Here is a 161,894-nt window from a genome sequence, read left to right as displayed (position 1 = left end):
CCATTCCGAACTCAGAAGTGAAACGTAGCTGCGCCGATGATAGTGTGGGGCCTCCCCATGTGAAAGTAGGTCATCTCCAGGGCCTAACATGAATAGCCCTCTTCAAGCGAAGAGGGCTTTTTCATTTTGTGCTATGCAAAAAAATTGCGCATTGTATCATTTACTGAAATTGGTCAAAACAGAGTGAAATAAATGCTAAATGCCATTTAATCTCAGTAAAAAGGCGCTAAAATGACCATTTAACTTTTCTCGTGTGAGCGTGATGACTAAAATAACTTTACAAGATCTCATCAAAGATCGACTGCCAAAGAATGAGGATGACTTGGTAAACCTGTCCGATGATATTTGGGCGATGGGGGATTTGGCTACCATTGAACAAAAATTGGACCAAAATGCATTTAATCTATTCATTGCCACGAATGTCATTGGCATTTGGAAAGGTGATGGTTGGGGCGGAGTGTTGGAGCACAACCAATTATTACCGCATGTGGTGCCGGCATTGACGGCAATGGGTTTACCGGATATGGCGAATCATTTTGAGCAGCTGCTTACGCTGTTTCCATTTTCGCCCACAGATTTGACGGTGGCGGATCATTTTCAGGATCACTTAAATTTTTTACTCAATCCCCGTTTTACTGTGGCGGATGAACGATTGAGCACCATTTCAGATAAAACGCGTATGGAATTATCCAATCAATTTCATGAAGAGTTGTCTGTCTTAGATGATCAAGCCGAAGCTTTATGGGCATATGATGCGCCCGATCAAGAAGGTTGGGGTATGGTGCTCACACAGTTTCACTAAATTAAAAAGAGAACCTTGCGTTCTCTTTTTTATGGAATCATGCGTTGAGTTGATGTGTTGTGATTAAATAATCGAGCCAATAATCACAACCTTGGTTGACCAAATCATAGGTCAGTTCAAAATTGCCCGTGTAATAAGGATCTGGCACTTCATCATGTTCAGGATGCTGGAGCGGTGCTAAAAATAGATGAATTTTTTCATCATATTGATCCGTTGGCGGTAGGGCTTTGAGATCGCGCACATTGTTATGATCCATCGCTAAAATATAATCATAATGATCATAATCTCGGCTTGTGATGCGAGTGGCAATCATGTCATCGGTTGAAATATTATGCTTGGCTAAAATCTTTTGTGTACCGATATGTGGCGGTTTGCCTTCATTCCAATCACCTGTTGCCGCTGAGGCAATTTCGATTTGATTGCCTAAACCGCGCGCTGTGACTTTGGCACGAAAGAGCGCTTCTGCCATCGGGGAGCGGCAAATGTTTCCAAGACAGACAAATAAAATTTTAATCATCAGGATGTCCTTTGGTTCTAAAATGGCTCATTGTAGCTTACAATGGCGCATTAAGAACCATTATGATGACTAAAAGAACAAATTATGGCGTTTACAATTTATCATTCGAATCATTTAGATGACTTGCAATTTATGGCAAGTTATATCATTAAAAATAAGCCTCTAGCTGATCCGCTTGCACCTGAATATTTCATCATCCACAGCGCCGGTATGACCAACTGGCTCAAAAGTGCATTGGCCACAGAACACCATATTTTTGCCAATACGCGTTTAGAATTCCCCATCAATCAGATTGTGACGATCATTGAAAATTTATTGACGCCAGAAGAGCGCGCTCAAACCAACTTGCGCATGTCTCGCTTAACTTTGACATGGGCAGTGTATGATGCCCTCAATCAACTGGATTTGTCGGATCTGCCAGAGCTTGCCAGCTATTTAAATGATAAAGGCGCACAATCCGATGATGTGCGCATGATGGGGCTAGCCGAAGAGATTGCCGGATTGTTTGATAAATATTTAGCTTATCGCCCAAAATGGTTTGCAGCATGGGAGCGCAATCAGCGCATTTTCCCGGAATCGCCATATGAATCTTGGCAGCAGCAGCTTTGGCAAACCATTCGTTCACAGGTGATTAAACAATACTATTTGGCCAATGTTTTATCATTGTTGCAAACTTTGCCAAAGTCGCGTTATCAATCGCCTTTAATTCCAGAGCGCCTGTTTATCATCGGGATTTCAACGCTGCCACCGTTATTCATTGAGCTATTGCATGTGTTAAGTGCGCACATTGATGTGCATCTTTTTTTTACCAATCCATCGCAATTTTATTGGGGGGATTTGACGCAATATCGCCAGCGGAACATAAAACGCATCAATTTTAAAACAGAGGATGAGCGCACAAACTGTTTAGCGCCAAATGCACAAGCCATTGAATTGGATGAAGAGGCGCATTGGCTTGAGTTTCATGGTAATCCATTATTGGCAAACTTTGGCAAAATTGGGCGCGATTTTTTGCATATCTTATCGCAATATGATGATTTAAATGAAATTGAGGCATTCACCGAGCCCACCACAAAAGGATTATTGGGCGAAGTGCAGCGCGCCGTTTATCATCTTGCGCCGATTGATTCTACAGCACCGAAATATTGCCTGTCAGACAATGATCGCACCATTGCATTTCATGCCCATTACAGTGAACGCCGAGAAGTGGAGGGATTGTATGATCAGTTGCTCAAAGCATTTAATGAGGATCCTACATTAGAGCCAAAGGACATCATTGTGATGGTGTCGGACATTGATCGTTATCGCCCGATGATTGAAGCGGTGTTTGGCTCACCTTTTGAGCCGCGCGTTAAAATTCCATTCACCATCTCAGATTTCACCTTAGGGAAGCATGAGCCCATTCTAGAAGCATTTTTATTATTGTTATCGATGTCTGAAAGTCAATTTACAGTTTCAGAGATTTTAACGTTGCTCGATATTCCTGAAATTGGTGAGAAATTTCATCTAAAGATTGAAGATCGCGCCCTCATTAAACGTTGGATTGATGCCTCAAACATTCGCTTTGCCATTGATGATCAGCATCTTGATGATATGCACATTCGCGATGACTTCACCAATACTTGGTTGTGGGGATTAAAACGCTTGTTGTTAGGCTATGCGGTGAGCGATCACTATCAGTTAGAAGGCGTGCGAGCATTACCTTATGTACAGGGCGGAGATGCGGAAGTCTTAGGGCATTTGGCAGATTTTATTGACGCATTGATTGGATTGAAGGAGAAGTTATCCCATGCGTATCTGCTCACCGAATGGCGCACATTGCTGCCGGAAATTTGGAACACATTTTATGTGGACACTTCAGCCACGCAACAGCGTTTGCAGCATTTACAAGCGATTTGGAATACTTTCATTGATGAAGGCTTAGAGACGCAGTTTCATGATGAGGTTTCCATTCATTTAATGTATCGTCATCTCAATGAACACTTGTCATCATTTCGTCCGGAATCTCGATTTTTAACAGGATCGGTGAACTTTTGTACCTTCATTCCGATGCGCTCCATTCCCTTTAAAATTGTCTGTATGCTCGGCATGAACCAAGACAGTTTTCCCCATCGTCGCCAATATCCTGAATATGATTTGATGCAGGCGCATCCCGAGCGCGGAGATCGCTCGGTGACCAACGATGAACGCTATTTATTTTTAGAGGCGATTTTATCGGCGCGCACGCAGTTGTACATCAGTTACATCGGGCGCAATATTCATAACAATAGCGAGATGTTTCCTTCATTATTTGTCAATGAGCTGCAATATTATTTGGATGAATTGGCCGTGACTTCATCCGGGCAGCCCGTCAGCCAAGCTTTGCTTTATGAGCATCCCTTATCGCCGTTTAGCCCAACGCTCTTTAAGGCAGATAGCCCCATTCGTTCTTTTCAAAAACCATGGTTGCCCACATCAATCTGTGTGGATGATGTGCCTTTTGTGCCGGCAATGGTGGAGGTTATCACTTTAACGCCTAAGCAACTCATTGATACGTTTAAAAACCCCATCAAAGCATATAGCTTAAAGCACTTTGGCATTCATTATCAAAATGATCAAGAGGATGAATTGTCCGATGATGAACTCTTTAGTCTTGCTCAATACAATGGGCTAGAAGCATACACTGCGCGGGTTCAGCTCCTTGAGGATCTGTTTTACAATGATTTGCCCATCGATGAATTGTCCGATTATGCGCATCATACGCTGTTTGATCGTTATAAAGCCGAAGGGCGATTGCCAAAATTTGCATTCGCCGAAATTGATTGGCACAGTTTTGCCGAGCCTGTGGTGCAATTGGTCTTGCAGGCTAAAGAGAAGGGATGTCAATATGGTGCACAGCAGCAAGTGCATGTGAGATTGGATCATTGCATCATCGAAGGCACGGTTTATGGCGTGCCGAATGTACAGCAAAGTAATGTTTTTGTGGGTAAATGGACGCTGACGCGTCAGTTTGAGGCATTCATCACTCATTTATTGAATGTTGTGGCACTGAATCAACCGGTTTGCTCCACCATTTTTTATTTAGAGGATCAAGTGGACAGCATTGATATTTCAGGCATTGGCCCAGAAGAAGCTTTGCAGCATTTAAACACCTTTTTTGAAGGTTATTGTCTGAACCAACAAACCCCATTTTTAATGATTAATGCCAAAGATTATTTGAAAACAGGGGGCAAAATCATTCGGCCGCATCAAGCACTGATTGACCAAATGTATCACCATTATGATGAAAGCGTGGCCACTGCTTATTTGTCAGAACATTCTGAATTTAAAACAAAAATTGTGGATCGATATTGGAAAAGTTTAGAAGATATGCAAGATGCGATGCGGGCGCGTTTTGTGCCAGAGATCACATTAAAAGAGGTGATGGGATATTTATATTTTGTCACTCATTATCAATCGCTGTTGCCAGAAAAACCGCGAAAAACAGCCAAAAGATAAAAAAATGCGCAACTTTGATAAAACTTTTAATTTCAATGAATTAAATGGGTTTTATGCAAGTTGCACACAGTGTTATCCACAGGTTATGTGGACTTATCCATAACCAATTGGGTGATCAATGGCTGTTTAAAATGGCATTGATGACGCTGTTGGCTTTGTGGCGCGTTTCTGCCAATTCACGCTCTGGCACAGAATCATGCACAATGCCGGCGCCTGCTTGGATGGTGGCAATGCCATCTTGGACATTGGCTGAACGAATCACAATACAGCTGTCTAAATCACCAAAACTGTTGAGGTAACCAATGGCGCCGCCGTAACTGCCACGAGCCACAGGTTCATATTCATAGATGGCAGTCATGGCAGCGATTTTGGGATCACCCGTTAATGTTCCCATGTTCATGGTGTGAATGTAAGCATCAAAGGCATCGAGATGATCTTGCAATTGCGCTTGCACGTTTGACACCAAATGCATGACATATGCATAGCGATCCACTTTCATTAAATCCTTCACATGAAACGAGCCCGGTTTGGCAATCGGTGTTAAATCGCGCTCAGCAAGATCCACAAGCATCATGTGTTCATTGACTTCTTTTGGATCATTGAGCAGGTCTTGCTCTAATTTTAAATCAAGCACCGGATCAATGACATCATTCACGCGGCCACGTGGGCGCGTACCGGCAATGGGATAGAGCTCCACAACGCGTGATGTGTGATCAAATTTTAAAGCGCGTTCAGGCGATGCGCCAAAGAGTGTGAAGGCATCATCTTGTAGATAAAAGAGATAAGGGCTAGGATGGGCGGTTTTAAGGGCAGCATAAGCATTGATGGCCGACGGGCAGGCCACTTGAAAACGGCGAGAAGGTACAATTTGTTGAAATTCACCAGCTTTAACGCGATCAATCAGTGTGGCCACGGTGTTTAAAAATTCATTTGGATCATCGACTTCCAAAATCTCATGGCTGACAGTTTCATTGTGTGCCTCAGGAATAAAGGTTTGTGCGGCGTATTGATTGACGTGTTGAGCAGTGGCTTGAATGTCAAATGGCGTCTCTTGTGCATCACCAAATTGATTGTGCTGGACATGAGCAGTTTTGGCCACGTGATCGATGATGATCAATGTTTCTGCCACGTAGACTAAGATGTCATGTCCGCGATTGGTTTCTGGCACGGGGATGTCATAATAATAACCCACTAAATCATAACCCAACAAACCTGCCATAAAATAGCTGTATTCATTGTCATGGGCACGATCTGCAAAGCTTTGCACGGTGCGCAGTACATCCATTGGGGAAAATTGTCCGCCTTTTGGGAATGCAAAGATGAGTTGGGTGGCTGTTTTTGCGGTTAGGTTTGTGTGAATGGGCGCTTGACTGATGAGTTCAAGAAGTGCAGCACCATTGTCGGTTAGAGCCGTGATGATCACATCTTGACCAAAGCTTTCAATCTTAATGGCCGCTTGTGTCAGTAAAAAACTTTTGAGTGCATGTTGATGATCAACATCGGCCGATTCATACAAAAGATGATGATTGCGCCCTTCGGTTAATGCTTGATATAAGCCAAGTGGATCACGTGGGAAATCGAGGGCGGCTGTTGTGTGAGATGCTAAATTTGTCATGATATGTCCTTTTATGTTTGAAAGATTGAATGGTTGAGTCAGTGCGTTTGCGGACAATCATGCATGCATAAAAAAAGCCCGCTTGCGCGGGCTTGATCGACTGATGACGTATTTATTGTACGCACAGCACCATCTCCCGCGAGGAGGAGATGTGCCACCATAAATATTGCGTAAAATGCGTCATGTTGCGTCCTAAATTTGTTAATTGAGCATAGATATTACGGTTAAAAAGTTTTTTTTGTCAATCAAAAATGTGAATTTTTTTTAAAGCCATGCAAACTGATGCTGTGAGATGCGTGGTAAATGCGTATAATGGTCGCACGTTATCTGCGCTAGATTCATACACGCTAGGATGTATAATACTTCTTTTCACATTTGAGGCAATTTGAATGAATAATAAAAAGATTGCGGGCAATCTTTCAAAAAATGCCATCTATATTTTGCCGAATTTATTCACAACGGCATCTTTGATGACGGGTTTTAGCTCGATTCTCTTAGCTTTAGAAGGGCGTTTTGCCCAAGCGGCGGTGCTCATTTTCGTATCGATGGTGTTAGATGGTATGGATGGGCGTGTCGCGCGCATGACCAACACACAAAGCAGTTTTGGGGAGCAATATGACTCATTGGCAGATGTGATCGCTTTTGGTGCGGCGCCTGCCATTTTGGTTTATATGTGGTCCTTTCAAGGGTTGGGTGAAGTTTCTAAAGTCATCGGCATCGGCTGGTTTGCATCATTTGTCTATTTAGCATGTGCTGCGCTTCGCTTGGCGCGTTTTAACGTTCAAATTGGTTCTGTGGATAAGCGCTATTTTGTGGGTTTACCGAGCCCAACGGCAGCGGCGATTGTGGCAGGTGCTGTGTGGGCAGGAGAAGTTGGGCTGAAAAAGCTTGGCGCTGCCATTGGCACAGATTTAAGTTACACCGGCCATGATGTGACAGGATTAATGGTGATCATCACGCTATATGCTGGCTTAATGATGGTGTCGAACTTTTTGTTCTACAGTTTTAAAACGGTTGCCATCAAGCGCGTACGCTTTACTACGTTGATCATTGTAGTGTTGTATGCAGGTATGCTCATTGCTTCGCCATCGATTGTGCTCTTTTTAACGGCATTTTTGTATGGCATTTCATCACCCATTTATTGGTTCTATCGTCGTCACATTCGTAAAAAACGTTTTTTGGCCTTGATCAAGGCGCGCGGTGAGCGTAACAAAAAGAATGACTGATCAACACGCACAATATCTTCAATTATTAAAAATTCCGCTGTGGCATTCGCGCAGCGGCTGCGATCCTGCATATGAGATCGAAGTGCTAGATGAACATGACGAGATTGAGGCGCGTCCATCAATCTCATTGCCGCCATTGCCTGAATGTGCCCCGAAAATCGCACCTGTTGTGGCACCAAAAATTGAGCCCATCATTGAACCGGCGACTGTTGCAGTGGCAAAACCCATACCGATCATCACGCCGATAGAACCTTGTGTGATCGAGGTCACGGGACGCAATGCGCAAACAGTGAATGATAATTTAGCAACTTGCCAAGCGTGTCAATTGTCGAAAGCGCGCACACATGTTGTTAAAGGCACAGGCATTGCACCGGCGAAATTAATGATCATTACAGAAGCCCCAACATTGCAAGAAGACATTGCAGAACGGCCGTTGGCGGGGCGAGCAGGGCAGCTGTTTGATCAGATGCTCAAAGCGATCGATTATTCACGCGATGATGTTTTCATAACGCCTTATGTCAAATGTGCGCCGCTTCAAAGTTTGATCAGCAAGTCTGAGGAAGATGAATGCTCTGGTTATTTAATCAATGAGTTGATGTCGCAAATGCCTGAACGCATTTTAATTTTAGGTCGCCATGCTGCGCGCGCGGTGTTAAATGTTCAATTGCCATTTGATCAGTTGCGAAATGGGCAATTTCATTTAAAGGTCAATGGACGGGCGATACCTGTACAAGTCAGTTATAATCCTTACCAGTTGCTGAAATTTCCCAAAGCGAAACGCAATGCCTGGCAAGACATGAAAAAACTCATAGGATGATCGATGCACACACCTTGTTTTGAGCCCATTATGCCTGCTGATTTTGCCGAGATTTATGCCATTGAGCGCCGAGCTTATCCCATTCCTTGGCAAGAGCCTGTGATGCGCAATATGGTCAATGGGCAAGATGAAAAAATTAAAATTTTGCAGAATGGCCGGATTTTAGGCTATGCTTTTATGTTAACGGTGTTAGATGAAGCCACATTATTAAACATCACCATCGATCCCGATGCACAAGGCCATGGCTATGGTCGACAATTATTGCAACATCTTAAAAAGATCCTAAAGGACAAAGGGATTGGTAGTCTATTTTTAGAGGTGCGTACATCAAATGTTAGTGCCCGTCGCTTATATGACAGCGAAGGCTTTCATGAAATTGATGTGCGTAAAAATTATTATCCTACCGCCAAAGGGCGAGAAGATGCCATCATTATGGCGTGTTTTTTGTAAAAGTTGAAGGATTATGGAAATTTTAGATTTAAAAAATTTACACTGTCCGATGCCCATTTTGAAAACAAAACAGGCATTGCAAAAAATGAATGAGGGAGATGAGATCACAGTGGTGACCACAGATCCGCACTCTGAAATTGACTTTAAGGCATTTTTGGGCAAAACTTCTAATCAATTAATGAAATTTTGGGTAAAAGATGGTGAGTATTTCTTTATCATTAAAAAGTTTAATGGATAAACGTATACTTAAATGATCTTTCGTGAATTATGTGGTGTCGCTAAATAATGAGTACAGTTTTATTCATCATACCGTGTTTAACAAATCGTTTACCAAAAGCCTGGAGCAGCAACATTGCCTCTGTGGCGCTTGATGGTGCGTACGAGAAATTTTTACGTTTATCCACATCACATAAAACTCATCATCATACGATTAAAGATGCATTAGACACGTATCTGCATTTGCCTGAAAATGTCGCCTGGGCGCGCTGTGGATTGGATGCCAGCGGCATTCGCGTGCGCTCAAACAATTGGTTTAAATTAACGCTGTTAACGAAAGTGGGACCAACGGCATTGCGCGGGCATATGGTACAAAAGATGGCAGAGGATTTTGCCCATCATTTCTCATTTGCAGAAGATTCGATTGTCACCACAGGCGGCGATTGGTTCATCTCATTAAAACAGCATAATCAAGTGACCTCCACGCCCCTTTGGAAAATCACGCCGCATGATCGAGATTCTGGCAGCTATGGCTTAAGCGGTGAAGATGCCGCGTATTGGCAAGAGCAATTCATTAATGCGCAGCAGTGGTTAAAAACGTACTCTTATAACCGCTTACGCATGCGTCAAAAATATGATCCCATTGTGGATTTTTGGCCGTGGGGCAATGGTGGCGAGCACACTTTTAGCCGTCAGGACATTGAATATTCCGCCATTTTCTCTGACAGTGCCATTGTTCGCGGCGTTGGCAGTGCAGCGGGCTTATCTTATTTTCCGCTTCGAAACTCCACGGCGGATTTTTCACAAATGGTGCACAATCATCCAAACATCTGTGTGGTGGATGACCGTTTAGTCAGTAAAGTGTCTGACAATGACATTTTAGGCTGGTTAGATGCCCGCACACAAATTGCCAATATGCTACTTGCCCCGACATTGGCGGCGGTTGATCAAGGCTTGATTCAAAATGTCATCATCGATACAGTCGATGGTGAACGTTTTATCTATAACAAGAAATTTAAATTTGTCTTGATCCGTCCAAAATTCACTTATCGATACTTAGCCGAATGATCATTACTGAACGCGCGCTGACATCTAGCGCACAACTGAGCGCTGTGCCGCTGTTAAATCGTGTGTTGCAGCGTCGAAATTTTCAATCCATCGAAGATTTGACCTTTAGTCTTAAGGATATGTGTCCGCCTTCTACATTAGAGGGCTGTGAAGCAGCTGGGGAGCGCATTGCACAAGCAGTGATTGCGCAGCAAAACATCCTCATTGTCGGGGATTATGATGTCGATGGCGCCACATCAACAGCGTTAATGATGCGTTTACTGCGAGCCTTTGGCGCTGAGTCGGTGCGTTATCGCATTCCCAATCGCATGTTAGATGGTTATGGCTTAACAACGCCGTTATTAGATGACATTGTGGCCAAGGACAAACCGGATCTCATCATTACTGTGGACAATGGCATCTCAAGCATTGAGGCCATTGCTCGCGCGAATCAATATGGCATTGAAGTCATCGTCACCGATCACCATTTGCCGGGCGCTGTATTGCCAGAGGCTACCGTGATCGTCAATCCAAATTTAGTGGGCAGCACGTTTGAAAGTCGCGCTTTGTGTGGCGTTGGTGTGGCATTTTATGTGCTCACCGCAACGCGCCGTGCATTGCTGGATGCAGGTCATTTAACGCCAGAAAATACGCCGAATTTAGCGGATTATTTGGATTTGGTTGCACTTGGGACAATTTCGGATTTGGTGCCCCTTGATCGCAACAATCGTTGCCTTGTTCAGCAAGGCATTGAGCGCATTCGCCGAGGCCGAACGTGTGTGGGCATTGAAGCCTTGTTGGCGGTGTCCGGTAAAAATCAAGCTGAATTGTCCACAACGGACATTGCTTTTGGGGTTTCCCCGTTATTGAATGCCGCCGGTCGCTTAGATGATATGCGCATCGGCATTGAGTGTTTATTGACAGAATCAAGGCAGCAAGCAACTTATTATGCCGAGCGTTTATTTGAATTCAATCAAGAGCGCAAAGAGATTGAGCGCTCAATGACGACAGAAACGCAGCAGATCATTGATGCCATTACGTTAAAAACGGACGCGTTGCCAAGTGCATTGGCGTTGTATGATGCTTCTTGGCATCAAGGTGTGATTGGCATTGTGGCATCTCGCGTTAAAGAGCGCTTTGATCGCCCGACATTTATTTTTGCCGAGGAGAGTGATCAGTTGTTAAAAGGCTCTGGCCGCTCGATCGCTGGCATTCACCTTCGGGATGTGATCGATGAGATCGCCACAGAAAATCCCGGCATCATCAAACAATTTGGCGGCCATGCAATGGCGGCCGGTTTAACACTGTATCAATCCCGTTTCGAGGATTTTCGTACATGCCTGAATCATAAAGTTGAGCAATTATTGGGCGGATTGGATCAAAAAGTGATCTACACCGATGGACCTTTATTGCCAAATGATCTCACGATTGAGCATGCAAGCATCTTAAAAACCGCCATGCCTTGGGGGCAAATGTTCCCAGAACCGCTTTTTGACAATACTTTTGAGGTGGTGGATGTTAAGATTTTAAAAAATCTGCACCTGAAATTGACCTTAAAACATCCTGAGGCCAATCTCTATTTTGATGGGATTGCCTTCTTTAAAGCGACAGATTGGCAGGAAAAAACGCAAAAAGTACGATGTTTATATAAACTCGATGTCAATGAATGGCGTGGCAGACGATCTTTACAATTGCTCATCGATCACATTGAGATGGAAAGCTAATAGCCAAGGAACGGCAATCTGTGTTAGAATCCCGAGCCAATCTTTTTTGGCAAACCAACCTTTCAGGGGATCTAATATATGTTGCGAATTATTGAGCAAGCGCTAACTTTCGATGATGTTTTACTCGTTCCAGGGTACTCAGAAGTCCTTCCAAAAGATGTATCTTTAAAGACTCAGCTGACAAAATCCATCAGTTTAAACATTCCACTGCTATCGGCTGCGATGGACACAGTGACCGAAAGCCGTTTAGCCATTGCGATGGCACAACAAGGTGGTATCGGTATTGTTCATAAGAACTTAACCATTGAAGAACAAGCCGCCGAAGTGCGCAAAGTGAAGAAATTCGAAAACGGCATCATTTCAGATCCCGTGACTGTGACACCAGATATGACATTGGCCGAACTTCGCCATATGTTCACCACGTTTGAAATCTCAAGCGCACCGGTGATCGATGCTGGCAAAGTGATGGGCATTGTGACCAACCGTGATGTTCGCTTCCATGACAATTTGGCCATTCGTGTGAAAGATGTGATGACGCCGCGTGATCGCTTAATCACTGTGAAAGAACACACAAGCCGCGAAGAGATCGTAGATTTATTACAACAACACCGCGTTGAGCGTTTAGTGATTGTCAATGACAACAATGAACTTCGTGGTTTAGTGACGGTGAAAGACATCTCTCGCTCTCAATCTTTCCCAAATGCTTGTGTGGATGCCAATGAGCAATTGCGCGTAGGTGCAGCTGTGGGCGCTGGCGCAGGTACAGAAGAGCGCATCGAAGCATTGGCAGCCGCTGGCGTTGATGTGATCATCATCGATACCGCTCACGGCCATTCTAAAGGCGTGATTGATCGCGTACGCTGGACAAAAGAAAAATATCCTCACATTCAAATCGTTGCAGGTAATATCGCAACGGCTGATGCAGCCATTGCCTTGGCAGAAGCGGGCGCAGATGCTGTTAAAGTGGGCATTGGCCCTGGCTCAATCTGTACAACACGCATCATTGCCGGTATCGGTGTGCCACAAATCAGTGCCATTGCCAACGTTGCAGAAGCATTAAAAGGTCGCAACATTCCTGTGATCGCTGATGGTGGCGTGCGTTACTCAGGTGACATGGTTAAAGCATTGGCGGCAGGTGCATCTTGCATCATGGTTGGTGGTTTATTAGCCGGTACAGATGAAGCACCAGGCGACATCGAATTCTATCAAGGTCGTGCGTATAAATCTTACCGCGGCATGGGCTCATTGGGCGCAATGGGTGCAGGTTCTTCGGATCGTTATTTCCAAGAAGGCACCACATCCGATAAACTCGTACCTGAAGGCATTGAAGGCCGCGTGGCATATAAAGGCTCATTGGTGCCAATCGTGCACCAATTAATGGGCGGTATTCGCGCAGGTATGGGTTATGTGGGTTGCGGTACAATTGCTGAAATGAATGTGAAGCCACAATTCGTACAAATTACAAACGCAGGGATGCGTGAGTCGCACGTGCATGATGTAACCATCACAAAAGAAGCACCAAACTACTCAAGCTGATTCCTCTCTTTTTATTAACTTTTATGTCAAAGAATTATGAGTCAAGATATTAAAACCGAAGAAGTAAACGAAAGTCATTTGATTACCGAACGCCGTGAAAAATTGGCTGCCATTCGAAAGGAAAAGCCTGTTGCGTTCCCAAACCATTTCCGTAAGGATACGCACGCGAAAGATTTACACAAGCGTGCAGAAAACATGGATAAGGAAGCGTTGGCAGAAGCAGCGATTCACGTAAAAATGGCTGGGCGCATTATGTCTAAGCGTTTATTCGGCAAAGGTGGCTTTGTTGTGCTTCGTGATCAGACGGGCGACATTCAACTTTTCTTAAACACAGGTTTGATCGGTCAAGAGAAGTTTGAAGAGTTCACGCATTGGGACATTGGTGACATCATCGGTGTGTCAGGTGTGGTGTCGCGCTCTGATAAAGGTGAATTGACGGTTCGTGTATCAGAGATTGACTTATTGACTAAATCTCTTCGTCCATTGCCAGATAAGTTTCATGGCTTAACGGACATCGAAGCGCGTTATCGTCAGCGTTATGTGGATTTGATTGTGAATATGGAAGCCCGTGAAGTGTTCCGTAAACGCACGCAAATCATGCGCACGATTCGTAACTTCTTTGACAGCAAAGGTTTTGAAGAGGTGGAAACACCGATGATGCATCCGATTCCTGGTGGGGCAAATGCGAAGCCTTTCATCACGCATCACAATGCATTGGATATGGAGTTTTATCTTCGCATCGCACCTGAATTGTACTTAAAACGCTTGGTTGTGGGCGGCATGGAAAAAGTGTACGAAGTGAATCGTAACTTCAGAAATGAAGGCGTTTCTACGCGTCACAATCCTGAGTTCACAATGGTGGAATGGTATTGGGCTTATGCCGATTATCAAGACATGATGAATTTCACTGATGAGTTGATGACCACATTGGCAAAAGAAGTCACAGGTTCAACCGAAGTGCCTTATCAAGGTTTGACATTAGATTTCAGCAAGCCTGCCACACGCATGACGGTGCAAGAGTCCATCATTCACTACTATCCTGAAGCAAAAGCATTTGATTTAGATACGCGTGAAGGCGTGGCAGCGTTGGCCACATCCATCGGCATCAAATTCAAAGATTCAGATGGTTGGGGCAAAATCTTGATGGAAATCTTCGATGAAAAAGTGGAAGAAAACTTGATGCAGCCAACATTCATCACAGCGTATCCATCAGAAGTGTCACCATTGGCGCGTAAAAATGATGATAATCCACTCATCACGGATCGTTTTGAATACTTCATTGGCGGCCGTGAAGTGGGTAATGGTTACTCTGAGTTAAATGACGCAGAAGATCAATACCAACGCTTTATGGCACAAGTGGCTGAGAAAGATTCAGGCGATGATGAAGCGATGCATTTAGATAAAGACTTCATCACAGCATTGGAATATGGCTTACCGCCAACAGCGGGCGAAGGCATTGGGATTGACCGTTTGGTCATGATCTTTGCGGATGTTGCCTCCATTCGTGATGTGTTATTATTCCCACACATGCGTAATCGCGCGGAATAAGATTTAAAGATTCAACAAAAGCTTTAGTCTTGACTAAAGCTTTTTTTATATAAAGGACAAAAACATGGCAAATGACAAACACGTGATCATTGGTGCAATGGATGAAGAAGTGGGTGCTTTAGTGGCGCGCATGGAAAATGTGGCATCATCAACCATTGATGGCATTGAGATTCATGAGGGTTTACTTGGTGGTCAATCAGTTGTGGTGGCAAAATCTGGCATTGGTAAAGTCAATGCAGCTTATACGGCCACAACTTTAATCAAAGCTTTTGCACCTAAGCAAGTGATCAACATTGGTAGCGCCGGTGGCACAAAATTGGGTCAATCTGTGGGCGATGTGGTGATTGCCAATCGCTTGCAATATCATGACTTTGACATTGGGCCAAATACGCCCACTGATCCGCGTTTTATTTTTGAGCAAGGTCATGCCGATTTAACGGGCATTGAAACTGTGCTCAATGAGTTGAATGTGCCGCATCACATTGGTTTGATTGTGTCCGGTGATCAATTTGTGACTAAAGATTCTGATGCCTTTAAACGCATTCAAGCCAAATTTGATCAAGCGGTTGCAGTTGATATGGAAGCGGCAGCGATTGCCTGTGTGTGTGAAAAATTGGGCACGCCATGGATTGTACTTCGCTCCTTAAGTGATGTGACGCACAATGAAGGCAATGATATGGATTTTGAAACCTATTTGGCCAAAGCAAGCGCCAATTCAGCCTTGATTGCGCAAGAGTATGTGAAATTGATCTAAATGTTATGATCTGAATGTAAAAAGACCGTTTTGCGGTCTTTTTTATTGCCTGACGTTCTGATCAATCCTTGTTAAGATGACATGTAAATGTCTGTTTCATCTTTCATCGGAGAATGCATGTACACAAAACGTTGGTATCCAAAGTATCACATTGCCCCTGAACGCGGCTGGCTCAATGATCCAAATGGTTTGATTTATTTTAATGGGCAATATCATCTCTTTTTTCAACATCATCCGGATGCACCCAAATGGGGATTGATGCATTGGGGGCATAGAGTCAGTGAGGATCTCGTGCATTGGCAATCTTTGCCCATTGCTTTAACGCCATCAGAGCCCTATGATCGCGATGGCTGTTTTTCAGGATCCGCTTGGGTGAAAGACAAAACTTTGCATCTGTTTTATACCGGCCATGTGGTTGTGGATGATGGGATGGATCCGCCCATCATTCGGCAAGTGCAATGCTTGGCCACAAGTGAAGATGGTGTACACTTTCATAAACATGGCGTGATCATTGAGCCGCCGGCAGGTTACATGCATTTTCGGGATCCAAAAGTTTGGCAAGATGCAACAGATTATAAGATGGTTGTGGGCGCAGCCCATGAAACGCGCGGGGCAGAGATCTTGCTTTACCGCTCTGATGATCTGATCACATGGCATTTTGAGCGCATTTTTTGGCAAACGGATCGTGCGGATATTTATATGTTTGAATGCCCTGATTTAATGATCATTGGCAATGATGCTGTTTTGATGTGCTCGCCGCAAGGCATGCAGGCAGAGGGCGAACATTATCGCAATCTTTTCCAAGCCGGTTATTGGGTGGGACAATATTCTGATGGCATCTTTACGGCGACATCCGGTTTTCAGGAGCTGGATCGCGGTCATGATTATTATGCGCCGCAAAGTTTTGTGGCAGCCGATGGCCGGCGCATTGTGATCGGATGGATGGACATGTGGGAGGCGAATATGCCAAGTGCGGCGGAAGGCTTTGCAGGTGTGATGACGGTGCCGCGGGAGATTGAGATTAATGATACAGGTTTGCTCACACAAAATCCTATACGGGAATTGTCTATGCTACGAAGTGAGCCTACAACGCGAACGCACATTAATCTAACGGATGGTATGGAAAATCTCTATCTATCCACGAAAAGTGCAGAGATCATTTGCCAAATTGATTTGACACAAACAACCGCAGGCAAGGCAGGGCTGTATTTGGCAGCCTCCGGTGATTTTTCTGAATATGCAGCGTTGTATATTGATCAATCTTGTGGGCGTTTGTTTTTGGATTTAAGTCGTATGGCATCGGGCAGCGATGATGAGCGCTCCATTCCTTTACCCATGGGAGATGCGCTGACATTGAGAATATTGATGGATGCATCCTCAATTGAAATTTTTGTCAATGATGGCGTTGCGGCATTGTCGAGTCGGATTTATCCTAATAACTCAACACGGGCAATGGCTGCCTTTGCAAACACCGGCACTTTGAAGATCACAAAGCTTGAGCATTCGGTCTTGAAATCGATGCATGAATGATCAATCAAAGGTTGGCATGGCCAACCTTTTTTTATGTCATCACTTACCACGTGGGCGCGGGATCACTTTCCAATCAAAAGGTGAAAAGCGTGCAAAGAGTACCATGCCCGTGAACCAAATGGTGGTGCTCATTAAAACTGTTGCGGAGATCGCGGGATTCGCTTGCCATAAATCCACGCCCACCACTAAATACCAACACGCCAAAAAGCTACCCCAAGCGTGGGTATAACGTTTTGCCTGCAGTAAACCGCGCAAAGGAAAGAGGAGGGGCACAATCCAAATGATGATCAAAAAGCCCTCCGGCAATTCTGAATGAATTTTTTTCAGCACGATGCCAAGCAACAGTGTGATGAATAAAATGGCATAGCCTGCGAGCGTCAAAATGCGCGATAAAGGAAGAATAGGGTGGTGCATAACAGATCCATTATGAGTACAATGAAGCGATTTTACCATGTTTTCAAACGAGCGGGATCATCATGCCAGAATTACCAGAAGTCGAAACCACCAAACGCGGCGTTGCGCCATATTTGCTCAATGAGTCGATCACGAAAATCGACATTCATCATCGATCATTGCGTTATCCTGTGGAAGATGCCATTTTATTAATGGAAAATCAAACCATTACGGATGTCACGCGCCGTGCCAAATATTTGATGATCCACACGGCAGGCTTTTATTTGATTGTGCATTTGGGTATGTCCGGCAGTTTACGCGTGAGCTTGCCTGATGAGCCATTAAAAAAGCATGATCACTTGGTGTTCCATCTCTCAAATGGAAGGGCGCTGCGTTATCATGATCCGCGCCGTTTTGGTTTTGTACAGCTCTTTCAAGGCGATGTGACGCCTGATTATCTCACCAAATTAGCGCCGGAGCCTTTGAGCGATGCTTTTAATGTGGAGTATTTTCAATCCATCATTGCCCATCGAAAACAGCCCATTAAGGCCTTTTTGATGGATCAGCACTTTGTGGTGGGCGTTGGGAATATTTATGCCAATGAATCATTGTTCATGAGCGGCATTCATCCTTTGACTCGCACACAAGATTTAACACAAGCGCAATGCACCACATTGGTGAGCAATATTCGTGCAGTATTGGCGCGCTCGATTCAAGATGGCGGCACCACATTGCGTGATTTTATTCAGCCCGATGGCTCGCATGGTTATTTTGCGCAAATGCTCTCTGTGTATGGGCGCGAAGGGCAGGCTTGTTTGACGTGTGGCACTTTGATTGAAAAATGTATTGTGGCACAGCGCTCGACATTTTGGTGTCCGCATTGTCAGCCAAAACATGATTAATTGATATTTTAAATGATAAAATGACTAAAATTTGTTATCCTATGAGACGATTATTTATGTTTGTCAATCTTAATGTAACCTAAAATTAACGATCCATCGGTAGTTTTGATTAAAATTAAGTATTGAGTTGTATTATCAGAGAATAAAAACCGATTATATGGCACGATACGTTCACTGTATATGTAGGTAATAATAAATTTTAGTTATTATGTATGTAAGGCATTTCGATTGGCGACCCGATCTACGAGAAAGGAGAACCAATGTCAGAGGCGACACAAACAGAGAATCTTCAACCCCTTGAGCTAGAAGACATCACCATCATCAAGGATGATCAATTTAAAAAAGCCATTACCGCGGCAGCCCTTGGCAATGCCATTGAGTGGTTTGATTTTGGTGTATATGGCTTCTTAGCTTATGTTTTGGGCAAAGTCTTTTTTCCAGAAGCATCACCGAGCGTGCAATTGGTGGCATCATTGGCCACATTTTCCGTTCCATTTTTAGTGCGTCCATTGGGTGGCGTATTCTTTGGCGTGCTGGGCGATAAATTTGGCCGTCAGAAAGTTTTAGCCATCACCATCATCATTATGTCCGTGAGCACATTTTCAATCGGGCTCATTCCATCGTATGCGAGCATTGGTATTTGGGCACCGATCCTGCTTTTAGTGGCCAAATTGGCACAAGGCTTTTCTGTGGGCGGTGAATACACAGGCGCGGCGATTTTTGTCGCAGAATATGCGCCCGATCGTAAACGCGGCTTTTTAGGCAGCTGGCTGGATTTTGGTTCGATTGCCGGTTTTGTGCTAGGTGCCGGTGTTGTGGTCACCATTACCATGTTGCTTGGCCAAGAGCGCTTTGAAGAATGGGGTTGGAGAATTCCATTTTTCATAGCCGGTCCCCTTGGCATTATTGGTATGTATTTGCGCAGTGCGCTAGATGAAACGCCCACGTTCCAGAAGCATGCGGAAAGTTTAGAAAATGGCGAAGGCGAGGCCAAGCAATCGCTACTACAAATCATCCGTCAGAATTTTAAAAGCATTATGGTGTGCATTGGCTTGGTGATGGCGACAAATGTGACGTATTACATGTTGTTGACTTATATGCCAAGCTATCTCTCACACAATCTTGAGTACAGTGTGGATCATGGCGTGTTGATCATCATTGCCATTATGTTGGGGATTTTGGTAATCCAACCGGTGATTGGCCTATTAAGTGACCGTTTTGGCCGCCGCATCTTTGTGCAAATGGGCAGCATTGGTTTATTTGTCTGTGCAATTCCTGCATTTTACCTCATCAATACCGGTAACGTTGTCCTCATCTTTTTTGGTTTGATGGTGCTTGCCACGTTATTGAGCTGTTTTACAGGTGTAACGGCATCAATTTTACCGGCGATTTTTCCAACCCATGTGCGTTACAGCGCGATGGCCATTGCATTTAATGTGTCGGTATTGATTGCCGGTTTTACGCCAACCGCGGCTGCATGGCTTGTGGAAGCCACGCACAATTTGTACATGCCTGCCTATTATTTAATGGTGATTGCAGGTGTTGGATTTTTAACGGTGCATCACATGAAAGAGACCGCCAATCGCCCACTTCGTGGTGAAACGCCGGTGGCATCGAATCGACGTGAGGCCAAAGAGATTTTGCAGGCGCATTATGATCGCATTGAAGGCAAAATTGAGAGCATCGATGAAGAGATTGCCCGCTTACAAAAACGTCGAGAGCAGTTGATTTTACAGCACCCCGAAATTGATGAATGAGTGTACTTAATTTTAGGCACAAAAAAAGCATTGTGAAAACAATGCTTTTTTTATGATTCATCCGAGATTAAGAGGCAGATTTACATGCCACACCATTTTTGGATTTGCCCATAAAATTGGTGAATGTGGCATCTTTGCCTTTTGTCCATAATTCATAGATGCCGCCAGCATATTTAGCGCCACTTGCAGAGATAACATTGGCCAATAAGACTGGCGCTTCACCATTCACAGAGACCAAGGCAATGCTGTTTTGATCATTGTTCATGAAGGTTGCTGTCACTTTATCTGCACCGCACACATAATTTTCTACAGCGGCTGTTTCATAACCTTTAAATGCAGAGGGTTCTGTGGTTGCACATGCACCTAATGCCAACGCAGCAGCAGAAAGGGTGATGAGTTTGATCGCTTTTTTCATAAAAAGTCTCCTATGGGGTAAAGGCCCATTATAGGCATAAAGCCTATAATATGGCTAGATCTCTACTGAATTATTCAGAGCGCGTGCGACGTGAATGTGCTTTTGGTGCACGTGGACGATCGCCTGCAGGACGCGCAGGGCGGTCTGATCTTTCAGATTTAAAACGTTTCTTTTCAGCGCCACGAGAATCACGATCACCTTTTGGTGCATCAAAGAACTCAGAAGCAGATTTACGTTCTCTTTTTGGTTTTTCAGCGCGCGCTTCGCCACCACGAGATTCGCGATCAGCGCGTGGTGCACGTTCACGATCACCACCACGGCGAGCACCGCCAGATGATTTACCGTAACGGCCATTGCCGCCACCGTTACCACGGCGTGAGCGACCACCTTTTTTGTTGCGGCTCTCTCTGAAATCATTTGGATCCAATGTTGGTTCTAAACCTTCCACTGTGGATACATCGATTTTGAAAGAAGTGTAATCAGAGATGTCGCGCACACGTTTGTGATCACGTACATTCACTAAGCTGATGGCATCACCTTTACGACCCGCACGGCCTGTACGACCAATACGATGCACATAATCTTCCGCTTTCATCGGTAAACCGATGTTGATGACGTGTGTCACTGTCGCGATGTCGATGCCGCGGGCAGCAACGTCTGTGGCCACTAAGATTTTAGTGCGGCCTTTACGCAATGTTTCTAAACGGCGATTACGCACTTTTTGTGGAATGCCACCGTGTAAGAATGTGACAGAGAAACCTTCATCTTCTAACAATTCAGCAATCTCTTCACTTTCGATTTGCGTTGGGGTAAACACAACCGCTTGATCTAAGCTTGGAGAGCGCAACCAATGCATTAATAATTCTCTTTGGTGAGAACGGTCATCGGCAAAGTTGATTTGTTGCGTGATGTTGTCATTTAAAATGCTTTTTGAAGAGAGCTCAATTTTATGAGGTTCAGTCATCATCTCTTCAGCTAAACGCATGATGTTTTTTGGGAATGTGGCTGAGAACATTAAGTTTTGTTCGCAGTTGGTACACGCTTTGTGGATGAGTTCTAAATCTTCGGCAAAGCCTAAATCCAACATGCGGTCCGCTTCGTCGGCCACAAAGAATTCAACTTCTGACAAGTTGATGACTTTTTGATTATATAAGTCTAATAAACGGCCAGGGGTTGCCACTAAAATGGTCACATTTTCCAATTCACGGATTTGTTGACCATATGGCATGCCGCCCACAACGGTAGAGATGCGAACGCCTTTGGCCATGCCTTTTAAGCGAATGGCTTCTTTGGCAACTTGTTGTGCCAATTCGCGCGTTGGGCAAAGCACCAATGCTTTGGGTTTAATGTTGTCTTTCATTTTGCTAAAACCACGTTCACCTTTAGGGCGGAACGGACGCTTTTCAGCCGGTAAGTCTAATAAAATGTTTAAGACAGGCAATAAGAATGCAGCAGTTTTACCGCTACCTGTTTGGCTGCTGACCATTAAATCTTGGCCAGTCAATGCAATCGGTAATACTTCAGATTGTACAGGCGTCGGGGATTGATATCCCATTTCATTTAACGCATTTAATAAAATAGGATGTAGATCTAAGTCTGAAAAAAGCATAAATAATATATCTACCTCAAAGTGATTTGAGGCACCTTAACTTGATTAAAAAGGGAGGGTGTTCACGGAATACTACGTGGCGGCTTGACGCGCGAGGGTGAGGCAAATATAGAAATATGCATGTAGACTCTAGAATTCAATGAAGCCTGTGAATTATACAGACTTTTTTATAAAATGATAGCGCTGTTTAAATATAGATGACATTTTGTGTGGATGCGCATGGATGGCCTTCTGGTGTAATGGTTGGTTAATTTTATCGTGCTGATAAAAAATATTTATGATGATAATCGTGGCATAAATTCATAGACTGATTATACTTAACTTTATGAGAAATGACTATTTATGTAAATATTCGTTCCCATGTACCAAAGATATATTATAAGTTTGTTAAATAAAACGTAAATTGTAAGGATCATAATTCGTGGCAATCAAAAATACATTTGGCATTCACAACGAAGATTTAGATGTTTTATTGGATATTAATGATTTTACTCAATCGGATGTGGATAAACTCCACCAATTGCGTCCGATTGTTGAGTCTAAACTCCCGGAACTCACAGAAAAATTTTATGTACAGTTGCAGGGCAATGAAACCACAGCGCATTATTTAGAGGGGCGTTTAGAGGCTTTAAAAGCAACGCATTTGGCCTGGCTTAAGGGTTTATTTACGGAAAATTTTGATCAAGCCTATGTGGATTTTTTATGGAACATTGGCCGCGTACACGCAAAACTGCACATTGCGCCACTGTTTGTGGCCGCAAGCATGAGTTATTTGCGCGCAGAGTTTCCAAAATTAATCAGTTATGAAGAGGCGCAATCATTGGGATATACACAATCTGAGTTGGTTTCCCCGATTTTAAAAATGCTCGATATTAATCAGTTTGTGATTGATAACAGTTATAACGAGCGCCTATTAGAAGTGACGGGCATTTCTAAAAAATTGTTACAGCGCCTGATGAGCTGATTTAAATTTGATATTGTTTGATGGACCAGCTTTGCTGGTCTTTTTTTTGTCGTGTGATTGTCATGGTGTTGTCATATTGATGGGGTATGCTAATTGATATGAATCAATAAATAGGATGTGAGAAAATTCTTTGATGATAAGAATCTTGAATTTAGAAAATTTCATTGCTACTCTCAGCAAAGTTGGTTTAACCAACTAATATATAAATATAAAACAAAGGAGTAAGGATGAGCATAAAAAATACATTCGGCATTACGAATGAGGATTTAGATGTATTGCTGGAGATTAATCATTTTACACAAACAGATGTGGCGATTTTACGAGCGTTGCAGCCGCTTGTTCTGCCAAAGCTTGGGCAACTGACGGAGCAATTTTACGATCAATTGCAAAGCAATCAAACCACCGCCCAATATTTAGAAGGGCGCATTGATGCGTTAAAGGCAACGCATTTGGCTTGGCTTCAGGGGTTGTTTACGGAAAATTTTGATCAAGCGTACGTGGATTTTTTATGGAACATTGGCCGCGTGCATGCAAAGCTACACATTGCGCCACTGTTTGTGGCCGCAAGCATGAGTTATTTGCGCGCAGAGTTTCCAAAATTAATCAGTTATGAAGAGGCGCAATCATTGGGATATACACAATCTGAGTTGATTTCCCCGATTTTAAAAATGCTCGACATCAATCAATTTGTGATCGACAGCAGTTACAGTGACCGCTTATTGGAAGTGACGGGAATGTCGAAAAAATTACTTCAAAGATTAATGGGTTAAAAAATCCCACTCACATGAGTGGGATCGATTGGGTTGCCTTTATTGGCCATGGCGGCGTTTTAGCACCGCAATCACATCTTGCCAAGCTAAATCTTGATCATGAAGCAAAACTGTTGCGTGATATAAAAGATCCGCAGCTTCATTGACAAGCTCTTCTTTATCCTTCACCGTGGCTGCAAGTGCCACTTCTACACCTTCTTCACCTACTTTTTGGGCAATGCGCTTGGTGCCTTTTGCATAAAGGGCTGCTGTGTAAGAACTTTCAGGATCCGCATTTTTACGGGATTCCAATAGCTTCTCCAATTGACTGAAAAAGACCCAAGGCAATTGATTTGAAACGCCATCAAAGCAGCTTGTATTGCCTAAATGACATGTGTTGCCAATGGGATTGACTGTAATGAGCAGCGTATCTTGATCGCAATCTAATGTGTAATTGACCACTTTTAAGAAATGGCCAGAGGTTTCCCCTTTTGTCCATAAGCGGTTTTTGGTGCGAGAGAAAAAAGTCACCACTTGTTCCGTGAGGGTTTTTTTCAAGGCTTCTGGCGTCATCACGCCAAACATCAACACTTCTGCCGTTTGATAATCTTGCACAATCACTGGCAATAAGCCGCCAACTTTTTCCCAATTGATTTTGCCGTGGGCTTTTAAGCCATGGGCGCGTAGGTAATCTTTCAGCTCGCCAATGTGCACAATTTGTTTGTGAAAGGCCGATGCGCCAAGGGTGCCGGCGGCATTGCCTTTGGTATAAGCGTCTAGAAAATGTTCAGGTGCGCCTGCGCCGCCCGATGCCACGATGGGCAATGAGGTCAATGCTGAAAATTTTGCCAATTGCACCAAATCATAGCCACTTCGAACGCCATCTTGGTTCATCATGTTTAACACGATTTCACCGGCGCCGCGTTTTTCAACCTCTTTGATCCAATCTTCCGTGCGCCAAGTGGTTTCTAAAGTGGTGTCAGGATCGCCCGTTAAAGCATAGACAAAGTAATCATCGCGCGCTTGATCATAATAAGAGTCAATGCCCACCACAATGCGCGATTGGCCAAAAGTTTCTGAGAGCTCATTGATTAAATCAGGATTGGCTAAGGCAGGGGAGTTGATGGATATTTTCTGTGCGCCATTGTCAAATACCACTTGTGCATCTTTCACAGAACGAATGCCACCAGCCACGCATAATGGTACATCGATCACAGCGGCGACTTTTTGAATCCATGATTTGTCCACCAAATCATTTTTGGTACTCGCGGTGATGTCGTAAATGACGATTTCATCCGCGCCTTCTTCATTGTAGCGCTTGGCAAGCTCTACAATATCGCCCATGATTTCATGATTTTTAAATTGTGTGCCTTTGACCACAACACCATCTTTGACATCTAAACAAGCCACTATTTTTGCAAGCATTCGACTGCCTCCTGTACGGAAAATTGATTGTCTAATAATGCGCGCCCCACGATGACACCAAAAACATTGGTGGGTTGAAGGGCTTTGATGTCATTGAGCACGCCAATGCCGCCCGATGCTTGAAATTGAATGGATGGATAAGCAGCTGTAATTTCTTGATATAACTCGACATTTGAGCCGCTGAGCATGCCATCTTTAGAAATGTCTGTGCATAAAACATGTTCTAACCCCACCATTAAAAAATCATCAATGACAGATTCTAACGTTTTATGGGATGTCTCTTGCCAGCCGCTGATGGCGATGCGTTTTTCACCGTGTTCGATGCGCACATCTAACGCAAGCACCAAGCGATCCGCACCAAAGCGCTTAAACCAAGTTTTGACGAGCTCGGGCGATTGAATGGCCGTTGAGCCAATCACCACGCGTGCGACGCCAATCTTTAATAAGTTCTCGACATCCTGTTCTGTGCGAATGCCGCCGCCTACTTGAATGGGCACATTGACAGATTTAACCAGTTGTTCGATCGTGGTCAATTGGCGCTTGAGGGGATCTTTTGCACCGTCTAAATCCACCAAATGTAGATAAGTGGCGCCGCCTGCAATGTAGCGCTGAAATTGTTCAATGGGAGAAACCATAAACGTGGTTTGCTTGCCATAATCGCCTTGCTGCAAACGCACCACTTGACCATTGATTAAGTCTAATGCTGGAATGATAATCATAATAATCCCTTAGAGCTTGGTAAATCTGTGCCTTCCACTTTGATGGCTTGGCGCAATGTGCGGCCAAACACTTTAAAGAGAGACTCAATTTTATGATGAGTGTTTTTGCCCTTGGCTTTGAGATGCAATGTGCAGCCCAGCGAATAAGCGAGCGAACGGAAAAAGTGCGGCACCATTTCTGTGCTGAATGTGCCGATTTGATCGCGTTTAAATTTGGCATCAAACTCTAAATGTGGGCGGCCAGATAAATCGAGCGTGCATGATGCTTTACATTCATCCATCGGCAAGACAAAACCAAAGCGGGCAATGCCGCGTTTATCGCCAAGGGCTTCACGCAATGCTTCACCTAAGGCAATGGCGGTGTCTTCCACTGTGTGATGATCATCGATTTCGATGTCGCCTTTGACATTCAGTTCTAAACGAAAGCCGCCGTGAGTGGCAATTTGATCCAACATGTGATCAAAAAATGGCAATCCTGTATGGATGCGGCTGTGTCCCGTTTCATCTAAATACACTGTGACATTGATGTCAGTCTCTTTGGTGGTGCGCGTCACGCTCGCTGTTCTTGGTGTGCGATCGCCACTGCATGATGTCATGGGCACCAATTTTTCCACAATCAATGGCCAAGGCAGTTGCTCAGGATGATATTGAATGGCAGCAATGCCCATGTTTTCTGCCAGCGCCACATCTGTTGGGCGATCGCCAATCACATAGCTGTGATTCGGATCAAACAGCTTTTCATCCAAATAGCGCTGCACCAAGCCCAATTTTGGTTTTCTGCAATTGCAATCATCCTCTTGAAAATGTGGGCAAATGAGCACTTCATCAAATGTAATGCCTTGAGATTCAAAGAGTGCCATCATTTTATTGTGGGGCGCATCAAAGGTCTCTTGTGGGAACGATTCTGTGCCAAGCCCATCTTGATTGCTCACCATCACAAAGCGGTAACCGGCCTTTTGCAGGGCAAGCAGCGCTGGAATCACGTTTGGCTCAAAGCTTAATTTTTCAAGGGAATCGATTTGAAAATCGGTTTTTGGCTCATCAATTAAGGTGCCATCACGATCTATGAATAAAATATTTTGCATCTCTCTCTCTCTCTCCTAAACAAAATTTTTAAGGGCTGTGATGACGCGCGCCATCTCATCATCCGTTCCGATGCTAATGCGAATGAGGTCACTGAAAGCACCCGATTGACGTTTCACATAAATGTGTTCGTTTTTAAGATGCGCGATGATGGCGTCGGCCTTGGTCACTTTAATGAGCACAAAGTTGGCATCACTGGGATAAACGGTGGTCACACAATCGAGGGTTTGAAGTGCTTGGACAAACGTCTCTTTTGTGGCTTGAATGCGCGCCACATTTGTGTGCATCTGGGCAATGGCTGACTCTGTCAATGCAGCCTCAGCAATGGCCACAACGGGAGATGGCATGGGATAAGGCGCAATCACTTTTTTAAGGGTGCGAATCACATTTGGATTGGCCACCGTAAAGCCACAGCGAATGCCCGCTAAACCAAAGGCTTTGGACAGCGTACGAATGATGGCAAGGTTTGGAAATTCAGCCAAGCGGCTTGCAAAGCTTGGTTGATTGGCAAACTCAATGTACGCCTCATCCACCACCACAATGGCATTGTCAGCAGCGCGTAAAATGGTTTCCATATCTTCCATTTTCATCACATTGCCGGTGGGATTATTCGGCGAGCAGATGAACACCACTTTGGCATCTTTCATGGATTCTAAAAGCGCCGGCACATCTAACTGAAAGTCTTGTGTTAAAGGTGCTGTCAGCACTTTTGCCCCCACAACTTGGGCATCAATGGCATACATCCCAAATGTGGGCGGTGAGCAGAGAATGGCATCTTCATCGCCATTGCAATGGGCTTCAATGATGAGCTTAATGGCCTCATCGCCGCCAAGGGAGACAAGAATATTGTCCGGTTTGACGCCTAAAAATTTTGCATAGCGCTCAATCAATACTGTGGGCTGAGATTCAGGGTAACGATTAAATGTTACATCTGTCAGGGTAAATGATTGTGGATATGGGTTTTCATTGGCATCTAAATAGATGGCACGTGGATCTTCATCGCGGGGCGCGACAGTGTAGGGTTCTAATGTATTGAGGCTGCGTTTTTCGATGTTCATGCCATCTCCTTTACTTGTGCTAAACGAAGATCAACGGCCAATTTGTGGGCATCTAGCAGCTCTTTTTCTGCCAATAGGGAAACCACAGGGCCCAATGCTTTTAAACCTTCTTCGGAGATTTCTTGAATGGTCATGCGTTTACTGAAATCGGCCAATCCCAAGCTTGATACAGTTTTTGCATAGCCATAAGTGGGCAAGACGTGATTGGTGCCAGAGGCATAATCGCCCATGGATTCAGGTGAATATTGTCCCACAAAGACAGAGCCTGCATGCTGAATGCTTGGCAATAGATCACGCGGTGCTTTGGTTTGTAAAATTAAGTGCTCTGGTGCATATTGATTGCTGACGCGTACGGCTTGTGCCAAATCATCCACAATGATGGTGGTGCTGTGGCGAAGGGATTCGGTGGCCACATCTTTGCGAGAGAGGCGCACAAGCCAATAATCTAACGAGGCATTGACGCGTTCAGCCATGTTTTGAGATGTGGTGACTAAAATCACCTGAGAATCCGCGCCATGCTCCGCTTGGGAGAGGAGATCGGATGCCACAAAATCAGAATTGGCAAACTCATCGGCAATCACTAAAACTTCAGACGGACCTGCGGGCATATCAATGGCTGCACCATTAACGCGTTGGCTCACCTGGCGTTTGGCTTCTGTCACATAACTGTTGCCGGGGCCAAAGATTTTATCCACTTTTTCCACTTGCTCGGTGCCAAGGCCCAATGCAAAGATGGCTTGCGCACCGCCCATGGTGTAAATGGTGTCGATGCCACATAATTTTGCAGCGTAGATGATCTCATCGGCAATGGTTGGCGGAGAGGCGAGCACAATGCGTTGGCAGCCGGCAATTTGTGCCGGAATGGCCAACATTAATACGGTTGAAAAGAGGGGCGCTGTGCCGCCAGGAATGTACAGTCCCACTTTTTCAATGGGGCGTGTGACCACTTCACACAACACGCCTTTTTGTGTTTCCACCGATACAGGTGGCATTTGTTGGGCTTTGTGGAATTGATAGATATTGTCATACGCATTTTTAAGGGCAGCTTTGAATTCATCGGAGAGATTTTGCGCCGCTGCGTCAAAGGCAGATTGTGGCAGCATCACTTCTGTTAATTCTGTGCCATCAAATTGCGCTGTAAAACGCAGCAGGGCCGCATCGCCTTCTGCTTCGATCGCCTCGCCAATGGCGCGCACGCGATTTTCTAAACTTTCGGCACTCATCTGTACAGGGCGCTGTAAAATTTCGGCCTGTTTTTCGGTGGACAATTCATTCCAAATAACTGTACGCATCACAACTACTCCATCATTTTTTCAATTGGTAACACTAAAATTGCGCTGGCCCCTTTGGCTTTGAGGGCTTCCATCGTCTCCCAAAAGAGGGATTCGGTGCTCACCATGTGGATCGCAACGCGTGATTGATCATTGGTGAGGGGTAAAATCGTTGGGGTTTCAGCCCCGGGCAATAATGAGCAAATCTCTTCTAAGCGATCTTTCGGCGCATGGAGCATGATGTATTTTGATTCAATCGCTTGCGTGACGCCTTGAATGCGGCACATGAGTTTATTGATGAGCGCTTGCTTATCTGCACTCATCGGCGCGGTGGTTTGAATGAGAGCGGCGGTTGAGCGATAGATCACATCCACTTCGCGTAAACCATTGGCTTCTAATGTCGCGCCGGTTGAGACCAAATCACAAATGGCATCGGCAAGGCCGGCGCGCGGGGCAACTTCGACAGAGCCATTGAGCATCGAGGTTTTAAAGGGGATGTTTTTCTCATCTAAAAAGCGCTTTAACAGATAAGGATAAGAAGTTGCGATGCGTAGATTGGTTAAATCGGTGACATCTTGATACGGGCGTTCTTTAGGCAGCGCGATGGATAAACGACATGCGCCAAAGGGCAGCTCTTTTAAGGCGATGTATTGATTGTCCATTTTGCCTTCACGGCTAAGGGCAACTTCTTCAAGGACATTTTGCCCCACAACGCCGATGTCCACAACGCCATCAAAAATGAGCCCAGGAATGTCGTCATCGCGCACACGCAAAATGTCGATGGGCATATTTTCCACATGGGCAATGAGCTTATCTTTTTGAATGGTGATTTTAAGGCCGCATTGCTTGAGTAGATTTTCACAATCTTGGCTGAGTCGACCAGATTTCTGGATGGCAATTTTCAAACGTTGATTTTGCATGGCATTCCTTTGGTGTTTTTTGAATTATCTTAATACTGTACTACTATAATAGTACAATTGATTTGATTTAATGCAACCATTTTTTTATAAAATTTTCATCTCTGTTATAGTAATGATCACTAAGAGAATGAATTGATAAGAAAATTAGCCCAGATGAATCAATAATAAGGAGTGCACATGGTGAAAACATTGCTCGGCGAATCCCCCGTTTGGAGTGAGCGGGATCAATGCCTGTATTATGTGGACATTTTAGGCAATGCCATCATTCAATATGATCCAATCAAAGATGCGCATCAATCATGGCCTGTGGATGAAAACATTGGTTGTATTGGATTAATCAAAGAGGGTGGCTTGATCGCGGCAATGCGTACGGGCATTTATACACTCAATGCTCAAGGTGAGAAAATAGCGCAGTTAGCGAGCATCCCGAGTGATCCTGCACACAGTCGCTTTAACGATGGCAAAGTGGATCCGTGGGGGCGATTTTGGTGTGGCACGGTGGATGAAGCCGGTGGCAAATGCGCAGTGCTTTGTTGTGTGCATCGCAATGGTAACCTAAAGGTGATCGATAGAGATTTACAGATTGTCAATGGCATTGCTTTTGCGCCAGATGGCACATATATGCTCTATTCAGACACCAAAACGGCCACAATTTATCGATATCCGCTTGATCCAAGCACAGGAGAAATCATCGGTGAGCGCAGCATTTTTGCCAAAGGCGGTCAACCCGATGGCGGACAATTTGATGCGCTCGGGCGCTATTGGAGCGCTGATTTTGGGGCAGGGCGCTTAACGGTGCGAAATGCAATGGGTGACATCGTTGAAACCCTCGATGTGCCGAGCAAATATTCCACCATGATGGCATTTGGCGGTAAAGATTTAACCACACTTTTTGTCACAAGTTCCCGCGAATATGCGGATGCTTCAGACAATCACAGCGGACGATTATATCAATGCAAAGCGCCTGTCAAAGGGGTGCCTGCCCACTATTTTTCTTTAGGAGCATAATTTATGAATAAAAATTACACAACCGCACATTATCATTCCTTAAAAGACAAAGTCCTATTTTTATCGGGTGGGGCTTCTGGCATTGGGGAAGGCTTTGTGGAAGCCTTTTTGCAGCAAGGGGCAAAGGTTGCATTCATTGATTATGATGAAGCGGCGGGTAATGCATTGGTGGCACGCTTAAATCATTCGGATCTCTATTTTCAGCCCTGTGATGTGCGGGACATAGCAGCCTATCAAACGTGTATTGATCAAGCAGCGCACCATTTTGGTGGCATTGATGTGTTGATCAATAATGCCGCGCGTGATGATCGCCACAGCTTATTTGAGGTGACAGAGGCCTATTGGGATGATCGCATGAACATCAATTTGCGCCATCAACTCTTTGCCATTCAGCGCATTGCACCAATCATGGCAAAACGTGGCGGCGGAAGCATCATCAATATGGGTTCGACTTCATGGATGCAAGGTTTACCAAATATGGTGTGTTACACCACTGCAAAAGCTGCCATTTTCGGCATGACGCGCACATTGGCAAGAGAACTTGGCGGAGACAATATTCGCGTCAATTGCTTGGTGCCAGGGGCGATTCGTACGAATCGCCAAGATCAAATGTGGGCAGATGATCCGAAAGGTTTAGAAAAAGCCCATCAAGAATTTTTAGATAAACAGATGCTAAAATTTCGCCTAGAAGTGGAAGATTGTGCGAAAATTGCCCTTTTCCTTGCCTCAGAAGAGAGCCGTGGTTGCACAGGTCAAGATTTTGTGGTGGATGCAGGCTTATTGTTTCCGGAGTAAACAGCATGAAATGGATGTGGTTAAGCACAGTATTATGGTTGCCAAGCGCGTGGGCGGTTGATGAGCGATCTGTGAATAATCGTTACACAGCGCTGCTTGGCGCGCCACTCATTGCCAGTGATTATGCAACAAAAGCGCATGATGCTTATTGGCAAGATTATGATGCGCTAGAGGCTGCTTTTTTAGCGGAACCTTTTTTAAGCACAGATGCCATGACAAAGATTGCGAGCCATTATGCAACTCTTGCCAATGAACCTGCCATGGTTTGGGTGAAAGATGAAGGTGTCACGCAAAATGGGACATTGTGTTGGCGCACCACAAACACCGATTGTTTAGCCGATGTGTTGGCAAAATTACCCCGTGTGTTGCAAAACATAGCTGACAATGCCGCCATCATTGCGCGCTATGATGAGGTGTTTGCCAATCATCCGGTGGAAACATGGGTTTGGTATCCCAAAGATGCCGTGATGATGACGCCCTTTCCACAATATCCGCCCCTTTTGAACATTGCTAAGCTGCAATTGGCCGCCGGCACTGCAGGCATTTTGACGGATAATATTGATGAAGGATTGCAAAACTTTATGGGCGTGCAGCAGCGCATCAGCGAAATGACAAATGCAGAACAAACCACCGGAATTTTGGCGGTGATGGTGGCGCTGTCAATGCAAGATGGGCTCAATCAATATTTAGAAGCCTTGCTGCAAAGTGAAGTGATTGAAGCTTTATTGGCCAGCAGTCATTTACCACAACTGTTGCAGATTCATGAAGCGTTGCCCGCACAATTAGAGAGTGCTTTGCAGCGGGCGCTCCATTTTGAATTTGGGCACTTAGCAGAAGAGGAAGCCACAGCCTCGCGTCAACATTTTATTGATAAAGCTGAACACATCATGAAGCGCCATCAGCGCGTACAAACGACGTATCAACAGCTCGATGCGTCCTAAGGCGCCAATGATTGTGCGGTATTGCCATTTGGATAAAGTGTGAGGATGTATTTTTCAAATGCCAAGGCCACTTTTGGCGTGCCGGTGCGCTTTAAATAGGATAATACTGAAGATAAATAGGGTTCGCTCGGTTGCAAAGTGAAGCCTAAATGAGCACTCAGATCTTCATAATGGGTTTGCACTAAAGTGGGATCATCATTCAGTGCGCGAATGTTGACTTGCATACCCGCAAACAGTGTACGAAGTCCCTCTAAATTACCTTTGATGACAATTGAGCCATGATCTTCCCCTTCATATTGCGCATATTGATAGTGAAGGCGTGAAAACGGCTGACTTTGTAGATAATCATTGAAGGCTACAATGGCATCATAATGATGGGTTAAATGGTCTCGGCGCTCTGTTTTGCCAACTTGCGTGAGGATCAATTGAATGTTGTGAAAGTCTTGTCCGCGCGCGGCTTTAAATTGCTTGAGCATCCAGGCATCGTCCCACCAAATGCTCGGATCATGAATGATGTAAGCATTCATGGAGTGATTGCTCAAAAGGTGATTAAGGGCGGTGATGCCACCAAATGAATGGCCAATTAAAATGTTATAACCATTGGTGCGATGGGTTTGCTCGATCAATGGGCGAAGGGTGCCTTCGAGAAAATCAAAAAAGGCTGCATTGCCGCCAGTGGCGCCATTGATGGCATGTGATGTGACAGGCGTGCTTGGTGTGGATGGCGTTAAATCTCGCGTGCGATCGGTATTGATGATGCCCACAATGATCATTTCAGGCAATGATGGATAGGGCGCTTTAGAGAGTTTTTCCACAATGCCGGTTAAATAATGGAAATTGCTTTCGCCATCGAGTAAATAAATGACGGGATACGTTTGTGACGGATAATCTTGATACGAAGGTGGCACATAGACTTGTACCTTACGCGCCTCATCATTTAAGCTTGGAGCAGATAATGTGGTGATGTTGCCAATGGTGATGGGCTGTGCAAAGCCGATGGGCATCAGCACACAAAAGAGCAGGATAAAAAAACGCATGATCATGATGTCTCTGGTCAATAATTAGATAATGATAGTCATTCTCATTTGATATGACAAATTTTTATTAAAAAATATTGACCCTCACTGAAGAACGCGCTATTAATAATGGACTATTAAACAATAGCGCCGATTTACACAACTTGCGGGCGAAAACAGCTAAACAGTGCAATCCATCATTGAATGTTTACGTTGGCTCGAGATTGGCGCAAGGCAATTGAAGGAGCCATCATGACAACATTAGGGAAACGATTGATCACTGCAGCAACATTGGCATTGAGCTTAATTTTAGCCGGTTGCGGCAACAGTGAAACAGCACAAAATTCTGAGAAAAAAACCATCACCTTTGGCACAACGCCTGGCATGTTTGCAGACATGGTGCGTGATTCAGTGGGCCCGCAATTAGAGGCAAAAGGTTACACGGTTAAATTAATTGAATTTAATGATTATGTGCGCCCGAATCATGCATTGGCCAGCGGCGATTTAGACATCAATATTTTCCAACATAAACCCTATTTGACCCAATTCATTGCCCACAATAAAGTGGATTTAATCCCATTGTTCCAAGTGCCAACGGCGCCGCTTGGTGTTTATCCCGGTAAATTAAAAACATTGGCTGATGTCAAAGAAGGTTCCATCATTTCTGTGGCCAGTGATCCAAGTAACTTTTCACGCACGCTCGTATTGTTGAGCCAATTGGGTTGGATTACGTTAAAAGATGATGTCAATCCCATCACTGCCTCTGAAAAAGACATTGCAGAAAATCCAAAGGGCTTAAAATTCATCGCCATTGATGCTGCACAATTGCCAAGATCGCGCGCAGATGTGGACTTTGCCGTCATCACTGGTAACTATGCAGTGGATGCGAAAATCCCCTTAACAGAAGCACTGTTCCAAGAGCCAAGCTTTGAATACATCAACTGGTCCGCCATTAAAACGGCCGATCAAAATGCCAAGTGGGTGAAAGATGTAACGGATGCTTATCATTCAGAGGCGTTTAAAGCTTATGCCAATGATGTGTTTGCCGGTTACAAATATCCTGCCGCATGGGCAACAACAGAATCTAAGGAATAATTATGAAACGATTGGGCAGAAAATTATTGGCAACCGGCGCGCTTGCGGTGAGTTTAATTTTAGCAGGCTGCGGCAATGATCAAGGGACACAATCCACAGATAAAACCGTGATCACTGTGGGCACAACGCCTGGCATGTTTGCGGACATGGTGCGCGATTCTGTCAAGCCACAATTAGAAGCAAAAGGTTACACCGTTAAATTGATTGAATTTAATGACTATGTGCGCCCAAATATGGCATTGGCGGATGGTGATTTAGACATCAATATCTTCCAGCATAAGCCTTATTTAGATGTGTTTAAAGGGCAGCGCCATTTGGATTTGGTTGAAGTGTTTCAAGTGCCCACAGCGCCTCTTGGCATTTATCCTGGGAAATTAAAATCATTGGCAGATCTCAAAGAAGGTGCGCGCATCTCTGCACCGAATGATCCGAGTAACTTTGCCCGCGCCATTGTGATGTTGGATGAATTGGGTTGGATTAAACTCAAAGATGGCGTCAATCCCATTTTGGCCACGAAAAATGACATTGCAGAGAACCCAAAAGGCATTGAGCTTGTGGAGTTAGATGCGGCGCAAGTGCCAAGATCCCGTTCGGATGTAGATTTTGCCATTATTAACGGCAATTATGCCATTGATGCCAAAATTCCGTTAACCGATGCACTTTTTCAAGAGCCAAGCTTTGCCTATGTTAATTGGAGTGCTGTGAAGTCTAAAGATATCGGGGCGCCGTGGTTAAAAGATGTGACGGATGCATACAATTCAGAAGCCTTTAAAGTGTACATTGCCAAAATTTATCCTGGTTTTAAATTACCGGCGGCATGGGGTAATCAGCCATAATGAGTAGAATCGAAAGCCGCTCAATGAGCGGCTTTTTATAGCGCGCGTTTAATGCGCTGATAAATGGTGAACATCAATAACGCAACCATTGCCCATAAAATGCCATTGAGAAATGTCATTGAAATGATGTTTAGAGCCAGTGCAACACACAATGCACCGAGCACGAAGGCACGATCGCTTTTGCCCATTGGCCCATCATAGCGGCGCTTTTCCCCAATCAGGGGCGCCATAACGCCAGCATATTCTGACAATAGGGCTAAAAAAATCATACTGAATACGGCAATATTATTGATGCCTGCAATGGGCAATAGAATCAGCATTAAAGCTGTGTCTGAAATGACATCGCACAATTCATTGAGATAAGCGCCCAATTTCGAGGCTTGCTGATGTTCGCGGGCAAGCATGCCATCAATTGCATTGAGCGCCATGCGTACAAATAACCAAATGGGCATGAGCCATAAGATCATAAAATTGGGCAGGCTGACAGCGATGATGCCAGCTGTGAGAATGGAGCCTAAGCAGGCAAAGATCGTCACTTGATTGGCAGTGATGCCGCGCTGATACAGTGTATGAACAAGCGGGCGAAGTAAATTTTGAAATTTAGGTTTGAGTTGATAAATGGTGATCATCTTATTTTCTCCTGAAGTGTTTAATTATATTGAACGATGTTTATTTGCCTGTCAAATAAAATAAACACTGCTTATTTTTAGTGGACGAAAAATCTTGTTAAGATGCACGCAAAGGAGGAAACAATGAAAGAAAAATGGGATGCCCGTTACGCAGCACATGAGCATTTATATGGCAGTGCGCCAAATGCCTTTATTGCCAAAATGGTGGAAAAACTAGATTTCTTTGGCACATCGCTTGCAATTGCAGAAGGGGAAGGGCGAAATGCGCTCTATATTTTAGAAGATGCCATGCGCCATAATCGCCCGATGACGATGCTGTTACAAGATTATTCAAGCGTTGGGCTCAGCAAGGCTAAAGTGCGCGCTGAATCCATGGGATTGACCATCGAGACACAATGCATTGATCTCAACGATGCCGCTTGGCCGTCACAGCATTATGACAATGTCTTTTGTGTGTTTGGGCATTTTGAACCTGCACTGAAAGATAAAACATTGCGCGGCATTCGTGAGAGCTTAAAGCATGAGGGATGGTTTGTGGGCGAGGTGTATTCAACCGCGCAACTTGCCTATCAAACGGGCGGGCCGCCTGTGGCTGAATTGTTGTATGACGTTGAGGATTTTCTTGCCGTCTTTGCTAACGATCGCATTCATCATCTATTTTTAGGGGAAGTGATCCGCTCAGAAGGTGATCTACACAATGGTTTGTGCCATGTGATTCAATTTGCCATTCAAGTGAAAAAAGGCTAAAGCAACGCCATTAAATTTAAGCCATAAATATAAATGGCTTAAAATTTAAGTTGTATTTAAACATTGTTTAGTTTAAATTAAATAGTGTTCAAAATAACAATGCATAGGAAATGGATTATGGCGCATCTTTTACCCCACAGTTTTCATATGATCATCGCACTTTTTGCTTTATTGAGTGTGGCGAGCATCATCGTTTGGCTTAAATGCCAACGTCAAAAAGGGCAGCACAATGAGCTGGCCATGCGCACGCAATCATGGTGGTGGATGATCATCATTGTGGTGGGCGCGTTGTACCTTGGGCAAAAAGCCATCACGATCCTTTTTGCATTGATGAGCTTTCTCGCTCTCAAAGAGTTCTTTTCCATTACGCCAATGCGTGCGGTGGATCGTCGTTTGGTGTTTTGGGCATATTTAGCCATCCCATTGCAATACTATTTTGCGTATGTGCAGTGGTATGGCATGTTCATTATTTTAATTCCAGTCTACTTATTTTTACTGTTGCCGATGCGCTCAGTTTTGATTGGGGAAACAGATGGCTTTATTAAAGCAAATGCCACCATTCAATGGAGCTTGATGCTATGCGTGTTTGCCTTTAGTCACATTGCTTATTTAGCAAATTTAGATCGCGTCCATCCAGCGGCGGGCTTTGCAGGCTTAATTTTATATCTGCTTTTCATCACGCAGTTCAATGATGTGAGCCAATATGTGTGCGGTAAACTCTGGGGGCGCCATAAAATCATCCCGAAAGTGAGCCCAAATAAAACATGGGAAGGATTCATTGGCGGACTCATAGTGACGACATTATTGGCCACATGTTTAGCGCCTTATTTAACCATTTTGACATGGCAGCAGGGATTGATGGCAGGGATTGTATTAGCCATTTCTGGTTTTATTGGTGATGTCGTACTTTCATCCGTTAAACGTGATTTAGGCATCAAAGACAGCGGCGCATTGATTCCGGGGCACGGTGGCATTTTAGATCGCATTGACAGCTTAATGTACACAGCACCGCTCTTTTTCCATTACTTTTATTTCGTAACGAAGGGGGCAATATGAAGCGCCTGATTAAAGTGCTCTTTTTTGCATTGCTTGTCAAACCCTTGGTGTTGATTGGATTAGGGTTAAACATTGTTAAACGTAGCCCTTTGCCTAAAGAAGGAGCAGCCATATTAGCGGCAAATCACACGAGCCATTTAGACACCTTGGTGTTGATGAGTTTATATCCACTCAGTCAAATTCATCGCGTGCGCCCCGTTGCGGCGGCGGATTATTTCTTGCGTAATCGTTGGATTCGTTGGTTTGCCATCCATTGCATTGACATTATTCCGATGGATCGCTCTGAAAAAGGCAGCGCGCAAAGCTTTAAAAATGTATTGAGTGCACTTGAGCACGGCGAGATCATCATTTTATTTCCAGAAGGCACACGTGCTTTAACAGAGGATCGCGACTTTAAATTAAAACGCGGCATTCATTGTTTGGTTAAAAAGATGCCTGATGTGACGGTGCATCCTGTGATTCTGCGCGGTTTAAGTAAAGCATTGCCAAAGGGAGAAGCGCTGTTTGTGCCTTTTAATTGTGATGTGATTCTTGGCGAGCCATTAATGTATCATGATGATGCGGCTCAATATTTAGCAGCGCTTTCGCAAACCTATCAAACCCTCTTGACGCATTGTGTGACGAAATAAATCTAGACATAGCATGTTGCATGTCAGTATCATAATTGTAGGTCAATTATTGCAAGTTTTTTGATGCTCATCAATGAATCAACTCATTGAGATCAAATTGGATTTGCAAAAATCAAAAAAATGTTGCTGAACTTTTGATTGACGACCTGATGAAAATCAGATATCAATTAAGCATACATAAACAATCGGAGGGGAGTATGTTTTCAATGAAGAAGGTTGCGATGGCAACCATGTGTGGATTATTGTTAGCGGCGTGTTCAGATGATGTCAAATCACCTGAAGCAAATACAGGCACTTCTGAGATAGCTAAAGCGAGTGATCCGAACCGTTTAGAGACGCGTTTTGTGACGATTGCCTCAGGTGGTGCATCGGGTCCATACAACATTATCGCTACAACACTTGGTGAAGTGTACGCAGATCAATTTAAAGCGAATTCTAAAACTCAAACCACGGGCGCTTCAGTTGAGAACATTAACCTCATCGATCAAGGCAAAGCGGAAATGGCATTTGTGATGAGCGATGCATTGAGCAATGCGGTCAATGGTGAAGCACCATTCCAAAAGAAATTTGACAGTGTCCAACAAATTGCTGTGTTGTATCCAAACTTTGTGCAAGTGGTGGCCTCACAAAAATCTGGCATTAAAAATTTATCAGATTTAAAAGGTAAACGTGTGGCTGTTGGTGATCAAAACTCAGGCGTTGAGGTGAATGCGCGCTCCTTAATCAATGGCCACGGCATGACGTATAACGACATGAAAGTGGATTATTTAGGCTTTGCAGAAGCGGCCGATGCATTAAGAACCGGGCGCGTGGATGCGGCTTTCTTCACAAGTGGCTTGCCAAACGCAGCATTGATGGAATTGGCACAAGGCTTTGATTTGCAATTGGTCACCATTGATCCTGAAATGGTGAAAACCATTGCTGCCGACCAACCCTATTTTATGCCGATGGAAATTCCGGCCAATACCTATGGCAATGCAGAAGCTGTACCAACTGCGGTGATCATGAATGCGTTAGTGGTGAACAAAAAGCTCAGCAATGATGATGTGTATAAATTAACCAAAGCATTTTTTGACAACTTAGAACACTTACAAAATTCACATCAAGCTGTGAAGGATGTCTCTTTAGAAAAAGCTCAACAAGGCATGGTGGCACCGATTCATCCGGGTGCCCAAAAGTTCTATGATGAGCAAGCGCAAAAACAGTAAAGCAATGGTGGTAGGCTTAGTGGCAGTCATGCTGCTAAGCCTCTCCTTTTATCCCTTTTTCACGCGTGTGCGGGTGCTTTCAGGCAATGTGCAATGTCAATTGCCGGGGCAATCTTTCACATTGTCATGGATACACTCGGTGGAACGTGCATTGTGGCGAGAATCGTATCAAGTGAAAAATGGGGCATTGCATCTGTATCGATCACAATTTAAAACCTTTGGGGCAGGCACGCCGTACAATGAAGCAAGCACACTGAGCGATGGCTTTGTGGAAACCGCGCCAAATGTACAGCTGCCAGTGCTTTATTGGATGATTTCACGCAATGTGGCATCCACCATTGACGCCGATCAAAAGGTGTGGCCCATTCATCAGGATTTTGATGATTACACAGAAATCATCCTCACCACGACACAACACAACATTTGGACATTATTAAAGGAAAATTCTTGCCATGACCTCTTCAGCATCTCAAATAGATGATGGCCAGCGCATTTTAGAAAAGTTTGATCGCGAGTCGTTAGTACGCAATCCCGCGAGCAAAAATATACGCACATTCATCGCGCTCTTAGCGTTGACTTACTCGCTTTTTCACTTGGTCACCACTTATTATCCCATTCCGCAGCTATTGTATCGCGCGGCGCACGTGGCCATTGGTTTGGCATTGATCTTTTTGATCTATCCTTCATATCCTTCACAAAATCGCACCAAAATCCCATTGTATGATTGGGTATTGGCCGCAGCATCGCTCTCATCCTTTGCCTATTTGTGGGTGGAATATGATGCCATCATGAATACGCGCGGTGGCATTCCGAATACCTTAGACATCGCCTTTGGCATGATGACGGTGGCATTGGTGATTGATGGTGCGCGCCGCGTCATGGGTTGGATCTTACCCATTTTGGCGCTCGTGTTTTTACTCTATCCTTTCATCAGTCATTATGATTTTATGCCGGATCGCTTATTGACGCGCTCTTATGATTTAGGCGACATCTTTGGGCAAATGTATTTGAAGATGGAAGGTTTATACTCAACGGCAATTGGTGCATCGGTGTCGTTTATCTTCTTATTCATTTTATTTGGCGCATTTTTAGCCAAATCCGGCATGGGCCAGCTCTTTAATGATTTAGCGTTAGCGATTGCAGGGCACAAGCAAGGCGGGCCGGCGAAAGTTGCCGTCATTTCAAGTGGCTTTATGGGCAGCATCAACGGCTCGGCCGTAGGGAATGTTGTGGGCACAGGCGTTTTTACCATTCCGATGATGAAGCGCGTTGGTTACAATGCAAACTTTGCCGGCGCGGTGGAGGCGAGTGCTTCTGTGGGTGGACAAATTTTACCACCGATTATGGGGGCAAGTGCCTTCATCATGGCAGAAACCACGGGCGTTAAATACAGCACGATTGCCTTAGCCGCATTTTTCCCAGCATTGTTGTACTATTTAGGCGTGATTGCCCAAGTGCATTTTAGAGCAGGGCGCGATAACTTAAAAGGCATTCCAAAGGCAGATTTACCGCGCGTGAAAGAAGTTTTACTGGCGCGTGGCCATTTGTTGATTCCCATTTTTGCGCTGGTCTATTTTTTATCAGAATCTGTGCCCATTAACTTTGCGGCGTTTTACACGATTGTGATCAGCATCATTGTCAGTCAGTTCAGACCTGAAACCCGCATGAGCCCGAAAGATGTGGTCGATGCCATGATCACAGGCGCAAAGCAATCTTTACCTGTGATGGCAGCTTGTGCGGTGGTGGGCATCATTATCGGGACAGTGAGTTTAACAGGCTTTGCCAGCGTGATGATCTCGATGATCACAAGCATCGGTAAAGATTCCCTCTTTTTAACCCTATTTTTAACGATGTTGGCCTCGATGGTTTTAGGTATGGGTTTACCATCGATTCCGGCGTACATCATCACGGCTACGATGGCCGCGCCAGCCATTGCGGGCATGGGCGTACCTGTATTGGTGGCACATTTATTTGTGTTCTATTTTGGTCTGTTTGCCAACATCACACCGCCGGTTGCACTTGCATCCTTTGCCGGTGCTGGCATTGCAGGCGGTGATCCGATGAAAACAGGTTGGCAATCACTTAAATTGGCCTTAGCAGGTTTCATTGTACCGTTTATGTTTGTCTATAATCCTGCGATGCTCTACATTGACACCACAGGTTTAACGAGCATGAATGTGACAGAATTCCCGGCGCCGCCAATTTTATCGATTTTGCTGATTTCCATCACGTCGATTGTGGGCGTCATCAGTTTAAGTGCAGCAGTGGAAGGCTATTTTAAAGCAGCCATGAATCCAATCGAGCGCATTGTATTGGCCATCGGTGCATTGATGTTGATTGTGCCAGAGACGTATACAGACATCGCGGGTATGTTCGTTGTGGCGGCGATTGTGGTGCTCAATTATCGAAAAATGCAGCGCTTAACGCCGGCATAATTCAGCGAGATGCCAAAGGTCAATATCAATATTAGATATTGACCTTTTTATTTGTTACGATGACAAAAAGCCCGATAATGTATTACCCTTAATACAGTTATCACCTGTAGACAACTGAACAACAACGAACAAGGGAGATCAATCCATGGAATTTATTTTAGTGGCAGGCGCGATTGTTTTTTATGTATTATCCGCCATCTTTTTAAAACAAGAACAAGTACGTAAACTTTGGTTGTCCATCTTTTTGCTCACCAATGTGGTCACCTTTGGCATCATTGTTTTCATGCATTTTGGGCAAGAAGACTTTATGGCGAATGCCAAAACCATGTGGCAACTTTATCTCATCTACTTTAACATCGCGGTGATGCTCGCAGTGGCGGTGATCAACTGCTGGATGTTCCGCTCTGTAGTGTGGAAAGTGTTGCGCGGCAAACCGGTTGTGTTAGAGACCGATGAAGAAATCGCCGATCAAATCGCTGAAAAAGTGGTGGAAAAAGAGCACAAAAAGTAATCATTTGATCATCTCAGAGATGCTGCGCCATGCCTTGAGGGTTGCCAAAATACCATCAGGGCTTGCCATAAATGTGGCGTTGCCGGTCATCTCAAACACCTGCTGCTTTTGTAGAGCAGGCACAGTTTCTAGTGCTCGCCAAGCCGGCGAAATGCGTTCAATCATGATGGTGTGGGCAGGATCATAATCCGTGCCCACATCACCTTTCATCAATACGATTAAATCAGGATTGAGCGTTAAGACACTTTCTGTAGACAGCATGGGCGCATTGAGTGCACCTTGATAAGCATTTTGCCAACCAAGCGCAGTCATCAGCTCTTGATGAAAGCTCGGACCCACCGCTTGCGTTGGCAGTACATTTTGCGCTTGACCTTGATAGGTATAAAAAATCAATGTGCGGTGCGCTGAACTTTTGTATTCAGCAAGCGCTTGATCCAACTCGTTGACTTTCTGCTCAGCAGCTGTATGGATGCCGCAAATGTTGCCGATGGCCAACGTGGAAGCGTGCACATCTTTTAACCCACGAAAGGATAAATGCTCTGTGGGCAATTGTAATGCGGCAAGCTTTAAGGATTGCGGGCTGTCATCAGAGAGCTCAGAAAAAACAATGGAGGGCGATAGACGCAAAATGGCTTCGTAATTTGGATCCAGCGTCCCGCCAATGTCGGCAATCGGCTGATCCTTTGGCAGTAAATCATAGCGCGTGCCGCCCACGATATTTTTTGCTAAACCAAGGGATAACAATGTATCTGTAATGGTGGGCGAGAGGGAAACAATACGCGCGCAGCGCTCACTCACATCAGCATATGTGATGTTAAGACTAAGCACCAATACACCAAAGGATCGCCAATGTTTCATTAGAATGCCACTTTCACGCCAATATTACCGTTGATGCGTTTTTGGCCATATCCCCAAACGCTGTAATATTGTTTGTCCAATAAGTTATTCACGCGGCCATAAACGCTGACAGTGTCATTGATTTGATAATCTGCGGCAAGATTCACCATCCAATAGGCTTTTAAATTGCGTTGCTGTACGCTCCAAGCAGGATTGTTAAAATTACTGGTGGCGCTGCCATGATATTTTGCTTCTGCAAATAAATTCATGCGCTCTGAAGGTTTAAAATTAACATGCATACCCGCCATGTGTTTAGGCACTCGTAAGGCTTTTTGATCTGATGTGTGTCCATTGACCGTAGTATAATCGCGAGCATGTGTATATGTATAGTTGAGCCCAAATGCCCATTGATCATTGAGTGCTGTATTTGCTGAGAATTCAACCCCTTTTGTTTTTGTATAATCTCGGTTTAAGTATGTGCTTTTATACGTAACAGGATTGCTGACCCATGTGATGCGTTGATTAATTTTTTGTTGGAAATAGGTCAATTCAAGGCTGGTATTTTGCCATGGTGTCACAACGATGCCTGCATCAAAGCCTTTGCTTTTTTCTGCTTTTAAGTGTTGATTGCCACTTTCAGTATCATATAATTGAAATAATGTGGGTGCTTTAAAGCCCGTGCCATAACTGCCTTTGAGGGCTAAATAATCATTCACATTAAAGCGAGAGGTGAAGCGATACGTGAGTTTATCCCCAAATTTTGAGTGATCTTCATAGCGGATGCCTACGGTATTAAAAAATCGATCTGCAAAGTTTAAGTGTTGATCCACATAGATGCTTTTTTGTGTGATGTGGCGTTTGGGGAAATCACCATAAGGGGAAGTGCTACTCATGGATTCTTTGGTGAAATTTGCCCCTAATAATGTTTGGAAGTTCGGGATAAATGCCAATGTATTTTGCCATGTGATGCTCTGTTTGGTGCTTTTAAAGCTGCTTTGGGCATGTTGCGTAAATGGCATATTGTGGTAATCACGCTTTGTTTGGCTGGCATCATAAATCAATGAGCTTAGCCATTGCTCATTAAAATTGATGGTATTGATGGCAAATCGACCTAAATAACGTTCGGATTTTTGATAATAATCTAAATTATCTTGATTAGCACCTGCGCCATTGTCTAGATCTGTTTTGCTGCGATCATAACGGAGCATGACATCAAAATTGAGAAAATCCGTGGGCGCATAATTGACATAACCTGAAAGATTACGATTTTTATAGTGGTCGCGTTCTGAGTTACCCGGGAGCTTAGCATCGGCTGCAGAAATACCATGCTCTTGCTCTAAACCTGCGGCAAAGGCATAGCTCAATGTATCGGTCATGCCTTGCGTTTGTATGGTTGTTTTCACATGTTCATAACTGCCACCTTCTAATGTGATTGTGGTGCGTTGTGGTCCACCTTTTTGAGTGAACACTTGAATCACGCCTGCCATGGCATTTGAGCCATATAACGTACTTTGTGGGCCTTTTAATACTTCGATGCGATCAATATTTAGAGTGTTTAAGCTGCTAAAGTCAAAGCCGCCTGCAGGTGTGGAGAGATCATTAATAATGACGCCATCAATCATCACCAACATGTTTTGGCTGCCAAGTCCGCGTAGGAAGACGTTAGATTCACCATTGGCAGAAGTGGTCGAAACATTGATGCCTGGCAATGTGGCCAATGCATCGCTCACGCGCTGATATTGACCGCGTTCTAATTGCGCTTTTGTGATGACATTGATGCTAGAACCTACGGTATCTAATGCTTGATCCGCACGATTGGCGGTAAAGACGATGGTGTCATTTTCAGAAGATACATTGATGGCATCGTCTGCAAAAGCAATGGGAGCAAGTAGCGTGGCGCTTAAGGCTGCATACAATTGTTGGGTTTTCATGATGAATGGTGATCCTACTTAGATGGGCGGATAAAAACCTATCAGCATAGTTATTTTTTATCCTTTATCAAGATGAAGATGAAAAAAGGTGCACCAAATAGTGCGGTGATGACGCCAACGGGCAGTTCAGCCGGGGCAAAGAGCACGCGCGCCATCCAGTCGCTGATGACCAAAAGTGCACCGCCAAGGCATAATGTGGCGCTCCATAGATAACGATGATCAGTGCCGATTAACTGGCGGGCGATGTGGGGCACCACCAAGCCCACAAAGCCAATCGGTCCACTGATGGCAATCATCATGCCCATCATCAAACTCACCAAAATAAAGAGCGGAATGAAGACATATTTAGGCTCAACGCCTCGGGTTTTTGCGATGATGTGGCCGGCACTTAAGACATTTAAACGCGGGCTCAGTAGGGCAATGATGAGGGTGCTGATGAGCATCATGAAAGCCAACGGGATGATTTCCGTGAAGGTGACATGGCTAATGGCGCCCATCATCCATTGCATTAAGCGGTAACTGTCCTGCGGACGACCAATGGTTTGCATCACCATGACAATGCTGCTGCAAAAGAAGCTGAAAATGACGCCCACCAAAACAAGGCGCGTGACTGATTCAAGGGCATGGCGATTGAGCAGATAAATGGCAAAGGTGATCACCATGGCGCCCATAAAGGCAAATAGGGAAAGGCCGGAAAATACAGTCAGTGATAGGCTCAAGCCCAAATGGATATAAATGGCCGCCCCTAAAGCACCGCCACTTGCAATGCCAAGGGTAAAAGGCTCGGCTAAGGGATTGCGTAAAATGGCCTGAAACACCAAGCCCGATAAAGCAAGCATTGCCCCCATTAACCATGCCGTCAAAACACGTGGTACACGTAATTGCCAAAAGATTTGGGCGTGGCCTGCATCGCCATCAAAGAGCAGACAAGGCGAGAGATTTTCCACCCCTAAAAAAGGGAAAACGCAGAGCGTTGCGAGGCTGATGATCACCAAAAGGCATAAATAGATGCGGCGCTTTACCAAAAGATCACTCCTTGTTCGCTCATCGCTTCCACAAATGGGCGATCATAGAGCTTTTCTAAATTGTGTCGATGGATCACATCTTTGACTGCGCCCATAAAACACAAGTGTCCGGCCTTTAGAGCCAAGCAATGTGTAAAATAATGGGCCACTTCATTGACATCATGAGTCACAGAGATGATGGTTTTGTCTAAAGTATGAGCAATCTCTGTCAATAATGTCAGAATGTCATGGGCTTGTTTGGGGTCTAAAAAATTGGTGGGTTCATCGAGTAAAATGAGCGGCGTTTCTTGGCAAAGGCTTGCGGCAATCATGGCGCGCTGACGCTCACCGCCACTTAAACGATTGAACGGCGTATTCGCAAAATGCGTCAGATTTGTGCGTGCAAGCATAGTATGGATGAGGGATTGCTCTTGATCCGTTAAAGAAAAACCAAGGGATTGATGGGGCATGCGCCCATAACTGCACCAATCAAACACGGTAACCGCAAGGTCAGGCTGCATTTGCGGCACATAGCTGATGAGTTGAGCGAGTGCTTTGCGGGAGAGTTGATCAATGTTCTGCCCAAAACATGTCAAGGATTGATGCGTACTTGGAATGAGTTTTAAGAGGGCTTGCAGCAGTGTGCTTTTCCCCGCGCCATTTGGGCCAATGATGGCCAGTCGGCTGCCTTGTGGCACCGTAAAGGAGAGATGATCTAAACGCAAGGTGTGATGAGAGCGAACGGATAATTGATCCACAGATAACGCAAGCATGATTAACGCAGCCTAAATTCAATGGGTTGATCAAAATGGCTCGACGCCGCTTTGCCGCCTTTGATGGCAGGCTTGACCTTTAAATCTGTAATGGCATCGAGCGCACAGCGATCTAAACGGGAAAAACCTGAGGATTGCACCACTTTTTTGTTCACAAGCGCTCCTTTTTCATTGACAAAAATACGCACAACCACGCGACCTTGCTCGCCGCGGCGCCGAGAAATTAAGGGGTAGCAGCGGTCAATATTGCGATCAATACTGGCATGACTGTTGCCATTGATAAAGCCCGCAGGACCATTTTGTAAGCTTTGTCCATTGCCATGAGAAGGTGTTTTGATGGGATTGCTTGTTGCGTTACTTTTTTGATGAATAGCAGGCTCTGAGGGCGATTTGGGCGATGGGGTGGGTTTGACGATTTTCGGCGGTGCAATGATGGGCGGCGCTTCTGGCTCGATGGCAAGGAGGGCAGTATGATCGATGGCTTTTGGGAAAAACCAATCACTGTCAATCGTCATGATAATGTAAGGCTCAGCATTCGTTTGAGTGCTTGAGGTTTGAGGTTCAGATGAATGGATGGCCTGCGCCATTGCAGAATGATCTTGCTGCAATTGATGATTTTCATGCTGAAAAAAAAGTGCCGCAATGGCAGCATGTAAACCGATCACCACAATCGGCGCGATCCAGACAATCGAGCGTTCAATCATGGTGCCTTGGTAGAATCAGTAAAAGCAATACGGTGAGCATAAGAAAGATCAGGGCTGCATAGCTTGGATAGGTCAATGTATCAATGTGGTGGGGCAGCGTTGCGAGCGCGGCATCAATGTCTTTGGCAGAAAAATTCTTAGCAAAGCGGCGCATGGCAAATAAGCCCTGATCAAGTGGCACATTGAGGGCTTGCCAAAATTGAATCCCATAAATGGTGAGATACGTTAAACTCGACAATAGCAACAGAGGCGGCAAGGCAATGACAGCGCGCAGCCTAAAGGAGTAGGGCAGCGCCCGAATGCGTAAGCCCACAATCCCATAAAAGCCCATCACAATGCTGATCACAATTAAAAGTGGCCAAATGCGATGGTGGTAGAGGCTCAAAGCACTGTAAAACACATTAAATTGTGTGTGAAATTTGAGCCCTAATGCTTGCATTAAAATCAACAGCGCCAATCCTGCCCATAGCACAAGGCCAGCGAGTGCGATGAAAGTTTGTCGGCGCGTGATCATCTTATTTAACCTGCCATTTGAGGGTTTGTTTTGCGCCCAATGGAATGAGACGATCATTCTCTAAATAAGGATAAGATTCCGGTGGCGTCCAATTTTCACGCACTAAAGTGATGGTATCAGTATTGCGCGGCAAACCATAGAAATCTGCGCCATAGTGACTGGCAAAGGCTTCGAGTTTATCCAACGCATTCATCATTTCAAAGGCTTCTGCGTAGTGAGACATCGCGGTCAGTGCGGAATAGCAACCCGCGCAGCCGCAGCAGCTCTCTTTGGCGCTTTGGGCATGCGGCGCGCTGTCCGTGCCTAAGAAGAATTTAGGATTGCCGCTGGTGGCTGCTTTGATCAGCGCTTGGCGATGGGTTTCGCGCTTTAAAATGGGCAAACAATAAAGATGCGGTTTGATGCCGCCAGAAAGCAGGGTATTGCGGTTAAATAGCAAATGCTGTGGCGTTAAGGTTGCGGCGATGTTGGCATTGGTGCTTTCTACAAATTCTACGGCATCTTTTGTGGTGATGTGTTCCATCACAATGCGTAAATCAGGAATGGCAGCATGTAATGGCTTGAGTTCTTGCTCAATGAAAATGGCTTCACGGTCAAAAATGTCAATGTTCGGGTCGCTTGCTTCGCCATGCACTAAAAGGGGTAAACCCACTTTGGCCATGGTTTCAAAGACAGGATATAAGTTGCTTAAGGAAGAGACGCCCGCGCTTGAATTGGTGGTGACGCCCGCAGGATATAATTTAATGGCATGGACAATGCCTGAGGCTTTGGCGGCTTCCACAATGCTTGGCGTGGTTTCAGGCGTTAAATATAGCGTCATCAACGGTTCAAAAGGAACGCCCTCAGGCACATTCGCTAAAATGCGATCGCGGTATGCTTTAGCATCGTCCGCAGTTTTAATGGGTGGATTGGTGTTCGGCATCACCACAACGCGTCGAAAGCTTTGAGCCGCATGCGCAACGGTTGTTTTCAGTGCATCATGATCACGCAGATGAATGTGCCAGTCATCAGGAAATGTAATAGTGAGTTGATTTGTCATGAAAAATCCTTCTATTCGGGTGGAAGTCGTAAATTTTGTAAAAGCTTTTTTTAAAAAAGCCTTTGCATACTATACTATGCCTTCTCTAGGATAGGAATGCACATAGGAGGGCATATGAGAGAGCTCTATATTAATGGCAAACAAGCAAGCCTTTGGCAGAAAGTTTTGATCGCGTTGGGTTCAATTGGCTTTTTGTTGTTGATTATTCCTTTAGGCTTGGGTATTTTAGCTGTCGGCGCGGTGCTTGCGGTGATTTTTTATGTCTATTTGTACTTCAAAGTCCGCAAGATCAAAAAAGTGATGCAAGCGGCACAGGCTGCCCAAGCACAACAGGCACAACATATGTATGAAAATATGCGCCCAAAAGCAGAACCAACAAAACGCAACATCATTGATGGTGAGTATAAAGAGTTGTAATGAGCGTAAAATTGCATCAAAAATGCATTTAAATCTTTTATTTTTTTATAAATTGTGGTTTGATACGCCACTATTTAAGACATATGTATGGAGATATTTAAATGAATAATAATCCAACCGTTTTTAAGAACTTTAAGCCTTACGAATTAGCAGATGGCGAAGAGTACATGAATGATCGCCAAAAAGAACATTTTCGTCAGATTTTAAATGGTTGGCGTGCTCAATTGATGCAGGAAAGTGAAAAAACTGTGAACAACATGCAACAAGATGGTGCCACAATTTTGTCTGATCCCAATGATCGTGCAAGCCAAGAGGAGGAATTCTCTTTAGAATTGCGCACGCGTGACCGTGAAAGAAAATTGCTCGCGAAAATTGAGAAAACATTGCACAAATTGTCCATTGATGATTATGGCTATTGTGAAACCTGTGGAATTGAGATTGGAATCAAACGCTTAGAAGCTAGACCAACGGCTGAATTGTGTATTGATTGCAAAGAAATCGCAGAACAAAAAGAGAAATCTGGTGTGATTTAAAAAAAATTTAAAAAATTTTCAAAAAAAAGTTGACACCCTGAAAATTTTTGATATTATGCAACACCTCAGTTAGACAAACTAACTTCAAAACGGAATGTCCCCATCGTCTAGAGGCCTAGGACACTGCCCTTTCACGGCGGCAACCGGGGTTCGAATCCCCGTGGGGACGCCAACTTGATTCATGAGTTGGCTAGGTTTTGAAGTAAACTGCACCAGTTAAATCTGGGGCTATAGCTCAGCTGGTAGAGCGCTTGCATGGCATGCAAGAGGTCGACGGTTCGAAACCGTCTAGCTCCACCAATACGATGTCCCCATCGTCTAGAGGCCTAGGACACTGCCCTTTCACGGCGGCAACCGGGGTTCGAATCCCCGTGGGGACGCCAACTTTAAGAAGTCTTTAAAGTTGTCGTATTACACATAGCAACTGAAGCGATTCAGTTAAAGCTCTCCTTGGTAGAGTACTCGTTGCTAGCGAGAGATGACTAGACATCTATTAACCAAAATCTGTCCCCATCGTCTAGAGGCCTAGGACACTGCCCTTTCACGGCGGCAACCGGGGTTCGAATCCCCGTGGGGACGCCATCTTAAAGAAAGCCTGCACATTGTTGCAGGCTTTTTGCTATGAGGAGAATTAACATGTACGAAGAAGAATTTGAATACGATGGCCCAAGCAAAAGCCAATTGAAAAGAGAAGCGGAAGCTAAGCAGGATTTTGGTGAATCTTTGATGGCGCTCTCTGAAAGTGATTTAGATCTTTTAGATTTACCGGGCACTTTAGTGGATGCTGTTTTGCTTGCGAAAACCATTCGTCATGGCGGCGGCTTAAAGCGTCAAAAGCAATTGATTGGTAAACTCATGCGTCAATTAGATGATGAGGATTATGAATTGGTGGTGCGCCGTTTAGATGCCATGCAAGCGGGCAGTGAACGTCAAAAGGGCATCGAAAAATGGGTGGAGAATAAAGTTGAGCGATTGTTGAATAATGATCCTGCGGTGCACGATGAGATTATTGAGCAATTAGGCGAGATTGATTTCCAACACATGCGCCAATTGGTGAGAAATTCCTTATCCGAGATCAAGAAAGGTGGGAAATCTCGTAGCCGAACATTATTATTTCGCTATTTACGTGATAAATTTGCTCAAAACCCGTAGTGAAAGTTTTATTTAACGATATAATAACGCATTACACATGTTTTTCTGCAAATGGGATAATGGAATATAAAAATGGCGGATAATTTTAAGATTATGGTGGTTGATGATAGCAGCACTGTGCGTAAAACGGCAGAGTTGATTTTGAGCAAAGAGGGCTTTGAAGTCATTTCTGAGGTCGATGGTTTCAGTGCCTTATCGGGATTAGAGGCAGCACGCCCAGATTTAATTTTCATGGATGTAATGATGCCCAATCTCGATGGTTATGATACTTGCCAAATCATTAAAGGTTCGCCTTCTGAAATCTCTAAAACCCCTGTCATCATGCTCACCAGTAAAGATGGTGCATTTGACAAGGCGCGTGGGCAATTAGCGGGCTGTGATGCGTTCATTACAAAACCCTTTACCCGTGATGATTTGATTAAAGTGATAGAAAAATATAAATAATTAAGGATCATGACTGTGAGTGAAGTGATGGCGGATGTGAGCACGGCAAAGACGATCACCACCACACCATATGAGAAACAGCGCAAGCAATTGACCATTGCATTTTTCATTTGCGGTCTCTTTTTGGTGGGTTTAATTGTATTTGCATTCATGCGATTACCAAAATATGAAAGCAATCAGGATGTTGCGCATTTATCCACCGTGTATGATGCCATACGGGACATTGATCATTACATCGACATTCAAGCCCAAGGTGGGCACATTGAAGAAGCATTTTTAAAAGATCGCATGCAAACCATCTCAGAGAATTTGCAAAAAGTTCAAGGGATTGATGCCAATAATGTGTTGAAAATTTGGCAAAATTTTCAGCAGCAATTGGCCGAGCAAAACGATGCGTTAAATGTTGTCAATAATGCCATTCGCTTAAAACAGCGCGCCGATGCGGCCAGTCAATCGCTGTATCAGGATTTAAGTGGCGTATCGAGTCAATTGTCGGATGCGCGCTCAGTGAGTTTAGAAACCATTCGTTACATCGATCAGTTGGCCAATGCCGTTGTGCGTTTACATGCGAATTTAACCCGCGTCATCAACAGTCAAGCAAAAGTGGACATTCAAACCATCTCTGAATTGACCGAGAGTTTATCTGTGGTGCAAAAGGGTTTAAATGTTTTGATGATGGGTTCGCCTCAAGAAGGGGTGCAAAGCATTCGTGGTTCACTAGAAGAGGAGAGCATTTTAGAGGCGCAGTTTGTGTTCAATCAATTGGCGCGCGATGTCTCAAGTCTCATTAAAGATGCACGAGGTTTGGTGCTGCTCAATCAAATGCGCACTAAGTTACAAGATGAAAAGGACACCATTCAGCGCCTATTGCAAACCACCATCGATACCGCCTATGAAGGGCAGCAAGCCTACATTCAATCGATGAACCAATACGTGCGTTTGTTGTCTATGATTGCAGCCGGCGGCATCGTGCTCTTTTTCTTAATCTTTGCCGTTTTATTCTTGCGTTTAAACCGCGCGCGTTTATCCATTTTATTTGAAAAAGATGTCAAAGATCAGCGCATTGTGCAGGTGATGGCCGTTGTGGATCACTTTGTATTGCTGCGTGAGCGCTTAATGACGCAATTGGATTTAGTCTCATCGTTGAACAATGAAAGTGATCGCATTTTGGCAAAAGGGCGCGAGGTACGTGAATCATCTCAAAGCATCAGCACTGTCATTAAAGAGATGCAAAACACATATGATTACCTCGAACAAGCCTTGTCGCACGATTTATCCTTATTGAAAAAGGGCGGGGATGATAATCTAGACACCTTGCGTTCGACCTTAAAAAAACAGCTCGCCTATTTTACAGAGCGTAAAGATAACATTGCGGATGTTAAACAGACCGCATGGATGATAGAAGCGTTCTTCTCAAGCGTTGTGAGCAATACCAATGATTCTGTGGTGGCGTATCGCGAAGTGGAACAAGAATTGATGTTGATCATATCTGAGATTGATCAGTTAAATAGAGGATTGAAGGAAGAGGCATGACACAGACCATTGAACTAACTGATGCAGACGTTGTGGATGAATTAAAAGTTGCCGCTGAGTTATTGCGTGACACCCTTGAGACATTATTAGAAGATTCTGAGGATGAAGCGGAAGAAAAAGCCACGATTGCCAGTGCATTAGAAGAGATCGCCGGGATATTTACCGTATTGTCTTGGGATCATGCCGCGCAATACACCACGCAAGCGGGTAAACATGTGGCGGCATTGTCTGCCTTTGGGGAAGGGGATGCAGAAGATTTTGTGCTCCGTTACTGTTTGTTGTTAGAACAGAGCATTGATATTTTCACAGACCTTGGGCGCATGCAGGAAAGTGATGTGGTGGAAGGCTTTGATGCGGGTGCAGAGGTCAATGAAGAGCTCAATTTAACCCTCATTAAAATGCTGCGCACCTTGTATCAAAAGCAATTATTGCAGCTCATTCGCACGGGTGCAATCGAAGGCCCTTTGAATGCTTTAAATGCGTTGAGTCGTGACATTTCTGCCTCATTGCCTAAAGTCAATGGCCGTGATTGGTCGCTTCTGTCTTTTTATTTACAAGCACTGTTGAATCACGAGCGCCCGTTGAGTGTAGAAACGCACCGTTTATTGGCGCAATTAGATGGACGCTTAGCGCAATTGCTCGATCATCAAGCCATCACGCCAGATGTGAGTGAGGCGTTATTGTCCACAGTGCGCACGTTAGCCAATGGTGATCATTTCATTGAAAAGAGCATTTTAGTGCAAAATGTCTACAGCATTTCACCGGCGGTTTATAAGCGTTTTGGGCAAGCCTTGAAAGATGATTTGATCAAAATTCATGAGCAATTAGAGCGTGTTTATTTAGATCAAGCGCAGCGCATTCGCTTAGAAGAATTCATGCCATTTTTGCATAAACTCATTAAAGTACTGGATTTTATGGGCTTAAAACGCCTATCTGTATTAACGACAGATTTGGTCAATGCCATGGAGCGCCTCATCGCTGAACCGATGGAAAGCAATGAGTTTAACGAGCTTGTGAGCCAATATTGGGTGCTTGAAAGCTATTTAGCAGACCTTTGGGGCACACGTGAGCAACCGGTGCCTTTGTCCTACAATGAGACGCAAAATTGGGCATACATCAATGCAAAACATCGAGCCTTGAAGTTATTTGTGGCACAATATGGTCAATTGCGTGATGCGATTGCGAAAAGTAAAGATGCCGCGAAATTGGCAGAGTTACAAAAAGTGCTTTATGATTTGGTCAAAGCCGAAGGGATGCTTTCGATTGTGCACAGTTTAACGCGTTATTTTAACGATGATTTTATGCTCCGTCAGTTGTCGCAAGAGGCGCTCGGTGAAGTGGCACTTGCGGTTGAATACATCAGCAACATGCATTTAGAGAATCGTGAAGTCTCTGCACAAGTGATTGAAGGGGCAAAAGGCCATTTGCAGCGTCATCAAGCATTGACGCGTGCTTTGAACCAATATTCTGATGTGGATGTTGAGATGATCATGGCATGCAAAGAGGATTTTGATGCTTTGGTGTCAGAGTTCAGTGAGGCCATTGATGTGATGCCGATGGATGCGCGCAATTATGAAGCCCTCATTCGCATTGCACATACTTTACGTGGCAATGCAGCCTTGATGAAGCTGACAGAGGCTGAACATGCTGCCGCTGCTTTAGAGCGAGCGATGACGCGCAGCAGTGCGAATGATGCGGCCGCCATCTGTGAATATCGCTTACAGTTTTTACACATTATTGAGTTGTTCAATCAATTTTTACAGCCATATCAATAGGAGTTGCCATGCCTGAGATGATCAAGTTACAAGATGTGTCCCTCTCCTTTGGGAAACGTGTCATTTTTGATGGCATGACGCTTTCGATCCCGAAAGGAAAGATCACAGCCGTGATGGGTCCATCAGGCACGGGGAAAACCACGCTGCTTAAATTGATGACCAAACAAGTGGTGCCACAATCGGGCACCATTATGGCGATGGGCAAAGATTTGTCCACCTTATCCCGCACTGAGCTCTATGCGATGCGTAAACAGATGGGATTACTGTTCCAAAGTGGCGCGCTGTTTACAGACATGACGGTGTATGACAATGTTGCCTTTGCCTTAAGAGAGCACACAAAACTCTCTGAAGAACTGATTAACACATTGGTGTTATTAAAGTTAGAAGCGGTGGGGCTTCGCGCATTGAAGGATGCAAAGCCCTCATCATTATCCGGTGGGCAAGCGCGTCGCGTGGCTTTAGCCCGTGCGATTGCGTTAGATCCACAATTGTTACTTTATGATGAGCCTTTTACTGGGCAAGATCCCATTTCGATGGGGGTTTTGATGCGTTTGATCAAAGATCTCAATGACGCCTTGGATTTAACGAGCATCATTGTTTCCCATGATGTCGATGAAGTGCTCAGCATTGCCGATTATGTCTACATCATCAGTGGTGGGCATGTGATTGCGCACGGCACAGCCGATGAAATTCGCTCTGATGAGAATGTGCAGGTGCGTCAATTCATCGATGGTTTAGCCGATGGCCCAATGCCATTTAATCTGCCCACTGTACCGTTGAAGGATGAGTTATTGTCATGAAATTGATTGAAACGATCGGGCAAAAGACCATTGATTGCGTCAATGCCCTTGGGGAAAGCGTGGTGTTTTTCTTTGCCGTGATGCGCCACAGCGGTTATCTATTCCAAAAACCAGGATTATTTGCACGCCAAGTGTATCAATTGGGCATTTTATCATTGCCCATCATTTTATTGAGTGGCATGTTCATTGGCATGGTGCTTGCGTTTCAAGGCTATGTCAATTTAGTGCGCTTTGGGGCAGAGGCATCTGTGGGCACTGTCACAGCATTGGCGCTCTTTCGTGAGTTGGCCTCTGTATTTACGGCATTGCTTTATACGGGGCGCGCGTGTTCATCACTCACTGCCGAAATTGGTTTGATGCGTGCCACAGAGCAGTGGTCAAGCTACGAGATGATGGCGGTGGACCCTTATCGCTATATTTTGTTGCCGCGCCTCATGGCAGGCATCATTGTGGTGCCGATTTTAACGATTTTCTTTTCAGATGTGGGCATTTTAGGCAGTTACTACATTGCCGTTGAGGTCTTAGGGCTCGATGGTGGTGGTTACTGGTCACAAATGCAGTCATCTGTCATCTTTTATGATGATATTTTCAACGGTGTCATCATTAAAAGTGTTGTGTTTGGCTTAATTTGTAACTTAGTGGCACTGCGTGAAGGTTTGCGCGGACATGCCACGTCAAGTGGTGTGGCCAACTCAACAACGGCGACGGTGGTCAAAGCATCATTGCTCGTATTGGCGGCAGACTTTATTTTGACAGCACTTTTGTTCAGATGATGTTGATGCCGTGGTTTGACGTTCGTTATTCACTATTCTAATCAATAAGGTAACTCATGAAGATGATCAAAAGCATGTGGGCATCCGCCTTTTTGCTGATGGCGCTTCTCTGTTCGCTCGCCGCTGCGAATGTGGACAAAGATGATGCCGCAACAGAAGATATTTTCTTGTATAAAGCCATTCCGGGCGACAGCCTATGGAACATTGCCCAGCGCCATCTGCACAGCATTAAACTCTGGACAGAACTTAAAAAAATCAACCATTTAACCAATGATGACTACATTGAACCGGGAACGCTCATTAAAGTGCCGCGCGCTTGGCTGAAAACGAATCAATCAACAGCCACGCTCGTCAATGCCATTGGCAGCGTCACCATCATCAATGACAATGAGCAAACATTGCAATATGGGCAAGATTTTACAGATAAAGACAGCCTCATTTTAACCACTGGCGATAAGATCATCACGGGTGATGATGGATTGGCTACGATATTATTTAAAGATGGTTCGCGTCTATTGCTGCAAAGCAACAGTGAATTGGTGTTGAAAGATTTGATCGCGTTAGGCGATGGTTCGTTGAGTGACATTAAATTAGAGCTTGAAAAAGGGCGCTTAGAGAATCGCGTCTATTCCAGCCCCATTTCTAACACCAACTATGAAGTGAAAACAGCCTCTGCCATGACCTCTGTACGCGGTACAGTCTTTCGCATGGGATTGGAAAAAGATGACAACAGCGTAACGGAAGTGGTGACGGGTAAAGTTGTGGCAAAAAGTGCCGAAGAGGCAGCACAAGGCGCTGAATTGACTGCAGGTGAAGCCATCATCATTACCAAAACGGGCGATGCCAAGAAAGTTGCGATGTTGCCGCCGCCTGAGTTTAAATCATTCCCACAATTGATTGAAGCTGTGCCGATTCGCATTGATGTACCAAAGGCTGACAATGTCATGGGTTATGCCACAAAAGTGGTACCCGTTGGGGAAGATGAGCAAGATGCTGTATCAAGCTTGCGCTCACAAGGTGATGTGCTGTTAGGCGGTGATCTGCCCGATGGCCGTTATCGCATGATCGTCAGTGCCATTGATGACAATGGTGTCACAGGGCAGCCGGCCACTTATGAATTCATTTTAAATGCGCGTCCATTTGCCCCAAATCTCACAACGCCCGATAATCATGCCAAAGCGTTATTGAAAGATTTAACCTTTGTATGGCAAAAAGTGAACGATGAAGTAAAAACATATTATCTACAAGTGGCGCGTGATGCGGATTTCCGTGAAGTCATCATTGATGCAGACAATTTGAGTGTGCCTGAATATCAGCCTAAGGATTTATTATCAGGCGTTTATTATTGGCGAGTGGCATCGATTGCGGACAATGGCAAACGTGGTCCATTTTCAAGTGTGATGGATACGCGCGTGTTGCTTGAAGATCCGAATTTAGATCGTGCCCATGTGAAAACAGCGAATGTGATGCTTGAATGGGCGCCATTAGAGCAGGGCACACAATATTTGATTCAAGTGTCCAATGATCCAAGCTTTAAGCAAGTGTTGCTTGAGCACTCATTGCCAGAAACGGAGCTATTTATTGAGGATCTTGTGCCGGGCACTTATTATTTTCGCATTCAATCCACAGCATTTGATGGTTATGTGAGTGAATGGGGCTTGCCGCAATCTTTTGAGGTGTTAAATATCCCTAGCATCTCTGCAAAGCTGACGCCATAAATGATGGATAAGAAAAAACCCTGATGAATCAGGGTTTTTTTATGGAGATTATTCAGTCACCACAGGGATTTTACCGATTTTTGCTTGCCATTTAAGGGGCTCAGTTTTATGTACGGATTGACCTTTGCTATCTACTGCAACTGTTACAGGCATATTTTCCACAGTGAATTCATAAATGGCTTCCATGCCCAAATCTTCAAAGGCTAAGACTTTAGAGGCTTTGATGGCTTTAGACACAAGATAAGCCGCGCCGCCCACTGCCATTAAGTAAGCAGCATTGTTATCTTTGATGGCATCAATGGCGATTTGACCGCGTTCAGCTTTACCAATCATGCCAATTAAGCCCGTTTGCTCTAGGATTTGGCGGGTGAATTTATCCATGCGCGTTGCTGTTGTTGGGCCCGCAGGTCCCACCACTTCATCATGAATCGGATCCACAGGACCCACGTAATAGATCAAACGATTGGTGAAATCAACCGGTAAGGGTTCGCCTTTGTTGAGCATTTCCACCAAGCGCTTATGGGCAGCATCGCGACCCGTTAAGATTTTACCGGTGAGCAATAAAGTTTCGCCCGGTTGCCATGTGGCCATCTCTTCTTTGGTCAAAGTGTCTAAGTTCACTTGACGACCGCCGCTGCCTGTATTGGTGATTTCTGGCCAAATGTCTAAGTTGGGTGGTGTCAATACCGCAGGACCTGTACCATCTAATGTAAAGTGTGCATGACGAGTGGCCGCGCAGTTTGGAATGATGGCAACGGGTAAATTGGCTGCATGGGTGGGGCATTCCATGATTTTAACGTCTAACACAGTGGTTAAACCGCCTAAACCTTGCGCGCCGATGCCAAGGGCGTTGACTTTGTCATAGAGCTCTAAACGAATCTCTTCAGAGCGATTTTGTGGGCCTCTGGCCATCAACTCTTGAATGTCGATCGGCTGCATGAGGGATTTTTTGGCCATGAGCATCGCTTCTTCAGCCGTACCGCCCACGCCAATCCCTAAAATGCCTGGAGGACACCAGCCTGCGCCCATTTCTGGTACTTTTTGTAACACCCAATCCACCACGGAATCTGAAGGATTGAGCATCGCAAATTTAGTTTTGGCTTCACTGCCGCCACCTTTTGCGGCCACATGAATGTCTAATCGATCACCGGGGACGATGTCATAATGGATCACCGCAGGTGTATTGTCTTTGGTGTTGATGCGTTTGCCCATCGGGTCAGCAAGGACGGAGGCGCGCAAAATATTGTCAGGATCCGTATAGGCTTTCGCTACGCCTTCATTGATGGCTTGCGTGACATCAAAGCCATCTTCAAAACGTACGTTGGTGCCGATTTCTACAAATACAGTCACGATGCCGGTATCTTGGCAGATCGGGCGGCGACCTTCCGCACACATGCGTGAATTGATGAGGATTTGCGCCATCGCATCTTTAGCCGCTTGAGATTCTTCGCGCTCATAGGCAGCCGTTAAATTTTTAATGTAATCTTCAGGGTGATAATAAGAGATGAACTGCAAGCTATCATGAATAGATTGCACGAGATCATCACGTTTAATAATAGTCACGTTACGCTCCTTTGTGAATGATTTTGGTGGTGGACAAGCCGCAAAAATCATACCACAAAAGCGCAACATTTATCACTGCTTAAGCATGGAAAGGGCTGCGATTGAGGGTTTTAAAAGGTAAAACTTGCCAGCCTTCTGTATTTGCTAAATCCATCAATTGAGCTTGTTGTGATTCTGTGGGCACATCGATGTAAATGCAAGCACCGGTGCCTGTAATTTTCGGTATCAACCCAAGGTTCGTCAATTGTGTGAGATAACGCCCCATCTCAGGGTAAAGTGCAATGATGGCAGATGTACAATCATTAAGATACGGTTGATCTGGTGATTGTGGCAGCAATGGATGATTGCGCGTTAAATGCTCTGACTGAAACACTTTTTGTGTGCTGATGGCAATCGGCGGCACAATGAGCCATTGCTCACTTTCCTCGGGCAGCATCGGAATGAATTGATCACCAATGCCTTCTGCCCAGGCACTTTGCCCATAAATGAAAATGGGTACATCCGCGCCAAGTGTGCGCCCTAAGGCTTGCAATGTTTCAGAAGAGTAATGCAAGCCATACAGTTCATTGATCGCCATCAACGCCGTTGCGGCATTTGAGCTGCCACCGCCTAAGCCTGCACCCATCGGAATGTGTTTGTCTAAAGTAATGGTCACGCCTGTGGTGCGCCCACTTTTCGCTTGTAATAAGCGAATGGCTTTAACGATCAGATCATTGCCTTCATGAATGAATTCATTGTGATAATCCGCCACAATCTGATCATCCGTCCGCAGTTCAAAGCCTAAAGTATCGGTCAAAGAGATGAACTGAAAGATTGTTTGTAGGTAATGATAGCCATTGTCCTCTTGGCGGACGATGCGCAAAAAGCGATTGATCTTCGCGGGGGCAGGGTAATAATGCATCATCAGTACAACCAATGCTCCACTAAGAGGCGTAAACGCACATTGTCACGGGTGAGCTCGATGGTTTTTGGAATGTCACGTTGCTTATAATGACCCCATTTTTTATATTCCACATGCCAGCCATCTTCATCAAAGGATTCAATGCGGTTTTGTGCATCGCGTTTAACGAGAGTAGAAGCCGCACCGGGTTCGCCCACGATCCAACTGGTCATCCCAGAAATTGGCCAATCAAAGCCTGTGATCTCACTAAAGAGCACATCTGGAGATTCGCTTTTATAGGTTTGATCATCGGTTTTAAGGGTGCTTTCGGTGGGCGTCACCACTAAATCAATGCGACCACTGCCAAGCGGACCTTGGATGATCACTTTTAAATTTTCAGGGGAAACTTGCTGCCAATTAAAGCTTGCTTGACCACTGTTGTTTGGCGCTTTTAAAGCCGCTCGACCAATGGCAGTATAGCTTTCAAGGGGTTGATTCGGGTCAGGAATGTGCGTGGCACAGCCTGTCATGATGAGCATTGCAGCCGCGGCAAGCCCTAAACGTTTGATGGACATAGTGGAGTTCTCAAGTTAAAAATTGTGAAAACTGTAACAAGGATTGCCTAAATTGTAAACGGACAATGAAAAACACCCGCACTGAATGCGGGTGTAGAGGGTGTAACTTTAGTGGTTATTCAACATTGTGTTGGCGATCAATGAAGGCTTGTGGGTATTTTCTAAAGCCTTTGGTGACGAATGCCAAATAAATGATACCAATGCTGCCCCAAACCAAACCAATTTGTAATGCCATGGCCTCTAAGTTGTACCATAAATAACCGATACAAAGCATACCAAGGAACGGTAAGAACAAATAATGGAAAGTGTTGCGGAATCCTGATTTTTGATTGTCTCTGAAGTAGTATTGCGCGATTACACAAACGTTCACAATGAAGAATGCCGTCAATGCACCAAAGTTCACTAAGTGAAGGGCAAAGTCTAAATCAAAGAAACCTGCGCTCAACGATACAATCCCAACGATTAAAATATTAATGGAAGGTGTTTTGTATTTAGGATTGATATAACCGAAGGTTTTTTTCGGGAATACGCCATCGCGACCCATCACATACATCATGCGAGATACGCCCGTATGTGCCGCTAAACCTGAGGCAAATACTGCAAAAATCGCTAACCACAATCCGATGGATTGGAAGAATGTTGCGGCTAAGAACTTACCTAAAGAGCGTTCTGCGGCATACAACAAGACTTCTGGCTGGCTCTCTTCAGGGTTGACGAATGTATAACCTTCAAAGAAAAGCTGCATAAAGTAAGTGATGAAAATGAAGATGATCCCGCCAATTAAAGTGGTTAAGAAGATCGCTTTCGGTACAGCTTTAGCGGCATCTTTGGCCTCTTCAGACAAGGAACTTAAACCATCAAATCCTAAGAAGGAGAAACACAAGATTGCAGAACCGGCCGCCACTGCACTGATGGACATCTCAGGGCTGATGAATGGTTTTGCGCTCACGAGTGTCGCTGCGCCCACTTGATCAAAGTATAAACCTTTCACCACGAGCACAAGGAAAATCAACATCAATAACAATTGGAAGAATACAATGATGCTGTTAAAGCTTGCGACCATTTCAATACCACGGTAATTGATATAGGTCATCATCGCTGCTAACGGCACAACGTACCACCAAATGCTGATTTCGGCACTAAATTGCGTTTTTAAATAGATGGTTGCAAGGAGGATGTTGATCATCGGATTGAATAGGTAATCCAATAATGTACACCAACCGATCACAAAACCCACATTAGGATTAATGGATTTTTGTGCGTAAGTATAAGCAGAACCTGCCGATGGAAAGCGTCGAACCATTTTCCCATAGCTCAAAGCTGTGAACATCATCGCAACGAGGGTCACAATATAAGCTGTTGGAACATGTCCGCCCGTACCATCACTCACAATGCCGAAGGTATCGAACACCGTCATAGGCTGCATATAAGCTAAACCGATCATTACAAGTTGCCAGAGGACTAAAGTTTTCTGCAAGCTTGCTGAACCGTTATTGGTAACGTTAGGAGATAACGTTTGGTTGTTTGTTAACATAAGTTTATTTCCCCCAGCCGTTTAATGGCATGTTGAAAGAGAGATAAATATGCGCGTTAATTCAAAAGAATTATTGCCCCCTTGTGATCGAGCAAAATACCCAATATTAAATTTTGCTCTAAAAAAAATTCCTCATAAGGATATGAGGAATCAGGGGATTTTACATTATTTTTTGCGTTTGGCTACATTTTTTTGCCCAAAAGTGCTGCTTTTTTTCTAAGGCTATCATTTATAAGACATTATCTGACAAATTAGCATCCGCCATTGTTGCAAGAGAGTCCCCACACTCAATAAACGGGGATGATGGCAACAATAAGAAAATTAAGTGTGCATTTGCGGTGCGATTAAATGGGTGATCTTGTGGATCACCAAACGCATAAAAATGATCATCACTCATGGCAAGGGTATTGAGGGTTTCTATTTTTTGCTCATCGAGCACATCAGTGGTTGAGAACCTGTTAAGAATAGAGAAATGAGTATAAAAAAAGGCCCGAAGGCCCTTTGTGTCAGATCACCTTATGCCGGTTGATCATCTAAGATTTTTTGGCTGAGTTTACGTGCCTTACGACGCATCAATGCTTTATTCCAACGCACTTTTTGCTCTTCGCTTTCAATGCAAAGGGGTGGCACTTTGGTGGATTTACCATCTTTGACGGCAACCATTGTAAAGTAACAGCTGTTGGTGTGACGTTTTTGACGGGTGGTGATGTTTTCTGCTTCAACACGCACGCCAATTTCCATCGATGAGTTACCCACATAGTTGACGGAGGCTTTAAAGGTCACCAATTCTTGTACATGAATGGGTTCTTTAAACAGCACATAGTCCACAGATAAGGTCACCACATATTGCCCAGCATAACGACTGGCACAGCTATAAGCCACTTGGTCTAACAGTTTTAATAAATCACCACCGTGGACATTGCCAGAGAAGTTGGCCATGTCTGGGGTCATCAATACTGTCATTTCGAGTTCACGCTCTGGCGCAAGTACAGTTGTTGTTTCGTCGCTCATTTCAATCTCTTTATCAGTTTGTAAAATACTCAATGTAAGTCAATCGCCCTGCGATGATAAACACGAGGGTGATGAAAAGTGGTTTAATGAATTTTTCGCCATAACGAATGGCGCTGCGGGCACCAATGTAGCTGCCTAACATAAATCCAACCACCATAAATGCACCCATGAACCATGCCACTTTTCCTGCCACGGCAAAGATCACAAGTGCGGCGATGTTACTCATGCTATTCATTAAGCGAGCAACACCGGATGCCACTAAAAAATCTTGGTTAAAAATACGATTATACAATACCGTCCAAAACGATCCTGTGCCTGGGCCAATGAAACCATCATAAAAGCCAAGCCCAAGCCCTGAGGCAATTTGCTTAGGTTGAGAAACAATGCCATCTTCCGATTGTGCCTGTTTTCTTGATTTAGGGATCAGCATGTAAATGCCCACCGCAATCAATAATGGTGGAATCATCTTTTTGATGAAGCTTGGGTCTAAACTTAGCAGCAATAAAGCGCCTGTAAAACTCCCAATTAAAGTCATCAATGCGCACCAAATCCACTCTTTAGGGCGGATCACTTTGCGCTTAATGTATTCCCAAGCGGCCAAGGATGTGCCAAAGACGCCCATGTATTTACCCATTGAGAGCGCCACATGAGGCGGCGCACCAATGCTGAGCATTAAGGGTGCGGTGATTAAGCCGCCGCCCCCTGCAATGGAATCCACAAAACCTGCCAAAATGGCTGCGGCAAATAAAATCACAAACAGCCACAGGCTCGGATCGTAATAGTTCATGGTTACTCCAATGTGGAGCAGTATTGATCCATGCTCGGTCTTGCAAAAGTTTTTGGCTCTTTATCCGCATAGCCATACCACAGCATGCCAACGATCTCTTCTTTGTCGGCATCCACGCCACAAATCTCATACCATTTTTCGGTTTCAAAGAGGGAGGCTGTGGACCATTTTGAGCCAATGCCACGCTCATCAAGAGCCAGCATTAAAATGTACATGGCAATTGAAATGGTGGCGTAATCTTCTTTCGTGACTTTTGGTTCCGCACCACGTTTTTGCGTCACCAATAACCAACCGGGAATGTTTGACCATTTTTGGATCTTTTGATCCGCCGTTTCTTTAGATTTCACCGCAAAGGAATCATAGGCATATTGCAACAGTGCGCTGCGCACATCGCCTTTGACTTTATAAAAATGGTACGGGAACGTCAGATGATGATTCGGTGCATGCACCACTAAGCGTAGTGCTTCATCAATGATGGATTCATCCACTGCCACAGGTTTGTAGTGATGAATGGTGCGACGTTTTGTGACAATCTCTTGAATGCTCATAGTGATCTGCTCAATTGTTCCGCAAGGTTTTTAGAGAGTGAATCAGACAAATGGCTGTTCACTAGCGAATGCACATCATTCTTATCTGCTTTGGGTAAAAAATCAAGTTGTGAGAATGGCGTGGCTAAACGGGCGGCCACTTGTGGATTGATTTTGTCGATCATCACAATGTTCTCAAGCAACCACGGATAGAATACGCTAGGTTGCTGATAGAGCGCCACTTTATTTTGTCCAAAGGCCGAAAAGAGTGAGCGTACACGGTTGGGATTGTGCATGTTAAAGGCAGGATGCGCGCGCAATAAATTGAGCTGATCTAACGTAATGTACGGGTTGCTGGCTTGTAAAGTGAACCATTTATCCACCACGGATGGATAATCCTTAAATTGCTCTAAAAAGAGATTGAGCAAAGTCTCGCGCGTGCTGTGATTGTTGAGCACCGCCGCACGAAGAGCAGCCATGCGATCGGTCATGTTACTGGCCGCTTCATATTGACGCGTGATGGTCAATTCATGCTGAGGTAATTTCGCTAAATAGGCCAATACACAGTTTTTAAGATCACGGGCCGCAGCATTGCCAATGCTCATGTTCTCATAAATGGCGAGCCACTCTTTTTCATAGCGTTTTGCGGCATGAGTCATCACTGCTTCAAGATCTGTCCAAATTTTATGCAGATTTTTTTCACGGCTCGTGCGTTGAATGAATTCAGCATGCGGCGGCGTTAAGAATAGGGCATAGAAATTGGGCGCAGTTTGACACAAGGTCAAGAGATACGCTAAAGGATCACTGAAGCGTTGTTGCTTTTCTTCCAACGTTAAATCAGGGTTGCCAATGATGTTTGCAATGTAGCGCTGCGCTGCTTCCCAGCGGGCAAAGTCATCGGTGTCATAATAGGCAATCGTCAATAATTCATCGGTGCTGTAATCATAATTTAACAGCACAGGCGCTGAAAAATCACGCAGTAAAGAGACCGCGGCTGTTTGATCTTCGCATGGAATGAAGCATTCATCTTCCCAAGCATTTAAGATGAAGAGATCTTCATGCAACATATCACCCTCTTTGCTGATGAGGGCAAAGTTAATGGGAATGAGCTGTGGTTTAAGATTCTCACCTTCTGCGCTTAAATACTGCTTAAAGTGTAATGTGATGCCATGATCATTCACAGTTTTGGTCACATGCAGCTGTGGTGTGCCGGCTTGGCTGTACCAATGCTCTAAACCTGAAAGATCTTCGTTGTTTGCCTCTGCCATTGACTGCAAAAAGTCATCGCACGTTGCTGCTGTGCCATCAAAGCGATCTAAATAGTGGTTAAGCCCACGTTTAAAGCCCTCTTGACCGAGCAAGGTTTGATACAAACGCACCACTTCAGCGCCTTTTTCATAAACCGTTGTGGTGTAAAAGTTACGCATTTCCACATAACTTTCTGGGCGAATGGGATGCTTTAATGGGCCTGCATCTTCAGGAAATTGGTAGTTTCTGAGCATTTTAACATCATCAATGCGCTTTAAGCCACGATGACGCAAATCCGCTGTGAATTCTTGATCACGAAAAACCGTTAAGCCTTCTTTTAAAGAGAGTTGGAACCAATCACGGCAAGTGACGCGGTTACCCGTCCAATTGTGGAAATATTCATGCCCAATGATGGATTCGATGGTTTCAAAATCTGCATCGGTGGCGATTTCTGAATTGGCGAGCACATATTTGGCATTGAAAATATTGAGCCCTTTATTTTCCATCGCGCCGCCATTGAAATCATGGATGGCAACGATGTTGTATTGATCCACATCGCACACTAAATCAAAGCGTTTTTCATCCCATTCCATCGCGCGTTTAAGGGCGCCAAGGGCATAATGACATTGATCCAACTCATTGTGGGCAGCATAAATGCGAAGCTGAACAGGCGTACCATTTGGGCGAATGTGTTGATCTTCAATGAAGCCTAAATCACCGGCCACCAATGCAAAGAGGTAACTGGGTTTTGGAAATGGATCGTGCCAAATGGCTTGGTGTAAACCATTATCCAAAGTTTTCGCTTCAATTAAATTACCATTTGAGAGTAAGACAGGACATTTTTCTTGATCGGCAATGATGGTGACGGTGTATTTTGCCATGATGTCAGGGCGATCAGGGAAGTAGGTGATGTTACGAAAACCTTCAGGCTCGCAATCGGTGCAGAAAATGCCATTGGACAGATATAATCCTTCAAGCGCAGTATTATTGGCAGGTTTTAAGCGGTTTGAAAGAGTGATTGTAAGAACATCATCCGTTAAATCGGTCAGATGAATGTTGTCATCGATGATGGAAAGCTCATGAATATTGCGCGCTGTGCCGTTGATGGAGAGCGCAATCAGCTCAGAGGTCGGCGTGCCATTTAAAATCACCGTACGTCCAGCGGTGGCAGGATTTTTTTGTAAGGTTAAAGTGGCGGTGACCAATGTGTCCACCGGCTTTAATTCAAAGGTAAGGGCAACATCACTGACGGTAAAGTCAGGGGCTTGATAATCTTGGCGCAAGACTTTTTTTAATACAGGCATAATTTTATCCTCTTAATTCAGCTAAATATCCAGTGTGTGTACAGTGCCAGAAGGCAGCTGAAGGTGGGTGATTTGGTGTTGGAAATCGTTTAAATTCCCCGTGGTAAAATAATGAAAACTTGGCGTGCGCTCAGGCGCAATGTGGCAAGCTTGTAAACAGTGCTCTGCATGCTTTGCCACTGCAAAGGCAGGATTCACAAGTGTCACAGAAGGCGGCACGAGCGCCATCAATGCTTCTTGCAAAAAGGGAAAGTGAGTGCAGCCTAAAATGAGTTGATCCACCTGCGTATTGTTCAGCACGTTTAACGTCTCTTGTAATGTGATTTGAGCCGCCATGCTCTCAGTGTCGCCTTTTTCCACTAAAGTGACCCACGGATCGGCGGCGATTTTAATGACGGAAACTTCATGGGCAAATTGATCAATGAGGCGCGTTAAACGAGGGTTTTCGATCATTGATGAGGTGGCGACAATGGCAATCTCTTTGGTGATTGATGCACGCGCAGCAGGTTTAATGGCAGGTTCAATGCCAATGATCGGGAAATCTTGTGGCAATTGATGACGCAGTTTTTCTGCACTGATGGCTGTGGCTGTATTGCACGCGATCACAAGCATATCAATGTGATGCGTTGCCAATAAATATTCGGTCAATGTGGTGATGCGCTCATGGATGTACTCATGGGATTTTAAGCCATAAGGCAAATGAGCCGTATCTGCAATGTAGTAATAATCAGCAGGCAATGGATAATCAATGAAGGCACTCATCACAGAGAGCCCGCCAATGCCAGAATCTATAAATCCTATTTTCATGTTAGCGACGCATAATGGGGACAACAATGCGCTCATCAAAATCAAAGAGCGCGTCTTTTTCATATTTTACCATCACTTCTTCGGCAAGCGTTGAGAAGCTCTCTGAATCAACATTCAGTGCTTGATCATAAGTGGCTTGATCCCAAATTTCAATTAAAGCGCCATTGCCAGATAATACAATGTCACAGTCAATATTGGCATAACTCATTAATCGGCTTGGGAGTACAAAGCGACCTTGTGCATCTAGCGTCACTTCTGTGGCGCCGCCTCTGACAAAGCGGATGAAATCCCGCTCTTTTTTCACAAAGGGGTTGAGTTTAGTTAATTCATGATCAACCTCTTCCCATACATCAAAAGGATAGAGGTTTAGACACGCATCAAAGGCGCGATTGATGACAAAGCGATCTGTATCCACAAGCTGCTTTTTTAAGGGCATAGGCAACATCAGACGCTTTTTAGCATCAAGTTTGACCTCAAATTCCCCCAAAAAATGTTTCATGTTTGATCGATCGTTGAAGATGGTTCAGTGATTGTACAGCAACAATTTGCCCGCGCAAAGAAAAACCCCGAAGGTTCGGGGTTCTTTGAGATGTGCTTAAACAGAAGATTTTTTGAGGAAAAGACCCCAGTAAATCTCAAACACGCCAAACGCAATGATCGACGCACTGAAAATGCCCACAATGATGCCGCCTGCAATCACAGGGGATAACAAGAAGATGAAACCTAACACAATGCCAATGATGGGTAAGGCAATGATGCTTTTCCACTGGTCAGATTTAGGATGATCGGTGCTGTTTTTAAGGCTCAGCACTAAACCTAAACCTAGCATGGATCTAAATAAAATCCAGAAACCAAAGAGGAACGTTGTGACCAACATCACTTCACCTGGCGGCATTGTGAGGAAAAGAATACCAATGATGAAGTCAAGTACGCCTGATAACAGTGACCAACCCCAATTAGGGTTTTGGCTGGAGACGGAGAAAATTTCCGCAACCCCAGTGAATAAAAACATAAAGCCAATAAAGTAGGCGATGGTTAAGAATGTCGCCACAGGTGTCATCAAGCTCCAAATCCCGAGCACGATGAACAACACACCAATAATGACAGAGAGCCACCATTTATTTTGACTGATTGTTGAATTTGTCATATTTGTCTCCTTGTTGTTATTAAATTGAAGAAGCCATTTAATTATAGCACCGAATCATGAGAAAAAACCAAACGGTGCTTGGCATTTGCTTTACAAAAGGATGAGATCAGCATCGGCTAAATTCTCTAACAAAAAGTGATCCGTATCTTTGCGTTTAAATACGCCATAACGAGCTTTATCATAATGAGGCGCAAGCCCTTCTTGAAAGTAAAATCGTGTGGGGCGAAGTTGATCTTGAATGTTAAATAAGCGCTGATTGTCCTGTAAAGTTCCGCCAATGTAAGGCTCAGCGTGTGTGACAACATTGTGTTCATCTAATGTGACGATAAATGTCATCATCGGCTGATAATCTTCATTCAACAATGGATGGGCATAACGCAATGCCATGTAATCACCGAGCATAAAGGCACGGGGATCAACGGGCGCAAGTTCAAAGTAGATGGTTTCGCCTTCAGTTTTAATGCGCTCTTTTTGGAGAATTTGGACATTCATGAAGATCAAAAGTGCGCCGAGTAAAATAAAAGCAACGAGGGTTCGAGTGCGTGTCATGCGTCTCTCCATAAAATGCGTTGTAAAATTCTTGGAACACATAAAATAACTGTGCCTGTGCTGAGCAATAACCAGCCTTTTGCCTGTAATGACCAAGACAATTCATAGTAATAGAGCACCAATGCAACAGTGAACAGTAGTAAACCTAAAACATGTAGGGCGCGCTCACCTTTGAGGATGCCAATGAGGACTAAAACTGCACCCATGACCACATTCAGCGGCAAAAACCATAAGGCCATCAAGAAAGCCGCGGTGCTTATGATGCGTAATGCGAGATCGGTAGGACTGCGCAGCAACCAAGGCAATGCCCCCATCATTGGCAATAATGATGAGAGGTGCGGTGGCTGTATGATGTGAAAACCAAAATCTTTGAGCCAGAGTTCAAATAACGTCATGCCTAAGATGCAGAGCGCAAGGGCAATCATCCATTCAAGACTCAGGGTAGATTTTGGCCATGCAGCGAAGAGGAACACAAGCGTGAGCGCAAGCAGCCCATAATAAGGCCACGCAACATCCGTATGTGCATACAAGCCAATCATGCCCATCAAACACAATACAAGGATCGCGAGAATTCTGATGTAACCATTCTTGAGGGCGAATAAGAGCACCAGCGAATAAATGGCATTGACGAGGGCAAAACTTTTAATCAATTGATCCCAGTCGTTGTTGGCCATTAATAGCGCCGCGCCATTGGTAAAAAGTGCAGATAAGGTTAGGGAAGCGAGGATTAAAAATTGATGGCTGAAACGCTCTGTACGACATCTGCGACAAATGTAAACAGTAATGGCAATGAATGCAATGCATAAGCCATAAAGCAGCGTTGTATTGGCTTCGAGCTGTGCCACGCAATAAGCAGGAAAACTCATCAAAATCAACGTGAGTAGGCACATTAATCCTGCATGGAGGAAGTGTTTAAGGTTAAGGGTTTGCATGATGATCTCCAAAACGTGCAGCATTAAAGAGTGCATCTGCGCCACGATAAGCAGGATAAATCATCACCAATCCCACAACGCTGAGGCTAAAGAAGCCAAGCGCGCCGCTAAAGAGCTCTAGCAGCAATAGGAACCATGTGATCATGCCCGCTAAATAGCTCAAAATGGCCTGGGCTTTTTCGCGCAGATAATAGTAAAGCGCCAAAGTGAACAGCGTGCCAATGACAGCGACAATGCGTGAGACAACCCATTGATCCCGTACGGATAAATCAAGCAGCAATGCCATAAAGCTGCCCCACATCAACACAAAATAGAGATCACTCATGCCATGCACAAAGCTCAAACTTGATCGAGTGCTGAAATAAATGAACACAAGATTGAATAAAAGAGAGAGCAGCGCTGTGCTTAAAAGGACAACGGTGGCATTGTGACAATAGACTTGTAAGTAATTGATGATGAAAAGATAAGTGAGCAGAGAAGTGAATGCAGTTAAAAAACGATCATTAAACAACAGCGCAAAGGGCAGTAAAGATAAGCACCAAATCATGGGTAAATGATACAAATGGCTATTGATTTGATAGGTTTGCCCAAAGAGCGCCCAAAAGCAGCCCACCAATAAAGCAAATAAGCCAAGGGCAAGGGTGCGGCGTGCCGGTGATCGTGTGCACATTGCATAAATAAATACAATGATGAGAGCGCTTTCTGCCAAGATGAATTTGGTCAAACTGCTCCAAGCCAGCCAATTTAATGCTGTTAAGCAGATGATGCCAGATGCCAATAAAATCACGCCAAGACAATCGAGGTGCCACGATAAAATCTTGAGGAAGTGACGGGATTGCATAAAGGAATATCTCCAAGGATGAGTGAGGGAAATTGTTAATCAATCATTGTTTAATAACTATCATAAAGGGTTCTATCAATATTTGTGAATTCATAAATAAAATTAATTATCCCTTTTTAACAAAGAGGCATATCATTCGCCAACTCTTTCAATCAAGAGCCAACCCCCAATCGCCGATCAGTTTCTGATTACTTTTTTTCCACCTTTTCATTTTGGAAATTTGTACATATGGAAATTATTCCCCCCGTAGGCGAAGAGGGTCGCCTACCTTCATTATTCGAATCTTTAATTCCTGTGGTCTTTATGATGATCGCGCTCGTGACGGGTATTTTCATCTTCGGAACAAGTCCACACATCCCATTATTGGTCAGTGTTTGTGTTGCCGCAATGGTTGCGATGCGCTTAGGTTTCTCTTGGCGCAGAGTAGAGCGCGGCATGTTAGATGCAGTGCGTTTAGCCATGCAAGCGGTGGTGATTTTGATGGTGATCGGAACCATCATTGCCTCATGGATTGCCGGCGGCATTGTGCCAACGCTCATTTACTACGGCTTAAACATTTTAGAACCCCAATACTTTTTAGTGGCGGCATGCGCCATTTGTTGCATCATTTCTATTGCAGCAGGGAACGCATGGACGGCTGCGGGCACCATCGGGATTGCCATTATGGGCATTGGTTATGGGTTAGGCATGCAGCCGGAGATGGTGGCAGGTGCTGTGATCTCGGGCGTTTACTTTGGGGATAAAATTTCACCATTGTCAGAATCCACCAATTTAGCGCCGGGCATTGTGGGTGTGGATCTGTTTGAGCACATTCAATACATGCTCTACACCACGATTCCTGCGTTGGTGATTTCCCTGATTTTATTCACGATTTTAGGCTTTTCTCAGGCAAGCACCATGACGGAAACAACCGCTGTGACTGCGGCATTACAGGCGGATTTAAAAGGCATTTTCATCATTTCGCCTTGGTTATTGCTTGTGCCAGCTTTTATCATTGTGATGATGATCTTTAAAATTCCTGCATTCCCAGGATTGATGATCGGTTCAACTTTAGGCGTATTGTGTGCGATCTTTGTGCAAGGGGCGGATGCATCGATGGTGTTAAATTCATTGTACGATGGTTATCACATTGAAACAGATAATAAAACCCTCAGTGATCTTTTAAACAATGGCGGCATCACTGCGGTGTTATCCACGGTTTCTTTGGTGATCATTGCCATGTGTTTTGGGGGCATTTTAGAATTCACGAAAATTTTTGAAGTGATCGTGGGGCACATTGCACGAATTGCACAAAAGACCAAAAGCCTCATCATTTCAACGGTATTTACCTGCATTACCGGTAACATTGTGGGGTGTGATCAATACATGTCCATCATCATTCCGGGTAGAATGTACGCTGATGAATACAGAAAACGTGGCATTAAAGCGAAAGTGCTTTCTCGCACGTTAGAAGATGCCGGCACGATGACATCGCCACTCATTCCTTGGAATACGTGTGGTGCCTTTATGACCACAACATTGGGCGTGGCATCTTTCAGTTATTTGCCATACACATTTTTGTGTTTATTAAGTCCGCTCATTGCCATTTTCTATGCGTGTACGGGCTGGACGATTGAAACGTATGAAGATGGCGAAAAGCCAAAAAAAGTGAAGCGTTTTCGCATGAATAAGCGCTTAGATTAAAGACATTTCCCCCATGAATGTTGATCATTTATGGGGGAGCGTGCGCCATTGATTGCTTCTACAATGCTTTGTGGCTATATTAGATTTTTGTTTGTCTTATCTAACAAGGCTTGTGTGCGCTATGAAAGTGATTAATAAATCAGATAAATTGAATTATGTTCGCTATGAGATCCGCGGTCCCGTCCTCGATCGAGCGAATCAAATGGAAGAAGATGGTCTTAAAATCATCAAATTAAATATTGGCAATTTGGCACCGTTTGGCTTTGAACCGCCTGATGAAATGGTGCAAGACATGATCATGAACTTGCCAGAAGCCTCGGGCTATACGGACTCAAAAGGGATTTTCGCCGCACGCAAAGCCATCGTCCATTACGCCCAGCAAAAGAACATTAAAAATGTGGATGTCAATGATGTTTACATCGGCAATGGTGCTTCTGAACTCATCACCATGAGTTTAAATGCATTGTTAAACAGCGGCGATGAAGTGTTGATCCCAACACCGGATTATCCACTTTGGACAGCCGCCACTGCATTGGCCGGCGGGCGTCCTGTGCATTATATGTGTGATGAAGCCAACGAATGGCAACCAGACATTGAGGACATTCGCTCTAAAATCACGGTGCGCACCAAAGGGATTGTGATCATCAATCCAAACAATCCAACGGGCGCGCTCTACAGTGATGAAATTTTATTGGACATTTTACAGATCGCTCGTGAACATGGTTTGGTGGTGTTTTCAGATGAAATCTACGACAAAATTGTCTTTGATGGCCAAGTGCACACCTCAACGGCAGCATTGGCCGATGATGTCTTGTGTTTAACCTTCAATGGCTTGTCTAAAGCGTATCGTGCTTGTGGTTATCGTGCCGGTTGGATGATTGTCTCTGGCCCTAAAAAGCACGCCAAAGATTACATCAGCGGTTTAAATGTGCTCTCTTCGATGCGCTTGTGTTCCAATGCACCGGGGCAATTGGCCATCCAAACTGCGTTGGGCGGTTATCAAAGCATCAATGAATTGATCGCGCCAGAGGGGCGTTTGACGCGTCAGCGTGATGCGGCGCACCGTTTATTGACGAGCATTCCCGGTGTGACCTGTATGAAGCCAAAAGGTGCGTTGTACATGTTCCCAAAAATGGACCCTGAAGCCTATCGCATTGTGTCTGATGAGGAGTTTGCGCTGGATCTTTTAGAATCTAAACGTGTATTGATCGTGCAAGGTTCAGGCTTTAACTACCCAACGCCAGATCACTTTCGCATCACATTTTTGCCCTACACAGATACATTGACCGATGCCGTGCATCGCATTGGCAGCTATCTTGATGGCATTCGTGAACCCTCAAAAGATTAAAAATTTTAATTGCCCCTATTGACGGATGGTTTTTATTGAGCTAGATTAAAAACCATCAATTTTAAGGAATTCATTCATGACGCAGCACGCACAAGTACAACGTAACTTATGGTGGCAAATCTCTCACAAGGCGGGAGATTTCGTGGCGTCATGGCAAAAATAATGTCATAAGCATCCATAAAACCCGCACCAACATGCGGGTTTTTTTATTGCCCGCAATCTAACAGAATTCAAACAATATTTTAGATGAGGCAATCATGACAACAGCACAAGCAACACTCTTAAAAGTTTATAACGGTGAATATTTATCCCAAACGGAAAGTTTTGATGTTTTTAGCGACATCATCGCTGGCAATGTGCCGCCGTTGCATGTGGCATCTTTATTGACAAGTTTGAAAGTGCGCGGTGAGTCCGTCGACGAAGTGACGGGCGCAGCTTTAGCCTCTTTAAAAAATGCTGAAGCATTTCCAACGCCAGATTATGCCTTTGCAGACATTGTGGGCACCGGTGGCGATGGGGCAAACAGCATCAATATTTCAACCGCCAGTACTTTTGTGGCGGCTGCCTGTGGTTATCCGATTGCTAAGCATGGCAATCGCAGTGTTTCAAGTTTAAGTGGCTCATCAGATGTATTGACAGAGCTTGGCGTGAACATTCATGCCACCGCCGCCGATTCAAGAAAAATGCTCGATGATTTAGGCGTCTGTTTCTTGTTTGCACAGCAATATCATAAAGGCTTTAAGAATGTCGCACCGGTGCGTGCTGAACTGAAAACGCGCACCATTTTTAATGTGCTTGGCCCATTGATCAATCCTGCACGCCCACGCATTGCCATTGTGGGCGTGTATCATCATTCATTGATTGTGCCGATGGCGAACATCTTAAAAAATCTGGGTTATACAAATGCTGCGGTGATTCATACTGCGGGGTTAGATGAAGTCTCTTTGCATGCAGATACCCATGTGGCAGAGCTTAATCATGGCGTGATTGAAGAGTATTATTTAACAGCAGAGGATTTTGGTTTGCCTGTGATGACGATCGATGACATTCGCGGCGGCACACCTGCACAAAATAAAGTCTTTTTAGAGCGCATTTTACAAGGCAAAGGCGCCATTGCCCATGAAAATGTGGTGGCGGCGAATGTGGCATTATTGATGCGCTTATTTGGCGAACGTGATTTAAAACAGAATGTGGCAAAAGTGCAAAGCGTGATGCGCACCGGTCGCCCATATCAACTCTTACAACAAATGGTCCAAAGGGGTTAAGCATGGCAACGATTTTAGAACAAATTGTGGCGGATAAATACGTAGAAGTGAGTTTAATGCAGCAAGCGCGCCCATTGAACAACTTTAAACAAGATGTATTGGCAAGCCCCCGTGATTTTTATGGAGCACTTCGCTTTGCAAAACCGGCCTTTATTTTGGAGTGTAAGCCAAAATCCCCATCAAAAGGTGTCATCAACCCTGATTTTAATCTACCGAAAATATTAAAAGCGTATCAGCCGTTTGCCACCTGCATTTCTGTGTTAACGGATCACAAATATTTTGGCGGCAGCTATGAGAATTTAACCATCGCAGAGCAAACAGTGGATCAACCATTATTGTGCAAAGATTTCATTATTGATGAGTATCAAATCTATTATGCACGCTTGAAAGGCGCGCACGCCGTATTGCTGATGCTCTCTGTGTTGTCGGATGAGCAATATCTCGCCCTGCGTGCCGTTGCCCACAGCTTAAACATGGGCGTTTTAACAGAAACCAGCAATGAGGCAGAAGTAGAGCGTGCTGTTGCTTTAGATGCACGCGTCATTGGCATCAATAATCGTGATCTACATACATTGACAGTGGATTTAAACACCACGCGCCGCTTAGCAGCACTCATTCCTGAAGATCGCATCGTGATCAGTGAATCTGGCATTGCTTCTCATCAAGATGTGGTGGATTTATCAAGCGTGGCCGATGGTTTTTTAGTGGGCAGCCATTTAATGGGGGCGCAGAATTTAGAATCTGCTTTGCGCGCCTTGATTGTGGGCACACATAAAGTGTGCGGTTTAAATACCTTAGAAGCAGCCGAAGCGGCATTTGATGCTGGTGCTTATTATGGCGGATTGATCTTTGTGGAAAAATCCCCGCGTTTTATCACGCCTGCTAAAGCCAAAGCGTTGCAAGCCATTCCATTGCATTATGTGGGCGTGTTTCAAAATGAAGCATTAGAGCGCGTTGTGACCATCAGTAATGCTTTGAATTTAAAAGCAGTTCAGCTTCATGGTGAGGAATCTTTAGAATACATTGATGCCTTGCGTGAAAAGCTGCCAAAAACCACAGAGATTTTTAAGGCGCTCGATGCCACGAATATGGCAGAATATCAAAGTTATTTAACACATCAAGCCATTGACTGCATCGTCCTTGATCATCAAGCGGGCGGTACAGGCAAAAGTTTTGATTGGTCCATCATTCGGACGTTGCCAGCGCACCGCTATTTATTGGCAGGCGGCGTTGGGGCGCACAATGTGAGAGAGGCGCTCACGTATCCGATCATGGGAGTGGATATGAACTCAGCGCTTGAGATGAATAAGGGTGAGAAAAGCCCAGAGAAGATTCAAACAGTATTTCAAATGATTCGTACATCGATTAAGAATTAAGGAGAACATCGTGGCAATTTTAGATGCATTTTTTGGTGAGTTTGGTGGGCAATATGTGCCTGAACTCTTGATGCCGGCATTGAATCAATTAGAAGCGGCATTCGTGGAGGCACAAAAGGATCCTGAGTTTCAGGCAGAATTCATGGATTTACTCAAAAACTTTGCCGGTCGTCCGACGGCTTTAACATTGTGTCGCAATTTAACCAAAGGCACAAAATCCAAACTCTATTTAAAGCGTGAAGATTTGCTTCATGGCGGCGCCCATAAAACTAACCAAGTGTTGGGGCAAGCATTATTGGCCAAACGCATGGGTAAAACAGAGATCATCGCAGAAACAGGAGCAGGGCAACATGGCGTTGCCACAGCAATTGCTTGTGCGCTCCTTGGGTTAAATTGCCGCATTTACATGGGCGCTAAAGATGTGGCGCGCCAAGAACCGAATGTGTTTCGCATGAAGATGATGGGCGCAACCGTCATTCCTGTGTATTCAGGCACCGCCACTTTAAAATCAGCCTGTACAGAAGCATTGCGCGACTGGGCGGAAAACTATCAAACCACGCACTATTTATTGGGCACCGCGGCTGGCCCCCATCCATTCCCAACGATTGTGCGCGAGTTTCAAAAAATGATCGGTGAAGAGGCCAAAGCACAAATTGTGGCACGTGAAGGCCGCTTGCCGGATGCTGTGTTGGCTTGTGTGGGCGGTGGTTCAAATGCCATTGGCATGTTCACAGACTTCATTCCTGAAGAGAATGTGGCGTTGATTGGTGTGGAACCGGGTGGCCATGGCATTGAGTCTGGTAAACATGGTGCGCCGCTTGGGCATGGTTCAACCGGTATTTTCTTTGGTATGAAAGCCCCAATGATGCAAAATGAAGAGGGGCAAATTCAAGAATCCCATTCAGTATCCGCAGGTTTAGACTTTCCATCGGTTGGGCCGCAACATGCCCATTTAAAATCCATTGGCCGTGCACAATATGTTTCCATTACTGATGATGAAGCTTTGGCAGCATTTAAAGATCTCTGTTGTCATGAGGGGATTTTGCCGGCACTTGAGTCTTCTCATGCTTTAGCACATGCCCTTAAAATGATCCGCAACAATCCCGACAAAGAGCAGCTCATTTTGGTGAATTTATCGGGTCGTGGGGATAAGGACATTTTTACCGTTGCGAAAATTTTTGAAGAGAAGGGAGAATAATCATGGGTCGTTATGGTGTTAAATTCAGTAAATTGAAGGCAAAAGGGGAAGGTGCATTCATTCCATTTGTGATGATTGGCGACCCGAATCCTGAGGACTCCTTAAGAATCATCCAAACATTGGTGGACAATGGCGCCGATGCCGTTGAGCTTGGCGTGCCATTTTCTGATCCCATGGCCGATGGCCCCATCATTCAAAATGCCGGTTTACGTGCGATGGAATCTGGTACAACAGTGGCCAAATCCTTTGAAGTGATCGCCAAAGTGCGTGCCCAATATCCAGATTTACCGATCGGGTTATTAATGTATGCAAACCTTGTCTTCAAACCGGGCATTGAGCAGTTTTATGCCAAGGCCAAAGCCATAGGCGTTGATTCTGTGTTGGTGGTGGATGTGCCACTCAATGAGTTTGCACCGTTTCAACAAGCGGCGCGCAAACATGACATTGAGTCCATTTTCATTGTGCCACCAAATGCCAATGAAGCCACCATTCGTGCTGTGGCAGAACATGCAGAAGGGTACATTTATCTAATGAGCCGTAATGGCACCACAGGTTTAGGTAAAGCGATGGATCAAGGTTTGCCGCAATTGGTTGCCCTCATTCGTTCAGTCACGGATGTGCCGATTGTGCAAGGCTTTGGCATCAGCACGCCAGAACAAGTTTCTGAAGCGATTAAAATGGGAGTCGATGGTGCCATTTCGGGCTCATTTTTGGTCTCCATCATTGAGCGTTATCATGACAATGTCGATGAGTTGCTCTCGGTTTTAGCCTCCGCTGTGCGAGGTTTAAAAGCCGGCACAAAATAAGCTCACAAAAAAGCCCACATTGTGGGCTTTTTGATTATGATTTGGCAGGCATGTCGATCGGTTCAAGTTGTGGGGCACAGGCTTTTTTCTTCTTTGGCATTAACGTGAGCGCCATGCCACCAAAAATCAAAATGATGCCAATCCATTGCTCCATCGATGGCGTAAAGCCTGTAATGAATAGATCCATCAATATGGCCACTAATGGATCTAAAAAGACTAAAATGGCGATCATCTGTGTGGAAAGCTGGCGAATGGCATCGAAAAATAGATAAAACACAATCCCTGTGTGAACAAATCCTGTGATGGCAATGTACAGCCAATTGAGTTCAGTTAAGCCCTTAAAGGCAGAAAAATCCACAAATGGCACCAATAACAATGCACCAAATGCTACTTGAATGCTGGTGATGGCATAGGCGCTTGCGTACTTAAAGCCTTTGCCGGTGAGGGTGAGCAAAGCATAAAATAGGGCAGATAAGAGCCCAAAAATTAAGCCTGGGGAGAAAAACTCTGCCACCGATGCTGTGCGGTTGATCTCAGCGATTGCCAATGTACCCACAAAACAGATCATGATCGCCAAAACGGGGATCAACGTTAAGCGCTCTTTATAAATGAATGCGCCAAGGATCATCACAATGACGGGCGCTAAATGATAAATGGAGATGGCAACAGTGACGCCGGAGACTTCAATGGCTTTAAAAAAGTAGACCCAGTTGAGAATTAAAAAGACGCTACAGAGCAAAATGCGCAGCACTTCAGGTAAATGCCACTTTTCATGGCGCAATCGACCGGAGAGAATCCAAAACGTCCCTAAAAACAGCATGGCACAGATGCAACGAATGAACACCAATTCTAAGGCGGGCAAGCCGCTGCGTTCTGAGAAAAAACCAACAGAGCCAAAGAGGATCATGGCGATGGCCATTTTGATGACGGCGCTTTTTGCGTTGAGGGGCGGGGCAAGATTAAGGGACATGGATAGATCAAAAAATTAAATGGATTCATGATAGTAGAATGGCTTGCATGCAAGGTCAAACAATTTATGTGGCCAAATGTATTTATTTTTGTAGTGATATCGTAGTTAAAATCATGCCGTCAGACCGCGTTTATTTTATTTAACCCATTGTTTATTTATAAATATGCATGAATGTATAAAAAATAATGGTAAAAGCACTTGAATTGTCGAGCCCTTATGTAATACCTTATCGAATCACATTTTTGTGGACAACCCACTTAAATTTAGTATGAATGTAGTTGAAATGTGCTTATTGGTGCTGTCTTTGCCAATAGTTGCTCAAAAAATGAGACCATCAAGACAATTACATGACGTTATAATAAAAAATTAAATGTACTGGAGGATTTATGTCAAAGCGTGAGAGTTGGAGTAACCAGCTGCTGTACATCTCAACAGTGGCGGGCGCAACGATCGGATTTGGTGCCACGTGGCGCTTCCCTTATCAAGTGGGGCAAAATGGCGGCGGCGCTTATTTATTGGTCTTCATTTTAGCGATGATCGTCCTTGGCGTGCCGATGCTAATGGCAGAACACATCATTGGGCGTCGCTTGCATACCAATACCATCGATGCCTTCGGTCGCGGCAATTTACCCAATCCCATCTCAAAATGGTGGAAGGGTATTGGTGTTTTTGCCATTTTGGGTGCCTTTGGTATTTTGGCCTATTACATGGTGCTGGGCGGCTGGGTATTCGGCTACATTGCTGACATTGCGATGGGCTCGATCGACTTATCTCAAAAAATCGATAACCGTGAAATTGCCACATTCTTTAAAGACTCCATCTCTGACTCTTGGAAAATCAGCATCTACACCTTGTTATTTGTGGGCATCAACTATTACATTTTGACCAAAGGGATCATTCAAGGGATTGAGAAATTGATCTCGCGCATCATGCCGATCTTCTTAATTCTATTGATCGTGATGGTGATCTATTCATTACAATTACCGGGTGCATCCGCGGGGGTTAAATTCTACCTTGTGCCGGACTTTAGCAAAATCAGCCCAAATATTTTCCTTCAAGCATTGGGTCAAGTCTTCTTTGCGTTGAGCTTAGGCTTTGGTGTGATGATCACTTTATCCTCTTATTTAAATAAGAAAGAGAATATGGCGCGCATCAGCATCATCACAGGTGTGATCAACACCATGATTCCATTGATGCTTGGCTTTGTGATTTTCCCTGCATTGTTCTCAGGCGGCCTTGAGCCAAGCGCGGGCCCAACGTTGGTGTTCCAAGCGTTGCCGGTTGTTTTCTCAAGCATGCCATTTGGTACAGTTGTGGGCTTGGCCTTCTTTACGTTGTTATTGTTGGCTGCATTGACCACATCTTTAACCATCTATGAAGTGATCATCACCACATTGGTGGAAAAAACGCCGGTGAGCCGTCGCTTTGCAACGTTCATCACTTTAGCGGTGATCTTCTTACTTGGTAACTTACCAAGCATTTTGTCCGATGGTCCTTGGCACGATGTTAGAATCTTTGGCATGACGATTTTTGATGCCTTTGACAGCATCAGTGCAAACGTCTTTTTCGTATTGACGAGCTTCTTATCCTGTATCTTCATTGGCTTTGTGTTAAAGCGTGCCGCGATGATCGAAGAGATCACCAATGATGGCACTGTGAACAATAAATTGGCCGTTCCATTGTTCTATTACATCAAATATTGCATTCCATTGTTGATCGCTGTGATCGCCATTATGAACTTTGTGTAAATCAAGCATGAAAAAAAAGGTCCTCAATGGACCTTTTTTTATGTGTGAATGTTTTTGTGTCACTTATTTAGCATAACGGGAGATGTCTAAACCTTCTGTGCTGATTTCAGGTTTATTGCCTGCGATGATGTCTGACAAATAAGAGGCAGAACCGCAAGATTGTGTCCAGCCCAATGTGCCGTGACCTGCGTTGATGTAGAAGTTTTCAAACTCTGTGCCGCCAATGATCGGTGTACTGTCTGGCGTTTTCGGGCGCAAGCCTGACCAGAAGATGGCAGTTTTTAAGTTACCCGCACCCGGGAAGAGATCTTCTGTGACAAATTCTAAGGTTGCGCGGCGCTTTGGATTGAGATTGATCTGATAGCCAGAAATTTCCGCCATACCACCAATGCGGATGCGTTTATCAAAGCGCGTGATGGCGATTTTATACGTTTCATCCAAAATGGTTGAGGTTGGGGATGCATTCTCATCGATGATGTCAGCGGTTAAAGAGTAGCCTTTTAATGGATAAATGGGCGCTTTAATGCCGATTTTTTTCAATAAGAATGGCGTGTATGTGCCAAGGCAATCCACCACGATGTCCGCATCATATTCTTCACCATTAGCACGAATGCCTTTGACTTTTTTATTTTCGATGATGATGTCTTCCACCGTTTGGTTGAATTTAAATTCAACGCCGATGGTTTTTGCAATGTCTGCTAAGCGGTTGGTGAATAAGAAGCAGTCGCCTGTTTCATCATTTGGTAAACGTAAGCCACCTTCTAATTTATTCACAGAGTGCTTTAAACCGGGCTCTACATTTAAAATGCCTTGCGCATCTAACACTTCAAAAGGCACATTGAATTTTTCAAGGACTTCTAAGTCAGCTTTGATGCCTTCCATTTGCTTTTTCGTGCGCAATAATTGCGTGGTGCCCAATGAGCGGTTTTCGTAGTAAATGCCTGTATCTTCGCGCAGTTTGATCAAGCAGTCACGGCTGTATTCGGATAAGCGAACCAAGCGTGATTTGTTGATGGCATATTTCTCTTTATTACAGTTTAGGAACATGTCCCACATAAACTTGTATTGGTTCAAGTCAGCCGTTGGGCGAATGGCTAAAGGTGCATGCTTTTCGAGCATCCATTTGATGGCTTTAAATGGAATGCCAGGCGCTGCCCACGGTGTGGCATAACCCGGTGAAATTTGACCTGCATTGGCGTGACTTGTGTCAAGCGCCGGACCTTCGTGGCGCTCAAATACAGTAACTTTGTACCCTTTTTTGGCAAGGTAATAAGCTTGAGTGACACCAATAACACCAGCACCTAAAATGATGATGTTCATGAAACCTCCTATATTGATGATATACAACAAAGCGGGCACTTTGTAAGCGCAGGCTTTGACCATGATCTGTCTAGAACCGGCGTATCACTATAGCGGCATTTTGAGAGAAAATGTAGTACTTTTGAAGTTTCTCAAGAATTAATGCGTAAGATTAGATCATTATCAAATGGCCGAATGTATGATAATTGTTTGATTGATCTTATAAAGCAGACATTTGACAAATCACTATTCGTTTTTGACCATTTTAGCGTATGCTATTTGATGATATTTTATTTGGGGTTTTAGAGTAAGGTTAGACTATGAAGAATAAGGTTTTAGGCAGTACGCTCATCATTGCGGGCACCGCGGTGGGGGCAGGGATGTTGGCAATGCCCTTAACATCCGCACAGATGGGGTTTGGATTGACATTCACCCTTTTGACGCTGTTATGGATTTTACTGACATTTACAGCGGTTCTCTATGCAGAGGTGCACCAATACAACAGTAAAGATGCTGGCATTGCAACCTTAGCAGAACAATATTTTGGCTCAGCAGGGCGCTTATTTGTAAACTTTGTTTTGTTATTCTTTATGTATGCGGTGTTAACTGCCTATGTGACGGGCAGTGGCGACTTATTGATGGGCATTTTGCCTGAATCAATGGTGAGTAATCCACACATCGTGCAAAAAATTGCCTCTTTAATCTTCGCGATTGGCTTAGGTGCCATTGTCACAGTGGGCATTTCCTTGGCAGATGTTGCCAACCGCATCTCCTTTAGCTTAAAAATCATCATCTTTGTGGTGATTTTAGCGGTGCTTCTTAATAAAGTTTCCTTTGAAAATTTGCAAGCTGCGCCCACGAATAACTTACTCTTTTTCTCTGCAATGCCCGTATTTTTCATGACATTTGGCTTCCACATCTGCACGCCCACCATCAATGAATATTTAGGTGGCGATCATAAAAAAGTGAAGATTGCCTGTATCCTTGGGGCAACCGCCATTTTCATCATTTATGTGGTGTGGCAGTTCTCTACGCACGGCGTGTTAAAGCAATCGGTATTGATTGAAGTTTTGAATAAAAACCCAAGTTTAAATGGCTTGATTGAGGCGTTTCGTGTCACGACGGGCAGTTTAGTGATCGCAGAAATGGTGCGCATTTTCTCACTGTTAGCATTGATCACCTCGTACATTGGCGTCGCGCTTGGCTTATCAAATGCGGTGAAGGATTTATTGATGCACTTTAAATTGCGTCATGATCGCATCACCATTGGTTTGATCACCTTTGTGCCGCCGATCATTGTGGGCTTTACGTATCCGCAAATCTTCTTAAGTGCATTTGCCTTTGCGGGGATCATCTTTGCCTTCATCGGCGTCATTTTACCGGTGATGATGGCGCATAAATCACGTCAATTGCACCCTGAAGGCGATCACACACGCGGCGGGACAATCTCATTGGTGCTTGCCATTGCCTTTGCCGTGATCATTATGGTGGCATATTTACTCTCAATTTTTACAGATGTTCTGCCAAAAGTGGTGGGATAATTTTTGAAAATGCCTCAGGCTGACTCCTCAGCCTGAGGTTTTTTTATGCGTGTAAACGCGCAAAGCCAGCAGCTAAGTCGGCTTTTAGATCCTCAACATCTTCAAGCCCGATTTGTAAGCGCAGGGCAAGGGCATCGGTTTGCCATTGTGTCGCCGTGCGATAGGTGCTGCAATCAAATGGAATGATCAAACTCTCAAAGCCGCCCCATGAATAACCCATGGAAAAAATTTTCATATGATCAAGCATGTGCGCGAGGTTTTGCTGCGTAAAACCAGGTGTTAATAAGATGGAAAAAAGTCCTGTGCTGCCGGTAAAATCGCGCTGCCAAATCTCATGGCCAGGGCAATCAGGCAAAGCAGGATGCAGGACTTTGGCCACTTCGGGTAAAGTTTTGAGCCAGTTCGCCATCGCTAACGCGCGTTTTTCAGCCTCTTTCACACGAATGCTGAGGGTTCTTAATCCCCTTAAAGCTAAAAAGCAATCTTCAGCGCCTGGCAGCATCGCAAAAAGATCATAGGTTTTTCGAAGTTTTGGAAACCATGCGGCATTTGCAGAGATCAGCCCAAGCAATAGATCCGAGTGACCGCCTAAATATTTGGTGCCAGCTTCAATGGAGAGATCACAACCGTGACGATGAGCATCAAAAAAGAGCGGCGTTGCCCAAGTGTTGTCAATGATGGTGGTGATGTTGTGTTGATGGGCAAGGGCAGTCAGGCGCGGCACATCTTGCACTTCAAAGGTTTGAGAACCGGGGGATTCTAAAAATAGGACAGTGGTATTTTTCTCAAAAAGCGTGGTGATTTCATCTTTAATGAGTGGATCATAATAAGTGGTGCGCACATTCATTTTTTGTAAAAAATCATCACAAAATGCTCGGCTTGGGGAATAGACAGAATCCGGCATTAATAGATGATCGCCACTTTTTAAGGTGGTCAATAAGGCGAGGGCAATGGCGCCTAAGCCGGAGGGCGATAATACAGTACCAGCGCCGCCTGTCAGCGCTGTCCATGCATTTTCAAGATCACGGATTGTGGGCGTGCCGGCGGTGCCATAAGTAAATTCTGCACGGCGATTGATCAGATCATCCATTGTGGGATACACAACGGTGGAACCTCGATAAATCGGGCCATTGACAAAACCTGTTTGTTGAGAGGGATCGCGGCCTAATTGTGTGAGTTGTGTCTCTATTTTCATTGCGCGTACTCCAAATGAAGAGGGATCATCCACTATAGCAAGGAGCGATTGATATTTAATCAATTTTTTTGCAGTTTTTTATAATATTAATCGCAAGGTTGGTCAATAAATCCGCTATAATAATCCTTTTGCAGAGAGATTAGATAAGGAAGCGCGATGGAAAATATAGTCGTTTTGGATTTCGGTAGCCAATATAATCAGTTGATTGCTCGTCGTATTCGTGAGATTGGTGTATTTTCCGAGCTCATTGCGCACACAACAACTGCAGAAGAGATCAAAAAAATGGCGCCAAGCGGCATCATTTTATCCGGTGGTCCAAACAGTGTGTATGCTGAAGATGCCTTTAAAATTGACATGGAAATCTTCAATTTAGGCGTGCCTGTGCTTGGCATTTGTTATGGCATGCAGTTGATGAGTGATTCATTGGGCGGCACAGTTTCTAAAGCGGATCACAGTGAATATGGTAAAGCGTTGTTAAAACACACGCAAAAAGATGCATTATTGTTAAATGGCTTACCTGAAGAGCACGTGGTGTGGATGAGCCATGGTGACTTGGTGACAAAAATTCCTGAAGGCTTTGAAGTTGTCGCCACCAGTGACGATTGCCCAATTGCCGCAATTGAAAACAAAGAGAAAAAATGGTTTGGCGTTCAGTTCCATCCGGAAGTGAAGCACTCTGAAAAAGGCTTTGATTTATTGAAAAACTTTGCCTTAAACGTTTGTGGCTGCCATGGTGATTGGAAAATGGAAAACTTCATTGACCAACAAATCAAAACCATTCGCGAAACAGTGGGTGATAAAAAAGTGTTGTTGGCACTCTCTGGCGGTGTGGATTCAAGCGTTGTGGGCGTATTGTTACACAGAGCCATTGGCGAGCAATTGACCTGTATCTTTGTGGATCACGGCATGCTTCGTAAAGGTGAAGCCGAAGAAGTGATGAACAACTTAAGCGGTAAATTTGGCTTAAACATCATCAAAGTGGATGCTAAAGAACGTTTCTTAGGTAAATTGGCGGGTGTGTCTGATCCTGAAACGAAACGTAAAATCATCGGCAATGAGTTCATTTATCTCTTTGATGAAGAGTCGCAAAAGTTAAAAGACATTGATTTCTTAGCACAAGGCACCTTGTACACAGACATCATTGAAAGTGGTACAGCCACAGCACAAACCATTAAATCACACCATAATGTGGGTGGTTTACCTGAAGATATGAAGTTCAAATTGATTGAACCCCTTAACACTTTATTTAAAGATGAAGTGCGTCTACTCGGTGAAGAGCTTGGCATGCCAGCGCATTTAGTGTGGCGTCAACCGTTCCCAGGACCAGGTTTGGCCATTCGTATTTTAGGTGACATCACGGAAGATAAATTAGAAATCGTGCGTGACAGTGACCTCATTTTACGTGAAGAGATCGCCAAAGCTGGATTAGATCGTGACATTTGGCAGTATTTTACAGTATTAACAGGCCTTAAAAGCGTTGGCGTGATGGGCGATGGCCGTACTTATGATTATACGATTGCCATTCGTGCGATCACATCCATTGATGGCATGACGGCAGACTTTGCCCGCATTCCATGGGACATTTTACAAAAAATCTCTGTGCGCATCGTCAATGAAGTGAAACATGTGAACCGCATTGTGTATGACATCACAAGTAAGCCACCTGCAACGGTGGAGTGGGAATAAGACTCAATTGAATGCATTTAAATTAAAACCCGCATGATTGCGGGTTTTTTGATACTTATTTTAACCAATCCTGACGAAAGGCGCGGGCAAGGGCATCGAGTGCCCAACCCATTAAACCGATGAGCACAATCGCGGCCATCAACTCTGAATAGGCAAGTCGATCACGCGTATCTAAAATAAAATAACCCAGCCCTTCATTCACGCCGAGCATCTCACAAGGCACCAATACAATCCAAACAACACCAATGGCTAAACGCAGGCCATTGAGCACCGCGGTTAAAATGGCGGGGAAAATAATGTATCTGAGCATCTCAAAACGCGTCGCACTGAGGGAATACCCAAGTTGTAACCAATTGGGGTTAATGCTCTTAATGCCAGCAATTGTACTCATGATGATGGGCCAAATCGCTGCAAATGTGAGTAAAAAGAAGATGGGCGCATTGCCAATGCCAAGGAGCATCACCACAATGGGCATCCAAGAGAGCGGTGAAATCATGCGAAGCAGTTGAAAGGCGCCGCTGCTCATGGTTTCTAGCCATTTTGATTGACCAATGATCATGCCAATCGGTACACCAATGGCAATGGCTAACAATAAACTGACGGCCACGCGTACCATACTTGCCACAATGTGTTCGGTGAGGATATTGTGCATCAATAAATCATACAAATGTGTAAAAGTGGGCGTGGGCGCCAATAATTTTGCCAGTGGAATGCGTTCTGTCAACAGTGTAATGCCAAGGGACCATGCACCGAGCAGAATCATTAAGCCAATCAGATTTAAAATAAGAGGATGTTGTTTCATAAGTGCCTCGATGCGTTAGACAACAATGAGCTCTTGACGAGTCAAATGTTCTGGCAGATTAAATGCCTCAAAGGCATGATGTTTGATGAGTGCTGCTTTGATGAAGCGATCATTCACAAGATCATCGGCCACCATTGAGGGATCAAGATCATACAAAAAGCGGTTCACGCCTGCCATGTGCGTCTTTTGCAATAGGCTGATTAATGTTTCTGTATAGCTGCGATAGGGATACGGTTGAAAGGCGATGCGGCTTTGTTGCCATTCAGGATGACGAATGATTTTCTCATCAATGTAGCGCTGCCAATCGGTGGGTGCGGGATTGAGCACTTTTTCCAATACTGAAACATCATGGGGCATGAATTGATGGGTGCCTTGTTTAGAGAGAATGTGTGCCGTTTGAATGCGGTGGGTGTTTGCCCACATTTGCGCCTCCATTAAAGCTTCTGTAATGCTGCTGACCCATTCAGGGCGATGATGAATGTCATGATCATGCATTAAGGTTAAACAGCAGGCATGATCCTTCCACACATCGGCGCTGAATCGTAAAATCTTGCCAATGTTTAAGTTTTCCGCCATGGCATTAAAGGGTTCAGCCACGATGAAGCCGGCAATTTTTCGCGTGGCAAGGGCAGCGACCATGTCAGAAGGCGCCATGACGACAAGGCGCACTTCATGGCGCTTTGGTGCTTGATGCGTGATGGACAGTTGATGCGCTTGTAAAATGTGTTGGATCACCACATTGTGAATGGAGTACCAAAATGGAATGGCAATGGTTTTGCCGCCTAAATCTGTGATTTGATCAATGTCTGGCGACACTGTCAATGCAGAGCCGGCCATATGATTCCACATGATGACTTTTGCGGGCGCTGTGCTGCCATAACGCAGCCAAACAGCCATGGGCGATAATAGATGAATGGCATTGACTTGCCCGCTGATGAATGCCTCCACCAATTGTGCCCAGCTGCGAAACAGAACTGGTTTTTCCACGGCAATGTCACGTTTGGCAAACATTTTTTGATCAATGGCCACCAACAATGGCGTGGCATCGGTGATGGGGAGATAGCCAATGCGCAGTGGAGCATTCGGGTTAAAGGCAAAACGCTCGCTGCATGCTTGCAGTAAAGGCAGGCTCGTTGCTATGGAAAAAAGGCTCATGAGCTTTAAAAAATCTCTGCGATGCGTGGGCATGATTGATCCTTATATGAAAAATTCAATCGTATCGGTGGCCACTTGAAGATTTTTAGCCATCTTCAACGTGGTGAGGATCTCAGCTTTTTGTTGTTGCAGGGCTAAGAGAATCTCATCTTCTGTGCCTGTGTGATGAGGAATGTGCCACTGTCCGATAATGCGCCCGGGTTGATTGCCCAGTAAAATAATGCGCTCAGACACAAGCAGTGCTTCATCGATGTCATGGGTGACCAAAATGGCAGCCATGTGATGTTTGTGAATCACTGTTGTCAGCAAGGTTTGCATTTCTGTGCGTGTCACTTTATCCAATGCGCTAAAAGGTTCATCTAGCAAGATGATTTTCGGCATTTTTGCCAATGCACGGGCAAGCGCTACGCGCTGCGCCATACCGCCAGATAACTCATGTGGAAAACGGTGGGCAGCCTGCTCTAAACCCACATCTTCTAAAGCGCGTGCAATGCGCTCGCTCGCCTCATTGGCCGTGATTGAAAGCTGATGTTTAAAGCGCAGACCAAAGCCCACATTTTCATGAACATTGAGCCATGGCAATAGGGATGGATTTTGAAAGACAAAGGCAAGATTTGGATGAGGCTTGCTGATCACTTGATCAAACAGCGTCACTTTACCGCTTTCGGGGTGCTGTAATCCTGCTAAAACACGAAGGAGCGAGGATTTACCAACGCCGCTTGGTCCTAAAATGGTCACCAATTCTCCGGCCGCGACAGAAAGATCAAAGGCTTCCAATATTCGTAAATATTGTCCAGTATTGCCTTGTTGATAACTTAAATTGATTTGATGGGCTTGCAGCATTTTCAGCATCCCTCAATCTGGCAAACGTGTGAACATGCTTTTATTGACGCCGCAATCGGGGCATTCCCAATCTTCAGGAATGGCGTCAAACGATGTCCCAGGTGGCCAATCATGCTCAGGATCTCCCAAGGATTCATCATAAATCCAGCCACAAATATCACAAATATAACGTGCCATAAAATGTCCATCTCCTTTGGGTTAAGCTGCGTGTTTTAATCGCGCAATGTCTTGACGTAAATGTTTGATTGCAGGTGTGACGATCGCCACAAACAGCGCTTCTCGCTGGCGTCTTTGTGCGCTGTGACGACGCTGATATCCTTTTGATCCCGCATGTAAAGCCGCCGATTGCGCGATCGCCAATGTGGCTTCTGATGCGGCTAAACGCGCTTCTAAAATGGGCAACAATTGTCCGTTGCCTGCATCAACAGCATGGGCTAAGGCATCTGTTTTTTGAATCAAAGCATGCAGCTGCGCTTTGGCGTCATCATGGCTGATCTCTAAATATTGATTCATGTGTTGTGTGAGTAGATTGCTCTCTTTCATGATCTGCAAACAGCCTTCGATGATGCCGGTGCCCATGCCAATTTGCAGCAAAATGAATCCTGGCTTAATGGTTTGAATGTATTGAGAAAACTCAGATGCATCGGCCAGTAAATCATCATCCGTGATGAGGACATTTTCAAAACGAATGGCAAAAGTATTGGTGCCTTCTAATGCGCAAAACTCAGGGCAAGCCTTGAGTGTAATGCCAGGCATTTTTCCATGAACCATAAACATGATGAATTGATCATCATTGAGTTTAGCGGTTGCTGCCCAGGCATGATCTTCACCGATGTTAGAGACCCAAGGCAAAATACCATTGATGAGATAACCCTCAGTTGTTTTTTGTGCATGTAGCAGGTGCCTTTCAATGTTGGATAAATGCTTGATGGTGTTTGACATGCCCGTACCAGCCAACGTTTGGCCGCTTAAAATATTGGGTAAGTATTTTTCGCCCACGGCAGCCCGTGGCGTTTTTGCTAAATACCATGCACATGCACTTTGACACCAAACAGAAAAGGCGGTCGCGCCACACTCTTTGCCCACTTTTTGAATAATGCGAATTTGTGTGGCCAGTCCTAAACCCAATCCGCCCATTTCTGGTTCTGCAAAGGCAGCAAAGCCACCTTGTCTGCCAAGATCCTGTAAATATGCCTTAGGATAAACGCCGGCTTGATCAATTTGTGTCACCAAGGGTTTTAAATGGTGTTGTGCATGGGTAGCGATGGCATTGAGTAAAACATCTTGTGTCATGTTAACTCCTATGCAAATGCCTGTAATTGTGTGTTGATTTCTATTTTTGCAAGATTATTGGTGTAATTACATAAGGTTGCCAACGCAACGCCAAGGATCACTTCAAGCGCCTGCTGTTCTCCATAACCTTGGGCAAAAAAATGTTGCAGTTCAGCATCACTGACGGCGCCTTGATTGTGAATGACTTCCAGAGTAAAACGGGCCAGGGCATTGAGTTTAGGGTTTTGCGCATCAAAATCTTCTAGATGACGCAGCGCCGAGAGGACTTCAGGAGTGAACAGTGCTTTTAATGTGGCGATTTTTGTGTGTCCTGCGACGCAAAATGCACATGCATTTGCTTTAGCGGTTGTGATTTGGATCACCTCAATTTCTGCGGGCGTTAAACTTGTGCGAGCATTGATTTTACCCACTTCTTGATACATTTCTAATGCGGCAGGCGCATTGGCCAACACGCCAATTAAATTTGGAATGAAGCCATTGTTTTGTAAAACAGCGGCAATGCGTGGTTGTGCATTTTGTGGTGAAGATTCGACAGTATGAATGGTGAGGCGACTCATATAATTCTCCTTAGAATGGTTTTAATATATACATTACATATATATGTAGTATGTTTGTGTTGTGTCTAAAATCCTAGCGCACTTTTTGGGATAGGTAAAGTGTTGGTGATCGTCTTTAGAATATTTTTGGTTAAATTTGTCTTAATATATTGAAATACCAATGTAAAAAAATTATCTTACAGAGTTGTCACAATTGAATCGGAGATCATGATGAAAAAATTATGTTTAACAATGGGATTAGTGGTCATTTTAGTGGGTTGTGGATCAGTACAAGAAGATACAGTGATTCGTGAATTTACCGCTTATGGCACAAAGGCGCCGTGGCGCATTTTAGTGGATCATGACACATTATCGGTTGAAGGCAATTCGTCTGTGCTCAAAGCAGGGCAATTGAAGGTTGAGCGTTTAGCATATGCCAAAGGTGTTGAATTTTCAGGAGATTATTTTGGTAAACCCTTGACATTGAATGTTCGTTTTGCAGAGTGTAAAGATGCACAGGGTCAAGCTTCTGACTTTACGGCCACGTTGTATTATGGCAAAAATATCTATAAAGGTTGCGCAGTTGCGGGCTTAGTGCCGCATGCGAATACCTAAGACCTTTTTGGATTAATCTTTAAAAATTTTGATTAATATCAATTAATTAAATGCCATTGGAAAAAGATTGGTTTGGTGGCTAAAAACTACCAAAACCATGATCATTCCAATGGCTTTGCGATATTTTTAATGTTCACTGCCGCATAGGCAGCTTAGAAATGCGGCATTGGCCCTACAAACTCAACAGAACCGTTCACTGCCGCATAGGCAGCTTAGAAATTGCTGCGCATCGGGCATCGAGATGACTGTGCGTTCACTGCCGCATAGGCAGCTTAGAAAACGGCGAGCTTGGATAGCTTGCTGACTTGGACGTTCACTGCCGCATAGGCAGCTTAGAAATTTGGCTGATCTCATACCGCTTAATTTCAATCGTTCACTGCCGCATAGGCAGCTTAGAAAAATTAACAAAGAGCTGATTTATGAGCTGAATAGTTCACTGCCGCATAGGCAGCTTAGAAAGTTTAGCTCGCTAAAATTCAATGACGCCATATGTTCACTGCCGCATAGGCAGCTTAGAAAAATCGGTCCATACCAGATGGTCATTCAGCTTTGTTCACTGCCGCATAGGCAGCTTAGAAATGATTTTTTAGCATAAAGCAAAGCCCGCATGTGTTCACTGCCGCATAGGCAGCTTAGAAATTGAGCAACGACTGAGTCACCATGTGAAAAGTGTTCACTGCCGCATAGGCAGCTTAGAAAAATATGAATTTGCATTTTATTATTTAGCTATTGTTCACTGCCGCATAGGCAGCTTAGAAAGAGATCAGTATAAAGGCTCTCAACACCGTCTAGTTCACTGCCGCATAGGCAGCTTAGAAATCTACATGGCCATCTTTTCCGTACTTATACGAGTTCACTGCCGCATAGGCAGCTTAGAAAACCCATCAATGCAACGACTAGAGAAAACAACTGTTCACTGCCGCATAGGCAGCTTAGAAATCACAAGTCAGCGAAGGAATTAACAGATGATGGTTCACTGCCGCATAGGCAGCTTAGAAAGCCGCTAAAATCATACGATTGATAAAGTCATTGTTCACTGCCGCATAGGCAGCTTAGAAAATTAAATTCTTCATCCAACTTGTTATAAAACTGTTCACTGCCGCATAGGCAGCTTAGAAATATCATATGATGCTTTTCGCGCTGCATCACGAGTTCACTGCCGCATAGGCAGCTTAGAAATCATGTAATTAATTGAAATTGCGACACAATAAGTTCACTGCCGCATAGGCAGCTTAGAAATCTTGGCGGTATATCTGATGGATTCGAGAAGTGTTCACTGCCGCATAGGCAGCTTAGAAATCATGTTGATGTTGTGGCAGTGCTTCGAAAGAGTTCACTGCCGCATAGGCAGCTTAGAAAATACTTGGCCAACAACATAGTCCGTTCCCTCAGTTCACTGCCGCATAGGCAGCTTAGAAAAGCGTGCTGTAAATACATACGCGCGACGTTGTGTTCACTGCCGCATAGGCAGCTTAGAAAGACTGGAGCTATGCCATCGCAACGGGATTATGAACAGACAGTAAAACTAATTCGTTAAGTTACTCGCCATAATACGCCCAAAGCAGAACAGGTTTTTTCTTGGTCTGTAAAAGCTTATCCACTTTGCGCATGGTGTCATCATCCACAACCGGGCAACCTTGACTGAAGCCTAAAGGCAGATAATTGGGATATGTCTCTTCATTCGGAATCATCTTAAAAGAGTGGAGCACAATATAGCGCTTAAACGCATTGCTGTTGCTCGCCTCTAGCCCATGGAGTTTATAGTGAATGCCAATTCCCCATTTGCTCGGCGCACGGATGCCCACGCGATATTTACCAAGAGAAGATGCATAGCTATTCGGTTGATTGCTAAAGACAATGTTTTGATTATCACTCTCAAAGCCCACATTGCCATAACCATGGGCGACGATGCTTTCAATCTCTGGCGATTGCGTGGTAAAGTTCCACACAAAAAAGCGATCTTTACCAGAATGGCGCGCAAAATCGATCAATATGGCATGATCCGTATCCATGTGATGGGCTTTGGCATATTCATAAGCTTCGTGGGCGCGCGTGGCTAAATCAATGGCAGGCTGCGTTTGCTCAAGCGGCGCCTCTGTACCGCGCTCAAAAAAGCTTGGGATGAGGCGAAGGCGATCTTTAAAATAGATCGCTGCGCCCGCTGCCACAATGACAACGGTGCACATGGCAAGGGTGACAATTAATTTAATGCGCATGATCATTCACTGTGGCTTGCACTCAACATTTCGCGCGCATGATTAAAGGTGGCTTCTGTGAGTTTAACGCCGCCAAGCATGCGGGCAATTTCATGGATGCGCTCATCGTTTGACAGCTTTTTGATCTCTGTTTCCGTATGATCTTTTGATTTGGATTTTGACACTGCAAAATGGTGATGCCCAAAGCTCGCCACTTGCGGTAAATGTGTCACACAAAAGACTTGGCGACCTTTGCTGAGTTCTTGCAGATGCTTGCCGATGATCTCAGCCACCGCGCCGCCAACGCCTGTATCCACTTCATCGAAAATGAGGGTGGGCAGGGAAGACTTCATGCTTAAAATGACAGAGATCGCCAAGCTAATGCGCGCAAGTTCACCGCCCGATGCCACTTTGCCAAGAGGATAAAACGGCATGCCGGGATTGGAGCGCACATAAAACTCCACACGTTCTTGTCCGTGGCTGCTGTAGGGCTTTTCGGGCAGTAAACGAATGTCAAAGGCGCCGCCGACCATGGATAACCCTTGCATCGCCGCGGTGATCTCAGGGTTGAGAGATTCAATGGCATTGATGCGCAATTGAGTGATGCGATGGGCAACCGCTTGCCATTTATCTTGTTCGGCTTTGAGCTCATTTTCTAGGTCGATGATGGCATCTTCAGATAAAAATTGTGAGTTAATCTCCGCTTCAATCTCCGCCTGTTTTTTGAGTAAATCTTCAGGCTCCACGCGATGTTTGCGCGCTAAATCATTGAGCTCACGCATGCGGGATTCTAAGCGCACAATGGTTTTTTCATCCACCTCAATACCATCTAAACGATTGAGATCATTGGTGACTTCAGAGCACAAAATCTCTGCTTCATTGATCATGTCAGCATAGGTTTGGAATTTTTGATCTAATTTGGCAAGCGCTGATAATTGTGCGCTCACTTTATTGAGCAAAGTTAACACGCCGCGCTCATCATCAAGATAGCCTAAAGAGAGCGAAATCCCTTCTTGAAACTCTTCTGCATGACTCACCTCATTGTGCTGCTCGACAATGTGTGCCCATTCGCCTTCTTTCGGGGCAATGTTTTTAAACTCTTGCAGTTGAAAATTTAAAAATTCAACCCGTTCACGCATCGAATCATCTTGATTTTTGAGGCGTTCAAGTTGCTCTGTGCGCTGTTTGATCTCTTTGGCTAAGCGCGCAATTTCCTGTAGATTCGTCTCTGTATCGGCATATTGGTCAAGCAATTCGCGCTGATGGGTATCTTTGACTAAGGATTGATGCGCATGTTGCCCATGAATGTCGATCAACATTTCGCCTAAGCTTTTTAAAGCGTGCAGCGGCATCGATTGGCCATTGATGTAGTTTTTAGAGCGTCCTTCTTTATTGATGACGCGGCGAATGATGCATTCACCCTCTGTGGATTCAATGGATTGTTCTTTTAACCATGTACGGGCTTTGGGGATATTTGAGACATCAAAGTGCGCCACAAGATTGCATTGTGTCTTATCGTGGCTGATCATGTTGTGATCGACTTTACCGCCTAAAATGTAACTGAGTGCATCGACGGTGATGGACTTGCCGGCGCCCGTTTCACCGCTGATGACAGAAAGCCCCTGATCGAATTCTAACGATAGGTTGTCAATGATGGCTAAGTTTTCGATGGTTAATTCAACAAGCATTTATAGAGATACCTTTGGTCGAATAATGAACGGCTGCCATTGTAACTAAAAAACAGTCAATTGGATAATAAATAGCATTAGCACAAAGCGCCGAAGTGTTACTATTGGAAACAAATAAAAATTAAGGATATGGAGGCATTGCGAGATGTATAACTTACAGATTGCAATTGAGCAAATCAATAGTCGTGGCGGGGATGTGGCGCACAATCGGCAGATCATCATTGAGCGCATCGGGCGGGCAGTGAAAGAGGGCGCTGAGTTGATTGTGTTTCCGGAATTGTCATTGTCCGGTTACGGCGCGGATGATTTTTTTTTAAAAACACAATTTCTAAAAACGTGTGATGCGGCCTTAAAAGAGATCGCAGCTCATATACCAGCACATGTTATTGCGCTTGTGGGCTATCCTGAACGCGGCAAAAATGGCATATACAGCAGCGTTGGCATTTTAAGTGGTGGACAGATCATTGGCAATCATCGCAAAACCGTGATTCCCAATTTAGAGCTCTATATGGAACACCGCTATTTTACAGCCGGCACCGATAAAACGGTGATCGAGATTCGCGGCATTAAAATTGGTGTCATCATCTCTGAGGAGATCTTTGATGAAGAGCGTTTGCCTGAGTGCGATGTTTTGTGTTGTTCGGCAGCATTTTTATGGTCCCATGAGCTCAGCTTGTCTCGTTCAGTGTATTTATGCCATTTAGCGAACATGCGCGCGATGCCGATTGTCTATGTCAATCATGTTGGGGTATCAAACAGCTTATTGTTAGAAGGTTGTTCAGCATTGATCAATGCTGAAGGCATCAATTTGTTGACGCTGCGCCATTTTGATGAAGATCAGCGCGTCACCTCCATGAATCAACTGCAAAGCGAAGATCCGCAGCCTGAATATCGCCCAACCACTTATTTGAAGCATTTGTATTGGGCAATTAAATTTGTGATGCAAGAGTTCATCACCACAACGCCGCATAAAAAGGCGCTCATTTTGATGGATGGCAGCTTAAATTCACAGCTCATTTTATTCATCGCCATGAAGGCGCTTGGCAAAGAGCGCGTGGCAGGTTTGTGGGTGCAATCGCGTTGGGATTCGCCTTATTTGAAAGAGCACATTCAAAGCTTTATGACGCCATTAGGCGTGAAGCTTTACAGCTGGAATTTAGAAAATGAGATCATCGATGGCTTCATCAGCCAAGGCGAGCAATTGCTGGATGAACGTTGGAAAATGGGCACGTATGATCGCTTTAAATCCACCATTTTTATCTCAGTGGCAGAGCTCTTAGGCGCTTGGCCGGTGAGCAGCATCGATAAAACTCAAATTGCCCTTGGCATTAAAGATAATATTGCGAGTTTTGCATTGACGGGCTTTATGCCGTTGACGGATGTGTATCAATCCCAGCTTGTGGAGCTTGCGGAGTTATTAAATGCTTCAAATGAACGGGCGATTTTCCCCGTCAGTTTGATTGAGCGAGCAAAGAATGCCACAGTACAAAAGCACTTTGTCAATCATGGGCGCGAAACCAAAATCAGCGAAATTGATGCCATTTTGCGCGCTTATATGGAAGGCAATCAATCTGTTAAAGAGATCATGGCACATGTCAGTAATCCAGATTTGGTGGCAACCTTGATTCGACGGTTGCATCATGAGGAGCTAAATCGCGTTCAAGCCGGCTTTAGCCCGAAATTATCGAACCGATCATTTCAAAATGATTGGCTCTTTCCAACGGTGGTCGATTGGAGCAGCATCGACGTTGAAACGTTATAAAACACCATAAAAAAAGCCGAGTAACCTCGGCTTTTTGATGCGCTGAATCTAGTCATCATTGAAAATGGCTAAGATTCTCAACAAGCTTGTGAAGATGTTGTACAAGGAGATGTAGATGTCTAACGCTAAGGAGATGTAGCTGTCTTCACCGCCGCGTGCCGCCATGTTGATGCGATACACAATGATCATGGATGAAAATGCAATCACCGCAAAGGAGACAAATAAGGACATCATTGGCATCTTCAAGAAGAAGTAGTTAAGCACAATGGTGATCATCAATACGATGAACAAAATGCCCACATAACGACCTAGGAAAGAGTAATCTTTGCTGGCGTTATTGCCAATGAAAGCCAAGCCCACAAAGATGGCAGCCGTGCCAAAAACGGCTGTGCTGATCAGGCTCATGCCATTGTTCATGTTGCTCACCATCGCAAGGAGTGGCTGCAGCATCAAGCCCATCAATAAGGTAAAGACAAACATCAACGCAAGGCCGGTACTGTTTCTGCGGTTTTTCTCAATCATGAAGATCAAGCCGTAGAAAATGGCCATCACGCCCACAAAGTACATGATGGGGCTATTGCCCGCGATGCGCATCAATAAACCATTGCTCATATAGCCAAGCCAAACGCCGAGCGCCGTTGGCAATAAAGAGATGCCCACTAAGGCATACGCTTGACGAATCACTTTGTTCGATGCAAGGGCATTGCTGCCTGAGAAAACCTCTGAGTTTTGCTGATAGTGTGAGTTCATAGACCCTCCTAAGTAATATAAACTGAGTGGATTATAGCCAATTTTTATGGGAAACAATAGGCTTATTCACTTTTGATGAGTGCAGCCACTGTTTTTAAAATCAAAGCGATATCTTGATCACGCGACAAGCGATGTCCGCCATCTGGCACTGTGATGACATGGTGAATGCCTAAATGCTGCGCTGCCTTTTCCATTAAGCTGATGGGAATGTCTTGATCTTGCTGACCATGAATGATGGTGGTTGGCACAGTTAAGGTTTGAGGATGCATTAATAAGCGGTGCTTTGCGGCATCTTCAACAAATTGATGGTACACCTTCAGCGGCGCTTCATCATAGCGTGATGGCAGTTCAAGCACGCCTTGCGCTTTAAAATGGGCCAGTTGGGCGGGCGTTAAAGCTTTGAGCAACAATTCGTGGGTAAAATCCACGGCTGGCGCAAGGAGCAATAAACCATCTGGCGCTTGATCACTGCCTTGTAATTCCAGGGCTAAACGGAGTGCAAGCCATGCGCCCATCGATGAGCCGATGATGTACACCGGTCGATGGCGCAATTGATCATAACAGTATCGTGCTTCATTGAGCCATGTGGTGAGATTGCCTTTGGCAAAATCACCGCCGCTGTCTCCAAGTCCTGAATAATCAAAACGCATGAGCTCAATGTCATGCTGCTTTGCCCATGCAGCTAAAGCGGTGACTTTGGTGCTGTTCATGACAGAGGCATAACCGCTTAACCATAAAATCGCCGCTGTAGGCGCGCTTGGCACATCGTGCGCAATGGCAATGTGATCGAACATCATAGACATTGCAACTCATTGATCCAGCGATGCATCAAAGTCTCTGCAGCAGCACGTTCACAAAATTGTGCATTGATACCGGCATAAATGGCGCGATATTTTTCAGGTTCATCTTGTGCCACAAGTGCATTCATCAAATAACGATGCGCCGGGAAAGGCAATAGTGGTAAATCAGCCGCCTCAATGGCTTTTAAGCCCTCTGTACGTACAGCACGTGCCCATGAACCGCTTAAATCACGTGTGAAAATGCTGTCCAACTCATTGCTGTTGAGTAAGGCATCTTTATAGGCTTCAGTAGCTTTTGACTCATCGGTTGTGATGAATGCAGTGCCCACAGAAATGGCAGATGCGCCTAAGCAGAAGGCAGCCCCCATGGATTGGGAATCAAAATAACCACCGGATGTGATGAGGGGAATGTTCAACTCGCGGCGTCCTTGTTGTAACAAGGTGAAAGCCGATTGCTGCACACGAAGGGGATCACCAATGAAGGTTGCGCGGTGTCCGCCGGCTTCACTGCCTTGTAAAATTAATGCGTCTGCACCTTTTTCAATCCACACAAATCCTTCTAACAGGTGCGTGGCATTGCCCACCACCAAGACATTGTGTTCACGTAGGCGCGCTAAGGTCTCATCATCGGGCACACCAAAGGTGAAGCTGACAATCGGCACATTTAAATCGATGATCACATCCACCATGTGGTTTAAATCACTTGTTTCCCATAAGCTTTCATTATAGAGGTTTGTGGCCTCATTGATTTTAATGTTCGGGTTGAGTTCAGAAGCTTTGAGGATGAAATCATCCATCTGCTCGCGGCTCACATAGGTGCGATGCGGCACAAAGAGATTGACCATAAAGGGGCGATCTGTGAGTGCTCGCACGGCGGCAATCTCACCGCGAAGGGCATCGGCGGATAAGTAGCCGGCTGCAATCGTGCCAAGGCCGCCAGCATTTGAGACCGTTGCCACCAATTCAGGCGATGAGACACCTGCCATCGGCGCTTGAATGATGGGATATTCAATATTAAAGAGCGTAGAAAGATGTTTAGGAATAATCATGCAAGAATCCTTATAACTTAAATAAGTTTTTCGTATTTGTGGTTGTCGCGTGTGAGAGGGATTCTAACGAATCTCCCCTTAAGGTCGCAACATATTCGGCAATGTTTCGTAAATCTTCCGGATAGTGTAAATCATTTATGCGATGGCTGCCGGGTTGAAAGGGGCCATCGGTTTCCAGCACAAAATCATCCAAAGTTAAATGTTTTAACAGGCGATGCAATTTATGGGCGCGCTCAAAAGTCACCGGCCCACCAAAGCCCATTAAAAAATTGTGTTGACGAATGATCTCTGCCTGCTGAATGCTGCCGCTGAAACTGTGAAATACGCCGCGTAAATTTGGATGTTTTCGGATCTCTTTGAGCACCAAATCCACCGTTTTACGGGTGTGAATGATCAAGGGCAAGTCATATTCAAGGGCTAAGCGAATGTGGGCTTTAAATAGGGGCAGTTGTGCGTTGATATCAGAATCGATCATCGCATCTAATCCGCACTCGCCAACGGCCACGGCATCCCCTTTTTTAAGGTATTGCTCAACGATCTGTAGATCAGTGTCTGTGTGCATCTCCATAAAATAGGGGTGCAAACCATACGCGCCATAACAGTTAGGGTATTGCTGCGTGATCGATTCAATGTTTACAAATGCACTGGCCACTGTGCCCGGAATGATGGCACCCATGATGCCGTGTGCTTTGGCATTTTCCATGAGCACAGGGAGATGGCCCGCATAACGCGGATCATCTAGATGAATGTGGGAATCAAAGAGTGCGATGGGGTTCTTTGACATCGTGAATGCTGTGACGGGGCAATTGTGTGGTGTTTTTCACATCCCAAGTCACTTTTTGAATGAATTTCATTTGGCGAAGGGCGCAATCGTGCTTGTCACAAATCTCGCAAGATTCAGTGACACAATCATCGATGTGCACAAACAATTCCACCGGCTGATCAAAATAGGTGTGCGTCACTTCGCGAAGGTGTTCATATTCGCGGTGTGCTTCTCGTGTATTGAAATACCAAGGCACCGTCAAATGGCAATCTAAATGCAAATTGCTACCATATTTAATGAATCGAATGTTGTGAATGTCGATCCAATTTTCGGTGCGGTTTTGATTTAGAACGGTGATGTATTCATCGAGCAATGCTTCATCGGCTTCATCCATAATGCCGGCAATGGCCTCGCGGATGATTTTAAAGCCGGCATAAGCAATGAATAGGCTAAAGGCAATGGCAATGACGCTGTCTAGCCACAATTGACCGGTGATGAGGACCAAAATCAGCCCGATGATCAAAGCAATCGATGAGTAGCTGTCGGACAGTAAGTGTTTACCGCCGGCAATGAGGGGCAGGGATTTTTTCTCGCGCCCCTTTTTGATCATCACATAGCCAAGCACATAGTTAATTGCGCCGGCAATTCCCACTAAAATGATCCCGTAGCCCAATTGATTGATGGTGTGTTTACCTTCAATGAGCTGCACAATCGCCTCAATGAGAATGTAAACCCCCGCGATAAAGATGAGGGTGCCTTCAATGCCGGCAGCAATGAACTCGATTTTGCCGTGTCCATAAGGGTGATTGTGATCCTTTGGCAAAAAAGAGACATACAAACTATAAAGGGTAAAACCGCCGGCCACCACGTTGATGACGCTTTCTAAGGCATCGGTGAGGATCGCAACGGATCCTGTCAATGCCCATGCCAAAATCTTAATGGCAAAGAGAATGATGCCAATGATGAAGACGATTTGTTGTAGTTTGATGATCTCTTTGCCGTGGGAAGTCACGATAAGTCCTTATGAGATTAATGAAGAGGCTTGAATGTCCGCATGATAAGAAGAGCGCACCATTGGGCCTGAGGCCACTTCTTTAAAGCCCATTTTTAAGCCTTCTTCTTTGTACATGGCAAAGGTTTCAGGCGTCACATAGCGCAGCACCGGTAAATGATGTGGGCTTGGTTGCAGATATTGACCAATGGTGAGCATGTCCACATCGTGGGCACGAAGATCACGCATGACTTCTAAAATCTCTTCATCGGTTTCACCAAGTCCCACCATTAAACCTGATTTAGTAGGCACGCTTGGACATTGGGCTTTAAATTTCTTTAATAAATCCAATGAATATTGGTAATCTGCACCCGGGCGCGCTGCTTTATACAGGCGTGGCGCCGTTTCCATGTTGTGGTTAAACACATCTGGCGGCGTATTGGCCAAAATTTCGATCGCCACATCCATGCGGCCACGGAAATCTGGCGTTAAGATTTCGATTTTAAGATCAGGATTCATTGCACGCGCCTCTGTGATGCAATCGGCAAAGTGTTGTGCGCCGCCATCACGTAGATCATCGCGATCCACAGAGGTGATCACCACATAGCGAAGGGACATTGCGGCCACTGTTTCGGCAAGGTTTTTGGGCTCTTCAGGATCTAAAGGATTTGGGCGGCCGTGACCCACATCACAAAATGGACAGCGGCGTGTACAGATTGCGCCCATGATCATAAAGGTTGCGGTGCCTTTGCCAAAGCATTCGCCAAGATTTGGGCAGGCGGCTTCTTCACAAACGGTGGCAAGTTTTGCACCGCGCAAAATCTCTTTGAGCTCCATCACACGTTTGCCACCAGAATACGTTGCACGAATCCAAGATGGTTTTTTTAAACGGGTTTCAGGGGTCGTGGGTTCAATTTTAATGGGAATGCGAGCAACCTTATCAGCGCCTCTTAATTTTTCACCTTGTACAGGTTTATGATTCGTTGCCATTTTCTCTCCTTGATGATTGTGCCACAAGCGCTGTAAAGCCTGCGGTAAAATACTCTATGAACCTCGATTTTATCATGTCAAAATCAAAGTTTTTGTTTAAATCACTCACGTTGATCATTTTTAAGCCTTGATAACCACAAGGATTAATGTAACCAAACGGCGTTAAATCCATGTCCACATTCAGTGCCAATCCGTGGTAGCAACACCCTTTGCGAATTCTTAAGCCAAGGGAGGATATTTTATGGGATTCACCATGATGATCCACATAAATTCCTGGTGCATCAGGTTTGGCATACGCCTCAATGCCAAGCTCTTTTAATACTTTTAAGGTGGTATTTTCTAATAAACTGACAAGCGGGCGCGGGGAGAGGCGATGTTTTTTAATGTTCAGCAACGGATAAAACACGAGCTGGCGTGGTCCATGATATGTCACTTGTCCGCCACGATCTGTGGGGACAATTGGAATGTCACTCAATTGCAAAATGTGCTCACTTTTGCCCGCTAAACCTTGTGTGAAAACAGGGTGATGCTCAGTGATCCAAAACTCATCTTCTGTATCCTCATCGCGCGCATCGGTAAAAGATTGCATGGCATGAAAAACAGGTGCGTAATCTGTTATTCCTAAGTCTTTGATGATCATGCAGTTTTTTCCTTAAATTGACACTGGTTGTACACAAGGCACGCAGCGCATTTCGGCGAACGTGCCACACATACATAGCGACCGAGTAAAATGAGCCAATGGTGCGCATCGAGCATGAACTCTTTGGGGATTTTTTTAAGGAGCGCTTGCTCCACTTCCACCACATCTTTGCCGGGGGCTAAGCCTGTGCGATTGCCCACACGAAAAATGTGTGTATCCACTGCCATGGTGGGTTGACCAAAGGCAGTATTTAAAATCACATTGGCGGTTTTGCGCCCAACGCCGGGAAGGGATTCAAGGTCTTGTCGATTATCTGGCACTACGCTGTTAAAACGATCGCGCAAAATGACGCAGGTTTTGTAGAGGTTTTCAGCTTTGGTATTAAATAAACCAATGGTTTTAATGTAGCCTTTGATGCCTTCTATGCCCAAATCTGCTAATGCTTCTGGTGTATTGGCCACTTTAAACATGGGAACGGTGGCTTTATTGACGCCTTTGTCAGTGGCTTGGGCGGATAAAAGTACCGCCACTAACAGTTCAAAAGGCGTGGAATAGATCAATTCTGTCGTGGGATGTGGGTTGTCACTTCGTAAAATCTCAAAAAAGGTACGAATTTCCTCTTTAGTCATTTGCCGTTGATACAACTTAGCCATGATTAATCTCGCTTTGTGTGTTTTGCTTGAGTTTTCGCTTTGGCCATGGCAATGAGGGACAGCATATCGGCATCGCTTGAACGATTGGCCAGCGTTTTCTCTTGTGGAGGGAGCGTTTTTGTGATGGTGGTGCGATTGGCATTGCGTGCTTGACGGGCTTCGTGGCGCGCTCTTGATTTGGCCGCACGAATCTTTTGCTCAGGGGATAAACCGATGGCCGGCAAATTCTCTTCTTGGCTTGGCACGATGTGAATACAATCGAGCGGACACGGCGGAATGCAAAGATCACAACCGGTGCATTCACTGGCAATGATGGTGTGCATCTTTTTCTTTGCGCCCACAATGGCATCAACCGGACAGGCTTGTAAGCATTTTGTGCAGCCAATGCACAGGGTTTCATCAATGTAAACGGTGTGAATGGGCGATGGTGTGCCACAGTCAGGATCAATCGCTTTTTCAGGGCGATCGAGCAATTGCGCTAAGGCGCGCATGACAGGTTCGCCGCCCGGTGGGCAGCGATTGATGTCAGACTCACCTTCACTTAAGGCTTTTGCATAAGGCAAGCAACCCTCAAATCCGCACTGTTCACATTGGGTTTGAGGGAGCAATTGATCAATTTGTTGAACTAAACTCATCACTGGCACACAGTTCCCATTAAGCGATTGTCTGCATCTTTAAGGGCAGCAGGTTTGGTACAAGCGCCCAATTTTTTACCCACAGGATAAAAGCGCACGATGTGCGAAGGCAATTGATCTTCAAAGGGCAATAATTTGGCTTTTTGATTTGTGCTGACCACGCAATTTTTCACCGCGCCATTTTTCTCTTCCACCACCAAAGTTGTGGCTTTGTCTGATTTTTCTAGGTAGAGGATGGCATTGATGTTTTTATCTGCAAGAATGCAGCTGCGAAGGGCCATTTTTTCATCTGGCAAACGCGTTGTCCAATGTTGATCGGTCAGGGCGGCTTTGGCAGTTGGCGCAGCATCGATCGTTGCGGGGGCTTGCGTTGCAGGCTCTGTGGAAACACAGGCTGTTAAAATGAGGGCAACAGGCACAGCGAAAAGAGAGGCTTTCATGATTTCTTCCTTATTCTTGATATGATTGTTGAGCTTCAAGGTGCGCTTTGAGCGCTTCATAACCACCAATATTGAGGGCGCGATAATAACCGCGACTGTGCAACAATTGTGCTGCAATCGCAGAGCGCACGCCAGAGCGGCAGTAAAGGTGGATCTCTGCATCTTTATCGGTGGTCACTTCATCGATTCGATGGAGGATTTCACGGTAATCGATGTGGATGGCATCATCTAAATGCCCAGCATTAAACTCTTCAGTGGTACGAACGTCTATTAAATACAACATATGGATGGCCCATTATTCACAAACTTCAAGGGGAGGTGGCGCTGCACATTGAGTGCACACTTGATTGTCAGAAACTTCAGCATAATTGCTGCAAAGACCCCATTCGCCCTTTGGCAATAAAATGGACTCACCTGCAGTGGGCTGACTGTTTTCGCATTTCCAAAGCTGATAACAGACGGGAAATTCTTTGATGGCTGGGCCATCTTCAACCCAACGTCCGATCTTGGCATTAAGATCAGGCGGGGTGTTCTCTTCAGCATGGGCACTGATGAACACAGCGCTCATGAGCCAGAGCGGGGCAATTAATTTTTTTGACAATTTACGCACTATCAAAAAATTCCTATTTAAAAATGAGTGGCTCATTGTACTTTAAAAACGGTCCATTGGCATACTTTTGATGTAAAATGAGCCGTAACATTCATAAATGATAAGGGAACGTATGAGCCTGCTGACAAATCGACAAATCATCTTATGGTTATGCATCCTATTTTTTGGATGGCTGATCTTTATGTTGCGCCCAGTTTTGACCCCATTTTTGATCGCCTTTGGTTTGGCCTACATTGGCAATCCCATTGTGATGAAGCTGCAAAGCCGCTTTACCAATCTATCTCGCATGTGGGCGGTGACCATCGTATTTACCGTAATTACGATCATTTTATTGATGTTGTTGCTTATTTTGATTCCGATGCTCATCAATCAGGTGATCGTCTTTTTAAATCGTTTACCAGCGGTGTTCAGTTGGGTGCAAGAGCACATTTTAAAACCCTATGGTAAAGAGTTATCGCCTGAGTTTGTCAAACTCAACTTTGCCACGGTGCAAGAAGCGCTCAGCAATTATGGTGGCATGATTGGCGAGACGCTGCGTAAAGTGATCAGTTCTTTGACCTCATCAACGATGATGATCATCGGTTTTTTAACGAGCCTCTTTTTGATCCCGATGCTGACGTTTTACTTCATGCGAGATTGGCAATTGATCAATCATCAATTGGGCACTTTGATACCTTTAAAAGTACGTGATCGTGTGTTGAACTTTTTAACCGATGCCAACGAAATGCTTGGCAGTTTTATGCGTGGGCAATTGTCGGTGATGTTTGCCTTAGCACTTGTGTACAGCTTAGGCCTGACATTGGTGGGGTTAGAGTTGGGCTTATTGGTGGGCATGTTGGCAGGTTTAATCAGCTTCATTCCTTATTTGGGTGCATCCACCGGCATTGTGGTTGGCTTAACGATGGCTTGGTTTCAAACACATGATTATAAATTGCTGATCTTGGTGGGCATTGTGTTTGCCATTGGCCAATTGCTAGAAAGCTTTGTATTGACGCCAAAATTGGTGGGGGATAAATTGGGCATGCATCCTGTGGCGGTGATTTTTGCGTTGATGGCAGGTGGCACGCTCTTTGGCTTTTTCGGGATTTTGTTGGCATTGCCGGTGTGTGCTGTGTTAATGGTGGGGTTAAGAGAAGCTTATAAAGCGTATACACACAGTCAGTTTTATACAGGAAAAACTGATGCCTCCAATTAATTGGTGCAGCTGCCATCTAGGTTTTCTGTACGGGTTCTGCCATAAATATTTAAGATGATTTTATAAGTGGTGGGCACTTGGTGATGGCAGACGGTAAATGAGCCATTTGCAAGCCCGGTGCCAAGCCCTTTATTGTTGCGTTTGCCCGTATTGAAGGATAAACCATGCAAAATGGTTTGTGTACTCAAGATGTGCAGCTGTGGATCAAAGCTGGCACGGCTTCGTAAAATGTCTTCAGGAGAAGGATTGAAGGTGCCATTTGGATCTGTAAAAATGATCCAACCTTGGCGCCAATCGCGCGTGGGCGTGGTGATGCAAGTGCGCCGATCTTTGGAAATGCACATGGAAATGGTCTGTTTTTGATGATTGCTGGTGAGTTTTGCAAACCGCAGGTCTTGCTCTAATGTGACAAGGGCTGCATGTAATTGTCGGCGTGCAAAAATGGGGGAGAAAGTCGGCAGGCTAAACAGCGCAATGATGCTTAAAATGCCCACCAAGACAATTAGTTCAAGGAGCGTGACGCCCTTGTGTGTGCCATTGGTGGGCCGAGTCATTAGGATTGTGCTGGCGTTGCATCCGGTGCCGCTTGTGGTGCTGGCGCATCGGGTACAACTTCAGTGAAGATCACTTGCTCTTTGATCTGGTCAACCACTTTTGGGCCAATGCCAGGTACATTCAAGAGATCATCCATGCTTTTGAATTCACCATTTTCTGTGCGATATTTAACAATGGCATCGGCTTTAGCTGGTCCAATGCCTTTGACTTCTGCGCTAATGGTGTTCGCATCTGCTGTATTGAGATTCACAGGCAACGCAAATGCCGACCATGAACAGAGTAAACCCACAGCCGTTAAACATTGTAATAAACGTTTCATACAACCCCCTTTTCTAGATAAAGGATCAAAAGGAGATTTATTTTTAACAAAAATGTTAAGTTATGAAAAGATGTATTAAGAATATAAATTAATAAAGGGCGAAATTGTACTGCTTATCCATCGCATTGCCCACTTTATACACCGTCACAGTACTGATTGGATGGCTAAACACACGCACCAATTCGCGGCGTGGATCACTTTGCAGCATTAATAAATTTTCTGCATGTGTGACAAGATGATCCAGCGCTTCTTGATTATTTCGCACAGTCTTAGCATTTACTGCTTCTAATAAACCACGATAGAGGGCAATGCGTGCCTTTAAAATGGCAATTTCATTGGGATTATTGATGCGATCATTTTGTTCTGCGGCCAAGGTTTTACCCGCGCTGTTTTGCCCATCAATGTAGATGATCTCATTGGCAATGCGTTCATTGAGTTCAAGCACCACCACATGATCGGCCGATGGCATCCAACGCACGCCATCTTTAACGGGGTCAAGTTTCGTGAGGGTAAAACTTTGAACATTTTCCGGAATTTGATAATCAAGGGTCAGGTTGATTTTTAAAATTGTGGCATCTTTTGTCGGTAGGGATAAGGATTGTTCACCAACATTGCTCGAGATGACTTTATTGACAGTCAGCACTTGGCCATTAGAGAGCAGTACGGAAGTGACAGTGATTTTAGGCACCATTAAGTGATAACGACTAAAAGCATTGCTGATGTTTTTATCTAAAGGTGGGAAATGAAAAATCACCTCTGTGCGTTGCGGACGCTGAATTTTGGTCACTGTAATGTTGTCCGCATAAGAGCGCAACGCTTGATGAAACACTTGAGGTGGAATGAGCTGAAAGGGCAATGTATACACCGCTAAGCCTGCTGGTGCGCTGTTTTTTTCACGTTCCATTAATCGCTCGATGCGCATCAGCTGTTGCTGTGTGCTGTGCAGTTCTTGTCGATAGCTGGCCATGAGATTGTCAAATTGATCATGGGTAAAACGCAGTGCTAAGCTCTCTTTAAACTCCGTTTGTAGGGGCGATAAAGCCTCCGCCCATCCACTTTGCATCGGTAAACTGAACAGTAAAAGCAGCCATAATTTTTTCATTCTTCTATCCTCTGATGATTATGATGGGTCGATCTGTTTTTCTTTTTTCTCTTTGTGTTGTGCGTATAACGTGACCAAAAGCACCACTGTCGCCACAACGCCAATGATGATGGTGGATAATGCATTGATGTTCGGGCTGATGCCTAAACGCGCCTTTGAGTAGATCCAAATGGGCAATGTGGTTGCCCCAGGACCAGTTGTAAAGGTTGCGATGATTAAATCATCCAGTGAGAGCGTAAAGGAGAGCAGCCAACCGGAGACAATGCCCGGCATGATCATCGGCAGCGTGATGTAGAGAAATGTTTTAAAGCGATCGGCACCTAAGTCCATCGCGGCTTCTTCAATGTGACGATCAAAGCCAATGAGGCGCGACTGAATCACTACGGTGACATAGCACATCGTAAATGTGATGTGGGCCAGTAAAATGGTGAAAAAGCCTTTGCTGATGTTCAGCGCTAAGAAGGTGAGGGCAAGGGAAGTGCCCATGATGATTTCAGGTATGACCATCGGTGCATAAGTGATGCCAGAAAAGAGCACGCGCCCACGAAAGCGTTTAAATTTCACCAGGGCAAATGCGGTCATCGTGCCAAGGATCACCGCAAAGGTTGAGGTGAAAATGGCAAGCCATAAGGTTGTTTTGGTGGCATCCCATAAGCCTTTGGTTTTAAAAAGCTCAGGATACCATTTAAGGGAAAATCCGCCCCAAACCGTCACCAACTTCGATTCATTGAAGCTATAGACGATCAAAATGAGAATTGGTACATACAAAAAGGCAAAGCCCAGCACTAGGGAGATTTTATTAAAACGGGTCAAAGATTGCTGCATGCTCACCTCTACTCAAATTGCTTTTGTTGAATGCGCTGGAATAAATAGATTGGCAAAATCACCAATAACAACAGCGACACAGAAATGGCAGACACAAGCGGTAAATCCATGCCTTGTAAATATGTATCATAGAGCACTTTACCAATCATGAGCACATCTGAACCGCCAAGGAGATCGGGAATGACAAATTCCCCCATCGCAGGGATGAAGACCAAAAAGCAGCCCGCTAAAATGCCCGGCAGTGAAATGCGCGCAGTGATGACCCAAAAGGTTTTTAAAGGCGGGCAACCCAAATCGAGCGCCGCTTCCACCAATGTATGATCCATTTTGTCCAGCGTGGCGTAAATGGGCAAAATCATAAAGGGTAAATAGCAATAAACAATCCCCACATACACCGCAAATTCTGTGCCAAGGAGCTGAAGTTGTACGGGCGATGCCGGATCAATCAAGCCAATGCCTTGGCCCACAAAGTTGATGAAATTATTCAAAACGCCCGATGGCGATAAAATCGTCATCCATGCATATATGCGGATCAAAAATGAGGTCCAAAAGGGCAAAATCACCATCATCAGGCCAAATAAACGCCATTTTTTCGGCAAGCGAGATAAGCCAAGGGCAATCGGAAAGCCGATTAAAAAGGTACAAAATGTGGAGATGATGGCAATCTTAATGCTGCTTAAATAGGCAGAAATATAGATGTCATCTTGCCAAAGGGCAATGTAATTTTGAAAATTGAGTTTGATCTCTAAAATGCCATCTTCCACCCAATTGAGCACTTCGGTGTACGGCGGTGAGGCAATTTCTGCTTCTGTGAAGCTGATGCGTAAAATGATCAAAAAGGGAATGATGAAAAAGCAAAACAGCCACAAATAGGGAATGCCAATGATGACACGGCTGCTGTTAAATAGGCTCAAACATTGACGATAGAGCCAAAAGCGCATGAGATTGCGGTGCACGAAGTTCAGGCGCGACATCCATTCGGCGGCGCGACCGGACATCGAGCCCAACTGTTGTTGGGGATGTTTCATGTGATCTCCTTAAGTCATTGTGATTTCTATGAAATCAAAACAACGGCAGAGTCAGCATCAAAGCTGACGTAAACACGGTCCTCATAATTGATGGGGAGCTCAACTGCACGTCTGTGGTTCATTTGGGCGGCAGTGATCATTTTGCCATTGTCCATTTTGACATGATAAATGGACATGTCACCTAAATAACCGATGTCCCACACTTCGCCCATCATACAGTTGCTTTGCGTGTTCTCAGGCGGCGTTAGGGAAATGTCGAGCTTTTCAGGGCGTACGGCAATCCAAGCTTGTGAACCCACCACAGCGCCAACCCCTTGATTACAGATGAGCGGCGTATCCACTTCAAAACTATTGACGGTCGTGTGAATGGGGGAGAGATCGGCAATCACACCTTCAAAAATGTTCACATCGCCCACAAACTCTGCCACATATAGGGAGTTTGGATATTCGTAGATTTCTGTGGGTGTGGCCACTTGCACAAGCTCACCGCTGTCCATCACGGCAATGCGGCTAGAAACTGTCATGGCCTCTTCCTGATCGTGCGTGACGATCACAAAGGTGATGCCAAGCTCTTCTTGAATGGTCATGAGCTCAAATTGTGTCTGTTCACGCAGGCGTTTATCTAAGGCGCCTAAGGGTTCATCTAGGAGCAATAATTTGGGTTTTTTTACAATGCTGCGGGCAAGGGCAACGCGCTGACGCTGTCCGCCAGACAATTGATGCGGTTTACGCTTGGCAAATTTACTCATTTGCACCAATTCAAGCATTTGATCCACACGTTTTTTGATCTCAGGCTTGGCGACTTTTTCTTGTTTGAGTCCAAAGGCGATGTTATCTTCCACCGTCATGTGTGGAAAGAGTGCATAGCTTTGGAACATCATATTGATGGGGCGCTCATAAGGCGGAATGAGGGAAATGTCCTCGCCATCTAATAAAATTTTGCCAGATGTGGGCGTTTCAAAGCCGGCCAACATTCTCAAAAGCGTGGTTTTACCACAGCCAGAAGGCCCAAGCAGAGAGAAAAACTCCCCTTGGTAAATGTCTAACGAGATGTTATTAACCGCGATGTATTCATCAAAGACTTTGACTAAATCAATGATTTCAATGTAGGGGACAGAGTTTGGATCGCGCCAAGGCTCATAAGATTTTTTTGTAAGAATCGGTGACATCACAGCTCCTTAATTCAGTACCGTTAAGTGAAAGATCAAGGCGATTGGTTGCAATCTTTTTGTTCAGAAGAATCTTGAGTGCTGCCGCTCGTTGAATAATATAATTTATATCGATATAAAGGACACGTATTGTATAGTGATTGCGGCAAACATCAAGCAAAATTAGCCTGAACTTCTGAGAATTTGCAGGTAGCTATCAACGCGGCGTTCAGAGAGTAAATTCTCCTCAATCGCCATAGCAACGGCACAGCCCGGATCTTGTAAATGGTTACAATTGCTAAACTTACATTGGCGCGTAAAACGCACAACATCCGGAAAGCCATTGTGGATAGACTCGATGGTTAAATGATCCACATTAAAACTGCGAACGCCGGGAGAGTCAATCAAGGCGCCTTCATGATCATTTAAATAATAGAGGGTTGTTGCGGATGTGGTGTGGTTGCCAAGGCCAGTTGTGGCGCTGATGCGTTGGGTTTGCAGGGATAAATTTGGAATCACCGCATTGGTTAACGAAGATTTACCGACGCCCGATTGCCCCACGAAAATGGAGGTTTTGTCCTTCAGTGCCGCTTGCAATGTGGCGATGGAATCGGGATCATCTTGCGAGGTCAATAAGATATCAATGTCAAAGGCCTGCTGATACTCTTCGATGAATGAGAAATCGCTCTCTTCATCAATCATGTCTGCTTTATTGATGATGATGCCCATTGGAATGTCAAAGGCTTTGATGGCAATCAAATAGCGGTCAATGAGGGAAGGGCTTGGCTCAGGTTTGGGCGCAATCACAATGAAAATCTGATCTAAATTGGCGGCAATGAGCTTTTTACGCTGCCCGTAAGAGACGCGTGCCAATTCATTGGTGCGCTCAATGAGCTGCAAAACCACCGGAATCTCATTTTCAAAGGTGCAATAAACATAATCACCACATACGATGGTGGGAAGATTTTGGCGAATGTTCGCTTGATAGAGCGTATGCGCTTCATCTTCCACCATCAAATGCGGTCCGTGCTGAGCGATGACTCTCCCTTTAAAGAGAGCGTCAGGGTCAAGATTTTTTAACGCGTCGATCTGCTCGACTTTCTTGTTAGAAATCCGTTCGTGCTGCTTTTTAGTTAATCGACGCGCCATGGGTTAACGCTCTAATAATTCGAGTTTATTAGGCTTGCCATCCCAATCTTTTGCATCATCGGCGTGATCTTTCATCTGCGTGATCACCGGCCACACTTGGGCCAATTCTGCATTGATCTCGATGAATTGCTCTTGATCTGCTGGCAAATCATCCTCAGAGAAGATGGCATTTGCAGGGCACTCAGGTTCACATAAAGTACAGTCAATGCACTCTTCAGGATCGATGACTAAAAAGTTTGGGCCTTCATGGAAGCAATCCACAGGGCACACTTCAACACAGTCAGTATATTTGCATTTAATGCAGTTTTCGGTAACAACGAAAGTCATGATAACCTCTTACAACTAGTTCACGGTAATTTTAGCAAAGCGGCGTTTACCCACTTGGAAAATCGCCGTTGTGCCTTTGGCAATTTTAAGACCACGATCAGAGATTTTCTCTTGATCGATGCGCACAGCGCCACCATCGATGGAGCGGTTGCCTTCAGACACAGAAGAGACCAAGCCTGCTTCTTTTAATAATGCAGCGATTTGAATTTCGCCATCAGGGGCACTGATGGTCATCTCTTCGATGTTTTCAGGCAAATTACCCTTTTGGAAGCGCTCGATGAAATCACGGTGTGCCATTTCGTATGCTTCTTGTGAATGGAAACGAGAAATGATCTCTTGACATAATAAGAATTTCACATCGCGTGGGTTCATGCCTTCAGCCACTGCTTTTTTGTAGCCTTCAATGGTTGCTGAGGACTCAAAGCTCAATAGGTCAAAGTAGCGCCACATCAATGTATCAGACACAGACATGAGTTTACCAAATTGCTCAATGGGGGATTCATCCACACCAATGTAGTTGCCAAGGGATTTAGACATTTTGTTGACGCCATCTAAACCTTCTAAAAGCGGCATGGTGATCACAGATTGTTGTGCTTTGCCATAAGCTTTTTGAAGATCACGGCCCACCAATAAGTTGAATTTTTGGTCTGTACCGCCCAATTCAACATCGATGTCTAAATGCACAGAGTCATAACCTTGCAATAAAGGATAGATGAACTCATGAACAGCAATCGGTTGATGGTTTTTATAGCGTTTTTCAAAGTCATCGCGCTCAAGCATGCGCGCCACTGTATAGTGAGAGGCCAACTGAATCATGCCGGCTGTGCCTAATTCTCCTAACCAAGAAGAGTTGAACACCACTTTTGTGAGGGCAGGATCTAAAATTTTGAAGATCTGTTCTTGATAGGTTTTCGCATTTTCAACGACCTGTTCACGCGTCAATGGCTTACGCGTTGTATCCTTACCAGAGGGATCGCCAATCATGCCTGTGAAGTCACCAATTAAGAAATGAATTTGATGTCCCAACATTTGGAAATGCTTCATTTTATTGATGACAACAGTGTGGCCTAAGTGAAGATCAGGTGCAGTCGGGTCAAAACCCACTTTGATTCGAAGCGGACGGTTTTCTTTTAACTTTGCAGTTAAACCTTCAATTGAAATGATTTCGTCAGTTCCGCGCTCAAGCAGCGCTAAACTTTCTTCGATAGATGCCATCAAATTCTCCTGATATTTATTTAAATTTATCCCAGTCAATATTAATTGCACTGCCACTGTCTTTGTGTGGCTGAGGATTGTGAGTGTTAGGGTCAATTCTTTGACCAATGTGTGTTGGTAGGCCAGACATCTTCTCGATCGCAAGATCAATCATACGCGGGTCCACCATTTGAATATTTGGGTTGTTTTGATGCTCTGCTAATAAGCGATAAGCAATCTCTTTTAAACCTTGTGTGTCTAAGTTGTCTTCTTCTAAAGGTGGATGCACTTCAATTAAGAGCTCATCGCCTTTAAAGCCAACTTTCACGGGTTCATTGATGAAGGTCACTTCGGTGTTCGTGGGCACAATGCTGTAGAGCTCTTCGATGTTTTGTGGGAAAAAGCGCATGCAGCCATGTGTGACACGCATGCCAATGCCAGTGACATCATTGGTGCCATGTAAAAGATAGCTTGGTAAGTTTAAGCGAAGGACGTGATTGCCAAGTGGATTGTCTGGTCCCGCCGGCACAACCGCAGGCAATGTACCTTTGCCCATCTCTTGGTGTTCACGACGGATGCTTTCTGGCGGATACCAAGCCGGCGCTTCTTGTTTGCGGGTGATTTTCCAAGAGCCTAACGGCGTTTTCCAATCCATGCGGCCAACGCCCACAGGATAGACATACACAGTGTCGCCATCTTTTGGGAAGAAATAGGTGCGCATCTCCGGAATGTTCGAGACAATCCCTGAGCGTTTGCCTTTTGGCAAAATGTACTCAAAGGGTAGAATCACGGGCATCTGTGGAGATGGCGTCCAATAATTCGCATTTGGGTTTGCCCATTTAAGCTCATCATAGCCCGCTTCATAGCGCACGCTTAAATCAACGAAAGATTCGCCAGGTTCAGGGTAGACAATTTCGGTATAACCCACAACATCGGAGCCTTTTTCAGGCATCGGATATTGACGAGCAAAGGTTTGACTGCTGAATAATCCAAGTGTGACAAAAAGGGTAACTAAATGAGCTTTTTTCATATAGCGATTATTTTCCTGCTTGAAGTTGTTCGTATTTTGCCATCAACTCATCTTTTGTTTCGGCATGTGCGGGATCTTTCTCAATACATTCAACTGGGCAAACCTCCATACATTGTGGTGTGTCAAAGTGACCGACGCACTCTGTGCAAAGGTTTGGATTGATGATGTAAATCTCTTCACCCATTGAAATGGCTTCATTTGGGCATTCAGGTTCACACACATCACAGTTGATGCATTCATCATTAATTTCTAGTGCCATAATAAACTCTCCTTATCGCCAATGTTACGCATTAGATGTAGGTTTTACCATTCATATAGGGAACCAATACTTCAGGGATGCGTATTCTACCATCTTCTTCTTGATAGTTTTCCATTACTGCAACCAATGTGCGGCCAACGGCTAAACCCGAACCATTTAAGGTGTGAAGCAATTCAGGTTTGTTGGTTTCGCTGTTACGGAAACGTGCTTGCATGCGGCGGGCTTGGAAATCTAAGCAGTTAGAGCAAGAGGAGATCTCACGGTATTTTTCTTGACCTGGTAACCACACTTCAATGTCATAGGTTTTTGTGGCACCAAAGCCCATATCGCCTGTGCACAATACGATGGTGCGGTAAGGCAAGCCTAATTTTTCCAATACAGTTTCGGCGTGGCGCGTCATCAACTCTAATTGTTCAAACGATTTTTCAGGGTGTGCTAAATGCACCATTTCCACTTTTTCAAACTGATGCATGCGGATCAAACCGCGCGTATCGCGGCCATAGCTGCCGGCTTCTGATCTAAAGCAGCCGCTGTGTGCCACAAATTGTAACGGTAGATCACTTTCAGGGACGATTTCACCGCGCACTAAGTTTGTCACAGGCACTTCTGCCGTCGGAATCAAATAATATTCATCCTCGCCCGTGAGTTTAAAGAGATCTTCACCAAATTTTGGCAATTGACCGGTGCCGCGTAAACTGTCGCCATTGACAATCATCGGCACATTGAGCTCAGTATAGCCATGTTCTTCTGTGTGTAAATCGAGCATAAATTGCGCCAATGCACGGTGTAAACGTGCAACGCCTGCGCGCAGCACTGCAAAGCGAGAACCAGTAATTTTAACGCCGGCTTCTGCATCAATGCCGCCATTGTTACTACCAAGTTCTACGTGATCTTTCGGTTGAAAGCTAAATTCACGTGGCGTGCCCCATCTGCGCACTTCGACGTTGTCATTTTCATCTTTACCGACGGGCACAGAGGCATCCGGTAAGTTTGGCACCGCCATTAAAATTTGATTGATGTCATCTAAAACGACATTTAATTCTTTTTGTAAGGCTTCTAATTTCGCGGAATTGTTCGACACTTCCTTTAAAATTTCGTCAATATTTTCGCCTTTTGCCTTCGCTTGACCGATGCGTTTTGCATTGACGTTGCGGGCATTTTGTAACTCTTGAACTTCTACTTGCAGTTTCTTACGTTGTTCATCTAATTCGATAAATTGTGCTTTATCTAACGTAAAACCACGCGTGCTCAGACGCTCTGCCACTTCATCAATATTGTGACGCAGCATTTGAATGTCTATCATTGACGATCCCTTAAAAATATTGATTAAAATACCGTTCATTATAGCTAAAAAAAAGTGTAATCACAAAACCGAAAATCAGGGGGATTATCGAAAGGTTGGCAAATCGGGTAGACTCTTTTGGCATTTGTGACACACAACGAAGTAGGGAGCGTAATATGCGAAAAAGTTTCAATCCATTATGGGCAGCGGTGACTGTCTCTTTATCCATTTTTGTGGGCAGTGCAATGGCGGACGTTAAACGCGATGGCATCATTAAACCTGTAGAGCCTGCAGTTGTCGAAAATCCTGCAAAAGTGGCATTAGGGGCGCAGCTTTGGTTTGATCCACGTTTATCAAAATCAGGTTTCATCTCTTGTAACTCATGCCATAACTTATCAATGGGCGGCAGTGACAACTTAAAAACATCGATTGGCCACAATTGGCAAGAAGGCCCCATCAATTCACCCACTGTTTTAAACTCACGTTTTAACATTGCGCAGTTTTGGGATGGTCGTGCGAAAGATTTAAAAGAACAAGCCGGTGGCCCGATTGCCAACCCCAAAGAGATGGCCTTTACGCATGATTTAGCGGTGGAAGTGATCAAAGCCATTCCAGGTTATGTGACAGATTTTAAAGCTGTGTATGGGGATGATTCAATTAATATTGATCAAATCACAGATGCGATTGCCGCTTTTGAAGAGACATTGGTGACGCCAAATGCGCGTTTTGATTTATGGCTCAAAGGCGATGATAATGCATTGACAGAGCAAGAATTGGCCGGTTATCAGCTCTTTAAAACCTCTGGTTGTGTGGCGTGTCACAATGGCGTGAATGTGGGTGGATCTTCATTTCAAAAAATGGGCTTATTAGAAGAGTATGTGACAGACAATCCTGCTCAAGGCCGCATAGAAGTGACGGGTAAAGATGCTGATCGCTTTTTATTTAAAGTTCCAACCCTTCGCAATGTTGAATTAACCTATCCCTATTTTCATGATGGGGAAGCGGCGACATTAGAAGAAGCTGTTGAAATCATGGGGCGCTTACAATTAAGACGCAATTACACGCCCGAAGAAGTGAGCAACATTGTGGCATTCTTAAAAACCTTAACCGGTGAGCAGCCACAAATCATGCTGCCCATTTTGCCACCTTCTATCAATGACACACCAAAGCCACAACCATTTGAAAAATAAGTATAATATTTGAATGGATGAGAAAAGCGCACTGAGGTGCGCTTTTTTGTTACCATTATTAAACTTATCCCACAGGAGCCCATCATGAATGCAAAATATCCCATTGATTATTTTCACACCACCTATGGCTTAACGATGCCGCACACAGACGTTGTCAAAGTCGCTGAACTGATCACGCCTTGCACGGCGTTTGATCTTGGCTGCGGGCAAGGGCGCAACAGCCTATTTTTAAGTTCTTTAGGCTTTGAGATGACATCGCGTGATGTGAATCCACGCAGCATCGATTTTTTAAAGGATGTGATGGCAAAAGAACACATCACCAGCATCGATGCAGCTGAGTATGACATCAATACCGCGAATATTACTGGCATGTATGATTTTATTTTTTCAACGGTTGTCTTTATGTTTCTGCAAGCCGATCGCGTGCCTGCCATCATTGAAAACATGCAGACGCACACGCGTGCGGGTGGTTATAATTTAATTGTCTCTGCGATGGATACAGAAAAATATCCGTGTGATCAAGGCTTCTCCTTCACCTTTAAAGAGGGTGAATTGCAAGACTATTATAAAGATTGGGAAATTTTGCAATACAATGAAGAAGTCGGCGAATTGCACCGCTTAGATAAAGATGGCAACCGCGTCAAATTACAATTTGCCACGATGCTTGCGCAACGCACTGCATAAATGACTGTATAAAAAAGCCGCATTGCTGCGGCTTTTTTGATGGATGTTGATTAATTCACTTGCAGTAAATTCGGCAATGTCATCGAAATGGCCGGAATGTACGTAATCAGTAATAAGAAGAAGAGTAAAATCAACAACCAAGGCATCGCAGCGCGAATGGTGCGTGTGATGGGCATGCCCGTGACTGCGGATGTGACAAAGAGATTGAGCCCAACGGGCGGCGTGATTAAACCAATTTCCATGTTCACCACCATGATGATCCCTAAGTGAATCGGGTCAATGCCAAGCTCTGTGGCGATCGGGAAAAAGATGGGTGCTAAAATCAAAATCACCGCTGATGGCTCCATAAAGCTGCCGGCCACTAATAAGACAATATTGACGATCACTAAAAACATCCAAGGTGATAAACCTTGCGCTGTCACCCATTCTGCGATGATTTGCGGAATTTGCTCAGTGGTGAGCACATGGGCAAAGAGCATGGCGTTGGCGATGATGAACATCAACATGACCGTCATTTTGCCAGATTCAAGCATCACTTTAGGAAAATCACGAATGCCCATATCTTTATAGATAAAGAGTGCGACACACGCAGAATACACAGCCGCAACAGCCGCAGCTTCTGTGGGCGTGTACATGCCAGAATAGATGCCACCCAAAATAATCACCATGAGGAGTAAACCCCACATTGCGCGTCTAAAGGAGATAATCCACTCTTTAAAACTGACGCGCGGCTGAGCAGGGAGCTTTTTAATGCGTGCCACAATGTAGATCGCCACCATGAGTGCCACGCCTAGCAATGCACCGGGTACAATCCCTGCGATGAACATTTTACCCACAGATTGCTCCGTTGCCGCCGCATACACAACCATCACGATGGAAGGCGGAATGAGGATGCCAAGCGTACCGGCATTACAGATGATGCCGGCGCCAAATTCTTTCGGGTAACCAGAGCGCACCATGCCAGCAATGGCGATTGAACCCACAGCGGCAACCGTTGCAGGGCTTGAGCCTGAGAGCGCCGCAAAGAGCATACATGCCAAGACTGAACCAATGGCTAAACCGCCGCGAATGTGCCCAACGCAGGTGTTGGCAAAGTCAATCAAACGACGTGCCACGCCGCCTGTGGTCATAAATGCCCCAGCAATTAAAAAGAAGGGAATGGCTAAAAGCGTGGTGTGTTCTGAGGTTTCAAACATTTTGATCACCAAGCTTCTTGGCGAATCAGGGCTAAAGAACATAATGGTCAATGCGCTTGATAAGCCTAAAGAGATGGCAACCGGCACACCAATCAACATTAAAACAAAGAGCAGTACAAATAAGAATAAAATGGTCATGTTAAGCTCCTTGCTCTTGATTTTTCTTAAATTCATCAATGGCATCGGCCGCTTCATCTGCAAGTCCCAATGAGTTTTGCTTATGAGTCACAACTAAATAACCGATCTCTAAATAACGCCACATCAACAAGAAAAAGCCCAATGGCACAATCATGGAGATCTGCCAGCGCTTAATGCCAAAGCGATCTAAGCCTTCGGCCAACGTGCCAAGATTATAAAAGTTCAACACCCATTCCATGCTCGCGTAAAGCATGATGCCGCCATAGAGCAAACATGCGCCTAAACCCATGTACGCTAAAAAGCGTTGCACCTTATTGTTGAAAACTTTAACGAGTGCATCGACACCAATGTGTCCGCCAATGCGCACGCCATAAGACATACAAAAGAAAATGAGCCAGGCAAAGCAAGCCTTTGTGAATTCATTTGACCAGCTGAATGTGCTCGCAGCTTCCATCATAAAGTCGCCTGCATCTAAGAAAAAATCTTCAAGTTTTGAAGCTTCATCCCCTGCCAACCAATCTGCCACTTTATAAAAAGGCATGTAGAGATTGTTCAGCATGGTGTAGATAAATGTGACCAAAGTCATGGCAGTGAGGATGAAAACCATCATAAACACCTCTATTTTTTGCCACGCTTTGTCCATGAATCGATAAATATTGATCAACATAGTGTCCTCGTTCGATCGCTGATGGGCTTAAACAAGACAAGCCCCTTCGCAAAGGGGCTCATGTTTAAACCGCTTGAAATCTTATGGGTTGTTTGATTGTTCTGCCGCTTGAATCAAATCAGCGCCCACTTGACCTTCAAATTTTTTCCATACAGGGCGCACAGCATCACGCCATTGAGCGCGCTCTTCTGGCGTCAATGTGATGATTTCAGTTGTGCCAGCATCTAGGATGCTCTGTTTAGCGCCATCATTTAAAGCATTCGCTTGTGCATTGACTTCAACCGTCACTTCGTTGAGGATGTTTTTAAGCTCAGTGCGCACATCTTCTGGTAAACCATCCCAGAATTTTGTATTGGTAATCACCATGTAATCGAGTGTACCGTGGTTAGACTCTGTGATGTTCTTTTGCACTTCATGAATTTTTTGTGAATAGATGTTTGAATATGGGTTTTCTGCACCATTCACAACGCCCGTTTGCAAGCCTTGATACATCTCAGCAAATGCCATTTTACGAGGATTCGCGCGTAGGGCTTTAAATTGCTCTTCTAACACAGCAGAAGCCTGCACACGGAACTTAAGGCCACGCGCATCTTTTGGCGTGCGAAGGGGTTTATTGGCGGATAATTGTTTTAAACCATTGTGCCAATATGCCAAACCTGTGATGCCTTTGTCTGTCATGCTTGTTAATAAACTTTGACCGGCCTCACTGTTTTGAAAGCGATCAAGGGCTGCCATATCGTCAAATAAAAAAGGTAAATCAAAGAGTTGGATTTTCTTTTGATAGTGCTCAAATTTCGCTAAAGAGGGCGCAAGAATGTGCACATCCCCGAGCAATAGCGCATCCATCTCTTGACCATCGCCATAAAGTGATGAGTTTGGATACACTTCAACTTTCACTTTGCCTGGCAAACGTTCTTCGGCCAATTGTTTAAAGAGCTGCGCACCTTGGCCTTTTGGCGTGGAATCTGCCACAACGTGGGAGAATTTAATCACAATGGGTTCATCGGTTTGCGCGGCGGCAAAACTCATCAAACTGCCATAAGCAAACACAGCAGGGGCAATCACTCGGCTCATTAAAGAGCGCACTAACGTATTCATATTGGTACTCCATCATCCTAAAATTTTTTCGTCAATCTATCAATTCACTACATATGGCTAACTTTTTTATCATTAATTTTTTTTATGAGCCACATCAATGGACGATATCATAGCTTTATAGAAATGAGAATAGGTATATGAAAAAATTTCGTAGTTACTTTGTAAGTTGAAAATGCCATGTGCAAAATTTACCGGATAAAATTTGCTAAAATCTGACATTTGGCCACATCATGTGGAAATAAAATTTAATTTTGCATCAATTACAGTTATAATCACCCCTTCATTTTTCAACAGAAGTAAGGGGTTAATTATGACAGAACTGAATAAGAACTTGATTTATAAGAATGTCCAGATGGTGAGTTATAAATGCATGGACAAGGAAGGTGAAGAATTCAGTTTAGTAAAAGAGGGTGATGATCAATTCGTCATCGCGCACATTACCACGATTGAAAATGAACGTTATGGCTCCCACATGGAGATGACACGCGCAGACTTAGAAGAGTTTGTGAAAAACATTCAAGAGCAATTGCTCGGTGATCAATGGCAAAAAGAGGAATAGTGCTCTTTCACCGTTGTGATCAAAAGGCCAGCGTAATGCTGGCTTTTTTGTGTCTGCCGGTTAACCGTTGCTTGTGGCTAGAAAATCGGGAATACTATGAGTATACCAACCATAAATGAATTGAATTGACAATGAAAATCCTTCACACAGCCGATTGGCATTTAGGGCGCGCCTTATATTGGCAAAAGCGCCATGCGGAATTTGAACAGTTTTTAGCCTGGATGATCGAGACGATCGAGCGCGAATGCATCGATGTATTGTTGATCGCGGGCGATGTGTTTGACACCAGTTTACCGAGCAATCGCGCCCAGACGATGTATTATAAGTTTTTGCATCAAGTCTCGCGCACCCATTGTCGACACGTTGTGATCACGGCAGGCAATCATGATTCCCCCACATTTTTAAATGCGCCGCAAGCCCTGTTGAAAACCCTGAATGTGCATGTGGTTGGGCAAGTGAGTGATCAGTTATCTGATGAGGTGATCACGTTGAGGCACAACAATGAGCCAGAACTCATTGTGTGTGCTGTGCCTTATTTGCGAGATAAAGACATGCGCATTGTGACCGCCGGAGAGAGCCTTGAGGATAAAAATCGTGCGCTGATCACCGGCATTCAAAACCACTATCAAGCGGTGACGGATTTAGCGATTGCTGAGCAAAGTAGATGCGCTGCTGCCGGTCATCAAGAGATTCCAATTGTGGCAATGGGGCATCTGTTTGCCGCAGGGGGTGAAACTCTAGAAGGCGATGGTGTGCGGGATCTGTATGTGGGCAATCTTGCTTATGTGAATGTTGCAGCATTTCCCACTGAGTTAGATTATGTGGCATTAGGACATTTACATGTGCCGCAAATTGTGGGGGGATGTGAACACATTCGTTACTCAGGCTCGCCGATTGCCATGGGCTTTGGGGAGGCAAAACAGAATAAATCAGTGGTGATCATTGAGTTTGTGGGACGAAATGCAACGATTTCCCTTTTGCCCATTCCGCGCTTTCAGGCATTAGAACGCATCAGTGGTGATTTAGACACCATAGAAGCGCGACTCGATGCTTTAAGGGAGATGCAACAACCCGTGTGGCTTGAAATTGAATACACCGGCAATGCCATCGTTGGGGATTTACGCAATCGATTAGAAGCGTATGTTGCCGGCTCTTTGTTGACCATTGTGCGCATCAAAAATCAGCAAGTGTTGAATCATGTCATGCAGGTGGCGCAAGATGCCGTTGTTTCGCTTGAATCATTGAGCGTTGAGGATGTGTTTGAAGCCTGTTTAAGTGCTGCAGATGTTTCGCCAGAAGCGGGAGAAACGTTGCGGGCATTGCACCAAGAAGTGGTGCGCACGCTCAATGAAGATGATCGAAACGCGGAGTAATGCATGAAAATTTTAGAATTACGTTTTAAAAATTTAAATTCCCTACAAGGCGAATGGCACATTGATTTCACGGATGATGCTTATCAAACCCATGGTATTTTTGCTTTAACAGGCCCAACGGGCGCTGGTAAATCCACCATTTTAGATGCCATTTGTTTAGCGCTCTATGGGCAAACGCCGCGCCTTGGCAGCATCACCAAAACAGACAATGAGATCATGAGTCGGCACACCAGCGAATGTTATGCAGAAGTGCGCTTTCTCTCGCAGGCGGGCGAGTTTTTATGTCGCTTTGATCAGCGCCGTGCCCGTAAATCTGTGACCGGTGCCTTGCAAGATCCGCGCCACGAAATCAGCGATGAGAAAGGGAACATCTTAGAGAGTAAACGCAGTAAAGTGCCTGCCGTTGTTGAAGAGAAAACAGGCATGGATTTTAAGCGTTTTACGCGCTCTATTTTGTTGGCACAAGGGCAGTTTGATGGTTTTTTAAAAGCAAGCTGTGATGAGAAGTCCAAAATTTTAGAGCAATTGACGGGGACAGAGATTTACGCAGAGATCTCCAAAGGCGTTTTTAATCGCATGCGGGAAGAAGAGCGTACTTTTGCACGATTAGCAGCATCGGTGGATGCTGTGCAGCTGCTTAGCCCAGAAGATGAGGCGCATCTTCAATCAGAGATTCATGCATGCGAACATGATGATGCAACGTTAAAAGCAGAGATTACCCGCACGCAAGCGGCGATTGATTGGCAACAGGAACACCAAGCGCTCACAGCAAACATTGAGGCATTGCAAGCAGAAGCATTGCGCATATCAGCGCAGGCTGCGGCATTTGAGCCCAAACAAACGCGCCTTAATCAAGCGCTGAAAGCGGCAACACTAGAAGATAAACTTGAGCACCTTCGTCAGCTGAGAAAAGAGCATGATCTAGATGCACAGGATCTTCAGCAGCAGACAGAAGCATTGCCCCTTCATCAAGCCGCAGTTCAACAGCATCAACAAAAGATTCAGGCTGCAGCGGCCGCACTTGCAGCATGGCAATCTTCACGCGCTGACAAAGAGGCGTTGTGGGATCAAGTCCAAGCCCTTGATCTGGCCATAGATGTCCTTGAGGATCAAATGGTCAGCACCAACGCCAAGAAAACAGATGAAGAGCGGGCTGTGGCGGATTTAACAGCAAAGATTGTGGACATGACAGAGAACATTGACCAAATCAACCATCAATGTGAAGCCTGGCGCGCACATTTAGAGGCGCATCCTGAGGATGCGGCTTTAGTGGAGATTTTGCCGCACATTGGTACCCTTTATGATCGCTTAGAGGATCATGATCAAAAGCGGATTGCTTTGGCACAGGCGCATGCTGAACAGACGGCGGCACGTGATGAGTTACAAGCGCAATTGTCCAATCACATTAAAGTCATTGAGGAAAAAAAATCAGACAAAACAGCAGCGGCGTCCCAAGTTACAATGGCCCAAGCGGCGCTTGAAACGCTACAAAATGGACAAACCCTTAAAGATTATCAACGTGAGAAAGAGCATTGGCTGCGCGAGCAATCCTTTCATGCGGCCATTCACAATTATGAAGCGGCGCGTGCGCGCTTGAAGAGAGATGAGCCGTGTCCGCTGTGTGGCTCAACCACGCATCCATTTGTGACAGAAGCCTTGCCGATGAATGAGGCCGAGCAACACATTATGCGCATCACTCAAATCATGGATGACATTGAAGTGGCCGCAGCGGCGGTGAAGCAGGCGGAAAAACAGCTTCAGAGCATCAATGGTGATCTTCAAAAAGCAGAAGCTGAATTGAAAATGCTCGAACTAGAGGTGATGCATGCACAAAAGGATATGGATAAAAGTGCGGCCGAACTTGAAGTTCTAGAGCAAACATGGGCGGATGATGTCGAGCTTTGGCAAGTCAAAACGGGTCCATTTGTGCAAAATGATACAGATCGCAAAGCGATATTGAGGCAATTAAATGCGCGCAAAGCAGACTGGTGCACTGCCAAGACAACATTAAACGATGCAGCTGAGAAATTACAAGCATTACAGGCAGAGTTGAGTGTGTTGATGAGCCAGAAAACCGTGCATGTTGAACGGTTGACAGAGTTTGAACGAACGCTGACAACATGGCAAGGGCAACAGGATGAAAAGCTCTCCATTCGGCAAAATCTTTTTGGGGATGCCGATGTCGCCCTCGAAAAGAGCAAATGGCATGCAGCTTTAACGGCGCATCAAACGACGCTTGATGCGGCCAAAGACGAACATCAACAGGCGCAGGCAGCACTGATGCGCTTAGAAGCGCGCATGATGGATTTGACTCAAAGGATGCAATCGCATGCATTGAAGTTGACAGCGCTGAATGATGATTTGAGCACTGCATGTAATGCGTTGGGATTTGCATCCGAAGATGCTGTGATGGCAGCAATGCTACCGAAAGCTGAACGTTTGGCACTGCAGGTACAATCCGAGGCGCTGAATGATCAAGCGAAGGAAAATCACACGCGCTTGGTGGATGCAGAGGAGCGATTGACAGAGATGATGGCACACAAATGCACCACAGAGTCAATCGATGCATTACAGGCAATGCTCAAGGCGCAGCAGAGCAAAATGGATGAGATCAATCAAAAGCTTGGCAGTTTGCAAGCAACATTAAAGCGCAATGCAGATGCAAAAACCACCATGGCAGAAGCACAAGCAGCCATAGACGAGCAGCGGAAAATTCTCGCGCAGTGGCAAGCACTGAATCATCTGATTGGCTCGGCCGATGGCAAAAAATATCGCACCTTTGCCCAAGGGCTCACGTTTGAATTAATGGTGCGCCAAGCAAATCAAGAGCTCATGAAAATGTCGGATCGCTATTTATTGGTGCGCGATGAAAAAGAGGCATTGCAACTCAATGTGATTGACAATTATCAGGCGAGCGAGGTGCGCTCAACGAAAAATTTATCTGGCGGAGAGAGTTTCATTGTCAGTTTAGCGCTGGCGCTCGGTTTATCTAAAATGGCTAGCCAAACGGTGCGTGTGGATTCACTCTTTTTAGATGAAGGGTTTGGCACGCTCGATGAAGATGCGCTGGATACAGCTTTGTCATTATTGGCAGGGCTTCATGGGGAAGGCAAACTCATCGGCATTATCTCTCATGTCTCCGCATTAAAAGAGCGAATCACGACACAGATCCAAATTCAGCCAAAAAATGGTGGAAAAAGTATCATTATTGGCCCGGGATGTACTAAACTTGATTCCTCGTTAATGAGTTAATTGAAAAGGACAACACATGTTTAAAGAGTTTAAAAAGTTTTTATTGCGTGGCAACATTCTAGATTTATCTGTGGGTGTTGTGATCGGTACAGCATTTACTGCAATTGTGAACAAAATTGTTGAAGGTTTATTAACGCCGATCATCAGTTTGATTTTTGTATTAACCACAGGCAAAACCTCTGCCGATGATGCTCTTGGCAACTTGGTGTTTCAAGTGCAAGGTGTGACGTTTAATGTGGGCGCTGTGTTAAGTGCACTCATTACGTTCCTCATTACTGCGATTGTATTATTCATCATCATGAAAACTGCCAATAAAATCATGGCGGCTGCGGCGCATGAAGAGAAACAACAAGCAGAAGAAGCGCCTAAAGCACCACCTGCACCAACGGCTGAAGATTATTTAAAAGAGATTCGCGATTTATTGGCCAAACAATCTGATTCAAAATAAGTGATCAGCGAAGCGGCTGCTCTTTGGTTATTGGCAACCTCAGCATTCACCTCGGCCACAATTTTGCCGGGCAGTTCTGAGGTTGCTTTATTGGCGTTGTTGGCCAAATTTCCAGAATCAGCCGCATGGGCGTTATGTGTGGCAAGCCTTGCCAATACGCTGGGCAGTTTAACTTCGTTGCTGCTTGGGCGATGGGTGCCACCGAAAACATTGCCCTCAGAAAAAGTGCAAAATTATTTCATCCGTTATGGCAGCCCTGCGCTGTTATTGTCATGGGTGCCCTTGATTGGCGATGCGCTGCCTTTAGCGGCAGGCTGGCTTCGGTTACCAATGGGCGCGTGCGCCATGTATATTTTGTTGGGCAAAACGGCGCGTTATGGGATGATAATTTTGCTTTTTTTCTGGAAATAATGTTTAATATATTAAACATAAGGCAAATTAAATTGCACAAATGTTTGAACACTCAACAAAGCATGAGGATGAGAAAAAACAGGAGGTTTATCAGAAGAGTTGATGATGCTTATTCAATATAATGCCCATAATATCAATTATTTTGATAAATTTTTTTAAAATGCGATAATACCGCAACCAAGTGAAGTGGCAATGACAATATGAAAGAATTTGAGTTGAAGCAACAAGGCAAAATAGCACGTTTAACCAATCAAACATTTAAGTTTGATGAACGAGTGAAAGATGGCTGGTTCTCTGCCGTCTATTTTCTAAAAACCGCAGAACTGGCCCAAAAATATTGTCAAAATCGCGTTGTGACGATGCAATTTTTTCAGCGCAAAGAGCAGGTTGTGGTGTGTGGCATTGATGAATCGATCGCTTTGATTCATACATTTGCAAAAAATCCAGAATCCTTAGAGATTTATGCCCTGCACGATGGGGATTTAATTGAACCTTTTGAAGCGGTGCTCACCATCACGGGGCATTATGAAAACTTTGGTTTTTTAGAAGGTTTGATTGATGGCATTTTGGCCAGAAGAAGCTCGGTGGCGACGAATGTTCATCATGTTGTGAAGGCCGCGGGCGATAAAATGGTGCTCTTTATGGGTGATCGCAATGATCATTTTAGTCAGCAAGCAGGCGATGGATATGCCGCTTTCATTGGCGGTAGCTCAGCACAAGCGACACATGCCATGAATGAATGGTGGGGCAAAGAGGGCATTGGCACAATGCCGCATGCACTCATTCAACTCTTTAATGGCGACATTGTGGCGGCCTCTAAAGCGTATCAAGAGACATTTCCTGAAGATCAATTGGTGGTGCTTGTGGATTATCACAATGATGTGATCACCGATTCATTAAAAGTCGCGCGCACACTTGGCGATCAATTGGCGGCCGTGCGCATTGACACCTCTGGCAATATGGTGGATCAATACTTTATGCGCAATCCTCAATTGCTGGGTAAATTTGATCCGCGCGGTTGCAATAAAGAGTTGGTGTTTGCCCTGCGTGAAGCATTAGATGTAGAAGGTTATCAGCATGTGAACATCATTGTCAGCGGCGGTTTAACGCCTGAGAAGATCGCTAATTTTGAAAAACACAATGTGCCGATCAATGTTTATGGTGTTGGCTCAAGTTTATTAGAGATCAACATTGGTTTTACCGGTGACAATGTATTGTTAGATGGTCAACCGCAAGCAAAAGCAGGGCGCGAATATTGGCCAAACCCAAGATTAGAGAAGGTGGCGTATGAAGGATAACTGGACGCGTTATGTGGACCATTTGATTGAATGGTTGCACAATGAGCGTGATGCCCGTTCAATGAAGGGTTATGTCTTTGGTTTAAGCGGCGGCATTGATTCTGCGGTGGTGAGTTTTTTATTGGCTAAGGCTGATCTAAACAACTCATTGGCGGTGATGTTGCCATGTCACAGCCATCCGAATGATTTAAAAGATGCCCACATCGTGGCAGACGCCTCAAACATGCCGAACATCACAGTGGATTTATCCAGCACCCATCGCATGCTGTATGATGCCATTGGCGCATCACGCTTGCAGGGTCAAACCAAGACAGAAACGTTGGTGATTGATGGCAACATGCGCGCACGTTTACGCATGACGACGTTGTACGCCATCGCTCAAGCGAATCAAGCTTTGGTGGTGGGCACAGACAATCAAGTGGAGTGGCAAATGGGTTACTTCACCAAATATGGTGATGGCGGCGTGGACATCGTCCCATTGATCCATTTGATGAAAGATGAAGTCTTTGATTTAGCGCGCCATTTAGGTGTGCCAAAAGCCATCATAGAAAAAGCGCCTTCTGGTGGTTTGTGGGAAGATCAAACCGATGAAGGGGAGATTGGCATCAGTTATGATGAGATGAATCGTGCCTTGCGCGGCGAGTTTGTCTCTGATCATGTTCAACAAGTGGTCAAGCATTGGCAGAGCCGCTCTGTGCATAAGCGCGAGTTGCCCCATGCGCCTAAGCCCTTATCCGAGTTTCAATAAATTGTAGGTTGTATGATTCCATTAAGTTTGTACATACACTTTCCATGGTGTATTCAGAAGTGCCCGTATTGTGATTTTAACTCCCATCAGCTGAAAACTGAGGGCTATGATGATGATTATGTCAATGCTTTGCTTGAGGATGTCATCACCATTGTGCCATACATTTGGGGGCGCAAAATTCGCTCCATTTTCATTGGTGGCGGCACGCCAAGCTTAATGAAGCCTGAGGATATGGCACGCTTAATGAGTGGGCTTAGAAGTTATCTCACCATTGATCCAAATGCAGAAATCACCATTGAGGCGAATCCGGGTACTGTGGATGCTGCGTATTTTCAGGCGTATCACGATCTTGGCATTAACCGTATTTCCATTGGTATCCAAAGTCTCAATGATAAGCATTTGAAAAAGCTTGGGCGCATTCATCAGGCGGATGAAGCAAAACGTGCCGTGAGCATTGCGCGTGCAGCGGGCTTTACCAACATCAATTGCGATTTGATGTTTGCCTTGCCTGATCAAACACTTGAAGAGGCGTTGTCCGACTTAGAGGGCGTGATGGCATTAGCGCCGGATCACATTTCCCATTATCAATTGACGTTAGAGCCGAACACCTTTTTCCATAAATATCCACCGCCGTTGCCGGAAAGTGAGTTGGTGGAGCGCATGCAAATTGAGAGTTATACACGCTTAGCGCAAAAGGGTTATCAGCATTATGAGGTGTCCGCCTTTGGTAAAGCGGGGCATCAATCGGTGCACAATCGCAATTATTGGGAGTTTGGCGATTACATCGGCATCGGCGCGGGTGCCCATGGCAAAATCACAATGCAAGGCGAGCAGAAGATTTTACGCACATTGCTTGAAAAGCATCCTGCACAATATCTGAAAAAATCCGCCGCTGAACGTTTAACCATTACGGAAGTGGTGCCAGAGGATTTGCCATTTGAATTCATGCTCAATGTATTGCGTTTAAAAACGGGCGTGCCAATGGCATATTTTACAGAGCGCACGTACTTGGATTTCAGCATGATTGATGAAAAAATTGCCGCGTTACAGGCCAAAGGATTCTTGCAGCAAGGTGATCAATTGGCCACCACAGAGCAAGGCTTTTTATTTTTAAATCGTGTGCTGTCAGAATTCATTGAATAAATTTTTTTAATGAAGGGTGTTGACGGCATACATGGAATGTGCTTTTATAAATGACGTAAACACCTATCTGGAACAGAAAATGAACCTATTATTTGTAATTGAAATGATGATGCTTTAGAGAGTTACTTGCAAAAGTGACTCTCGAATCCGTATGAGTCACTCTCTAAAGCATTATTATTTTAACATGCAAAACATAGCCGGAGTGACAAAGATCACTCCGGCTTTTTTATTTTAAAAATCATCACAACGAGGAGAAACAACCATGACACAAAAATTACACTTAGAAACGTTAGCGGTCCACCAAGGTTTTAGAGGCGATGAAACCAATTCCATCGTGCGTCCAATTCACACATCCACAGCATTTGCTTTTAATGATGCGGATCATGGCGCTGATTTATTTAACTTATCTGCCGTGGGTAACATCTATTCACGTTTAACAAACCCCACCAATGATGCCCTTGGCAATGTGGTGGCGGAATTAGAAGGCGGCGTTGGCGGTTTGTCTGTGGCATCCGGCGCTGCGGCATTGTTGACCACTATGTTGAGCATTTGTGAATCAGGCGATCACATTGTCTCTTCTAAATCCATCTATGGCGGCAGCTATTCACTGTTTTCTAACACCTTGAAAAACTTTGGCATTGAAGTGACGTATGTGGATCAAAATGCCAGCCGCGAAGAGATTCAACAAGCCTTTCAAGAAAACACCAAAATTTTGTTTGCAGAAGTGATTGGCAATCCGAAAGTTGAAGTGTTGAATGTGGAAAAATTTGCAGCGCTTGCCAAGGCAAATGATGTGCCATTTGTGGTGGACAGCACGTTTACACCGCCAGCAATTTTTAAAGCCTTTGATCATGGCGTCAACATTGTGGTGCATTCTGCTACGAAATATCTGGGCGGACATGGCAATGCATTGGCCGGCGTGATTGTGGATTCTGGTACATTTGATTGGAACAATGGCAAATTCCCAAGCTTAACCACGCCACAAGATGCTTATCATGGTTTGGTGTACACAGAAGCATTTGGCAATTTAGCCTTTTTGATTAAAGCCCGTGCCCACGTATTGCGTGATATTGGTGCCTCTTTGAGCCCATTTAATGCATTTTTAGTTCTTCAAGGCATTCAAACCTTGCACTTACGTTTAGATTATGTGTCTAAAAGTGCATTGGCATTGGCTGAATGGTTAGAAAACCATCCACAAGTAGAGTGGGTGAGTTATCCATTGTTGAAAAGCAATCCTGATTATGATCGTGCAAAAGCATATTTCCCGAAAGGTGCAGGCGGCATTTTGGCCTTTGGCATTAAAGGTGGCCGTGAGAAGAGCCGCGCATTCATCAATGGCTTAGAACTTGGCATTCATGCGGTAAACGTGGGCGATGTGCGTACGATTGTTACGCATCCTGCCAGCACAACGCACCGTCAAACACCAACGGATGAATTGGCAGCCCTTGGCATCTCTGAAGGTTTTATCCGCATTTCTGTGGGTCTTGAGAATGTCGAAGACATCAAAGCTGACCTTGATCAAGCCTTGCAACGCGGCTAAGGCAAAATCCCCCAGAAATTGGGGGATTTTTTTATGTGAAGTGGTACTATAATGGAATCATACTCATAAAAAACAGAAAGGAGAGTTGTGTGAAAACAATCGCATTTGTTGTTGGTAGTGTTCGTCAAGGCTCATTGAATCAACAGTTGGCAGTGGCGATCAGCCATCTATTGCCGACCGATTATGAGGCGGTGTTTGCCGATCTTAGTCAGCTGCCGATGTACAATCAGGACAATGAATCGCCAACGCCTGAGGCCGTGCTGGACTTTAAAAAAGTCATTGCAGCATCCGATGCGGTGATTTTTGTCACACCTGAGTACAATCGCTCCATTCCTGCATTATTAAAAAATGCCATTGATCATGGATCGCGTCCATATGGTAGCAGTGTTTGGCAAGGTAAACCTGCCGGCATTTTGGGCACAAGCCCAGGCGCCCTTGGCACAGCGCTTGCTCAGCAGCATCTTCGCAATATTTTATCGTGTTTGAACATGCCGGTGATGAGTCAGCCGGATGTTTATTTGCAATATCATGACAACACCTTTGATGCAGAAGGGCACATCACCAGTGACAGCACCAAAGCTTATTTAGAGGGTTGGGTCAATCAGTTTGTTGAATGGGTGAAACACAACAGTTAATGGCATCAAAATGCTAAAAAGCTGGCGTTTGCCAGCTTTTTTTATGCATCGAGTGTTACGTTGTCCTCAAGATCATAGCGTGTGCGTTGGCTGAAGGTTTCATCAAAACGGCTCATTTGTGTCAAGAGATTGACCGCCGATTGAATGAGTGGATATGCACACACCGCGCCGCTGCCTTCGCCCACATAAAAGTTTAAGTGGAGCAAGGGTTCAACGCCCAAATATTCAAGTAATTGACGATGGCCTTTATCTTCGCTGCGTTGGCAGAAAATGGCGTAATGCTCGATGTCAGGATTGATTTTATAGGCCATTAAAAATGCCGTACTCATTAAAAAACCATCGATGAGGATCACCATATTCAGCTCAGCAGCTCTGAGCATTGCACCCGTTGCCATAATGAGTTCAAGGGAGCCAAATTCACTCATCACATTCATCGGCGTGACAGGCAGCACAAAACGCTTTAATGCATCGCTCAGGACATGCAATTTATGATCACTGTATTTGCCGCCAAAAGCATAGCCTGAACATTGTGGCAGGGGAATGCCTGTTAATAATGACATCCACATTGATGCTGCTGCTGTGCTACCAACGCCAAGCTCACCCATCGAGACCACATTGCAACCATGATGATCAATGAGGTTGATCACCTCTTCGCCATACTGCAGTGCTAGGTTGACTTCATCGGGCGTGAGCGCCGCTTCATGGAGGAAATTACGGGTGCCACGGCGAATTTTTCGATCAATGATGCCGATGTCTGTTGGGAAATTATGGTCCGTGCCGGCGTCGATCACGAGCAGATCAAAATGATGTTGGCGCACAAAAACATTAATACCAGCACCGCCTTGCATGATGTTCATGGCTTGCTGCCAGGTGATCTCTTTCGGGCTTGGGCTGATCTGTTCATCGCTGATGCCATTGTCCCCGACAAAAATGAGATGGTGCGGATGGCTCAATGTTGGCGTGAGGCTCTTTTGGATCGTGGCAATTTTGCGGGCAACACCCTCAAGTTTACCGAGGGAACCAATCGGTTTTGAGAGGCCATCTAATGTGGCTTGGACCTGTTTTCTCATGCTTAAATCAGGCTCTTGAATGTGATACGTTCTCATAATGATCCTTGAATCTGCAAGTCGCTCAGATTGATTTAGCCTACCATTATCCACATGTTTTGCAATGGTTATGGTGGGCTTTGGTAGATTTTTTTATGATGACAATGCGCCAAAGAGTCCTGAGTAAACCAAAAAGCCGCCAAACAATATGAAGCAAATGCCGGCAAAACCATCGATGTACGGTGCATATTGCTGATATTTTTGTTTCACTTTTGGCAGTGAGAAAAGGCGAGCAATGAATAAAAACCACACCAATGTTTCTAAAGTGATGATGCCTAAAATCATGGCTTTGGTGGAAACATCAACGGAACCTGTCACGATGGCAGAAAAGACACTGACAAAGTAAATGAGGGCTTTGGTGTTTGAAAGATTGGTCAAAAGCCCTTTTAAGAAAAAGCGCTGTTTGACAGTGGTGGCATTACGCGCGGTCATTTGTATAGGCTTGAGTGCTGCGCGCATCAATAAATAAGCTAAATAGAGTAAATAACTGCCCCCAAGGGTCATGATGCCGCGATGTAGCCATGGCAACTGTTTTAACACAATGTTTAAGCCAAGGAGGGCAAGCAACGCCCACACAAAAACGCCCAATGTGACCCCAAAAATGGCTTTGAGTGCATCTTCACGCGGGCGGCTTGCTGCCACTTGCGAGATGAAGAAAAAATCAGGCCCAGGAGAAGCAAGGGCAACAAGCTGCGTCATAGCAATGGAGGCGAGTAGAATCATGGTTTAATCACACTTTTGATTTGGCATCAGCCGTTTGTAACGTTTCATGGTAGATGAGTAAAATCCCCATACGAATGAACTCTAAAATCTCTTCAAAATCTTGTTCGGTGGCTTCATCATCAATTTCATCTTCTGGCTCAAAGTCTGCATGGGTAAATTCAATCAAATCATTCATGAACTCATAGGCATCACCTTCTAATTTAAGATGGTTCATGCCAATGCCATACACTAAGCCTTCGCCGCATTGTTGCAACGCTGCGATTTTTTGATAGATGTCGGCATCTTCAGGCAACAATGGCGTGAAGGTGAAATTTAAATCGTTTAAAGATTGCACCGTTTCTTTATAAAGTTGCACCAATAAGTCGCCTTCTTTAATGCCATCGTTGGTCAGGCGAGACAATTCTTTGATCCATAACAATACGGCTTCATTTGGCTGTGCACAGATGTAAGCAATCAGGATGCCTTGCGCCTCTGAAGGGTTTAAACCTGAGAGAACTTCTTGATATTCTTTGTATAACACGTCTTGATTTGCGCTCATGTAGCATCCTTTAATTGAAACTTTTCGAAAGAATTGTCAATTATCCCAATTCTCATCGCTTTAATCCATCATGAATTAAATTTTTTTGCTACTATGTTTTGTTGTAAAATAGAAAATCTGTATCATTTGCACAACAGTCTTGGGCCATCATTTATGAAAATTTCATTGAAAACATTGGGAATGCTAGGCATTTTGAATATGGGTGCTGCTTATTCTTTGGCAATGGCTGAAGAAGTGGCACAAGGTTCAGCCCTAGATACCATCATTGAATTGTCAGAAAGTCCCGCGCAACGTTTGCAAAATACGCTATTGATTGGTGATTGGTTTTTAGAGCAAAACAACGAAGAGTTGGCAAAACATTATTATCAACGTGGTTTAGATGAATATGTTGGGGATCAGCGCAACGCCATTTATGTGGAAGCATTGTTAAAATCTGCAGGTTTAGAGAAAGATAAATTGGTGTCGCGGGCGCTGCTTTTAGATGCCAAAACATTGATCGAAAATGATGTGGCCAATGAATTGCTCTATGCAAATGTATTAGAGGCGTTGGTTTGGACATATGACATTGAAAATAAAGACATTCAAACCGTCACCAATTTATTGGAAACGGCGATCTCCATTCGTAAAAAATATCCATACAATACAGAATATGGCGCCACCCTTCGCATGTTGGCATGGACGTACGAAACCCGCAATTTATTGAGTCAGGCTGAGTATTATTATAATTATGCCCTGAACAATGATATGAAATATTTGGGCTTTGGTGACATTCGCACAGTTTTAGCGATGGAAAATTTGGCGCAATTTTATCTAGATTTTGGGCAGTTTGATAAAGCAAAACGCATTTTAGATCAAAAGTATGAGCTGCACATGAGCGCTAAAGCCCGCGATCATTACAATTTAGCGCGCACAGAATCGATGCTTGGCTGGATTTTGGTGCAAACAGGGCACCCAAAAGAGGCTGAGAAAATGTATTTAGATGCCCTTAAAAATGTGAATCAAAGCTTGACGAAATCTGCCGATCAGTTGCATTATTTCTCTTTGTCAGCCTTGTTTGACCTGATCTATTTTTATGTGTCACAAGATGATTTTGAGCGTGCCTTAGATTATTATGAGCAAGCCCAAACGGTGGTGGCGCAAACCGATGGTTTGACGCTGCGTGAATATGTCGGTGCGCTCGGCCAAAGTGGGATGGAGGAGTTGGCCTCCAGTTATGCATGGTCCATTCATGCCCAATACAACAGCATTCAGCGCCTGCATGAGTATTTAAACAGTAGGAATAAAAATTAAATGGCCATTTATGCAATGGGTGATCTGCACGGTTGCTATCGCGAATTTAAGAAATTGTTGGAAAAAATTGAATTTGATCACGCAAATGATCAGCTCTATTTGGTGGGCGATCTCATCAATCGTGGCCCTAAATCAGAGAAAACCTTAAATTATCTCATGAAGCATACCGATTCGATTTTTCCGGTGCTTGGCAATCATGATTTGGCATTTTTGGTGTACGCAGAAGGGTTGATCCGTTTAAAGCGCCACGATACGTATGATCAGTTAATGCAAAGCCCGAATGTGGCCGATTACATTCATTTCATTCGTCAGCAGCCTTTAATGCATTACATTGAGGATTTAGATGTGGCCATTTGTCATGCGGGCATTCATCCGTCATGGTCCATTCCTCAAGCGCTTGAACTTGCAAAAGAGGCAGAAGCGGTGCTCAAAGATGATGATTTGTGCCGTGAGTTTGTGCCCAAAATGTTTGGCAATCAACCCAATTATTGGGATGAATCTTTAACGGGCATCGATCGCATTCGCGCCATTGTCAATGTGTTGACTCGCATGCGCTATCTCTTTGCCGATGGGCATTTAGACTTTGATGCAAAAGTACCGTTGTCAGAGGCGAGAGAAACACTCATTCCTTGGTTTAAAATGCCAAATGCTTTTGGTGGGACTGAGGTGATTTTTGGCCATTGGGCATCCCTTGGGTTGCACAGTGAAAACAACATCACATGCATTGATACTGGTTGCGCTTGGGGTGAAAAATTAACGGCGATTCGTTTAGACCAATCGCCGCATCCATTGTTTCATAAAAAGCGTAAGAATTAACGGCGCAATGTCGAGCTCATCGGTGCGCTGTCTTTAATGGTGGCAGCGACAGGGCAATGGGCATCGACAAATGCCATCAGCTGCTTGAGTTTTTCTTCAGAAGCATCGGAATCAATCACGTACGTTGTGCGAATGTCGCTAAAGCCAATCGCGACATCCGGATTGCCTTGATAACCGCGTGCGTCAAAATCACCTTCCACCAACACTTCCATGGATCGATACTCAATCCCCATTTGTTTTGCGGTGACTTTTGCCACAATCGATTTACATGCACCAATGGCGCCCAATAAACCTTCGACAGGTGTCATGCCGGTGTCTTCGCCAAAGGGTTTGGGTTCATCAAAATACAAGGTGTGATCGCGCGCTTCAATTTTGACTTGAAAACCTTCGATGATGGTGGTGCGGGCTTGATAAACTTTTGCGGCTTTGTCGCTCATTTGTATGCTCCTAATCATTGTCGTTTTATGGTGTTTACGCTTTATCTTAGCGGATTTATTGCCATAAGGCTAAACTAAAGAATGCGATACAAAATTTGCTGACTGGGTTTTGGCTGCATCAAGGTTTTCACAGCGCAGCTGCCTGAGCCACAATCCCCGCAACCTGAAGCCAATGAGCCGCATGCAACGGTGATTTTCTCGATTTTACCTTTTGTGACCCAGCGCTCTGCCATATCGAATGCCACAGTTTCCGGAATGTTAAAGTGCGCTGCCAACATCGGCAGCGTCACCTCTTTTTGAGCCTCAATGTAGGCTTTGATCTCTAGGAGTAACATATTATCCGCAGCATTTTTTGTTGTCATCACAGCAGCGCTTGACGTGACTTTGCGCCACAATGGCATGAGATTGCGTGAAAATCTCTTTGTGACCCATCCAACGCAGCAGCATAAAGAGGGCAAAGAGCGCAACCACAGTGCCCATGATCCAAAACAGTGCCGTGCTTGAACCGGCCGACAATAGCGAGGCTTGATAATATGCCACCGCCAATAACCAACCGATGATGAATGTCCAAGAGGCCACCAAAATTGTCCATTTTGCGCCCGCTTCACGGTAGACAGAGCCCAATGCAGCAACGCATGGCGTGTAGAGCAAAATGAAAATCAGATAAGCAATCACAGCGGCTTCAGACGTGAAATATTGCTGAATCTGAGTCACGGTAGAATCATCCACTTCATTGTCATTTTTGATCGTTTCTAAGTCGCCATCGGCCACTTTTTCAGAGATACCAAGGGGATCGAGCAATAACCCCGGAATGCCAGCTAAATTTTCAGGAATGGTGGCAAATGCTGAACCCACAGTTGCCCAGAAATTAAAATCTTCATGTTCAGTATTGTGAGAATAAAGGGCATTGAGTGTACCAATGACCGATTCTTTGGCAAAAATACCCGTAAAAATTCCAACAGTGGCCGGCCAGTTTTCTTCAGTGATGCCCATTGGCTCAAAGGCAGGCGTAATGGTGCGGCCAATGCTCGATAATACGGATTTGTCAGAATCGGCATTGCCAAAAGAGCCATCGGTGCCCCAGCTGTTTAAGATCCCCAAGATGGCCACCACTAAAATGATGGCTTTACCGGCTTTGTAAATGAAGCTTTTGAGGCGCTCCCACGTGGTGAGCATGATGCCTTTAAAGGTGGGCAAATGATAAGCGGGCAATTCCATAATAAATGGCGTATTTGGCCCTTTTAAAATGGAGAATTTGAGGGCAAAACCTGTGAAAATGGCCACCACAATGCCCAGCAAATAGAGTAAATAAACCACCATGCCCACATTCGTTGGGAAGAAAATGGCGGCAAAGAGGGCATAGACAGGTAACCGTGCACCGCAAGACATGAATGGAATCATCATAATGGACATCAATCGGTCACGATGACTTTCTAAAGTGCGCGTACCCATGATGGCAGGAATGTTGCACCCAAAGCCAACAAGCATCGGCACAAAGGCTTTGCCAGGCAGGCCAATGGCGCGCATGCCGCGATCCACCACCATGGCAGCACGCGCCATGTAGCCTGAATCTTCGAGCAGTGATAAGCATAAAAACATCATGGTGAGCACCGGAATGAATGATGCCACAGTTTTGATCCCTTCACCAATGCCGTTGGCTAAAAAGGTGACGAGCCAACCGGGTGCGCTCCAACTGTTAAGAACGCTCGCTAAACCATCGACAAAGATCGCTGAAAAGAGAATCTCAAAAAAGTCAATGAAGGCCGAGCCCACATTGATGGCAATGGCGAACATTAAAAACATCACCAATAAAAAGATGGGCAAGCCCGTAAAGCGGCCTAATGCCCATTTGTCAATTTTGTAGGTGAGTTTTGTACTGGCAATGCCCACCGTTTTGATGACATCTTTTGCGAGCTCATCAATGGATTCATAACGGGCGCTGGCAATGGCAATGTCGTATTCACCTTCGGCTAAATCTTCAATCTCTTTACGGGTTGCGGACAATGCAGCTGTATCTGCTGCTGTGAACGCAGGATCAATGTGATCGCCTTTGATGGATTCAAGCACAAGCCATGGGCTCATTTGATTGAGAATGCTGTGCTCAGATAAGGAATCAAGCTGCGTTTGAATGATGTTGGTGATCGTCGGATTGAGGGTTTTATAGGGCAGGTGATCCACATATAAATCAGGATCATACGCGGCGATCACTTTTTTAAGCTCATCAATCCCTTCATTTTTGCTGGCGCTGATGGTGACAACGGGGCAATGGAGCTTTTCTTGCAATAAGGCATGGAAAATCTCATAGCCTTCTAAACGTGCCACATCCATCATGTTGAGCACGATGATCATCGGGCGGCGCAAATCAAGGAGCTGAAAGGTTAAATAAAGGCTGCGCTGCAAGTTTGAGGCATCGATGATGTTGACAATGATGCTCTCTTGATTTTTGGGGTCGAGCAAATAGTGGCGCACCACCAATTCATCTTGTGATGTATTCGTTAAATCCCCTTCAAATGAGTAAGTGCCCGGTAAATCCACCACATCAATGATGGTGTGATCAATGTTAAATTGACCTGTTTTTTTATCCACCGTCACGCCCGGCCAGTTGGCCACTTTTTGATTGCTGCCAGTTAATGCGTTAAAGAGTGTTGTTTTGCCGCAGTTTGGATTACCAAGCAGCGCAATGGTTTTGTTTGACATGGATTAATCCTCGATTTCGACTTGTATGGTGGCGGCTTCTGATTTTCGAAGGCACAGCTGAAAACCACGAATGGTGATCTGCATCGGATCGCCAAGTGGGGCCGTTCGCACGATGCTCACCTTACAACCTGGCGTAATGCCCATGGCCAATAGTTTATTGCGATAACAAGTATTGAGAGTGTCGAGCTTTTTAATCATAGCGACTTGATCGATGGACAATTGATCTAAGGTCGTTATTGTCATAATGATTTCTCCATCTGATTGATGGACGACAATATATAGCGATTGAAAATGATTATCAATGATATTAAGAAAATAAATGATAATCATTCAAACAGGGCTTTGGTTGCTCAATAATATAAGACACGTTATAGTAAAGAGATTTAATGGTTTTTTTGACGAGGCGTCAATAAGGGAGAGGAAGTGATTACAGGTTTTATCCTTCAAAATGGGCGTTTACAGCAGATCAAAATTGAAAATAAAGAAGATATTATCAAAGAAATGATCTGGATTGATTTAATAGATCCAACGGAAGAAGAACGCTTAATGGTGGAAAATCACTATAAGTTTGAACTTCCTGAAAAAGCAGAGATTAAAGACATTGAGGCATCGGCGCGCTTTTATGAGGATGAGGACGGGATTCACATTCACAGTTTCTTTCTCAATGATTTTGAGGACAGCGCCACAAATGTCACGGTGGCTTTTTCCATTTTTGCCGGCTGTTTATTCACCATTCGTGATGAAGATTTAAGCTCGTTTAGATTGTATCGCTTGCGTGCGCGTCATCCTGTGGCAAATGACATGGACAATGTGGTCAATGCGATGGACATTTTAGTGGGTTTACATGAAACGGCTGTCGAACATGTGGCCGATGTGTTAGAAGGCATCTATTCGCGCTTAGAACATGTGAGCCGCGATGTGCTCGATTACACAAAACATGATGAAAATCATGATAAAAAGCCGAAAAAAGTCATTGAAGGCAAAGATATGCTTGCAGAAGATGCCGAAGAGTCTAAAGCGAAAATGGATGAGATTTTAGTGTGCATTGCGCGCGAAGAGGATGTCAATGGCAAAGCCCGTTTATCCTTGATGGATACGCGCCGTTCGCTCTCTTTTTTGGTGCGTGGTCGTTTGCTTAATGGCGAGCAAAATGAAGATGTGCGTGAGATTTTGCGTGACTTAGAGTCGCTCACGGGCCACACTTCATTCTTATTTGATAAGATCAACTTCTTATTAGAAGCGGCAATGGGGCAAATCTCTTTAGAACAAAGTCGCATCATTAAGATCTTCTCCATTGCCTCTGTGGTGTTTTTGCCGCCGACATTGATAGCCAGTATTTATGGGATGAACTTCTCTCACATGCCAGAGCTGAATTTCACCTTCTCTTATCCATTGTCGATTGCGGCGATGTTCCTCTCTGGCATTGCGCCATATTTACTCTTTAAGCGCAAAGGCTGGTTGTAATCAGCCTTTTGCTGGAAAGAGCACGACCAAAGCATTGCGCATTTCACCAGCGATGACGCTGTATGTACGACAAGCAGAGTCAGTGCGCATGGTTTCAATGCCAATGCCTTTGGTGTAAAAATAGGCCATCTGTTCAGGGGATAAAAAGTGGTGCGTGTCCCCTGTGCCAATCAAAATCATTTCAGGCTTCAATGAGAGCCAACTGCGAAAATGTTTTTCAGTTAAATCTGTGAAATGATCTGGCGTCAATGCATCGTAGGCATCATTTTTATACAACACCAAGCTGCCTTGATGATGAGCATCATTGGTCAATGTAAAACCGGTGTCATCATAACGTTTGATGGCCAAATAACCGGGATCTTCTTTGCGTAGGTTCGATGTGCCGATGTTTTGTGAATCATCGTGTTCGATCATGCTCTCTCCTTACCTTGCGTGTGCAGTGTGCGATCAATCAAATCTAAAAAGGCCTCAGCTGAATGAATGTTGAGGGTCTCTTCGGCCGAAAGGGTAATACCGTGTTGAGCGGCGATGGCATCATAACGCACCAAGCGATGTTTGACCAAATGCGGGAACACCCAAACGGCAAAATGGTTCGGATCAATCTCCTGCCAGCCATTTAATGATTGCGTTTCACAATATTCTTTGATGGCTGAGTGCAAAAAGTCTGCTTGATAATATAGCGGCTTTGGATATTTTTGCGCGCGTTCAATTAATGTACTCATCATGTTATCGGTGGCTTTGATGTAAATGAGTAAGCACTCTTTGGCCACCGAATCGATCACCTCGGGGGCATCTAGCTCACAGACGCTACCACTAAAATCACAGATAAAGTGTGGATAATCATAAATATGTGTGGCGCGATGAATGAAGGCTTGCGTGTCCATCATGGCATTGATTTCTGCGGTGCGATGAGCATTTAAGCGCGCTAAAAATTCATCTAATGGCAAGCCGCCTTTGTCTAAAGCGCCCACCATGCTGATGAACATGGAGATGGCATTGAGGTTATCAAGGGTGATGTTTGGGGCAATGAAGGCCGAATCACTTCGCAATAATTTAGCAAGCGCAGGGCTTTTCATGGCTTCAATTTTTAAAAGATCACTGATCTCTTCATGCAAATAGCGTGTACCAATTCGGTAGTCAATGGAGTAATGGAACCATTCGGTTTTCGGCAATAAATTGGAGAGTGTGGTTTTACCAACGCCACTCATGCCCATCAAGGCAATGCGTTGATGCGGTTTGTCGGAAAAATGTTGTGCTTGCATGATCAATTTTCAGTCTATCAAAAGGTGGAAGGAAGAATATAGTCCATTGTGGCACGAAAAATTTCAAGGAAAAAGATTTAGAGTGATATAATTAAAAAATTTGTGGTATTTTGACGATAGACACTTCGGGCGAGCAATGATTGAATTAAAGAATATCGAATATGGTTATGGTAATCATATTGTATTAAAGAACGTAAATCTCATGACCAAGCAGGGCAGTGTTTTGGTGCTGTTAGGACCGAGTGGTGCGGGTAAAAGCTCTTTGCTGCGCATCATGAACTTGTTAGAAATTCCTAAAGTTGGGCAGTTATCTGTGGCAGGGTTTGAATTTGATTTCACCCATAAAATTGCTGACGCTGACATTCGCGCCCTTCGTCAAAAAGTGGGCATGGTGTTTCAGCAATACCATTTATGGCCCCATAAATCGGTGATGGATAACTTAATCTATGCGCCCACACAGCTTGGCAAAATGAGTAAAGCAGATGCAACCATCCAAGCAGACAAAATGCTCGATCGCTTAAAGCTCTCAGGCTTAGGAGATCGCTATCCTTTGAAACTCTCAGGTGGACAACAACAGCGCGTGGCAATTGCTCGGGCATTGATGATGTCGCCAGAAGTGCTATTATTTGATGAGCCAACGGCGGCGCTTGATCCTGAGATCACATCCCAAGTGGCAGAGATCATCAATGAGCTCTCAACCACCGGCATCACGCAAGTGGTGGTGACCCATGATGTTGACTTCGCTAAAAAAATTGCCACAGACATTGTCTATCTTGAAAATGGACAAATTGTGGAAATGGGCGGCTGTGAACATTTTGATCACCCAGAAACTGTGCAATTTAAAGAGTATTTATCCCATTAATCACAACAATCATCTCAAAGGAAAGAAAGGAAATCGTATGAAAAAATTAAAAGTTTTCTTAGCATTGGCCACATTGTGTGTGGGCGGTGTTGCGATGGCAAAGGATGCGACTTTGCGTTTTGGTACCAACCCTGAATATCCACCATTTGAATACAAAACAGAAACGGGTGATGTGGCAGGTTTTGACATCGACATTGCCAATGCCATCTGTGCGGAATTGGAAAAAAAATGTGTGTATGTGTCTCAAAGCTTTGACTCATTGATTCCAAATTTACGTTTAAAGCGTTTTGATGCCATCATCTCTTCCATGGACATCACAGAAGAGCGCCAAAAACATGTGGCATTCTCTGATCCTTACTATTTAAACCCATCTGTGTTTGTGACCATGAAAGGCTCAAACATCACTGTTGATGACTTAACTGGTAAAGAGATCGGTGTATTAAATGGTTCCACCCATCAGCAATACATTAAGAGCAAATTTAAAGATTCAAACATCAAAAACTACCCACAATATCCAAATGCCATGAGCGACTTAGAGATTGGCCGTGTGAACGTTGTGTTTGGTGATGAAGTTGTGGTGGCTGAATACATCAAGCGCAACAATGAATTGGAAGTGATTGGTGAGCAAGTCAATGATCCTGAGTTTTTTGGCAATGGTTTAGCGATTGCAGTGTTGCCAAAAAATACTGAGTTGCTCAATGAAATTAATGGCGCATTGGCTAAAATCAAAGAAGATGGCCGTTATCAAGCAATTTACGATAAATGGTTCAAGTAGTTTTCTTTCATTAACAGTTAGGCGTTTTCATGCTCGATTCACTTTTTTCAAATTTTGATGGTTTTTTCTTAAGCTTACTCAAAGGGGCCGTGGTGACCCTTGAACTCTCTCTTCTCTCCTTAGGCATAGGGCTTGTCATTGCCATTGTCTTTGCACTGTTAGAGTTGAGTCGATGGAAAATCATTCGTTATCCTGTCGCCCTCATTGTGAATGTGATTCGAGCATTGCCAGAATTATTGGTGATTGTGTTCATGGCCTTTGGTGTGCCGTATGCACTCATCATCTATATGGATGATGCCCCTGACATCTCCACCTTTTCGCTTGGGGTTGCGGCATTGTCCTTAATTTTTGCCTCTTACGCCTCTCAAACATTGCGTGGTGCACTGCAAGCGGTGCCGCAATCGCAATGGGAATCGTGTGAGGTGCTTGGCATTTCTAAAACCAAAGCGTTCATCTCCATCATCATGCCGCAAATGTGGCGCCATGCATTGCCAGGTCTTGGCAATCAATGGTTGGTGCTCCTTAAAGACACCGCCCTCATTTCATGGGTTGGGGTGACCGATTTGATGAAAGCAGGACAAGAGGCCGCAACGGCAACCAATGAATTTTTCTCATGGTTACTCGTTGCAGCCTTTATTTATTTAGGCATTAGTTTAGTGAGCCAACAGATTCAAAAGGGTTTTCAGCTCTTTTTAACACGTCACGAAAGAGCATAGGAAGAGATCATGAAAGAAGATATTTTATTCATCATGGGTGGAATCCCGGTGAGCCTTGGGGTGACGTTTTCAGCGCTGCTCATTGGCTTTGTGTTGGCCCTCATTATGGTTGTGGGATTGATTTATAAAGAGAAGAAAAATCCCCTTGCTTATTTGATCAAAGGATTGGTGGTGTTTTTAACCGGCACGCCATTATTCATCCAAATTTTCTTGGTGTATTATGCGCCAAAACAGTTTGCCTTTTTGCGTGGCACCTATTTTGATGATGCATGGTTTTGTGCTGTGTTTGCTTTGTCATTGAACTCAGCTGCGTATACGGTGCAACTCTTTCATGGTGCGATTGTCAACATTGCCCCAGGTTTATGGCAAGCCACTGCTGCTTTGGGCTTAAAACGTTTTCAAGTGTTGAAAATGATGCTTTCTTTGGCCCTTCGCCGCGCATTGCCAAGTTATTCGAATGAAGTGGTGCTCTTATCAAAGGGGTCTGCATTGGTTTCCACCATCACCATTATGGACATCATGGGGCGCACGATGGAAGTGACGGGGCGCACGTATGATTACTTAACTTTTTACGCTGTGGCCGGCGCCATTTATTTGGTGATCAATGGTTTACTCATCATTGGTGCAAAATTTGTGGAACGTAAATTGATGGCATTTGAGGCAGTATGAGCATTCTTGGTGCTTTTGAAGAGGCGCTCTATTATCAAGAAGGTTTGCAACCTTTGACGTTGCAATCCTACTTATCGGATTTAGATAAGTTGCAGTTTTATCTGTTTGATCAAGATTTAACCTTAGAAACCGCCGATGAAGCCACATTACAAGCCTACATTCAAACGCAGCTCGATAAAAAATTAAGCCCCCGGAGCATTGCGCGCTTTGTTTCTGCGTTTAAACATTTTTATGATTTTTTGATTGTCTCAAAAGTGCGTGATGATAATCCTGCTCGTCAATTGGTGATTCCAAAATTTACAGCCTCTTTACCAGAATCTTTAAGTGAAGCAGATGTGGAAAAGTTGCTCAACACGCATGATGTGTCCACACCCCTTGGGCTTCGGGATCGGGCGATGATGGAATTATTATACTCATGCGGCCTTCGCGTGACTGAACTTATTGCATTGACTCTTACGCAGGTGAATCTACAAGTGGGCGTCGTGCGTTTGGTGGGTAAGGGTAATAAAGAACGCTTAGTGCCCATTGGCGAAGAGGGCATTGAGTGGATCAATCAATATTTAAATCATGCTCGCGGCGAGTTGTCGCGCGGGCAATCCACCGATTGGCTGTTTTTATCTAATCGGGGCGATAAAATGACGCGCCAAGCCTTTTGGTATGTCATTAAGAAAACTGCGAAAACTGCGGGCATTTCATCGACCATATCTCCGCATACCTTAAGACACGCCTTTGCCACCCATTTGGTGAATCATGGGGCAGATTTGCGTGTGGTGCAGTTATTATTGGGGCATTCAAGTTTATCGACCACGCAGATTTATACACACATTGCGAAAGAACGCTTGAAGTCCATTCATCAAGAACATCACCCTCGGGGATGAGAAGGAGTTTTGAATATGAGAAAAATTGCTGTTGCCATGGGTTTATTAGCAGCCACCACCGCGGTGTCATTCGCTAAACCAGATTTGTCCCACATCCAAGAAGTATTAGGCGGCATGAAGGTTGAAAAAGCTGTGCCAAGCGATGTGAAAGGTGTGTATGAGTTGTACATTGAAGATGTGAATTTGCCGTTGTATCTTTCTGCAGATGGCCGTTATTTAATTGAAGGACAGATCACAGATTTGGTCAATCGCGTTAATTTAACGGAAAATCGTCAAAACACCATTCGCACCAATGCTTTAGATAAAATCAATGTTAAAGACATGATTGTGTATCCAGCAAAAGGTGAGAAAAAAAACACCATCACTGTCTTTACGGATGTCAATTGTCCTTATTGCAAAAAATTGCATGAAGAGATTCCAAAATACAATGAAGCGGGCATTGAAGTGCGTTATTTAGCCTTCCCAGCGATTGCCACGAAAACCCGCATGGAAAGTGTTTGGTGCTCTAAAGATCCAAAAGCCACAGTGGATGCCGCGATGCATAAACGTGCCTTTGACACCAATGTTAAATGCACCGGTCAAAGCCCTGTGGAAGCGCAATATCAATTGGGCATGTCTTTTGGTATTACAGGCACGCCCAACATCATTTTAGACAATGGTCAGATGATTGGCGGTTATGTGCCAGCCGCTGAGCTTATTAATTTGATCAACAGCACAGAACAATAAGCACCATTAAAAAAAGAGGCCAATGGGCCTCTTTTTTTTGATCTCATCTATGGCACAGCTTTTTACTGATTAATGAGATATGCTTTGAGTTGATTGAGCTCAGGATTTAAGGGATCAGCCTTTAAACCCAAATCCGCATAATCAAGGGCAGAGAAGTAATCTTCTCGAGCCCATGCTTTTTTCGCCAAATTCAGATAATGCGTCGCTAAGCGATCAATGCCTGCAAGTGCATCGCCATTGCTTGGCTCTAGCTCCAATGCACGGCGATACAGAGCAAGGGCAGAATCCGGGTAAGGTTCACTCAAGTGTCCGCGGCTCATTGCGCCGGCTGCTTGTTTTAACAAGTAGGCCACTTGAGGATCTGCAGTTTCGGTTGTGGTGGGGGCTGTTTCGGCATGGGCTTCGAGCTGTAAACCAGGCAGATTAATGGCTTCAGGTGCATCATCCTCTTCGGAGGCAGACACTAAACTCAATGTGGGTAAATCGGGTTGCTTGGCCGCTTCACTGATGAGTTCAATCTCCTCTAATACCGGTTTGTCCTCATCTTTTGGGCGGCGCACCGGCGGATGATATACAAAAGATTCACGCACTTCTTCTGGCAATGCGGGGTTAAAAATGGCTTTGCCCAATGAATTGGTTTTATCCACGGCATATTTAGGTGGCCCTTCGTGATGGGTTTCGCTGCCCATCATAAAGTAGGCAAACACTAAGCAGATCAATAAAAAACAGCCCGTGACAAATAGATTAAAGCCTTGAAACCAACCCCAACCGAGCGAAGAACCATGTTTATTGGCACTGCGTTTGGCTTGTTTTGCTGCAGCTTTGGCTTGTTCTTCGGTGGATTGCGTTTCAACGCTGACGGATTCAGGATTGCCTTGATCCGGATTTTTGATGTATTTGAATGAAGGTTCCATGCCTAAGTTATCCAATGTTATAACCGATGTTGTCTAATGCTTCAGACAGCTCAAAAAGCGGCAATCCCATAATGCCTGAGTAACTGCCATTGATGTTTTGAATGTAGCGCGCCATGATGCCTTGCACGGCATAACCGCCTGCTTTATCGCAAGGTTCACCAGTTTGCCAATAGGCTTCAATGAAGGCTTGTGGCAATGGGGCAAAGGTGACGTGGCTTGTGCAGGTTTTTGTCACAAATTCACCGCGCCACTGTAAGGCAATGGCAGAGTGCACTTGATGGGTTTTGCCGGACAAGCTCTGCATCATGCGTTCATAGTCCGCATAATCTTTGGGCTTACCTAAAATCATGTCATTGACAGTAACAATGGTATCAGCCGTTAAAATGGGTGCATGTGCATCGGTTTGTTGTGCTCGAGCTGCGATGGCTTTATCACGCGCGATGCGCTGAACATACGAAAAAGGCGCCTCATTAAGGCGCGGTGTTTCGTCAATGGTGGCGTGGATGATTTGGTAATCCACACCGATTTGACGGAGAAGTTCTTGTCTTCTCGGAGATTGTGAGGCAAGTAGTAACATTAGCTTTTGATGATGGCGTCAATGGCTTGTAATTTTTCTAACAAAGCAGGGAGTTCAGACAATGGGATGGCATTTGGGCCATCAGATAATGCTTCTGCAGGATTGGGATGGGTTTCCATAAATAAACCGCCCACGCCCACAGCCACAGCTGCTTTAGATAATACTGGCACAAATTGACGCTGACCGCCTGAGCTTGCGCCTTGTCCGCCGGGCAATTGCACAGAGTGCGTGGCATCAAAAACAACAGGGCAACCCGTTTCTTTCATCACTTCTAAAGAGCGCATGTCAGAGACTAAATTGTTATAACCAAAAGAGACGCCACGTTCGCACACCATGATGTTTTCATTGCCGGTTGCGCGTGCTTTTTCCACCACATGTTTCATGTCCCAAGGTGCTAAAAATTGCCCTTTTTTAATGTTCACGGGCTTCATGGTCTTGGCGACATTTTGGATGAAGTTGGTTTGGCGGCATAAAAATGCAGGTGTTTGCAACACATCCACAACAGAAGCCACTTCTTCAAGCGGCGTGTCTTCATGCACATCTGTGAGCACAGGAACATTTAAGGTGCTGCGTACTTTTTCTAAAATGGCCAAGCCCTTTTCGATGCCAGGGCCGCGGTAGCTGTTCACAGAAGAGCGGTTCGCTTTATCAAAAGAAGATTTATAGATGAATGGAATGTTGAGTTTTTCACACATCTCTTTTAAACGACCTGCCACTTCAAAAGTCATCTCTTCAGATTCGATGACGCAAGTGCCCGCGATTAAAAAAAATGGCGTTTCGTTGCTGACGGGTGATTGAAATAGAGGGATGGTAACCATAGTAATTAACCTTCTTGTGCTTGCTTGTGAATGAGTGCTGTCATCAGGAGATCAGCGGTGCCTTGATTACAGGCTAAAGGAATATTATACAATGTGGATAAGCGAATGAGGGCTTTGACATCCACATCGTGGGGCATTGGGGTTAAGGGATCGGTAAAGAAGATCAAAAGGCTCAACTCGCCTGTACAAATCAGAGAGCCGAGTTGTTGATCGCCCCCTAAAGGCCCACTTTTTAAACGGGTGAGATTTAAGTCAGGATAAGCATCTAAAATCACTTTGCCGGTTGTGCCGGTGGCGTACAGTGGAAATTGCTGAAAAAAAGCTTCATATTGTTTAATCCACTGGACCAATTCAAGTTTTTTTTGATCATGGGCCACAAGGCCAATGCCTTTATGCAACATGTGATTCTCCCTAAATGTGGTCATGATACACGCTCGACGGATACGACTTTATCATTGCGATCAAAGATGATTTTGACATTTTGTTGTGTCACTTCTTCACCGGTGGATAAAGAGTGCAAGAAGGTGTAATGCCAAACATTAGGATGATACGGATCGCGCACAAGCGGAGTGCCAAGGATGCGCTGCACTTCTAGGGCAGGCATGCCCGGTTTAATCTGTGCTAGGCGTGTTTCTTCTACTTCGTTGCCTTGGCGAATGTCCGTTTGATGAAGCCCCGGTAAATTTGAACATGCAGAAACTAAGCCTGCCATCAATAATAGACTGCTGATTTGCATCATTCTCTTTTTCATCATCATTTCCATGCAAAATAGTATTGGTAAATATGCGTAATTCTATACTAGAACTGATGTTTATAAAAATAATCTTTAAGATTGGGGAATTTCCTCTATAATTTCGCCATGTTTTTTAAAAATAACTAGGCGACATGACTAGAGAATACTCTTTCATCAACAGCGATGAAGCACTCAAACAGTGGATTGATGACCACGCAGACTTAACCGCAATTGCCGTAGATACAGAGTTTATGCGCTTTCGTACCTATTTCTCTAAATTGTGTTTGATCCAAATGGCCACCTTAGAAGAGGCGATCTGCATTGATCCTTTGGCCATCACAGATTTTCAGCCGCTCCTTGATCTTTTTGTCAATCCAAACATTGTCAAAGTCTTCCATTCAGCGGGGCAGGATTTAGAGGCGATTTACAATACCTTTGCGCTCATTCCCACGCCAATTTTTGACACACAAATTGCCGAAACGGTGCTTGGGGCAGATCATTTATTGAGCTATCAAGATACCATTGAAATGCGTTTAAATGTCTTATTAGAGAAGGCTGAAACCCGCACCGATTGGGAAAAACGCCCATTATCTAAGAGCCAAATTGAATATGCCTATGATGATGTGACATACTTATACGATGTCTATTTATTATTGCGTGATCAAATTGAAACGGCAGAAGAAAAGCGCATGTTTAAAGAGAAAACCGATGCGCTTTATATGGTGGATAAATATGCACCTAACCCTGATATGGCATGGATGAAGGTCAAAGGGCGCAAAACCCTTCGGGGCAAGCGTTTACAATTACTGAAATTATTGGCGAAAAAACGTGAAGAGATTGCCATTGAGCGCGACATGCCAAAGCGTTGGGTGGTGGGTGATGGTGCATTGATCGACATTGCCAAAGAGTTCAGCCAACCTTCGATGAAGTCATTGGTGATTTTCTTTGAAAAAAGTTATATGGCGCCCCAATTTCAACCTGTGATTGACGAATTTATCTCACAACAATAACAAGAGAGGATTTATGCGTTTATTATTAGCTTTATTATTGCCTTGGTTACAGTTTTTCACCATTGGTCGTCCATTTTCCGGAATCATCTGTTTGATTCTACAATTAACCCTTGTGGGTTGGATTCCTGCGGCGATTTGGTCTGTGTATGCATTGTCGCAATATAAAACGGATCAAAAAATTCAAAATGCCTTAGGACAAAAACGTTACTAATGGTTACAAATTTGCTATCATGAACCGGCTGATAAGTTACTTTTGGTAATTGATCAAGCGTCTGATTCAACTGTTTGTTTTCATTCACACTGTGAGGAGAAATCATGAAAAAGAATATCGGTTCTGTGGACGCAATCTTACGCATCATCGTAGGATTATTTGTATTAAGCCTCATTTTTTGGGGACCTAAAAGCCTGTGGGGTTTAGTGGGCTTGGTGCCACTATTGACCGGCATTGTGCGTTATTGCCCATTGTATCCGGTGCTTGGCATCAATACATGCTGCAAGAAAAATCATTAATGGATGCATATAAAAATCCCCTCGCATAGAGGGGATTTTGATGTCTAGGCTTTTAACAATTATAAACCCGATTTTAAGCTCGCTTCGATAAAGCCATCGAGGTCACCATCAAGCACGGCTTGCGTGTTGCCCATTTCATAGCCGGTGCGCAGATCTTTAATGCGCGATTGATCCAAAACATATGAACGGATTTGGCTGCCCCAACCCACATCAGACTTAGAATCTTCCAATGCATCTGATTTTTCGCGGCGCTTTTGCATCTCAAATTCATACAATTTAGAGCGCAATTGATTCATAGCCACCTCTTTATTGCGGTGCTGAGAGCGGTCATTTTGGCACTGTACGACGATATTTGTCGGTAAGTGTGTGATGCGTACGGCAGATTCGGTTTTGTTCACGTGCTGCCCACCTGCGCCCGATGCACGATAGACGTCGATGCGTAAATCGGCGGGATTGATCTCGATGTCCACATTGTCATCAATCTCCGGGGAGATGAATACGGCACAAAATGATGTGTGGCGTTTATTGTTCGAATCAAATGGGGATTTACGCACTAAGCGATGAATGCCCGTTTCGGTGCGAAGCCATCCATAAGCATGATCACCTTCAAATTTGATGGTGGCCGATTTTAAGCCTGCCACATCACCGGGGGATTCTTCTAACACTTCTGTTTTAAAGCCTTTATCTTCGCCCCAACGCAAATACATGCGCATCACCATTGAAGCCCAATCTTGTGCTTCGGTACCGCCGGCGCCGGCTTGAATGTCCAAGAAGGCATTTGCACCATCTAACTCGCCGGAGAACATGCGGCGAAATTCGAGGGCTTCCACCTCTTTTTCAAACTTCGCTAAATCATCCAATACGCAGACCAAAGAGTCTTCATCATTTTCCATTTCGCACAGCTCAAGCAAATCTTTGGCATCGGTCAATTGGCTCGTTAAATCGCGGATGCCATAGACAATGCCTTCAAGTTGTGAACGCTCTTTACCGAGCTTTTGGGCGTATTCAGGATCATTCCAAATGTCTGGACTTTCAAGTTCCATGAGAACTTCTGTTAAGCGCTCTGACTTTGCATCAAAGTCAAAGATACCCCCTAAGATCATTCAATCTCGTTAAGAGGTCGTCAATTTTTTCGTAGTGTAAATTGAGTTCCATTGTTTTTCCTTTTTGACGGGTGAAAATTTTAAGAGGCACATTATAGCCTTAAAAGGCAGGGGGCTTCTAAAAAATCACAAAGACTTGGCCACTTCGAGGGCTTTGTCATAGTCAGGTTCATTCGTCACTTCTTGTACATACTCAACGTGGCGGATGATGTTATTTTGATCAAGCACCACAATGCCGCGTGATAATAAAGCTAAGCCTTCGATCTCAAAACCATATTCAATGCCAAAATCGTGGGTTTGATAATCAGACAATAAATTTTGATGAGTGATGCAATTTTCATCAGAAAAGCGTTTTTGGGCAAAGGGTAAATCAACGGAGATGGTTAATACGGCCACATTGTCCAAGGTTTTTGCAGCTTCTTCAAAACGTTTTGTTTGAATGGAACACACGCCAGTATCAATCGATGGCACCACAGAAATGATCTTAATTTTGCCAGCAAAATCATCTAAAGTGACAGGCTTTAAGCCCATGTCCACCACGCGAAAATTTTCGCCAGGTTTGCCGACAATTGCTTCTGTACCTAGCAATGTGATGGGGTTGCCTTGCATGGTGATTTGATCTCTTTGTGACATATGACTCTCCTTGAGAAGGGTTTAAAAATGAAACGCTTAAGGCATCATAAAGCAAAAGTGGCATAAGATGAATGGCATAAATTGCGCACATGAAAAAAGGCAGGGAAACCCTGCCTTTTGATCGAAAAAGATCGATTAGATATTTTTTTCGATGAATGCGTCTAATTGAGCTTTTGGTAAAGCGCCAATTTGTTGTGCAACGATTTGACCATTTTTGAAGATCATGAGTGCAGGGATTGAACGGATTTGGAATTTCATCGCTGTGGCTTGGTTTTCCTGTACGTCCAATTTTACCACTTTTAATTTGCCAGCAAATTCAGCGGCCGCAGCTTCAACGTGAGGCCCGATCATTTTACAAGGACCACACCAATCTGCCCAGAAATCCACTAAAACAGGCACATCTGACTCTAAAACCTCTGCGTCAAAAGTGGCATCTGTTGCATTTACATAATTACTCATGATAAAACTCCTTAAAATAATTTATAATAGACAATTTCAGTCTGTTATTTACAATTCCGTTGTATTAAAGCGGAAAAAACGGCAAATAACAAGTAAAGTTTCTATTTAAAGTTTAAACGCTTTTAGTAAAAATTGTTTATACACATTATCTCAAAGGTTAATACACACTATGGCAAAACCAGAATTAAGTAACATGGTATTTAAGGATTTACCGCTCGATGAATCTTTGCAAGAAGCATTAGAAGACAACAACTACGTGCAATGTACACCGATCCAAGCGTTGTCCTTACCATTGTTATTAAACGGTCAAGATGTGGTAGGACAAGCACAAACAGGAACGGGCAAAAGCGCTGCTTTCTTGTTGGCAACCTTAAATAGATTGATGACGGTACCGGTGGCGAAAAATAAACGTGGCCCCTTTGCCATCATCATGGCGCCAACGCGTGAGTTGGCCTTACAAATTTATGAAGATGCTCAGATGTTAGGGCGTTACACCGGTTTACGTTTCAGCTGCATTTATGGCGGCACAGGGTATGAAAAACAGCGCCACGATTTAGCCACCGATGTGGACGTGGTGATCGGAACAGTGGGCCGCATTTTAGACTTTTACAAGCAAGGCGAACTCAATTTAAAAGAGATTGAGGTTGTGGTGCTTGATGAAGCTGATCGCATGTTTGACTTAGGTTTCATTGCGGACATTCGTTACCTCTTTAGAAAAATGCCGCCTGTGGGCGAGCGTCAAAACATGTTCTTTTCTGCGACATTCTCTCAGCGCATTTTAGAGTTGGCGTATGAGCACATGAACATGCCAGAGAAAGTACAAATTGAAGCAGAGCATGTCACGGCCGATAAAATCAAACAATATTTGGTGCACATTGGTTCATCGGATAAATTGTCCCTATTGTTTGGCATTTTGCGTAAAGAAGAACCAAAACGCACCATCATCTTTGTGAACACCAAACGTGTGGCAGAGGAGATTTCTAATTATTTAGTGGCCAATGATTATCAAGCGGCGGTTTTATCCGGTGATATTCCACAAAACAAGCGTGAACGCTTATTAGAATCCTTTAAAGAGGGCAAAGTCTCCATCATGGTGGCCACAGATGTGGCAGCCCGTGGTTTACATATTTCGGATGTGACACACGTGATCAACTATGATTTGCCGCAAGATGTGGAAGATTATGTGCATCGCATTGGCCGTACAGCACGCGCCGGTGAAGAGGGCACTGCCATCAGCTTTGCTTGTGAAGAGTATGTGTATTCATTGCCAGACATTGAAGATTACATTGAAATGAAGATTCCGGTGATTCCATTGGAAGATGATTTATTGGTGGTGCCTAAGCGCCCAAGTCGCAATCAAAACCGTTCAAACAGCACCAACAAACCGCGCAGAGAACAAAAACCTAAAACAGAGCGCACTGAAAGAACGGAAAAAGCAGTCAAAACTGTTGAAGAGAAAACAGAAGTGGTGGACGCACCTGTTGAGGTTGCAGCATCTGAAGTTGAAGTCAAAGAAGCCACGGTGACGGTTTCGATGACACAAGATGATTTAAACACAGCCACACCAACTTTCATCATTGAAGATGCGCCGGTGGTGGATGAAGCATTAGAAGAGATCGCAGAATCTGCCGAAGAGAAAGCGGATCGTAAATTTGACCGCCGTCGTCGTCCACGCAACATGCACACACGTGGCCGCAGCAAATCTTATCAACGCAACAATAAAGCCCCAAGAAATGAGGAGAATCATGAAGCTTAAGTTATTGACCGCCGCATTGGTGTGTCTATGTCTCGCCGCCTGTGCGAATGCCCCAATTCCGGATGATCAAAAAACGCCATACAATGGCACCGGTGAAATCTCCTCGGTGATGGTGCGTGATGATCAGCAACAAGAAGTGAGCGTGTTGATCGAAGGGCAAGGCTACATTGTGGTGATGCTCAAAGAGCCTGCGGATCTCTTCCCGGGCCAAAAAGTGCGTGTAAAACGTCACAGCGGTGGCTATGGTGAGGTTTCGGTGCAATGAAGGTTGAGTTAGATCTGCCGGAACTCTCCCACGATGAGCGCGCACACAGTGCGCGTTTAGCGATTTTGTTGGCAAATAAAATCAAAGCAAAAGGTTCGATGCCATTCAGTGAATATTTCGCTGAATGCTTGTATCATCCTGAGCTGGGTTATTACACGGGGCATTTGGAAAAATTTGGTCAAAGCGGCGATTTTGTCACAGCTCCCATTGTCTCCCCGTTTTTTTCCTATGGGTTTGCCAATCAAATCGCTGAAATTCTCCCGTTGTGTACTGCGCCCATGATTGTGGAAGTTGGGGCAGGTACAGGTGTGATGGCGCGGGATATTTTAACGCGTTTAAAAACCTTAGATGCACTGCCTGAGCGTTATGGCATCATTGAGATTTCTGACACATTGCGTGCGCGTCAAAAAGCCACCATTGAAGCGATGCATCCTGACTTGATGGATCGCATTGAATGGCTATCTGAACCGCCACAAATGCCTTGGGAAGGTTGCCTGATTGGCAATGAGATCGTCGATGCGTTGCCAGTAGAGCGCTTTGTGATCAAAGGCGGCAAAGCGCACTATGCGGATGTCGGGTATGATGAGCTGAATCAGCAATTCATCACGGTGTCAGAGCGCACGGATGATGTGCTCGATGCATGGATGGCGAAGCTGAAAGCCGAAGGTATTGAATTGCCAGAAGGGTATCTCAGTGAGTTTTGCCCCATGCTCGATGATTGGCTGTTAGATTTAACGCGCCATTTAACGAAAGGCGCGGTGCTTTTAGCGGATTATGGGTATGGTCGCCGTCAATATTATGCACCTGATCGCATTGAAGGCACATTGATTGCGCATGTTAAGCACCGCGTGCACAGTGATTGGTCGATTTTACAAGGTGTGCAGGATTTGACGGCCAATGTGGATTTTACCCATTTGGCAGAAGCAGGATTGGCCGCAGGTTTTGAGTTTTTAGGTTACACCACGCAAGCATATTTTCTTTATGGCAATCAATTAGAAGCGATGCTCATCGAGCAAAAAAATCATTTAGATGATCTGCAATGGTATCAAACTGCCCAAGCGGTTCAAATGTTGGTGATGCCTGAAGAGATGGGCGAACGCTTTAAATTTTTAGCCCTAGGTAAAGGCATTGAATTGGAGCCACAGGGCTTTATGCTTTATGATCTTAGCCATCAATTGTAAGGAGAAATATGAACATTGAAGTCACCTACGTGGCGACGCTTGAGGATTATTATGCCGCCGATGAAGGCTTTCGTGCAGCCTTAAAAAAGGGCTCTGTAGACTTGTATGTCCAATTGGCCTTAATCATCATTGCGGTGGCATTTGCAGCCATTGGGCAATATTTTTTAGGCGGCGTTATTGCCATTGTGGCGTTTTTGATTCATCAAGGTTATGTGAAACGTTGGATCGTGCGCCGCAATTTTAATCACATTGCTAATGCAGGGATGGCAGAGACGTTGATTTTTTCAGACAATCACATTGTCTACAAATGTGGTCAAGTGGATGAAGTGATTCCGTGGGATGATTATGCAGCCTACTTAGAAACAGACCAAGTGTTGATGCTGTTTTATGATTCATCGGACCATTATGCCATCGTGCCAAAGCGCACATTAGATGAAGCATCCTTGGCGACCTTGCGCGGATTGTTGGCGCGTCAATTGGCAAATTATGGAGAGTATAATGTTTAACTTTGAAGGTGATTTACGTTTAACCACGCAAGGCGTGCATTTTGGCAACCCTCAGCAGATTCGCCTCTTAAAGGAGATTCATCGCACCGGTTCCATCACACATGCGGCAAAACAAGTGCCAATGAGCTATAAAGCGGCGTGGGATGCGGTCAATACCATGAATAATTTATCGCCAGAGCCTTTGGTGATTCGTATGACGGGCGGTAAAGGGGGCGGTGGCACGCAATTGACGGCGCGCGGTTTACAGTTGGTGCAACATTTTGACCTCAT

166 protein-coding genes, 4 tRNA genes, 2 pseudogenes and 1 CRISPR repeat array (1 of these 173 running past the window's edge) are annotated in these 161,894 nt (G+C 44.7%); of the genes and pseudogenes, 82 read left to right on the top strand and 90 right to left on the bottom strand.

Going from position 1 to position 161,894, the window contains the following annotated elements; all coding sequences use genetic code 11:
* The first annotated feature begins 262 nt into the window (after positions 1 to 262).
* Positions 263 to 802, top strand: a complete 540-nt coding sequence (locus B9T20_RS03260) for a hypothetical protein (RefSeq protein WP_233491524.1) — start codon at positions 263 to 265, stop codon at positions 800 to 802.
* A gap of 37 nt (positions 803 to 839) precedes the next feature.
* Here the strand turns inward: B9T20_RS03260 and B9T20_RS03255 are convergent, their stop codons facing one another.
* The gene (locus B9T20_RS03255) at positions 840 to 1,319 is read right to left on the bottom strand and encodes a low molecular weight protein-tyrosine-phosphatase (RefSeq protein WP_094489790.1); all 480 of its coding nucleotides are present in this window, start codon (positions 1,317 to 1,319) and stop codon (positions 840 to 842) included.
* Between the two features lie 84 nt (positions 1,320 to 1,403).
* Between B9T20_RS03255 and recC the strand changes: the two genes are divergently transcribed.
* Complete coding sequence (recC, locus tag B9T20_RS03250) at positions 1,404 to 4,796, top strand: exodeoxyribonuclease V subunit gamma (RefSeq protein WP_094489789.1); 3,393 nt, start codon at positions 1,404 to 1,406, stop codon at positions 4,794 to 4,796.
* A gap of 115 nt (positions 4,797 to 4,911) precedes the next feature.
* On the opposite strand, the gene B9T20_RS03245 is transcribed toward recC, so the two are convergent.
* A complete protein-coding gene (locus B9T20_RS03245; protein WP_094489788.1) occupies positions 4,912 to 6,411 on the bottom strand; it encodes an anthranilate synthase component 1 in 1,500 nt (499 codons plus the stop codon).
* Between the two features lie 389 nt (positions 6,412 to 6,800).
* On the opposite strand from B9T20_RS03245, the gene pssA reads away from it, so the two are divergent.
* From pssA to B9T20_RS03195, 10 genes are all read left to right on the top strand, one after another.
* Positions 6,801 to 7,637, top strand: coding sequence for a CDP-diacylglycerol--serine O-phosphatidyltransferase (pssA, locus tag B9T20_RS03240; protein WP_008314037.1), 837 nt, complete (start codon positions 6,801 to 6,803; stop codon positions 7,635 to 7,637).
* Positions 7,612 to 8,454, top strand: coding sequence for a uracil-DNA glycosylase (locus tag B9T20_RS03235; protein ID WP_233491522.1), 843 nt, complete (start codon positions 7,612 to 7,614; stop codon positions 8,452 to 8,454). The genes pssA and B9T20_RS03235 overlap by 26 nt, the downstream gene beginning before the upstream one ends.
* A 3-nt stretch (positions 8,455 to 8,457) precedes the next feature.
* Complete coding sequence (gene rimI, locus B9T20_RS03230; RefSeq protein ID WP_094489786.1) at positions 8,458 to 8,904, top strand: ribosomal protein S18-alanine N-acetyltransferase; 447 nt, start codon at positions 8,458 to 8,460, stop codon at positions 8,902 to 8,904.
* A gap of 13 nt (positions 8,905 to 8,917) precedes the next feature.
* Positions 8,918 to 9,142, top strand: coding sequence for a sulfurtransferase TusA family protein (locus tag B9T20_RS03225; protein WP_094489785.1), 225 nt, complete (start codon positions 8,918 to 8,920; stop codon positions 9,140 to 9,142).
* A 47-nt stretch (positions 9,143 to 9,189) separates the two neighbouring features.
* Positions 9,190 to 10,188: a hypothetical protein gene (locus B9T20_RS03220; RefSeq protein ID WP_094489784.1), complete on the top strand. Its 999-nt coding sequence runs from the start codon at positions 9,190 to 9,192 to the stop codon at positions 10,186 to 10,188.
* Positions 10,185 to 11,891 (top strand): single-stranded-DNA-specific exonuclease RecJ, encoded by a 1,707-nt coding sequence (gene recJ / locus B9T20_RS03215; protein WP_094489783.1) that lies wholly within the window; start codon positions 10,185 to 10,187, stop codon positions 11,889 to 11,891. The genes B9T20_RS03220 and recJ overlap by 4 nt, the downstream gene beginning before the upstream one ends.
* Positions 11,892 to 11,969: 78 nt before the next feature.
* Positions 11,970 to 13,427: an IMP dehydrogenase gene (gene guaB, locus B9T20_RS03210; RefSeq protein ID WP_018122993.1), complete on the top strand. Its 1,458-nt coding sequence runs from the start codon at positions 11,970 to 11,972 to the stop codon at positions 13,425 to 13,427.
* A 36-nt stretch (positions 13,428 to 13,463) separates the two neighbouring features.
* On the top strand, positions 13,464 to 14,975 hold the full coding sequence (lysS, locus tag B9T20_RS03205) for a lysine--tRNA ligase (RefSeq protein WP_094489782.1): 1,512 nt from the start codon (positions 13,464 to 13,466) through the stop codon (positions 14,973 to 14,975).
* A gap of 64 nt (positions 14,976 to 15,039) precedes the next feature.
* Positions 15,040 to 15,729, top strand: coding sequence for a 5'-methylthioadenosine/adenosylhomocysteine nucleosidase (locus B9T20_RS03200; RefSeq protein ID WP_094489781.1), 690 nt, complete (start codon positions 15,040 to 15,042; stop codon positions 15,727 to 15,729).
* Between the two features lie 117 nt (positions 15,730 to 15,846).
* Positions 15,847 to 17,259: a glycoside hydrolase family 32 protein gene (locus B9T20_RS03195; protein ID WP_094489780.1), complete on the top strand. Its 1,413-nt coding sequence runs from the start codon at positions 15,847 to 15,849 to the stop codon at positions 17,257 to 17,259.
* Positions 17,260 to 17,298: 39 nt separating this feature from the next.
* Here B9T20_RS03195 and B9T20_RS03190 read toward each other — a convergent pair whose 3' ends face one another.
* A complete protein-coding gene (locus B9T20_RS03190; protein WP_018122998.1) occupies positions 17,299 to 17,673 on the bottom strand; it encodes a DUF2069 domain-containing protein in 375 nt (124 codons plus the stop codon).
* Between the two features lie 62 nt (positions 17,674 to 17,735).
* On the opposite strand from B9T20_RS03190, the gene mutM reads away from it, so the two are divergent.
* Positions 17,736 to 18,554, top strand: a complete 819-nt coding sequence (mutM, locus tag B9T20_RS03185; RefSeq protein WP_094489779.1) for a bifunctional DNA-formamidopyrimidine glycosylase/DNA-(apurinic or apyrimidinic site) lyase — start codon at positions 17,736 to 17,738, stop codon at positions 18,552 to 18,554.
* Between the two features lie 260 nt (positions 18,555 to 18,814).
* The gene (proP, locus tag B9T20_RS03180) at positions 18,815 to 20,311 is read left to right on the top strand and encodes a glycine betaine/L-proline transporter ProP (protein WP_094489778.1); all 1,497 of its coding nucleotides are present in this window, start codon (positions 18,815 to 18,817) and stop codon (positions 20,309 to 20,311) included.
* 67 nt (positions 20,312 to 20,378) lie between these two features.
* Here the strand turns inward: proP and B9T20_RS03175 are convergent, their stop codons facing one another.
* Together B9T20_RS03175 and B9T20_RS03170 are read right to left on the bottom strand one after the other, a co-directional pair.
* Positions 20,379 to 20,726 (bottom strand): MliC family protein, encoded by a 348-nt coding sequence (locus B9T20_RS03175; RefSeq protein ID WP_094489777.1) that lies wholly within the window; start codon positions 20,724 to 20,726, stop codon positions 20,379 to 20,381.
* A gap of 70 nt (positions 20,727 to 20,796) precedes the next feature.
* Positions 20,797 to 22,335 carry a DEAD/DEAH box helicase gene (locus B9T20_RS03170; protein ID WP_094489776.1) on the bottom strand — a complete coding sequence of 513 codons (1,539 nt, stop codon included), beginning with the start codon at positions 22,333 to 22,335 and terminating at the stop codon, positions 20,797 to 20,799.
* A 421-nt stretch (positions 22,336 to 22,756) separates the two neighbouring features.
* On the opposite strand from B9T20_RS03170, the gene B9T20_RS03165 reads away from it, so the two are divergent.
* On the top strand, positions 22,757 to 23,299 hold the full coding sequence (locus B9T20_RS03165; protein ID WP_094489775.1) for a protoglobin domain-containing protein: 543 nt from the start codon (positions 22,757 to 22,759) through the stop codon (positions 23,297 to 23,299).
* Between the two features lie 227 nt (positions 23,300 to 23,526).
* A complete protein-coding gene (locus B9T20_RS03160; RefSeq protein ID WP_094489774.1) occupies positions 23,527 to 24,069 on the top strand; it encodes a protoglobin domain-containing protein in 543 nt (180 codons plus the stop codon).
* Positions 24,070 to 24,108: 39 nt separating this feature from the next.
* On the opposite strand, the pseudogene hisIE reads toward B9T20_RS03160, so the two are convergent.
* The 7 genes and pseudogenes from hisIE to hisG all read right to left on the bottom strand — a co-directional run.
* Positions 24,109 to 24,696, bottom strand: a pseudogene (gene hisIE / locus B9T20_RS10315) (bifunctional phosphoribosyl-AMP cyclohydrolase/phosphoribosyl-ATP diphosphatase HisIE); the annotation flags it as partial.
* Between the two features lie 24 nt (positions 24,697 to 24,720).
* Positions 24,721 to 25,473 (bottom strand): annotated as a pseudogene (gene hisF / locus B9T20_RS10310) (imidazole glycerol phosphate synthase subunit HisF); the annotation flags it as partial.
* Positions 25,458 to 26,192 (bottom strand): 1-(5-phosphoribosyl)-5-[(5-phosphoribosylamino)methylideneamino]imidazole-4-carboxamide isomerase, encoded by a 735-nt coding sequence (hisA, locus tag B9T20_RS03150; RefSeq protein ID WP_094489772.1) that lies wholly within the window; start codon positions 26,190 to 26,192, stop codon positions 25,458 to 25,460. The gene hisA and the pseudogene hisF, both read right to left, overlap by 16 nt.
* Entirely contained in the window at positions 26,189 to 27,277 is a 1,089-nt protein-coding gene (hisB, locus tag B9T20_RS03145; protein WP_094489771.1) for a bifunctional histidinol-phosphatase/imidazoleglycerol-phosphate dehydratase HisB, read from the bottom strand. The genes hisA and hisB overlap by 4 nt, the downstream gene beginning before the upstream one ends.
* A 15-nt stretch (positions 27,278 to 27,292) precedes the next feature.
* The gene (gene hisC / locus B9T20_RS03140) at positions 27,293 to 28,333 is read right to left on the bottom strand and encodes a histidinol-phosphate transaminase (RefSeq protein WP_094489770.1); all 1,041 of its coding nucleotides are present in this window, start codon (positions 28,331 to 28,333) and stop codon (positions 27,293 to 27,295) included.
* Positions 28,330 to 29,625, bottom strand: a complete 1,296-nt coding sequence (gene hisD, locus B9T20_RS03135; RefSeq protein ID WP_094489809.1) for a histidinol dehydrogenase — start codon at positions 29,623 to 29,625, stop codon at positions 28,330 to 28,332. Before hisD ends, hisC begins: the two co-directional genes overlap by 4 nt.
* A gap of 5 nt (positions 29,626 to 29,630) precedes the next feature.
* The gene (gene hisG, locus B9T20_RS03130; protein WP_094489769.1) at positions 29,631 to 30,524 is read right to left on the bottom strand and encodes an ATP phosphoribosyltransferase; all 894 of its coding nucleotides are present in this window, start codon (positions 30,522 to 30,524) and stop codon (positions 29,631 to 29,633) included.
* A 177-nt stretch (positions 30,525 to 30,701) separates the two neighbouring features.
* On the opposite strand from hisG, the gene B9T20_RS03125 reads away from it, so the two are divergent.
* Genes B9T20_RS03125 through B9T20_RS03115 form a run of 3 tightly spaced genes read left to right on the top strand, consistent with a single transcriptional unit; the run spans position 30,702 to position 33,268 of the window.
* Complete coding sequence (locus B9T20_RS03125) at positions 30,702 to 31,532, top strand: SMP-30/gluconolactonase/LRE family protein (protein WP_094489768.1); 831 nt, start codon at positions 30,702 to 30,704, stop codon at positions 31,530 to 31,532.
* A 3-nt stretch (positions 31,533 to 31,535) separates the two neighbouring features.
* Positions 31,536 to 32,327, top strand: a complete 792-nt coding sequence (locus B9T20_RS03120) for an SDR family NAD(P)-dependent oxidoreductase (protein ID WP_094489767.1) — start codon at positions 31,536 to 31,538, stop codon at positions 32,325 to 32,327.
* 5 nt (positions 32,328 to 32,332) lie between these two features.
* The gene (locus B9T20_RS03115; protein ID WP_094489766.1) at positions 32,333 to 33,268 is read left to right on the top strand and encodes a hypothetical protein; all 936 of its coding nucleotides are present in this window, start codon (positions 32,333 to 32,335) and stop codon (positions 33,266 to 33,268) included.
* Here B9T20_RS03115 and B9T20_RS03110 read toward each other — a convergent pair.
* Positions 33,265 to 34,305, bottom strand: a complete 1,041-nt coding sequence (locus tag B9T20_RS03110) for an alpha/beta hydrolase (RefSeq protein ID WP_233491521.1) — start codon at positions 34,303 to 34,305, stop codon at positions 33,265 to 33,267. The genes B9T20_RS03115 and B9T20_RS03110 overlap by 4 nt on opposite strands.
* Before the next feature lie 231 nt (positions 34,306 to 34,536).
* On the opposite strand from B9T20_RS03110, the gene B9T20_RS03105 reads away from it, so the two are divergent.
* A complete protein-coding gene (locus B9T20_RS03105; protein ID WP_094489764.1) occupies positions 34,537 to 35,379 on the top strand; it encodes a MetQ/NlpA family ABC transporter substrate-binding protein in 843 nt (280 codons plus the stop codon).
* 2 nt (positions 35,380 to 35,381) lie between these two features.
* A complete protein-coding gene (locus B9T20_RS03100) occupies positions 35,382 to 36,215 on the top strand; it encodes a MetQ/NlpA family ABC transporter substrate-binding protein (protein ID WP_094489763.1) in 834 nt (277 codons plus the stop codon).
* Positions 36,216 to 36,250: 35 nt separating this feature from the next.
* On the opposite strand, the gene B9T20_RS03095 is transcribed toward B9T20_RS03100, so the two are convergent.
* The gene (locus tag B9T20_RS03095) at positions 36,251 to 36,844 is read right to left on the bottom strand and encodes a CDP-alcohol phosphatidyltransferase family protein (RefSeq protein ID WP_094489762.1); all 594 of its coding nucleotides are present in this window, start codon (positions 36,842 to 36,844) and stop codon (positions 36,251 to 36,253) included.
* 123 nt (positions 36,845 to 36,967) lie between these two features.
* On the opposite strand from B9T20_RS03095, the gene B9T20_RS03090 reads away from it, so the two are divergent.
* The 7 genes from B9T20_RS03090 to B9T20_RS03060 all read left to right on the top strand — a co-directional run bounded on the left by B9T20_RS03090 (position 36,968) and on the right by B9T20_RS03060 (position 43,430).
* Complete coding sequence (locus B9T20_RS03090) at positions 36,968 to 37,591, top strand: class I SAM-dependent methyltransferase (RefSeq protein ID WP_094489761.1); 624 nt, start codon at positions 36,968 to 36,970, stop codon at positions 37,589 to 37,591.
* Between the two features lie 117 nt (positions 37,592 to 37,708).
* The gene (locus B9T20_RS03085) at positions 37,709 to 38,647 is read left to right on the top strand and encodes a phosphatidate cytidylyltransferase (RefSeq protein ID WP_094489760.1); all 939 of its coding nucleotides are present in this window, start codon (positions 37,709 to 37,711) and stop codon (positions 38,645 to 38,647) included.
* Positions 38,644 to 39,276: a 1-acyl-sn-glycerol-3-phosphate acyltransferase gene (locus B9T20_RS03080; RefSeq protein WP_094489759.1), complete on the top strand. Its 633-nt coding sequence runs from the start codon at positions 38,644 to 38,646 to the stop codon at positions 39,274 to 39,276. The genes B9T20_RS03085 and B9T20_RS03080 overlap by 4 nt, the downstream gene beginning before the upstream one ends.
* A gap of 206 nt (positions 39,277 to 39,482) precedes the next feature.
* Complete coding sequence (locus tag B9T20_RS03075; RefSeq protein WP_369907433.1) at positions 39,483 to 40,484, top strand: TAXI family TRAP transporter solute-binding subunit; 1,002 nt, start codon at positions 39,483 to 39,485, stop codon at positions 40,482 to 40,484.
* The gene (locus B9T20_RS03070; RefSeq protein WP_233491519.1) at positions 40,462 to 40,965 is read left to right on the top strand and encodes a DUF1850 domain-containing protein; all 504 of its coding nucleotides are present in this window, start codon (positions 40,462 to 40,464) and stop codon (positions 40,963 to 40,965) included. Before B9T20_RS03075 ends, B9T20_RS03070 begins: the two co-directional genes overlap by 23 nt.
* Positions 40,937 to 42,919: a TRAP transporter permease gene (locus tag B9T20_RS03065; protein ID WP_094489756.1), complete on the top strand. Its 1,983-nt coding sequence runs from the start codon at positions 40,937 to 40,939 to the stop codon at positions 42,917 to 42,919. The genes B9T20_RS03070 and B9T20_RS03065 overlap by 29 nt, the downstream gene beginning before the upstream one ends.
* A gap of 145 nt (positions 42,920 to 43,064) precedes the next feature.
* Entirely contained in the window at positions 43,065 to 43,430 is a 366-nt protein-coding gene (locus tag B9T20_RS03060) for a hypothetical protein (RefSeq protein ID WP_094489755.1), read from the top strand.
* Here B9T20_RS03060 and B9T20_RS03055 read toward each other — a convergent pair whose 3' ends face one another.
* From B9T20_RS03055 to pyrC, 7 genes are read right to left on the bottom strand one after another with little or no spacing between them, the layout of a single operon-like run.
* Positions 43,431 to 44,288 carry an ABC transporter substrate-binding protein gene (locus B9T20_RS03055; protein ID WP_094489754.1) on the bottom strand — a complete coding sequence of 286 codons (858 nt, stop codon included), beginning with the start codon at positions 44,286 to 44,288 and terminating at the stop codon, positions 43,431 to 43,433. It abuts the gene before it with no gap.
* Positions 44,288 to 46,198: a TonB-dependent siderophore receptor gene (locus B9T20_RS03050; RefSeq protein WP_094489753.1), complete on the bottom strand. Its 1,911-nt coding sequence runs from the start codon at positions 46,196 to 46,198 to the stop codon at positions 44,288 to 44,290. Before B9T20_RS03050 ends, B9T20_RS03055 begins: the two co-directional genes overlap by 1 nt.
* Before the next feature lie 50 nt (positions 46,199 to 46,248).
* The gene (locus tag B9T20_RS03045) at positions 46,249 to 47,223 is read right to left on the bottom strand and encodes an iron ABC transporter permease (protein ID WP_094489752.1); all 975 of its coding nucleotides are present in this window, start codon (positions 47,221 to 47,223) and stop codon (positions 46,249 to 46,251) included.
* Positions 47,217 to 47,975: an ABC transporter ATP-binding protein gene (locus tag B9T20_RS03040; protein ID WP_094489751.1), complete on the bottom strand. Its 759-nt coding sequence runs from the start codon at positions 47,973 to 47,975 to the stop codon at positions 47,217 to 47,219. The genes B9T20_RS03045 and B9T20_RS03040 overlap by 7 nt, the downstream gene beginning before the upstream one ends.
* A gap of 2 nt (positions 47,976 to 47,977) precedes the next feature.
* Positions 47,978 to 48,679 carry an energy transducer TonB gene (locus B9T20_RS03035; RefSeq protein ID WP_094489750.1) on the bottom strand — a complete coding sequence of 234 codons (702 nt, stop codon included), beginning with the start codon at positions 48,677 to 48,679 and terminating at the stop codon, positions 47,978 to 47,980.
* Positions 48,672 to 49,193, bottom strand: a complete 522-nt coding sequence (locus B9T20_RS03030) for a hypothetical protein (RefSeq protein WP_094489749.1) — start codon at positions 49,191 to 49,193, stop codon at positions 48,672 to 48,674. Before B9T20_RS03030 ends, B9T20_RS03035 begins: the two co-directional genes overlap by 8 nt.
* A 1-nt stretch (position 49,194) precedes the next feature.
* Positions 49,195 to 50,232, bottom strand: a complete 1,038-nt coding sequence (gene pyrC / locus B9T20_RS03025) for a dihydroorotase (protein ID WP_094489748.1) — start codon at positions 50,230 to 50,232, stop codon at positions 49,195 to 49,197.
* A gap of 114 nt (positions 50,233 to 50,346) precedes the next feature.
* Between pyrC and B9T20_RS03020 the strand changes: the two genes are divergently transcribed.
* The 13 genes from B9T20_RS03020 (at position 50,347) to B9T20_RS02960 (ending at position 59,377) form a co-directional block, all read left to right on the top strand.
* On the top strand, positions 50,347 to 50,649 hold the full coding sequence (locus tag B9T20_RS03020) for a hypothetical protein (RefSeq protein ID WP_094489747.1): 303 nt from the start codon (positions 50,347 to 50,349) through the stop codon (positions 50,647 to 50,649).
* Positions 50,650 to 50,750: 101 nt separating this feature from the next.
* Complete coding sequence (gene dksA, locus B9T20_RS03015) at positions 50,751 to 51,182, top strand: RNA polymerase-binding protein DksA (protein ID WP_008314120.1); 432 nt, start codon at positions 50,751 to 50,753, stop codon at positions 51,180 to 51,182.
* A 96-nt stretch (positions 51,183 to 51,278) separates the two neighbouring features.
* A tRNA-Glu gene (locus B9T20_RS03010) sits at positions 51,279 to 51,354 on the top strand.
* Positions 51,355 to 51,406: 52 nt separating this feature from the next.
* Positions 51,407 to 51,482, top strand: a tRNA-Ala gene (locus B9T20_RS03005).
* A gap of 7 nt (positions 51,483 to 51,489) precedes the next feature.
* A tRNA-Glu gene (locus B9T20_RS03000) sits at positions 51,490 to 51,565 on the top strand.
* A gap of 123 nt (positions 51,566 to 51,688) precedes the next feature.
* Positions 51,689 to 51,764: transfer RNA gene (locus tag B9T20_RS02995), tRNA-Glu, on the top strand.
* A gap of 54 nt (positions 51,765 to 51,818) precedes the next feature.
* Positions 51,819 to 52,334: a ribosome biogenesis factor YjgA gene (yjgA, locus tag B9T20_RS02990; protein ID WP_008314122.1), complete on the top strand. Its 516-nt coding sequence runs from the start codon at positions 51,819 to 51,821 to the stop codon at positions 52,332 to 52,334.
* 72 nt (positions 52,335 to 52,406) lie between these two features.
* Positions 52,407 to 52,778, top strand: coding sequence for a PleD family two-component system response regulator (locus tag B9T20_RS02985; protein WP_094489746.1), 372 nt, complete (start codon positions 52,407 to 52,409; stop codon positions 52,776 to 52,778).
* A gap of 9 nt (positions 52,779 to 52,787) precedes the next feature.
* Positions 52,788 to 54,311: a hypothetical protein gene (locus B9T20_RS02980; protein ID WP_094489745.1), complete on the top strand. Its 1,524-nt coding sequence runs from the start codon at positions 52,788 to 52,790 to the stop codon at positions 54,309 to 54,311.
* Positions 54,308 to 56,086, top strand: a complete 1,779-nt coding sequence (locus B9T20_RS02975) for an Hpt domain-containing protein (protein ID WP_094489744.1) — start codon at positions 54,308 to 54,310, stop codon at positions 56,084 to 56,086. Before B9T20_RS02980 ends, B9T20_RS02975 begins: the two co-directional genes overlap by 4 nt.
* Before the next feature lie 8 nt (positions 56,087 to 56,094).
* The gene (locus B9T20_RS02970) at positions 56,095 to 56,886 is read left to right on the top strand and encodes an ABC transporter ATP-binding protein (protein WP_094489743.1); all 792 of its coding nucleotides are present in this window, start codon (positions 56,095 to 56,097) and stop codon (positions 56,884 to 56,886) included.
* Positions 56,883 to 57,659: a lipid asymmetry maintenance ABC transporter permease subunit MlaE gene (gene mlaE, locus B9T20_RS02965; RefSeq protein ID WP_008314128.1), complete on the top strand. Its 777-nt coding sequence runs from the start codon at positions 56,883 to 56,885 to the stop codon at positions 57,657 to 57,659. The genes B9T20_RS02970 and mlaE overlap by 4 nt, the downstream gene beginning before the upstream one ends.
* Before the next feature lie 56 nt (positions 57,660 to 57,715).
* Positions 57,716 to 59,377 carry a FecR domain-containing protein gene (locus tag B9T20_RS02960; protein WP_094489742.1) on the top strand — a complete coding sequence of 554 codons (1,662 nt, stop codon included), beginning with the start codon at positions 57,716 to 57,718 and terminating at the stop codon, positions 59,375 to 59,377.
* 48 nt (positions 59,378 to 59,425) lie between these two features.
* Here the strand turns inward: B9T20_RS02960 and B9T20_RS02955 are convergent, their stop codons facing one another.
* The 14 genes from B9T20_RS02955 to B9T20_RS02885 form a co-directional block, all read right to left on the bottom strand.
* Positions 59,426 to 60,940, bottom strand: a complete 1,515-nt coding sequence (locus tag B9T20_RS02955) for a fumarate hydratase (RefSeq protein WP_039949948.1) — start codon at positions 60,938 to 60,940, stop codon at positions 59,426 to 59,428.
* Between the two features lie 79 nt (positions 60,941 to 61,019).
* A complete protein-coding gene (ispE, locus tag B9T20_RS02950) occupies positions 61,020 to 61,844 on the bottom strand; it encodes a 4-(cytidine 5'-diphospho)-2-C-methyl-D-erythritol kinase (RefSeq protein ID WP_094489741.1) in 825 nt (274 codons plus the stop codon).
* Complete coding sequence (gene lolB / locus B9T20_RS02945; protein ID WP_094489740.1) at positions 61,844 to 62,395, bottom strand: lipoprotein insertase outer membrane protein LolB; 552 nt, start codon at positions 62,393 to 62,395, stop codon at positions 61,844 to 61,846. Before lolB ends, ispE begins: the two co-directional genes overlap by 1 nt.
* Positions 62,396 to 62,510: 115 nt before the next feature.
* The gene (locus tag B9T20_RS02940) at positions 62,511 to 63,929 is read right to left on the bottom strand and encodes an APC family permease (RefSeq protein ID WP_008314133.1); all 1,419 of its coding nucleotides are present in this window, start codon (positions 63,927 to 63,929) and stop codon (positions 62,511 to 62,513) included.
* A 516-nt stretch (positions 63,930 to 64,445) separates the two neighbouring features.
* Positions 64,446 to 64,940, bottom strand: coding sequence for an acyl-CoA thioesterase (locus B9T20_RS02930; protein ID WP_008314135.1), 495 nt, complete (start codon positions 64,938 to 64,940; stop codon positions 64,446 to 64,448).
* A gap of 13 nt (positions 64,941 to 64,953) precedes the next feature.
* Entirely contained in the window at positions 64,954 to 65,727 is a 774-nt protein-coding gene (locus tag B9T20_RS02925) for a TSUP family transporter (RefSeq protein WP_063455710.1), read from the bottom strand.
* 2 nt (positions 65,728 to 65,729) lie between these two features.
* Entirely contained in the window at positions 65,730 to 66,275 is a 546-nt protein-coding gene (locus B9T20_RS02920; RefSeq protein WP_008314137.1) for a nitroreductase family protein, read from the bottom strand.
* The gene (pepN, locus tag B9T20_RS02915; RefSeq protein WP_094489739.1) at positions 66,272 to 68,806 is read right to left on the bottom strand and encodes an aminopeptidase N; all 2,535 of its coding nucleotides are present in this window, start codon (positions 68,804 to 68,806) and stop codon (positions 66,272 to 66,274) included. Before pepN ends, B9T20_RS02920 begins: the two co-directional genes overlap by 4 nt.
* Positions 68,807 to 68,827: 21 nt before the next feature.
* Complete coding sequence (gene murI / locus B9T20_RS02910) at positions 68,828 to 69,676, bottom strand: glutamate racemase (protein ID WP_233491516.1); 849 nt, start codon at positions 69,674 to 69,676, stop codon at positions 68,828 to 68,830.
* A complete protein-coding gene (gene mraZ, locus B9T20_RS02905; RefSeq protein ID WP_094489737.1) occupies positions 69,615 to 70,112 on the bottom strand; it encodes a division/cell wall cluster transcriptional repressor MraZ in 498 nt (165 codons plus the stop codon). The genes murI and mraZ overlap by 62 nt, the downstream gene beginning before the upstream one ends.
* 96 nt (positions 70,113 to 70,208) lie before the next feature.
* Complete coding sequence (locus tag B9T20_RS02900; protein ID WP_094489736.1) at positions 70,209 to 70,760, bottom strand: HdeD family acid-resistance protein; 552 nt, start codon at positions 70,758 to 70,760, stop codon at positions 70,209 to 70,211.
* A gap of 90 nt (positions 70,761 to 70,850) precedes the next feature.
* Complete coding sequence (locus B9T20_RS02895) at positions 70,851 to 71,309, bottom strand: GDYXXLXY domain-containing protein (RefSeq protein WP_094489735.1); 459 nt, start codon at positions 71,307 to 71,309, stop codon at positions 70,851 to 70,853.
* Entirely contained in the window at positions 71,306 to 72,241 is a 936-nt protein-coding gene (locus B9T20_RS02890; RefSeq protein ID WP_094489734.1) for a DUF4401 domain-containing protein, read from the bottom strand. Before B9T20_RS02890 ends, B9T20_RS02895 begins: the two co-directional genes overlap by 4 nt.
* Complete coding sequence (locus B9T20_RS02885; RefSeq protein WP_094489733.1) at positions 72,228 to 73,082, bottom strand: DUF2157 domain-containing protein; 855 nt, start codon at positions 73,080 to 73,082, stop codon at positions 72,228 to 72,230. The genes B9T20_RS02890 and B9T20_RS02885 overlap by 14 nt, the downstream gene beginning before the upstream one ends.
* A 228-nt stretch (positions 73,083 to 73,310) precedes the next feature.
* Between B9T20_RS02885 and nhaC the strand changes: the two genes are divergently transcribed.
* The 6 genes from nhaC to trpA all read left to right on the top strand — a co-directional run bounded on the left by nhaC (position 73,311) and on the right by trpA (position 80,758).
* Complete coding sequence (gene nhaC / locus B9T20_RS02880; RefSeq protein ID WP_094489732.1) at positions 73,311 to 74,765, top strand: Na+/H+ antiporter NhaC; 1,455 nt, start codon at positions 73,311 to 73,313, stop codon at positions 74,763 to 74,765.
* Between the two features lie 121 nt (positions 74,766 to 74,886).
* The gene (locus B9T20_RS02875) at positions 74,887 to 76,113 is read left to right on the top strand and encodes a pyridoxal phosphate-dependent aminotransferase (protein WP_094489731.1); all 1,227 of its coding nucleotides are present in this window, start codon (positions 74,887 to 74,889) and stop codon (positions 76,111 to 76,113) included.
* A 257-nt stretch (positions 76,114 to 76,370) separates the two neighbouring features.
* Positions 76,371 to 77,378 (top strand): anthranilate phosphoribosyltransferase, encoded by a 1,008-nt coding sequence (trpD, locus tag B9T20_RS02870; RefSeq protein WP_008314152.1) that lies wholly within the window; start codon positions 76,371 to 76,373, stop codon positions 77,376 to 77,378.
* A gap of 2 nt (positions 77,379 to 77,380) precedes the next feature.
* Positions 77,381 to 78,754 carry a bifunctional indole-3-glycerol-phosphate synthase TrpC/phosphoribosylanthranilate isomerase TrpF gene (trpCF, locus tag B9T20_RS02865; RefSeq protein WP_094489730.1) on the top strand — a complete coding sequence of 458 codons (1,374 nt, stop codon included), beginning with the start codon at positions 77,381 to 77,383 and terminating at the stop codon, positions 78,752 to 78,754.
* Positions 78,755 to 78,761: 7 nt separating this feature from the next.
* Positions 78,762 to 79,952 carry a tryptophan synthase subunit beta gene (gene trpB / locus B9T20_RS02860; RefSeq protein WP_094489729.1) on the top strand — a complete coding sequence of 397 codons (1,191 nt, stop codon included), beginning with the start codon at positions 78,762 to 78,764 and terminating at the stop codon, positions 79,950 to 79,952.
* A 2-nt stretch (positions 79,953 to 79,954) separates the two neighbouring features.
* On the top strand, positions 79,955 to 80,758 hold the full coding sequence (gene trpA / locus B9T20_RS02855; RefSeq protein WP_094489728.1) for a tryptophan synthase subunit alpha: 804 nt from the start codon (positions 79,955 to 79,957) through the stop codon (positions 80,756 to 80,758).
* Positions 80,759 to 80,792: 34 nt separating this feature from the next.
* Here the strand turns inward: trpA and B9T20_RS02850 are convergent, their stop codons facing one another.
* Entirely contained in the window at positions 80,793 to 81,728 is a 936-nt protein-coding gene (locus tag B9T20_RS02850; RefSeq protein ID WP_094489727.1) for a DMT family transporter, read from the bottom strand.
* A gap of 386 nt (positions 81,729 to 82,114) precedes the next feature.
* Here B9T20_RS02850 and B9T20_RS02845 point away from each other — a divergent pair, with 386 nt between their 5' ends.
* Positions 82,115 to 83,476 (top strand): sodium-dependent transporter, encoded by a 1,362-nt coding sequence (locus tag B9T20_RS02845; RefSeq protein ID WP_094489726.1) that lies wholly within the window; start codon positions 82,115 to 82,117, stop codon positions 83,474 to 83,476.
* 63 nt (positions 83,477 to 83,539) lie between these two features.
* Here B9T20_RS02845 and B9T20_RS02840 read toward each other — a convergent pair whose 3' ends face one another.
* Positions 83,540 to 84,796, bottom strand: a complete 1,257-nt coding sequence (locus B9T20_RS02840) for a D-amino acid dehydrogenase (protein WP_094489725.1) — start codon at positions 84,794 to 84,796, stop codon at positions 83,540 to 83,542.
* Positions 84,797 to 85,095: 299 nt separating this feature from the next.
* On the opposite strand from B9T20_RS02840, the gene B9T20_RS02835 reads away from it, so the two are divergent.
* Positions 85,096 to 86,316: an amino acid permease gene (locus tag B9T20_RS02835; RefSeq protein ID WP_094489724.1), complete on the top strand. Its 1,221-nt coding sequence runs from the start codon at positions 85,096 to 85,098 to the stop codon at positions 86,314 to 86,316.
* Positions 86,317 to 86,359: 43 nt separating this feature from the next.
* Here the strand turns inward: B9T20_RS02835 and metC are convergent, their stop codons facing one another.
* Positions 86,360 to 87,511 carry a cystathionine beta-lyase gene (gene metC, locus B9T20_RS02830; RefSeq protein WP_094489723.1) on the bottom strand — a complete coding sequence of 384 codons (1,152 nt, stop codon included), beginning with the start codon at positions 87,509 to 87,511 and terminating at the stop codon, positions 86,360 to 86,362.
* 156 nt (positions 87,512 to 87,667) lie between these two features.
* Between metC and guaA the strand changes: the two genes are divergently transcribed.
* Positions 87,668 to 89,197, top strand: a complete 1,530-nt coding sequence (guaA, locus tag B9T20_RS02825; protein WP_094489722.1) for a glutamine-hydrolyzing GMP synthase — start codon at positions 87,668 to 87,670, stop codon at positions 89,195 to 89,197.
* Positions 89,198 to 89,252: 55 nt separating this feature from the next.
* On the opposite strand, the gene B9T20_RS02820 is transcribed toward guaA, so the two are convergent.
* From B9T20_RS02820 to B9T20_RS02795, 6 genes are read right to left on the bottom strand one after another with little or no spacing between them, the layout of a single operon-like run.
* Positions 89,253 to 89,999, bottom strand: coding sequence for an ABC transporter permease (locus B9T20_RS02820; protein ID WP_094489721.1), 747 nt, complete (start codon positions 89,997 to 89,999; stop codon positions 89,253 to 89,255).
* A gap of 15 nt (positions 90,000 to 90,014) precedes the next feature.
* Complete coding sequence (locus B9T20_RS02815; RefSeq protein ID WP_094489720.1) at positions 90,015 to 91,187, bottom strand: ABC transporter substrate-binding protein; 1,173 nt, start codon at positions 91,185 to 91,187, stop codon at positions 90,015 to 90,017.
* A gap of 9 nt (positions 91,188 to 91,196) precedes the next feature.
* A complete protein-coding gene (locus B9T20_RS02810) occupies positions 91,197 to 91,997 on the bottom strand; it encodes an ABC transporter ATP-binding protein (protein ID WP_233491513.1) in 801 nt (266 codons plus the stop codon).
* A 12-nt stretch (positions 91,998 to 92,009) separates the two neighbouring features.
* Positions 92,010 to 92,174 (bottom strand): rubredoxin, encoded by a 165-nt coding sequence (locus B9T20_RS02805; protein ID WP_094489719.1) that lies wholly within the window; start codon positions 92,172 to 92,174, stop codon positions 92,010 to 92,012.
* 21 nt (positions 92,175 to 92,195) lie between these two features.
* Positions 92,196 to 93,290, bottom strand: a complete 1,095-nt coding sequence (locus B9T20_RS02800; RefSeq protein ID WP_094489718.1) for an acyl-CoA dehydrogenase family protein — start codon at positions 93,288 to 93,290, stop codon at positions 92,196 to 92,198.
* A gap of 8 nt (positions 93,291 to 93,298) precedes the next feature.
* Entirely contained in the window at positions 93,299 to 93,847 is a 549-nt protein-coding gene (locus B9T20_RS02795; protein ID WP_094489717.1) for a carboxymuconolactone decarboxylase family protein, read from the bottom strand.
* 210 nt (positions 93,848 to 94,057) lie between these two features.
* On the opposite strand from B9T20_RS02795, the gene B9T20_RS02790 reads away from it, so the two are divergent.
* Positions 94,058 to 94,441: a hypothetical protein gene (locus B9T20_RS02790; RefSeq protein WP_094489716.1), complete on the top strand. Its 384-nt coding sequence runs from the start codon at positions 94,058 to 94,060 to the stop codon at positions 94,439 to 94,441.
* A 131-nt stretch (positions 94,442 to 94,572) separates the two neighbouring features.
* Positions 94,573 to 95,920: direct repeats of the CRISPR family, unit length 28 nt; unit sequence GTTCACTGCCGCATAGGCAGCTTAGAAA.
* Positions 95,921 to 95,979: 59 nt separating this feature from the next.
* On the opposite strand, the gene B9T20_RS02785 is transcribed toward B9T20_RS02790, so the two are convergent.
* Positions 95,980 to 96,657, bottom strand: a complete 678-nt coding sequence (locus B9T20_RS02785; protein WP_304440690.1) for a murein L,D-transpeptidase catalytic domain-containing protein — start codon at positions 96,655 to 96,657, stop codon at positions 95,980 to 95,982.
* A gap of 2 nt (positions 96,658 to 96,659) precedes the next feature.
* On the bottom strand, positions 96,660 to 98,324 hold the full coding sequence (gene recN, locus B9T20_RS02780) for a DNA repair protein RecN (protein WP_094489714.1): 1,665 nt from the start codon (positions 98,322 to 98,324) through the stop codon (positions 96,660 to 96,662).
* Between the two features lie 145 nt (positions 98,325 to 98,469).
* On the opposite strand from recN, the gene B9T20_RS02775 reads away from it, so the two are divergent.
* Positions 98,470 to 100,086, top strand: coding sequence for a nitrilase-related carbon-nitrogen hydrolase (locus B9T20_RS02775; protein ID WP_094489713.1), 1,617 nt, complete (start codon positions 98,470 to 98,472; stop codon positions 100,084 to 100,086).
* A gap of 48 nt (positions 100,087 to 100,134) precedes the next feature.
* Here B9T20_RS02775 and B9T20_RS02770 read toward each other — a convergent pair whose 3' ends face one another.
* The 12 genes from B9T20_RS02770 to B9T20_RS02715 form a co-directional block, all read right to left on the bottom strand.
* Positions 100,135 to 100,836: a Bax inhibitor-1 family protein gene (locus B9T20_RS02770; protein ID WP_018122364.1), complete on the bottom strand. Its 702-nt coding sequence runs from the start codon at positions 100,834 to 100,836 to the stop codon at positions 100,135 to 100,137.
* A gap of 62 nt (positions 100,837 to 100,898) precedes the next feature.
* A complete protein-coding gene (locus B9T20_RS02765) occupies positions 100,899 to 101,639 on the bottom strand; it encodes a carboxylesterase (protein ID WP_094489712.1) in 741 nt (246 codons plus the stop codon).
* Complete coding sequence (locus B9T20_RS02760) at positions 101,630 to 102,685, bottom strand: nitronate monooxygenase family protein (RefSeq protein ID WP_094489711.1); 1,056 nt, start codon at positions 102,683 to 102,685, stop codon at positions 101,630 to 101,632. Before B9T20_RS02760 ends, B9T20_RS02765 begins: the two co-directional genes overlap by 10 nt.
* A 10-nt stretch (positions 102,686 to 102,695) precedes the next feature.
* On the bottom strand, positions 102,696 to 103,469 hold the full coding sequence (locus tag B9T20_RS02755; RefSeq protein ID WP_094489710.1) for a TatD family hydrolase: 774 nt from the start codon (positions 103,467 to 103,469) through the stop codon (positions 102,696 to 102,698).
* Positions 103,441 to 104,460 (bottom strand): cation diffusion facilitator family transporter, encoded by a 1,020-nt coding sequence (locus B9T20_RS02750; protein ID WP_094489709.1) that lies wholly within the window; start codon positions 104,458 to 104,460, stop codon positions 103,441 to 103,443. The genes B9T20_RS02755 and B9T20_RS02750 overlap by 29 nt, the downstream gene beginning before the upstream one ends.
* 9 nt (positions 104,461 to 104,469) lie before the next feature.
* Positions 104,470 to 105,429: a lipoyl synthase gene (gene lipA / locus B9T20_RS02745; protein WP_094489708.1), complete on the bottom strand. Its 960-nt coding sequence runs from the start codon at positions 105,427 to 105,429 to the stop codon at positions 104,470 to 104,472.
* Entirely contained in the window at positions 105,413 to 106,069 is a 657-nt protein-coding gene (gene lipB / locus B9T20_RS02740) for a lipoyl(octanoyl) transferase LipB (protein ID WP_094489707.1), read from the bottom strand. Before lipB ends, lipA begins: the two co-directional genes overlap by 17 nt.
* Positions 106,066 to 106,698 carry an endonuclease III gene (gene nth, locus B9T20_RS02735; RefSeq protein ID WP_094489807.1) on the bottom strand — a complete coding sequence of 211 codons (633 nt, stop codon included), beginning with the start codon at positions 106,696 to 106,698 and terminating at the stop codon, positions 106,066 to 106,068. Before nth ends, lipB begins: the two co-directional genes overlap by 4 nt.
* Before the next feature lie 26 nt (positions 106,699 to 106,724).
* The gene (locus tag B9T20_RS02730) at positions 106,725 to 107,357 is read right to left on the bottom strand and encodes an RnfABCDGE type electron transport complex subunit B (protein ID WP_094489806.1); all 633 of its coding nucleotides are present in this window, start codon (positions 107,355 to 107,357) and stop codon (positions 106,725 to 106,727) included.
* Entirely contained in the window at positions 107,357 to 107,797 is a 441-nt protein-coding gene (locus B9T20_RS02725; RefSeq protein ID WP_094489706.1) for a transposase, read from the bottom strand. Before B9T20_RS02725 ends, B9T20_RS02730 begins: the two co-directional genes overlap by 1 nt.
* Before the next feature lie 10 nt (positions 107,798 to 107,807).
* Complete coding sequence (locus B9T20_RS02720) at positions 107,808 to 108,080, bottom strand: rhodanese-like domain-containing protein (RefSeq protein ID WP_094489705.1); 273 nt, start codon at positions 108,078 to 108,080, stop codon at positions 107,808 to 107,810.
* A 12-nt stretch (positions 108,081 to 108,092) separates the two neighbouring features.
* Positions 108,093 to 108,407, bottom strand: coding sequence for a hypothetical protein (locus B9T20_RS02715; RefSeq protein ID WP_094489704.1), 315 nt, complete (start codon positions 108,405 to 108,407; stop codon positions 108,093 to 108,095).
* A gap of 97 nt (positions 108,408 to 108,504) precedes the next feature.
* On the opposite strand from B9T20_RS02715, the gene B9T20_RS02710 reads away from it, so the two are divergent.
* Positions 108,505 to 109,602, top strand: coding sequence for an AI-2E family transporter (locus tag B9T20_RS02710; protein ID WP_369907428.1), 1,098 nt, complete (start codon positions 108,505 to 108,507; stop codon positions 109,600 to 109,602).
* On the opposite strand, the gene B9T20_RS02705 is transcribed toward B9T20_RS02710, so the two are convergent.
* From B9T20_RS02705 to serS, 12 genes are all read right to left on the bottom strand, one after another.
* Positions 109,599 to 110,156, bottom strand: coding sequence for a GspH/FimT family pseudopilin (locus B9T20_RS02705; protein WP_094489702.1), 558 nt, complete (start codon positions 110,154 to 110,156; stop codon positions 109,599 to 109,601). The two genes, B9T20_RS02710 and B9T20_RS02705, sit on opposite strands and share 4 nt — an antisense overlap.
* Entirely contained in the window at positions 110,156 to 110,476 is a 321-nt protein-coding gene (locus tag B9T20_RS02700; RefSeq protein ID WP_094489701.1) for a helix-hairpin-helix domain-containing protein, read from the bottom strand. The genes B9T20_RS02705 and B9T20_RS02700 overlap by 1 nt, the downstream gene beginning before the upstream one ends.
* 88 nt (positions 110,477 to 110,564) lie before the next feature.
* Positions 110,565 to 111,578, bottom strand: a complete 1,014-nt coding sequence (locus B9T20_RS02695) for a hypothetical protein (RefSeq protein WP_094489700.1) — start codon at positions 111,576 to 111,578, stop codon at positions 110,565 to 110,567.
* A gap of 18 nt (positions 111,579 to 111,596) precedes the next feature.
* Positions 111,597 to 112,403, bottom strand: coding sequence for an ABC transporter permease (locus B9T20_RS02690; protein ID WP_094489805.1), 807 nt, complete (start codon positions 112,401 to 112,403; stop codon positions 111,597 to 111,599).
* A gap of 8 nt (positions 112,404 to 112,411) precedes the next feature.
* Positions 112,412 to 113,431, bottom strand: coding sequence for an ABC transporter permease subunit (locus B9T20_RS02685; protein ID WP_094489699.1), 1,020 nt, complete (start codon positions 113,429 to 113,431; stop codon positions 112,412 to 112,414).
* Between the two features lie 26 nt (positions 113,432 to 113,457).
* Positions 113,458 to 114,600: an ABC transporter ATP-binding protein gene (locus B9T20_RS02680; RefSeq protein ID WP_094489698.1), complete on the bottom strand. Its 1,143-nt coding sequence runs from the start codon at positions 114,598 to 114,600 to the stop codon at positions 113,458 to 113,460.
* 162 nt (positions 114,601 to 114,762) lie between these two features.
* Positions 114,763 to 115,728, bottom strand: coding sequence for a ribosome small subunit-dependent GTPase A (gene rsgA / locus B9T20_RS02675; protein WP_233491506.1), 966 nt, complete (start codon positions 115,726 to 115,728; stop codon positions 114,763 to 114,765).
* A gap of 3 nt (positions 115,729 to 115,731) precedes the next feature.
* A complete protein-coding gene (fdxA, locus tag B9T20_RS02670) occupies positions 115,732 to 116,055 on the bottom strand; it encodes a ferredoxin FdxA (RefSeq protein ID WP_018122349.1) in 324 nt (107 codons plus the stop codon).
* Between the two features lie 15 nt (positions 116,056 to 116,070).
* Complete coding sequence (tyrS, locus tag B9T20_RS02665; RefSeq protein ID WP_008314215.1) at positions 116,071 to 117,270, bottom strand: tyrosine--tRNA ligase; 1,200 nt, start codon at positions 117,268 to 117,270, stop codon at positions 116,071 to 116,073.
* Positions 117,271 to 117,286: 16 nt separating this feature from the next.
* Positions 117,287 to 118,279, bottom strand: a complete 993-nt coding sequence (locus B9T20_RS02660) for a L,D-transpeptidase family protein (RefSeq protein WP_094489696.1) — start codon at positions 118,277 to 118,279, stop codon at positions 117,287 to 117,289.
* A 7-nt stretch (positions 118,280 to 118,286) separates the two neighbouring features.
* The gene (locus B9T20_RS02655) at positions 118,287 to 118,538 is read right to left on the bottom strand and encodes a YfhL family 4Fe-4S dicluster ferredoxin (RefSeq protein ID WP_008314217.1); all 252 of its coding nucleotides are present in this window, start codon (positions 118,536 to 118,538) and stop codon (positions 118,287 to 118,289) included.
* A 31-nt stretch (positions 118,539 to 118,569) separates the two neighbouring features.
* Positions 118,570 to 119,841: a serine--tRNA ligase gene (gene serS / locus B9T20_RS02650; RefSeq protein ID WP_094489695.1), complete on the bottom strand. Its 1,272-nt coding sequence runs from the start codon at positions 119,839 to 119,841 to the stop codon at positions 118,570 to 118,572.
* 155 nt (positions 119,842 to 119,996) lie between these two features.
* Here serS and B9T20_RS02645 point away from each other — a divergent pair, with 155 nt between their 5' ends.
* Both B9T20_RS02645 and tehB read left to right on the top strand, forming a co-directional pair.
* Positions 119,997 to 121,010, top strand: coding sequence for a cytochrome-c peroxidase (locus B9T20_RS02645; RefSeq protein WP_094489694.1), 1,014 nt, complete (start codon positions 119,997 to 119,999; stop codon positions 121,008 to 121,010).
* A gap of 84 nt (positions 121,011 to 121,094) precedes the next feature.
* Positions 121,095 to 121,694, top strand: a complete 600-nt coding sequence (tehB, locus tag B9T20_RS02640; RefSeq protein ID WP_094489693.1) for a tellurite resistance methyltransferase TehB — start codon at positions 121,095 to 121,097, stop codon at positions 121,692 to 121,694.
* 50 nt (positions 121,695 to 121,744) lie between these two features.
* Here the strand turns inward: tehB and dctM are convergent, their stop codons facing one another.
* The 3 genes from dctM to B9T20_RS02625 form a co-directional block, all read right to left on the bottom strand.
* Positions 121,745 to 123,028 (bottom strand): C4-dicarboxylate TRAP transporter large permease protein DctM, encoded by a 1,284-nt coding sequence (gene dctM / locus B9T20_RS02635; RefSeq protein WP_094489692.1) that lies wholly within the window; start codon positions 123,026 to 123,028, stop codon positions 121,745 to 121,747.
* A 1-nt stretch (position 123,029) separates the two neighbouring features.
* The gene (locus tag B9T20_RS02630) at positions 123,030 to 123,638 is read right to left on the bottom strand and encodes a TRAP transporter small permease (RefSeq protein ID WP_304440689.1); all 609 of its coding nucleotides are present in this window, start codon (positions 123,636 to 123,638) and stop codon (positions 123,030 to 123,032) included.
* 138 nt (positions 123,639 to 123,776) lie between these two features.
* Positions 123,777 to 124,724 carry a TRAP transporter substrate-binding protein gene (locus B9T20_RS02625; RefSeq protein ID WP_233491531.1) on the bottom strand — a complete coding sequence of 316 codons (948 nt, stop codon included), beginning with the start codon at positions 124,722 to 124,724 and terminating at the stop codon, positions 123,777 to 123,779.
* Positions 124,725 to 125,103: 379 nt separating this feature from the next.
* Here B9T20_RS02625 and B9T20_RS02620 point away from each other — a divergent pair, with 379 nt between their 5' ends.
* The 10 genes from B9T20_RS02620 (at position 125,104) to B9T20_RS02575 (ending at position 136,200) form a co-directional block, all read left to right on the top strand.
* The gene (locus tag B9T20_RS02620; RefSeq protein WP_018122342.1) at positions 125,104 to 125,352 is read left to right on the top strand and encodes a hypothetical protein; all 249 of its coding nucleotides are present in this window, start codon (positions 125,104 to 125,106) and stop codon (positions 125,350 to 125,352) included.
* A gap of 131 nt (positions 125,353 to 125,483) precedes the next feature.
* Entirely contained in the window at positions 125,484 to 126,725 is a 1,242-nt protein-coding gene (locus tag B9T20_RS02615; RefSeq protein ID WP_094489689.1) for an exonuclease SbcCD subunit D C-terminal domain-containing protein, read from the top strand.
* Positions 126,726 to 126,728: 3 nt separating this feature from the next.
* Positions 126,729 to 129,977 carry an AAA family ATPase gene (locus tag B9T20_RS02610; protein WP_094489688.1) on the top strand — a complete coding sequence of 1,083 codons (3,249 nt, stop codon included), beginning with the start codon at positions 126,729 to 126,731 and terminating at the stop codon, positions 129,975 to 129,977.
* Positions 129,978 to 129,993: 16 nt separating this feature from the next.
* The gene (mscL, locus tag B9T20_RS02605; RefSeq protein ID WP_094489687.1) at positions 129,994 to 130,425 is read left to right on the top strand and encodes a large conductance mechanosensitive channel protein MscL; all 432 of its coding nucleotides are present in this window, start codon (positions 129,994 to 129,996) and stop codon (positions 130,423 to 130,425) included.
* Positions 130,426 to 130,428: 3 nt separating this feature from the next.
* Positions 130,429 to 130,836, top strand: a complete 408-nt coding sequence (locus B9T20_RS02600; RefSeq protein ID WP_369907431.1) for a YqaA family protein — start codon at positions 130,429 to 130,431, stop codon at positions 130,834 to 130,836.
* Between the two features lie 200 nt (positions 130,837 to 131,036).
* A complete protein-coding gene (locus B9T20_RS02595; RefSeq protein ID WP_094489685.1) occupies positions 131,037 to 132,134 on the top strand; it encodes a nicotinate phosphoribosyltransferase in 1,098 nt (365 codons plus the stop codon).
* Complete coding sequence (gene nadE, locus B9T20_RS02590) at positions 132,124 to 132,882, top strand: NAD(+) synthase (RefSeq protein WP_094489684.1); 759 nt, start codon at positions 132,124 to 132,126, stop codon at positions 132,880 to 132,882. The genes B9T20_RS02595 and nadE overlap by 11 nt, the downstream gene beginning before the upstream one ends.
* A gap of 12 nt (positions 132,883 to 132,894) precedes the next feature.
* Positions 132,895 to 134,025 carry a radical SAM family heme chaperone HemW gene (gene hemW, locus B9T20_RS02585; RefSeq protein ID WP_094489683.1) on the top strand — a complete coding sequence of 377 codons (1,131 nt, stop codon included), beginning with the start codon at positions 132,895 to 132,897 and terminating at the stop codon, positions 134,023 to 134,025.
* A 262-nt stretch (positions 134,026 to 134,287) separates the two neighbouring features.
* Entirely contained in the window at positions 134,288 to 135,565 is a 1,278-nt protein-coding gene (locus tag B9T20_RS02580; RefSeq protein ID WP_094489682.1) for an O-acetylhomoserine aminocarboxypropyltransferase/cysteine synthase family protein, read from the top strand.
* An 89-nt stretch (positions 135,566 to 135,654) separates the two neighbouring features.
* Positions 135,655 to 136,200: an NADPH-dependent FMN reductase gene (locus B9T20_RS02575; protein ID WP_094489681.1), complete on the top strand. Its 546-nt coding sequence runs from the start codon at positions 135,655 to 135,657 to the stop codon at positions 136,198 to 136,200.
* Positions 136,201 to 136,241: 41 nt separating this feature from the next.
* Here B9T20_RS02575 and cobT read toward each other — a convergent pair whose 3' ends face one another.
* The 3 genes from cobT to B9T20_RS02560 all read right to left on the bottom strand — a co-directional run bounded on the left by cobT (position 136,242) and on the right by B9T20_RS02560 (position 138,567).
* Positions 136,242 to 137,306, bottom strand: a complete 1,065-nt coding sequence (gene cobT, locus B9T20_RS02570) for a nicotinate-nucleotide--dimethylbenzimidazole phosphoribosyltransferase (protein WP_094489680.1) — start codon at positions 137,304 to 137,306, stop codon at positions 136,242 to 136,244.
* Between the two features lie 93 nt (positions 137,307 to 137,399).
* Complete coding sequence (locus B9T20_RS02565; RefSeq protein WP_094489679.1) at positions 137,400 to 138,029, bottom strand: LysE family transporter; 630 nt, start codon at positions 138,027 to 138,029, stop codon at positions 137,400 to 137,402.
* A gap of 7 nt (positions 138,030 to 138,036) precedes the next feature.
* A complete protein-coding gene (locus tag B9T20_RS02560) occupies positions 138,037 to 138,567 on the bottom strand; it encodes a UPF0149 family protein (RefSeq protein ID WP_094489678.1) in 531 nt (176 codons plus the stop codon).
* Positions 138,568 to 138,720: 153 nt separating this feature from the next.
* Between B9T20_RS02560 and B9T20_RS02555 the strand changes: the two genes are divergently transcribed.
* Together B9T20_RS02555 and B9T20_RS02550 are read left to right on the top strand one after the other, a co-directional pair.
* On the top strand, positions 138,721 to 139,857 hold the full coding sequence (locus tag B9T20_RS02555) for a tetratricopeptide repeat protein (RefSeq protein WP_233491504.1): 1,137 nt from the start codon (positions 138,721 to 138,723) through the stop codon (positions 139,855 to 139,857).
* Complete coding sequence (locus tag B9T20_RS02550) at positions 139,858 to 140,673, top strand: symmetrical bis(5'-nucleosyl)-tetraphosphatase (RefSeq protein ID WP_094489677.1); 816 nt, start codon at positions 139,858 to 139,860, stop codon at positions 140,671 to 140,673.
* On the opposite strand, the gene B9T20_RS02545 is transcribed toward B9T20_RS02550, so the two are convergent.
* From B9T20_RS02545 to B9T20_RS02530, 4 genes are all read right to left on the bottom strand, one after another.
* The gene (locus B9T20_RS02545; protein WP_094489676.1) at positions 140,670 to 141,110 is read right to left on the bottom strand and encodes an OsmC family protein; all 441 of its coding nucleotides are present in this window, start codon (positions 141,108 to 141,110) and stop codon (positions 140,670 to 140,672) included. The genes B9T20_RS02550 and B9T20_RS02545 overlap by 4 nt on opposite strands.
* A 74-nt stretch (positions 141,111 to 141,184) precedes the next feature.
* On the bottom strand, positions 141,185 to 141,472 hold the full coding sequence (locus tag B9T20_RS02540) for a FeoC-like transcriptional regulator (protein WP_233491503.1): 288 nt from the start codon (positions 141,470 to 141,472) through the stop codon (positions 141,185 to 141,187).
* Positions 141,447 to 143,807, bottom strand: a complete 2,361-nt coding sequence (feoB, locus tag B9T20_RS02535; RefSeq protein WP_094489674.1) for a Fe(2+) transporter permease subunit FeoB — start codon at positions 143,805 to 143,807, stop codon at positions 141,447 to 141,449. Before feoB ends, B9T20_RS02540 begins: the two co-directional genes overlap by 26 nt.
* Positions 143,808 to 143,810: 3 nt before the next feature.
* Positions 143,811 to 144,050, bottom strand: a complete 240-nt coding sequence (locus B9T20_RS02530; RefSeq protein WP_233491501.1) for a ferrous iron transport protein A — start codon at positions 144,048 to 144,050, stop codon at positions 143,811 to 143,813.
* Positions 144,051 to 144,230: 180 nt separating this feature from the next.
* Between B9T20_RS02530 and corA the strand changes: the two genes are divergently transcribed.
* Complete coding sequence (gene corA / locus B9T20_RS02525; protein WP_094489672.1) at positions 144,231 to 145,271, top strand: magnesium/cobalt transporter CorA; 1,041 nt, start codon at positions 144,231 to 144,233, stop codon at positions 145,269 to 145,271.
* Here the strand turns inward: corA and B9T20_RS02520 are convergent, their stop codons facing one another.
* Positions 145,272 to 145,685 (bottom strand): Mth938-like domain-containing protein, encoded by a 414-nt coding sequence (locus B9T20_RS02520; RefSeq protein ID WP_094489671.1) that lies wholly within the window; start codon positions 145,683 to 145,685, stop codon positions 145,272 to 145,274.
* Positions 145,682 to 146,533 (bottom strand): hypothetical protein, encoded by an 852-nt coding sequence (locus B9T20_RS02515; protein ID WP_094489670.1) that lies wholly within the window; start codon positions 146,531 to 146,533, stop codon positions 145,682 to 145,684. The genes B9T20_RS02520 and B9T20_RS02515 overlap by 4 nt, the downstream gene beginning before the upstream one ends.
* 136 nt (positions 146,534 to 146,669) lie before the next feature.
* Between B9T20_RS02515 and artP the strand changes: the two genes are divergently transcribed.
* Genes artP through B9T20_RS02485 form a run of 6 tightly spaced genes read left to right on the top strand, consistent with a single transcriptional unit; the run spans position 146,670 to position 151,159 of the window.
* Positions 146,670 to 147,395 (top strand): arginine ABC transporter ATP-binding protein ArtP, encoded by a 726-nt coding sequence (artP, locus tag B9T20_RS02510; protein ID WP_094489669.1) that lies wholly within the window; start codon positions 146,670 to 146,672, stop codon positions 147,393 to 147,395.
* Between the two features lie 37 nt (positions 147,396 to 147,432).
* Entirely contained in the window at positions 147,433 to 148,170 is a 738-nt protein-coding gene (locus B9T20_RS02505) for a transporter substrate-binding domain-containing protein (protein WP_094489668.1), read from the top strand.
* A 29-nt stretch (positions 148,171 to 148,199) separates the two neighbouring features.
* Positions 148,200 to 148,886 carry an ABC transporter permease subunit gene (locus tag B9T20_RS02500; protein WP_008314272.1) on the top strand — a complete coding sequence of 229 codons (687 nt, stop codon included), beginning with the start codon at positions 148,200 to 148,202 and terminating at the stop codon, positions 148,884 to 148,886.
* Positions 148,887 to 148,895: 9 nt separating this feature from the next.
* The gene (locus tag B9T20_RS02495; protein ID WP_094489667.1) at positions 148,896 to 149,555 is read left to right on the top strand and encodes an ABC transporter permease subunit; all 660 of its coding nucleotides are present in this window, start codon (positions 148,896 to 148,898) and stop codon (positions 149,553 to 149,555) included.
* Positions 149,552 to 150,433, top strand: coding sequence for a site-specific tyrosine recombinase XerD (gene xerD / locus B9T20_RS02490; protein WP_063455766.1), 882 nt, complete (start codon positions 149,552 to 149,554; stop codon positions 150,431 to 150,433). Before B9T20_RS02495 ends, xerD begins: the two co-directional genes overlap by 4 nt.
* 15 nt (positions 150,434 to 150,448) lie before the next feature.
* Complete coding sequence (locus B9T20_RS02485; RefSeq protein WP_094489666.1) at positions 150,449 to 151,159, top strand: DsbC family protein; 711 nt, start codon at positions 150,449 to 150,451, stop codon at positions 151,157 to 151,159.
* Positions 151,160 to 151,221: 62 nt separating this feature from the next.
* Here the strand turns inward: B9T20_RS02485 and B9T20_RS02480 are convergent, their stop codons facing one another.
* Genes B9T20_RS02480 through B9T20_RS02460 form a run of 5 tightly spaced genes read right to left on the bottom strand, consistent with a single transcriptional unit; the run spans position 151,222 to position 154,219 of the window.
* Positions 151,222 to 152,073, bottom strand: coding sequence for a type IV pilus biogenesis/stability protein PilW (locus B9T20_RS02480; RefSeq protein WP_094489665.1), 852 nt, complete (start codon positions 152,071 to 152,073; stop codon positions 151,222 to 151,224).
* Between the two features lie 7 nt (positions 152,074 to 152,080).
* A complete protein-coding gene (locus tag B9T20_RS02475; protein WP_094489664.1) occupies positions 152,081 to 152,650 on the bottom strand; it encodes a nucleoside triphosphate pyrophosphatase in 570 nt (189 codons plus the stop codon).
* The gene (gene kdsA / locus B9T20_RS02470) at positions 152,650 to 153,468 is read right to left on the bottom strand and encodes a 3-deoxy-8-phosphooctulonate synthase (RefSeq protein ID WP_008314282.1); all 819 of its coding nucleotides are present in this window, start codon (positions 153,466 to 153,468) and stop codon (positions 152,650 to 152,652) included. Before kdsA ends, B9T20_RS02475 begins: the two co-directional genes overlap by 1 nt.
* Positions 153,469 to 153,473: 5 nt before the next feature.
* Complete coding sequence (locus tag B9T20_RS02465) at positions 153,474 to 153,869, bottom strand: methylglyoxal synthase (protein ID WP_094489663.1); 396 nt, start codon at positions 153,867 to 153,869, stop codon at positions 153,474 to 153,476.
* Between the two features lie 20 nt (positions 153,870 to 153,889).
* Positions 153,890 to 154,219, bottom strand: coding sequence for an outer membrane protein assembly factor BamE (locus B9T20_RS02460; protein ID WP_094489662.1), 330 nt, complete (start codon positions 154,217 to 154,219; stop codon positions 153,890 to 153,892).
* A gap of 134 nt (positions 154,220 to 154,353) precedes the next feature.
* On the opposite strand from B9T20_RS02460, the gene B9T20_RS02455 reads away from it, so the two are divergent.
* The 3 genes from B9T20_RS02455 to B9T20_RS02445 all read left to right on the top strand — a co-directional run bounded on the left by B9T20_RS02455 (position 154,354) and on the right by B9T20_RS02445 (position 155,721).
* Positions 154,354 to 155,211: an HRDC domain-containing protein gene (locus B9T20_RS02455; protein ID WP_094489661.1), complete on the top strand. Its 858-nt coding sequence runs from the start codon at positions 154,354 to 154,356 to the stop codon at positions 155,209 to 155,211.
* Positions 155,212 to 155,224: 13 nt separating this feature from the next.
* Positions 155,225 to 155,422 carry a YqaE/Pmp3 family membrane protein gene (locus B9T20_RS02450; protein ID WP_008314286.1) on the top strand — a complete coding sequence of 66 codons (198 nt, stop codon included), beginning with the start codon at positions 155,225 to 155,227 and terminating at the stop codon, positions 155,420 to 155,422.
* Positions 155,423 to 155,526: 104 nt separating this feature from the next.
* Positions 155,527 to 155,721, top strand: a complete 195-nt coding sequence (locus B9T20_RS02445) for a DUF2892 domain-containing protein (RefSeq protein ID WP_094489660.1) — start codon at positions 155,527 to 155,529, stop codon at positions 155,719 to 155,721.
* A 59-nt stretch (positions 155,722 to 155,780) separates the two neighbouring features.
* Here the strand turns inward: B9T20_RS02445 and prfB are convergent.
* From prfB to trxA, 3 genes are all read right to left on the bottom strand, one after another.
* Positions 155,781 to 156,876 (bottom strand): peptide chain release factor 2 gene (gene prfB / locus B9T20_RS02440; RefSeq protein WP_148138446.1). Its coding sequence is split into 2 segments (ribosomal slippage): positions 155,781 to 156,803 and positions 156,805 to 156,876, totalling 1,095 coding nucleotides; the frame shifts between segments, so codons are not numbered across the junction.
* Between the two features lie 74 nt (positions 156,877 to 156,950).
* Positions 156,951 to 157,457: a thiol peroxidase gene (gene tpx, locus B9T20_RS02435; RefSeq protein WP_094489658.1), complete on the bottom strand. Its 507-nt coding sequence runs from the start codon at positions 157,455 to 157,457 to the stop codon at positions 156,951 to 156,953.
* Positions 157,458 to 157,592: 135 nt separating this feature from the next.
* Entirely contained in the window at positions 157,593 to 157,919 is a 327-nt protein-coding gene (gene trxA / locus B9T20_RS02430; RefSeq protein ID WP_172635334.1) for a thioredoxin, read from the bottom strand.
* 166 nt (positions 157,920 to 158,085) lie between these two features.
* Between trxA and B9T20_RS02425 the strand changes: the two genes are divergently transcribed.
* The 5 genes in view from B9T20_RS02425 to B9T20_RS02405 are tightly spaced (at most 8 nt apart) and all read left to right on the top strand, a layout consistent with a single transcriptional unit that may run on beyond the window.
* Positions 158,086 to 159,672, top strand: a complete 1,587-nt coding sequence (locus tag B9T20_RS02425; RefSeq protein ID WP_094489657.1) for a DEAD/DEAH box helicase — start codon at positions 158,086 to 158,088, stop codon at positions 159,670 to 159,672.
* Positions 159,662 to 159,937 (top strand): hypothetical protein, encoded by a 276-nt coding sequence (locus B9T20_RS02420; protein WP_094489656.1) that lies wholly within the window; start codon positions 159,662 to 159,664, stop codon positions 159,935 to 159,937. The genes B9T20_RS02425 and B9T20_RS02420 overlap by 11 nt, the downstream gene beginning before the upstream one ends.
* Positions 159,934 to 161,118: a class I SAM-dependent methyltransferase gene (locus B9T20_RS02415; protein ID WP_094489655.1), complete on the top strand. Its 1,185-nt coding sequence runs from the start codon at positions 159,934 to 159,936 to the stop codon at positions 161,116 to 161,118. The genes B9T20_RS02420 and B9T20_RS02415 overlap by 4 nt, the downstream gene beginning before the upstream one ends.
* 8 nt (positions 161,119 to 161,126) lie before the next feature.
* Complete coding sequence (locus B9T20_RS02410) at positions 161,127 to 161,624, top strand: YcxB family protein (protein WP_094489654.1); 498 nt, start codon at positions 161,127 to 161,129, stop codon at positions 161,622 to 161,624.
* Positions 161,617 to 161,894, top strand: the 5' portion of a protein-coding gene (locus B9T20_RS02405; RefSeq protein WP_094489653.1) for a TOBE domain-containing protein. It continues 499 nt past the right edge of the window; only the first 278 of its 777 coding nucleotides appear in the window; its start codon is at positions 161,617 to 161,619; its stop codon lies off the right edge, out of view. Before B9T20_RS02410 ends, B9T20_RS02405 begins: the two co-directional genes overlap by 8 nt.

The sequence above is a fragment of the Wohlfahrtiimonas sp. G9077 genome (assembly GCF_002252155.1).
GTDB lineage: Bacteria > Pseudomonadota > Gammaproteobacteria > Cardiobacteriales > Wohlfahrtiimonadaceae > Wohlfahrtiimonas.
Note: the sequence above shows the minus strand (reverse complement) of the source record. Positions and strands in the feature narration are given on the sequence as shown.

Excerpts from the sequence above, each read along its gene's own strand:
- B9T20_RS03260 (WP_233491524.1), top strand. The coding sequence starts at position 263 with ATGACTAAAATAACTTTACAAGATCTCATCAAAGATCGACTGCCAAAG.
- B9T20_RS03255 (WP_094489790.1), bottom strand. The coding sequence starts at position 1,319 with ATGATTAAAATTTTATTTGTCTGTCTTGGAAACATTTGCCGCTCCCCG.
- recC (WP_094489789.1), top strand. The coding sequence starts at position 1,404 with ATGGCGTTTACAATTTATCATTCGAATCATTTAGATGACTTGCAATTT.
- B9T20_RS03245 (WP_094489788.1), bottom strand. The coding sequence starts at position 6,411 with ATGACAAATTTAGCATCTCACACAACAGCCGCCCTCGATTTCCCACGT.
- pssA (WP_008314037.1), top strand. The coding sequence starts at position 6,801 with ATGAATAATAAAAAGATTGCGGGCAATCTTTCAAAAAATGCCATCTAT.
- rimI (WP_094489786.1), top strand. The coding sequence starts at position 8,458 with ATGCACACACCTTGTTTTGAGCCCATTATGCCTGCTGATTTTGCCGAG.
- B9T20_RS03225 (WP_094489785.1), top strand. The coding sequence starts at position 8,918 with ATGGAAATTTTAGATTTAAAAAATTTACACTGTCCGATGCCCATTTTG.
- B9T20_RS03220 (WP_094489784.1), top strand. The coding sequence starts at position 9,190 with ATGAGTACAGTTTTATTCATCATACCGTGTTTAACAAATCGTTTACCA.
- recJ (WP_094489783.1), top strand. The coding sequence starts at position 10,185 with ATGATCATTACTGAACGCGCGCTGACATCTAGCGCACAACTGAGCGCT.
- guaB (WP_018122993.1), top strand. The coding sequence starts at position 11,970 with ATGTTGCGAATTATTGAGCAAGCGCTAACTTTCGATGATGTTTTACTC.
- lysS (WP_094489782.1), top strand. The coding sequence starts at position 13,464 with ATGAGTCAAGATATTAAAACCGAAGAAGTAAACGAAAGTCATTTGATT.
- B9T20_RS03200 (WP_094489781.1), top strand. The coding sequence starts at position 15,040 with ATGGCAAATGACAAACACGTGATCATTGGTGCAATGGATGAAGAAGTG.
- B9T20_RS03195 (WP_094489780.1), top strand. The coding sequence starts at position 15,847 with ATGTACACAAAACGTTGGTATCCAAAGTATCACATTGCCCCTGAACGC.
- B9T20_RS03190 (WP_018122998.1), bottom strand. The coding sequence starts at position 17,673 with ATGCACCACCCTATTCTTCCTTTATCGCGCATTTTGACGCTCGCAGGC.
- mutM (WP_094489779.1), top strand. The coding sequence starts at position 17,736 with ATGCCAGAATTACCAGAAGTCGAAACCACCAAACGCGGCGTTGCGCCA.
- proP (WP_094489778.1), top strand. The coding sequence starts at position 18,815 with ATGTCAGAGGCGACACAAACAGAGAATCTTCAACCCCTTGAGCTAGAA.
- B9T20_RS03175 (WP_094489777.1), bottom strand. The coding sequence starts at position 20,726 with ATGAAAAAAGCGATCAAACTCATCACCCTTTCTGCTGCTGCGTTGGCA.
- B9T20_RS03170 (WP_094489776.1), bottom strand. The coding sequence starts at position 22,335 with ATGCTTTTTTCAGACTTAGATCTACATCCTATTTTATTAAATGCGTTA.
- B9T20_RS03160 (WP_094489774.1), top strand. The coding sequence starts at position 23,527 with ATGAGCATAAAAAATACATTCGGCATTACGAATGAGGATTTAGATGTA.
- hisA (WP_094489772.1), bottom strand. The coding sequence starts at position 26,192 with ATGATTATCATTCCAGCATTAGACTTAATCAATGGTCAAGTGGTGCGT.
- hisB (WP_094489771.1), bottom strand. The coding sequence starts at position 27,277 with ATGCAAAATATTTTATTCATAGATCGTGATGGCACCTTAATTGATGAG.
- hisC (WP_094489770.1), bottom strand. The coding sequence starts at position 28,333 with ATGAACATCGAAAAACGCAGCCTCAATACATTAGAACCCTACACTGTC.
- hisD (WP_094489809.1), bottom strand. The coding sequence starts at position 29,625 with ATGCGTACAGTTATTTGGAATGAATTGTCCACCGAAAAACAGGCCGAA.
- hisG (WP_094489769.1), bottom strand. The coding sequence starts at position 30,524 with ATGCAAAATCAACGTTTGAAAATTGCCATCCAGAAATCTGGTCGACTC.
- B9T20_RS03125 (WP_094489768.1), top strand. The coding sequence starts at position 30,702 with ATGGTGAAAACATTGCTCGGCGAATCCCCCGTTTGGAGTGAGCGGGAT.
- B9T20_RS03120 (WP_094489767.1), top strand. The coding sequence starts at position 31,536 with ATGAATAAAAATTACACAACCGCACATTATCATTCCTTAAAAGACAAA.
- B9T20_RS03115 (WP_094489766.1), top strand. The coding sequence starts at position 32,333 with ATGAAATGGATGTGGTTAAGCACAGTATTATGGTTGCCAAGCGCGTGG.
- B9T20_RS03110 (WP_233491521.1), bottom strand. The coding sequence starts at position 34,305 with ATGCGTTTTTTTATCCTGCTCTTTTGTGTGCTGATGCCCATCGGCTTT.
- B9T20_RS03105 (WP_094489764.1), top strand. The coding sequence starts at position 34,537 with ATGACAACATTAGGGAAACGATTGATCACTGCAGCAACATTGGCATTG.
- B9T20_RS03100 (WP_094489763.1), top strand. The coding sequence starts at position 35,382 with ATGAAACGATTGGGCAGAAAATTATTGGCAACCGGCGCGCTTGCGGTG.
- B9T20_RS03095 (WP_094489762.1), bottom strand. The coding sequence starts at position 36,844 with ATGATCACCATTTATCAACTCAAACCTAAATTTCAAAATTTACTTCGC.
- B9T20_RS03090 (WP_094489761.1), top strand. The coding sequence starts at position 36,968 with ATGAAAGAAAAATGGGATGCCCGTTACGCAGCACATGAGCATTTATAT.
- B9T20_RS03085 (WP_094489760.1), top strand. The coding sequence starts at position 37,709 with ATGGCGCATCTTTTACCCCACAGTTTTCATATGATCATCGCACTTTTT.
- B9T20_RS03080 (WP_094489759.1), top strand. The coding sequence starts at position 38,644 with ATGAAGCGCCTGATTAAAGTGCTCTTTTTTGCATTGCTTGTCAAACCC.
- B9T20_RS03075 (WP_369907433.1), top strand. The coding sequence starts at position 39,483 with ATGAAGAAGGTTGCGATGGCAACCATGTGTGGATTATTGTTAGCGGCG.
- B9T20_RS03070 (WP_233491519.1), top strand. The coding sequence starts at position 40,462 with ATGAGCAAGCGCAAAAACAGTAAAGCAATGGTGGTAGGCTTAGTGGCA.
- B9T20_RS03065 (WP_094489756.1), top strand. The coding sequence starts at position 40,937 with ATGACCTCTTCAGCATCTCAAATAGATGATGGCCAGCGCATTTTAGAA.
- B9T20_RS03060 (WP_094489755.1), top strand. The coding sequence starts at position 43,065 with ATGGAATTTATTTTAGTGGCAGGCGCGATTGTTTTTTATGTATTATCC.
- B9T20_RS03055 (WP_094489754.1), bottom strand. The coding sequence starts at position 44,288 with ATGAAACATTGGCGATCCTTTGGTGTATTGGTGCTTAGTCTTAACATC.
- B9T20_RS03050 (WP_094489753.1), bottom strand. The coding sequence starts at position 46,198 with ATGAAAACCCAACAATTGTATGCAGCCTTAAGCGCCACGCTACTTGCT.
- B9T20_RS03040 (WP_094489751.1), bottom strand. The coding sequence starts at position 47,975 with ATGCTTGCGTTATCTGTGGATCAATTATCCGTTCGCTCTCATCACACC.
- B9T20_RS03035 (WP_094489750.1), bottom strand. The coding sequence starts at position 48,679 with ATGATTGAACGCTCGATTGTCTGGATCGCGCCGATTGTGGTGATCGGT.
- B9T20_RS03030 (WP_094489749.1), bottom strand. The coding sequence starts at position 49,193 with ATGATCACGCGCCGACAAACTTTCATCGCACTCGCTGGCCTTGTGCTA.
- pyrC (WP_094489748.1), bottom strand. The coding sequence starts at position 50,232 with ATGACAAATCAACTCACTATTACATTTCCTGATGACTGGCACATTCAT.
- B9T20_RS03020 (WP_094489747.1), top strand. The coding sequence starts at position 50,347 with ATGAGAGAGCTCTATATTAATGGCAAACAAGCAAGCCTTTGGCAGAAA.
- dksA (WP_008314120.1), top strand. The coding sequence starts at position 50,751 with ATGAATAATAATCCAACCGTTTTTAAGAACTTTAAGCCTTACGAATTA.
- yjgA (WP_008314122.1), top strand. The coding sequence starts at position 51,819 with ATGTACGAAGAAGAATTTGAATACGATGGCCCAAGCAAAAGCCAATTG.
- B9T20_RS02985 (WP_094489746.1), top strand. The coding sequence starts at position 52,407 with ATGGCGGATAATTTTAAGATTATGGTGGTTGATGATAGCAGCACTGTG.
- B9T20_RS02980 (WP_094489745.1), top strand. The coding sequence starts at position 52,788 with ATGACTGTGAGTGAAGTGATGGCGGATGTGAGCACGGCAAAGACGATC.
- B9T20_RS02975 (WP_094489744.1), top strand. The coding sequence starts at position 54,308 with ATGACACAGACCATTGAACTAACTGATGCAGACGTTGTGGATGAATTA.
- B9T20_RS02970 (WP_094489743.1), top strand. The coding sequence starts at position 56,095 with ATGCCTGAGATGATCAAGTTACAAGATGTGTCCCTCTCCTTTGGGAAA.
- mlaE (WP_008314128.1), top strand. The coding sequence starts at position 56,883 with ATGAAATTGATTGAAACGATCGGGCAAAAGACCATTGATTGCGTCAAT.
- B9T20_RS02960 (WP_094489742.1), top strand. The coding sequence starts at position 57,716 with ATGAAGATGATCAAAAGCATGTGGGCATCCGCCTTTTTGCTGATGGCG.
- ispE (WP_094489741.1), bottom strand. The coding sequence starts at position 61,844 with ATGATGCATTATTACCCTGCCCCCGCGAAGATCAATCGCTTTTTGCGC.
- lolB (WP_094489740.1), bottom strand. The coding sequence starts at position 62,395 with ATGTCCATCAAACGTTTAGGGCTTGCCGCGGCTGCAATGCTCATCATG.
- B9T20_RS02940 (WP_008314133.1), bottom strand. The coding sequence starts at position 63,929 with ATGTTAACAAACAACCAAACGTTATCTCCTAACGTTACCAATAACGGT.
- B9T20_RS02930 (WP_008314135.1), bottom strand. The coding sequence starts at position 64,940 with ATGAGCGACGAAACAACAACTGTACTTGCGCCAGAGCGTGAACTCGAA.
- B9T20_RS02925 (WP_063455710.1), bottom strand. The coding sequence starts at position 65,727 with ATGAACTATTACGATCCGAGCCTGTGGCTGTTTGTGATTTTATTTGCC.
- B9T20_RS02920 (WP_008314137.1), bottom strand. The coding sequence starts at position 66,275 with ATGAGCATTCAAGAGATTGTCACAAAACGTCGCACCATTCATCACTAC.
- pepN (WP_094489739.1), bottom strand. The coding sequence starts at position 68,806 with ATGCCTGTATTAAAAAAAGTCTTGCGCCAAGATTATCAAGCCCCTGAC.
- murI (WP_233491516.1), bottom strand. The coding sequence starts at position 69,676 with ATGAAAAAGACGCGCTCTTTGATTTTGATGAGCGCATTGTTGTCCCCA.
- mraZ (WP_094489737.1), bottom strand. The coding sequence starts at position 70,112 with ATGAAACATTTTTTGGGGGAATTTGAGGTCAAACTTGATGCTAAAAAG.
- B9T20_RS02900 (WP_094489736.1), bottom strand. The coding sequence starts at position 70,760 with ATGACAAATTCAACAATCAGTCAAAATAAATGGTGGCTCTCTGTCATT.
- B9T20_RS02895 (WP_094489735.1), bottom strand. The coding sequence starts at position 71,309 with ATGACACGCACTCGAACCCTCGTTGCTTTTATTTTACTCGGCGCACTT.
- B9T20_RS02890 (WP_094489734.1), bottom strand. The coding sequence starts at position 72,241 with ATGCAAACCCTTAACCTTAAACACTTCCTCCATGCAGGATTAATGTGC.
- B9T20_RS02885 (WP_094489733.1), bottom strand. The coding sequence starts at position 73,082 with ATGCAATCCCGTCACTTCCTCAAGATTTTATCGTGGCACCTCGATTGT.
- nhaC (WP_094489732.1), top strand. The coding sequence starts at position 73,311 with ATGGAAATTATTCCCCCCGTAGGCGAAGAGGGTCGCCTACCTTCATTA.
- B9T20_RS02875 (WP_094489731.1), top strand. The coding sequence starts at position 74,887 with ATGAAAGTGATTAATAAATCAGATAAATTGAATTATGTTCGCTATGAG.
- trpD (WP_008314152.1), top strand. The coding sequence starts at position 76,371 with ATGACAACAGCACAAGCAACACTCTTAAAAGTTTATAACGGTGAATAT.
- trpCF (WP_094489730.1), top strand. The coding sequence starts at position 77,381 with ATGGCAACGATTTTAGAACAAATTGTGGCGGATAAATACGTAGAAGTG.
- trpA (WP_094489728.1), top strand. The coding sequence starts at position 79,955 with ATGGGTCGTTATGGTGTTAAATTCAGTAAATTGAAGGCAAAAGGGGAA.
- B9T20_RS02850 (WP_094489727.1), bottom strand. The coding sequence starts at position 81,728 with ATGTCCCTTAATCTTGCCCCGCCCCTCAACGCAAAAAGCGCCGTCATC.
- B9T20_RS02845 (WP_094489726.1), top strand. The coding sequence starts at position 82,115 with ATGTCAAAGCGTGAGAGTTGGAGTAACCAGCTGCTGTACATCTCAACA.
- B9T20_RS02840 (WP_094489725.1), bottom strand. The coding sequence starts at position 84,796 with ATGAACATCATCATTTTAGGTGCTGGTGTTATTGGTGTCACTCAAGCT.
- B9T20_RS02835 (WP_094489724.1), top strand. The coding sequence starts at position 85,096 with ATGAAGAATAAGGTTTTAGGCAGTACGCTCATCATTGCGGGCACCGCG.
- metC (WP_094489723.1), bottom strand. The coding sequence starts at position 87,511 with ATGAAAATAGAGACACAACTCACACAATTAGGCCGCGATCCCTCTCAA.
- guaA (WP_094489722.1), top strand. The coding sequence starts at position 87,668 with ATGGAAAATATAGTCGTTTTGGATTTCGGTAGCCAATATAATCAGTTG.
- B9T20_RS02820 (WP_094489721.1), bottom strand. The coding sequence starts at position 89,999 with ATGAAACAACATCCTCTTATTTTAAATCTGATTGGCTTAATGATTCTG.
- B9T20_RS02815 (WP_094489720.1), bottom strand. The coding sequence starts at position 91,187 with ATGCCCACGCATCGCAGAGATTTTTTAAAGCTCATGAGCCTTTTTTCC.
- B9T20_RS02810 (WP_233491513.1), bottom strand. The coding sequence starts at position 91,997 with ATGCTGCAAGCCCATCAAATCAATTTAAGTTATCAACAAGGCAATACT.
- B9T20_RS02805 (WP_094489719.1), bottom strand. The coding sequence starts at position 92,174 with ATGGCACGTTATATTTGTGATATTTGTGGCTGGATTTATGATGAATCC.
- B9T20_RS02800 (WP_094489718.1), bottom strand. The coding sequence starts at position 93,290 with ATGACACAAGATGTTTTACTCAATGCCATCGCTACCCATGCACAACAC.
- B9T20_RS02795 (WP_094489717.1), bottom strand. The coding sequence starts at position 93,847 with ATGAGTCGCCTCACCATTCATACTGTCGAATCTTCACCACAAAATGCA.
- B9T20_RS02790 (WP_094489716.1), top strand. The coding sequence starts at position 94,058 with ATGAAAAAATTATGTTTAACAATGGGATTAGTGGTCATTTTAGTGGGT.
- B9T20_RS02785 (WP_304440690.1), bottom strand. The coding sequence starts at position 96,657 with ATGCGCATTAAATTAATTGTCACCCTTGCCATGTGCACCGTTGTCATT.
- recN (WP_094489714.1), bottom strand. The coding sequence starts at position 98,324 with ATGCTTGTTGAATTAACCATCGAAAACTTAGCCATCATTGACAACCTA.
- B9T20_RS02775 (WP_094489713.1), top strand. The coding sequence starts at position 98,470 with ATGTATAACTTACAGATTGCAATTGAGCAAATCAATAGTCGTGGCGGG.
- B9T20_RS02770 (WP_018122364.1), bottom strand. The coding sequence starts at position 100,836 with ATGAACTCACACTATCAGCAAAACTCAGAGGTTTTCTCAGGCAGCAAT.
- B9T20_RS02765 (WP_094489712.1), bottom strand. The coding sequence starts at position 101,639 with ATGTCTATGATGTTCGATCACATTGCCATTGCGCACGATGTGCCAAGC.
- B9T20_RS02760 (WP_094489711.1), bottom strand. The coding sequence starts at position 102,685 with ATGATTATTCCTAAACATCTTTCTACGCTCTTTAATATTGAATATCCC.
- B9T20_RS02755 (WP_094489710.1), bottom strand. The coding sequence starts at position 103,469 with ATGTCAAAGAACCCCATCGCACTCTTTGATTCCCACATTCATCTAGAT.
- lipA (WP_094489708.1), bottom strand. The coding sequence starts at position 105,429 with ATGGCAACGAATCATAAACCTGTACAAGGTGAAAAATTAAGAGGCGCT.
- lipB (WP_094489707.1), bottom strand. The coding sequence starts at position 106,069 with ATGATCATCAAAGACTTAGGAATAACAGATTACGCACCTGTTTTTCAT.
- nth (WP_094489807.1), bottom strand. The coding sequence starts at position 106,698 with ATGACTAAAGAGGAAATTCGTACCTTTTTTGAGATTTTACGAAGTGAC.
- B9T20_RS02730 (WP_094489806.1), bottom strand. The coding sequence starts at position 107,357 with ATGAGTTTAGTTCAACAAATTGATCAATTGCTCCCTCAAACCCAATGT.
- B9T20_RS02725 (WP_094489706.1), bottom strand. The coding sequence starts at position 107,797 with ATGAAAGCCTCTCTTTTCGCTGTGCCTGTTGCCCTCATTTTAACAGCC.
- B9T20_RS02720 (WP_094489705.1), bottom strand. The coding sequence starts at position 108,080 with ATGTTGTATTTAATAGACGTTCGTACCACTGAAGAGTTTAATGCTGGG.
- B9T20_RS02710 (WP_369907428.1), top strand. The coding sequence starts at position 108,505 with ATGATAAGGGAACGTATGAGCCTGCTGACAAATCGACAAATCATCTTA.
- B9T20_RS02705 (WP_094489702.1), bottom strand. The coding sequence starts at position 110,156 with ATGACTCGGCCCACCAATGGCACACACAAGGGCGTCACGCTCCTTGAA.
- B9T20_RS02700 (WP_094489701.1), bottom strand. The coding sequence starts at position 110,476 with ATGAAACGTTTATTACAATGTTTAACGGCTGTGGGTTTACTCTGTTCA.
- B9T20_RS02695 (WP_094489700.1), bottom strand. The coding sequence starts at position 111,578 with ATGAAAAAATTATGGCTGCTTTTACTGTTCAGTTTACCGATGCAAAGT.
- B9T20_RS02690 (WP_094489805.1), bottom strand. The coding sequence starts at position 112,403 with ATGCAGCAATCTTTGACCCGTTTTAATAAAATCTCCCTAGTGCTGGGC.
- B9T20_RS02685 (WP_094489699.1), bottom strand. The coding sequence starts at position 113,431 with ATGAAACATCCCCAACAACAGTTGGGCTCGATGTCCGGTCGCGCCGCC.
- B9T20_RS02680 (WP_094489698.1), bottom strand. The coding sequence starts at position 114,600 with ATGTCACCGATTCTTACAAAAAAATCTTATGAGCCTTGGCGCGATCCA.
- rsgA (WP_233491506.1), bottom strand. The coding sequence starts at position 115,728 with ATGGCGCGTCGATTAACTAAAAAGCAGCACGAACGGATTTCTAACAAG.
- fdxA (WP_018122349.1), bottom strand. The coding sequence starts at position 116,055 with ATGACTTTCGTTGTTACCGAAAACTGCATTAAATGCAAATATACTGAC.
- tyrS (WP_008314215.1), bottom strand. The coding sequence starts at position 117,270 with ATGGCATCTATCGAAGAAAGTTTAGCGCTGCTTGAGCGCGGAACTGAC.
- B9T20_RS02660 (WP_094489696.1), bottom strand. The coding sequence starts at position 118,279 with ATGAAAAAAGCTCATTTAGTTACCCTTTTTGTCACACTTGGATTATTC.
- B9T20_RS02655 (WP_008314217.1), bottom strand. The coding sequence starts at position 118,538 with ATGGCACTAGAAATTAATGATGAATGCATCAACTGTGATGTGTGTGAA.
- serS (WP_094489695.1), bottom strand. The coding sequence starts at position 119,841 with ATGATAGACATTCAAATGCTGCGTCACAATATTGATGAAGTGGCAGAG.
- B9T20_RS02645 (WP_094489694.1), top strand. The coding sequence starts at position 119,997 with ATGCGAAAAAGTTTCAATCCATTATGGGCAGCGGTGACTGTCTCTTTA.
- tehB (WP_094489693.1), top strand. The coding sequence starts at position 121,095 with ATGAATGCAAAATATCCCATTGATTATTTTCACACCACCTATGGCTTA.
- dctM (WP_094489692.1), bottom strand. The coding sequence starts at position 123,028 with ATGACCATTTTATTCTTATTTGTACTGCTCTTTGTTTTAATGTTGATT.
- B9T20_RS02630 (WP_304440689.1), bottom strand. The coding sequence starts at position 123,638 with ATGATGGTTTTCATCCTCACTGCCATGACTTTGGTCACATTTATCTAC.
- B9T20_RS02625 (WP_233491531.1), bottom strand. The coding sequence starts at position 124,724 with ATGAGTTTTGCCGCCGCGCAAACCGATGAACCCATTGTGATTAAATTC.
- B9T20_RS02620 (WP_018122342.1), top strand. The coding sequence starts at position 125,104 with ATGACAGAACTGAATAAGAACTTGATTTATAAGAATGTCCAGATGGTG.
- B9T20_RS02615 (WP_094489689.1), top strand. The coding sequence starts at position 125,484 with ATGAAAATCCTTCACACAGCCGATTGGCATTTAGGGCGCGCCTTATAT.
- B9T20_RS02610 (WP_094489688.1), top strand. The coding sequence starts at position 126,729 with ATGAAAATTTTAGAATTACGTTTTAAAAATTTAAATTCCCTACAAGGC.
- mscL (WP_094489687.1), top strand. The coding sequence starts at position 129,994 with ATGTTTAAAGAGTTTAAAAAGTTTTTATTGCGTGGCAACATTCTAGAT.
- B9T20_RS02595 (WP_094489685.1), top strand. The coding sequence starts at position 131,037 with ATGAAAGAATTTGAGTTGAAGCAACAAGGCAAAATAGCACGTTTAACC.
- nadE (WP_094489684.1), top strand. The coding sequence starts at position 132,124 with ATGAAGGATAACTGGACGCGTTATGTGGACCATTTGATTGAATGGTTG.
- hemW (WP_094489683.1), top strand. The coding sequence starts at position 132,895 with ATGATTCCATTAAGTTTGTACATACACTTTCCATGGTGTATTCAGAAG.
- B9T20_RS02580 (WP_094489682.1), top strand. The coding sequence starts at position 134,288 with ATGACACAAAAATTACACTTAGAAACGTTAGCGGTCCACCAAGGTTTT.
- cobT (WP_094489680.1), bottom strand. The coding sequence starts at position 137,306 with ATGAGAACGTATCACATTCAAGAGCCTGATTTAAGCATGAGAAAACAG.
- B9T20_RS02565 (WP_094489679.1), bottom strand. The coding sequence starts at position 138,029 with ATGATTCTACTCGCCTCCATTGCTATGACGCAGCTTGTTGCCCTTGCT.
- B9T20_RS02560 (WP_094489678.1), bottom strand. The coding sequence starts at position 138,567 with ATGAGCGCAAATCAAGACGTGTTATACAAAGAATATCAAGAAGTTCTC.
- B9T20_RS02555 (WP_233491504.1), top strand. The coding sequence starts at position 138,721 with ATGAAAATTTCATTGAAAACATTGGGAATGCTAGGCATTTTGAATATG.
- B9T20_RS02550 (WP_094489677.1), top strand. The coding sequence starts at position 139,858 with ATGGCCATTTATGCAATGGGTGATCTGCACGGTTGCTATCGCGAATTT.
- B9T20_RS02545 (WP_094489676.1), bottom strand. The coding sequence starts at position 141,110 with ATGAGCGACAAAGCCGCAAAAGTTTATCAAGCCCGCACCACCATCATC.
- B9T20_RS02540 (WP_233491503.1), bottom strand. The coding sequence starts at position 141,472 with ATGACAACAAAAAATGCTGCGGATAATATGTTACTCCTAGAGATCAAA.
- feoB (WP_094489674.1), bottom strand. The coding sequence starts at position 143,807 with ATGTCAAACAAAACCATTGCGCTGCTTGGTAATCCAAACTGCGGCAAA.
- B9T20_RS02530 (WP_233491501.1), bottom strand. The coding sequence starts at position 144,050 with ATGACAATAACGACCTTAGATCAATTGTCCATCGATCAAGTCGCTATG.
- B9T20_RS02520 (WP_094489671.1), bottom strand. The coding sequence starts at position 145,685 with ATGATCGAACACGATGATTCACAAAACATCGGCACATCGAACCTACGC.
- B9T20_RS02515 (WP_094489670.1), bottom strand. The coding sequence starts at position 146,533 with ATGCAAGCACAACATTTTTCCGACAAACCGCATCAACGCATTGCCTTG.
- artP (WP_094489669.1), top strand. The coding sequence starts at position 146,670 with ATGATTGAATTAAAGAATATCGAATATGGTTATGGTAATCATATTGTA.
- B9T20_RS02505 (WP_094489668.1), top strand. The coding sequence starts at position 147,433 with ATGAAAAAATTAAAAGTTTTCTTAGCATTGGCCACATTGTGTGTGGGC.
- B9T20_RS02500 (WP_008314272.1), top strand. The coding sequence starts at position 148,200 with ATGCTCGATTCACTTTTTTCAAATTTTGATGGTTTTTTCTTAAGCTTA.
- B9T20_RS02495 (WP_094489667.1), top strand. The coding sequence starts at position 148,896 with ATGAAAGAAGATATTTTATTCATCATGGGTGGAATCCCGGTGAGCCTT.
- xerD (WP_063455766.1), top strand. The coding sequence starts at position 149,552 with ATGAGCATTCTTGGTGCTTTTGAAGAGGCGCTCTATTATCAAGAAGGT.
- B9T20_RS02485 (WP_094489666.1), top strand. The coding sequence starts at position 150,449 with ATGAGAAAAATTGCTGTTGCCATGGGTTTATTAGCAGCCACCACCGCG.
- B9T20_RS02480 (WP_094489665.1), bottom strand. The coding sequence starts at position 152,073 with ATGGAACCTTCATTCAAATACATCAAAAATCCGGATCAAGGCAATCCT.
- B9T20_RS02475 (WP_094489664.1), bottom strand. The coding sequence starts at position 152,650 with ATGTTACTACTTGCCTCACAATCTCCGAGAAGACAAGAACTTCTCCGT.
- kdsA (WP_008314282.1), bottom strand. The coding sequence starts at position 153,468 with ATGGTTACCATCCCTCTATTTCAATCACCCGTCAGCAACGAAACGCCA.
- B9T20_RS02465 (WP_094489663.1), bottom strand. The coding sequence starts at position 153,869 with ATGTTGCATAAAGGCATTGGCCTTGTGGCCCATGATCAAAAAAAACTT.
- B9T20_RS02460 (WP_094489662.1), bottom strand. The coding sequence starts at position 154,219 with ATGAAAAAGAGAATGATGCAAATCAGCAGTCTATTATTGATGGCAGGC.
- B9T20_RS02455 (WP_094489661.1), top strand. The coding sequence starts at position 154,354 with ATGACTAGAGAATACTCTTTCATCAACAGCGATGAAGCACTCAAACAG.
- B9T20_RS02450 (WP_008314286.1), top strand. The coding sequence starts at position 155,225 with ATGCGTTTATTATTAGCTTTATTATTGCCTTGGTTACAGTTTTTCACC.
- B9T20_RS02445 (WP_094489660.1), top strand. The coding sequence starts at position 155,527 with ATGAAAAAGAATATCGGTTCTGTGGACGCAATCTTACGCATCATCGTA.
- tpx (WP_094489658.1), bottom strand. The coding sequence starts at position 157,457 with ATGTCACAAAGAGATCAAATCACCATGCAAGGCAACCCCATCACATTG.
- B9T20_RS02425 (WP_094489657.1), top strand. The coding sequence starts at position 158,086 with ATGGCAAAACCAGAATTAAGTAACATGGTATTTAAGGATTTACCGCTC.
- B9T20_RS02420 (WP_094489656.1), top strand. The coding sequence starts at position 159,662 with ATGAAGCTTAAGTTATTGACCGCCGCATTGGTGTGTCTATGTCTCGCC.
- B9T20_RS02415 (WP_094489655.1), top strand. The coding sequence starts at position 159,934 with ATGAAGGTTGAGTTAGATCTGCCGGAACTCTCCCACGATGAGCGCGCA.
- B9T20_RS02410 (WP_094489654.1), top strand. The coding sequence starts at position 161,127 with ATGAACATTGAAGTCACCTACGTGGCGACGCTTGAGGATTATTATGCC.